Genomic DNA, 225312 nt, shown 5'->3' on the forward strand with positions numbered 1-225312 from the left:
CGATCGGGATCTCCGGCGCGGTTCCTGCGGCCAGCTTCTCGCCCGTGACGGGGTCGAGCCCCGGGCAGTCCGGCTGGCACACCGGCTGGAACGGAAGCGAGAGGACGATCGCATCCCTGACCGGAGTTTCAAGATCCACGTGGTCGTCTTGAACCTCGAAGTCGATCGCTTCCGTGCCAGGATACCCGAAGAGCTCCTGAATCTCGACTTCGACAGGCTGGACGATGTCGGTGAGGCACCGCCCGCAGACGCCGGAGTACGCGGTGTCGATCTCCGCCGTGACGAGGATGCCTTCGTGCACCGACTCCAGACGCACCGCCAGATCGATCGGCTCACCCTGCGCGATGGAGACGAGTCCTTCGCCCCACTTCGCCGGTGCGGGGACCTCGACGTCGAACTCGCGCATCTCTCCCGCGCGATGGGCGATGTCCCGGACGGGGAAGACGAACGGACCGCTCACATGCTTTCTGACCACCACGCAATGCTAGTCGTCCGTGCGCCCGAGAGGGCCGTCAGCGCTCCCCCGCGCCCGTGTCGAGGAAGCGCGCGACCGGCCCGGGCACGAACGGCGACACGTCTCCGCCGAGGGCGGCGACCTGACGCACCAGCGAGCTCGATACCAGCGCGTGCGCGGGATCGGGCAGCAGGAAGACGGTCTCGATGTCCGCGAGGTGACGGTTGACGATGGCCATCGGGGTCTCGTAGGCGACGTCCACCTGCGAGCGGATCCCCTTCACGAGCACGCCGGCGTCCACGTCCTGCGCGTAGTCGACGAGGAGTCCGACACTCCAGGACGCGACGATGACGTCACCCTCGACGCCCTCCTCGGCGATGGACTGCTCGAGCAGGCTCAGCCGCTGCGCGATCGGCAGCATCGCCTCTTTGCCAGGATTGTGCACGACCAGCACGTGCAGCTCGTCGTAGAGGGCCGCGGCGCGGCGGATGACGTCGAGATGACCGAGGGTCGGCGGATCGAAGGAGCCCGGGACCACCGCGATGCGGTTGTTCATGCGGATCAGCCTAGCGGCGGGGCCCGGGGAGCCTCCTGAGGACTCAGCTCTTGGACAGCGCGGCGCGTTCCTGCTGCCCGACCCGGCGTTCGATCGCGGCGACCAGCCCGGGATGCCGGGAGAGCGTCGGATCCTCGGCCAGGACGTCCTCGGCGGCGGAGCGCGCCGAGGCGATGAGGTCGGCGTCGGCGACCACCCTCAGCAGCCGCAGCGACGTGCGCGCGCCGGACTGCGCGTCGCCGAGGACGTCGCCCTCGCCGCGCAGTTCCAGGTCGACCTCGGCGAGCAGGAAGCCGTCGGTCGTGGCGGCCACCGCCTCGACCCGCGAGCGCGCGGGCGTTCCCTCCGGAGCCTCCGTGACCAGCAGGCACAGGCCCGGCACCTCGCCGCGGCCCACGCGTCCGCGCAGCTGGTGCAGCTGGGAGACGCCGAACCGATCGGCCTCCAGGATGATCATCGCCGACGCGTTGGGCACGTCGACGCCGACCTCCACCACGGTCGTCGCGATGAGCACGTCGATCTCACCGCGCGCGAAGGCCTGCATGACGGCATCCTTCTGCTCACCCGGCATCCGTCCGTGGAGGATCTCGACGCGCAGCGCGTCGAACGCGGGGATGCCCGCCAGCAGCGCGGCCACCTGGACGACGCCCCACCGCGTGCGGGGCTGCTCGCCCTCGACCGGCGGCGCGCCGGCGGGAGCCTCGTCCGCGGCATCCCGCGCCTCTTTGCCCGTGGCCTCGGCGTCGATCGCGGCGCACACGACGAACACCTGGTGGCCGGCGGCGACCTCCTCCGCGGCCCGCTCCCACACGCGCCCGAACCAGCCCGGCTTCTCGGCGAGAGGCGCGACGTGGGTCGCGATGCCGGCACGGCCGCTGGGCATCGTGCGGATGGTCGACACGTCGAGGTCGCCGAAGACGGTCATCGCGACGGTACGGGGAATCGGCGTGGCGGTGAGGACGAGCACGTGGGGCGCGGTGCCCTTCGCGCGCAGGGTCTCCCGCTGCTCGACGCCGAAGCGGTGCTGCTCGTCGACGACGACGAGCCCGAGATCGGCGAAGGTCGTCGACGCGCTCAGCAGCGCGTGCGTCCCGACGACGATCCGCGCCTGCCCCGACGCCACGCGCAGGGCCGCCTTGCGCCGCTCCGCGGCGGGCAGCTGACCGGTCAGCAGCGTCGGCATGAGCTCGGGGGCGAGTCGGGGTCCCAGCATCCGTGCGATCGAGCGGACGTGCTGGGCGGCGAGCACCTCGGTGGGCGCGATGAGGGCCGACTGACCGCCGGACTCCGCGACCTGCAGCATCGCCCGCAGCGCCACGAGCGTCTTCCCCGATCCGACCTCGCCCTGCACGAGCCGGTTCATCGGCCAGTCGCCCTCGAGGTCGGCGGCGATGCGGTCGCCGACGGAGAGCTGGTCGGGCGTGCGCGCGAACGGCAGCCGTTCGTCGAACTCGGCGAGCAGCCGCCCGGGGCGCCGTGCCGTCGCCGCCATCTCCCGCACGGCCTCGCGCTGCTGCAGCAGCGCCGTCTGCAGGACGAAGGCCTCGTGCATGCGCAGGGTGCGGCGGGCGTCGTCGATCTGCTCGAAGCCCTCGGGGGCGTGGATGCGGCGCAGCGCCGCATCCGCCTCGAGCAGTCCCTCCCGGCGGCGGAGCGGCTCGGGAAGCGGGTCGGCCACCCCCGCCAGGCCCTGCAGAACGACGCCGACCGCCTTCTGCACCTGCCAGGTGGCCACCGTGCTGGTCGCGGGGTAGATGGGGATGGGCGTGTGCTGCTGGGCCTGGGCGTTCAGACGGGCCGTGTCCACGTCCTCGAAGAGCGTGTAGTCGGGGTGGGCCAGCTGCTGGTGGCCCTGGAACTGTCCGACCTTGCCGGAGAACATCCCCTGGCGACCGACCTGGAGGTCGTTGGCGCGCCACGCCTGGTTGAAGAAGGTGAGCGTCAGCGCTCCCGCCCCGTCGCTGATGACGACCTCCAGGAGCGAGCCGCGGCGCTGACGCATCTGCCGCGACGAGACCGAGCGCACCTCGGCGACGATCGTCACCTGTTCCCCCAGCGGCAGCGAGTCGATCGGCGTCAGCTCTCCGCGACGGGCGTAGCGGCGCGGGTAGTGGGTGAGCAGATCGGCCACCGTGATCATGCCGAACGCACGCTCGAACAGCTTCGCGGTCGGGGCCCCCAGCGCATCGACCAGGGCGGTGTCGAGCGTGAACGCGGGCATGCACCGAGTCTATTCAGGCCCGCCGACGCCGAGCGCGGCCCGCCGCGCTCGGCGGGAGCACAGCCCGCGCCCGTAGAGTCGCGTGGTGCTCCGACGCTTCCTCTCCCGACTCTTCTGGCTGTGCAGCCGGTGGCGCCTGCGATCCACCCCCGCCCCCACGCGGCCGACGGTGCTCATCGGCGCGCCCCACACCTCCAACTGGGACTTCGTCTTCATGCTGGCGATCTCGTGGCGCCTGGGCATGCGCATCCACTGGCTCGGCAAGGACGCGCTGTTCGCCGGCTGGAGAGGGCCGCTCATGCGCGCGCTGGGCGGCATCCCCGTCGATCGCACCGATGCGGGTCGCGTCGTCGAGGAGATCGTCGCCCGCATCCGTGCCGGTGAGGTGTTCGGGCTGGTCGTCACGCCCGACGGGACGCGCGGAGCGAACGCGTATTGGAAGAGCGGCTTCTACCGCATCGCCCGGGAGACGGGCATGCCGCTGACCCTCGGCTACGTCGATCGCACGACGATGACGACCGGGCTCGGTCCGACCGTGGAGCTCACCGGCGACGTCGCGAGCGACATGGACCGCATCCGCGCGTTCTACGCCGACAAGGCGGGATTCCGCCCCGAATGGCGGACCGAACCGCGACTGCGCAGCGAGGACGACGGCGCCGCCGGCGAGCGGGCCGACGCGCCCGCGGCGTGAGGTGCCCGTTAGGGTGAAGCCGTGACGCGCATCATCTCCGGCCGCGCCGGCTCGCTGGCTCTCGCGGTCCCGGATGCCGGGACACGACCCACCAGCGACCGCGTGCGCGAATCGCTGTTCGGCGCGCTCGACGCGGCCGATCTGGTCGCCGGGGCGGCGGTGCTCGACCTGTACGCGGGCTCCGGTGCGCTCGGGCTCGAGGCAGTGAGCCGCGGCGCCGCCTCGGCGGATCTCGTCGAGCGCGCGCCCCGCGCCGCCGCGGTCGCCGAGCGCAACGTGCGCGCCGTCGCGAAGGCCGTGCCGGGGGTCTCGGTACGCGTGCACCGTTCGTCGGTCGACGCGTTCCTGCGGGCGAGCACGGCCGCGTTCGATCTCGTCTTCCTCGATCCTCCGTACGACCTTCCCGACGCCGAGCTGAGCGGCGCGCTCGACGCGCTGGCTCCGCGCCTGTCGGCGGATGCCGTGGTGATCGTGGAGCGGGCGACACGGTCGGGAGCGCCGGTGCTCCCCGCGTCGCTCGTCCCCGAGCGCGACCGCGCCTACGGCGACACCACGCTCTGGTGGGTGCGACCGGCCTGACCACGGCCCGCTCCCGGGGCCCTATCCCGTGGCACTCGCCCGGGCTATCCCCGTCCGGCGTCCCAGTCGCGGTGGGGATCCCATCCGCCTCTGCCGCCGGGGAGGGCGCCGCCGACCGTGACGACGCCGTCGCCGGCCGTGACGCGGCCGATGCGCCGGAAGCCGTCGGGCAGGTCGGCTCCCGCCCCGAAGCACGCCAGCAGGGCGTGATCCTCACCGCCGCGCAGCGCCATGTCGTCGAGGGTGTCGTCGAGGTCGATGCTCACGCCCGAGGCGTCCGCCATCCGTGACGCGTCCAGCAGCAGACCATCCGACACGTCCATCATGGCGGTGGCGCCGGCACGGGCCGCCACCGGTCCGAGAGCGATCGGCGGCCGCGGACGCCGTTGCGCCTCGACGTCGGCGCGTTCGGCCGGAGTGAGGGCCGCGGCATCCACCGCGATGGGCCGCCCGCGGTCGTCGCGAAAGCGATCGAACAGCAGCGCGAGTCCTCGGCCCGCCGCCCCCAGATCACCCGCGACCGCGACCACGTCGCCGACGCGCGCGCCGGAGCGTCGCACGGGCGCCGCACCGTCCAGCACGCCCAGCACGGTGACCGCGATGCTCAGGGTGTCGGATGCGGCCAGGTCGCCGCCCTCGACGGCGCACCCCGGGGCGAGGGCGTCGCACGCGGCGCGCATTCCGCGCGCGATGTCGATGACCAGCTCGGCCGTCGTGTCGTCGGGGAGCATGAGCGCGACGAACAGCGCGGTCGGACGGGCGCCCATCGCGGCGATGTCGGAGAGGTTCACGGCGGCCGCCTTCCACCCCAGGTCGAAGCCCGACGACCACGCGAGACGGAAGTCGGGACCGTGGACCAGCGTGTCGGTCGAGACCACGACCCGCCCGTCGTCGACGCGGAGCACCGCGGCGTCGTCTCCGGGGCCCACGACGGCCCGCGACGACCCCTCGAAGACCCCCAGGATGCGTCGCAGGAGCTCGCGTTCGCCGAGGTCGCGCACGGTCTCGGTGGGAGGCGGGGTCATTCCTCCACGGTAGCCTGGAGGGGTGCCTGCTTCGCGTCCGCTCGTCATCTCGGCGACCGCGGTGCTCGCCGTCGCGGTCGCCCTCGGCGTCACCGGGTGCAGCGCCACCGTGTCGATGACCCCGGCCAAGAGCGCCAACGACCCCGCCTGCGCCGCGGTCACGGCGCGCCTTCCCGCGACCGTCGACGGCCAGGAGCGCCGGTGGACCGACGCCCAGGCGACCGGAGCATGGGGCTCCCCCGCGAGCGTCCTGCTCACGTGCGGACTCGCGGCGCCGGGCCCGAGCACCCTGGTCTGCCAGACCGTGGACGGCATCGACTGGCTCGTCGACGACGCGGAGGCGCCGCACTACCGCTTCACCACGTTCGGCCGCACGCCGGCCGCCGAGGTCTATCTCGACTACGACCTCGTGAGCGGCCGCGATGTCCTGAGCGCGCTGTCGTCGGCGGTGCAGCAGCTGCCCACGGACGGCCGATCCTGCACCGACCGTCCGACGTCCTGAGCGTCGATTCCCCGCGGCGGGGCTCGCGCCGCTCAGTGCACGCGGGCGAGGTCGATCAGCTCGCTGATCAGCTCCGGGTAGCTCATCCCCGACGCGATCCAGCACTTCGGGAACATCGAGATGGGCGTGAAGCCGGGCATCGTGTTCACCTCGTTGACGAAGAACTCCGTCCCGGTGAAGAAGAAGTCCACGCGCGCGAGTCCTTCGCCGCCGACCGCCTCGAACGCGCGCACCGCGATGCGCTGCATCTCGGAGAGCTCGCCCTCTCGAAGGTCGGCGGGGCACACGAGGTCGATGCCGGGGGCGTCGAGGTACTTCGCGTCGAAGTCGTAGAACTCACGGCCGCTGATGACGATCTCACCGGCCACGCTGACCCGCGCCGGCTCGCCGTCGCGGCCGGCCAGCACACCGCACTCCACCTCGCGACCCACGACGGCCTGCTCGACCAGGACGGTGTCGTCCTCGGCGAAGGCCGTCGCCAGCGCGGCGTCCAGCTCCGACCAGTCGGAGACCCTCGAGACCCCGACGCTCGAGCCCGCGCGGGCGGGCTTCACGAAGGCGGGCAGGCCGAGCGAGCGGATGCGGCGGTGCCAGAGATCGTGGTCGCGCGCCAAGTCGCGCTCCGTCACCGTGACCCACGGCACGACCGGCACGCCCGCGGCCTTCAGGACGCTCTTGGTCGTGTGCTTGTCCATGCCGATCGCGGACATGAGCAGGCCCGCGCCGACGTACGGCAGATCGAGCAGCTCGAGGAAGCCCTGGATGGTGCCGTCCTCGCCGAAGCGGCCGTGCAGGATCGGGAAGACCACGTCGATCGGACCCAGCGAACGGATGCCGTCGGCATCCTGGACCTTGAGCTCGCGCGAGCGGACGGAATCCGGCCAGACGATGCGCGTGCCGTTGTCGACCACCTCGGGCAGGTGCCCGGGGTCGAGGGCGAACTTGTCGGGGTCGTCGTCTTCGAGGACGAAAGCACCCTCGCGGGTAATGCCGATGGGGATGACCGCGAAGCGGTCACGGTCGATCGCCCGCAGCACTCCCCCCGCCGTGGCGGAACTGATCGAATGCTCGCTGGAACGCCCTCCGAAGAGCACCGCCACTACCGCTTTGTCCATTCTGGGTCCTCTCGCCCGTCGGCTTGTCGTCGTCGGTGGTCAGGTGGGGCGCGATGTCGCGCGGGTTCATCGTGCCGTCCAGGACCATCTTGACCTGCTCCACGATCGGCATGTGCACACCCGACTCCCGCGCGAGCTGCAGCACCGGGGCGACCGACGCGAGTCCCTCGGCGGTCTGGTTCATCTGCTTCACGACGTCCTGGAAGCTGTAGCCCTGGCCCAGCAGCCGGCCCGCGGTGTTGTTGCGGCTCAGCGGCGACTGGCAGGTCGCGATGAGGTCGCCCAGGCCGGCGAGCCCCTGCAGGGTCTCCTGCTGGGCGCCCTGCGCGACCGCGAAGTCGGTCATCTCGACGAGACCCCGCGTGATGATCGAGGCCTTCGTGTTCTCGCCGTAGCCGACGCCGTCGACGATGCCGATCGCGACGGCGATGAGGTTCTTCAGCACGCCGCCGAACTCCGTGCCGATGACATCGGTGTTGACGAAGGTGCGGAAATAGTCGTTGCGGGCGCGTCGGGCCACCGCTTCGGCCGTCTCCCGGCTCGTCGAGGAGATGACGGCCGCGGTCGGCTGCTCGCGGGCGATCTCCAGGGCCAGGTTCGGCCCGGATGCGACGGCGATGCGCGTCGGGTCGCAGTGCAGCTCCTGCTCGATGACCTGGCTCATCCGCAGACCGCTGCGCTTCTCGACGCCCTTCATCAGCGACACGATCGGCGCGTCGGAGTCGGCGACGAGGGGGCGCACCGCTTTGAGGTTCTGGCGGAGGGCCTGGCTGGAGATCGCGAGGTACACCTGCGACGCCCCTTCGAGCGCCTCGGACAGGTGCGTCGTGGCGGACATGGCGCGCGGCAGGTTGATCCCGGGCAGGTACTCGCTGTTGCGGTGGCCTTCCTGGATCTCCTGGGCCAGCTCGGCACGACGAGCCCACATGACGACGTGCGCTCCCCCGTCGGCGAGCACCTTGCCGAACGTCGTGCCCCAGCTGCCCGAGCCGATCACGGCGACCCGGGGCATCGCCGACTCGCCCCTACGACTCAAGGCGACCCGTCTCGTTCTGGCCGTGGGCGGCCGGGTTCCAGCGCTCGGCGGGGGGCTCCTCGCCGCGCAGGGTGCCCAGGAGCGCGGCGACGTCGGCCATCACGGCATCCGTGGCCGCGACGAGGTTCGCCGCACCCATCGCGCCGGCGCCGGTGTAGGCGGAGAGATCGGTGGCGGGACCCAGCGCCAGCCGCACGCGTCGCCGCGGTGGCCAGAGGCGGAGCTTGCCGTAGCGCGGGAGGATCTGCTGCACGCCCCAGGTCGCGGCCGGGATCACGGGGATGGGCTCCGCGGCGGCCAGAGCCAGGCGCACCGCCCCGGTCTTGCCGCGCATCGGCCACATGTCCGGGTCGCGGGTGAGCGAGCCTTCCGGGTAGACGATGACGCCGCGGCCGTGGGTCACGAGGTCTTCGGACTGCTGCAGCGTCTGCTTCGCCGCCGCGGACGACGACGACCGGGCGACGGGGACCATGCCGGTCGCCCGCAGGGCGGCGCCCAGGACGGGGACGCGGAACAGGCTCTCCTTCGCCATGAACCGCGGAGCGCGGCCCATGCGCCACGTGCCCACCGCCAGGATCAGCGGGTCGAACTCGCTGTAGTGGTTGGGGGCCAGCACGTACGGACCCTCGGCGGGCAGGTGCTCGGCACCGGTGATCTCGATCTTCGCGAACCATCCGACGGCCGGCACGATGAGCGCGGCGAGCGGCCAGAAGGCGCTGGGCCGCGTCTTCTCGGCGGAGGCGCGTCGCCGCGCGGGACGGGCCACGCCGGTCATCCGACGACGTCGAAGTCGGCGCCCAGCGCCGTCAGCTTCTCGAGGAACTTCTCGTAGCCGCGGCGGATGATGTCCACCCCCGCGACGCGGGAGGTCCCCTCCGCGGCCAGGGCGGCGATGACGTAGCTGTAGCCGCCGCGCAGGTCGGGAACGACGACGTCGGCGCCGTGCAGCGGCGTCGGACCGGTGATGACGGCGGCCTGCTCCAGCGCGCGGCGCGGAACGCGGCGGTCGGCGCTGGCGATGCCCTCGGGGTGCACCACGATGTCGGCGCCCATCTTGTTGAGGGCCTGGGTGAAGCCGAGACGGTTCTCGTAGACCGTCTCGTGAACGGTCGAGACGCCCTCGGCCTGCGTGAGCGCGACGATGAGGGGCTGCTGCCAGTCGGTCATGAAACCGGGGTGGACATCGGTCTCGACGACGACGGGCTTGAGCGCACCGCCGCGGCGGAAACGGATGCCGTCCTCGTGGATGTCGAAGTCGCCGCCCACCTTGCGGAAGACGTTGAGGAAGGTCAGCATCTCCTGCTGCTTCGCTCCGCCGACGAAGATGTCGCCGTCCGTCGCCAGCGCCGCGCAGGCCCAGGATGCGGCCTCGTTGCGGTCGAAGATGCTCCGGTGGTCGTAGCCGCGCAGCGACTCCACACCCTCGATGAAGATGACGCGGTTGGGCTCGTAGGAGATGATCGCGCCCATCTTCTGCAGGACGGCGATGAGATCCATGATCTCCGGCTCGATGGCCGCGTTGCGAAGCTCGGTGGTGCCCTTCGCGCGCACGGCCGTCAGCAGCACCTGCTCGGTCGCTCCCACGCTCGGGTACGGCAGGGCGATGTTCGCCCCGGAGAGCCCGTTCGGAGCGGAGAGGCGGATGCCGCTGGGCAGCTTGTCCACCGTCGCGCCGAAGGCGCGCAGCGCGTCGAGGTGGAAGTCGATCGGACGGTCGCCGATGCGGCATCCGCCGAGGTCCGGGATGAAGGCCTGGCCGAGCAGGTGCAGCAGCGGTCCGCAGAAGAGGATCGGGATGCGCGACGCGCCCGCGTGGGCGTCGATCTCCTCCATGTGCGCCGAGACCGCTCCGCGCGGGTCGAGACGCAGGACGCCGTCGCCGTCGTCGGTCACGGTCACGCCGTGCACCTCCAGGAGCGATCGCACGACCTGGACATCGCTGATGTCGGGTACGTCGCGCAGCACGCTCTCGGTCTCGCCGAGCAGCGCCGCGACCATCGCCTTGGTGGCGAGGTTCTTGGCGCCCTTCACCTCGACGCGTCCGGTCAGCGGCCGCCCGCCCCGGATCTCGAGGACCGAGCCCTCGCCTCCGGCGGGTGTCGACGCCGAAGCGCTCAGGAGGGTGTTCATGGATCGAACCTCACATCGTGTGTCGAGGACGGGAAAGGAGAGGGGCGGGCATGCCCCGATCGGGGGCGGGTCCGTCCTAGCGGACCGGAAGCGTCCGGGGGCGCCACGCCTCGCGGCGCGCCTCGAACTGCGCGATCCTGTCCTCGTTGCGCAGGGTCAGCCCGATGTCGTCGAGGCCTTCGAGGAGTCTCCACCTAGTGTAATCGTCGATCTCGAACGAGACCCGGAGCTCGCCGATCGTCGCGGTGCGCTCGACGAGGTCGACGGTGATCTCGGCGCCCGGATGCGCGTCGATCTCGGCCCAGATCGCCTCGAGGTCGGCCTCGGAGATCACGCCCGTGACCAGGCCCTGCTTGCCGGCGTTGCCCCGGAAGATGTCGGCGAACTTCGGGCTCAGCACCACCTGGAAGCCGTAGTCGCGCAGCGCCCACACGGCGTGTTCGCGGCTCGACCCGGTTCCGAAGTCGGGACCCGCGACGAGCACCGAGGCGTGCGAGAACGTCGGCTGGTTCAGGACGAACTCGGGGTCCTGTCGCCAGTTGGCGAACAGTGCGTCCTCGAAACCGGTCTTGGTCACCCGCTTGAGGTAGACCGCGGGGATGATCTGGTCGGTGTCGACCGCCGAACGCTTCAGCGCGGCGGCGACGCCGGTGTGGGTCGTGAACTTCTCCACGTCAGGCTCCAATCCCGGTCGTCGCGCGCTCCGCAGGTGAGTCGATACGGGGCAGATCGGACGGACTCGCGAGGCGGCCCAGCACCGCGGTGGCGGCGGCCACGAGCGGCGACACGAGGTGCGTGCGCCCGCCCTTGCCCTGACGGCCCTCGAAGTTGCGGTTGCTGGTGGAGGCGCAGCGCTCGCCCGGGGCGAGCTGGTCGGGGTTCATGCCCAGACACATCGAGCACCCCGCGAACCGCCACTCGGCGCCGAACGCGGTGAAGACCTTGTCGAGGCCCTCCGCCTCGGCTTCCAGGCGCACGCGCGCCGAGCCGGGGACGACCATCACCCGCACGTGCTCCGCCTTCTGACGCCCCTCGATGACCGACGCGAAGGCGCGCAGGTCCTCGATGCGGCTGTTCGTGCAGGAGCCCATGAAGACGGCATCCACCGCAACGTCCTTCAGCGGCGTGCCGGCGGCGAGATCCATGTACTCCAGCGCACGCTCCGCGGCCGCGCGCTCGTTCGCGTCGGTGAAGGATGCCGGGTCGGGAACGACGTCCGACAGCGAGACGCCCTGCCCGGGATTGGTGCCCCAGGTGACGAAGGGCTCGAGCTCGTTCGCGTCGAGGAAGACCTCGGCGTCGTAGACGGCGCCCTCGTCGCTCGGCAGCGTGCGCCAATAGGCGACCGCGTCGTCCCAGTCCTGGCCCTGGGGGGCGTGCGGCTTGTCCTTCACGTACGCGAACGTCGTCTCATCGGGGGCGATCATGCCGGCGCGGGCGCCCGCCTCGATGGACATGTTGCACATCGTCATGCGGCCCTCCATCGACAGCGACCGGATGGCGCTGCCGCGGAACTCGAGCACGTAGCCCTGGCCGCCGTTCGCCCCGATCTTGGCGATGATCGCGAGGATGATGTCCTTCGCGGTGACCCCGGGCTTCAGCTCGCCCTCGACGGTGATGGCCATCGTCTTGAACGGCTTCAGCGGCAGGGTCTGCGTGGCCAGGACGTGCTCGACCTCGCTCGTGCCGATACCGAAGGCCATGGCACCGAACGCGCCGTGCGTCGAGGTGTGGCTGTCGCCGCAGACGACGGTGATGCCGGGCATGGTCAGGCCCAGCTGGGGCCCGACGACGTGGACGATGCCCTGTTCCTTGTCGCCGAGCGAGTGCAGGCGTACGCCGAACTCCTCCGCGTTGCGACGCAGGGTCTCGATCTGCGTCCGGCTCGTCAGGTCGGCGATCGGCTTGTCGATCTCGAGCGTCGGGGTGTTGTGGTCCTCGGTCGCGATCGTGAGGTCGAGTCGCCGCACCGAGCGGCCCTCCGCACGCAGGCCGTCGAAGGCCTGCGGGCTCGTGACCTCGTGCACCAGGTGCAGGTCGATGTAGATCAGGTCGGGCTGGCCGTCTTCGCCCTTGACCACGAGGTGGTCGTCCCACACCTTCTCGGCGAGGGTCCGCGGGCGGTCGGGAATCGTCATGCTCATGCTGTCTCGTTCTCCAGATAAGAGGATCAAGCCCGCGACGGACTCCGCGACGAGTGAGGGCTCAGAACGAGGTCTCGTCGCGGCCGCTAAGGAGAAGACGAGCGATCCGCACGGCCTCAGAATACCACCGCGCGGATCGCCGTCGCCCTCAGCGCCCCTCGACGGTCGGCGGCGTGCCCTTCTCGTCGGCGACCGCTTCGGCCGCCGCTGCCGGCGTCCGGGGTGCCGCCGCGGGCCCTGCGCCGCGCTCCCGCGCGGAGGCCACGAGGCTCGCCCCGGTCGCCACGACCATCGAGACGACGATGACTCCGAGCGACATCCAGGTCGAGATGTCGGGCGCCCACGCGATGTGCTCGCCGCCGTTGATGAACGGGAGCTCGTTCTCGTGCATCGCGTGCGCGATCAGCTTCACCCCGATGAAGGCGAGGATGAAGGCGATGCCGTAGTGCAGGTACTTGAGCCGGTCGAGCAGGTCGCCCAACAGGAAGTAGAGCTGGCGCAGCCCCATCAGCGCGAAGATGTTCGCCGTGAACACGATGAACGCGTTCTGGGTGATGCCGAAGATCGCGGGGATCGAGTCGAGCGCGAACAGCAGGTCGGTCATGCCGATGGCCACGAACACGATGATCATGGGCGTGAACATCCGCTTGCCGTCGACGACCGTGCGCACCTTCGGACCGTCGTAGTCGTCGCTGATGTCGATCGTGCGCCGGAGCAGCCGCACGATGAACGACTCCTTCTTGACCTCGTCCTCGTGGTCGCCGCCCGGGAAGGCCTGCTTCCAGGCGGTGTAGATGAGGAAGGCCCCGAAGATGTAGAAGATCCAGCTGAACTGCTCGATGATCGCCGCTCCGGCGAGGATGAACAGGCCCCGGAGCACGAGCGCGATGATGATGCCCACCATCAGCACCTTCTGCTGGTACCGGCGCGGCACCGAGAACTGGCTCATGATCAGCACGAAGACGAAGAGGTTGTCGATGGAGAGGCTGTACTCCGTGAGCCACCCGGCGACGAACTGCCCGGCATACTCGCCGCCGGCGAAGAACCACATGAATCCCGCGAACACGAGCGCGAGGGCGACGTAGAAGACGACCCACAGGCTCGACTCCTTGGGCGACGGGATGTGCGGTCGCTTCGCGATGAGCACGAGGTCGGCGACGAGGATGAGCACCAGCACGACGAGCGAGCCGATCTCGAACCAGACGGGGAGGTCCATGCAGGCCTTTCGAGGGATGACGAAACGTCGAAAGTCTCTCCCCCGCGACCACCCGTCGGGCGGCGGCGGCGCGCGCCCGGGGTCCCGACGACGGGCCCGTGATGACGGACGCGCGAGGACGGGATACTCCCTCTCGCTCAGGACACGATACCGGCTCGCACCCCGGAGGCGCTCCCCGCCGGTCGGCCCGCAGGCCGGCGGCGATCGGATCTGAGACGATTCCTCCACGGCCGACACTTCCTGAGTGAGAGACGATGAGGACACGATGACCCAGGACACCGGCACGCGTACCGATGCCGAGCTCGTCGCGGAGGCCGCCGCCGGCAGCGAGCTCGCCTTCCGGACGCTCTACCGCGCCTATGCGCGACCCGTCTATTGGATCGCGCACGGCCTGGTCGGCACGGCGCAGGATGCCGAGGACGTGACCCAGGAGACGTTCCTGGCCGCGTGGCGCAAGCTCCGGGAACTGGAGCTGCACAGCGCGTCGCTGCTCCCCTGGCTCGTCACGGTCTGCCGCTTCCAAGCGGCGAACCGTGTGCGCCGCCAGCACCGCGACCGCGCGCACCTCGGAGCGCCCGTCGACGAATCCGTGCCGGACGGCGTCGACATCGAACGTCAGGTGATCGACGCCGACCTCGCCGATCGGATCGCGGCGGAGGTCGCCACCTTCAGCGAGCTCGACCAGAGCATCTTCCGTCTGTGCGCCGCCGAGGGCTACGGATACCAGGCGGCGGCCGAGCACCTCGGCGTCACGCACGGCGTCGTCCGCAATCGTCTCTCCCGCATCCGCAGCTCACTGCGCACCACCATCGCATCGGAGGGGTCATGACCACCGCACACACCGCACTGCCCGAGCTCGGCGACGATCGCGTGGAGGCGATCGAGCACGCGCTCTTCGCACGCATCGCGGACGAACGTCGCGCGCAGTGGGAGCGCAGCGAACGCGAACGGATCCGCGCCGTCCGCCGCGGCCGCATCTGGATGGGCGGGGCCGCGGCCGCCGCCGTCGTGGCGGTCGCGGCGATCATGGCACCGTCGATCGCGGGAACCCTGCAGGGCACGTCCGGGGCGTCGTCCGCCGCACTTCCCGCGGTGATCGCACCGGGCGGGAGCACCGCCGAGCTCGGGCTGACCGATGGACGGGCCGGGGATGCCGCGCCCGGCGGCATGAGCGGAGCCGGCGTGGCGGCCGACGCCGCCACCGGGAGCGCGGGACGCGAGATCGCGACGACCGCCTCGGCGACCGTCGAGGTCGCGGACGCCGCTGCCGCGGCCGAGGGCATCGCGGCGGCAGCCGTCGCCGCGGGCGGCTACGTCGAATCCCAGAGCACCGGCGCCGGAGCGCCCGTCGACGTGATGTCGGGCACGGGAGTCGTCATGCCGATGCCGTCGGGCGCGTGGATCACCGTCCGCATCCCCGCCGACCGCCTCTCCGAGACGGTCGCGGGACTGTCCGCCTACGGGACGGTGACCTCGTCGCAGACCGACCGGCGCGACGTGACCACGGAGGCCGTCGACCTGCGCGCCCGGGTCTCCGCCCTCGAGTCCTCCGTCGCACGCCTCACGGAGCTGATGCAGCAGTCGTCGTCGACCGCCGATCTGATCGCGGCGGAATCCGCGCTGTCGGAGCGTCAGTCCGAGCTGGAGTCCCTCCGACAGCAGCTGAGCTGGGTGCAGTCCCAGGTCGAGATGTCGACGCTGAGCGTCTCGCTCGTCACGCCCGCCCCCGCCGTCACCGCCGATCCGGCGGGATTCGGCGACGGCGTCGCGGCCGGCTGGAACGGTCTCGTCGCGACTCTCAACGGCCTGGTCATCGCGATCGGGTTCCTGCTCCCCTGGCTCGGCCTGATCGCGTTCGCCGCCCTGATCGTGTGGGGTGCGCGCCGGGTCGTCCGCCGTCGTCGGGCCCGCACCCGCGCGCCCGAGACCGTCGACGAGGCCGGTCCCGCAGCCTGACCCACCTCGGGGTCTGTCGCGTCGCGACAGACCCGCAGACGACAGAAGCCCGGTCCGTGTGGACCGGGCTTCTGCGGTGGTGACCCCAGCGGGATTCGAACCCGCGTTACCGCCGTGAGAGGGCGGCGTACTAGGCCGCTATACGATGGGGCCGTACCTTTTCGCTGCGTAAGCAACCGTTCGATTATGCCATGGCGAACGACCCCTCGCCAAATCGAGGCCCGGATGCGCGTCCGGCTTGCCCGGATCGCGGGACAGGCGTTGACTGAGCGACATGCGCGTCACCAAACACGAACACGCTTGCCTGCGCCTCGAGCGCGAAGGAAGCCAGCTGATCATCGACCCCGGAACCTTCACTCTTCCGCTGCAGGATCTGGCCGGGACGGTGGGCGTCGTGCTCACCCATGAGCACCCCGACCACTGGACGCCCGAGCACCTCCGTCGCATCCGTGAGCACGCGCCCGACGTACCGATCTACGGGCCGCAGGGTGTCGCGGATGCGGCCGCGGAGTTCGGCGTCACCGTCGTCGCTCCGGGCGACAGCGTGAGCGCCGGCCCGTTCGCGCTGCGCTTCTTCGGCGGGCGGCACGCCGTCATCCACGAGTCGATCCCCGTCATCGACAACGTCGGCGTGCTCGTGGACGACGAGCTCTACTACCCCGGCGACTCCTACGCGGTCCCCGAAGGGGTCGAGGTCCGGCTCCTCGCCGCGCCGGTGGGCGCGCCGTGGCTGAAGATCGGCGAGGCGATCGACTTCGTCCTCGCCGTGCAGCCCGAGCACGCCTTCGCCACGCACGACATGACGCTCTCGCGCATCGGACTCGACATGCACCGCGGGCGTCTGCAGTGGGCGGCCGAACAGGGCGGGGGTCGGTTCAGCCCGCTCGACCCGGGCGACGCCATCGATCTCTGAGGCCCCGAACGCCGGATGCCGCGACCCCCGGAGAACATCCGGGGGTCGCGGCATCCGTGGATCCGTGTCCGATCAGGCCTCGGCGTCGTGGTCCGTCTCGAGGAACGCGACGAGCGTGTCGAGGGCCGCCTCGGCGCCCTCGCCCTCCGCCTTGAGCGTGACGACGGTGCCCTGCGTGGCGCCCAGACCCATCAGCGTGAGGATGCTGCCGGCGTTGAGGTCAGGACCGCCCTCGACCGCGATCGTCACGGGGACGCCGGTCTGCTGGACCGCCTGCACGAAGAGCTTCGCGGGGCGCGCGTGCAGACCCGAGCTGCTGGCGACGGTGGCCTGGCGTTCTGCCATGGGATCCTCCTTGGATCGTGTTGGGATATCTCCATCGAGACTAGGCGTTCACGGCCTCGGGAGAAACCGAGGACGCACCGGGAATACCCTCGTTCACGGCCGATCCACGGCGTGCGAAGCGCTTGAGCGCGACGACGGTGAATGCCGAGACGACCGTTCCCGCGGCGATGGCGAGCAGCCAGAGCCAGAAGTTGTCGATCGCGAAGAAGACGAAGATGCCGCCGTGGGGCGCCTTGCTCGTGACGGCGAACGCCATCGAGAGCGCACCGGTCACCGCACCGCCGAGCATCATCGCCGGGATCACCCGGAAGATGTCGGCCGCCGCGAACGGGATCGCACCCTCGGAGATGAACGCAGCGCCGAGCAGCCAGGCCGCCTTGCCGTTCTCGCGCTCCGGCTCGGTGAAGAGCTTGCGGTCGATGACGGTGGATGCCAGGGCCATCGCCAGCGGCGGGACCATGCCCGCAGCCATGACGGCCGCCATGATCTGCAGGTAGCGCTCGTCGCCCGCGATGCCCGCGGCGAGGTTGCCGGTCGCGAAGGCGTAGGCCACCTTGTTGACCGGACCGCCGAGGTCGAAGCACATCATCAGGCCGAGGATGATGCCGAGGATGATCACGCCGGCGCCGGTGAGGCCCGACAGCCAGTCGTTGAGGGCCTTGGTGAGCCAGGCGATCGGACCGCCGAGCACCAGCAGCATGAGACCGGAGGCGAAGATCGAACCCAGCAGCGGGATGATCACGACCGGCATGAGACCGCGCAGCCAGCGCGGCACGTCGAGGCCGTTCAGCCAGCGGGCGGCGACACCGGCGAGCAGACCACCGACGATGCCGCCGAGGAAGCCCGCGCCCATGAAGCCCGCGACGGCACCGGCGACGAAACCGGGGGCGATACCCGGCCGGTCGGCCATGCCGTACGCGATGTAACCGGCGAGGGCCGGCACCAGGAAGCCGAACGACAGCGCGCCGATCTTGAACAGCACGGCGCCGAGGTAGACGATCAGCGAGGTGTCGCCGAGGTTCCACAGCGTCGACGCGCCGAGGATCTTGTCCGCGTTGAACGCGATCTCATAGCCGCCCAGCAGGAAGCCGAGGGCGATGAGCAGACCACCGCCGGCGACGAAGGGGATCATGTAGCTGACGCCGGTCAGCAGCGCGCGCTTGATGCTCGCGCCGTACGACTCCCCCGCGCCCGACGTGGCGGTGGATGCCGCCGCCGCCGATCCGCTGACGCGGGTCGCGTTCGGGTTCTTCGCGGCGGCGATGGCCTCGGCCACCAGCTGACCGGGCGCCTCGATGCCGCGCTTGACGCTGGCGCGGACGACGGGCTTGCCGGCGAAGCGCTGCGGCTCGCGCACGTCCACGTCGACGGCGAAGATGACGGCGTCGGCGGCCTCGATGATCTTCGGGTCGAGCGCCTTGTATCCGCTCGATCCCTGCGGCTCCACGATGAGGTCGACGCCGTCCTTGCCGCCCTGCGCGGTGAGGGCGTCGGCCGCCATGAAGGTGTGGGCGATGCCGGTCGCGCACGCCGTGACCGCCACGATCCGGGCGGGGCGTCCGTCGATCAGGTGCGCGCTGTCCGCGCTCGCCGTCGCGGCGGGCGCCGTCGATGCTGCGGGAGCACCGGTGCCCGAGACGGCCTCGGTCACGAGGGCGACGACATCCTCCGGCCGTTCGGCCGCGCGCAGTCCCGCGGTGAAGTCCTCGCGCATGAAGCTGCGCGCGAGCTGCGACAGCACGGCGAGGTGCTCCTCGGCCGCCGTGTCCGGGGCGGCGATGAGGAAGACGAGGTCGGCCGGACCGTCCTCCGCGCCGAAGTCGATGCCCGGCTTCAGACGGGCGAAGGCGAGCGTCGCCTCGCGCACCGCGGCGCTCTTGGCGTGCGGGATCGCGATGCCGCCGGGCAGACCGGTCTCGTCGGTCTGCTCGCGCTTCCAGGCGTCGGCGGCGAGGGCTGCGGCATCGCTCGCCCTCCCCGTCGCCGCCACGCGCGCGGCGAGGGCGTCGATGACGGCCCGCTTGTCGGTGCCGAGCGACGCGTCAAGGCTGACGAGCGCCGGCGTGATGATCTCTGACACGGTGACCTCCAGTGGTCGAGTGGGTTCAGGATGGGGTTTTCAGGGGGCGAGAGGGCTCACCGGCACGTCGCCGGGGAGCAGATCGTCGGGCGTCGGGGCCTGCGTTCCGGGCAGCGCGGCCGCCGCGGACCCGTAGCGGATGCCGCTGCGCACCCGCTCGTCGGGAGCGGCTCCCGCGACGTCGGCGAGGAGGAAGCCCGCCAGCGAGCTGTCTCCGGCACCGACGGTGCTGCGTACCCGCGTCGCCGGCGGCGTGCCGAACCAGGCTCCGTCGGCCGTCACGAGGACCGCGCCGTCGCCACCCAGCGTGACGAAGGCGGCGCCCACCCGCTCGGGCACGAGCTGCGAGGCGACGGCGCGGACGGCCTCCGCCAGCGGCAGCGCCGGGTCGAGGGGGACGCCGGCGAGCTCCACGAGTTCCTCGTCGTTGGGCTTGATGAGATCGGGCGCTCCGCGCTCGACGACGGCCCGCAGGGCGGCCCCCGACGTGTCCACGGCGATGCGCGGCGCTTCGGGGCCGGTCGCGCGGACGGCGGTGATCACGTCGACGTAGAAGTCGTCGGGCAGTCCGGGTGGCAGCGACCCCGCCAGCACCAGCCATCGCGCACCCGCCGACGCCTGCACCGTCGCGGCGATGAGTGTCGCGGCATCCGCGTCGCTGCGCGTCACACCGGGCAGGTTCACCTTCGTGGTCACGCCGTCGTGGTCGGTCAGCGTGAGGTTCGCCCGCGCGGTTCCGGGCAGGGGCACGGCGACGACCGGCACGCGCGCCGAGCGGAGCACGGATGCGAACGGGTCGTCGGCGTCGAGCGGGAGGACCGCGGTGCTGATCACCCCCGATCCGGTCAGCACACGGGTGACGTTGATGCCCTTCCCCCCGGCATCCTCGCGGACGGCGACGGCGGACTGCACCTCGCCGACGCGCAGGGCCTCGGCGAGGGTCACCGTCCGGTCGAGCGACGGGTTCGCGGTGAGCGTGACGATCATGCGGTCCACACCTCCACATCGGCGTCGTCGAGGGCGGCGACGAGGTCGGCGGGCGGCGGCGCATCGGTGACGAGGATGTCGAGATCGGCGAGCCGGCCGAAGGAGACGAGCAGCTCCCCGTCGAACTTCTCGGCGTCGGCGAGCACCACGATGCGGCGCGCCGAGGCGATGATGGCGCGCTTGACCGCGGCCTCGTCGGGATCGGGTGTGCTCAGTCCGAAGGTGGCGGACAGGCCGTTGGTGCCGATGAAGGCGAGGTCGGGGCGCAGCCGGGAGATCGCATCGACCGTCTGGGCGCCCACGGCCGCCGCGGTCAGCCCGCGCACGCGGCCGCCGATGGCGGTGAGGTTGAGCCCGGGCGCTCCGGCCAGCAGGTGCGCCACCGTCATCGAGTGGGTGACGACCTCGAGCGGATGCCCGGTGACCGGGCGCTGGGCGAGCAGTCCGGCGACGGCGGCCGTCGTCGTCCCCGCGTCGATGTAGATGGATCCGTCGCCATCGGCGCCGATGGCCTCCAGGGCCCGCTCCGCGATCGCGCGCTTCGCGTCGCTGCGGCGCTGCGTGCGCTCCACGAAGGAGGTCTCGACCGTGCTGACCCGGGTGCGGGCCACGGCCCCGCCGTGCACGCGACGCACGATTCCCGCCGTCTCGAGCTGGTCGAGATCGCGGCGCACGGTCTCGGTGGTCACGCCGAAGCGGCGCGCCAGGTCGACGACGGCGACGCGTCCGTCTGTACTGACCAGGTGCTCGATGAGCTGCTGTCGCTCCGTTGCGTACACGTATCCTCCTTGAATATCCACACGGTACAACACAAACACAGATATAACAACAGTCTGCTCCGTGGAAAACCACACGAGGGCCACGGACGACGAAGGGCCCCGATCCGAAGATCGGGGCCCTTCGTGCGGACGGGACGTCCGCGGTGGATGCCGAGGCTCAGGCCTCGCTCATCACCGTGACCTCCTGCTGGCCGCGGGCGGCCAGGGCGGCGGCACGGGCGGCGATGCGGCGCTCCTGCTCGATCTGCCCGGCATCCAGCGTCTCCTGGTCGACCGGGTAGCTGTCCACCTTGTTCACCCCGTTGTACTTGGCGATGTAGGCGTCGAGCTCGGGGCCCGACTCCCACGAGGTGATGAGGCAGTAGCGCGGCTCGTCGCCGTAGTGGGCGGCGGCGTGCCAGAGGCGCTGGGTGTCGACGATGAGCTGCGCGCCCGCGGGCAGGGCGATGCGGGTCTCCTCGCTCGGATCGGTGCGGTTCTCCCGCAGCACGAAGTAGCTCGTCTTGTCGTCGGTGAGGTTGAAGAAGCCGCGCACGACCCAGCCGGTGCCGTCCGGGTTCAGACGGTTGTTGTCGTCCTGGTGCAGGTTGTAGAGGCAGTCGGCATACGTGTTCGGCTGCAGCTCGATGATGCGGCAGCGGCCGACGTTCGCCCCCGGCTCCTGCGCACGCGCGGTGAGCGTCGGTGCGATGGCGGTCTGCGCGTCGATCCAGACGCCGTCCTTGTCGGTGCGCGGCGGCTTGTGGTTCCAGAAGCCGTTGCACTCGATCTCGCCCTTGGCGGAGGCCAACGGGGCGAACCGGGTGTCGCCCGAGGACTTCCAGTCGACGTACTCGACGTCGAGCCACTCCTTCGGGTCGATCTCCTTGTTGTAGCGGTCGAGGACGACGTAACCGGTCTCCTCGAGGGCCGCGCTCTTGATGTAACCCATGACGGATCCAACCTTTCTGCCGGACAAGCGAAGTTTTTACAGGCCCGGCCGAGGCAAGCCTACCGAGCGGTCCCGGGAACGCGATTAGACTCGACGGCGGTCATCGAGAGCGAGCGCGGAGGCGACACGGAGAACATGAGCACCGGCACGAACCTCGCCCCCTCGGTCTCCGCGTCCCACGTCTCCGCGACCGCCGTCGCCACGATCGCGTGGCTCTCGGCATCCGACACCACCATCGTCGTTCCGGTCTACCAGCGGCAGTACCGCTGGGACATCGGCGGCTGCGAGCAGCTCCTCGGCGATGTGCGCGCGGTGGCGGATGCGGGCGCCGGCCACACGCACTTCATCGGCTCGATCCTCTCGACCGCCTCGGTCTCCGACGACGATGACGCCCATCTGGTCCTCATCGACGGACAGCAGCGCATCACGACGCTCATGCTGCTGGTCGCCGCCCTGCACCACACCCTGCGCGACGACGACCCGGAGCTGGCCGCCGAGCTCGAGCGGGTGCTGGTCCGCGACGACGATCCCGCACGGACGAAACTCCGGCCGCATCGCGCCTGGGCGGAGGTCTTCGAGAGCGTCGTGCGCGACCGTCGGACGCCCGACGATGAGACGCGCGTGTCGCGTTTCGACGACAACTACGCGTTCTTCCGCAGCCAGATCCGTCCCGACGAGGCCGCCCACATCTGGCGGGGCCTCCAACGCCTCGAGCACGTCGCGATCACCCTCGGGCCCGAGGCGAACGCGCAGCAGACCTTCGAGAGCCTCAACTCGACGGGCGAACCGCTGCGCGACCACGAGCTGATCCACAACTACGTGCTGATGGGTCTCTCCCACGCCCAGCAGAGCGAGATCGAAGACCATTACTGGGTTCCGATCGAGGAGAACACCGGCGAGCAGATCGGCGACTTCTGGCGGCACTACCTCGTCATGCTCACCGGCCGCGAGGTCACCGTGGCCGGCGAGCGGGGCGTCTACGACACCTTCCGCGCCGAGTTCCCGCACCTCGACCTGGCGACGCTGCGCGAGCGCGCCGCGCAGTGGCGCGACTACTCCGCGCTCTACGCCACCCTCCTCGACCCGGCGCGCGTCGCCGACGCGCCGATCGGGCGGCAGCTGGCCCTGCTCAACACCTTCGGACGCGGCATGTATCCGCTCGCTCTGCGCCTGCTCCACGAGCATCGCTCCGGACAGCTCCCGACCTCGGAGCTGATCACGTCGCTCGAGCAGCTGCAGTCGCTGCTGATGCGCCGCACCGTCGTCGGGGTGACCACCGACCGGCTCGTCGCTCGCCTCTGCCGCGCCGCGGCGCTCTCACGCGACGATCTGGTCCGGGCGATCGCGCGGATCACGCCCTCCGACGAGCGCACCCGCGTGGGTCTGAAGTTCAGCGCGCTCCCCCACCCGGCCTACGTGCTGGGGCGGCTCGCGGGCGACATCGACACGGCGCCGCTGGATCTCGAGCACATCGTGCCGCTCGCACCGTCCGACGAGTGGTCGCCCGACGGCTCGCGCCGCTGGGCCGAGCTCTCCGACGACGAGCAGAACAGCTTCCGTGCGCTGGCCCAGACCCTGGGAAACCTGACGCTGCTCGAACGGGAGCTCTTCGACCGCGCGTTCGACGCCTCGTTCCCGCAGAAGCGGAACGCCTACCGCGACAGCGCGCTCGCCGTCACGCAGGCCGTCGCGGACGCCGAGGCGTGGTCGACCGCGGCGATCGCGGCGCGCACGCAAGAGCTGACCGACCTCTTCCTGAGCGTCTGGAAGCGTCCCGCCGTCGTCTCCATCGACGACGACAACCTCACTCCCATTCTCGACGCCCGCAAACGCCGCGGATGGCCTCGGGGCTGGCAGCGCGAGTTCGACTACGTCGAGTTCCGCGGCGAGCACTGGGAGGTTCCCGACATCCGCTACCTCTTCAACCGCATCTTCAAACGGTTGTGGGCGGACTCGCGACAGAGCGTGATCGACTTCAGCGCACGCCGCGGCGGCCCCGTCTACCCGGCCAAGGCGTGGAACGGCCAGTGGGATGAGCTGGGCGACGGCCAGTACCTCTACATGGGGTGGGACTCCAAGTACATGCTCACGGCGGTGCAGGGCGTGCTCGACGAGGCCGGCTGGGCCTCCGAGGTGTTCGTCAAGTACTCCTACATCGGCAATGCGATGAACTGATCGGAGCGATCATGGCCCGGCGTCGACTACCGTCCGCTCGCACACGCGCCTCCCGAGACGACGGGGGCGACACGCGGCGATGGCGCTCCGTCCGGCGCCAAGTGGACGCGCTCGACGTGGCCACCTTCACCGCGATCGCCGGCACGCGCAGCCCGATCCTCGACGGGGCGATGCCGCCGCTCACGCGGTCCGCCGACCGCTCCGTGCTCTGGATGGGGGTGGCGGCGCTCCTCGCGGCCACCGGTCGGCCCCGGGCGCGCCGGGCCGCGGTGCGCGGCCTCGCCGCGATCGGGCTCACCAGCCTCCTCGCCAACCAGGTGTCCAAGCGTCTGCACCGCCGCCCGCGGCCGGCCATCACCCAGGTGCCGGTGCAGCGGCTGGCCCACCGCATCCCCGCCTCGACGTCGTTTCCGAGCGGCCACTCGGCCAGCGCGATGGCGTTCGCCGCGGCAGCATCCGCCGAGTCCCCGATCCTGACCGTGCCGCTGCGCATGCTGGCGGGCCTCGTCGGCTTCTCGCGGGTCGCCACCGGAGCGCACTACCCGTCGGACGTCGCGGCGGGTTTCGCGCTCGGCGAGGCGGTCGCCTGGCTGACGACGCGGATCGTGCCGGTGGAGCGCGTGGACCCGCTGCAGGACGCGCTCGCGGTGCACGCGGGCACGCCGCGGCCGGACGGCGCGGGCATCGCGCTCGTCATCAACCCTCGATCGGGCTCGGGGCGCGCGGCGCGGATCCTCCCGGTGGTGCGCCGCACGCTGCCGGCGCTGCGGATCGTCGAGCTGGGTGCGGACGACGACTACGCCGAGGTGATCCGCCGCACCGCGCAGGAGTGCGAGGTCCTCGCGGTCGCCGGCGGCGACGGCACGGTGCAGCAGGCCGCGGCCGCCGCCCACGAGAACGGCATCCCGCTGGCGGTTCTGCCGGCGGGCACCTTCAACCACTTCGCGAAGGACCTCGGGATGTACCCGCTGTCGGCTGCCATCGACGCCGTCCGGGCCGGCACCGTCGCGAAGGTCGATCTCGGCGAGGTGAACGGCAGGATCTTCGTCAATACCGCCAGCGTCGGCGCGTACACCGATTTCGTCGCGATCCGCGAGCGGTACGAGCACCGCATCGGCAAGCCTCTCGCCGCCCTCGTCGCGGCGGTGCGGACGCTGGGACGGGCCCGCGCCGTGCGCGTGCGCGTCCGCGACCTCGACGGTCGCGCCGTCGACGCGCGGTTCAGCCTGCTCTTCCTCGGCAACGGCCGGTACGAGCCGCGCGGGTTCGCCCCCGTTCACCGCGCGACGCTCGACGACGCGCGGCTGGATCTGCGCGTGCTCGGCGTGTCGCGTCGCGGCGCCCGCGCGCGCGTGGTCCTCGACCTGTTCACGGGGCGGATCTCGCGCAACCGCCGCTACCAGGAGTTCTCGGATGCCGAGTTCGATCTCGAACTGCTCGACGGGCCCTACCGGATCGCCCGCGACGGGGAGCTCGGCGAAGAGGTCGATCACCTCTCCGCGCGCGTCCTCCCGCGCGCCCTCACCGTGATCGCGCCCGCCTCGGCGTCGCGCTGATCGGCGCAGCGGCGCCGGCCGACGCTGGACCGCACGGTCGCGGTCGCCCTATCCTCGACACGAGCGGGACGTCGGCGTGCCGCATGAGGGGGCACGAGGATGGCTTCGACCATGGCTGATGCGCGGCGCCGACCGAGACTGCTGACGACGACGGTGACGGCGACGGCCGTGGGGCTGGCCCTCTCCGGCTGCGCGTGGAGCTCCCCGCCCGAGCCGGCGCCCACGGTCGCCGTGACCACGGGGACCTTCCCGAATCAGGACGTCGTCGCGCTGTACACCGATCGTGAGAGCGCCGTCGCCGCCGCCCTCACGGCTCTGCCCGGCCAGATCGACGACGCACTGCGTCGATCGAAGGTTCCGGGGCTCGCCGTCGCGGTCGTCTCGCACGATGCCGTGCTGTACGAGGGCGGGTTCGGCGTGCGCGACGTGTCCACCGGCGTCAAGGTCGACACCGACACCGTGTTCGAGCTGGCATCGCTGTCGAAGCCGCTGTCGGCCACGATCGTCGCCAAGGCCATGACCGAGAACCCCGAGCTCTCGTGGTCCACGCCGGTGCGCACCTTCATGCCCGACTTCGCGCTCGATGACCCGTACGTCACCCAGAACGCCACGATCGGCGACTTCTTCGCCCACCGCACCGGCATCCCCACCGGCGGTGGAGACGACCTCGAAGACCTCGGATTCGACCGCGACTACATCCTCGACGACCTCCGTGAGATCCCCCTGCAGCCGTTCCGTTCGACCTATCAGTACTCGAACTTCGGTCTGACGGCCGGCGCGCAGGCCGTCGCCGCCTCCCGCGGTCAGACGTGGGAACAGACGGCGCAGGAGCTGCTGTTCACGCCCTTGGGTATGACGTCGACGAGTATGAGCCACGCCGACTACCTCGCTGCCGACGACCGCGCCGTGCTGCACGCACGGATCGGCGACGACGATTTCCAGCCGCTGTTCGACCGCGACGCGGATGCCGAGGCGCCCGCGGGCGGCGCATCCTCGACCGTCGGCGACCTGGCGACGTGGATGCAGCTGCTGCTGTCCGACGGGCAGCGAGGCGGTTCCGCCTTCATCGCCACGGGGCCGCTGAACGAGGCGCTGTCGGCGCAGATCGTCAGCTCCCACCCGGGCGATCTGGATCAACGGCCCGGTCACTACGGCTTCGGCATCAACGTGGGTTCCGGCGCCGGCGGCCGCGTCACGCTCAGCCACTCGGGGGCCTTCGGCCTCGGCGCCGCGACCGCCGCGACCCTCGTCCCCGATCTCGACCTCGGCATCGTCGTCCTCACCAACGGCGCCCCCGTCGGCCTTCCCGAAGCGGTCGTGCAGACGTTCCTCGACGAGGTCATGTACGGGCATTCCACCCGCGACTGGGTGGACACGATGCACGGCTTCTTCGCGTCCTACAACGCGCCGTCCGGCGACCTGGCCGGCATGCAGGCACCGGCGGATGCCGCGGCATCCGGGCCCGTCGCCGACTACACCGGAACGTACGTCAGTCCGTATTTCGGCACCCTGACGGTGACCTCGGCGGGCACCGGCCTCCGCGGCTCGCTCGGACCGAAGGGCGAGACCGCGTTCGACATCACGCCGTGGGACGGCGACACGATGGCGTACGTCCCCACGGGCGAGAACGCGTTGCCGGGCTCCCTCTCGTCGGTCGTCTTCACCCGCGCGGACGGACGGGTGACCTCCGTGACCCTCACCTTCCTCAACCGCTATGCGCAGATCGCGACGCCGTCGGGGTTGGGGGTCTTCACGAGGTCGGGCTGAGATCGGACATCGGCGCGAGTGGAATTGACCCGGCACGCGACGCGGCGACGGCAGTGCCCGGCGCGATAGCGTCGCACGCATGACGAGCGTGCCGGCGTGGATCGCCCAGCTGTCAGGAATGGACCCGCTCAGCTGGGCCGCGTTCCTCGATGCCCATTCCGGGTTGCCCGGTCCGCGCGCGGATCTCGCACTCGTCGACGCGGCGGCGCGCACCGCCGACGCAGCCGTCATCGACGCGCTCCTTCGAGATGGACGCGAATACCCCGTCATGTGCGCCGCCGCAGCGCTCGGCCGACGGGCGGGCGAACCGCGTGACGCCCGCCATGCGCGGGCTCTCGCGGCCGACGACCGGTGGCGTGTACGCGAGGGCGTGGCGATCGGACTGCAGCTGCTCGGCGACGACTCCCCCGCGATCCTCAGGGCGCTGGTCGCGGACTGGGTCGACGACCCCGACCCGCTCGTGCAGCGCGCCGCCGTCGCCGCGATCTGCGAGCCGCGACTGCTGCGGACACCGGACGCCGCCCGCGCCGGGTTGGCGGCGTGCGCGCGTGCGACCGCCCACCTCGCCGCGGCGGACACCTCCCACCGCAGGCAGGACGGGGCGCGCACCCTGCGGCAGGCGCTCGGCTACTGCTGGAGCGTCGCCATCGCCGCCGACCCCGTCGGAGGGCTCCCCGTCTTCGCAGCCCTCGACGAGAGCGATCCCGATGTCGCGTGGATCATCCGCGAGAACCGCAAGAAGAAGCGTCTCGCGACGCTCCTGTCTGCCCCGGCGGCGCGGACGGCGACCGACGGCGCGGGCTGACACGATCGCTCGGGAACGTCCGGATGGCGCCACCAATGCTCGGCGCGGAGTACCGACTCCACGATGGAGCGCACCCCGCGGGCCGGAGACCCGAGAACGCGCCAGAGAAGAAGTCGCGGATCGCGCTAGACGATCCCGCCGATCATGGCGTCGCGACGCAGCTGCGCGTGCGTCGCATGGAACCGACCATCGGCCGTCCACCACGCCTCGTGACCCGCGGCATCCGGATGCTGCTCGACGACGGCCGGCCAGTGCGCCTTGATGTCCTTGAGGTAGTAGCGGATCTCACCGCCGACCGTGCGCTTGACCACCTTGTCCGACGACTCGAGCTGCTCCTGCGTGGGTTCGGTCATGCGGTCAGCATAGGCTCGGCGATCGCCGTTGGCGAGGGTGTGCGGCTGCCGCGGCGCCTCGCATGCCGTGGTGGGCCGATCAGCTCAGTGCGGATGCCTGCCGGACACGGCAACAGGCACACGCCTCAGAAACAAGGAGCCTCCCTCGACATGAGCGTCGAAGGAGGGGTTCGGACATGCAGAGAGCTTGCTCATTCGAGAGCGATGAATTTGCTGGGGTACCTGGACTCGAACCAAGAACAACTGAACCAGAATCAGCCGTGTTGCCAATTACACCATACCCCAGAGGGTGACGACCGAAGTCGTACCGAGGGTCAAGCTTAGCCCACACACAGGCGGTGTCCAAACCAGCCGGATCCCGCATTGCCCGCCGGGCGACGCCCCGGCGACACTGAGCGCATGACAACCGTTCGCTCCGCCACCGTCGTGGGCGCCACCGCCTTCCTGCTCCTGCTGACCGGGTGCGCGGCATCCGGGTCGCCGTACTCGTCGACGGGCGACGTGAGCGCGTCTCCCGCGCACGATGCCCCCGCCGCGGCGGCGGGGGGGCGACGCCTTCGGGTGCACCGACGCGATGATCGCGTTCATGGATGCCAACGGCTACGCCGATCCCACCCCGGCCGATCCGGCCGGTTTCACCTTCCCCGAGTCGGCTGCTCCCCCGGCGGTTCCGGCCTGCTACGTGGTGGACGACTTCGGAGGGACCGCGAGCAAGGGCGCGATCTTCGTCGGCGACACGGATGCCGCGATCGCCGCCATCGGATCGACGCTCTCGGCCGCGGGCTACCAGCAGAACTCCGGCTACGGGGCCTACATCTGGTGGCTGGACGGCGAAGACCCGAGCTCCGCCCGATACGCGGTGGGCGCGGGCCCGCAGCAGATCGACGGGCAGGACGTGATCTGGGCCACCTGGGCGTCGGACTGATTCCGCGCGTCGCGGCGTATTCATAGCTCGCGCTTGCGAGACATCGGGCGCAGCGGTCCTAGCGTGACCGTCGTGACCGTTCTCTCTGCGTCGGCGTCGTCGACGCCGTTCTCCTCCACGCGCGCCCGAACCGGCGTGCGCCGGCGGCTCGGGACGCCCTGGCACTGGTCTCTGCTCGGCATCGGCCTGGTCGCGCTGGTACTCACCGCGTGGGGTGTCGGCGGGTCGATGTCGGACTACTACGCCTCCATTGCGCTGTCGATGAGCCGAAGCTGGCCCGACTTCTTCTTCGGGTCGTTCGATCCCGCCGGCACGGTCACCCTCGACAAGATCCCGGGCTCGTTCTGGATCCCGGCCCTCGTCGTGCGCGTGTTCGGGTTCTCCCCCGCCGCCGTGATTCTGCCCAATGCGCTGGCGGCCGCCGCGGCGGCGGTCATCACGGCGATCACGGCGCGGCGGTGGGCGGGACGGACCGCGGGCGTCATCGCAGGCGCCGTCGTCGCGACGACTCCCATCCTCGTCGCCGTCGCTCGCTCGAACCAGCCCGAGACCTTCTTCGTCCTGGCGTTGGCGCTGACCGCGTGGGCCGCGACCCACGCCCTCCGACGAGCCCACCTCGGCTGGCTCCTGCTCTCCGGCCTGTTCATCGCTGCCGCCTTCCAGACCTACATGCTCGAGGCCTGGGCGGTGTGGCCCGGACTTGCGGCGGCCTACCTCTGCACCCGCCAGCCGTGGTGGCGCCGGGTCTGGCACGTCGCCGTCGCCGGCGTGGTCAGCCTGGCAGCCTCCCTCGTCTGGATCGTGGCGGTCGCGCTGGTCCCGGCATCCGACCGCCCCTACATCGGCAGCACCCTGTCGAACAACCCGTGGGAGATGGTGTTCGGATACAACGGCCTGGGCCGGTTCGGCGCGAGCACGGCCGACACGGAGGCGTACCGCTCGTTCACTCCCCCGTTCTCCGGCGAGCCGTCGGTCGTGCGGCTGCTCAACGGGGCGCTCGCCGACCAGATCGGGTGGATGATCCCGACCGCGATCCTCGCCGTCGTGGTGCTCGCCGTGCTGCGCTTCCGCACGCCGCTGCTCGTCTTCGGGGCGGTCTGGTTCGGCACTTTCGCCGTGATGTTCTCCGTGGTGGCGGGGATGCACCAGTTCTACACGGCGTCGCTGGCCATCCCGATGGCTCTGCTCATCGGTGCGGGCTTCGCCTGGGCGCGTCGACGCCGTGCGCTGTGGGCGCAGATCGCTCTGCCCGCCGTCGCGGCCGTCACCGCGGTGCTGATCGGCGTGGCCGTCGCGGCCGATCGCGGCGCCGCGTTCTCGCTGCCGGTCGCGGTCGTGCAGGTGGTCGTGCTGGGACTCGCCGTCGTGCTCCTCATGATCGAGCACCGGCGGGCTCGGCCCCTGCCTCTGACGGCCGCGGTCGCCGTCGTCGCGATGCTGCTGACACCGGCGGCCTGGTCCGTCGTGACCATGTGGTCGCCCAACTCGACCAACCCCACGGCAGCCGGCGTCGCCGCGACGTCCGGGATCGGCGGCATGGGCGGCTTCGCGCGCGGTGGGATGGGGGCGCCCGGACAGGCGGCGGGCGCATCCGGCTCCGGGCCCTTCGGCTCTGCCCGGTCCGGAACGTCTCGCAGCGACGGGTCGACGCGCACCGACGCGGGCGGATCCCCGGTCCGCCGCGGCGCGGGCAGCGGTGTCGCCGGCGGCGGGGGGACGACGGGCGGCGGGGGGACGAGCCAGGCCACCGCGGCGACGGTGGCCTGGCTCACCGAGCATCAGCAGGGCACCGCCTACCTCGCGGCCGCGTTCGGCGCCCAGAGCGCCGCCGGCTTCATCCTCGCGTCAGACGGCGGATCGTTCCTTCCGATCGGCGGCTTCAACGAGCGCGATCCTGCCCCGACCCTCGCCACGTTCCAGCGCCTCGTGGCCGACGGTGAGCTGCGCTACGTGATCGCAGGATCGAGCGGCGGCTTCGGCGGTGCGGGATTCGGCGGCACGGATGCCGCGTCCACCGCCGCCGGGCAGATCCGCACCTGGGTGCTCGACAACTGCACCGAGGTCACCGACGCGCCGGTCTCCGGGCTGTACTCGTGCGGCGCGTGAGCGCGTCGGCGATCAGCCGACCCGCTGGACGAGCGCGTCGAGGCGGCGGATCGACTCGGCCTTGCCGAGCAGTTCCAGCGACTCGAACAGGGGCGGCGACACGCGCCTGCCGCTCACGGCGACGCGCAGCGGACCGTACGCGACGCGCGGCTTGAGTCCCAGACCCTCGATCAGCGCCTGCGACAGCGCGTCCTGCACCGCCGCGGCCGTGAACCCGTGCTCCGGCACCAGCTCGAGCGCGCCGACGGATGCCACGAGCACCTCCCCCGCATTGGCGGGAAGGCCCTTCAGCGCGTCGTCGTCATAATCCACCTCGTCGCGGAACAGGAATCCCAGCAGGCCCGGCGCTTCACCAAGCAGCTGCATCCGCTCCTGCACGAGCGGGGCCGCGGCATCCAGCGTCGCCTGCTGCGCCGGCGTCGGCGGGGCCTCGACCAGACCCGCGGCGTGCAGATAGGGCACCAGGCGGCCTGCGAAGTCCTCGGCATCCAGCATGCGGATGTGGTCGCCGTTGATCGACTCGGCCTTCTTCTGGTCGAAGCGTGCCGGGTTGGGGTTGACGTCGACGATGTCGAAGGCGGCCACGAACTCCTCGAGGGAGAACACGTCACGGTCGGCGGCGATCGACCAGCCGAGAAGAGCGAGGTAGTTCAGCAGTCCCTCATGGATGAAGCCGCGCTCGCGGTGCAGGAACAGGTCGGCCTGCGGGTCGCGCTTGGAGAGCTTCTTGTTGCCGGTCTCGCCGAGGACCAGCGGCATGTGACCGAATCGCGGCATGAAATCGGTGACGCCGGCCTCGATGAGAGCGCCGTAGAGCGCGAGCTGGCGGGCGGTCGAGGGCATGAGGTCCTCACCGCGGATGACGTGCGTGATGCCCATCAGCGCATCGTCCACCGGGTTGGTGAACGTGTACAGGGCCTGACCGCCCGCGCGCACGACGACGAAGTCGGGGAACGATCCGGCGGGGAAGGTGACCTCGCCGCGGATCAGATCGACATAGGTGAGGTCCTCGTCCGGCACGCGCAGACGCCACGCGGGCTCGCGCCCCTCCGCGCGGAACGCGGCCTTCTGCTCGTCGGTGAGGTCACGGTCGACGTTGTCGTACCCGAGCTGCTTCGCGCGACCCGCGGCCTCGTTGCGGGCGTCGATCTCCTCTGCCGTGGAGTAGGACTCGTACACCGCACCGGACGCGATGAGCGTCTGCAGCACGCCCCCGTAGATGTCGCGCCGCTGAGACTGGCGGTACGGCTCGTGCGGGCCGCCCTTCTCCACGCCCTCGTCCCAGTCGATCTTGAGCCAGGTGAGCGCGTCGACGAGCTGACGGTAGCTCTCCTCGCTGTCGCGCGCGGCATCGGTGTCTTCGACGCGGAAGATCAGCTTGCCGCCGGTGTGGCGCGCGTACGCCCAGTTGTAGAGCGCGGTGCGGACCATGCCGACGTGCGGAAGACCCGTCGGCGAGGGGCAGAACCGCACGCGGACGTCGGTTCCGGAGGCGGTGGTGGTACGGGGATGGATCGCGGCAGACATCCGTCTCAGTCTAGTTGCCGCCCTCCCCCGTCCTGCGGCTCGCGGCTCGGCGATCGGCCGGACGCCGGGTCGGTCATGCGCTCTCGGCGCCGTCGGAGACCCGGCGATGCAGCGCGCTCACCTGCTCCATCAAGACATCGAGCACGGCCCGCACCGAGGGCACGCGCTCGGCATCGCGTGCGGTCACGACGTGCAGGCCCCGTGCCTCGGATGCCGGCAGGGGCGCGGTGACGACGCCGGGCAGTACCGGGAACGACGCGACGGCCATCCGCGGAAGGGTCGCGACCCCGATCCCCTGGGCGACCAGTCCCTCCACCGCCACGGCGTTGTCGGTCTCGAAGCCGATGCGCGGCTCGAATCCCGCGCGTCCGCAGAGCTCCAGCAGGTGACCGCGGCATCGCGGGCATCCGGCGATCCACGTCGCCGCGGCGAGGTCGGCCAGGTCGGACACGGCGCCGTGTCCCTCCGGCAGCACCAGCAGCAGCTCGTCGCGTCCCGCGCTGCGCACCGAGAGGCCGCGGGCGCTCGTCCCGTGCGGATCGTCGCGGTCGCCGGGATAGCTGAAGGTCAGTGCGATGTCGGCGCGGTCCTCGCGGATCGCCTCGACCGCTTCGGGCGGCTCCGCCTCGACATACGTCAGTGACAGGCCCGGATGCGCGACCGCGAGTGCCGCGATCAGGCGCGGCACGAGCACCGGCGACGCCGACGGGAAGGCGACCAGCCGGACGACGCCGGTGCGCAGGCCCCGCAGTTGGGCGAGCTCTTCCGCCGCGGCATCGAACGCATGCGTGACGGCGGGGGCATGGCGGGCGAGCACCCGGCCCGCCTCCGTCAGCCGCACGCCCCGCCCGACCCGTTCCACGACCGCGACGCCCAGGCGCGCCTCGAGCCGGCGCAGCTGCTGGCTGATCGCCGGCTGGCTGTACCCGAGGGCGGCGGCCGCGGCGGTGATCGAACCGGTGTCGGCGATCGCCCGCACGGTGCGGAGCACCTGGACGTCGAGGTCGGGCGCGTCTGGCGTCATGCACACATAATGTCACGGCATGCTTTTCATGCATCACTTGCCGTAGACGCATGCGTGGTGCGGCGTCACGCTGGAACCATGAGCATCGTCGACCTCGAGTCTCTCGCGGACCTGCGCGCACAGTTCCCCTCGGCCGCCGGCTACCTCGCCGCGTGCACGGTCGGGCTGCCCATGAACGCCACCCGTCGCGCGGTCACCGCCGACCTCTGCGGCACGCCCGACATCGCCACCTACAGCCGTGCCGTCGAGGCCTCTCGAGCGCATCTGGCCGGCCTGGTGGGCGTCACCGGCGACCGCGTCGCGATCGGTTCGCAGACCTCGGTCCAGGTCGCGCTCCTCGCCGCCGCACTTCCCGACGGCGCGGACGTGCTCGTCCCCGAGGACGAGTTCTCGTCTCTCGTGCTCCCCTTCGTGCACGCGGGCCGCGGCATCCGCGTGCGCACCGCGCCGCTGTCGCGACTCGCTGACGCGATCACCGCCGACACCGACCTCGTCGCCTTCTCGCTCGTGCAGTCCGCGTGCGGGCACGTCGCCGACCTCGACGCGATCTGCGACGCGGCCGCCGCGGTCGGTGCGAGGACGGTGTGCGACGCGACGCAGGCCGTCGGCTGGATGCCGGTGGATGCCGGGCGCGTCGACGCCCTGCTCTGCCACGCGTACAAGTGGCTCTGCTGCCCACGGGGCGTCGCCTTCCTGGTGCTGAGCGAGGATTACGCGCGTACGCTGACGCCCGTCCAGGCGGGCTGGTATGCGGGAGACGACCCGTGGGCATCCTGCTACGGCGGCGGCGCCGACCTCGCCGCCTGCGCGCGACGCTTCGATGTGTCGCCCGCGTGGCAGGCCTTCGTCGGAGCCGAACCCGCGCTGCGCGCCTTCGCCGCGGCGGACATGCAGGCGGTGCATGCCCATACAACGGGCCTGGCCGCCCGTTTCCGCGCCGCGGTGGGAATCGAGGAGCCCGAGACCGCGACGGCGATCGTCACCTGGCTCGATCCCGACGGCGCGGACCTGGCGCGCCTCCAGTCCGCCGGCATCACGGCATCCGGCCGCAACGGTCGCGCGCGCGTCGCGTTCCACGTCTTCAACGACGCCGACGACGTCGAGCGCGCCGTCGCCGCCCTCGGCCGCTGACCCTCGCGCGGGTGCGTTCTCGCCCCGGCGGGCGCCGTGGGCGTGCCGTACTCAGTCTGCGCGCCCGGACCGAACCCCTGCACCCGCGGAATCACGCGGGCGCCGGGGCTCCGCGGCGCCGGCGAGACTGAATACGGCACGCAGGCTGGACGACCTGTTACGGCAGTCGGCGTCGGCGTCGGCGGACCGGTGCGCGTCGAGCGCGCTGCGCTGGGTGTGCGCACGACGCCGATTCCGCGGAGATGTCGGGATCAGAGGACCGATCCGTGTCAGATCGTCCTCGGTATCCGCCATCTCCTCGGCAGCCGTCCCGTGCACCCCGGCACCCCGGCACCCCGGCGGGTCAGGCGCGCCTCGCGTAGGGCGAGAGCACCGTGACGGCGGCGACGACGACGAGGGCGACCAGCGCGAGACCGCCGTAGCCGACCTGGCTCAGCACCACACCCGCGAGAACCGCACCCACGGCAGCACTGAAGGTCATGATCGTGTCGCTGAGCCCCTGCCGTCGCGGCCGGAGAGCCGTCAGCGAGCTCTCGGTCAGCAGCGCCGCCCCCGACACGGTCGCCGCGCTCCACCCGGCGCCGAGCAGGAACAGCGCGACCAGCACGGCCCACTGCGAGTCGGGGGCCACGGCGGCGAGCACGAGGGCGGCGGCGAGCAGCGCCTGTCCGAGGAGGATCGTCGCGATGCGGCCCCACCGGTCGGCGAGCACGCCGAACAGTGGCGACAGTCCGTACATCCCGAACACGTGCAGCGCGATGGTGGTGCCCACGACGACGGTGACGTGATCCGGCGCGAGGTGAGCGAGGTGGATCGGCGTCATCGCCATGACGGATGCCATCACGACGTGCGAGCCGGCGACGGCGAAGACGGCGTAACGCGCCGCGACCGGGCGATCGACCTCGACGATGCGCTCCCGGCGGGCCTCGCCGCTGCGGGCCAGACGTTGCGCGAGCACGAGCGGATCGGGCCGCAGGGCCACGACGTACAGCACGAACGCGGCGAGCTGAGCGACGATCGAGAACGCATACGAACCGGTCAGCGGCGGCATCCCGAGCGCGGAGCCCACCGCCTCCCCGGGCGTCAGCAGCAGCGGCCCGAGCACCCCTCCCACCGTGGTGGCCCACACGACCGTGCCCAGGTCCCGTCCGCGTCGTTCGGCGGGCGCGAGGTCGGTCGCGGCGAATCGCGACTGCAGGTTGCCCGCGTTGCCGGCGCCGATCAGGATGACGCCCACGATCAGCAGCGGGAAGCTCCGCACCGCGGCGGCCGTGATGACCACCGCGATGCCGACCAGCGCGAAGAGGTTGCCGAGGGTGAGGGCGACCCGGCGCCCGCGTCGCGCGGCGAGACGCGCGAGCGGGATGGCGCAGAAGGAGGCACCGAGCGTGACGGATGCCGTGGCGAGCCCCGACAGCGCCTCCTGCCCGGACAGATCCGCCGCCAGCAAGGCGCCGAGCGACACCGTGGCACCGAAGGCGATGCCGCCCAGCACCTGGCCCGCCGCGAGCACGCCGACCGTTCGCCGCTGCACACGGCCGACGGTCGCGGCATCCAGCTCCGGCTCGACGGTCACGCGTTTCGCGCGGTGTTGCGGAGTGTCCCCAGTCCGGTGATCTCGACCTCGACGCTCTGACCGGCCTCGAACGGCCCGATGCCCGCGGGCGTGCCCGTGAGGATCACGTCGCCGGGAAGGAGCGTGAACGCCGCCGACGCGTAGGCGATGATGTCCGGCACGGAATGCACCATGTCGGAGATCGGACCGTCCTGGCGGACCTCTCCGTCGACCCGGGTGACGATGCGGGCACCGCCGTCCAGGTCGAACTCGGTCTCGATCGCGGGCCCCAGCGGGCAGAACGTGTCGAAGCCCTTGGCGCGCGCCCACTGGCCGTCGGACTTCTGCAGGTCACGGGCCGTGACATCGTTGCCGATCGTGTAGCCGAACACGTAGTCGAGCGCAGCGGATGCCGGGACGTTCTTCGCCACCCGGCCGATCACGACGGCCAGCTCGCCCTCGAAGTCGGTGCGCTGCGACTGCGGCGGGCGCACGATGGCATCTCCGGGACCGATGACCGCCGTGTTGGGCTTGAGGAACAGCAGCGGCGCCTCGGGGGCCTCGCCACCCATCTCCGCGGCGTGGTCGCGATAGTTCTTGCCCACGCACACGATCTTCGACCGCGGGATCACCGGCGCGAGCAGCGCCGCCTCGCCGAGCGGCACACGCTCACCGGTGGTGTCGAAGCCGGCGAACAGCGGATCGCCCGCGAGGACGACGAGCTCGGCGCCGTCGACGATGCCGAAACGGATGGCGTCGTGATGGCTGAAGCGGACGATCCTCACTCCGCCGGCTCCGCAGCGGTCGTGGGCTCGTCCAGCCGGAGCAGCCAGCCGTGGGTGTCTTCGCGCCGCCCGTACTGGATGTCGGTGAGTTCCTCGCGAAGCGACAGCGCGAGCGGTCCGAGGGGCTGCTCGTCGACGAAGTCGCGTCCCTTCAGCACGCCGATCGGCGCGACGACCGCGGCGGTTCCGCACGCGAACACCTCGACGATGTCGCCCGAAGCCACACCGGAGCGCCACTCCTCGATCGACACGGCGCGTCCCTCGATCTTGTGGCCGCGGTCGGCCGCGAGCTGGAGGATCGAGTCGCGCGTGATCCCCTCGAGGATCGAGTCGGACTGGGGAGTGACGATCGTGCCGTCCTTGTAGACGAACACGACGTTCATGCCGCCGAGCTCCTCGACGTTGCGATCCTGGTCGAGGAAGACGACCTGGTCGCAGCCCTGCTCGTACGCCTCGGCCTGCGGGAGCAGGCTCGCGGCGTAGTTGCCGCCGGTCTTGGCGGCGCCGGTGCCGCCCTTGCCGGCGCGGGCGTAGTCCTCGCTGAGCCAGATCGACACCGGCTTCGCGCCACCCTTGAAGTAGGCGCCCACCGGGGAGGCGATCACGTAGTAGCCGACCTTGTTGGCCGGGCGCACGCCCAGGAACGCCTCCTTCGCGAACATGAACGGGCGCAGGTACAGGCTCTGGTCCGCGCCTGAGGGCACCCAGGCGCCGTCGACCGCGATGAGCGCCTTCAGCGACTCGACGAAGTACTCGACCGGCAGCTCGGGCAGCGCGAGGCGGCGGGCGCTGCGCTGCAGACGACGACCGTTCTGGTCGGGGCGGAAGGTCCACACCGAACCGTCGGCGTGGCGGTAGGCCTTGATGCCCTCGAAGATCTCCTGGCCGTAGTGCAGCACGGCGGCGGCGGGGTCGAGCGACAGCGGCCCGTAGGGCTGCACGCGGGGGCGGTGCCAGCCGCCGCGCACCGACCAGCAGATGTCGACCATGTGGTCGGTGAAGGTGGTGCCGAAGGCCGGGTCGGCGAGCAGCTGCTCGCGCTCGGCGGCGGATTTCGCCGCCAGGTTGCGGGTGACCGCGAACTCCAGGGGGGCGAGTCCGGCGTCGGGTTCGTAGGTGAGGCTCATGTCTAGTCCTGAGGGTGTGAGCGGTCGGCGTACGTGCGGCGGTTCCAGGCTACGCCTGGACAGCGGCGGCGATGGCGTCGCCGACCTGGGCGGTGGTGCGGGGCTGCGATCCCCGGGCGGCGATGTCCGCTTCGACGGCGCGGGTGACGCGCGCGGCTTCGTCGGCCAGCCCGAGGTGATCGAGCATGAGAGCGACGGAGAGGATCGCGGCCGTGGGGTCGGCCTTCTGCTGTCCCGCGATGTCCGGCGCCGAGCCGTGCACGGGCTCGAACATCGAGGGGAACGCGCCGTCGGGGTTGATGTTCCCCGAAGCGGCGAGGCCGATGCCTCCGGTGACGGCGCCGGCCAAGTCGGTGAGGATGTCGCCGAAGAGGTTGTCGGTGACGATCACGTCGAAGCGGCCCGGGTTCGTGACCAGATAGATGGTGGCCGCGTCGATGTGCACATAGTCTACGGTCACGTCGGGGTGCTCGGATGCCACGGCATCCACGATCCGCTTCCACATCCCGCCCGCGTGCACCAGGACGTTGGTCTTGTGCACGAGCGTCACCTTCTTGCGGCGACGCTCGGCCTGCGCGAACGCATAGCGCACGACGCGCTCGATGCCGAAGGCCGTGTTGACCGACGTCTCGTTGGCGACTTCGTGCGGGGTGCCCGTGCGGATCGACCCGCCGTTGCCGACATAGGGCCCCTCGGTGCCTTCGCGGACGACCACGAAGTCGATCGCGCCGGGGTCGGCCAGCGGGCCGGGCGCTCCCGGGTAGAGCTTCGAGGGGCGGAGGTTCACGTAGTGATCGAGCGAGAAGCGCAGCTTCAGCAGCAGCCCGCGCTCGATGTTCGCGTCTTTCAGCCGCGGGTCTCCCGGCACGCCGCCGACGGCACCCAGCAGGATGGCGTCGTGCGCGGCGATCGCGGCCAGGTCGTCGTCGGTGAGCGTGTCGCCGGTCTCGAGGTAACGCGCCGCGCCGAGCGAGAACCGTGTCTTGTCGAAGGTCACGTCGGATGCCGCGGTCACGGCATCCAGCACCTTCTCCGCCTCGCCGACGACCTCGGGACCGATGCCGTCACCCGGGATGACGGCGAGCTTGATGACACGCGACATGGAACTCCTCGAAACTGCTCGAAACTGCCCGAACCGTCGACGCGCGGCACTGTCGGCGTCGTCGTCCGGGAGGACGGCTCAGTGCTCGACGTGCGCGCTGCGGGACCCCTTCAGCGTAGTGGCCGCGATGACCGCCGCGATGGCGACGAGCACCGCGCCGATGACGGCGGTGATGCCGACGCCGGCATCGAAGGCGTGCGCCGCGGCGCTGCGCAGGGCCTCGGCGGTCGGGGCGTCGAGCGTGCCCGCGACCGTCATCGCGCCGGCGAGCGTCTCTCGCGCGGCATCCGCGGCCGCCCCCTCGACTCCCGCGGGCAGGACGATCCCGCTGCGGTAGGCCGCGGTCAGGATGCCGCCGAGCACGGCCGTGCCGAGCACGGCGCCCAGCTCGTAGGCCGTCTCGGAGACGGCGCTGGCGGCACCCGCCTTCGCCGGGGGCGCGCTCGCGAGGATCAGCTCGTTGGAGACCGTCTCGGCCGCTCCGATGCCGATGCCGAGCAGCACGAACGCGGCCACGAGCAGCGGCAGCGCGCCGTCGCCCACGGCGCCCGGGACGAGCAGGTACGCCACCACCGAGAACGTCAGCGCGATCGGCACGACCACGCGCGCCGAGACGCGACGCGCGATCGGGACGACCAGGAGCCCGGCGACGATCATGGCCGCCATTCCGGGGACGAGCGCGAAGCCGGCCTCCATCGGCGACAGCCCGACGATCAGCTGCAGGTGCTGTGCGACGAAGTACAGGAAGCCCACCAGCGACACCACGCTCAGGAGGTTGACCAGCAGCGCACCGCTGAACGTGCCGCGCGAGAACAGGCGCATGTCGAGCATGGGCTGCGTCGAGCCGAGCTGGCGACGCACGAACAGCACGCCGAACGCCACGCCGGCGACGGTCAGCACCACCGGCAGCACGCCGAACCCGTGGACGGCGACCTCCTTGATGGCGTAGACGATCGGCACCATCGTCAGCATCGACAGGGCGATGCTCACGGGGTCGATGCGTCCCGGGTGCGGGTCGCGGCTCTCGGGCACCAGCAGCGGTGCGAACACCAGCAGCGGCACGAGCACCGGCACCGACATGAGGAAGACCGAGCCCCACGCGAAGTGCTCCAGCAGGATGCCGCCGACGATCGGACCGAGCGCCGCGCCGGCGGAGAACATCGACGCCCACACCGCGATGGCCATGCGGCGCTGGTCGCGGTCGGTGAAGATGCTGCGCAGCAGCGACAGGGTCGACGGCATCAGCATCGCGCCGAAGACACCCATGCCCGCGCGTGCGGCGATGAGCCAGGCGGCGCTGGGGGCGAACGCGGCGAGCACCGAGACGGCCGCGAATCCGGTCGCGCCGATGAGCAGCATCCGCCGTCGGCCGAACCTGTCGCCGAGGGTTCCCATCGTCACGAGCAGGCCCGCGAGCACGAGGGGGTAGGCGTCGATGATCCAGAGCTGCTGCGCACTGGAGGGGTTGAGGCTCAGGGCGATGTCGGGCAGCGCGAAGCTCAGCACCGTGTTGTCCACGGACACGAGCAGCACGGGCAGCATCAGCACGACGAGCGCGAGCCAGCCGCGCCATCCGACGCGCTTGCCGTTCGCCTCGGCCAGGGTGATCTCTTCTGTCAAAGTCATGATTTCTTTACCGTCCAGCCGGTATAGTAACAGAGATGGAGATCACGCGCTGGATAGCATCGAGACCATGAGTCGCCCTCCCCTGGCCCGCGAGAAGGTGCTGGACGCCTTCGAGGCGATCCTCGTGGACGACGGTGAACGCGCGGCGACGATGGATGCCACGGCCCGCTCAGCGGGCGTCTCGAAGGGCGGCCTGCTCTACCACTTCGCCTCGAAGGAACTGCTCGAGGCCGGCCTGATCGAACGCCTCCGCGCGCTCGTGGAGGACGACGTGGCGGCGATGTCGAGCTACCCGGGCGGCCCCATCGCCCACTACCTGCGGTCGTCGGTGATGTCCAACGACCCGATCGACCGCGCCATCCTCGCCGCCTCGCGCCTGGCGCAGGGCGGGAACACGCAGGCCGCGGAAGCGCTGCGCGAGGTGCGGGAGAAGTGGGCGGACGCCCTGCGCCCGTACGCCCCCGACGGCGCCGCGCTGGATCTGGTCATGCTCGTCGGCGACGGCCTGTACTTCAACAACGCCCTGTCGGGCGGCTCGATCCCCGGGCCGGTCCCCCGCGGCGACGCGCTCGACGCGCTGGTCGCCCTGGTCGAGCGCGCGGTCCGCTGACCCTGGGGCACCGCGTCTCGACTCGTCGCTGCGCTCCGCGCGCGACGACCGGGAAGAGGCGGTTCCCCCGGTCGTCGAGCGAGCGCAGCGAGTCGAAACGCCCTGCGGACCTCAGGCCTCGCTGATCTCCAGCTGGCGGAACAGGTCGGCGCCGATCGCCGCACGCGTGTCGTCCAGGATCGCGTCGGGCACGGGCTGGTCGACGGTCAGCACCGAGAGGGCGCGACCCGAGGCATCCGGCTGCGCGACGAACAGGCCCGCGATGTTGATGCCGGCCTCCCCGAGCTTCTGTCCGTAGATCGCGACGATGCCGGGACGGTCGGCGTAGCGCATCACGAGGTGGTGCTTCTCGATCGGCACCTCGATCTCGTAGCCGTTGATGCCGACGATCTTCGGCACCATGCGCGTGCCGGCCAGGGTGCCGGCGACCGTCAGCACGGATCCGTCGGACAGCGTGCCGCGCAGGATCGTGATGTTGCGGTACAGGGGGCTGTCGGCCTCGACGATCAGGCGGGTCTCGATGCCGCGCTGCTCGGCGAACAGCGGCGCGTTGACGTACGACACGTTCTCGCTGACGATCTTGGTGAAGATGCCCTTGAGCGCCGCGAGGCGGTAGACGCTCACGTCGTAGGCGGCGAGCTCACCGCGCACCTCGATGTCGAGGCTCGTGAGCGCGCTCGTCGCGAGGCCCGAGAGGACCTGCCCGAGCTGCTCGACGAGCGCGATGCCGGGGCGCACGAACGGGTCGATCACGCCACCGGCGACGTTGACGGCGTCGGGCACGAGGTCGCCCTCGAGGGCGAGCTTGACGGAGCGGGCGACCGAGATGCCGGCCTTCTCCTGCGCCTCGTCCGTCGAGGCCCCCAGGTGCGGGGTGACGACCACGTTCGGCAGCGACAGCAGCGGGAACGCGGTGCCCTCGGGCGTGGGGGGCTCGCTCGTGAAGACGTCGAGACCGGCCCCGGCGATCTCACCGGTGGTGAGGGCCGTGTACAGCGCCTCCTCGTCGATCAGTCCGCCGCGGGCGACGTTGACCACGTAGGCGGTCGGCTTCATCCGCGCGAACTGCTCGGCACCGATCATGCCGGTCGTCTCCGGCGTCTTGGGCATGTGGATCGTGATGAAGTCGCTCTGCTCGAGCAGGTCGTCGAGGCTCAGCAGGCTCACTCCGAGCTGCTGGGCGCGCGTGGGGGTGACATACGGGTCGTACGCGACGACCGTCACACCGAACGCCTGCAGCCGGGCCGCGATGAGCGCCCCGATGCGGCCGAGGCCGATGATGCCCACCGTCTTCTCGAACAGCTCGGTGCCGGTGAACGAGCTGCGCTTCCATGCGCCCGCCGCGAGCGACGCGTGCGCGGCCGGGATGTGGCGCGCCAGACTCAGGATGTGCCCGACGGTCAGCTCCGCCGCGGAGATGATGTTCGAGGTCGGCGCGTTGACGACCATGACGCCGGCGGCCGTCGCCGCCTTGATGTCGACGTTGTCGAGGCCCACGCCCGCACGCGCCACGACCTTGAGCACGGGGGCTGCGGCGATGGCCTCGGCATCCACCTTCGTCGCCGAGCGGATCAGGATCGCGTGCGCCTCGGCGATCGCCGACAGCAGCGCCGGGCGGTCGGTGCCGTCGACCTGACGGACGTCGAAGTCCGGCCCGAGGGCGTCGATCGTGGCGGGTGAGAGTTCTTCGGCGATGAGGACGACGGGCTTGGACACAGCGGCAGGACCTTTGCGAAGGATGGGATCGGTGGAAGGATGCCAGCCTACCGGTCGTGCCGCCCTGCCCCCGACCGTGTGACGGCCGGGAAAACCCGGCTCTCAGCCGATCATCGACGTGCCGGAGGGCCCGACGCTGTAGGTCAGGATGTTCAACCAGAACACCGCGACGACGCACAGCCCGGTGACGAGCACGAGCGAGAACTGCCACCACGAACGCCGCCAGCCCACGGCGAAGGCGACGCCGAACGCGACGAGCGGGAAGACCACCGACAGCAGCAGGACGAACCAGCCGTAGCCGTTGAGGGGCTGTGCGCCGGATGCCGCCTGGACGAGGAAGTCCACGGCGTTCCAGACGAAGTACGCGTAGAAGAGCCCGAAGAACACCGAGATCGTCACGATCAGCCAGGTCGGCAGCGCGCGCCGCTTCCCTGCGGCCACGGGGGTCGTCGCGGAGGACGTGTCCGGGGTCATCGTCCCACCGCCCCGACCAGGATGAAGGGCCACGGCACGAGGAGCGCGAGTCCGCCGAGCAGGAGCAGCACGCGGACCCAGGCCTTGGCGAGCCGGGTGAGCACGAACACCGTCAGGAACCACAGCGCCGGCGCCGCGACGGCGAGCCAGAACGCGACCGTGTATCCGACGGGGCTGACCAGGAACTGGGCGGTGCCCTGCAGCCGCAGTCCGCCGATGATCCAGCCGATCGTGAAGAGGAGGTAGGCGCCGGCGAGGATGCCGACCGTCACCAGCATCGCGTTCGACAGCTGTGCGGGCTCGTCCGGCATGGTGACCGTGCCGTCGGCCTCGATGCGGCCGACCTCCGCGCTCCCCTTCCCCACCGCCGTGTAGCCGTCGGGGAGGGCGAGGGGCTCCGCCGCGGGCTCATCGTCCTCGATCGGCTCGCCGTCCGCGACCGCCGTGTCGGCGCCGGGCCGGTGGCCGACATCGAGCGTGGGGTCGTCGTCGCCGTCCCAGCTGAGGGCGTCGTCGTCGCGTGGTGTGCTCACGCTTCGAGCGTAGCGCCGACCGCGGCCACCGCCGCCGCCACGACCGCCGCGTCGGTGACGTCGTGGCCGCTCGCGCCGCCGCCGGGCCCGGCCGGCGTGTCGCGGCCGGCGACGGCTCGCGCCGACAGATGCACGGCGTCGACGCCGGTCGCCACGATGGCCGGGATGTCGGGCACGCGGATGCCGCCGCCGGCCATGATCTCCACGCCCGCCCCGAGTGCGACGAAGCGGCGCAGCGCGCCGACCCCGTCGATCGAGCGGTCGGCCCCGCCCGAGGTGAGAACCCGGTCGACGCCCAGCTCGGCGAGGCGCTCGAGCACCGCGAGCGGATCCGCGGACGCGTCGATCGCCCGGTGGAAGACGAGCGTGAGGTCGCCGGCGGCCTCACGCCAGCGGCGCAGCGCCTCCGCGTCGACCGCGCCGGCGGCCGTCAGCGCACCGACGACGACGCCCCCGGCGCCGGCACGCGCGACCGCGGCGATGTCGGCGGCGACCAGGGCGACCTCGTCGGCGTCGTAGACGAACCCACCGCCCCGAGGGCGCACCAGCACATTGACCGGCTCTCCCCCGACGCCGGCCACCGCGGCCTCGACGAGTCCGATCGAGGGTGTCAGGCCGCCGACGCCCAGCGCCTGGCACAGTTCGAGACGGGAGGCTCCGGCATCCATCGCGGCGCGGGAGCCCGCGGCATCCTGCACGGCGATCTCGACGGCGACGGTCATGACCGCCACGCTAGCAAAGGCGAAGGCCCGACCCCCTTGTGAGGGGGCCGGGCCCGTGTGGCTTTCGCAAGCCTGCTCGGCGGGTGTGCCGAGGGTCTGGACGGGATCAGCGCGCGGCGGATCCCTCGGTGTAGTCGGCGTCCTGCTGCTTCCACGCGAACAGGGCACGCAGGTCCTTGCCGACGGCCTCGATCGGGTGGGCGGCGGCCTTCGCGCGCAGCTCCTGGAACTCGGGCGCACCGGCGTCCTGGTCGCCGATGAAGCGCTCCGCGAACGCCCCGGACTGGATGTCGGCGAGCACGCCCTGCATGTTCTCCTTGACGCGCGGGTCGATGACGCGCGGGCCGGAGACGTAGTCGCCGTACTCGGCCGTGTCGGAGACCGACCAGCGCTGCTTGGCGATGCCGCCCTCCCACATGAGGTCGACGATGAGCTTCAGCTCGTGCAGCACCTCGAAGTAGGCGATCTGCGGCTGGTAGCCGGCCTCGGTCAGCGTCTCGAAGCCGTACTGGACGAGCTGCGAGACACCGCCGCACAGCACCGCCTGCTCGCCGAAGAGGTCCGTCTCCGTCTCCTCGGTGAAGGTCGTCTTGATGACGCCGGCACGGGTGCCGCCGATGGCCTTCGCGTACGAGAGCGCGGTCTCCCAGGCGTGACCCGACGCGTCGCGCTCGACGGCGATGATGTCGGGGATGCCGCGACCGGCGACGAACTCGCGACGCACCGTGTGTCCCGGCGCCTTCGGGGCGACGAGGATGACGTCGACGCCCTCGGGCGCGTCGATGTAGCCGAAGCGGATGTTGAAGCCGTGGGCGAAGGCGAGCGTCTTGCCGGCCGCGAGGTTCGGCTGGATGCTGTCGCGGTAGATGCCGCGCTGGTGCTGGTCGGGCGCGAGGATCATGATCAGGTCGGCCCAGGCCGCCGCGTCGGCGACGCTCTTGACCTCGAAGCCGTCCTCCTGCGCCTTCGCGATGGACTTCGAGCCGTCCTTGAGCGCGATGACGACCTCGACGCCCGAGTCGCGGAGGTTCTGCGCGTGCGCGTGCCCCTGCGAGCCGTAGCCGACGATCGCGACCTTCTTGCTCTGGATGATGGACAGGTCGGCGTCGGAGTCGTAGAAGATCTCAGCCATGGTGTGTGTTTCTCCTTGGTTTCTTTCCGGTCGTTGAGCGGGCGCAGCGCGTCGAGGCGCCCGCGAGAGGTTCAGCCGCGCAGGACGCGTTCGGTGATGGACTTGCCGCCGCGGCCGATCGCGAGCAGACCCGACTGGGCGAGCTCCTTGATGCCGAACGGCTCGAGCGCGCGCAGGATCGCGTCGATCTTGCCGCGATCGCCGGTCACCTCGACGACCAGCGCATCGGTCGCGTAGTCGACGACCGAGGCGCGGAAGAGGTTCACGACCTCGATCACGTTGGAGCGCGTCTGGTTGTCGGCGCGCACCTTGATGAGCATGTGCTCGCGCTGCACGGATGCCGCGGGCTCCAGCTCGACGATCTTGATGACGTTGATCAGCTTGTTGAGCTGCTTGGTCACCTGCTCCAGCGGCAGCTCCTCGACGTCGACGACGACCGTGATGCGGGACAGGCCCGGCACCTCGGTGACGCCCACCGCGAGGGACTCGATGTTGAACCCGCGACGGGCGAACAGCCCCGCGACGCGGGTCAGCAGGCCCGGCTTGTTCTCCACCAGGAGGCTCAGGACATGACGGCTCATCTCAGTCCTCCTGATCGAAGCTCGGGGCGTGGTCGCGCGCGTACTGGATGTAGCTGTTGCTGACGCCCTGCGGCACCATCGGCCACACCATCGCGTCGGCGGAGACGACGAAGTCGATCACGACCGGGCGGTCGTTGGTCTCCAGCGCCGTCTGGATGGCGGCATCCACGTCTTCCTCCTTCTCCACGCGGATCGCGAGGCACCCGTAGGCCTCCGCGAGCTTCACGAAGTCGGGGATGCGGATGCTGCCGTGGCCCGTGTTGAGGTTGGTGTTGGAGTAGCGGCCGTCGTAGAACAGCGTCTGCCACTGGCGCACCATGCCGAGGCTCGAGTTGTTGATGATCGCGACCTTGATCGGGATGTTGTTGATCGCGCAGGTGGCGAGCTCCTGATTGGTCATCTGGAAGCAGCCGTCGCCGTCGATCGCCCACACGACGCGGTCGGGTTCGGCGACCTTGGCCCCCATGGCGGCGGGGACGGAGTACCCCATCGTGCCGGCGCCACCGGAGTTCAGCCACGCGTTGGGGCGCTCGTACGTGATGAACTGCGCGGCCCACATCTGGTGCTGGCCCACGCCCGCCGCGTAGACGCCCTCGGGGCCGGTGAGCGCGCCGATGCGGGAGATCACGTACTGCGGCGACATCAGTCCGTCGCTCGGCTGCGTGTAGCCGAGGGGGAACTCGTCACGCAGGCCGTCGAGGTACGACCACCACTCGGCGATGTCGGGCTTCTGCCCCTCCGCCGCCCCGCGGAACGCCGCGTCGAGGTCGACGAGCACGTCGCGCACGTCGCCGACGATCGGCACGTCGGCCGTGCGGATCTTCGAGATCTCGGCGGGATCGATGTCGACGTGCACGACCTGCGCGTTCGGGGCGAACAGCGCCGCCTTGCCGGTGACGCGGTCGTCGAAGCGGGCGCCGAGCGCCACGATGAGGTCGGACTCCTGCAGGGCCAGCACCGCCGGCACCGTGCCGTGCATGCCCGGCATCCCCAGGTGCTGCGGGTGCGAGTCGGGGAACGCGCCGCGCGCCATGAGCGTCGTCACGACCGGGGCGCCGGTCGTCTCGGCGAGGGTGCGCAGCTCGGCGGCCGCCCCGGCGCGGACCACGCCGCCGCCGACGTACAGCACCGGCTTGCGCGCGGTGACGAGGAGCTGGGCCGCGGCCTGGATCTGCTTGCCGTGGGCCTTCGTGACGGGGCGGTATCCGGGCAGCTCGATCTTCGGCGGCCACACGAACGGCGCCTCGGCCTGCTGCGCGTCCTTGGTGATGTCCACCAGCACGGGGCCCGGACGGCCCGTCGAGGCGATCTCGAAGGCGGCCGCGATGGCGCCGGGGATCTCCGACGCCTCCTTCACGAGGAAGGAGTGCTTCGTGATCGGCATCGTGATGCCGACGATGTCGGCCTCCTGGAACGCGTCGGTGCCCATCAGGGTCGAGAACACCTGGCCGGTGATCGCGACGATCGGCATCGAGTCCATGTAGGCGTCGGCGATCGCGGTCACCAGGTTGGTGGCGCCCGGACCGCTCGTCGCGATGGCGACGCCGACCTTGCCGGATGCCGCGGCGTAGCCCTCGGCGGCGTGGCCGGCGCCCTGCTCGTGGCGCACGAGGATGTGGCGCAGCGCCGTCGAGTCCATCAGGGGGTCGTAGACGGGGAGGATCGCGCCGCCGGGCAGGCCGAAGACGTCGGTCACTCCGAGGAGCTCGAGTGAGCGGACGACGGCCTGGGCGCCGGTCAGCACCGGTGCGGAGGATCCTCGGGCGGGTGGTCGCGGCACGGCCGCGGTGTCGAGAGACATAGTGGTACCTCGGGTGTCGGATGCGTGTGAGGGCGGCTTCCCGCCCTGGAGTCTCGGCCTCAGCCGGTCGTCGCGCCCTCCGCTGCGGAGCGCACGAGTTTCGAGTACTTGGCCAGAACGCCACGGGTGTAGCGCGGGGGAAGCGGCTCCCAGCCGTCACGGCGGGAGTTCAGCTCTGCGTCGTCGACGAGTAGGTCGAGAGTGCGAGCCGCGATATCGACCCGTATCAGATCACCATCGCGCACGAAGGCGATAGGACCTGCGTCCACCGCTTCGGGTGCTATGTGGCCGATGCACAGGCCGGTTGTGCCGCCTGAGAATCTGCCGTCCGTCAAGAGTAGTACATCTTTTCCGAGCCCCGCGCCCTTGATGGCCGCGGTGATCGCGAGCATCTCCCGCATGCCGGGGCCGCCCTTGGGACCCTCGTAGCGGATGACGATGACGCTGCCGGCCTCGATCTCGCCGGCTTCCAGGGCATCCATCGCGCCGCGCTCGCGCTCGAACACGCGCGCCGGGCCCTCGAACACCGACGCGTCGAAGCCGGCGGTCTTCACGACGGCGCCCTCGGGGGCGAGGGTGCCGTGCAGGATCGTCAGGCCGCCGGTCGCGTGGATCGGGTCGTCGAAGGTGTGGATGACGGTGCCGTCGATGGGGTCGGGGTCGAGCTCGCGGAGGTTCTCGGCGAGCGTCTTTCCGGTGACCGTGAGGGCGTCGCCGTGCAGCAGGCCCTCGTCGAGCATGGCCTTCATGATGACGGGGATGCCGCCGTGGCGGTCGACGTCGTTCATGACGTACTTCCCGAACGGCTTCATGTCGGCCACGTGCGGCACCCGGTCACCGATGCGGTTGAAGTCGTGCAGGCTGAGCTCCACCTCGGCCTCGCGCGCGATGGCCAGAAGGTGCAGCACGACGTTGGTCGAGCCGCCGAGCGCCATCGCGAGGGCGATCGCGTTCTCGAACGCCTCCTTCGTGAGGATGTCGCGGGTCGTGATGCCCTGGCGCAGGAGGTTGACGACGGCCTCGCCCGAGCGGTGCGCGTAGTAGTCGCGGCGACGGTCGGCGGACGGCGGGGCCGCCGAGCCCGGAAGGCTGAGACCGAGCGCCTCCGCCACCGAGGCCATCGTGTTGGCGGTGTACATGCCGCCGCAGGCGCCCTCGCCCGGGGCGATGGCGCACTCGATGCGCTTGAGGTCCGCTTCGCTCATCTTGCCCGCGAGGCAGGCGCCGACGGCCTCGAAGGAGTCGATGATCGTGACGTCCTTCTCCGTGCCGTCCGACAGCTTCACCCAGCCGGGGGCGATCGAGCCGGCGTAGAGGAAGACGCTCGACAGGTCGAGGCGAGCGGACGCCATGAGCATGCCCGGGATCGACTTGTCGCAGCCGGCGAGCAGCACGGTGCCGTCCAGACGCTCGGCCATGACGACGGTCTCGACCGAGTCGGCGATGACCTCGCGCGAGACGAGCGAGAAGTGCATGCCCTCGTGACCCATCGAGATGCCGTCCGAGACGGAGATGGTCCCGAACTGCAGGGGGTAGCCGCCGCCGGCGTGCACGCCCTCCTTGGCTCCCTGAGCGAGCCGGTCGAGGCTCAGGTTGCAGGGGGTGATCTCGTTCCAGCTGGAGGCGATTCCGATCTGGGGCTTGTCCCAGTCCTCGTCGCCCATGCCGACCGCACGGAGCATGCCGCGGGAGGTGGTCGCCTCGATGCCGTCCGTGACGACACGACTGCGGGGCTTGATGTCGATGGTGGGATCGCTGTCCGGCATCCTCGAAGTCTATTCCCGCACGGTGTCGCGTTCGCGCGCGAGACCCGACAGCAGCGCCGCCAGTTCGGGGATGCCGTCGACACGCACCGTGGCGGCCGTCGCTCCCCCACCGACGCGCACGCCCACGTCGCCGGACTCGAGGCTGCGCAGGGCGTCCTCGTCGGTGACGTCGTCGCCGGCGAACAGCACGGCGGTCGCACCGGTGCGCTCGCGCAACCGCGCCACAGCGCCGTCCTTGCCCTCGGTGCGGAACGCGTACTCGAGGATGTCGTGGCCGTCGCGGCGGCGCCAGTCGGGCGCCTCGACGGCCATGAGCCCGGCGATCGCGTCGTGCGCCCGCGCCGCGTGGGCCGGGTCGGCGACCAGCCGGGTGTGCAGCGCGAACCCGAACTGCTTCGGCTCGATCCATGCGCCCGCGGCCAGCGCAGCCAGCGCCTCGGCGCGGCGGCGCAGATCGTCGCGGAGGGCGAGGAGCGCGGCATCCGCACTGTCGGCGTCGCGATCGTCGTCAGAGGCGGGCCAGTGCTCGGCGCCGTGGGATCCGGCGAGCAGCACCGGCGAGGCGTCGTCGTGCTCCGCGATGATGCGGAGGTCGTGCAGAGAGCGCCCCGAGACGAGGGCGACCGTCGTCGCGGGCGCGCGCACGAGTGCGTCGACCGCGGCGCGGGCGTCCGCGGTCATCCGCGCCGCCATCGGCTCGTCGATCAGCGGCGCGAGGGTGCCGTCGAAGTCGAGCGCCACCAGCAGACGCTCGGTCCGCGCGAGCGCGGCGACGGCCGGAGCGAGGCTCACGACCGTGCCTTCACGGCGTCGAGGTCGGTGAGGAAACGACGTGACCAGTCCGCGACGTCGTGATCCCGCACGCGGCGGCGGAGTCCTCGCATCCGCCGCGCCTGTTCGGCGGGCTGCATGTCGATCGCGGTCATGATCGCGTCCTTGAGGCCGTCGATGTCGTGGGGGTTGACCTTCACCGCCTGGGCGAGTTCGTCCGCCGCGCCGGTGAACTCGCTCAGCACGAGCACGCCGCGACTGTCGACCCGGCTGGCGACGTACTCCTTCGCGACGAGGTTCATCCCGTCGCGCAGCGCCGTGACGAGCATGACGTCGGCGGCCAGGTAGAGCGCGACCATCTCCTCGCGCGGATACGAGTGGTGCAGGTATCTGATCGCGGTGTGCCCCACCGTGTCGTAGTCGCCGTTGATGCGCCCGACGGTGAGCTCGATCTCGTCGCGCAGCTGCATGTAGGCGGCCACGCGCTCCCGGCTGGGGCTCGCCACCTGCACGAGCGTGACGTCCTCGACCTCCAGGCGGCCCTCCTCGAGAAGCTCGCCGTAGGCCTTCAGCCGGTGGCCGATGCCCTTGGTGTAGTCGAGGCGGTCGACGCCGAAGAGCACCGTCTGCGGATTGCCGAGGCTCTCCCGGATCTCCTTCGCGCGCGCCTGCACCTCGGGCCGGCGCGCGATCTCGTCGTACAGCTGCGCGTCGATGGAGATCGGATACGCCTTCGCGACCGCGGTGCGCACCGAGCCGTCGTCGGCCACGATGCGGATGGTGCCGGACTTGGTCTCGAAGCCGAGCTGGCGACGGACCGCGTTCGTGAAGTTGCCGGCATCCTGCACCCGCTGGAAGCCGATGACGTCGGCGCCCAGAAGTCCCGACAGCACGTGTCTGCGCCACGGCAGCTGGGCGAACAGGCCGTATGCCGGGAATGGAATGTGGTGGAAGTAGCCGATCACGACGTCGGGGCGCAGCGCGCGCAGCAGGCGCGGGACCAGCTGGAGCTGGTAATCCTGCACCCACACGATGGCGCCCGGGGCGGCGACGGATGCCGCGGCCTCGGCGAACCGCTCGTTGACGCGGACGTAGGCCTCCCACCACTCGCGATGGTAGGCCGGCGGCGAGATGACGTCGTGGTACAGCGGCCAGATGGTGTCGTTGGAGAAGCCCTCGTAGTAGAGCTCGACGTCCTCATCGGTGAGGGTCACCGGGACCAGCTCCATGCCGTCGAGCTCGAACGGCTCGAGTTCCAGCCCCGCGGTCCCGGGCCACCCGACCCACGCACCCCCGGTCTGCTGCAGCACCGGCTCGAGCGCGGCGACGAGGCCTCCGGGCGAGCGCCGCCACCCGCCCTCGACGCTCGGGTCGTGGTCTACGGGCAAACGGTTCGACACGACGATCACGTCGGCCTTGGACTTCCGGTCGCTCACGCGGCTCCTCTCGGCAGGCGTGGGTCCAGGCTAACGTGGTCCCATGCGCAAGTACCTGTTCGGGACCGGGATCATCTCCGCCGTCACCAGCGGCCTCGCCCTGCTGCGCGGCCTCCGTGGCGACGTGCCCTTCACGTGGCGGCAGGCTCTCGCGTGGCTGAGTTGGGGCATCACGCTCGCGCTGTCGATCGGCACGATCGTCGACACGTACCGCGCCTCGCGCGGAAAGCTCGTGGCGACCGACTCGCCGCTGCGGGGCAGCGAGGAGAAGCTCCTCGCCAAGCGCCTCTCCCGCTGACGGCGGGCCCCTCTGCGCGTCCGCGGCCGACGGGTGCCGGGTCAGAGCGCGATCTGGTAGTGCACGAAGCCGGTATCCTCGGCGACGCGGTCGTACAGGGTGCGCGCCGTCGCGTTGCCGCTCTGGGTGAGCCAGTAGACCTTCGCCGCCCCCTCGATCTGCGCGCGGTCGCGTACGTGGGCGATGAGCGCACGCCCGACGCCGCCGCCACGGACATCCGGCGAGACGAACAGGTCCTCGAGGTAGCAGTACGCACCGATGCTCCAGGTGGACGGGTGGAAGAGCCAGTGCACGAGGCCGACGGCACGTCCGTCGTCGTCGCGCGCGATCGCCCCGCGCAGCGCCCCGCCCTCCACGAGCCGGCGGAAGACGTCCGCGGTGACCTCGTCGGTCAGCTCACTCTCGTAGAACGTGAGGTAGCCGGCCCAGAGGGCGGCCCACTCGTCATGGTCGGCGGCGGTCAGCGCTGCGATGGTCACCATCCGGTGAGACTATCGCGACGACGCGCGCCGCCCGGCGTCGCGAGGCGACGTCCGGACGGCGCGCGACGGCCGCCTCAGTGGGCGAGCACCGGCTCGGATGCCGCGTCGGGCGCCGGGGCACCCGCATCCCCCGCCGCAGCGGCGCCCTTGCGTCGGAAGGCCACCGCGGAGATGAGCGCACCGAGGCCGAATGCCCCCGCACCCCACCAGTACGCCGTCGCGTAGCTGTGGATGGCCGCGTCCGCGAGCACGTCCGGCGTCACGGGCGTGTGCGCGGCGACGAAGTCCGCCGCGGCGGTGGCGGCGAGGGTGTTCAGCAGTGCCGTGCCGATCGAGCCGCCCACCTGCTGCGAGGTGTTGACCATCGCGGAGGCGACGCCGGCGAACTCGCGGTCGACGCCGAGGGTGGCCGTCTGGATCGACGGCGGCATGATCGATCCCATACCGAGCCCCAGCAGCATCAGCGCCGGCAGCACGTTCGCGGCGTACACGCTGGAGCGATCGAGGAACGTGAGCAGCACCATGCCCGACATGGCCAGCAGCATGCCGATCGGAACCATCGTCTTCGGACCGAACCGCGGCAGGAAGATGTTCGTCGACAGCTGCGCACTGAGCACCAGCATCGCGATCATCGGGAGGAACGACAGCCCGGTCTGGATCGGAGAGTAGCCGAGCGTGGTCTGGAGGTAGTAGGTCACGAACAGGAAGATCCCGAACATCCCCGCACCGGCGATGAGGATCGAGCTGTACGCGGCCGCCCGGTTGCGGTCGAGGACGATACGCAGAGGCAGCAGCGGATGCGCGGCCCGGCGCTGCCACAGGACGAAGGCGACGAGCAGCACGCCCGACGCGGTGAGCATGCCCCACGTCAGCGGCGCGTCCCAGCCGTCGGTCTCCGCGTGGGCGAATCCGTAGACCAGGGCGAAGAGGGCACCGGACACCAGCACCGTCCCCGGCACATCGAGCTTCGGACGCGGGCCCGTCCGCGGGATCGTGTGCACGAAGAAGATCGCGCCGATCACGGCGATCACCGCGATGACGTCGTTGATGTAGAGGTTCCAGCGCCAGCTCAGGTCCTCCGTGAGGATGCCGCCGAGCAGGAGCCCGATGGCGCCGCCGGCACCGGCGATCGCGCCGAAGACGCCGAAGGCGCGACCGCGCTCCTTGGGATCGGTGAAGGTCGTGGTGAGCACCGCGAGCGCCGTCGGCGCCAACAGTGCACCGAAGGCGCCCTGCAGCGCCCGGGCGAAGACGAGGAGTCCGAAGGTGTCGGCCATGCCGCCGAGGGCGGAGGCGAGCGCGAAGCCGAGCAGTCCGATGATGAAGGCGCGTTTGCGTCCGATGAGATCCGACAGGCGGCCGCCGAGCAGGAGCAGGGAGCCGAAGGCCAGGGAGTAGGCCGTGATGATCCACTGCCGGTCGCCGTCGGAGAACTGCAGGTCGGCCTGCGCGGCGGGCAGGGCGATGTTCACGACGGTCGCGTCGAGCACGACCATCAGCTGGGCCAGCGCGACGACGGCGAGCGTCAGCCAGCGCCGGCTGGAGTGCGCCGCCGCAGCGGCTTCGGGTGAGGGTGAGGTCATGCGGGAGACTCTATACGACACTCGCCAGTTCCGAAACCAAATAGTTCCTGAACACGACGGTTCCTGAACTACACTGTTCTCATGACTGACACCACCCTCAGCGCCGAGGACGTCGACCCCGCCCCCAAACTCGGGCGCAAGCGCGATCACTCGCGGGATCCGGAGATCCTCGCCGCAGCGCTCGACATCCTCGCCGAGAAGGGCTACGAGCGCATGACGGTCGACATGGTCGCCGCGCGTGCGCGCGCCGGCAAGGCGACCCTCTACCGGCGCTGGCCGTCGAAGGCCGAGCTCGTGATCGATGCGGTGGCCTGCATGAAGAGCGCCTCCCCCGCCGATCTCCCCGACACGGGCTCGCTGCGCGGCGACCTCGTCGCCAACATCAAGGCTCCCGTGATGAAGGACGGTGAGCGCAAGCTCCGGATCATGGCCGGGATGGTCTCCCTCATGTCGGAGTCTCCCGAGTTCGCCGACGCCGCGCGCGCGGTCATCGTCGAGCCCCGTTCCGCCGCGCTGCGCGTGCTCATCCAGCGCGCGATCGAACGCGGTGAGGTCGCGCCCGACGTCGATGTCGCCCTCGTGGCGCAGGTGATCCCGGCCATGACGGCGTACAAGACCCTCATGCTCGGCACCGCCGTCGACCGCGACTACATCATCGCCCTGGTCGACGACATCCTCCTGCCCGCACTCGGGCTGCGCCCCGCCTGACCCGGCGCGCGCGGGTGTCGCCCCGCGCACGCCGCCGTGCTCAGCGCGTGAGGATCAGCGCCTCCCCCTGACCGCCCCCGCCGCAGAGGCCGACGGCTGCCGTGCTCGAACCGCGGCGGACGAGCTCGTGCACGGCGTGCACGACGAGCCGGGCGCCGGAAGCGCCGATCGGGTGACCGAGCGCGATGCCGCCGCCGTGGACGTTCACGACGTCCTCCCCCACCCCGAGCTCGCGCTGCGAGCGGGCGACGACGGCGCCGAACGCCTCGTTGATCTCGATGAGATCCAGATCGGATGCCGCGAGATGCTGGCGCTGCAGGGCCTGGGCGATCGCGCGCGCGGGCTGCGCGTGCAGCGAGTTGTCGGGGCCGGCGACCTGACCGGCCGCGCCCACCACGGCAAGAACGGGCCAGCCGCTCGCGTCGGCGTGCGCACGCGTGGTCAGCACCACGGCGGCCGCGCCGTCGGAGATCTGCGATGCGTTGCCGGCCGTGATCGACCCGTCGGCCGAGAACGCGGGGCGAAGACCGGCGAGGGTCTCTTCGGTGGTCTCGTCGCGGATGCCCTCATCGGTGGTGATGGTCACCGCGGGACCGCGGCGCTGCGCCACCTCGACCGCGACGATCTCGGCGTCGAAGACCCCGGCATCCCGCGCCGCCGCGGCGCGCTGGTGCGACAGGGCGGCGACGCGGTCCTGCTGTTCGCGCGTCACCTCGAACCGTGGGTTCAGCCGCTCGGTCGACGCGCCCATGCTCTCGCGGTCGTACGCGTCGGTCAGACCGTCGTAGGCCATGTGGTCGAGCACCTCGACGGATCCGTAGCTCCAGCCCTCGCGCGAGCCCATCAGCAGGTGCGGCGCGCGCGTCATCGACTCCATGCCGCCCGCGACGACGACCCTCGCGTCGCCGGAGGCGATCATCCGCTTGGCGTCGATGATCGCGGTCAGTCCCGACAGGCACACCTTGTTGACGGCGGATGCCGGGACGTCCCAGCCGAGTCCGCCGGCGAGGGCCGCCTGGCGCGCCGGGTTCTGTCCGGAACCGGCCGGCAGCACCTGGCCCATGATCACGGCATCCATGGCGTCGGCGGGGATGGCACCCTGTGCGAGCGCGCCGGCGATGGCGAACCCGCCGAGCTGCGGGGCGGTGAAGGAGGCGAGCTGCCCCTTGAGCCGGCCCTGCGGCGTGCGGGCGGCGGCCACGATGACGATGTCGTCGGTGCTCATGCGATCTCCTCGAGTGCGGCGGCGATGATCAGGCGGGGTTCGGTGGCGGCGACGACCTCGGCGACGCTGACACCCGGAGCGGTCTCCACGAGCACGAGCCCGTCGGCCGTGACGTCGATGACGGCGAGGTCGGTGATGATCCGGTCGACGACTCCGCGTCCCGTGAGCGGCAGCGAACACGCGTCGACGATCTTGGCCGAGCCGTCGCGCGCGACGTGCTCCATCAGCACGATCACGCGTTCCGCGCCGTGGACGAGGTCCATGGCGCCCCCCGGACCCTTGACCATCTTCCCGGGGATCATCCAGTTCGCCAGGTCGCCGGAGGCCGACACCTGCATGGCGCCGAGGATGGCCGCGTCGATCTTCCCGCCGCGGATCATGCCGAAGCTCAGCGCCGAGTCGAAGAACGCGGCGCCCGGGAGGACCGTGACGGTCTCCTTGCCGGCGTTGATGAGGTCGGGGTCGACGTGGGCCTCGGTCGGATACGGACCGACGCCGAGGATGCCGTTCTCCGACTGCAGCACGACGGTGACGTCGTCGGGCACGAAGTTCGGCACGAGCGTCGGCAGACCGATGCCGAGGTTCACATACGACCCGTCGGCCAGCTCCGCGGCCGCACGTGCGGCCATCTCGTTGCGGGTGAGCGCCATCTCAGGCTCCTTCCCGGATGTCGCGGTCGGCGCTGTCGTCGACCGTGACGGTGCGGCGCTCGATGCGCTTCTCGATGTCGGTGCCGACCTCCACGATGCGGTGCACGTAGATGCCGGGCAGATGGATGCCGTCGGGATCGAGTTCGCCGGGGGCGACGAGCTCCTCGACCTGCGCGATGCAGATCCTCCCGGCCATGGCGGCGAGCGGATTGAAGTTGCGGGCGGCCTTGTGGAAGACGAGGTTTCCGTGGGTGTCGCCCTTCGCGGCGTGCACGAGGGCGAAGTCGGTGACGATCGCCTCTTCGAGCACGTAGTCGCGCTCCTCGCCGGTGACGGCGAACGTGCGGACATCCTTCGGCGGCGACGCCACCGCGATGCCCCCGGCGCCGTCGTACTTGCGCGGCAGTCCGCCCTCCGCGACCTGGGTCCCGACGCCGGTCTGGGTGAAGAAGGCCGCGATGCCCACGCCGCCGGCGCGGAGCTTCTCGGCGAGCGTGCCCTGCGGTGTCAGCTCCAGCTCGAGCTCGCCGGAGAGGAACTGCCGCTCGAACTCCTTGTTCTCGCCGACGTAGGAAGAGGTCATCTTGCGGATGCGTTTCGCGTTCAGCAGCACGCCGAGGCCCCAGTCGTCGACGCCGCAGTTGTTCGAGACGATCGAAAGGTCGCGCGTGCCCTGGGCCAGCAGCGCCTCGATGAGCGCGATGGGATTGCCCGAGAGGCCGAATCCGCCGACGGCCAGCGATGCGCCGTCCGGGATGTCGGCCACCGCATCGGCGGCCGACGGGTAGGTCTTGTCGATCACGAATCACTCCTTTGTCACCGCGTGTCCGCCTCCATCCTCCGCCGTCGCACCCGGCCGCGCACGTCGGCGCTTGCCATGTGGATGCCGCGGCGCGTACTGTCCACATCATGGACACCGCGCGACGAACGATTCCCGGCGCGCAGTCGGTGGCGCGGGCCGCGGCGCTGCTGCGGCTCGTGACGTCGGCGGGCGAGGAGGGCCTCTCGGTCGCCGACATCGCCCGCCGCGCCGAGCTGACCCGCCCGACCACGCACCGTCTGCTCACGGCGCTGCGTCACGAAGGCCTCGTCGACCAGGACGAGCGCACCGGCGCGTGGATGCCGGGACCCGAGCTCTATCTCATGGGGACGGTCGCGGCATCCCGCTACGACATCACCGCCATCGCGCGCGACATCGTCCGCTCGCTCGCGGTGCGCACCGAGGAGAGCTCGTTCCTGTCGGTGCGCCGCGGCGACGAGACGGTGTGCCTCATCCGCGAGGACGGCGCGTTCCCCATCCGCTCGTTCGTCCTGTCGGAGGGCGTGCGCTTCCCCCTGGGCGTCGCGTCGGCGGGGCTCGCCATCCTCGCCTTCCTGCCGTCCCACGATGTGGACGCGTACTTCGAGCGGCATCCCGAGCTCGCCGAGCGCCACGGCGCGGCGCACGCCGAGCCGCGTCTGCGCGCGCGTCTGCGCGAGACGCAGGCCCGCGGCTACGCCCTCAACCCGGGACTCATCGTCCAGGGCAGCTACGGCATCGGAGCGGCCGTGTTCACGCGCGCGGGGCACCCGCAGTGGGCGCTGAGCCTCACGGGGGTCGACTTCCGGTTCTCCCCCGAGCGCATTCCCGATCTCGGACGCACACTCCTCGCCCACGCGCACCAGCTGACCACGCGCGTCGCCGCCGGCGCACATTAGGCGCCGCCTCTGCCGCGGCCCCGGCATCCCCCGCCGAGAAACCACCGCCACCCCGAGAAACCACCGCAGCCCCGAGAAACCACCGCAGCGGTGATGTGTCGAGACGCCGGTGGTTTCTCGGGATGCCGCGGGCGGCGGAGCTACGGCGTGAGCGGGACGGCGGCGGCGAGCTGCTCCTCCACCAGCGCGGCCAGGCGGTCGGCACCGGCGTGGGAGAGCACCACCGTGTAGTGGTTGAACTCCGGCCACGCCACGTGCGCCACCGACGGATACGTCTGCAGGAGTGCGGCGAGGTGCGGGGGCGGATACAGCCCCGGCACCTCGTCCTGCAGCCCCCGCGGCACGGTGACGAGGGTGGTCGGCGCGGTGAGCGCCTCGAGGGCGTCGCGCACCGTCGAGCGGGTGTTCATGTCGACGGTGTCCTCGACGGTGGTGGCGTAGCTCGTCGCCGGTCGGTACGAGCCGTCGGCCTCGCGGTCGAGGTCGTACGCGAGGTAGTGCTCGAGGGCGGGCGACCAGTCGGCCGCGAACGCGGGGTGCCCGCGCCAGAACGCCAGGTAGTCGTCCACGTCGGCGAAGCGGCGCGAGAGCCGCGCGGCCGTCGGCCCGAGGATGGCCGCGACCAGCTCGTCCGGCGTCAGGTCGGCCGGGGCGACCAGCGGAAGTCCCCCGTCGACGAGGAGGAGACGCGCAACGAGGTCGGGATGCCGGTGCGCGAACACCACCGACACGAACGCGCCCATGGAGTGCGCGACCACGAGGTCCGGCACGAGCTGCAGCGCCGCGCAGACGGCGGCCAGATCGTCGGCGTGCGCCGCCATGCCCGCCGGTCCCTGCACGCCGTTGCTGCGACCGCGACCGCGCAGGTCCGGCGCGACGATCCTCACGTGCGGCAGCGCCTCGGCGAGCAGCTCCCACGCGAGGTGCGACGAGGTGACCCCGTGGACGGCGAGGATCGTCGGGGCGCCCGGCTCGGCCTCCCACACACCGACCCGCAGCGAACCGCCGGGGACGGCGACATCGACGGCGCGCGCCGCGCGGGTGCTCATCGTGCCGTCCATCCGCCATCCATCGTGTAGCTGGCGCCGGTGACCATCCCGGCGTGATCGCTCGCCAGCCAGCCCGCCAGAGACGCGACCTCGGCCGGCTCGATCAGGCGCTTGACGACCGATTCGGTGAGCATGATCTTCTCCACGACCTCCTCTTCGGGGATGCCGTGCACGCTCGCCTGGTCGGCGATCTGCTTCTCGACCAAGGGCGTGCGCACATACGCGGGGTTGATGCAGTTGCTGGTCACCCCGTGCGGGCCGCCCTCCAGCGCCGTCACCTTCGACAGCCCCTCCAGGGCGTGCTTGGCGGTCACGTAGGCCGACTTGTAGGCGCTGGCGCGCAGGCCGTGCGCGCTGGAGATGTTGATGATGCGTCCCCATCCCCGCTCGTACATCCCGGGCAGCACCGCGCGGATCAGCAGGAAGGGCGATTCGACCATGAGCCGCTGCATGAACCGGAAGCGCTCGGGCGCGAACTCGGTGATCGGCGCGACGGTCTGCACACCCGCGTTGTTCACGAGGATGTCGGCATCCAGCGAGAGGTCGTCCAGCGCCGCCGTCGCGGAGAGGTCGACGACCCACGCCTCTCCGCCGAGGCGCTCCGCCACCTCCTGCGCGGCGTCGCCGTTGAAGTCGGCGATCACCACGTGCGCGCCGCGGCGCGCGAACTCCTCGGCGCAGGCGAGGCCGATGCCGCTCGCGCCGCCGGTCACGACGGCGCGGCGCCCGGCGAGGTCCTGCTCAGTCATGGTCCTGTCCCCTCTCGCCGCGTGCCGCGAGCGCGTTGCGGATGAAGCGCATCATGCCGTCGATGACGGCGTCGGGGATCGCCGCCGGAGGCTGCCCCTCCTCATCGCGCTCCCAGAGCAGGAAGCGCATGCCGATCAGCTCACCGGCGCCCATGAGAGCCCAGGCGGTCACCTCCGGGTCGAGCCCGGTGTCGACGTCACCGGATGCCTGCGCGGCGCGCAGACCGGCCTCGTAGCCTTCCACGATGCGCGTGTAGTGCAGCCGCAGCATCTCGGGCGAGACGAACTCCGCCTCGCGCACCACCCGGTACAGCGCCGGGTGGGCGGCGGTGAAGCGGAAGAACCCCTCGAAGCCCGCGCGCTCCGCGTCGATGCGGTTGTCGGTGTCGGCCATCGCCTCGGCCATCGCGTGGCGTACGCGGCGGTTGAGATCGACGACCAGCTCCTCGAAGACCTGCTGCTTGCTGTCGAAGTAGAGATAGAAGGTGCCGAGCCCGATCCCCGCGCGCTCCGTGATCTTCACGATCGACGCCTCGTGGTAGCCGAGGTGGGCGAAGACATCCTCCGCGGCTTCCAGGAGCTTGCGACGGGTGGCCTCGCCGCGCTTGGTCAGCGGTTTCCCGGCCGCGGAGAAGGCCGCTTCGGGCTCGAACTGCTCAACTGTGCTCACGAGCACTTCCTCTCACCAGGTCGGCGGCCCGAGCGCGCAGTCGAGAACGGGCCAGCTTCTCGATCGTGGACCGTGGCAGGTCGTCGACGAACGCGACGCGCACGGGGACTTTGAAACCCGCCAGTTCCGCGCGGGCGTGGGCGAGCACCTCGTCGGCGCCGAGCGCCGCGCCCTCCGCCCGTACGACGAACGCGACGCCGCGCTCGCCCCACACGTCGTCGGGCACGCCCACGACCGCGGCATCCGCGATCGCCGGATGCAGGAGGAGGGCGCGCTCCACCTCGGCGGGGGCGACGTTCTCGCCACCGGAGATGAAGATGTCCTTCCTGCGGTCGACGATGCGGAAGACGCCGTCCGCGTCGCGGTGCACCACGTCCCCCGTGCGCAGCCAGTCCCCCGTCATCGCCCGCGCGGTCGCCGCGGGGTCGTGGAGGTAGCCCGCGAACACGCTCGGCCCCCGCACCCACAGCTCGCCGGTCGCCTCCCCGCTCAGCTCGAGGCCCGCGTCGGGATCGACGACCCGCACGTCGACGTGGGGGTAGGGCCGCCCGACCGCTCCGGGATGGACACCGCTTTCGGATGCCGGCAGGCACAGCACGTTGGGAGCCGCCTCCGTCAGGCCGTACCCCTGGGTGAGCGGCACACCGGCATCCGCCCACCGCGCCGCGAGCGCCGGTGGGATCGTCGCGCCGCCGACGAGCGCCTGACGCAGCCGTCCGCGGGCGAGGGCGTCGAAGCCGGGGTCGTCGATCAGCAGCCGGTACTGGGTGGGCACGCCCATCATGGCCGTCACGCCCCGCTCGGCGAGCAGCTGCAGCACACGCCGCGGCTGGAACGAGCGTTCCAGCACGACCGTCGCGCCGACCCACCAGGCCAGCAGCGGCTGACAGTTCCAGGCGGCCACGTGGAACTGCGGGAGCACCGCCAGCACGACGTCGTCGGCGGTCAGCTGCGCCACGCCCGCGAGCGCGAGGTTGTTCCAGAAGCAGTTGGCGTGGGTCAGGACGACACCCTTCGGCGCCGCCTCGCTGCCGGAGGTGTAGATGACCAGAAGCGGATCGTCGTCGCGCACGGCGCGGGCGGGCGCGGCCGCGCTCGCATCGCCGCGCGGCGGGACGGCCGCCTCGATGCCGGTCGTGCCGAGCAGTGCCGTCGGTGGCGGCGCGGCCACGCGCGACAGCGCGTCGGTCGCCACGCCGAGGTACTCGTCCTCGATCGCCACGAGCGACGGGGCCGCATGCAGCAGAGCCTCGCTCAGCTCCCGCGACGACAGCCGCCACGACAGCGGCACCATCGCGATGCCCGCCTTCGCGCACGCGAAGAACACCACGACGTGGTCGATCGAGTTGCCGGTGATCGTCGCGAGCCGATCGCCCGGGCCGTAGCCCGCGCGACGGAGGGATGCCGCGAGCTCGCGGGCCCGCGCTTCGAGGTCGCCGTAGCCGATCCGCACGCCGCGGTCGTCGATGGCGGTGCGGTCGGGCGTGCCGCCGGCGCGATCGGTGAGCCAGCGGCCGATCGTGTGCGCACCGTCGAGGTCGCCGGTCATCACCCTCGCCCCCTCCCGCCGCTCACGCGCGCACCTGCGCGGGCTCGGCGACGGCGTCGTCCGCATCGTCGATCTGGCGCAGCTGCGAGCGGGTGCGCTCGCCGCGACGACGGCGCACCGCCGCATCGATCGTGCCGGCGATGCCGCCGGGCAGGAACATCACCACGAGGATGAACAGTACGCCCAGCAGGAACAACGGCTCCGACAACGGGATGCGCAGCACGTCGGGAAGGTCGCGGATCCACTCCGCGCGCGCCAGCACCGTGAGCCGCTGGTCGAGGATCGTGTAGAGCACGCCGCCCACGATGGCACCCCACCGGAACCCGACGCCACCGAGCACGACCATCACGAGCACGGTGATCGTCAGATCGGCGCCGACGGCGCTGGGCTGCGTGCCCGACTGCAGCAGCATGTAGGCGATACCGGCGAGGGAGGCGCACAGCGCCGCGGCGACGAACACGAGCAGCTTCGCGGCGTAGGGGCGCAGGCCGAGCACCTGCACGCGCAGCTCGTTCTCGCGCGTCGCCTGGGCCAGGTGGCCGAGCCGCGACCGATCGACCCACAGCACCACGAGGTACACGATCACCAGCACGACGAGGGTCACCCAGTAGAGGTTGCGGGTGTTCGACACGCCGACGAGCCACGCGGGGATCTGGTCGACGGGCAGACGCAGCCCCTCCTCACCGCCCGTGACGTCCTGATTGCGGCGGACGAGCACCGATCCCGCCTGGGCGAACGCGAGCGTCACCATCGCGAACGGGATGCCGGACACCCGCATCGAGATCGCGCCGGTGAACGCGGCGATGGCGAGACCGCCCACGAGCGCGATGAGCACCCCGGGCCACAGCGGCACACCGACCAGCTTCAGCGCGAGGCCCAGCCCGTAGGCGCCGGCACCGAAGTACAGCGCATGACCGAACGACAGCATCCCGGAGGTCCCCAGCAGCAGGTTGTACGACAGCGCGAGCGCGGCGAACACCATGCACAGCGACAGCAGTGCGAGCGTGCCGGGTGTGTAGGTGGCGCCGGGGAGGATGCCGGGGATCGAGATGTTCAGCAGCGGCAGCACGGCCATGACCACGACGAGGGCGGCGCCGACGACGAAGGGCAGGGCGGCGCCACGTCGGCCCGGGATGAGGGTGGGGACCCCGGTGGTGACGGTCATGCTTTCCTCCCCATGAGGCCGGTGGGTCGCACGAGGAGCACGACGGCCAGCAGCACGACGACGATGAAGTCGCCTGTGCCGCTGAGGTACACGTTGGCGAACTGCTGGAGCACGGCCACCAGCACCGAGGCGATCGCCGCCCCCGTCAGCGAGCCGAGCCCGCCGATGACCGTGACGATGAAGGCGAAGATCAGGAGCGTCGCGCCGAGGTGGGCCGAGACGAACGTCGTGTAGTGCATCGCGAGCACGCCGCCGATGCCGGCCGCCGCGCCTCCGATCGCGAACACGAGCGTGAAGCTCCGGCGCACGTCGATGCCGAGCGCGGTGACCATCGATCGGTTCTCGACCCCCGCGCGGATGATCATGCCGTACCGCGTCTTCTTCAGGAACAGCACCAGGGCGATCAACACGAGGGCGGCGGCGAGCATGAGCACCCAATAGGTGTTCGGGATGCGGGCGCCGAGGATCTCGGTGGTCTCCTTGAGCCAGGCGGGACCCGCGATGTTCACGGCATCCGTCCCCCAGATGCCCTCGAACAGCGCGACCGCGGCGAAGGAGAGGCCGACGGTGACGAGCACCTGTTCGATGTGGCGTTCGTACAGCGGCCGGATGAGCACCAGCTCGGTCAGCGTGGCGAACACCGCTCCCACCAGCGCGCCGACGAGGATCGAGACGACGAACGAGCCCCACGAGGCGGTGCCGAGCGCCTGCGCGACCTGCCAGCCGATGAAGGCGCTGAGCGTGAGGAACGCGCCGTGGGCGAAGTTGAGCACGTGCATGAGCCCGTAGATGAGGCTGAGCCCCGACGCGACGAGGAAGTAGAGGGCGCCGAGTCCGATACCGGTCAGCAGGATGAGGACAATGCTGCTCATGCGTGGGCCTCCGCGCTGACGCCGAGGAGGCGGGTGGTGAGGGCGTCGTCGTCCAGGATCTCGCGGGCCTTTCCGGTGTGCACGACACGGCCGCCCGCGATGACGATCGCGTCGTCGGCGAGGCGGCGGACGACGTCGAGGTTCTGCTCGACGAGCAGGATCGGGACGATCTTGGCGGCCTCCTGGAGCGCCTGGGCGACCTCCCCGACGATCTTCGGGGCGAGACCCTTGGTCGGCTCGTCGACGAGCAGGATCCGGCTCTCGTTGAGCAGCGCGCGGGCCACCGACACCATCTGCTGCTGCCCTCCGGACAGGGTGCCGGCGAGCTGGCCGCGGCGGGCGACGAGGTCGGGGAAGAGCTCCGCGACGAACTCGCGTCGTGGGTTCTTGTCGCGCTCGGCGAGGGCGAGGTTCTCCGCGACCGTGAGAGCGGCGAACACCTCCCGGTCTTCGGGCACGTAGCCGACGCCGCGCTGGACGATGCGATACGTCGGAAGGGTGTCGATGCGCTCTCCCGCGAGCGTCACCTCGCCGCGACGCGAGATGAGACCCAGGATGCCGCGGATCGTCGAGGTCTTGCCGACGCCGTTGCGGCCCAGGACGGCGGTGATGCCCGTCGCCGGGACCTGGAAGGACACGTCCTCGACGACCTGCTGCCCGGCGATGGATGCCGACAGGTGCGAGACGGTGAGGATCGGTGCGCTCATGCGGCCGACTCCTGCGTCGGCTCTCCGGTGCGGCCGAGGTAGGCGCTCTGCACCACGGGGTTCTCCATGATCTGCTGGGGCGCGTCGAACGCGATGATCGACCCGGAATACATGACGGCGACCTTCTGCACGAAACCCATGAGCACGTCGATGTGGTGTTCCACCATCAGCACCGTGCAGCCCGTGGCATCCTGCATCGCGCGGATCGTGTCCACGAGTCCCGCGACATCGCCCGACGCGACACCCGCCATCGGCTCGTCGAGCAGCACGATCTTCGCCTCGGTGGCCAGCAGCACCGCGATCTCGAGCTTGCGCTTGTCGCCGTGCGAGATGTCGCCGGCGGCGGTGTCGAGCTTGTGGGTGAGACCCACCTTGACGAGCTGCTCGAGGGCGAGGGCGGTCGCGGCATCCGTCCGGCGGGGAAACCGCAGCAGCGAGTAGTTGCCGCCGAGACCGACCTGCGCGGCGAGGCGTACGTTCTCCAGCACGCTCAGGCGTGGGAACAGGCTCGAGGTCTGGAACGTGCGCCCCAGTCCCGCCCGCGCGCGCTGGGGAACCGACGCGCGGGTGATGTCGACGCCATCCATCAGGATGCGACCGGAGGTGGGCCGGATGACGCCGGAGATCACGTTGAACAGCGTGGTCTTGCCGGCGCCGTTCGGACCGATCACGCCGACGGTGCTGCCGGGCGCGATGTCGAGGTCGACGTCTTCCAGGATGGTGGCTCCGCCGATCTGCAGGCCGAGGCCTTCGATCGACAGCGCGGACGGGACGGGGGTGCTCATGCGGGTGCGCCTCGCTTCGTTCCGGTCACTTCTCGGCCGGTGCGACCTCGTCCGCGGGGACGGTGTCGACCAGTTCGGGAGCGAAGCTTCCGCCGGACGCGACGAGCTTGACCTGGTACATGTCCTGGATCAGCGCGTGATCGCCGGCACGCACGGTCAGCGAGCCCTTGGGGCCCTGGAAGGTGAAGCCCTCGAGGCTCTTGACCATCGCCTCGACGTCACCCTTGCCCTCCTTGACCGCCTGCACGACCATCAGGGCCGCGTTGAAGCCGTCGGGGGTGAACAGGTCGGGAGTGCCCCCGGCCGTGGTCACCGCGTCGACCATGGCGGTGTTGACCTCGTTGTCGGGCGCGCCAGGGAAGTAGTAGTTGAGGAACTTGATCTTCTCGGATGCCGCGCCGTACGCCCCGAAGGTGGCGGAGTCGCCGAGGCCCGTGACGACGGGGACGGCGTCGAGCACGCCCTGCTGGCTCATCGCCTGCCACATCGCCCCCGAGGTGGCGCCGGCCCACGCGACGAAGACGAGGTCGGGCTTCGCGGCGAGCACCTGCTGCGCGAACGGTGTGAACTCGGTGACGTCCTCGGCGACGAGCACGCTGTTCACGGTCGCGCCCTTCGCCCCGAGGATCGCCTGGACGGCCGCCTCGTTGCCCTTGCCGAACGCGGTGTTCTGCGCGAACACGGTGACGGTCTTGCCGTTGAGGTCGCCGAGGAACGTGCCGGCCGTGGCGACGTCCTGCGCCGACTGCCGACCGCTGCGGAACGTGTAGGCGTTGACGCCGGTGAGCGCATCGGCGGCGGCGGGGCCCGAGATGAAGAGCACCTTGTTCTGACCGGCCTGCTCTGCCACCGCGGCGGCGACGCCCGACGAGGCGCTGCCGGCGAGGAGGGTGACACCCTGGCCGATGAGCTCCTTGACCGCGCCGACGGCGGTGTCGGGGTCGCCCGCGTCGTCGCGGTAGTCGACGGTGATCTTCGTGCCGTCGACCTCGTTCGAGCCGTCGGTCGCATAGTCGAGCCCGGCCTTGAAGCCGTCGAGGTACTGCTTGCCGTAGCTGGCGAGGGGGCCCGTCTCGCTGGTGACGACGCCCACCGTGATCTCGGCCGGGCCGGAGCCCTCGGTCGAGCCGCCGCCTGCGGCCCCGTCCTGCGGCGCGCAGGCCGACAGAGCGATGGCCGTCGTCGCGACGACGGCCACAAAACTCGCGTGGAGCAACTTCTTCGTAACCCGCATGTGCGTGCCTTTCACCATTGGAAGGAAGACCTGAGAACCGATTCAGGTACTGCCATCATGTTCAGGTCTCTCCCCGATGTCAAACACCGCGGGCGAGCCGGTGGTCACGATCCGGTAACCCGCCCCTTTCCATACCATCGGTATATACTGTGGGTATGCAACATACCGACGACATCCTGCGGCTGCTCGTCGGCGCGCACGCGCTCACCCGCGTCGCGTCGCTCGAGACCCGCACCGAAGCCCCCGCCGCCCAGTGGCGGACCCTCGTCCTGCTCCGCGACAACGGCCCCCTCCGCATCGGCGATCTCGCGACGCTCAGTCGCGTCACCCAGCCCGGCATGACGCGGCTGGTCACGCAGATGGCCGAGGCCGGGCTCGTCGAGCGCGCCACCGACCCGGGCGACTCGCGCGCCACTCTCGTGTCGGCGACGGATGCCGGGATGAGCGCCCTCGACGAGTGGCTGCGGGTGCTGAGCGCCGCCCTCGCGCCGCGTTTCGCCGACCTGGACGAGCAGGAGTGGGCGACGATCCGTCGCGCAGCCGACATCGTCGATGCCCGCACGCGGGTCGCGGAGGTCGCCCGATGAGCGCCTCCCCCGCATCCTCCCGCGTCAACATCTGGCGTCAGCCCGCGCAGGTGTGGGCAGTCGCGTTCGCGTGCGTGATCGCCTTCATGGGCATCGGTCTGGTCGACCCGATCCTTCCCGCCATCGCCGAGTCGCTGCAGGCGAGCCCCGTCGAGACCGAGCTGCTGTTCACGAGCTACCTGGTGGTCACCGGCCTGGCGATGCTCGTCACGAGCTGGATCTCGTCGCGCATCGGCACGAAGGCGACCCTGCTGATCGGCCTCGGGCTCATCGTCGTGTTCGCCCTGCTGTGCGCCCTGGCCGGCAGCGTCGACGCCGTCATCGGTTTCCGCGCCGGATGGGGTCTGGGCAACGCCCTGTTCATCTCGACCGCTCTCGCCACGATCGTCGGCGCAGCCTCGGGCGGCAGTGCCGCGGCGATCATCCTGTACGAGGCAGCGCTCGGTCTGGGCATCGCGATCGGACCGCTGCTCGGCGGCATCCTGGGTGAGATCAGCTGGCGCGGCCCGTTCTTCGGTGTCGTCGCGCTGATGGCGATCGCCTTCATCGCGGTGCTCGTGCTGCTGCGCGGCGGCGAGGAGAAGCGCACACCCGTGAAGCTGTCGGCGCCGTTCCAGGCGCTGCGCCAGCCCGCGCTCGCAGTGCTCGCGATCGCGGCGCTGTTCTACAACATCGGGTTCTTCGTGCTGCTGGCCTTCTCGCCGTTCCCGCTCGGATTCGGCGCGATGGGCATCGGTCTGACCTTCTTCGGCTGGGGCGTGGCCCTCGCCGTGACGAGCGTGTGGGTGGCTCCGATCCTGCTGCGTCGCCTGTCCCGCAGCACGGCCATGCTGGTGGTGCTGCCGCTGCTGGCGATCGATCTGCTCGTCGCCGCCGTCGTCGTCACCTCCCCCGCGGGGCTGGTGACCTGCATCATCGTCGGCGGTCTGCTGCTGGGTCTGATGAACACGATCCTCACCGAGTCGGTGATGGAGGCGACCGACCTGCCGCGATCGGTGGCGTCGTCGGCGTACTCCGCCGTGCGCTTCCTCGGCGGGGCCGCCGCTCCGCCGATCGCCGCCGCCCTGTGGCACGCGTTCAACGCCTCGGTGCCGTTCGTGTTCGCCGCCGTCTCAGTGCTGATCTCCGCGGCGACCATCCTGATCGGCCGGCGGGCGCTGGCCCGCATCGACGCCCACGACGCGGATGCCGCGGAGGAGGCCGCCGCGGTGCTCGTCGGCGACGCCGCGTAAGGGTGGTGGCGGATGCGTCGGCGCTGATCAGCCTCGTCGGGCCGACGCATCCGCCTCACAGCGACCGCGCCGTGAACAGCGAGCTCGGGAGGTGCCCCGCCGCGAGTACGACGGCGGCGACCGCCATCCAGGGATTGGCGAGCCACACGGAACCGGCGAGGAACGCGGCGACGGGAAGCACGGCCATCGGCACGCGAACGCCCCACACGGGGCCGAAGAGGAGATCCAGTCGGCACCCGCCGGCGACGAAGCGGATCCACAGCGCCCAGTAGGCGACGACCAGCAGCGACACCGGCAGGGCCCACCACCAGCGCACATCCCCGCCGACGGTGATGACCGGCACCGTCACGCAGAGCACCTGCCCCACACGCTCCAGCGCGACCACGCCGCGCGGGACCCCGACGCTCGTCGGCGCGGGGCGCGGCGGAAACCGTACGAGCAGGAGGCTGGGCGCGAACAGAGCGATGCTGAGCACGAGGCCGAGAGGCGAGAAGCCCATGCGTTCGAGCGTACCGACGCGGTTCGCGCCGCCGTGACGCGCGGCGCCGTCAGTAAGTCGCGACCGTCGTCGGCGTCACAACGCAGACAGTCCCCCGACCTTGCGATCGGGGGACTGTCTCGGTGGTGCACCCCCTGGGACTCGAACCCAGAACCCACTGATTAAGAGTCAGTTGCTCTGCCGATTGAGCTAGAGGTGCGTTCCGTTCGGCCGCCGCATCCTCGAGAAGATCACTGGCGAACCGAGGGACAACGTTACCATCCCGAAAGGCTCACCGCGAATCGAGGCGACCGCGGCGCGTATCCTTGAGTGTGTGACCTCCCCCGCCACCGCGTCTCCCTGGAGCACGCCCTTCGACGGTGACCTCACCGACGACCTGCAGCTCGCGCTGCGACTCGCCGACGCGGCGGATGCCGTGACGATGGCGCGCTTCGACGCCGCCGACCTCGACGTCCAGCTCAAGGCCGACGCGTCGCACGTGACCGAGGCGGATCTCGCCACCGAACGGGCCCTGCGCGACCTGCTGTCGACGCAGCGGCCGGATGACGGCATCCTGGGCGAGGAGTACGGCGCATCGGGCGACGAGACGCGGCAGTGGATCATCGACCCGATCGACGGCACGGCCAACTATCTCAAGGGCATCCCGATGTGGACGACCCTCATTGCGCTCGCGATCGACGGCGTGCCGCGCGTCGGCGTCGCGAGCCAGCCGGCACTCGGCCGGCGCTGGTGGGCGGCATCCGGACACGGCGCGTGGACGAACACCCCCGACGGCGGTAGCCGCCGACTCGGGGTCTCGAGCGTGGCGAGCGTCGCGGATGCGAGCGTGAGCTTCCAGTCCATCGGCCAGTGGGACGAGGTGGGTCGAACCGACGACCTGCTGCGCCTCAGCCGTGCCGTCTGGCGCGACCGCGGCTACGGCGACACGTGGCCCTACATGCTGCTCGCCGAGGGTCGCCTCGAATTCGTCGCCGAGTTCGGCGTGAAGGAGTACGACATCGCCGCGCTCGTGCCGATCGTGCACGAGGCCGGCGGGCGCTTCACCGACATCGACGGCGCCGACTCGATCGCGTCGCGCTCGTCCCTGGCGACCAATGGGCGCCTGCACGACGACTTCCTCACCCTCCTCGGCGCCTCCCCCGCCGCCCGCTGATCCGATCGGACCCCCCACCGATGACACGTTCTCGCTTCGCGCCCCTCACCCTTCCGGCTCTGGCCCTCGCCACGGCGCTGGTGCTCACGGGGTGCGCGTCCGCCGCGCCGTCCGCCGCCGATCCCACCACGACCGGCAACGCGGTCTCGCCCACCCCCACCGGGGCCCTTCCAGAGCCGACGCCGGACGCCTCGGCGTCCTCCGGGTCGACCGACAGCTGCGAGGGCATGATCGATCCCGACACGCTCGCCGAGTTCAAGAGCAAGGGATGGACGTTCAAGCAGACCCCGTTCACGTTCGAGACCCAGCCGCCCAGCTCGGCGCTGGACGGCGGTCTCATCTGCACCTGGGCGAACTACTCGGTGGCGTCGGGGAACCTGATCGAGTTCGGCTGGTCGGCGATCACCGCGGACGAGGCGGAGACGATCGCGGAGCAGCTCGTGCAGGAGGGGTGGCGCCGCGAGCCCTCCGACGACAGCTTCTACATCACGCAGGACTCCGCTCGTGCGCTCACGACGGATGCCGACGGCTACGGCATGACGTATCAGTTCGGCGACGGCTGGGTCGCCGTCTCCGACACGAAGCAGAACCTGCTGCTCATCCCCGCCACCGCCGGCTGACGACGCGGCCACCCGGCTCTCCCACGACGAAGGCCCCGGCATCCATCGAAACGGATGCCGGGGCCTTCGGCAGTGACAGTGACGTCGTGGAGCTGGGGGGAATCGAACCCCCGTCCAACGCTGAGATACTGCGTCTTCTCCGGGCGCAGTCTGTGCAGACGTTCTGCTCGGCTCCGACCTTTGTCACAGACACCTAAGTCGACGAGCCCAGCCTGGGAAGAGTCCCGCGTGACGTCCAGGCGCCGTCACACAGCAAGACCCCTAGATGACGCCAGGGTCCGTGGCGGGGTCACACACGGTCTGACGGACTATCGGGCTCGCTTAGGCAGCGAGGGCGAAGTCAGTGCGCTTGGATTCGGCACTTGTAGTTTTGCAGAGATCGTTTACGAGATAACCCTGCATCCTCGGCCCGCTTCTCGCAGATTCACAGACGCTGTCGAAACCGATCAGCCCCGTGTGCCTTGCGGCGAATGAGCCACTGTCACGCTGTGGAGTTGTCACCGGATGCCGAAGGCACCCGAGCATTACAGTTTACCCCATGACCGATGTCACGATCACCGTCCGCGGCGAGAGCCATGCCCGTGTGCTTCCGGAGCGGGCGGTCGCGCACGTCACCGCGACCGCCGACGGCCCGGAACGCACCGCCGTCATCGAGCGCGTCTCGGCACTCGCCGAGCCGCTTCGAGGCGAGCTCGCCGCGCGTGCCGCGACGGGGGCGCTCGCGGAGTGGTCGAGCCAGCGCCTGTCGGTGTGGGCCGATCGTCCGTGGAACAACGAGGGACGCCAGCTGGACCTCGTGCACCACGCCGCCGTCGAGTTCACGGCGACCTTCATCGACCCCACCGACCTGTCGGACTGGCTGAACGACATCGCCCTCACCGATGGCCTGCAGGTGGGCGCGATCGAGTGGCAGCTGACCCCGGCGACGCGGGCGCGCCTGGAGCGCGAGGTCGCGACGGATGCCGTGGCCGTCGCCGTCGACCGCGCCGCCGCCTACGCAGCGGCCATCGGGCGCCACGAGGTCACCCCGGTCGAGATCGCCGACCTCGGACTGCTCGGATCGACGACCGCGCCCGTGGCCCCGCGGATGATGGCGAAGGCCGCCGCGTTCGACTCCGCCGGTGCGGCCGTCGAGCTCCGCCCCGAGGAGATCGTCGTCTCCGCCGGGGTGGAGGCCCGCTTCACCGCCCGGTAACGGGCGCGCCCTCGGTCGTCGAGCGAGGCGCCGAGCGCCGAGTCGAAACGCCCGACCGTCCGCGACTATTCGCCGCGGAGGTTGCGGCTGCGCATCGCCCGCTCGGCTTCGCGCTTGTCCTCACGCTCGCGGATGGTCTGGCGCTTCTCGTACTCGCGCTTGCCCTTGGCCACCGCGATCTCGACCTTCGCGCGACCGTCGGAGAAGTACAGCTTCAGGGGGACGAGCGTGTACCCGCCCGCGCTGACGGCGTGTGACAGCTTGACGATCTCCTCCTTGTGCAGGAGGAGCTTCCGCGTGCGCTTCGAAGCGTGGTTGGTCCAGTGACCCTGCGAATACTCGGGGATGTGGACCGCGTCGAGGAACGCCTGCCCGCCGTCGATGTACGCGTATCCGTCGGTCAAATTGGCCCGCCCCTGACGCAGCGACTTCACCTCGGTCCCGGTCAGCACGAGGCCCGCCTCGTACGTCTTCTCGATGGTGTAGTCGTGGTGCGCGCGACGGTTGGTCGCGATGACCTTCTCCCCGCGTTCCCTGGGCATGGCTGATCCTTCGTCGTGTGGTCCGCCGCATGCGACGGGATGCCGCGGACACGGCAGCCCGTCAGTCTATCTCACGCCCGCAGCCACCGGCGGATCGCGAAGCCCGCGGACAGTGCCGCGAGGACCAGGCCGATGACGATGATCAGAGGGATGACGATCGCGGCATCCCCCATGTTCACCCAGTTGGTGATGAAGGTCACGCGTCCCTTGAGGTACTCCCCCACACCGAAGTGCACGCCGACGACGATCGCCGCCCCCGCCATCACCGACCCGATGAAGGCCGCGAAGACGCCCTCGAGGATGAACGGCGTCTGGATGAATCTGTTCGAGGCGCCGACGAGTCTCATGATTCCCACCTCCCGCCGTCGCGCATAGGCGGACAGGCGGATCGTGGTGGCGATGAGCAGGACCGCGGCGATCAGCATGAGCACGGCGATGCCGACCGCGATGTAGGTCGCGATCGTCAGCGCCGAGAAGAGCGGTTCGAGGTACTGCATCTGGTTCTTGACGCCCTCGACGCCGTCCATGCCCTGGAAGGCCTCGGTGATGACGTCCGCCTTCCCGGGATCGACCAGCCCGACCCAGTAGGTCTCGCCGAGCTGCGCGGGGGTGACGTAGTCCTTGTACTCGTCGCCGTAGAGGTCGATGAGGTTCTGGTAGGCCTCGTCGGCGGACTCGTAGCGCACGTCGCGGACCACGCCGCCGAGAGCCGAGCTCGACAGCCGTTCGGAGACCTGATCGATCTGCTCCTGGGTCGCCGCTCCGTCTGCGCAGGTCGTCGCGGTGGAGTCGTCACGGCACATCAGGATCGACACCTGCGCGCGATCGACCCAGTAGTCGCGCATCTTGCCGATCTGCATCTGCATCAGCATCGCCGCACCCACGAACGTCAGCGAGACGAACGTGACCAGCACGACGGAGATGACCATCGACGCGTTGCGGCGGAGCCCCGTGAGCGCCTCCGCGAGAATCAGCTGCATCCTCATGAGGTCGGTCCCACTTCGTCGTTCTCGTCGGTCTCGCGGCGGAGGCGATCGGCCACGCCGAGCCTGCCGAGGTCGATGTCACCGAGGCCGAGCTGGCCGAGGTCGACGTCCGGGGCGTTGATCGCGATCGGTCTCGTCGTGGGGGCCGGCTCGGCGGCGTCGGCCGCGGGCCGCTGCACGGGCGGGGTGCGCTCGGCGGGGACGGATACCGCGGCATCCACCGTCGGCGGGGCGGGGACCGGCTCGACGGGCGCCTGCGCGATCTCGCGCTGCAGCTCGACCACGGCGCTGAACGCCGCGGTCGCGGCGGCACCCTTCTCCGCCTGCGGGGTGAGCGACGGCAGCGACGACGTGTCGCCGTAGCCGCCGTGACGGTCGTCGCGCATCATCACGCCGCCGCGCAGCTCGATGACGCGCCGCTTCATCTGATCGACGAAGCCCGCTTCGTGGGTCGCCATCACCACCGTGGTGCCGCCGGCGTTGATGCGTGCGAGCAACTGCATGATCCCGATGGAGGTCGCGGGATCCAGGTTGCCGGTGGGCTCGTCGGCCAGGAGGATCTGCGGGCGGTTCACGATCGCCCGCGCGATCGCGACGCGCTGCTGCTCACCGCCGGAGAGCTCGTGCGGCAGTCGCTTCTCCTTGCCGTCGAGGCCGACGAGGGCCAGCGCCTCGGGCACCGCCTGCTGGATGAACCCTCGCGACGATCCGATGACCTGCAGCGTGAAGGCGACGTTCTGGAAGACGGTCTTGTTGGGCAGCAGCCGGAAGTCCTGGAAGACCGAGCCGATGTGTCGGCGGAAATAGGGGACCTTGCGCGTGGACAGCGTCTTCAGGTCGCGACCGAGCACGACGACGCGGCCTTCGCTCGGGCCGTCCTCCCGCAGGATCAGACGCAGACAGGACGACTTCCCCGAGCCGGACGCGCCTACGAGGAAGACGAACTCCCCGCGCTGCACCTCGAAGTCGACGTCGCTCAGCGCCGGCTTGCTGGTCCCTCGGTATTTCTTGGTGACGTGCTCGAACCGGATCATGACTCGACGAGCCTACGTCGGCCCCCGTCGGATGCCGGGTGCGACACTCGCCGCGTGTCGACTGCACGCCGCGGGTGATCGCGGAGCGGATCAGTCGTCGGCGTCCTTGCGCTTGCGCCACCGGATGCCGGCGGCGATGAGACCGTCGAGGTCGCCGTCGAAGACGACGGCGGGGTTTCCGACCTCGTAGCCGGTGCGGAGGTCTTTGACGAGCTGCTGACCGTAGAGGAAGTAGGAGCGCATCTGGTCGCCCCAGCTCGCCGTGATCGTGCCGGCGAGCTCCTTCTTCTTGGCTGCCTCCTCCTCGCGCTTGAGGAGGAGCAGACGGGTCTGGAGCACCCGCATGGCGGCCGCACGGTTCTGGATCTGGCTCTTCTCGTTCTGCATCGAGACGACGAGGCCGGTCGGAAGGTGGGTGATGCGCACGGCCGAGTCGGTGGTGTTGACCGACTGTCCGCCGGGGCCGGACGAGCGGAACACGTCGACGCGGATGTCGTTCTCGGGTACCTCGACCTCGACGGCCTCTTCGAGCGCGGGGATGACCTCGACCGCGGCGAAGGACGTCTGGCGTTTGTCGGCGCCGCCGAACGGGCTGATACGGGCGAGACGGTGCGTTCCCGCCTCGACCGAGAGGGTGCCGTACGCGTAGGGCGCGTCGACCTCGAAGGTCGCCGACTTGATGCCCGCGCCCTCGGCGTAGGAGGTGTCCATCACCTTCACGGAGTACTTGTGCCGCTCGGCCCAGCGCAGGTACATGCGCAGCAGCATCTCGGCGAAGTCCGTGGCGTCGTCGCCGCCCGCACCCGAGCGGATCGTCACGACGGCGGGACGGTCGTCGTACTCGCCGTCCAGGAGCGTCTGCACCTCGAGCTGGCCGATGACGTCCTGGAGCGCGGCGATCTCGCGGCGCGCCTCTTCGGCGGTGTCCTCGTCGTCCATCTCGTGGGCGAGCTCGACCAGCACGTCGAGGTCGTCGAGGCGCTGCTCGACATCGGCGACGCGCTTGAGGTCGGCCTGGCGGTGGCTGAGCGCACTGGTGACCTTCTGCGCCTTCTCGACGTCGTCCCAGAGGTCGGGGGCGCCGGCTTCCTCCGACAGTCGCGCGATCTCCGCGCGCAGCCCCTCGACGTCGACCACCGCCTGGATGTCGGAGAAGGTGGAACGCAGCGCCTGGATGTCGGCGGAAGGATCGAAATCAAGCATGACACTCCAGACTAACGTGGATCGGGTGAGCTCCCGCATGCCCGACCCCGCGTCCGCGCCCGGCATGGGGCCGATGCTCTGGCGTCTCGCCCCGATGATCTACGGTCCGACCGTGCTCTTCGCGCTCGGCGAGGGCGCGGTGGTGCCGCTGTTCCCGGTGATCGCGGCGCAGCTCGGCGCCGACGTGCCGACGGCCGCACTCGTGGCATCCGCTCTCGTCGTCGGCCAGCTGTGCGGCAACATCCCGGCCGGCTGGGCGGTGGGCCGCATCGGCGAGCGGCTGACGATGATCATCGGCGGCGTGCTCGCGATCGGCGGTGTGACGGGGATGCTGTTCGCCCCGAGCCTGCCGGTGCTGGCCGCCGCCGTGTTCCTCATCGGCTTCTGCGCGGCCGCGTTCGGCCTCGCGCGCCACTCGTTCATGACGACGCGGGTACCCCTGGCGTACCGCGCTCGGGCGTTGTCGCTGCTGGGAGGCACGTTCCGGCTGGGCATGTTCGTGGGGCCCTTCATCGCCGCCGCGCTCATCGCGATCTTCCAGGACGAGCACTCTACGGTGTGGTTCTTCGGCGCGTGCCTCGTCGCCACGATCGCTCTGCTCGTCTTCGGGCCCGACCCCGAGGATGCCGCGCCGCTGCCCCGGACGAGCACCACCGGCGACTCCCGGCTCGCGGAGGACACCGGCGAGCCCGTGACCGGATCGATCCCCGTCCCCGAGCGTGTCGGGGTGTTCCGCACGATGTGGCGCTATCGGGGCGTGCTGTCGCGGCTGGGGCTGGCGGCCGCGTCGCTGTCGGCGGTGCGCTCGGCGCGTCAGGTGGTGCTGCCGCTGTGGGGCGTGTCGATCGGGCTCGACGCCCAGACGATCGCGCTCGTGGTCGGCATCTCGGGCGCGATCGACTTCGCGCTCTTCTACGCGAGCGGGCAGGTGATGGACCGGTTCGGCCGACTGTGGGCGGCGCTTCCCGCGATGGTGCTGATGGGCTCGGGCTTCCTCGCTCTGGCCTTCACGCACGACCTGTCGCAGGCGGCGATGTGGTTCGCATTGTTCGCCGCGGTGCTCGGCGTGGGCAACGGATTGTCGAGCGGCATCCTGCTGACCCTCGGCGCCGACGTCGCCCCGCAGGACGATCCGGCGGCGTTCCTCGGGTCGTGGCGCACGCTCACGGATGCCGGCGGCGCGATCGCCCCGCTGCTCGTGTCGGCCGTGGCGGCGGCGGTGTCGCTGTCGGTGGCCACCGGCGTGATCGGTGCGATCGGGCTGGCGGGCGCGGCGGGCTTCATCCGCTGGGTGCCCCGGTTCGTGCCGCGCGAACGGTGAGTGCGCCCCGCGGCGGCCTGCGGCAGGATGACGGCATGAGCGCCTACGTCCGCCCGTCGATCGAGCCGCAGGTGTTCGTCGACGCGGACGGCGAGGTCATCGACTACGGCCGGCGGTGGGAGGATTCACCTCCGGACGACGCGTACTCCGTCACCGCGCACCCGGAGCGGTACGCGCCGCTGCACGCGGTCGCAGCGGCCCTCATCGAGCATCTGCGCGACACGTACGACGTCGAGATCGAGGAGGGCGACGGCGTCGTCGCAGACCTCCTGGCTCCCCCGAGCTGGGAGGTGCCGCGTGCGGTGCGCATGAGTCCGCGGGATCCGGACTGCGCTCCGCTGACGTTCGTCTTCACCGCCTTCCCCGGGCTGTTGCTCCACGCGGGTGTGCTGCACGACTTCCCCTTCCCTCAGTGCGGGTGCGACGCCTGCGACACGACCTGGCAGAGCGAGGCCGACGACCTGGAAGAGCACGTCGTCGCCATCGTCTCCGGTGGCTACAGCGAGAGCGTCGATCACCGGGGCGGCGAATCGACGGCGTGGTACCGGCTGCGATACCCGACCGGGTCGTCCGGGGGCTCCTCGAGCGCGATCACCCTCCCTCCGGACCGTCTCGCCGCGGCGGAGCGCGTTCTCGATGAGCTGCCGCCAGGATGGGCCGCATGGCCGCGCCGCCGGCCCGCCGCGGAGGGCGCCTCCGCTATCTGAGAGCCGTGCGGCTCGTCGCGGTGGCCTGCAGCGGCCATCCGTCCGGCACGAACAGCGTGAGCACCGGTGGATGCCAGGTGGTGGCCACGGTGACCCGGGCCGAGACACCGTCCGGCGCGGATGCCGCGACCAGCTCCGCCGTCCCCACGGCGGCGAGCAGGTCGGCGGCCTGCGCGTACACGCCGGCGTCGGTCAGGCGCGCGGCGGGCACGCCCCCGTCGGTCGACAGCGTGAAGCCGTCGGCACCGGCGAGAGCAGCGGCGTCGGCCGCGGCATCCAGGCGCTTCTGGGCGAGGTAGAGGCTGCTCGCGTCGACGCAGACGAGCACGAGGACGATCGCGATCACGGCGTAGCCGAGCGCGAGCACCAGGACGCTGCCGCCCTCGTCGTCGCGGCAGGCCGCAGCGAGCGCTCTCACGGTTGCGCCCCATAACGCGAGACCTTCTGGAGCCCCGTCGCCGTGACCGGCATGCGGGACACCTGGTCGAGACCGAACACGGGCGGCACGAGCGGGAGCGCCACCTCCGTGGCGACGGTCACCGACACCACCGCCCCCGCCGCCGGGCACGGACCGGGTGTCGAGCACCGCACCTGCACGTCGAGGCGCGACGGATCGATGCCATACTCGGCGGCGATCGCCTCCCGCACGCGCTGGGCACGAAGCTCGGCAGTCGCGGCATCGGGCGCCGATGCGATCGTGCGTGCGAGCTGCCGGGACGCGGTCTCGACGCCGAGCGCCTGCGACTGGATGGTTCCGAGGGCGACGATGAGGTAGACGAGGGGAACGAGCAGGATGAGCCCGACCGTGATGAACTCCAGGGATGCCGAGCCGCCCTCGTCGGTCAGCACACGCCGGGTGCGGCGCGCGGGATCAGTCGAAGCTCTCGCGCGGGGCACGAGCCGTCACCTCCCATCCCGCGGGAACGCCGAGGAAGCCGACCAGCGGCAGTGTCGCGACGACGCGCACCTCGACCTCCGGGCCGCGGGCCGATTCCGTGTCGGCGGCGGTGACCTCCGCGGCGATGCCGGCGCCGACGGCGGTCTCGATCAGCTGTGCGGTGCGGGTCGCGCCGGCCGCGGCATCCGTGTCGGCGAGCGCACCGAAGTAGGCGCCCTCCACCGCGGCGTCGTGGACGACGTTGCGGACGTAGACGGCGAGCGCGAGCTGCAGCACACCGAGGGTGAGGAGCGTCAGGAGCGTTCCGACGAGAACGAACTCCACGGTGCTGGAGCCGCGTTCGTCATCGCGCAACGCGTGCATCGCGCGCCCCGATCAGAATCCGGAGACGCGGCTGAGCGCCTGCTCGAACAGGTCGGCCAGCGCGGGCCCGGCGAGCGTCCAGATCGCGACCACCAGGCCGGCGGTCATCAGCGTGACCAGCACCCAGCCGGGAACGTCTCCCGTCTCGTCCTCGGCGAGATCGCGGACAGAGGATCGCTGTGAACCGGCCATGCCTCGAGTGTCGCGAGATACGCGCGTCGGCGCGGGAATTATCCACAGCTCCCCCTCACGCGATCAGCCGACGCCGAGGCGCAGCATCACGATGCCCGGGAAGATCGCGAACAGCACCGACAGCGGCAGGATCAGGAACACGAGCGGCAGGAGCATGAGGATCTCCTTGCGGCCGGCCATCTCCAGCAGCCCCCGTTTGGCGTCCTCTCGCGCGTCGACGGCCTGCTCCTGGAGGACGTGCGCGAGCGGGGCCCCGCGGTCCATCGCGGCGACGAGGTGCTCGACCGCGCGCGAGAGCGCGGGCACGTCGAGTCCTTTCGACACCGCCAGCAGCGCGTCGGGCAGGCTCGACCCGGTGCCGCTGGCAAGCATCGCCCCGCGCAGTTCGGCCGTGAGCACGCCCGACCCCACCTCGCCGACGCGCCGCAGGGCATCGCGCAGGCCCTCACCGGCGGCCAGACACAGGGCCAGGAACTCCAGCACCGTCGGCAGCTCCTCCTCGACACGCGTGATCCGCGCGCGCGCCGCCCGGCTGAGGCGGTTGTCGCATCCGACGATGCCCGCGGCGGCCAGTAGCGGCGGCATCAGGGCGAGAGCCGGCGCGCCGCGTCCCACGACCGACAGCATCACCACGACGGCGGCGCCGATCGCGAGGCCACCGACGGCCCAACCGAGCTGGGTCGCACGGAAGGCGACGACGTCCTGCGCCCATCCGGCCTGTCGCAGGCGGCGGGCGACGGTGCCTGCTCCGCCCACGCCCACCCAGGTCGAGGCGAGGCGGTCGCGGGTGAGCCGCCAGGGAGAGGCGACCGTGGTGGAGGGAAGCGGCGTGAGACCGCGCGGATCGGCGATGTCGCGGAGATAGGGCGCGACACGCCTCGTCAACGACGGGGCCGCCCACCGGGGCAGCCGCCCGAGCGCCAGCAACAGCCCCGTGCCGAGCGCGGCGCCGAGGATCACCGCGGATGCCGCGAGGCTGACGACGTTCATGCGAACCACCGCCGGGGCTCGGGGAGGCGCCCGATGCGGAGGGTGAGCCGGTACGCGCCCACCGACACCACCGCACCGCCGATGACGACCGCGATCCCCGCCGCACTGCCGTAGGCGGTTGCTCCCTCGGGCCGCAGGGCGAGCAGGCCGAGCACGATCCACGGCGCGACGACACCGACGACGGCCGCGCCGCGCACCCACGACTGACGCGCCTCGACCTCGGCGCGGAGCGTGGCGTCGGCACGCACGGATGCCGAGAGTGCGCGCAGCACGCCGGTGAGCTCCGTGCCTCCCACTCGCCGTGCCATCCGCAGCGTCTCGATGATGCGATCGGCGACGGGATCGCCCAGTGCCGCTTTCAACCGCCGGGCGCTGGAATCGAAGTGTCCCGATGCCGCCATGTCGGCGCGGAACCGCTCGAACGCCGGTCGCAGCGGCGGGGGTCCGTTCACGGCGAGGGCGGACACGGCATCCGGCAGCGAGGTGCCGGCGCGCGCCGAGGAGATCAGCAGGTCGCAGACGTCCGACCAGAGCGCGCGACGTGAGCGCCGCAGTCGGCGCACCCGCGCCCGCAGCCAGGAGAACGGCGCCGCGCCGGCGGCGACTGCGGCGACGAGAGCCACGGCGCCCAGCCCCGTGATCACCCACGCGAGCGACGCGCCGACGGCGGCGAGGACGGCGCCGATGAGCACGGGACGGCTCGCCGAGGCGTGCGCGAAGCCCGCTTCCTGCAGCAGCCGGGCGATCGGCCCCTCGGAGCCGGCGCGCTCCGCGCGGGCGGTCAGCGGCCACAGCCAGGGCGACAGCGCGAGCAGCAGGCCCGCCGCCAGGAGCGCACCCCAGAAGACGGTCATGCGCGCGCCCCGCGGTAGAGCACGTGCGTCTCCACCACCCCCGCCGAGACCGCTCCGGTCGTCTCGATGATCTCTTCGACGAACCGTTCGCCGTCGGGCGCCCGGCGACAGTGCACGACGAGGTCCACACCCGTCGCGATCGCGGGCTGGACGAACGCGGCATCGATGTTGCGCCCGGCCAGCAGGGGCAGCGTCGCCAGGCGTGCGAGGGCGTCGGCCGCCGAGTTGGCGTGGATCGTCGCGGCTCCGGGAACGCCCGTGTGCAGGGCGAGCAGGAGATCGAGGGCTTCGGCATCGCGGACCTCGCCGACGATGAGGCGATCGGGGCGCATGCGCAGCGCCTCCTTGACCAGCCGCCGCAGGCTCACGGAGCCGGTGCCCTCCAGACTCGGCTGGCGCCCCTGCAACGCGACGATGTCGGGAGCCGTCACGGAGAGCTCGAAGGTCTCCTCCACGGTGATGATCCGCTGCTCAGGCGCGCACGCGCCGATGAGCGCGGCGAGCAGCGTCGTCTTCCCCGCGTGCGTGGCGCCGGAGACGAGCACGTTGCGACCGCCGGTCATCGCGTCGCGCAACAGGTCGGCCACGCCGAGGGGAAGCGATCCGGCGCGGACGAGATCGTCGAGGGAGCGCCGAGCCGGCAGGAATTTGCGGATGTTCACGGCGAAATGCGCGCGCGTGATATCCGGAATCACGACGTGCAGTCGACTCCCGTCCGGGAGCGAGGCGTCGACGAACGGCTGGCTGAGATCGACTCGGCGCCCGGTGGCGTGCAGCATCTTCTCGACCACATCGCGCACCGCCTCGTCGGTCAGTCGCATCGCCACGCGCTCGCTTCGCCCCGCTCGGGCCGCGAAGACGGCGCCCGGGCCGTTGATCCAGATCTCCTCGACCTGCGGATCATCCAGGAGCACCTGCAACGGACCGTAGCCGGTGACGCGCGCGAGCACCGCGCGCACCGCCGCGTCCTCGTCGTCGACGAACTCCAGTCCCCGTGCGAGGGCGTAGTCATTGTGGTGTCTCACCTCCGCGGTCGCCAGCTGCGCGGCGCGATCGGGATGCCGCAGCGGGTCGGCCTGCTCATCGCGCAGGCGGTCGCGCACCCGGTCGGCGATCGCGCGCAGCACCATCGTCGACGCCGCCGAGATCGTTCCCTCCGGCGCGACGGACGTGGGGGCGGATGCGGAGGGGGTCATGGCGGCATCCTCACATCGACGAGGGCCGGCGCGCCGAGACTATCCACAGCGCTCCCGCGCCGTCGCGCGGAATGCCGAGGACGGGCGGCAAGAGAAAAGAAACCCCGCCCTTTACCGTTGCAGCAGAAAAGAAACAACCCTGTCGAAAAACAGGAAAAGGTGCGGTAATCTCTCGGCCATGGCACGCAGAGAAATCAAGACGTATATCGTGGTGGACGATCTCACCGGCGAGGAGATTCCCGAAGAGGACTCCGTCAGCATTCAATTCAGCTACGGCGGGCAGGCGTACGAAATCGATCTGTCGAGGCAGAATGCGACGAAGCTGGATGACTTCCTCGCCCCCTACATCGACAAGGCCCGACGGGTGCGCTCGTTCGGCGCGGCGCCGGCGCGGCGCGCCGCTCCCGCAGCGCGCACGCGCGATCTGGAGGCCGTCCGCGCCTGGGCGCGCTCCAACGGCCACACCGTGAGCACGCGCGGACGAGTGGCGAAGTCCCTGCTGGAGGCGTACGACGCCGCGCACTGATTCCTCCGCCGGCGGGCGGGCGGATCCTCCGCCGCGGCGCCCTGCTTGTGTTGTGGTCTGACCACAGAGTACGATTTCTTCGTGCTCACGATTCCCGAGACCCTTCAGGCGCAGGCCGACGCGGCCGTCCATAAGGCGGACGGCGTCCTCTCCCCCGGGCGTTTCGCCGTTTCCGGCATGCTGGCCGGCGCCTACATCGGAATCGGCGTCGTCCTCATGGTCGCCACCGCCGGCCCCCTCCTGGCAGCGGGCGATGGCCTCGCCAAGCTGGTCGCCGGCGTCGTGTTCGGCGTCGCCCTGACCCTCGTGGTCTTCGCCGGGGCCGACCTGCTCACGAGCGCGATGATGATCCTCCCCCAGGGCGCCCTCATGGGAGCCGTCGGCTGGTGGCGTGCGATCGGCACCATGGCGGCCACCTTCCTCGCCAACCTCGTCGGCGCCCTCCTCTTCGCCGCGCTCATCGTCGCCTCGGGCGTGCTGCACGCCAACGCGCCCGCCGGCAAGATGATCGCCGACATGCTCGCCGCCAAGGCGGAGGAAGGACCCCTGCAGCTGTTCGTCCGCGGCATCCTCTGCAACGTGCTCGTGTGCCTTGCGATCTGGATGTGTGCACGCGTGCGCTCCGACGTCGCAAAGATCCTCCTGATCTTCGCCGCGATCCTCGCTTTCATCAGCTCGGGTTTCGAGCACGTCGTCGCGAACATGACCACGTACGGCATCGGCCTGTTCAGCGGCGACCCGCACTTCACGTGGGGCCTCTTCGCCAACAACATGCTCTGGGTGGGCCTGGGTAACCTCGTCGGCGGCGGGATCGTCGTCGGTCTGGGTTACTGGATCATCGGCGGCCGTCCCCGTCTGGCAGCCGCGTCGACGGTATCCGCTCCGGAGTCGGTCGAGACCACTGGATAGACTGGTCGCCGCGCGGGAGTGGTGAAATCGGCAGACACGCAGGATTTAGGTTCCTGTGCCTTCGGGCGTGTGGGTTCAAGTCCCACCTTCCGCACGGACGACGTCGCCGCAGAGCGGCCGGTCTGATCAGCCGATTCACCGCAATCACTCGGGAACCGCGCCGGTAGACTGACCGCGACCGCTCTCCTGAGCGACCTTCCACCGCCGATCTACCGACGGGAACCCTGTGCACGCTCTCGCCCTCATCCCCTGGCTCGATCCTGCGGCCATCATCCAGAACGCGGGCCCGTGGGCCCTGCTGGTGGTGTGCTTCATCGTCTTCGCCGAGACGGGTCTGCTCGTCGGCTTCCTGCTCCCCGGCGACACGCTGCTGGTGATCTCGGGCCTGCTGTCGCACTCGACGCCGACGCTGCCGCACGGGATCTTCGGCATCAGCGTCTGGTGGGTGGCGCTGCTGATCGGCCTCGCGGCCTTCGTCGGCGGCGAGCTCGGCTATTACATCGGGCACAAGGGCGGACCCGCCGTGTTCGAACGCAAGGACTCCGGCCTCTTCAGCCGCAAGAACGTCGAGCGCACCAACGCGTTCTTCGAGCGCTACGGCGGCCTCACCGTCATCCTCGCCCGCTTCGTGCCGATCGTCCGGACGTTCGCCCCGGTGGCGGCGGGCGTCGGCCACATGCCATGGCGCAAGTACTCGCTCTACAACCTCATCGGTGCGGTCCTCTGGGGCTTCGGCCTCACGATGTTCGGCTACCTCATCGGCTTCATCCCGCCGGTGGCCACGTTCGTCGAGAACTACATCGACCTCATCCTGCTCGCCGCCGTCGGCGGCACGGCCCTGGTGACCGTGTGGCACTACTTCTCCGAGCGTCGCAAGGTCAAGAAGGAGCAGGCCGCCGGCCTCGCGCCCGAGACCGTCGAGCCTCTCGAGGACGGCACGCCCGCAGCCTGAGTCACGACGCCTTGGTGGCCTTGCCCTTCTTGGGCGAGGCCACCTTCTCGTTCTCCGCACGGGCGGCCCGGCTGCGTTCCACGCTGGCCTTCAGCGCCGCCATCAGGTCGATGACCTCGCCCCCGGCATCCTTCTCGGCCTTCTCGCCGAACGTCTCGGACGTATCGAGCGCGTCGCCCTTCTCGAGCTTGGCGTCGATCAGGGTCCGCAGCTCCTGCTGGTACTCGTCGACGAACTGCGCGGGGTCGAAGTCCGACGAGAAGCTCTCCACGAGGGATGCCGACAGCTCGAGCTCCTTGTCGGAGATCTTGACCGGCTCATCCAGCGCCGGGAACGAGGCTTCCCGCACCTCGTCGGCCCAGAGCAGCGTCTGCAGCACGAGGACGTCTCCCCGCACCCGGAGCGCGGCGAGACGCGTCTTCTGGCGCAGGGAGAAGCGCACCACCGCCGTGCGATCGGTCTGCTCGAGGGTCTTGCGCAGGAGCACGTAGGCCTTCGGCGAGGCGGAGTCGGGCTCCAGGTAATAGGGCCGGTCGAGCGTGAGCAGATCGATCTGGTCGCTGGGGACGAACTCGACGACCTCGATCTCGCGACTGCGCTCCGCCGGGAGCGAGGCGAGGTCTTCGGCGGTCAGCACCACGGTGCGGTCGCCGTCGTCGTACGCCTTGTCGATGTCGGCGTAGGGCACCACCTCGCCGTCGAGCTCGCAGATGCGCTGATACCGGATGCGTCCGCCGTCGGCCGCGTGCACCTGATGCAGCGGCACGTCGTGGTCTTCGATGGCCGAGTACACCTTCACCGGCACGTTGACGAGCCCGAAGGTGAGCGCGCCCTTCCAGATCGATCTCATGGGCCCATCAAACCGGCTCCTGCACCGGTTCGCCAGGGGCTGGCCGCTACCCTGGCGCCATGGCACAGGCAGCACAGGTCGTCGAGGTCGGCGGACGACGCCTCCGGCTGAGCAACCTCGACAAAGTGCTGTACCCCGCGACCGGCACCACCAAGGCCGAGGTCATCGACTACTACTCGCGTATCGCTCCGCTCCTGCTCCCCCATCTCGCGGGCCGACCCGTCACGCGGCTGCGGTGGCCCGACGGCACCGGCGAGCCCCCCTTCTTCGCGAAAGACCTGGAGGCCGGCGCACCCGACTGGCTCCGACGCCGCGCGATCGATCACTCCGGCGGAGCCAAGGACTACCCGCTGATCGACGACGTCGCGGGTCTGGTGTACCTCGCGCAGGTCGCGAGCCTCGAGCTGCACACGCCGCAATGGCGCTTCGACGGCGGCGGCCGCGGATCGCCCGACCGGCTCGTGCTCGACCTCGACCCGGGACCCGGCGTCGGGCTCCCCGAGTGCGCCGAGGTGGCCCGCCGGGCCCGCGGCATCCTGGCGGACATGGGCATGGACCCGCTGCCGGTGACCAGCGGGTCGAAGGGCCTCCACCTGTACGCACCCCTGGACGCGACGCGCACGAGCGACGAGATCTCGGCGTTCGCGCGCGAGCTGGCACGCGCGTTGGAAGCCGACGATCCTGATCTCGTCGTTAGCGCGATGAGCAAGAATGCGCGCCCCGGCAAGGTGTTCGTCGACTGGAGCCAGAACAACGCCGCCAAGACCACGATCGCGCCCTACTCACTCCGCGGACGCGCGGAGCCGACGGTCGCCGCCCCCCGCACCTGGGCCGAGCTCGACGATCCCGACCTGCGGCACCTGCTGCTCGACGAGGTGCTCGCCCGCGCCGCCTCCGACGGCGACCTGCTCGCGCCCCTGGCGCCCGTCTCCCCCGATCCCCTCACCTCCTACTTGGCGAAGCGCACCCCCTCCGCCACGCCCGAACCCTTCCCCGCGCCCGCGAACCGACACGCCCTGGCCGAGCCGCCACACCCCGGCCCGGCGGCGCGTAGCGGCTCGCACGACTCGTGGCGGTTCGTGATCCAGGAGCATCACGCGTCGCGTCTGCACTTCGACCTCCGGTTGGAGCACGACGGGGTGCTCGTCAGCTGGGCCGTGCCGCGCGGCATCCCGGCGACCCCCGATCGCAACCACCTCGCGGTCATGACCGAGCCGCACCCCCTCGAGTACCTCACCTTCGCCGGCGAGATCCCCGCCGGAGAGTACGGCGCGGGAACGATGACCGTCTGGGACACCGGCACGTTCACGGTGGAGAAGTGGCGCGACGACGAGGTGATCGCGACCCTCTCCGGCCGGCCGGACGGCCCGCTCGGACGGGTGCGGATCGCCCTGATCCGCACGGCCGGCTCGGGTGAGAAGTCCCAGTGGCTCCTGCACCGTACGAAGGATGCCGCGACGCCGCCGGTCCGCGCCGCGCACGCCGGGCATCGTGCGCCCGCGCGAACGGCGAGCGGGCCCGACGCCCCGATGCTCGCGGTGTCGACGACGCCGGCGCTCGCCGCGGCGGCCGCGCGAAGGTGGGGCGACCTCCCCTGGGTCGAGTTCAAGTGGGACGGCATCCGCGCCGTCGGCACGTGGGACGGCAGCCGCCTGCGGTTGCGAGCGCGCAGCGGCGCCGACATCACCGACCGCTACCCCGAACTCACCTCCGGAGACGTCGGCTTCGGCCCCCGCCCGGCGGTCGTCGACGGCGAGATCGTCGCCCGGGATGCCGCGGGCCGCCCGAGCTTCACGCGGCTGCAGTCGCGCATGCACCTGACCTCGGCGCCGGAGATCGCGCGGGAGGCGCAGCGCATCCCCGTCGACTACTTCCTCTTCGACGTGCTGCGCGTCGGCGACGAGGACGTCACCGGGCGTCCCCTGCGCGAACGCCGCGAGATCCTCGAGACGATCGCGGCCGACGCCATCGCCGCCGTCGCCGTGCCGCCGGTCGCGGACGACGTCTCCGATGCGCTGGCGGCCGCTGCGGAGCTGCACCTGGAGGGTGTGGTCGTCAAGGACCCTCGGTCTCCCTACCGTCGCGGAGCCCGATCCGAGGAGTGGCTCAAGGTCAAGCTGACGGCCATGCAGGAGGTCGTGATCGGTGGCATCCGCCCCGGGAAAGGGGGACGGCGCGGCAGTATCGGATCGCTGCTGCTCGGCATCCCCGACGAGGACGGCCTGCACTACGTCGGACGCGTCGGCACCGGATTCGGCGACCGCGAGCTGAGCCGGCTCGCGGCACTGCTCGAGCCGCTGCGCACCGACTCCTCGCCCCTGCTCGGCGTGCCGGTCGCGGACGCCTCCGATGCGCTGTGGGTGCGGCCGGAGCTCGTCGGCGAGGTGGAGTACGCGGAGTTCACGCCGAGCGGCACCCTGCGCCACGCCCGGTGGCGCGGTCTGCGTCCGGATGTGGATCCCGCAGACGTGCGCCGGGAAGACTGAGCTCAGGCCGGCGCGGCGGTCGGACCCTGCGGGTCGGCCGCGAAGACGGCGACGGCGTCCCCGTCCCACACGAACTGCAGCGCGGTGCCCACCGGGAAGGCGGCGCGCAGCTCCTCGGGGCTGTCATCGGCGACGAGCAGCGCGACGGTCGGGTGAAACGGCCCCGCGCCGCAGCCGCTGGTCCCGAACCGCGATCCGTCGGCGGCCGGGACCCGCGGCGTCACGATCAGACACTCGCCCGAGGAATCCAGCACGTCACGCGCGACGGCGACCACCACGAGCCCGGAGAACGCGTAGGCGGAGCTGTCCTCGGATTCGCCGAACCACGGCATCGCCGCCGGCGGACTGGTCAACGGCTCGTCCAGGCTCGCGACCTGCCGCGCACCCGTGACCGGTGACACCGGACGGAGGGAGGCCAGACCGAAGACGAGCGCACCCACCACGACGGCCACCACCGCGATCGACGCCGCCCATCCGATCGCCAGCGCACGTCCGATGCGGGGCGGCATCGCCGCGGGCGCTTCCGTCGGGCGTGGAGACGGCGCGCCGCCGTCCTCCGGGGCGGTCTCGACGCCCGCGCCCGGCGCAGGCGTGGCCGCGGGCGCAGGCGTCACCGGGGCCTGCGTGCGGCGCCGTTCCTCCAGCGCCCGCAGGCGGGCCAGCGCGTCCGGATCGCGCTCGATGTCGGCATCCGGTCCGTACGCGCGTGTGCGCAGCAGGGAGAGTTCGCGGAGGTCGGCATCGTCCATGCCCTGCATCGTCGCACAGTCGCCGGGCGGGCTTCGTCGCTACACGTGCGCGTCGTGCTCGCGGTGCCCGGCCGGCTCGAGCTGGAACGTGGAGTGCTCGACATCGAAGTGACGCGACAGGCAGCTCTGCAGACGCGACAGCAGCGCCCCCGCACCACCGGCGTCACCGGCGAGCACGTCGTCCGCGACGACGACGTGCGCGGTGAAGACGGGGGCGCCGCGCGTCAGCTGCCACACGTGCACGTCGTGCACGTCGACGACGCCCGGCTCGCCGAGGATGTGGTCGCGGATGTCCGCCACGGCGGTGCCGTGCGGCGCCCGCTCGCCGAGCACGGAGAACACCTCGCGCAGGAGTCCGACGGCGCGGGGCAGGATCATCACCGCGATGAGCAGCGAGGCGAGGGCGTCGGCCGGCATCCAGCCCGTCGTCCAGATGACGACGGCCGCGACGATCACGAGCGCCGAGCCGATGAGGTCGCCGAGCACCTCGATGTAGGCGCCGCGCACGTTGATGCTGCGCTTCTGCGCCGCGCTGAGCAGGTACATCGACACGGCGTTGGCGACGAGACCCACCGCGGCCACGAGGAGCATCAGCCCTCCCGCCACCTCGACCTCGGTCGGTCCGACGAGACGCTGGACCGCTTCGACGGCGATCCACACCATGAGGGCGATGAGGATCAGCGCGTTCACGAGGGCGCCGAAGACCTCGGCGCGCTGATAGCCGTAGGTGTTGCGATCGTCGGCCGGTCGCCCGGCGACCGCCGAGGCGATGAGGGCGATCACCAGCGCCGACGAGTCGGTGAACATGTGTGCCGCGTCGGCCAGAAGGGCGAGCGATCCGGTCAGCAGGGCGCCGACGATCTGGACGAGCATCACTCCGGCCGTCAGACACAGCGAGATCGTCAGCAGTCGCCGATTGCTCGAGTCCCGGATGCCGGTGGGTGCGTGATCGTGCATAGAACGAGGCTAAGCCGCGGCGCCGCCCGCGCACCCGCTCGCGCACTAGTCGGGAATGAAAGCGGTTATCGCTCCAGCGCGCTCAGCAGCGGCGCGAGCGCGACGAACGCGCGGGCGCGGTGCGAGGCCGCGTTCTTCTCCTCCGCCGACAGGTCGGCGGCCGTCCGCCCCTGCTGGTCGTCGGGCAGGAAGATCGGGTCGTAGCCGAACCCGCCGTCGCCGGAGGGCGCCGTCGCGAGCCGGCCCGGCCAGACGCCCTCGACCGTCTCCTCGTGCAGGATGCGGCCGTCGGGCCCGGGCACCACGAGGGCGATGGTCGAAACGAACTGGGCCGTCCGGTGCGGGTCGGCGATGTCGGAGAGCTGGTCCAGCAGCAGCTCGAGGTTGGCGCGGGCATCCTTGCGGTGCCCGGCCCAGTACGCGGAGAAGACGCCGGGGGCGCCGCCGAGCACGTCGACGCAGACGCCGGAATCGTCGGCCAGCGCGGGAAGCCCGGTGTGGGCCGCGGCGGCTCGCGCCTTGATGAGCGCGTTCGCGGCGAAGGTGACGCCGTCTTCGACGGGTTCCGGACCGTCGTAGCTGATGACCTCCAGATCGGGGCGCACGCGCGCGACGATCGCGCCGAACTCCTCCACCTTGTGCGGGTTGTGGGTCGCCAAGACGATACGGCGGGGTCCGGCGTCCGCCGTGGAGGAGTTCGGGACGCCGGTCACGAGGCGAGCACCTCGGTCTGGGCGTCGCGGAGGTCGGCGCAGCCGGCGACGCCCAGCTCGAGCAGGGCGTCGAGCTCGCGCTTGTCGAACGGGGCCCCTTCGGCGGTGCCCTGCACCTCGACGAACAGACCGCGACCCGTGACGACGACGTTCATGTCGGTCTCGGCGCGGACGTCCTCGACGTAGGCCAGGTCGAGCATCGGCTCGCCGTCGATGATGCCCACCGACACGGCGGCGACGGAGTCGAGCAGCACCTTCGCGTTCTTGCCGACGAGACCCTTCGCGCGGCCCCACTCGACCGCGTCGGCCAGGGCGACGTAGGCGCCGGTGATCGCGGCGGTGCGCGTGCCGCCGTCGGCCTGCAGCACGTCGCAGTCGATGACGATGGTGTTCTCACCGAGCGCCTTGGTGTCGACGACGGCGCGGAGCGCACGGCCGATCAGACGCGAGATCTCGTGGGTGCGCCCGCCGATCTTGCCCTTGACGGCCTCCCGGTCGTTGCGCGAGTTGGTGGCGCGCGGCAGCATCGCGTACTCCGCCGTCACCCACCCCTTGCCCTTGCCGGTCAGCCAGCGGGGCACGCCCCCCGTGAAGGATGCCGTGCACAGCACCTTCGTGCCGCCGAACGAGATCAGGGCGGACCCCTCGGCGTGCGCGCTCCAGCCCCGCTCGATCGTGACGGGGCGGAGCTGGTCGGGCGTGCGGCCGTCGGCGCGGGTGGTGGTCTCGGTCATGGGGTTCCCTTCAGGGGGTCCGGCAGGTCGATGGCGCCCGTCTGCACGAGGCGCACGCTGGAGACGCCGCGGCCCATGAGCCGGTCGGCGAGGCGGAGGAAGTCGTCGGCGGAGTCGCCGGTCGCTTCGTAGGTGTGGGTGGCGACGGCATCCGGACCGGCGAGGAGGTCGCGCGAGACGAGCTGTCGGTAGACGTCCTTCGCGGTCTCGGTGTCGCTCGAGACGAGCGAGACCTCGGGCCCCATCACGTAGCTGATGGCCCCCTCGAGGAACGGGTAGTGGGTGCAGCCGAGCACGAGCGTGTCGACGCCCGCGTGCCGAAGCGGCGCGAGGTAGTCCTCCGCCACCCGCAGCACCTCGGCCGATCCCGTGACACCGGCCTCGACGAACTCGACGAAACGCGGGCAGGCCTGCGTGAACACCGCCAGCTGCTCGTTGACCCCCAGCATGTCCTGGTAGACGCCCGAACCGATGGTGCCGACCGTCCCGATGACGCCGATGCGCCGGTTGCGCGTGGTCGAGATCGCCGTGCGCACCGCCGGGCCGATGACCTCGACGACCGGCACGTCGTAACGCTCCCGCGCGTCGCGCAGAACGGCGGCGGATGCCGTGTTGCAGGCGATCACGAGCATCTTGACGCCCTGCTCCACCAGCGTGTCGAGCACGTCGAGGCTGTATCGACGGACGTCCGCGATGGGCTTGGGACCGTACGGCGAGTGCGCCGTGTCGCCCAGGTAGAGCACGGATTCGCGCGGGAGGAGCTGCGAGACCGCCCGGGCCACGGTGAGCCCGCCCACCCCGGAGTCGAAGATCCCGATCGGCGCGTCATTCACGATCCTCCACCCTACCCGCCGGTCCCGGGAGGATCTCCGCACGCGGACCCGGCCCGGCGCCCGACGGCCTCGACGGCGTCGCTAGAGTGACGGAATGACCCGCGCCGATGCCCCGTCGTCCGCCCTGCTGACCGACCGGTACGAGCTCACGATGATCGACGCCGCCCTCCGCGACGGGACCGCGTCGCGACCGTGCGTGTTCGAGTTGTTCGGCAGACGCCTGCCGGGTGCGCGCCGCTTCGGCGTGGTAGCGGGCACCGGGCGGCTGCTGCAGCAGCTGCGCGCGTTCCGCTTCGGCGACGACGAGCTACGCTACCTGCGCGACCACCGGGTGGTCGGCACGCAGACGCTGCGCTTCCTGGAGGATTACCGCTTCACGGGCACCATCCGCGGATACCGCGAGGGCGAGCTCTACTTCCCCGGATCGCCCATCCTCACCGTGGAGGGCTCGTTCGCGGAGGCCGTGGTGCTCGAGACGCTGGCCCTCAGCATCCTGAACCACGACTCCGCCGTCGCGAACGCCGCCGCCCGCATGAGTATCGCCGCCGGCGACCGCCCCCTGGCCGAGATGGGATCGCGCCGGGCCGCCGAGCGATCGGCCGTCGCCGCCGCGCGCGCCGCCTACATCGCGGGCTTCGGCGCCACGAGCAACCTCGAAGCCGGTCGCGAATGGGGCATCCCCACGATGGGGACGGCCGCGCACGCGTGGACCCTCCTGCACGACACCGAGGAGGAGGCCTTCCGCAGCCAGATCGATGCGCTCGGCATCGACACCACGCTGCTCATCGACACCTACGATATCCGCACCGGCGTCGAGACCGCGGTGCGCGTCGCCGGACCGGGGCTCGGCGGGGTGCGGATCGACTCAGGAGACCTGCCCACCGTCGCCGCGGAGGTGCGCGCGCAGCTGGACGAGCTCGGCGCGACGTCGACGCGGATCACGGTCACGAGCGACCTCGACGAGTTCGCGATCGCGGCGCTGGCGGCATCCCCCGTCGACGCCTACGGGGTGGGCACGTCGGTCGTCACCGGATCGGGCGCTCCGACGGCCGGAATGGTCTACAAGCTGGTCGCACGCCAGGATGCGGCGGGCAGCTGGGTCGCCGTGGCGAAGGCGTCCACTGACAAGGGCTCGCGGGGCGGACGCAAGGCCGCGTTCCGCACCCTGTCGCACGGGACGGCCACCAGCGAGCTCATCGCGGTGTCGGACGGGTTCGACGCCGTGCAGACCTCCGACGACCATCCCGACGCCCGGGCGCTGCAGGTGACGCTCGTGGACCACGGTGAGCCGAATGCCGCGTACGAGGGCGCCGGCGGTGTCGCGCAGGCCCGCGCGCACCACGCCCTGGTGCGCGAAGAGCTGCCGGTGACGGCACTCGCGCTGAGCCGGTCCGACCCGGCGCTGCCCACGGTCTACATCGACGCGTGACAGGAGGCCCGGACCGACGGCGAACGGGTCAGCTCATGAGCGACTCGTAGATCTCCTTGCACGTCGGGCACACCGGGAACTTCTCCGGGTCGCGGCCGGGCGTCCACTTCTTGCCGCAGAGGGCGCGCACCGGCTTTCCCGTCAGGGCCGACTCGAGGATCTTGTCCTTCTTGACGTAGTGGGAGAAGCGCTCGTGGTCGCCGGGCTCGATGTTCTCCTCGCGCAGGAGCTCCTCGAGCTCCCGGTCGAGGGTGGCGACGCCGCCGTCGCCGGGGCCGTCGGGGCTGTCGAGAGGGCTGCTCATGGTGTCCGATTCTATCCGCGCGGCGACCCGCCCGGCCGAGTTCGTCCACAGCGGATCAGGTCGACTCCGCGAACTCCATCAACCGCTCGCCCGTGCGATCGAACACGGCGCCGCCGCCGAGGATGCCGGCGAGCAGCACCACCGCGCCGATGCCGATGCCGCCCCACAACGCGGTCCACGACCACTGTTCGTCCACCGTCAGGGCGAGCCAGGCCCACCACAGCGCCGGAGCCCCGCACGCCAGCGCTCCCAGCATCACGACGCCCTGCGAGAGACCGCCGCCGGTGCGCTGCGGCTGCTGGAACGGACTGTCCCCGGGCCGGGAGACGGCGTAGGGGGCGATGACCGAGGCCAGGGAGGACAGGCCGAGTCCGCTGAGGAAGAGGCCGGCGCACACGCCGATCATCGCCGGGAGCATCGCCCACCGACCGTGTATCGAGACGGTGACGGGGATCGCGACCGCCAGTACCACGACGCCCACGAGCGAGATCGGGGCGAGCCGCCCGGCCCGGTCGGCCGCACCACGCACCGCCCCGGCGATGTGCATCCACAGCGCCGTCGAGTCGTACGCGAGGTCGTTGTGCGGCAGCCATCCGAGGAAGAGGGCGATGAGGGGCGCGGGGATGAGCACCGCCATCGACAGCGGCACCCCGACGAGCACGAGCGGCACGATCGTCACGGCCGCGGCCACGGGCACGATGATCATGTTCACCAGGTAGCGCGGGTCACGGAACCAGTAGATGAGACTCCGTGCGGCGACACCGCCCGCCGGCGTGCCTCCGGTCAGGTCGAACCATCCCAGACCGCGCCGCTCGCGCGTCGAGCCCGGGCGCTCCGTCGTCGTCATCAGGCGCCCGACGACCCAGAACCAGCAGACCGCGAGAAGTACGACCGTGAGGGCCGCCACGATCGCGGGCCCGAGCAGTCCGCCGTGGACGGCTCGGTGCGGGAGCGCCCAGGCCGCCCCGAACGGCGTCAGCGCCAGGACGTCGACCGCTTCGGTGAGGGCCGACGGGACGCCCTCGGCCCACTGCAGCGAGGCGAGGAAGACGACGACGGGCACCACCACCGCGATCACGGCGATCAGGAAGACGCCCGTGAGCTCCCGCGACCGTCGCTCATGCAGGAGCCCTCCGATCGCGAGGGCGATCTTGGACAGGAGCAGGCAGGTGAGCACCCCGGCGATCGACGACAGCACGACGACAGCCGCGGGCGCTCCGCGCTCAGACCAGAGGGTGGCCAGCGCGATCGCGATCGCGATGAGCGCGATCATCGGCACGCTGATCACGCTCGCCAGCAGCGTCGCGGCGGCCGTCGCACGCGGCGAGGCGCCGAGGACGGAGAACCGGCGCGGATCGAGCTGATCGTCCACGCCGCCGATGAGCGCCGTCACCAGGAAGCCGACGGTCAGAGCGGATGCCGCCACCATCGTGACGGCGAAGGCGGCCTCGTCCGACGACGAGCGCAGCCGCAGGGCGCCCGCCCACACGGCGCCGACGGCCAGCGCCACGAGCACGAACCCCACGACCGTCCGCACCGCCTGTCGGCGCTCGCCCCGCAGCGCACCGATCAGCAGATCGAGCCTCAGTCGGAGAATGTGTGCAACCACTCGAGCCCCTCCGCGTCGCTGATGCCGCCCGAGAGCTCGATGAAACGCTCCTCGAGGGTGAGGTCGCCGCGGACCTCGTCCACCGTCCCCTCGGCCAGGACCCGACCTCCGACGATGACGGCCAGGCCGGAGCACACCCGCTCCACGAGCTCCATCCCGTGGCTGGAGAGCACGACCGTCCCCCCGTGGGCCACGTACACGGACAGGATGTCGAGGACGACCGCGGAGGACACCGGATCGACCGACTCGAACGGCTCGTCGAGCACCAGCACCCGCGGCGAGTGGATCATCGCGCCGGCGAGCATGATCTTCTTCGTCATTCCCGCGGAGTAGTCCGACACGGGCCGCGCCAGGGCGTCGGTCAGGTCGAACGCGCGCGCGAGCTCGGCGCTGCGGCTCTCGACGACCGCGGAGCGCAGTCCCCTCAGCACGCCGTAGTAGTGCAGCAACTGGCGCCCGGTGAGCCGGTCGAACGTGCGGAGCCGGTCGGGGAGGATCCCCATCTGCTGCTTCGCGCGGCGCGGGTCCGCGGCGAGGTCGATGCCGGCGATCGCGATGTCGCCGCTGTCGGGGCGCAGCAGGCCCGCGATCATGGAGAGCGTGGTCGTCTTGCCGGCGCCGTTGGGACCCACGATCCCGTAGAAGGTCCCCGCCGGGATGCGCAGGTCGATCGCGTCCACCGCGACCGTCGCGCCGAACGACTTCGTGACGCCCCGCACGTGCACGGCCGGCGTCGGCGATGCCGCCGCCTCGGACACGGCCTCTTCGCTCGCCACGACGAACACCTCGTCGGCCAGGTCTGCGAAGACCTCCGCCACCGACGGCTCGGGCACCTCTGCCGGGTCGTCTTCCCGCTCCGGTTCGGATGCCGGGGCGAGGTCAGGCTCGAGGTCGGCGGCGTCCGCTTCGGACTCCGCCTCCACGGCCTCCGCCTCGGGCTCCGCCAGCGGTTCCGGCTCCACAGCGTCCGGCTCGGGCTCGGGCTCGGGCTCGGGCTCCACGGCCTCCGCCTCGGGCTCCACGGCCTCTGCCTCCGCCTCCACCACCTCGGGCTCCGGATCCGCGGCATCCGCTTCGGACTCCGCCACCGGCTCAGGCTCTACGGTCTCAGCAGCGGTCTCGGTCTCTGCCGCATCTGCGGATTCCGGCTCCGGCTCGACAGCCGACTCGGCGACCGCGGTTTCGGGCTCGGAATGCGGGCGCGCCGGTTCCTCGACGTCTCCCTCCGACTCGACTGCGTCCGGCGCCGGGACCTGCTCCTCGGCGTCCGCGGCCGGCTCCTCGACCGTCGGCGTGGTGTCGGACTCGGCGGGCACGACGACCGCGCGATCGGCCGCGGCGGCCTCGAAGCGCGCCGCGGCGATCTCCGGGGCGATCTCGGGGCGCGGCGGTGTCGCGGCCTTCGGCTTCCGCGCGCGCGGCGCACGCTTCGCCGGCGGGCGGCGCGGGCGCGGAGCGGCGGGCGCCGGAGCGTCGACGGCGGGCGCCTCGTCGGCATCCGAGGGCGTCCGATCGAGCCGAGCGGCGGCCTCCGTAGCGGCGACCGGGGGCAGCGGCGGCAGGGCGTGCACGCCGTCGTCGTCCTGGGGGATCGGCTGGGGGGCGCTCACCCGACAAACCTAGCAAGCACGCCCGACGATTGCCGCGAGTCGTCCACAGAGCGTGACAATGCGTGCGGTTCGCGGAGCGAAAATGCGACGGATCAGCCACTTCCCCCACCTTCCCAGGTCGAGCCGGTACCATAGCCGGAGCACAAGGAAGTGGCTGAACGCCGAATACTCCGTGAACACTTCCCCGGGAGCACACTCGTGACACTTCAGACCGTCATCCTCGCAGCGGGCATGGGCTCGCGCCTCGGGCGCTCGCTGCCCAAGCCGCTCACCGCACTCAGCGACGGCCGCACCATCATGCAGCAGCAGCACGACAACATCCGCGCCGCCTTCGGATCGGCCGCCCGCATCACGACCGTCGTGGGCTACCGCGCCGAGGCCATCGTCGATGCGTTCCCCGACTCCGAGTACGTCTACAACGAGCGCTACGACCAGACCAACACGTCCAAGAGCCTTCTGCGGGCCCTCCGCGCGACGGGGCGCGCCGGGGTCCTGTGGCTCAACGGCGACGTCGTCTTCGACCCGCGGGTGCTCGGCCGGGCCCGCCCCCTGATCGATGCCGAGCAGTCCTTCGCGACCGTCAACACCTCCTCGGTCAGCGACGAGGAGGTCAAGTACACGGTGTCCTCGGAGGGCTTCATCGCCGAGCTGTCGAAGACCGTCCGCGGCGGCGTGGGTGAAGCCGTCGGCATCAACTACATCTCCGCAGCCGACAAGCGCGCGCTGATCGCACAGCTGAGCCGCGTCGACGACCAGGACTACTTCGAGCGCGGGCTCGAGCTCGCCATCGCCGAGAACGGCCTTCTGCTCGAACCGCTCGACATCTCCGACCTCTATGCCGTCGAGGTCGACTTCGCGGAAGATCTCGAACGCGCCAACCAGTTCGTCTGACCGGACGATCGACGACACCCCGACCGCTCAGCCGCCGCTCAGGGGCCGTCCATAGGATCGTGCCGACATGGCCAAGATCCATCGCATCCACTCCCTCCCCGACAACGCGCCGTGGGACGGTGGCCTTCCTCCGGAAGGATCGCCCGAGCACCCGCGCACCGTGCGGGCGCTCGATCGGATGCTGCAGGTCCAGCGCCCGGTCGTGATCGCGCACCTGCGCAGCATCCGTCTGCGCCATCCCGAGGCGACGACGGCGCAGATCGTCCGGATGCTGGAGCGGCGCTACCTGGCGGCGGTGACCACCGGCGGCGCCGCCGTCGGCGCGACCGCGGTCGTACCCGGTATCGGGACCGGGGTCACCCTCGCCCTCTCGGGCATCGAGACCGTCGGGTTCCTGGAGGCCACGGCACTGTTCGCCCAGTCGCTCGCCGAGCTGCACGGCATCCGCGTGGACAATCCCGATCGCGCCCGCGCGCTCGTGCTGACGCTGATGCTCGGCCAGGAGGGTGTCGACCTCGTCGCACAGCTCGGGCGACAGGTCGCCGGCACCGGCGGCTCGCGCACCTCGTACTGGGGCGAGCTCGTGACGAAGTCGCTGCCCCGCGCGGCCGTCGGCCCGCTCGTCGACCGGCTCAAGTCGTCCTTCATCCGGCAGTTCGCGACCAAGGGCAGTGCCTCGGTCATCGGCAAGGCGCTCCCCTTCGGCATCGGTGCAGCCATCGGCGGAACCGGAAACCACCTGCTCGGCCGCCGCGTGGTGGTGGGATCCCACCGCGCGTTCGGTCTGCCGCCCGTCGCGTACCCGGCGGAGCTCGAGCCGCGCCCCGGCACCGAGCGGCTCGAGCGCTCCGCGTTCGGCACGGTCCGGCGCGCCGGCGAGGCGATCGGTGCGGGCGGACGTCGCGCGGCCGGCGCCCTGGGCGCCGCCGCCGGCGCGGTCGGAGCGAAGGCCCGCCGCGGTGGCCGCTCGGCGGCGGACGGCGCTGCCGCGGGAGACTGACGACCGCGTCCCGCGAGACGCGCCCGGCGGGGGCGCCCCCGCGACGCCGGGGTCGCGCACAATGGGGCCATGGGTATCTTCCAGAGTCGTCCCGAAGAGCCGACCGAATGGGGCGGTCTGCCCGCCGAGCCGGTCGATGAGCAGCAGCCCGCGGAGGTGCTGCCGCCCCCGGTCGACGATCTCGGTGTCTTCGGCGCCGCCGGCGTCGCATTCTCCGTGCCGGTGGAGGTCCTGGTCCAGGACGAGGAGTCGACGCCAGAGGACTGACGACGCCTCGGCGCGGCTTTCTCGACACCCGACGGCGCGCTGGCTAGCCTCGACCCATGCAGACGACGCTGAGGCATCTGGCCGCATGGATGCCGCAGCAGAGGTGGTACACCCCGACGGGCGGTGAGCCGCGGCTGCGCGTGCTGGCCGAGCGGCGGCTCTCGAGCTCCGCTCCCGACGTCGACGTGCAGCTGCTGATCGTCGGCGACGAAGACGACGCCGACACGATCGTGTATCAGGTCCCCCTCGTGTGGCGGCCCCGCACCGGCGAGCCGGAACCGTCCCACACCGTCGGCGTCGACGATGATCGGCTCCTCGTCGACGGCCCCCACGATCCCGCCTTCACCGCCGCGCTGCTCGTCGAGCTGGGGCGCCCCGATCTCGCCGGACCGGCGAGCGTGCTCACGGGCGAGCAGTCGAACACGTCCGTGATCTTCCGGCCCTCCCACGCCGCGCCCGTCATCTGCAAGGTGTTCCGTCGGCTTCATCCGGGCATCAATCCGGACATCGAGCTGCAGTCGGCGCTCGCGGCCGCGGGCTCTGCGCACGTCCCGCCCGTGATCGGTCACCTCGACGGCGAGTGGACGTCGACCGCCCCCGGCGAGCCCGCCGTCCGCGGATCGCTCGCGTTCGCCCAGGAGTTCCTCCCCGATGTCGAGGACGCCTGGCGCGTGGCGCTCGCGGCCGCCGCGGTCAGCGCCGACTTCTCGGCCGAAGCGCAATCGCTGGGACGCGCGACCGCCGATGTCCATCGCGATCTCGCCCACCTGTTTCCGACCCCGCCCGCCGACGCCGATGCGCGGCGCTCGATCGTCGCGGCGTGGCGCCGGCGCCTGTCGATCGCGGTCGCGGAGGTGCCCGCGCTCGGCGCGTTCCACGATGCGGTCGCGCGCATCTACGCGCGCGCCGAGGCCGCGCCCTGGCCGCACCTGCAACGCGTGCACGGCGACTACCACCTCGGCCAGGTCCTGCACTCCCCCACCCGCGGCTGGATGCTCCTCGACTTCGAGGGCGAGCCGATGCGCCCGATCTCCGAACGGCGCGCCCCCGACCTGGCGCTGAGGGACATCGCCGGGATGCTGCGCTCGTTCGACTACGTCGCGGGCTCGCTCCGCCTCCAGCGCGGGCCGCACCAGCTCGACGCCACGGCCGACGCCGCCGCCGACGCGTGGGCGCTCGCCGCCCGCACGAGCTTCCTCACCGGGTACGGCTCCACGTTCGCCGACCCGTCGGGCGCTCTCCTCGACGCGCTCGAGCTCGACAAGGCCGTCTACGAAGCGATCTACGAGGCGCGTCACCGTCCGGCGTGGCTCGCGATACCGCTGGCGGCGGTGGCGCGGCTCGTCATGCGCTGAGCGCGCTCAGCCCTCCACGGCGGCCGACGGCCCGGACGCCGCGGGGGTCGCGTCCGCGCGCGTCGCGGCATCCCACGTCTCCCACCGTCGCATGAGCTCGGCGATGGCGGCCTCGAACCGCGCGGATGCCGCACCCGGCGCCGTGTCGCCGAAGTACCGCTGCACCCACTGCGCGAGACGCGCGGCCGCGTCGGGGTCGTCGAGCACCCGCGTGATGCGGTCGTCGACGTCGGCCGCACCGGCGGCATCCAGCCACTCGGCATCCGACAGATACCCGTTCGTATCGACGTCGGCGGCGGGATCGACCGGCCGAGTGATCAGCAGGGGCTTGCTCGTCGCGAGACGGTCGTAGACCATCGCGGAGATGTCGACGACGGCGATGTCGGCGGCGAGGAGCTGCCAGCCCAGCTCTCCCCCGGCGTCGACGACGTGCCGGGCCGTCGGATCGGACGCGTTCGCAGCCGTGATGGCGGCCACGATGCGCGCGTTCGCCGCGCCGTACTCCGGGTCGACGACGCCCGAGCGGGGGTGGGGACGGTAGATGAGACGGTACCGGGGCGACGACAGCAGCGCCGTAACGAGGGCTTCCCCGTGACTGCGGAGAGAGCCGTAACGGGCCGCCGGACGATCGCCCTCCCAGGTCGGCGCGTAGAGCACCACCGTGCGCTCGTCGGGCTCATACGGCGGCTCGCCCACGTAGTGATCGGTCTGGGGCCGGCCCACGGCGATCGTGCGCCGATCGACGTCGTAGTCCCACAGCGTCCGCGAGAGGCGATCGCGCGCCGCCTCCCCCGCGACGAGGGCGTAGTCGTACGCCTTGAACTGGTTCGTGGTCATGTACATCTTGTCGGACTCGCCGTGGTTGATGAACACGTGCCAGCGGCGGCCGTACCGGAACATCTGGAAGTTCCGCGTGTTCTGGTTGACGTAGAGGACCACCCGGATGTCCTGCTGCGCGATGTAGTGCTCGAGGTCGCGCACCTTCGGGACGAACGCGACGGGCAGGGCGTCGTCGGCCAGGAGCGCCCGCGCACCTGTCGCGTGCCGGCTGAGCACCACGACCGGCCACCGCCCGGCGAGGGCGGCCAGCGGCCGATACCACTGACGGATCTGGTACATGTTCACGTCGCCGTCGGCGAAGTACACCGCGATGCGGAAGTGGGCCGGCGGTGCCGGGGGCCGCGCAGCCTGTTCGCGGCGCACCTCCCGCAGTGCCGACCGTCCGTTGGCCACGCGCCGCAGCAGCGAGCGGGCGCGGCGTGCCTCGGAGACGATTCCCATCCCTCCAGCCTACGGCGGCCGCGCCGGTGCGCCCCCGGCATGGGATGATCGTCGGATGCACTCCGTCGCGGCACGCTCCCGGGACGCGCGGGTGCCGTCCCCGGATGCCGGGGTCAGCTTCGTGATGCCCGTGCTCAACGAGCAGGCGTATCTGACCCGCGCCGTCGAGAGCGCGCTCGCCCAGGAGACGGCCGGCCCCAGCGAGGTCATCCTCGCTCTCGGGCCGTCCACCGACGCGACCGACGCGATCGCCGCGGAGCTGGCGGCGCGCGACCCGCGGGTACGCCTCATCCGCAACCCGGCCGCCGACATCCCGGTGGGCCTGAACCTCGCCATCCGAGCGGCGCGCTACCCGACGATCGTGCGCGTGGACGCGCACTCGGAGCTCGAACCCGGATACGCGCAGCGCGCGCTGGACACCCTGGCCCGGGTCCGTGCGGCCAACGTCGGCGGAGTCATGCGCGCGGACGGCCGCACCGGCTTCCAGCGTGCCGTCGCCCGCGCGTACAACGCCCGTGTGGGCCTCGGCGGCGGCGCCTACCATTCGGGCGGCCGTGCGGGTCCGGCCGAGTCGGCCTATCTCGGCGTGATCCGGCGCGACGTGCTCGACGAGGTCGGGCTGTTCGACGAGACCATCCGCCGCGGTGAGGACTGGGAGCTCAATCTGCGCATCCGACGCGCCGGCTACCGCGTGTGGTTCGATCCCGAGCTGGCCGTCACGTACTGGCCGCGCGAGCGTTGGACGCGACTGGCGCGGCAGTTCCGCTCGACGGGAACCTGGCGCGGCGAGCTCGTGCGCCGATACGGTCGCCGCAACTCGCTGCGCTTCTTCGCGCCGCCCGCCCTGGTGCTCACCACCGTCGCCGCCCTCATCGTCGGCGTCCTCCAGGCGACGGGCGTCCTCACCGGCATCCCGGCGCTCGCGGCCTCCGTCGTGTATGCGCCGCTCGCGGCGTACGCGTTGGTGGTGCTCGGCTGGGCGCTGAGCCCGGCCGCGGGTCCCGGCATCCGGGAGCGGCTCTGGGGGCTGGTGGTGCTGCCGACCATGCACGTCGCGTGGGGCGTCGGCTTCCTCATCGGTGCCGCTCGCGGGGCGCGCGAGAACATCGACACGTCGCGTCTGGATCGCAACACGCCGCTGCCCTGACACCGCTGAACCGCTACGCCGCTGCCCCGGAACGCCGCTGCCCTCACGCGACCCGACCCCGCGGCACGCGCCGGCCCGATCAGTCCCGGTCGACGAACCTCTGGTCGAGGATCCGGGCGACGACCCGTTCGGCCGCACGTCCGTCGTCGCGGGCGTTGACGCGGGCGCGCCAGGTCGCATACCGGCCCGCGAACCGCTCCGGCACCGTCTCATCGGCGACCAGGCGCGTCAGCTCCTCCTGGGTCGTCGCCAGAGGCCCGGGCGCGTGCGCCGCGAGATCGAAGTAGAAGCCGCGCAGCCGCCCGCGGTAATGCTCGAGGTCGGGGGTGAAGAAGAAGATCGGCTTGCCGGTGGCGGTGAAATCGAACATCACGGACGAGTAGTCCGTGATGAGCGCATCGGCGATCATCAGCAGCTCGGACGTGTCGGAGTGGCCCGTGACGTCGATGACCCGCGGCCCGGGCGCATCGACGGTGAGGTCCACCCCCGGCAGCAGCGTCCGCGAATGACCGCGAACCAGCACCACCGAACCGGTGGCTTCGGCGAACGCCGGCAGGTCCAGGAAGTCGACGATCTGTTCGCGGTCGTCTCGCCACGTGGGTGCGTAGAGGAGCACGTGCTCCGCGGCGCCGATGCCGAGCAGCGACCGGATCTCCTGCTGCCTGCTCCCGGTGCCTGCCGACAGCTCGTCGTTGCGGGGATACCCCTCCACCCAGATCGGACGACGCAGGAACGCGTAGGCCGCGCGCAGCGTACGCGCGCCGTACTCGTTCTGGGCGAGCAGCACGTCCCAGCGGCGACTCTCGCGCACCACCGCGAGCATCCGCCGCAGGTCGAAGCCCGGTCGGTGCAGGGCGAGGCGCTTGAGGGGCGTGCCGTGCCAGGTCTGCAGCACGCGTTGGCCGGGACGGCGCACATAGCGTCGCCGCAGCCAGTCGTTGACCACGAGCAGACGCGCCGACGCTCGCGCGCGCCACCACTGCGGGCTGCCCTCGACCACGGCCACCGCGCCGTCGGGCACCGCCACCGAGAGGTCGACGACGCTCCAGTAGCGGATCACCCCGGGAGCCGCACGCGCGAGCTCACGGTCGATCGCCCGCGGATTGCACCCGGCGATGCGCCCGTAGAAGCTCTCGAAGAAGACGGCGTTCTCCAGCTCGCCCCCCGGGCGCGTCGCATATCGGCGCTCGAGAGCGGCCTGCGCTTCGGCCGAGTCGTACGCGGCGTCGATCGGCGGACGCACCGTGAGCGTCCCGTCGCGGAGGGCGACACGCATCGTCGAGGTCATGGTGTCCGCGATGGATGCCGCGGCCACCTCGCCGGCGTCGGCGCCGTCGAGGCGAAGGCGGTAGTCGCCGGTCGGCAGCGGCAGCTCGCGCTCGCCGCCGCGCGCCGAACGCAGGGGCAGCGCCGCGGTCCACCCCCCGGTGCCGTCGGCGGCGGGACTCCCGTCCACCCGCGCCCGCCGACCGGCGAGCACGGCGGCGTCGGGCAGCTTCCCCTCACCCTGCAGGACGAGCTCGGGGCCCGCCTCGGCGTGGCGGATCGACGCGGTGATCGTCATGATCGCCTCTCCGCGGCGAGCGCCGCCTGAATCGCCCGGAACACGCGGGCGCTGCCGCCACCGTCGGCGACGTCGTGCACGCGCGCGCTCAGCGCGCGGGCCGCCGCCACACGCCGCGCGTGCTCGGCGGGATCGGTGAGGACCGCGCGCGTCTGGGCGATCGCCTCGTCCCAGGTCGTGGCGGGGGCCTCCTCCGCCACGTCGCGGAAGGTGCCGTAGAAGCCGCGCGTCCGGGCGTAGGCGGCGAGGTCCGGGGTGAGGAAGACCGCGGGCACGGGGACGAGCGCCGCGTCGAAGACGATGGACGAGTAGTCCGTGATCAGCACGTCGATCGCCGGCAGCAGAGGCGTGACCTCGGCGACGAGGTCGGCTCCGAGAAGACGGATGCGCTCCCCGGCGTGACGCGCGTAGGCGCCGGCGCCGTGCGGGTGCGACCGGATCAGGAGCACGGCGTCCGACTCGGTGAGCAGGGCGCGAAGGCGATCCGCCTCGGCGGGCGTCGGAACGGCGGGATCGGGGGCGCCGTCGCGCCAGGTCGGCGCGTAGAGGATCAGCCTCGCCGTCCCGAGCGCACCGGTCGCCTCCGCGACGGCGGTGCGGGCGCGCGCACGCCGCTCGTCGGCGTCGCCGGCGAAGAGCACATCGGTGCGCGGCTCCCCCGTCACGGGCACACGCGTCGAGGGGAGCCCGAAGGCGGACTCGAGGCGGCCCCGCACGAGCTGGGAGGCGGCCGGCAGCACGCGGATGCGCGACTGCGTGCGGCGGTACGCCGCGGTCACCACCCGTGTGAGGATCCGCTGGACGCGCGCCGGGAGACGGCGGGCGGTCACCTGCATCGTCACGGGTGCGTCCAGTCCCAGACGCTTCAACGGGATGCCGTGCCACAGCTGCACGATCACGCCGCCGGTCGCGGCGTAGCGGTTGACATCGCCGAAGCCGTGGGTGATCACGATGACCCCGGCGCGCGCCGTCACCCAGAACCCGCGCAGCGACCCTTTGCGCGTCCACGGGATGCCGCGTGCCTGCGCCTGCAGGTCGTCGCGGGCGGAACCGGTCAGCCAGACCGCGCGCACGCCCTCGCCGCGCGCGTGCTGCCAGAGCGCCCATGCGCCGTCGCCGACGCCCCACGCGCACCCGAAGACCCACCGGTCGCGCGAGCGCGGGATCAGCAGGGTCGCGAGGCGCCCGCCGACGTACATCGGCACGCGCAGGAGCTTGCGGGCATTGCCGACGCCGAACGAGAAGGACGCCACCCCGCGAGCCTATCGCGGGGTGGCGTCCGAGCCTGAGGGCGTGCTACGGCTGCAGCTCCCCGAGCGTGACCTCGGCGGAGGCCGTCTTGCCGTTGCGCTCGTACACGATCGTGGCCTTCGAACCCGCCGCGAGCGCGCGCACCTGCGCGGTGAGGTCGGTCGCGTCGGTGATCGGGAACCCGTTGAACGACGTCACCACGTCACCCTTCTGCAGCCCGGCGTTCGCCGCCGCACCGCCCGAGGTGACCTCCGCGATGTAGGCACCCGCGGTGGTCGCGCCCTCCTGCGTGGCCGCGTCGCGGACACCGGCGCCGAGCAGACCGTGCGTGGCCTTGCCATCCTTGATCAGCTCGTCGGTCACGCGCTTGACGATGTTGGACGGGATCGAGAAGCCGACGCCGATCGAGCCCGACTGGCCGCTCGAGCTGGAGCCTCCCGCCGACGCGATGGCGACGTTGATGCCGATGAGCTTGCCCTCACCGTCGACCAGGGCACCGCCGGAGTTGCCGGGGTTGATCGCGGCATCCGTCTGGATCACCGCGATCGAGATCGAGCTCGTCGCCGTGGTCTGCTGACCCTGGCCGAAGTCGAACTGGAACGGCGAGCCGTTCTCGCCCTGCTGCGGCGTCTGCTCCTGCGTGTCGCCCTCCGGAGCCGCCGACGAGGCGATCTGGATCGAGCGGTTCAGCGCGCTCACGATACCCGTGGTCACGGTGTTGGACAGACCCAGCGGCGCGCCGACCGCGACCGTCTGGTCGCCGACGTTGAGGTTCGACGAGTCGCCGAAATCGATCGGGGTCAGGCCGGATGCATCGGTCAGCTTGATCACCGCGAGATCGTACGTGGGGTCGGTCCCGACGATCGTCGCGGCGTAGACCTTTCCATCGGAGGTGGTCACCGAGAGCGTGGCGTCGGCGGTCTGGCCGTCGAGGGTGACGACGTGGGTGTTCGTCACGACGTAGCCGTCGGCGGTCAGCACCACACCCGAGCCGGTTCCGCCCGACGAGCCCGACGTCGCCGAGATCGTCACGACGCTCGGGACCACCTTGGCCGCGATGGCGGTCGTCTGGTTCACCGACGAGGTGTTGTTGACCGTGACGGCCGCGGGCGCGCCGCTGATGACCGTCTGCGACTGCGGGAACAGCGACGCGCCGGCAGCGGCGCCGCCGATTCCGGCCGCTCCGCCCACGAGGGCGGCGGCGACCATGATGCCGACGATCTTGCCGGCACCGATGCGCGCGGCGGGTGCCGCCGGCTCGGCGGTCGCCGTCGCGCCGTACGGCATGGTCGGCTGCGCACCGAAGGCCGCGCCCGTGTAGGCGGGCGCCCCGTACGGCGACGGCTGCGCCGACGACGGGACGGTCGGCGCAGTGTACGGCGCGTTCGAGGAGTAGCCGGTGGGCGCGACGGCCGGCGCCTGTGCCGCCTGGTTCGCGGGCTGCTCCGGCAGCGGCGGGCGCTGCGGCGCGTCCCCGGTGTTCGCGACGGTCTCGGGGGCGGCCGGGGTCTCCGCGGCGGCGGGGGTCTCGGCGACGGCGGGCGTCTCGGAGCCCTGCGCGGCGGCGTCGTAGCCCTGCGCGGCGGCGTCCTGCGGGTCGGTGTTCGAGGGGGTGTTCTCGCTCATTGGTGCTTCCTTCTTCCCAAGTCCTGATCAGGATGTCGCGCGATTCTGTGTGTTGCTTATGTCCGCACCCCGCTGAGCCTATGCATGTAGCCTGAGCGCGATGCGAGAGATTCCGGGCGCGTGGCGCCGTACCGCACAGGGCGCGGGACTGCTGTCGTCGGACGGTGTCGCGGCGCCGACGATCTTCGCCGAGATGAGCGGCCTCGCCGCACGCACCGGCGCCATCAACCTCGGGCAGGGCTTTCCCGACGAGGACGGTCCTCGTGCCGTCCTCGACGCGGCGCGCGACGCGATCGCGGCCGGGTTCAACCAATACGCCCCCGGTCGCGGCGTGCCGGCGCTGCTCACCGCGATCGCGGCGCATCAACGGCGTTTCTACGGACGAGAGCTCGATCCCGACCGCGAGATCCTCGTGACGGCCGGGGCGACCGAGGCACTGGCGGCCGCTCTGCTCGCCCTCATCGACTCCCCCGACGACGAGGTCGTCGTCTTCGAGCCCTACTACGACTCCTACGCGGCGTGCGTCGCCCTGGCCGGCGCCCGGCTGGTGACGGTGCCGCTGGCGTGGCCGCGGTTCCAGCCGGATCTCGACCGGCTCGCAGCCGCCGTCACCGACCGCACCCGGATCATCCTCGTCAACGACCCCCACAATCCCACCGGGGCGGTCTTCGCGCCGGAGGTCCGCGCGGAGATCGTGCGCCTTGCCGAACGTCACGACGCCGTCATCGTCACCGACGAGGTCTACGAGCATCTCGTGTTCGACGCCCGGCACGAGCCGATCGCGACGCTGCCCGGCGCCGCGGAACGCACGCTCACGATCTCGTCGGCGGGCAAGACCTTCTCCACCACGGGGTGGAAGGTCGGATGGGTGTCGGGGCCCGCGGCGCTGATCGACGCCGTCCTCGCGGTCAAGCAGTTCCTCACGTATGTGAACGGCACACCCTTCCAGCACGCGATCGCCGCCGGCCTCGCCCTCCCGGACGACTTCTTCACCGGCATCGCATCGACGCTGCGCACCAAGCGCGACCTGCTCGCGGCGGGGCTGGATGCCGCCGGCTTCACGGTGTCCGAACCGGCCGGCTCCTACTTCACCGTCGCCGACGCAGCACCGCTGCTGAGTCCCGGCACCGATGCGGCGCAGTTCTGCCACGAGCTGCCCGCGCGCGCCGGGGTCGTGGCCATCCCGCTCACGGCCTTCGCGAGCGCGTCGCACCGGGCCGACTATGCCACCCTCGTCCGCTTCGCCGCCTGCAAGCGCACGGAGGTCATCGAGGAGGCGAGCGCCCGGCTCGCGGCGATGGAGCCGTCACCGCGCCGCTGAGCGCGGGCGGTCGAAGCCCTCTCGTGCTCCTCGTGCACGGCGCCGTGTCAGCGTCGTGTCAGCGCGGTGCGACGTCGAAGCGCCGCAGCGCGAGCGCCGGATTGACCCGCCGGATGCGCTCGATCGTGCCGACGTCGGCGAAACCGACCGCCACGTCGCTCGCGGTTCCGACGCCCGCGATCTCCACGCCCTGCGGATCCACGACCACCGATGCACCCACCCCCAGCGGCGGCGGGTGGTCGGCACCCGCGACGTACAGCGTGTTCTCGATCGCCCGCGCGTGCAGGAGCGTCCGCCAGTGGTGCTCCTTGAGGGGCCCTCGCACCCACTCGGCCGCCACGAGCACCACGTGGGCGCCCGCATCGGCGAGCACACGCGCCACTTCGGGGAAGCGCAGGTCGTAGCAGGTCATCAGCGCCACGGTCAGCCCGCCCACCTCGAAGGTCTCCGGCGCGCCGATGGCCCCCGGTTCGACCCAGTCCGACTCCCGCTGGCCGAACGCGTCGTACAGGTGCAGCTTGTGGGAGACGGCGAGGATGCCGCCGGCATCGACGGCCACGACCGCGTTGCGCACACGCCCGGCGTCGCCCCGTTCGACCAGGCCGGCTGTGACGACGAGGCCGTGTCGTGCGGCGATCGCCGTGAGCTCGGTCACGAAGGGCCCGTCGAGCGACTCCGCGTTTTCGGCGAGCGACGCATCGAACGGATCGACGAAGTAGCTCGCGTACTCCGGGAACGCCACGACCGCCGCGCCCCGCGCGGAGGCGGCGGCGGCGAGCTCATCGATCACGCGCAGGTTGTCGGCCTTGTCGGCGGTGGGGGCGAACTGCGCCACCGCGACGCCCACGGCATCCGCTCTCATACCCGACTCCCCTCCGGCGCCGCCGGGCATGCAGCGGGGCACGAACGGGAGGGTGAGGTCACGACCCCATCCTCCCCCGCGGCATGGACCTTCGGCAACGCCCGGTTCGCGTGGCGAGGAGCGCCCCGTGTACACCGGCACTCCGAACCCGTGTTAGGCTATTCCTTGTGCCGCGGGGTGGAGCAGCTCGGTAGCTCGCTGGGCTCATAACCCAGAGGTCGCAGGTTCAAATCCTGTCCCCGCAACTGAAGAAACACAGATCAGAAGCCGTTCTCGGATAAATCCGGGAGCGGCTTCTGATCGTTTTGGCTATCTGACTACGGTTCTGACTACAGATCAGAAGGTCAGGGGTTCGAGTTCCATCGCGTGAGCCCACCCACGGCACTGGATGTCGCGTTGACGGCGACAATCACGCGGAACTTGCTCACCCGAGCGACGGGACCGGTTCTTGTCGTACTGCGCGTGCTCGCTGGGGCCGACGTGGACTTGCTCGCCGCGGTCGCAGCGACGTGCGCGGGCTAGTGCGAATCGCCTGAGCCGGCCACGCTGTGCGCCGCGCTCGCCGCTGAGATCGACGGCGCAGACATTGTGGGGTCGAGATAGGCCGAATGCGGCGCTCAGATGGCAATCACGGCGCTCCCCGTAGTTAGTCCAGGTATCAGGCCAACAGAAGGCGCTTGGCCATGTCCACCTGCTTGGTCGTCACGTCGCCGGGCATCGGCTCGGGAACGGCCAGCCCGTCCGAGAAGAACATGATTTCGGCACCCTTTGACCGCTTGGTGGACGCCGAATAGGTGAGGCCGTATCGGATGGTTGTTGCGTCGGGGTACAGGGCCGTGATCTCCGGACGCGCGTCGTAGGAGACGATCCAGGGGTGGGCGAGGGCCGACACCGACTCCGCGATCTGGGCGTGATCCGCGGCGTCGTAAAAGTTGTCGTAGAGCCCTTCACCCTTCTCGAAGTAGGGCGGGTCCAAGTACAGGAACGCGGGATCGGCGGCGGAATCGTTCCAGGCAGCCACGTAGTCGACCGCATCGTCGTTGCTCAGCGCGACGCGGCCACGGTGTCGACCAAGCTTCCGAATGCGCTCGATAAGCCCGTCTTTGTTGTAGCGGGCGTCGATCTTCCAAGGACCGGTCTGGTCGAGGCCTCCGATGACACCGCCGCCGATGATGCCTGATCGGTTCGTCCGGTTTAGGAAGAAGGTGGCGAAGCCGAGTTCGAGGCCCTGCGCTTCGGGGGAGTTGATGATCTCCCGTTGCTCGTGCCAGACATCCATGGTGACGGGCGTCTTCTCGATCAACGCGCACAGCGCGTCTGTCTGGGTCAGGGCGCTTGACCAGAAGGCGTGAATGCCAGGGTTGAGGTCATTGATGAACGCGCGGTCGGCGTACCCCTCGTAGAGGAGGGAGAGCGCGACGGAGGCCCCGCCTGCGTAGGGCTCGACGTAGTCGTGGCCGACGAGATCGTTCTCGATCATCAGCAGCTTGACGAAGTTCGTCAGCTTGCCCTTCCCGCCCGGGTATCGGAGGGGGGAGGGGTAGCGGGATAGCTGGGTCACTTCCAGATCGCTTCCAAGAAGGGCTGCAACTCGTCCCAGGAGAGTCGGAGTTCGCTCGGTTTGGGGAAGGAGTAGCTGTTGTGGACGTACTGGTTCAGCGTACTCAGCCCAGCCGCCAGGCCGTGCGTGCTGTTCGCAACCTGTTCGACCACGGTGTGGAGTTGTTTCGCGATAGCCGACGAGGCGAGGAGATGGTCGTTTGCCTTCTTCATCCGCTTGGCCAGCGGCTGGTTGCGCCGGTCGATCTCCGTCATGAGCGAGTGCCTGATGATGTAGTCGTCCACGGAGAGTTCGACGAAGACGCGGAACAACACGGAGCCCGCGTTGCCGTACTGATCCGCGTTCAGCGTGACCAGCTCGTTGTAGATGTTATTCAGTCGCGACGGGGTTGGATTGATCTTCGCGTCACTCGCGGCCACGGACGTGCGCGGCGCCTTGGTCTTAGTCGTCTTCTTCGACTTGGGCTTGGGCGCGACGGGAGTCGTCTGCCCCTTCGGCAGGTCAGAGAGGCGGGCCGGTCCATCGAGCTTGGTGCTGGGATCGGGCAACTCGTCGGCGGTGAACTCTGCGATGTAGGCCTGACGCTGGTCGTCGTCGTAGAGGTCGGGTACCCGCTTCCGCTGAGAACGGAGATCGTCGACGATCTTCCGGAGACCCTTCGCGACCTCGGCCTTGGGGTAGCGCGAGACGAGTTCGCCGTCCACAACGTCCAGGCCGAGTTTGTCGCGAATCTTCGACGACTTCAGGAGCCTCTGGAGGGTCGTGGTGATCCGTGTCTTCGACGTGCTCGGCCCGTCCACCTCGTCGATGAACTCCAGCACCTGGCCGGAGTAGGAACGTCGAGCGGTTGCACCATGGCGAGCGAGGAACCGGTCCTTCTCGTCGGAGTCCCACTCGACAAGACCAGCGCCTTCCTGAGCGCCGCCGTGACGGCTGATGACGAAGGCGATTGCCTGATCTTCCTCGTTCGGCTCGTACAGAGCGCACTGCACCTCTTCGATGCGGTTGTCGGCGAACCGGAGGGAGAGGGCGTTGAGCTTCTTGAAGTCGCCGGGGGTTAGTGCGGACTGCACGATGGTCGGCGTCTCCAGCGCCTTCAAGGCGAGGGTTCGGCGGTTGCCCTCCAGTACGACGTACCCGCGCTTCTTGTCGCCCGTGGCCACGACAGTAAACGGCTGGGCGATGTCGAGGCCACGTTCCACGATGCTCTCAGCGAGTTTCACGAGTCTCTTGCCCTGCTGCTGCGCGAGGGCGTAGATCGTGGCCTGCTGGCTCGACTGTTCCTCACCCAGGCGGGCGTTCTTCTGATCCAGGAGCAGGTCACTCACCGGAATCGGGCTGAGTCGTGGCATGGCGTTCGTCCCCCAAGTGCGTGGTCCACCTTAGCGAGACCCTACCGGCTACCCCCGCCGTAGCCGGGGACCCTCAAATCCAGCGCGTCTCAGCCAAGGCGCGGTAGATCGTCGGCGGCTGCCCTTCTTGTCCTCGGCCAGGACGCTCACCGTGGTGCAGCTGGCGTGGGCCTCGCGGATGCGCCCGACCTGCGCCGTCGCAATGCTGGGCTGGGCTGGGCTGGGTACACAACCCAGAGGTCGCAGGTTCAAATCCTGTCCCCGCAACCAATATCGCGTGTGTCACGCGGCCGTTCACTCGACGAGCGCGTCGTCCATGTCCTCGAGGAAACGCGCGATCGCACGGAGCTCCTCGTCGCTGTAGCCGTCCATGACGTCGCGCATCTTCGCCATGCGCTGCCCGAGGTGGCGGGAGAACTCGCTGCGCGCGCGCTCGGTGAGCACGACGATGCGCGCCCGTCGATCGGCGGGGTGGGGACGCCGCTCGATGTGCCCCCGCTCGCTCAGCCGGTCGAGCAGCTTCGTCGTGGATGCCGTGGAGATCGCGAGGTGCTTCGCGATCTCGTGGGGCGAGACCCATTCGCCGCGCTGCTCGCGCACGATGAGCATGCGCAGGGCCGCGAGATCGGACCCGTTCATGTCCATGTCGGAACGCAGCACCCCGTGCAGCCGATCCATAGAATCGCTGAAGGAGCGCACGGCGACCAACGCGTCGCGGACGAGTTCGTCGCGCTGCGTCGTCGGGATCCACCGGTCTGTCACGCTGGACACCCCCCTCACTCGAAAGGTAGTATCCCTTAAAATCGCTAGCTAAACTAGCAATAAGGAGAAGATCGTGTCCCCGACAGAATACGTGGTCCTGCTCGACGACAACGGGGACGAGATCGGCACGGCGCCGAAGGCCAGCGTGCACGGCACCGACACGGCTCTGCACCTCGCCTTCTCCTGCCACGTCTACAACTCCCGCGGCGAGACGCTCGTGACCCGCCGCGCCCTCGACAAGCTGACCTGGCCCGGCGTGTGGAGCAACTCCTTCTGCGGGCACCCGCGTCCCGCGGAGCCGGTGATGGATGCCGTGCACCGCCGCGCCGAGCACGAACTGGGTCTGACCCTGCGCGACGTGCGGCTCGCCCTCCCCCTGTTCCGCTACCGCGCGGTCGACGCGAGCGGCATCGTGGAGCACGAGATCTGCCCGGTGTACACGGCACTCGTCGACGACGAGCCGCGGCTCAACCCGCGCGAGGTGGCCGAAGCGCGCTGGGTCGATCCGGCCGAGCTCGCCGTGTCGTTGCGTGCCACCCCCTGGGCGTTCAGCCCCTGGCTCGTCCTGCAGGCCGAGCAGCTCGGCGTCTTCGAGCCCGCGACGGTGCGGAGCGCGTCGTGATCGCGTTGCTCGACGATGACGCGCGCATCAGCGTCGACGCCGCGATCGAGCGCGCCCTGAGCCGGCTGCAACGCCGCGCCGCTCCGCTCGGAGAGGGGGCGAAGGCCCTCACCGCCGCGACCGCCGCGGCCGCCGCCGACGGCAAGCGGCTGCGCCCGGCTCTCGTCGTCGCCTCCTACCGCGCCTTCGGCGGAGGTCGCGACGACGACACCACGGCCCTGTGGGACGTCGCGGCCGCGCTCGAGCTGCTGCACACGGCTTTCGTCGTGCACGACGACCTCATCGATCGCGATCTCGAGCGCCGCGGCATCCCCAACGTCGCCGGACGCTTCCGGACCCGAGCCCAGGCGTTCGGTGCCGGGCCCGAGCAGGCCGCCATCGTGGGCGATGCCGCCGCCGTGCTCGCCGGCGACCTGCTGCTGTTCGAGGCCGCCCGCCTCGTCGCCTGCTGCGACGTCGACGAGACCACACGGCACGCCCTGCTGGAGATCATCGACGACGCGATCCTCGTCTCGGCCTCCGGCGAGCTCGCCGATGTCGAGCACGCCGCGCGCGCCGACTACCCCGACACCGATGCCCTTCTCGGGGCGGCGCACGACAAGACCGCCGCCTACTCCTTCGAGGCGCCGCTGCTCGCCGGAGCCATCATGGCGGGAGCACCGGCCGAAGCCCGCTCCCGGCTGTCGCTGGCCGCAGCCGACCTGGGTCTCGCGTTCCAGCTCGTCGACGACCTCATCGGCACGTTCGGGTCCCGCAGCCAGGCCGGGCGCGATCCGGGCGCCGACCTCCGCGAGGCGAAGCGCACGCCCCTCATCGCCCTCGCCCGCGACACGGCGGCCTGGCCCCGGGTCAGCTCCGCGCTGGCCGTCGCGCACACCGGGCCGATCGCCGTGCGGCGCGCCCAGCGCGAGCTCGAGGCCAGCGGGGCACGCGACCACCTGGTCGCCCTCATCGACGACCGGCTGCGCCGAGCGCGGAGCCGCTCGGCCTCCCCGGCGCTGCCCCCGGCCGCGGTGACGCTGCTGGCGGAGGTCGCGAACGCGATCGAAGGGCGCATCCCGTGAGCGGTGCCCCCGCGGCCGGCGGCTCCCTGTACGACCGCTGCGCGCAGGAGGCGGCGGCCACGGTCATCGCCGCGTACTCCACGTCGTTCGCACTCGCCTGCCGCCTGCTCGGCCCCCGCGTGCGCACCCACGTGCGCAGCATCTACGCGCTCGTGCGCGTCGCCGACGAGGTGGTCGACGGCGCCGCCGAGCAGACCGGCCTTCCGGCGCCGACCCAGCGGCTCCTGCTCGACGAGCTGGAGGCCGAGACGCTCGCGGCCGTCGCCCGGGGGTTCAGCACCAACCTGATCGTCCACGCATTCGCCCTCGCCGCACGGGAGTGCGGCATCGGACACGACCTGGTGCGACCGTTCTTCGCCTCGATGCGGACGGATCTCACGCGCACGCGGCACGACGACGCCTCGCACGACGAGTACGTCTACGGCTCGGCCGAGGTCGTCGGCCTCATGTGCCTGCAGGTGTTCGTCAACGCCGGGCGGGCGACACCGCTCGCTCCCGACCCCGGCCTCGTCGACGGCGCCCGGCGCCTGGGCGCCGCCTTCCAGGACGTCAACTTCCTCCGCGACCGCACCGACGACGAGAACCGACTGGGACGGGACTATCTCGGACTGCAGGACGGACGCCGCGATCGCACGGCCGTCCTCGACCGCATCGACGCCGACCTGGATGCCGCGGCCGCCGCGATCGCCGACCTGCCCGCCGACTGCCGGCGGGCCGTGACGACCGCCCACGGCCTGTTCGCCGAGCTCGCGCACCGCTTGCGCGAGGACGACGACACGGCCCGTGTGTCCGTCCCCACACCGGTCAAGGCCACCATCGCGGCCCGGGCGCTCGCCGGCCGCCCCCCGAAACGGAGCACTCCATGACCCGCACGGCCCTCGTCATCGGTGGCGGGATCTCCGGCCTCGCGACCGCCGCCCTCCTCGCCCGCGACGGGTGGCAGGTGGAGCTGCACGAGGCCGGGGACGCGCTGGGCGGGCGGGCCGGCTCCTGGGAGCGCGACGGCTTCCGCTTCGACACCGGCCCCAGCTGGTACCTCATGCCGGAGGTCTTCGACCACTTCTTCCGTCTGTGCGGCACGAGCGCCGCCGCCGAGCTCGACCTGGTGCCGCTGACGCCGGCCTACCGGGTGTACCCCGAGCCGGATACCGGTGCCGCCAGCGCCGCCGTCGACGTCGTCTCGGGGCGCGCGGCGGCGCGGGAGCTCTTCGAGAGCCGGGAACCCGGCGCGGGAGCCCGCCTCGACGCGTACCTCGACTCGGCCGCCGACGCCTATGACCTCGCCGTGTCGCGATTCCTCTACGACACGTACGCCTCCACGAAGGGACTGCGCGATCCTGCCGTCGCCGGTCAACTGCCACGACTGGCGCCGCTGCTGACACGGTCGCTCGACGACCATGTCGCCCGTCGTTTCCGCGATCCGGTGCTGCGTCAGATCCTCGGCTACCCGGCCGTGTTCCTCGGCTCGTCGCCGTTCGACGCGCCCAGCCTGTACCACCTGATGAGCCACCTCGATCTCGACGACGGGGTGCTGTATCCGCAGGGCGGCTTCACCGAGGTCATCGCCGCGGTCGCGCGGGTCGCCCGTGCACAGGGCGCGGTGCTGCACACCTCCTCGCCCGTCGCCGAGATCCTCACCCAGGATGCCCGTGCGATCGGCATCCGCCTCTCCGACGGCACCGTACGAGAGGCCGACATCGTCGTCTCCTCCGCCGATCTCCACGAGACCGAGACGACCATGCTCCCGCCGTCGCTCCAGTCCTACCCGCCGCGGTGGTGGCGCCGGCGCAACCCGGGGCCCGGGGCGCTGCTGCTCCTGCTCGGTGTCGACGGGGAGCTGCCGCAGCTCGCGCACCACACGCTGTTGTTCGCCCGCGACTGGGAGAAGAACTTCGGCGACGTGTTCGGCGCCGACCCCCGCATCCCCGACCCCGCCTCCCTGTACATCTGCCGCCCCTCCGCGACGGATCCGACCGTCGCGCCGCCGGGCACCGAGAACCTCTTCGTGCTCGTCCCCATGCCTGCCGACCCCTCGCTCGGCCGTGGCGGCGTGGACGGGGCCGGCGCGCCGGCGATCGAGCAGGCGGCCGACCGGGTGATCGCCCAGATCGCGGCGTGGACCGGCATCCCCGACCTCGCCGCGCGCATCCGGGTGCGACGCACCATCGCGCCCGCCGACTTCGAGGCCGACCTGGGCGCCTGGCGCGGAGGCGCCCTGGGGCTCGCGCACACCCTCCGCCAGAGCGCGGTCTTCCGTCCGCGCAACGCCTCGCGCAAGGTGCGCGGCCTGTTCTACGCCGGCACGTCGGTGCTCCCGGGCATCGGGCTGCCGATGTGCCTCATCTCGGCCGAGCTCGTCGTCAAGCGGCTGCGCGGCGATCGCGGTGCCGCACGCCTGCCCGAGCCCTCGGGAGTCGGCGCGCGACGCCGCGCCCCTGAGGACGACCGCTGACATGCCCGGCGCGTACCTGCTCGTGCTCCTGGTGTCGATCGGCGGGGTGATGGCGCTCGACGCCCGCCTGCGCCTGGCGCTCTGGCCCCGCCGCGGCGACGGCGGCGACCGCCTCCGTGCCCGCAATGCGGGCGCGATCGTCGTCGGGACGGCTTTCTTCCTGGTGTGGGATGCCGTGGGCATCGCGACCGGCGTCTTCGTCAAGGGGGACAGCCCCTACCTCCTGGGCGTCGACCTCGCCCCGCACCTGCCGATCGAGGAGCCCCTGTTCCTCGCCTTCCTCTGCTACCTGGCGCTCACCGTCCACGCCGCTGCCCGCCGGTTCGCCGACCGCGCGCACAGCGGCGCGCCGGAGGCACGGCGTCCCCCCGGCGCGCGCGATCCCGGGAGGTCGTCGTGACCTACCCGCTCATCGTGCTCCCGTTCGCCGTCGTCGCCGCGGCGGCCGTGCTCGCCACCGCGCGGCGTCCCGCATTCCGGGCGCGTCTGCGTGCGAGCGCGATCACGGCGATCGTCCTGCTGCTGCTCACGGCGGTGTTCGACAACCTGATGATCGCCGCGGGCCTGTTCACCTATCCGGAGGAGCTCATCAGCGGCATCCGCATCGGCCTCGCCCCCATCGAGGACCTGTCGTATCCCCTCGTCGCCGCGTTCGCCGTGCCCGCCGTCGCGGAGCTGCTCCGCCGACCGCGCTCTCCGCGGCCGCAAGACGCGGGAGCGTCCCGATGAGCGCCGGGGCGACGCTGCGCCAACTGCTCGTCGCGTCACGTCCGGTCAGCTGGATCAACACCGCCTACCCGTTCGCGGCCGCCCTGCTGCTCACGACGGGACGGATCGATGCGACGCTCGTGGTGGGCACGATCTTCTTCCTCATCCCGTACAACCTGGCGATGTACGGGATCAACGACGTCTTCGACTACGAGTCCGACCTCCGCAACCCCCGCAAGGGCGGGGCGCACGGCGCCGTGCTCGACCGCCGCTTCCACCGGATCACCCTGTGGGCGGCGGGACTGTCGTGCGCGCCGTTCGTCGCCTACCTGGTGATCGTCGGCTCGATCGCATCGACGCTGGTGCTCGCCGCGAGCCTCTTCTTCGTCGTCTTCTACTCCGCCCCGCCGCTGCGGCTGAAGGAGCGGCCCGTCGCCGATTCGGTGACCAGCAGCATCCACTTCTTCTCCCCCGCCGTGTACGGCCTCGTCCTGGCCGGCGCGACGTGGACCTGGCACCTCGGCGCCGTGATCCTCGCGTTCGCACTGTGGGGCGTCGCTTCGCACGCGTTCGGTGCCGTGCAGGACGTGGTCGCCGACCGCGAGGCCGGCATCGGTTCGATCGCGACGGCTTTCGGCGCGCGCGCCACCGTGCGTCTCGCCCTCACCGGCTACACGCTGGCGGGGGCGGTCATGCTGGGCGCCGCCTGGCCCGGACCCCTCGCCGCACTCCTGGCCCTGCCCTACCTGGTCACCGTCTGGCCGTATCGCCACGTCTCCGACGCGGATGCCGCGACCGCGACGCGCGGCTGGGACCGCTTCCTCTGGCTCAACCAGTTCACCGGCTTCGCCGTCACGCTGCTGCTGATCTGGTTCGCCCTCATCCGCTGAGCGCCGCGCGCAGCCGCGCACCAGACGGCGGACCCCGGCAGACGAGACGGCGGCACCCCCGACTCCGGGGATGCCGCCGTCAGCGGGACTGCGATCCGCTCAGCCCTGGCCCTCGAGCTGGAGGAGCTTCTGCAGCGCGGCGGTCAGACGCGCGTCGGCCTCGCCGTACTTGGTCCAGTCGCCCTGCGTCAGGGCCGCCTGGCGGTCCATCATCGCCTGCTGCGCATCCTTCAGCGCGGCCTGGAACTCCACGCTCGTGCCGGTTCCGCCGCCCGTGCCCGAGCCGGTGCCGGCATCCGTGCCACCGCTCTCCGACGGTGACGGAGACGGGGAGGGCGTCACGCCGCCGTCACCCGTGCTGGCGCCGGAGTCTCCGCCGAACAGCTTGTCGAGCGCGTCCTGCAGCGTGTTCTCGAAGGCCACCTGGTTGCCGAACGCGACGAGGATCTTCTGGAGCGTGGGGAGCTTGGTCGATCCCGACGACTGCACGAAGACCGGCTGCACGTACAGCAGACCACCGCCGACGGGCAGGGTGAGCAGGTTGCCGTTGAGCACCTGGGACTGGTTCTGGTTCAGCAGGTTCGAGAACGACGACACATCGGGCTCGGAGTTGAACGTGTTCTGCACCTGGCCGGGTCCGGGGACCGGGGTCTCCGCGTTGATCTCCAGCATCCGGAGCTTGCCGTAGTTCGGATCCTTGACCCCCGCCGTGGCCCCGGCGTCCGAGTCGACGGACAGGTAGCCCATGAGGACGTTCCGCGTGTCGTCACCGCCGGGGATGAACGTCGTGAACATCGAGTAGGTCGGGGACTGCTGACCCGGCATCTTCATCGTGAGGTAGTACGGCGGCTGCAGCACCTCCTGCTTGGAGACCGGGTCGTTCGGGGTCTTCCAGGCGTTGTCGCGCTGGTAGAACGATCCGGCGTCGTCGACGTGGTAGGTGCCGAGCATGGCGCGCTGCACCTTGAACAGGTCGGTCGGGTAGCGCACGTGGCTCATCAGGTCGCCGCTCATCTCCGTGAGGGGCTTGAGCGTCGACGGGTAGACCTTCTGCCACGCCTGCAGCAGCGGGTCGGTGTCGTCCCACGCGTACAGCGTCACCTTGCCGTCGTACGCGTCGACGGTCGCCTTCACCGAGTTCCGGATGTAGTTGACGTCGTCGAGCGCGACGCGCGGCGTCGTGTTCGTCGTGTCGCTGATGGCGTCGCGCAGGCTCACGATCGACGAGTACGGGTAGTTCGCGCTCAACGTGTAGCCGTCCACGATCCACACGATCCGCCCGTCCACCACCGACGGGTACGGGTCGTTGTCGAGTTCGAGGTAGGGGGCGACCTTGTTGACGCGGTCGATCGGGTTGCGGTCGTACAGGATCTGCGAGTCCGCGTTGATGCCGTCCGAGAAGAGGATGTCGGTCGACTGGAACTTCAGCGAGTAGATCAGCCGGTTGAACGGGTTGCCGATGTTCGGTCCGCCGTCACCGGAGAAGGTCGTCTTGGTCTGCGCCGCGTCGCCCGTTCCCCGGGGGTAGTCGAGCTCGATGTCGGGCGTGCCCTCGGGGGCTCCGACGATCGAGTAGGCGGGCGAGTTCTCGCCGAAGTAGACACGCGGCTCGTACTGCTCCCCCGTCGTGAGGGCGCCCGTGGTGGGGATGCCGCGCTCCACGAAGACCGGGTTGCCGTCGGCGGTGCGCTCGTTGCCCTTCGCGGCGACCATGCCGTAGCCGTGCGTGTAGACGAGCGTCGAGTTGTACCACGACGCCGCCTGGCCGAGCTGGCCGATGTTGAGCTCGCGCAGCGAGACGACGGTGTCCTGGCTCTTGCCGTCGATCTGGTAGCGGTCGACGTCCAGCGGGTCGGTGAACTGGTAGTACGACCGGTACTGCTCGAGCTGGCGGACGGTCGGCGAGATGATCGCGGGGTCCATGATGCGGATGGATGCCGTGGTCTCGGCATCCGAGCGCAGCTGCCCGGTCTCGGCGTTCGTGACGGCCTGGAAATCGCTCTTGGTCAGCCCGTCGATGCCGTACGCCTTCTTGGTCGCATCGATGTTGCGCTGGTAGTACGGGCTCTCCAGGGTCTCCTGGTTGGGGCGCACCTGGATGTTGGTCACGACCCACGGGTAGGCGACGCCGACGACCAGCGCCGAGACGATCAGAAGGCCCGTGCCGATGAGCGGGAAGCGCCAGCGGCCCACGATGGCCGTCACGAAGAACAGCACGGCGACGATGACGGCGGCGATGGCGATGATCGTCAGGCCCGGGATGATGGCGTGGTCGTCGACGTAGCTGGCGCCCGTGATGCGATCGCTCTGCTGCGTGAGCGTCTTGTAGCGGTCGAGCCAGATGCTCACGCCCTGCACGAGGAGGTACAGTCCCGCGATCACCGCGAGCTGGATGCGGGCGGCCTTCGAGATGCGCAGCTCACGCTGTCCGACGCGCACGGAGCCGTACAGGTAGGCGACCAGGGCCGTGACGATGAGCGAGACCAGCAGCACCGCCGAGGCGAAGCCGAGGGCGGAGCTGAAGAACGGCAGCGAGAAGAGGTAGAAGCCGGTGTCCAGCTGGAACTGGGGGTCGAGCTCCCCCGTGTCGACCCGGTTGAACCACAGCCACACGGTCTCCCACTGCGCCGACGCCGCGAACCCGGCGAAGAAGCCGAAGAAGACGGGGATGCCCCACATCGCGAGACGACGCAGCGGCTCGACGACCTCCTGGTAGTGGTCCAGCTGCGAGGTGAGCCGGGCGTAGACGGGCCGCAGGCGGTACGCCAGCTGGATCGCGGCGAACACCGGCACCGCCATCGCGAGGAATCCGATGACGAACATGATCACGCGAGCCGACCACTGCGTCCACAGCACGCTCGAGAACCCGAGCTGATCGAACCACAGCCAGTCGGCGTAGAGGCTCGCGAAGACGAAGAAGCCCACCACGATGACGGCGATCACGGCGAGCGTGATGGCGATGGCGCGGCGGAAGGGATTCGGCGTGGCCTGGTTCGGCGCTGAGGTCGTGGTCACCCCACCATCCTAGGTGGGCGCATTCTGGAGGGACGCCGAGGAACCTTCCAGGATGCCGTGAGGTCAGCGGCAGGTGGGGAGCGCGTCCAGGTCGCCGCCGTCGCGGATCGTCGAGAGCACGGAGAGGGCGTCGTCGAGGGTGGCGACCGAGAACACGCGCAGGCCGGAGGGGATGTGGCCGACGACCTCGTCGCAGTTGGACTGCGGTGCGAGGAAGGAGGTGGCGCCCGCGCCGACGGCGCCGTACATCTTCTGCCGGATGCCGCCGATGGCGCCCACCGTGCCCGAGGCGTCGATCGTCCCGGTGCCGGCGACCTGCTGGCCGCCGTTGAGGTTGCCGTCGGTGAGCGTGTCGATGATGCCGAGGGCGAACATCATGCCCGCGCTCGGGCCGCCCACGTTGTTGAGCTGGATGGTCACGTCGATGGGGAAGTCGTAGTCGTGCATCGTCGAGATGCCGACGAGCCACGTGGTCGCGCCGTCGACGGTCGCCTGCTTCGGCGTCACCTCGACGTTCTCGCTGCCGCCGGCCCGATCGATGGTCAGCTCGACCGGGGCACCGCCGCCGGCGTTGATGATGCTGCGCAGCTGGTCGGTCTCGGTGATCGGCTGACCGTTCGCCGCACGGATGATGTCGTCCTTCTGCAGGATGCCCTGCGCGGCGGAGTCGTCGGTCAGCGCGTAGACGCGCACCATCGGCTTGACGTCGTAGCCCAGCCGGGTCAGCGCCGCCGCGGTCGCCTCCTTCTGCGAGTCGACCATCATCACCGCGCTCTGCTCGTTGCGCTGCTCGGTCGTCTGCCCCTGCGGGAACACCTCGTCCACCGGGAGGACGGCTCTGGCCGGGTCGAACCATGCCAGGGCCAGCTCGAACCACGACGGGGTCCGCTCACGGTTGCCCACGACCTGCACGGTCAGCAGGTCGAGGGAGCCCGAGGTGGGATAGGTCGACGCGCCGGAGACCGTGATCAGCGGGACCTCGGCTCCCGAAGAGTCGGTCGTCGTGCCCAGCGTGTTGAACACGGGGCCCGGACGCTGGATCACGAACGACGTCGGGATGAGGGTGAGCACCAGCAGCGCCACGAGGGCGACGGCCAGGGCCCACACCCCCACCCGCGTCGAACGCGACAGCGGGCGGCGGCGCGCGGGCACGATCGTCGTGCCCTCGTCGAACAGTGCCACAGCAGACCTTCCCGGCCGATCGTTCGCGATCGGCGTACACGCGACGTCCTCCGTGGCGGGCCGAGACGGCCGTGCGGGGAAGTCCAGCCATTAGCGTAGAACGCGACGAGATCCGCCTGCTGAAAGGCGCCTGATATGGCTCACGACGACACTCCGGACCGACCCGACGACGACGATTTCCAGGAGATGCTCCGCAATCTTCTCGGCGGTGGGGCGGGGCTCGATCCCGCTCAACTGGAGGGGCTCTCGCGGATGGGCGTCGATCCGGCGATGCTCCAGCAGATGATGGCCCAGCTCCAGCACGCCTTCGCGAACGGCAGCGACGACGGCATCGACTGGAGCTCCGCGAAGACCCAGGCGCTGCACCTGGCCAACAAGGACGGCCTCGGCATCAGCACCGGGCAGAAGCAGGACTTCGACCAGGCGTTCTCCCTCGCGACCCTGTGGCTGAGCGAGGCGACCACGATCTCCGACCTCGCCGGCGCACCGCAGGCGATCACGCGCGGCCAGTGGGTGGAGGAGTCGCTGCCGGTCTGGCAGGAGCTGGCCGAGCCCGTGGCCGACTCGATCGCGGGCGCGCTGACCGCGGCGATCGACGAGCAGACCCCCGAGGAGATGAAGCAGCTGATCGCGGGGGCGGGCACCTTCATGCGCAGGGTCGGCGGCTCCCTGTTCGCCGCGCAGCTGGGCGGGGTCATCGGACGGCTCTCGCAGGAGGTGCTCAGCGGGGGCGACGTCGGCATCCCGGTCATGCCCGACGGCGTGGCGGCCATCCTGCCGCAGAACTTCGCCGACTTCGCGCGCGACCTCGACGTCACCGACGATCAACTCGCCCTGTACCTGGGCACCCGCGAGCTCGCCCACGCGCGACTGTTCCGCCACGCCCGATGGCTGCGCCTGCACGTCATCTCGCAGGTGACCGAGTTCGCCCGCGGCATCCACGTCGACACGAGCGCCCTCGAGGACCTCGCGTCGCGGTTCGACCCCTCCTCGCCCGAGGAGCTGCGTTCGGCGATCGAGTCGGGCGCCCTCCTCCCGCAGCGCACGCCCGCGCAGGACGCGGCACTCGGTCGGCTCGAGAACCTCCTGGCGACCATCGAGGGCTGGGTGGACGTGGTGACGGCGGATGCCACCTCCCGGCTTCCCGCCGCCGCCAAGATCGCCGAGGCGGTCCGCCGCCGCCGGGCCGTGGGCGGACCCGCGGAGCAGGCCATGGCGTCGCTCGTCGGGCTGGAGCTGCGGCCGCGGCGCCTGCGCGAGGCGGCGGCGATGTGGCGGGCCGTGACGGATGCCGTGGGCATCGAGGCCCGCGACGGCCTCTGGGACTACCCCGATCTCATGCCGACCGCCGAGGACATCGACGACCCGCAGGCGCTCGTGGCACGTCTGCAGGCGCGCGCTCGCGGCGAAGCGCCCGAACGCGACGCCTTCGACGAGGCGCTCGACGAGCTGCTGGCGCAGGCGGCGGACGAGAAGGAGTCCGGCACGTCCGCAGCGGGCACGGACGATCCCGACGCCGACCGCGCGACCGACGGGCCGGAAGACCCCCGCCCCGTCTGAGCCCACGCCGCCTCCTCCCCCACGGCCCGGCCGCCCTCGCGCGCGGTCGGGCTGTGGACAGTCGCCCCGCGGCCCCCGCGAGCCCATCACAATCGGGGGCATGCTCCGACTGGCCGCGTCCCATCCGCCGCTGTGGCGGACACCCTCGAGCCTTCAGCTCGGAACGGAGCCGGGCGTACGCATCGACGGCGTCAGCGACTGGCAGGAGCGGCTCCTCGACGCGCTGACCGACGGGATCCCCGACGCGATGCTGGTGCCGCTCGCCCGCAGCTTCGGGGCGACCGCCGCACAAGCGCAGGAGTTCACGGCCCGGCTCTCGACGGTGCTGACCCGCGAGGATCCTCCCGCGTTGGCCGTGCAGGTCGAGGTCCCCGCCACGCTCGCCCACGCGGAGCTCGTGTCGCTCACGGCGGGGTGGGATGCCGCGGCACTCGCGCACGACGGCGTCTCACGGTGGGACTGCGGTGTGCCGCAGCCCGGCATCCCGCTCATCGTCGTCGCGCACCGGCTGCTCGATCCGCGGCGGGCCTCCCGCCTGATGCGCGGAGACGTCACCCACGTGCCGATCGAGCTCGCCGGCGATCGCGTGAGCGTCGGCCCCGTCGTGGTGCCCGGCCGGACGGCGTGCACCTCCTGCCTGCACGCGCACCGCGCCGACGAAGATCCGCAGTGGCCGCTGCTGGCGGCGCAGCTGCTCGGCCGCGAGCCGGTGCGCACCGACCCCGCGCTCCTCGTCGAGGCGGCGCTGCTCGCCGGGCGCCTCCTGCGCGAGGCCGCGGCGCTCCCGGCCGAGCCGGACGGCGAGGTGCGGCCGACGCTGTCCGTGGGGCTCAGCGCCGCCCGCGCGCGCCGCTCGTGGCGCGTCCATCGGCCGCACGAACGCTGCCTGTGCCGATCTCCTGAAGGAATCGCGACCGCTGCCGCTGCCGCGCCCCCGAGCGCTGGGACCAGCTCAAGGAGAGCGACCGTGCGGCCCGCGTGATGCCGACGTAGGCGAGGCGTCTCTCCTCGTCGATCTCCTCGAACCCGGTCGCGTAGGAGATCGGCAGCAGGCCCTCGGCCAGCCCGACGAGATGGACGTGATCCCACTCCAGTCCCTTCGCCGCGTGGAGCGTGGCGAGGGTGACCGTGCGCAGCGTCGGTTCGTGCTGATCGCGCCCGCGCGCCATCAGCTCATCGGTGAAGGCGCGCAGCGTCATGCCCTCCGGCGCCTGCTCCGCCAGCCGCATCACCGCCGCGCGCGCTTCCCACGCGTCGCGGAGCGCCCCGCCCGCCGGCGGCGGCTCTTCGGTGAGGCCGAGCGAGCGCAGCACATCGCGCACCGCCGCGACGAACCCGGACTCGACGGGTGCCACGGAGGCGCCCCGCAGCGCGAGCACCGCCTGGCGCACCTCGGGGAGGTCGAAGAAGCGCTTGCCGCCGAGGACGGTCGCGGGGATGCCGCGCGCCGCGAGAGCGGCCAGCAGTGGAGCCGACTGGGCGTTGGCGCGGTACAGCACCGCGATGTCCTGGGGCTCGATGCCCGCGTCGCGCTGCGCCGCGATCGCGGCGGCCACGCCCTCGGCCTCCGCCGCGTCGTCGTCGTAGCCGGTGACGGTCGGCGTCACCCCGGCCGTCCGCTCCGAACGCAGCGCGAGCGCCCCCGGCCGACCGCGCATGAGCGCGTTGGCGACCGCGAGGATGGCGGGGTCGGAGCGGTAGTTGTGCTCCAGCCGCACCACGGTGGCGTCCTCGAAGCGGTCGGCGAAGTCGAGGAGGTAGCGCGGGTCGGCGCCGGCGAAGGAGTAGATCGTCTGGCTCGCGTCGCCGACGACGCACAGATCGCGCCGGTCTCCGAGCCAGAGCTCCAGCAGCCGGTACTGCACGGGCGAGACGTCCTGGAACTCGTCCACCGTCAGGTGGCGGTACTGCTCGTGCACCGCGGCCGCGACGCGCGGCTCCGACTCGAGCATGCCCGCGCACGCGAGCAGGACGTCTTCGAAGTCCAACTGCCGGCGCTCGTCCTTGACCTTCTCGTACCGATGCTGCAGCTCGGCGAGGGCGTGCGCGTCGAGCGCGGGACCGAGTCCCTCGGGGTGCGCGGCGGCATCCTGATCGATCGTGTGCATCGCGACCTTGCGCCATTCGATGCGGCTGGCCACGTCGCGCAGGGTCGTGCCGTCCAGCCGCAGACCGAGGCTGTCGGCGGCCTGCCCCAGCACACGCACCTTGTTGTCGATGATCGACGGGGCGGTGTCGCGGGCCAGCTGCGGCCAGAAGAAGTTCAGCTGTGCGAGGGCCGTCGCGTGGAAGGTCCGTGCGGCGACGCCTTCGACGCCGAGCGCGCGCAGGCGCCCCCGCATCTCCCCCGCCGCCTTCGCCGTGAAGGTCACGGCCATGACCCGCGACGGCGAGTAGGCGCCGGTGTCGACGCCGTGCGCGATGCGGTGGGTGATGACGCGGGTCTTGCCCGTGCCCGCGCCCGCCAGCACGCACACCGGGCCGCGCAGCAGCGCCGCCGCCTCGCGCTGCTGATCGTCGAGGCCCATCAGCGCGCGTGCGCTCACGCGGTCTCCCCCGCCCAGTCGGCGATCAGCCGATGCGCGATGGAGGCCGTCCCGGGCAGCAGCACGTCGCCCTCGCCGCGGAGCGCGGCACGGATCTCGTCGCGGTCGAACCAGCGCACATCGACGATCTCCTCGCCGTCCGGCCGGGCGGCCGCCGGATCGACGGCCACGGCGTGGAAGCCGAGCATGAGCGACCGCGGATACGGCCAGGCCTGCGAGCCGCGGTAGTGCAACGCCTCGACCGCGACACCGGCCTCCTCGTGCACCTCCCGCACGATCGCCGACTCGAGCGACTCGCCCGCCTCGACGAACCCGGCGAAGGTGGAGTACAGGTTGCGATCGCCCCACAGGGCGTTGCGACCCAGCAGCAGGCTCTCGCCGTCGGGAGCGACGACCCCGACGATCACCGCGGGGTCCGTGCGGGGGAAGTGCTCGCGTCCGCACACCGGGCAGTGGCGCGCCCACCCGGCGGCGCGCTGCACGGTACGCGCTCCGCAGTGGGAGCAGAACGGGGCGTCGACGAGCCAGCGGGCCAGGGCGACCGCCTCGACGAGCAATCCGGCGTCGACGGCGGAGAGCTCGCCGCCGATCGCGCGGAGCGACGCCCACACGAGCGGTGCGGCGGCGTCCGCCGCACGGTCCTCCCGCACCGGGTCGACGTCGTCGGCCGCCGCCGCGGCGAGCAGCACGGCGGCGCCGGCTGCTCCCCGGCCGAGGAACGCCCACTGCACGTCTACACGGATCGCGTCGACCGGCACGAGCTGCAGCGCTCCGGCGGCATCCACCGGAGCGCGGTCGCCGTGGACGGCGACGACGCGGGAGGACGGGTCGGCGCGCAATCGCTCCAGCAGGTCGGGATCGCTGCGCTCCTCGGCACAGCGATCGATGCCGCCGCGCGCGAGCGCGGGCAGACGCACGGAAACAGGCGGCTCGGCCGATGGCGACATCCGGGACCTTCCTCGACGGGCGTGGCGCACACGGGGACGGGGCGCGGCACACCTACCCTGGGGGCATGGCACGCTCACCACTCACTCTAGCCGCGTCGGTCACGTCGGCTCTGCCTCGCGTCGCGGTGGTCGGTGTGGCGCCGCTGACCGAGGGCGTCTCCGGCCGGTACGACAGCGCCATCGCCACCCTCGACGACGATCGGCGCGTCGTGGTGCGCGTTCCCGTCAACGACGAGGCCCAGGACGACCTGCTGGCCGAGGCGCGCGCCCTGACCTCTCTGACGGCGGGCGTGCGCGGAGTGCTCCCGTTCGGCGCCCCCGACGTGCTCGGGCAGACGAGCGTCGACGGCCGCGCCGCGCTCGTGCAGTCCCTCCTTCCCGGCTACCGCGTGGATGCCGCACACGTGCCGTCGGGACGCGGCATCGCGACCGCGCTCGCGGCGGCCATCGCGGCCGTGCACGACCTGCCCGTCACGGTGATCCGCGACGCGGGCCTGCCGATGCTCACGTCCGGGCAGGTGCGGGACGAGGCCGAACGACTGCTGGACCGCGCCGAGGCGACCGGACTGCTGCCCTTCGGGCTGCTGCGGCGCTGGAGCACGGCGCTCGGCTCCGACCCGCTCTGGCGGTTCGAGACGACGGTCGTGCTGGGCGGGGTCGACCCGGCATCCTTCGTCTTCGAGGACGACGCCGACGGCGCACCGGTCGTGACCGGGTTGCTGTCGTGGGGCGGGCTGGGCGTCGGCGATCCGGCGATCGACCTCCGCTGGACGGCCTCGGCGCCGGCGGCCCAGGCCGACGTCCTCGACGAGTACGCGCGCCGCTCGCATCGGGCGCCCGACTCGCTGCTCTCCGAGCGCGCCCGTCTGCACGCCGAGCTCGAGTTCGCGAAGTGGCTCGTCCACGGTCACGAGAGCGGCGACCGCACCGTCGTCGGCGACGCCGTGGCCCTGCTCGAGTCGCTGGATGCCAGCGTCCGCGACGAGCCGGTGCGCGCGCGCGACGACGTCACCCTCGACGAGGCCCTCGCCGCGACGCAGCGGGTTCCGGCGGGTGCCGGCGACGCCGCCGACACGTCCATGCAGACCGACAGCTTCGACCCCGACACCCTCGCCGCCTTCCTCGCCGACGAGAACGAGGCCGGCTCGGCGGAGACGAGTCATCTGGAGACCATCCCGATCGAGCTGTCGGAGTGGTCCGCCGCGCCGGCGGCCACCGGCCGCGTGCCGGTTCACACCGCCGATGTCCCCGTGACCGCGCCCGCAGCGCGCGAGGACGACCTCGCCCCCGCCGAAGACGGTGCGCCGGCCAGCGCCGACGACATCGACCGCGACACGGCGGCGCGCAACGCGCTTCGCCGCTGGACCGGGACCGCCTGAGCCCGTCCCGCCCTCGCGGCCGTCCCGCCGGCGTTCAGTCGCGCAGGATGAGTCCGTCCGCGACGTAGAAGAGCACGACGTCGATCGACTCCAACGGGACGCCGTGCCGCGCGTGATAGGCGGCGCGGTACAGGCGGAGCTGGACCATACGCTCCTCGCGCTCGGCGGCGGTGCGCGGTGCGCGCCCCGTCTTCCAGTCGACGATCTCGATGCGGTCCCCGCGGCGGTACACGGCGTCGAGCTTGCAGATCACGACGTGCGGGCTGCCGTCGCCCAGCGCGTCCGCCATCGTGACGTCGATCTCGGTCTCGACCTCCAGCGGCTGCAGCCGAGCCCACTCGGAGGCGAGGAAGGCCTCCTGCAGGCGTCGCAGGTCGGCGTCGCTCTCCGATGTCATGCCGACGGCGTCGCCGTGGGCGAGTTCGTCGTCGTCGTGCCAGAGCACGTCGTCCGGCGACGTGCCGTCGCCGACCAGCCCTGAGCGCTGCTCCACCCAGGCATGGAACCTGGTCCCCAGCCGGGACTGACGGTAGGGCCGCTCGGGCAGCGGACGCGCGAGGGCGGGGGCATCGCCGAGGTAGTCCTTGAAGCGCGACGCCGGGATGCGCACCGGGGCGGGAGGACGCACGGGATGCTCGCGCGCGTCGCGCTCCGCGAGCAGCAGGGCGAGCTCCCGCGACGGTACGGCGGGCGGATCGGCCGCGGATGCGGCCCGCACCGCGGCGGCCGCCGCCTCGACGACCTCGCGGCGCGCCCCCAGCGGGTCGAGCGGCCACTGCAGCATCCTGCGCCTGCCCTCGAACGGGTTCTCCCCCGCATCCTCCGGCACCTCCAGCGCCGCGCCCAGGGCATCGGCGATCTCGCGGAGGAACGGGCTGGGCTTGCGCGCCGACCGGGTTCCCGACCAGCTCGACCCCGTCAACAGCAGATGATCGCGGGCGCGGGTGACCGCCACATACGCGAGTCGGCGTTCCTCCTCGAGCTGGCGGGCACGACCGGCGTCGACGAACGAGGCGAGCGCGGCGGCGAGGTCCTGCTGGGTCGGCGCCTGATCCGCCCGCCAGCGCAGCTCGGGGAGCCACTCGGCGTCACCGCGGAACTCGTAGGGCAGCACGCCGAAGCCGAGCCAGCCGCGCGTGTCCTTCGGCCGCGTGGGCAGCTCGTCCTCCACCAGGCGGACGACGGCCACGGCATCCCATTCGAGTCCCTTCGACCCGTGGATCGTGAGCAGCTGCACCACGTCGTCCTCCGGGGGCTCCGTGCGCGGCGCGAACTCGTCGAGCCGCTCGGCGTGGTCGAGCCACGCCAGAAGGCTCGGCAGCGACCCGCGCTCGTCCGTCGCGAGGAAGCCGTGCAGCTCGTCGACGAACGCGCGCAGCTGATCACTCGCCACCCGCGCGGGACCGCGGGCCTCGTTCGCGGCGAGCTCGACGTCCAGGCGCAGCTCCAGCTCGATCATGCGCACCAGTTCGGGAATCGGCAGGGCGGCCTGCCGCCGCAGCCCGGCGAAGACGGCCGCCGCGTCGCGCAGACGCTCCCGCGCCGGAGGGGTGATGTCGGCGAGCCACCCGTGATCGGGTCCGTGGCGCAGGAAGAAGTCCACCGCGTCGACGAGTGAGCCCTGCTCGTCGCCGGCGGATGCGCGCATCCGCTCGACGACCTCGGGGGCCAGCGGCTGCAGCGCCGCGTCGTGTCGCGCGATGCGGCGCGACAGCTCCGCCAGCGCCCGCAGGTCGGCGACGCCGATCCTCCACCGCGGACCGGCCAGCAGACGGATGAGCGCCGATCCGGCGCGCGGGTCGCTGATCACACGGAGCGCGGACACGACGTCCACGACCTCCGGAGTCGACAGCAGTCCCCCGAGTCCCAGGATCCGATGCGGGATGCCGCGGCGCCCGAGCGCGTCGGCGAAGTGGACCATGTGCTTCTTGCTACGGAGCAGCACCGCCCCCGTCGTGGGGCGCCCCTCGCCCTCGCGTTCGCTGCGCACCCGTGTGAACCACTCCGCAACCCGGTCGGCTTCGGCGTCGATGTCGCCGTCGAGATGCACCTCGACATGGCCCCGCTCGGCGCCGGGGCGTGGCCGCAGCGGCGCGACCGGCACCGGAACGCGCTCGGCGAGAGGGGCCAGCACGGCGCCGGCGGCGGTCAGCACGTCGACGCTGTTGCGCCAGCTGGTCATCAGCGCGTACATGCCGGCATCGTCGTCGGTGCTGAAGGCGCTCGCGAACCCGCCCAGGTTGCCGGCGCTCGCACCGCGCCAGCCGTAGATCGACTGATGCGGGTCGCCGACGGCCATCACGGCGGCATCCCGGAAGACCGCCGCCAGCAGCTGCGTCTGCACCACCGACGTGTCCTGGTACTCGTCGAGCAGGATGACGCGGTAGCGCTCGCGCAGTTCGGCCCCCACGACCGGATGCGCGTCGACGATGTCGCACGCGCCCGCCACCTGATCCGAGAAGTCGATGACACCCAGCCGGCGTTTGCGCCGCCCGTATTCGCGGGCCAGGTCGACGAGCACCTCCAGCCCACTCACCGCCGTGGCGGCCTTCGCCACATCGGCGTAGACCGTGACCCGCGCGGACGTCGACGGACGCTGCAGGACGTCCGCGAACCGGGCGGGGAAGAGGGCGAGCTCGTCGAGATCGACCCGATTGTCCGCCGCGTCGCGGGCGATGCGCAGCGCGCCGTCGACGATCGATCGCAGAGCCTCCTCGCGGCCCTCCAGGCGCACGTCGTCGGCGTCGAGGACGACGCGGCGCATCAGCAGCCACGCCGCCGACTCGCTGAGCACGGCGGCTTCGGCGTCGCGCCCGAGCCGCACGGCGTGCTCGCGGACGATCGCGTCGGCGAAGCTGTTGTAGGTGGCGACGGCGGGCCGATCGAGCAGACTGTCCGCCCCCTCGTCCGCTGAGACGGGGACCGCGCCGGATGCCGCGGCGAGCTCCGCCAGCAGATCGTGGCGCCTCCCCTCGGGCGCTCCGGAGCGTTCCAGCTCGCCGAGCGCATCCAGGCGTCCCGCGGCGTGCAGGGCGTCGAGGTGCGGGACCAGTCCCCGCCGCTCGAACTCGGCGAGCCGGTGCAGCCGGCGGTGGATGCGCTCGGCCAGCTCGCCGGCGGCCTTGCGGGTGAAGGTGAGGCCCAGCACCGCGTCGCGGGAGACGAGGCCGTTGGCGACCAGCCAGACGACGCGTCCCGCCATCGTCTCGGTCTTGCCGCTGCCCGCTCCCGCGACGACGAGAGCCGGCGCCAGGGGCGCGGCGATCACGCGCGCCTGCTCGGGTGTGGGCGGGAACTGACCGAGGGCGGCGGCGAGAGCGGCGGGGCTGACCGATGTCACGAGGCGCTCACCGCGCCGACCGTGTGGATGCGGCACAGACCGTACGAGTAGTCATCGCGGCAGTGCTCCTCGTAGGGCGCGGAGAACGCCGTGCCGCTCATGATCTCGACGGCGGCGCGCACGCGACCGAGGAAGGCGTCGCGGGCCTGGTCGTCCATGGGAGGCTGGCGCGGTTCGACGTAGTCCTTCGTCGCGGCGGTGGGCCGGAGCACGAGCAGCTTGGCGCCACCCGAGACGAGGCCCCGCGCCTCGGGGATGGCGCCGGCGTCCAGCGCGAGCTGGTAGGCGGCGAGCTGCGGGTTGTCCACGACCTTCGCGTCGGTCTGCGGCTCGCGCTTGCCGGTCTTGAGGTCCACGATCACGACCTCGTCGGCCGCCGTGCGCTCGACGCGGTCGATGTAGCCGCTGACGACGGCGCCGTGCGGACCCGGCGGGTCGAGGGCGACGGCCACCTCGAAATGCGGCTCGGCGCCGATGAGGGTGCCGCCGGCCGCATCGAAGCGTCGCAGGTAGACCGCCAATCGCCGCACGAGCTCGCGCGCCCTCGCCCGCTCGGCGCGATCGCGCCACGCCGACTCGAACTCCAGCTCGCCCCAGCGCGCGTCGACGACCGCCCACAGGGCCTCCTCGTCGCTGCCCTCGGCGTGCTCCATCGCGGCATGCACGAGCGTGCCCAGACCGGCCACTGCGCCGCCGGTGTCGGCACCGAGATCCGACAGCAGCCAGTTGAGCTGGCACTCCTCGAGCGTCTGCAGCCGCGACGGCGAGACCCGCACGTCCTCCTGTGTCACATCGCGAAGGGGCGCCGACGACGTCGAGGGGGCGATCCCGTACCACTGGTCCGGTGCCGCTCCGGGAACCCCCGCCGCGGCGAGGGCGGCGAGTTGGGAGGCCGCGTACTCCCGCGACGACGACCGATCGCCGCGGATGCCGTGCCCCCCGGCGGCGCCCTCCGTGAGCGTGCGGCGGTGCTGCGCGACGAGCCCGCGCAGCGTCAGCGGGTGTTCGGCCGACCGTGCCGCCGTCTGCCGCGGCGGCAGGAGCTCGAACAGCGCGCTGGGGCCGGTGTCGTCGTCGTCGACGGCCGTGACGACCAGCCGTCGCCGGGCGCGCGAGCAGGCCCGGGCGAACAGACGGAGCTCGTCGTGGAGGACGGTTCGGCGCCGGTCGAGGGCGCCGACGCCGACCTCGCCACGATCGCTGAGCGTCGCGCCCGCAAGACGCCAGGTCTGCAGGAGTCCCCCGCGCGCACGCAGATTGGGCCAGATCCCGTCCTGCACCCCCGCGACGACGACGGTGTCGAACTCCGCCCCGAGGGAACCGGCCGGCGTCAGGATGCTGACGGCATCCACGACGGCGCCGTCGCCGAGACGGTCCTCCGCGACGTCGGAGTCGAGCACACCGCGCAGGAAGGCCGCCGGCGAGGTGCCGTCGGCGCGCTCGCCGTGGCGCTTGGCGGCCTGGAAGAGCGCGACCACGGCGTCGAGCTCGCGCCCGGCCTGAGCCGCGAGGGGTCCGGAGCCGGACGCAGCGGCCGCCCACGTCCGCTCGACGCCGAGGCCGTCCCACCCCGACCAGAGCAGTTCGTGCGCCGTCGGACTGTCGGCGCCCCCCGTGCGCACGAGCTCCCACTGCGCGCGCACCGCCGCCAGCGTCGTCGCGATCCGCTCGGCGCGGCGGCCCTCCCGCGTGTCGAGGAGGGCGAACGCGACCGGATGGGCGAGCGCCGACACCAGGAGCTCGCCGCTGGTCGGCTCGGGCGCGTCGCTCGGATCTTCGTCGCCCGATCGGGCCGCCAGAGCGCTGTGGCGCAGCGCCGTGCGCAGCCGCCGGATCTCGATGGGATCCATGCCGCCGGCCCGCAGCGCATCGATCGCGTCGTCGAGGCTCCATCCGCTCGGATCGACGTCGGCCAGCAGGACGACGCGCAGCAGGTCCGCGACGGCGCGCGCCTGCGCGAGCGGACGCTGGCCGTTGGTGCGCGTGGGCACCTCACGGGCGGCCAGCTCCGCCTCCAGGGTCGCGACCTGCCGGCTGTCGTGCGCGATCACGGCGCACTGCGCCCAGGGCACGCCGTCGTGCACATGCCGCTCACGGAGCAGGCGGGCGATGACGTCGTGCTCCTCCGCGGTCGACCGCGCCGTCAGGGCACGGACGCTGTCGTCGTCACCCTCCACGGGGGCCGCGGCGGGCGGGCGCCGGTGCGCGACGACGCCCGCGGCGCCGATGCGCCCGGTGATGCCCGCGACGAGTCGGCGCTGCCCGGCGGTGCCGCGGTGGACCTCGGTGAGGACGTGGAGGGGCGAGCGCGCGGCGAGGCGCGCGAAGTTCTCGGGGCTGGCCCCGCGGAACGTGCCCGACCCCACATCGGGATCGCCGAACGCCAGGACCGCGATCCCCCGCGCCCGGCAAGCCTCGAGCAGCTCGACCCCGCCCAGGGTGAGCTCCTGCGCATCGTCGACGACGATCACGCGAAGCCGTTCCACCGCCGCCACGCCCGGCGCGCCCGCGGGCAGGGTGCGGACCAGTCCGAGGGCCTCCCGGACGAGGCCGGCGGCATCGCGATGCGCATGACGCATGCCGTCGCGGGCATCGAGGTACTCCTGCGCGAAGGATGCCGCGGCCCGCCACTCCGCGACATCGTCGCGCGCGCCCAGGTCGGCGAGCCGGGCCGGCGACACCCCGAGCTGCGCGCACTCGGCCAGCAGCGCGCGGACCTCGGCGCGGAACGCGCGGGTCGCGCGCACCGGCGCGGGCAGCGAGGCGGGCCAGCGGATCAGGCCCTCGCGTTCGTCGGCGGCGTCGCCGTCGAGGAGGTCGGCGATCAGCTGATCCTCGTCGGGCCCGGTGAGGAGCTGCGGGGTCTCGGCGCCGGAGTGGACGGCGTGCGCGCGAACGATCTGGTAGGCGAAGGCGACCACGGAGCGGGCGAGCGCACCTCGGGTCGGGATGCCGACGGCGAGAGCGAGCCGGTCGCGCAGAGCCGTCGCCGAGGTGCGCGACGGCGTCAGCACGACGATCTCCTCGGGCACCAGGACCGGCCCGCCGCCGTCGCCGACGCCCTGCCCGGTGACCTCATCACGCTCGCGCAGCAGCGCGGCCACGCGCGCGATCGCCGTGGACGTCTTGCCCGACCCGGGCGCGCCGACGACCACACCGGACGCCGCGGGAGGAAGGTCGATGACGGCGCGCTGCGCGGGATCCCACGTCACACCATCCATGCTCTTCACGGTAGCCGGAAGCGCCGACACAGGCGTTCGCGCACAGCGAGCGCCGTGGGGCCCGAACGGCGATCCGGGCCCCGCGGCGGTGTCGTAGAGTCGACATGCGGCCGGCGCACCGGCCCGCCCCGCATCGCCCTCGGCGGCCGGGTCACGACGAGAAGTGAGGCACAGTCACCGTGGAGATCCGCATCGGCATCGCGAACACCCCCCGAGAGCTCAGCTTCGAGTCGGCCCTGTCGGCGGAGGCCGTGACGACCACCGTCCAGAAGGCGCTCGCCTCGGACGAGTCGTTCGTCACGTTCACGGATGTCAAGGGCAACACCTACATCGTCCCCACCGCGGGCATCACCTTCATCGAGGTCGGGACCGAGGAGTCCCGCCGCGTCGGCTTCGTCGCCTGATCGCGAGTCCCCGCACCGTGGACATCCTCCTCGCCTTCATCTTCGGCGGCGCCTACGGCGGCGTGCTCCACTACCTGATGCCCGGGCGCACCTCGCGGGGTGCGGCGCTGGCGCCGGTGCTGGGCGCGTTGCTGGGCGGCCTCGTCTGGATGGTCCTGACCTGGGCGGGTCTGACGACCCTGAGCCCCTGGCTGTGGATCGTCTCGCTCGCCGTCCCCGTCATCGTCGTCCCGGCCGTGCTGGCCGTGCTGACGCGTCGGCGTGCCACCCACGACGCACGCGAACGTCTGCGCCTCAAGATCTCCTGAGCCCGGCTGCGAGCCGCTACGCGTCGAGGCCCATCGCGGCCATACGACGAGAATGCGCGCCGAGCAGGTCGGTGAACACCGGCTCGACCTTGCGTTCCTCCGCAGCGTCGAGGGTCTGCGGCCGCAGCGCGCCGCGCGCGATGAGCAGCGTGTCGCCGACGAGTCGTCGCCCCCAGAGGGCGAGCAGCGACTTCCACTGCTCGTCGGCGGCGATCGCATCCGCGAGGATGCCCGCCAGCGCCTGCCGGTCGTCGTCGGCACGCAGCACGTCTGCGACACGGCGCCCCGTCGAGCCGTAGCTCGACGACAGCGCGAGGTAGAAGTCGTCCAGCATCCCCGCGGTGATGTGCACCGACAGCATCGTCTCCAGATGCCGGGCCCCGTGGGTCGCCCGACGGAAGGCGTCGAGGGGCTCGCGGAAGGGCAGCATGAGATCGAGCGGGTCGTCGCCGCGGTCGCGGATGATCGTCAGGAGGGCGCGGTGCTTCTGCAGCGCGGCACCGGCCGCCACGGAGATCGACTCCTTCTGGGTGAGCTCCGGTGTGGGGGCGATCAGCTCGCTGAGGGTCTCGAAGTACCCGAGCTGCAGGTAGGCGGCCTGCCCGAGGAACGTGTCGACGTCGGGCGCGAGCTCCTCGAAGTCCACGCGTCGGACGTCTCCGAAGTCGCCGCGCGAACGCACGCGGAGCGTGCGCGCCACGGTGCGCTCCCGCTGCCAGGGCCAGGTCACCACGTCCCCAGCCTAGAGGTCGCGGCGCCGCTTCCGAGGGACGCGGCGCCCGCTCCGCTAGGCTGGTCTGGTCCCGGCGACGGATCGGGACCCCCGCGCCTGCGGATGAGTAGAAGGCGTGGACCTCCTCACCGGCGGCTTCTCACCGCCAGACAGGCACGTATCGTGACGACATTCGCTGAGCTCGGAATCGACCCCGACATCGTGGAGGCGCTCGCCTCCAAGGGCATCGTGGACGCCTTCCCCATCCAGGAGCAGACCATCCCCCTGGGGCTGCCCGGCCAGGACATCATCGGCCAGGCCAAGACGGGCACGGGCAAGACCTTCGGCTTCGGCATCCCGGTCGTCCAGCGCCTCGGACTCGACCCGGCTCCGGGCGTGCAGGCGCTCATCGTCGTCCCCACGCGCGAGCTCGCCGTCCAGGTCTACGAGGACATGGACATGCTCACGCAGAACCGTTCCACGAGCGTCGTCGCGATCTACGGCGGCAAGGCCTACGAGGGGCAGATCGACCAGCTGAAGGCCGGCGCGCAGATCGTCGTGGGCACCCCCGGCCGCCTCATCGACCTCAACAACCAGCGACTGCTCGACCTGTCGGGCGCGGTGGAGGTCGTGCTCGACGAGGCGGACAAGATGCTCGACCTCGGCTTCCTGGCCGACATCGAGAAGATCTTCCAGAAGGTGGCGCCGGTGCGCCACACCCAGCTGTTCTCGGCCACCATGCCGGGACCGATCGTGGCCCTCGCCCGTCGGTTCATGAGCAACCCGATCCACATCCGTGCCACCGACCCCGACGAGGGTCTGACGCAGGCGAACATCAAGCACCTCGTCTACCGGGCGCACTCGCTCGACAAGGACGAGGTCATCGCGCGCATCCTGCAGGCCGAGGGTCGCGGCAAGACCGTCGTGTTCACGCGCACCAAGCGCGCCGCCCAGAAGCTCGTCGACGAGCTGAACGACCGCGGCTTCAACGCCGGAGCCGTCCACGGCGACATGAGCCAGGAGGCGCGCGAGCGCTCGATGGCCGCCTTCAAGGCGGGCAAGAAGGACGTGCTCATCGCGACCGACGTCGCCGCGCGCGGCATCGACGTCGACGACGTGACCCACGTCATCAACCACACCATCCCGGACGACGAGAAGACCTACCTGCACCGAGCCGGCCGCACCGGCCGCGCGGGCAAGACCGGCATCGCCGTCACGTTCGTCGACTGGGACGACCTCCACAAGTGGGCGCTGATCAACCGCGCGCTCGAGTTCGGTCAGCCCGAGCCGGTCGAGACCTACTCGTCGAGTCCCCACCTCTACACCGACCTCGACATCCCCGCCGGGACCAAGGGCCGCCTCGCGAAGGCGCCGAAGACCGAGACGGTGCGCACGCAGCGCCCCGCCCCGGAGCGCGCCACGGATGCCGCGGCGGAAGGATCCGCCGAGGCCGGCACCCGCCGTCGCCGTCGGCGCCGTTCGGGATCGTCCGTGGTCGGCGCGACGTTCGCCGAGGGCGCGTCGGAGAGCACGGATGCCGCCGCCGTCCCGACCGTGAACGCCCCCCGCTCGGCCGACGGTGCCGGCACGCACGACGGCGCCGGCACGGAGCACCACGACGGCAAACCCGCGCCCGCGCGCCGCCGCCGCCGTCGGCGTGGTTCCGGGGGTGGCGCTCCCGCTACGCCCCCCGTCGCCGGAGCCTGATTCGGCCCCGCCCGGCCGCCTCCGACACCGGGTTGGATGTCGGAGGTCGCCGATAGCGTCGGGTCATGAAGGTCGTCGACGGTCACTCCTCTCCGGGTTCACCCGGCGGGGCGGATGCGCCCGACGACGATCCGTTCCCGTGTGATCCGGGGTGGACTCCTCCCGATGCCGTGGCATTGATCTGCGATGCCGACGCCATGGTCGCGGTGTTCGCCGCGGAGCGTTACCGACGGGTCGCGGCATACCGGCGGGAGGCTCTCGCGGATGCCGCCGGGCGGGGGCTCGTCGACGTGGCGGAGCGGGCGATCCGCCTGGAGCTTGCGGCAGCGTTGCGGATCACCGAGCAGGCCGCGGGGCAGCTGATCGCGCACGCGCACGTGCTCGAGACCCGCTACCCGGCGGCTCTGGACGCGCTCGCCGCGGCGCGGGTGACGCAACGGCACGTGCAGGTGCTGATCGACCTGCTCGACCCGTTGACCCCGGCCGAAAGCGACACGGTGTTGCCACGCGCGATCGAGCTGGCGGAAGCCGAGCCGGTCGGCACGTTCCGACGACGGTTACGGGCGCTGATCGATCAGGTCCGCGTGCAGACCCTCCCCGACCGTCACGAGCGCGCCCTGCAGGAGCGGCGGGTGTTCATCGAGCCCGCCGACGACGGGATGGCCTGGCTGACCGCCTACCTGCCCGCGGTCGAGGCCCACGCGATCCACGCTCGCCTCACCGCGATCGCGAAGACCGTCGGCGCCGGCGACCCCGATGCCCGCGACGATCGCACGCGGGACCAGGCACGTGCCGATGTCCTCGGCGACCTGCTGATCGACGGCACCTGCGCCGCGCACCCCGACACTGCCCGCGGGATCCGCGCCACCGTGGTCGTCACCGTTCCCGCTCTCGCGTTGCTCGACGCCGCCCTTCCCGACTGCGGGGCCGCGGTCGTCGACGGGGTCGGACCGATCCCGATTCAGCGGGCACGGGAGCTGTGCGGCGGCACGGATGGGTGGATGCGGGTGCTCACCCATCCCGACACCGGCGCCGTCCTCTCCGTCGGACGCGAACGTTACCGACCCCCACCGGCCCTCCAGCGGCTCGCCCGCTGGAGGGCAGCACGTTGCATGGCCCCCGGCTGCGGCGTCCCCGCCGAGCGGTGCGACCTCGACCACACCGTCGCGTGGGACGACGGCGGTCACACGGCACTCACCAACCTCGCGCCCCTGTGCCGCGGGCACCACACCGTGAAGCACCACGGCGGCTGGCGCGTGCGCCCGCTCACCGATACGGCCCACTCCGGCGCGCTCGAATGGACCTCGCCCACGGGCCGCCACTACACCGTCGTCCCCGAACGCAGCCTCCCCGCCTTCACACCGGGCTCTTCCGCGACCCCGGCGTCGCCGACGGGGGTCGGGGCGGGTACACCCACGTGACCATCACGACCGACACGATCATCAGCAGGAACCACGACACGAGCTTGGTGAGCGACACCGGGTGCCATCCGTCGAGCTGGTCGGGGTAGAGCCACGCCCCGGCCCAGGTCGCGATGTTCTCGGCGAGGTAGATGAACAGGGCGACGCCGGCGTAGGCCGCGAGCAGCGGCAGCCGGAGCGTCCGCCGCCAGATGCGCGCGTGCATCACCGTCGGCAGCCACAGCGCTGCGACGGCCAGCAGGAGCAGCCAGCGCAGGTCCCAGACGTAGTGGTGCGAGAAGAAGTTGACGTAGATCAGCGCCGCGACGACCGTGGTCGCCCACCGACGCGGGTAGCGCACGAAGCTGAGGTCGAAGAGGCGGTAGACCCGCACCATGTACGAGCCGACGGCCGCGTACATGAAGCCGCTGAACAGGGGCACGCCCCCGAGGCGCAGCACGCCCTCGGCGGCGTACGACCACGAGCCGACGTCCGTCTTGAACAGCTCCATCCCGGTGCCGGTGATGTGGAACAGCACGATCACCCACAGCTCGCGCCCCGTCTCGAGGCGCCCGACCAGCATCCCGATCTGGATGAGCACGGCGGCGATCGTCAGCGCATCGTTGCGGGCGAGCGCCGCATCGTCGGGCCACCACAGCCGGGCCGCGACGATGACCGCGAGAAGCGCGGCGCCGAAGACGCACGCCCACGCCTGCTTGACCACGAACACCGCCGCCTCGACGAGAAGGGCACGGATGCCGCTCTCCGGAGCACCGCGCAGCAGCCGGTGGGCCGCGGCGTCGATCCGCCGTTCGAGGGGGGTGGGTTGCTGCATCCGGAGTGCGCGACGTCAGGGGAAGACGGGGTCGCTCCCGCGGGCGGCGGCGATGATGCGCGCGACCACGTCGTCGTCGGTGGTGAACTCCCCCGGCTGGTTGGGCTTTCCCAGCCCGTGGTAGTCGCTCGATCCCGTCACGAGCAGATCGCGCCGCTGCGCGAGCTCCCGCAGTGCGCCGAGCGCCGGTTCCCGGTTCTCGCGGTGACCGAGCTCGAAGCCGGCCAGGCCGGCCGCGAGCATCCGGTCCATGAGCGGGTCGGGCAGGAGCCCGCCGCGCCCCGCGGGGTGCGCGATCACGGGGACACCACCGGCATCCACCACCGTCGCGACCGCGGTCACGGGGTCGGGGGCGTAGAGGTCGACGTAGTAGTCGCTGCCCGGATGCAGGATGCCGGCGAAGGCCTCCCCGCGGTCGCGCACGTAGCCGCGCGCGACGAGCGCATCGGCCAGGTGCGGACGCCCCACGGTGGCCCCCACGGCCGTCTGGGCGACGATGTCGTCCCAGGTCAGCTCGTAGTCGCGGCCGATACGCTCCGCCATCGTCTGCGCCCGCGTCAGGCGCGAGTGGCGGATGCGGTCGGTGAGGGCGCGCAGGCCCGGGTGCTCGGGGTCGAACAGGTAGGCCAGCACATGGATGCTGCGCCACTCGTGCCGTGCCGACAGCTCCATGCCGGGGAGGAACGTCATCCCGAGCGAGCCGGCCGCCTCGGCCGCCTCGGTCCAGCCGGAGGTCGTGTCGTGATCGGTCAGCGCCACGGTATGCAGTCCGGCGGCGTGCGCGGCGGCCATCACCCGGGCCGGCGGCTCCGTGCCGTCGGAGTGGTCCGAGTGCAGGTGGAGGTCGCTCGGCCCGCGGAAGCGGAGCGCCCGATGCTCCCCCTGCGACACGACCATGCCACGAGCGTACCGTCGGCGCGGACACGAGGCCGGGACGAGGCGGCGCGTAGCCAGAGTCGAGGCGACGGTCCGGGAACTCTCAGGGGCACTGTCGTAGAGTCCTGACGTGCTGCGCCTGTTCGGAATCCTGATCACCGTGGCCGCGGCGATCGCCGCGGCCGTCGTCACCTGGCCGCAGTTCTTCCGCCTCGAGCAGACCTTCCCGTTCGCGCAGATCGTCTCCCTGCGCGGGGTCGTCGTCATCGTCTTCGGCGTCGTCTTCGTGCTCGGGCTGCTGCTGGCCCTCGCGCGGCCGCTGCGGGCGTTCGCCGGGACGATCGCGATCATCGCCCTCGTCGCCGGCCTCGTGAACGGCGGCATCCTGCTGTCGCGGGGCCTCGGGTCGGGCACGCTCCCCGAACCCACAGACACGTCCATCCGCGTGATGACCTGGAACACCGCCGGCGCCGCGACCGACGCGCAGCTGATCGCCCAGACGGCCGTCGCGATGCGCGCCGACATCGTGGCCCTCCCTGAGACGACGATCGAGACGGGCGAGGCGGTCGCCATCGCGATGCGCGAGATGGGCTCGCCCATGTGGGCCCACCACGAGAACTACGGCGAGCGTCCCGGCTACCCCGACTGGGCCGCCAACTCGACGACGCTGCTCATCTCGCCCGCGCTCGGCGACTACGCCGTCGTCGCGTCCACCTCCGACGGCGCGACCAACACCTCCGCGGTGCCCAGCGTGGTGGCGATGCCGGTCGACGGCAGCGGGCCGACGATCGTCGCCGTGCACGCGGTCGCTCCGCGCCAGGACCGCATGGAGGACTGGCGGGGCGATCTGGAGTGGGTCGCGAACCAGTGCGCCAGCGACGACGTGATCATGGCGGGCGACTTCAATGCGACGGTCGATCACATGGCGCGACTGGGCGTCGACGGGGGCGACCTCGGACGCTGCACGGATGCCGCGGCGCAGACCGGCTCGGGCGGGGTCGGCACCTGGTCGACGGCGTGGCCCGCCCTCCTCGGCACGCCGATCGATCACATCATGGCGACCGACCGCTGGACGGCGACCGGATCGGTCGTGCTCGGCTCCCTCGACGCGAGCGGCAGCGACCACCGCCCCCTGATCGTGCAATACGACGTGCGCGACGCCACACAGCCCGCCGGCGGGTGAGCGGAGGTGCGAGACTGGAGGGCATGAGCACGAGCGAGAGCGCCACGACCGACACCGCCGTCACCTCCACCGAGAACACCAACCGCAAGCAGCCGTTCCCGCGGGGCTTCCTCGAGACGATCTCGACCGGGTGGGCGGATCGCCCCGACCTCACTCCCCCGCCGCGCGAGCAGGCGCCCTACACCGCTGCACGCCGCGCGGCCGTGTCCGCCGCGTTCCCCGGGCGCCGCCTCGTGCTGCCCGCCGGCACCTACAAGCAGCGGTCGAACGACACCGACTACCCGTTCCGCGCCCATTCGGCCTTCACGCACCTGACCGGCTGGGCGAGCGACAGCGTGCCCGAGTCGGTGCTCGTCTTCGACCCGCGGGCCGATGGCTCGGGCCACGATGTGACCCTCTATCTGCGCGAGCGCGCCGACCGCACCACCGCGGAGTTCTACGGCGATGCGACGATCGGCGAGTTCTGGATCGGGCCGCGGCCGGCGCTGGACGGCGTCGCGAGCGACCTCGGCATCGCGACCGCCCACATCGACGCGTTCGCGCCCGGGGAGGGCGACCTCGTCCTGGACGAGGACGACGAGCTGACCCGCTTCGTGTCCGAGCTGAGACTCATCAAGGACGAGTACGAGATCGCCCAGCTGCGCCTCGCGGTGGAGGTGACCGCCCGCGGATTCGACGACATCGTCGCCGACCTGCCGCGCATCATCGCCACGCCGCGCGGAGAGCGCGCCGTCGAGGGCGTGTTCCACCACCGCGCACGCGTCGACGGCAACGGCGAGGGCTACGACACGATCGCCGCGTCCGGCCCGCACGCCTGCTACCTGCACTGGACGCGCAACGACGGCGCCGTCGTGCCCGGCGATCTCATCCTCATCGACGCCGGCGTCGAGGTCGACAGCCTCTACACGGCCGACATCACGCGCACGCTTCCCGTGAACGGCACCTTCTCCCCCATCCAGCGCACGATCTACGAGACCGTCCGTGAAGCCGCCGACGCCGCCTTCGCGGCCGCCCGACCCGGCGTGAAGTTCCGCGCGGTGCACGAGGCCGCGATGCGCGTGATCGCCGCCCGCGTCGCCGAATGGGGTCTGCTTCCGGTCACCGCCGAGGAAGCCCTCGACGCCGACGCCGGTGGGCAGCACCGCCGCTACATGGTGCACGGCACGAGCCACCACCTCGGTCTCGACGTGCACGACTGCGCGCAGGCACGCCGCGAGATGTACTACGACGGCGCGCTCGAGCCGGGGATGGTGTTCACCATCGAACCGGGCCTGTACTTCCAGATCGACGACCTCACCGTTCCGGAGGAGTACCGCGGCATCGGCGTGCGCATCGAGGACGACGTCCTCATGACCGCGGACGGCCCCGTGAACCTCTCGGCCGCGATCCCGCGCACGGCGGACGAGGTCGAGGCCTGGATCGCGGGACGCGCCGTCACGAGCTGATCGCGGCATCCCGCGCCTGCGCGCGCAGCCACGGCACCACCGACGCCGCGAGGCCGGCGCCCACCTCGGCGGCCGGACGTCGGCGTCCCTTCACCTCGAAGGAGTGCCCGCCGTCGACCCACACGACCGAGGCGTCGCGGCATGTCGCGACGACCTCCTCGAACTGCGCCCGCGGCTGGATGAACGGGTCGACCGTCCCCTCGACGAACAGCTGCGGCGCCGCGACGGACGGCAGGTGCGCCGCCCGCAGCTTCTCCGGGGCGCCCGGCGGATGCAGCGGGTAGCCGAGGTAGACGAGTCCGGCGGGCGAGATCACGCCGTCGGCGGCCGCCATCGATGCCATGCGCCCGCCGTAGGACTTACCCGCCGCGAACAGCGGGACCCCGGCGACCGCCGCGCCGGCGGCGGCGACGGCCGCGGTCCACGCGGCGACGGCATGAGCGGCCGGTCCCGGCATCCGCCGCCCCGCCTGCGCATACGGGAACGCGAAGCGGAGGACGCCGACCCCCTCCGCGGCCAGCGCATCGGCGAACCCGATCAGGAACGGATGGTCCATGCCCGCGCCCGCGCCGTGAGCCAGGGCCATGACCGCCCAGGGGCTCTCCGCCGCCGACAGCGCGGTCGAGACGGTGACGACGCCCGCGGGCAGCGCGACCTCCATCACCGCTCCGCGGCGGCCGACCCCGTGTCGCGGTCCTCGTCGGAAGGGGGTGCGTCCGGCGCGGCGGCCGGACGGCCCTCGCCGTCGATGCGCTCACCGTACTGCGGCGGATCGATCCGTTCTCCATACTGGGGAGGTGCCGCCGGCCCGGGTGCGGGCGCGGCCGGCGAGGGGTGCACGGGGTGCGCCGGCGCGGGCGCGACCGTCCGGCCCACGACCTCACGCGCGCGATGGATGCTGCGTGGCAGCACGGTGACCTCGTACCGGTCGGCGAGCACCTGCGTGACGGAGGTGTAGTCGCGACGGCGGCGCACGATCGAGTAGGTGACGATGCTCATCAGCATCCCGAGGGCGATGCCGACGAGCATGACGCCGACGAAGAGCTGGATCGCGGCGTTCGGCGTGCCCAGCACGAAGATCGCGGAGAAGAGGAGACCGAGCAGGATGCCGTTGATGGCGCCCGATCGCGCGGCGGCGGCGTAGCCGAGGCGGCCGGTGACGGTCTCCACCGATCGCAGGCCATGGCCGACGATGGCGATGTCGCGCGCCGGGATGTCTGCTTCGACGAGCTGCGAGACGGCCTTCTGAGCGGCGGGATACGTCGCGTAGTCGGCGATCTTCTCGCCCTGCTCCTGGGGGATTCCGCCCAACATGCTCACCCGACCATCTTGTCATGCGCACGCTGCGCGTCGGCCTCGCGGAGGGCGCGCGGACTACGCTGGTCGAGTGAGTACGCAGAGGGTTTTCGTGGCACGGCTGGTGGGCTGCACCGTCTTCGACCCCGCGGGCGATCGTCTCGGCAAGGTCCGGGACGTCGTCGTCATCTACCGAAAAGACGACCCGCCGCGTGTCGTGGGGCTCGTCGTCGAGATCCCCGGGCGCCGGCACGTCTTCCTCTCGATCGGACGCGTCACCTCGATCCAGTCCGGACAGGTGATCACGACGGGCCTCATCAACGTGCGCCGCTTCCAGCAGCGCGGCGGCGAGGTGCGCGTGATGAGCGAGATGCTCGGGCGCAAGGTGTACTTCACCGACGGCTCCGGCCACGCCGTCATCGAAGACGCGGCGATCGAGCGCAACCGCCTCGGCGAGTGGGACATCGGGCAGCTCTTCCTGCGCAAGCCCCGGACGAGCGCCTCCCCGTTCGCGAAGGGTCCGACGACCTTCGCCAACTGGGGCGACGTCCGCGAGCAGGCCGTGCCCGGCGAAGCGCAGTCCGCCGAGCAGCTCGTCGCGACGTTCTCGGAGCTCAAGCCCGCCGACCTCGCCAACACACTCCTCGACCTTCCCGAGGAACGGCTGCTCGAGGTCGCCGAGGAGTTGTCTGATGACCGTCTCGCGGACGCGCTGGAGGAGATGCCGGAGGACGAGCAGGTCCACATCCTCGAGGCGCTCGGCGATGAGCGCGCCGCGGACATCCTCGATCAGATGGAGCCGGACGACGCGGCCGATGTCCTCGCGCAGCTGCCCGAGGACCAGCGTGAGGAGCTCCTCGAGCTCATGGAGCCCGAGGAGGCGGAAGACGTCCGTGCGCTGCTCAAGTACGGGCCCGATACCGCCGGCGGTCTGATGACGAGCGAGCCGATCGTGCTGTCGGCCGACGCGACCGTGGCCGAGGCGCTCGCGCTCATCCGCCGCCACGAGCTGCACCCCGCCCTCGCGGCGGCCGTCTTCGTCACCCTCCCGCCGTACGAGACACCGACCGGCCGGCTGCTGGGAACCGTCCATTTCCAGCGGATGCTGCGCTATCCCCCGCACGAACGGCTCGGCGCCATCATCGACGACACGCTCGATCCCGTGCCGGTGACCGCCTCCGCCGCCGAGGTCGCGCGCCTGCTCGCGAGCTACAACCTCGTCTCCCTGCCGGTGGTCGACCCGGCGCATCGGCTCGTCGGCGCCGTGAGCGTCGACGACGTGCTCGACTACCTGCTGCCGGAGGACTGGCGTTCCCATGACGGCACCGACGATCCGCTCGTCGTCCCTGCTACCACCGCGACGATCCCGAGGAGGCCCTGATGGCCAAGGCGAAAGACCGCCGCATCCCCTCGCTGGACGCGCCGCGCGGGCGCGCCGGCATGCTCAACCGCACGCCCCAGCCCTCGCGCGACCGGTTCGGCCGGTTCTCGGAGGCGTTCGCGCGGGCGATGGGCACCTCCGGCTTCCTCATCGGGATGTCGGTGTTCGTCATCGTGTGGCTGTGGTGGAACTCGGTGATGCCGCGCGACATCCAGTTCGACGCGGCGGAGAACAACTTCACGCTGCTGACGCTCATCCTGTCGCTGCAGGCCTCCTACGCGGCCCCGCTGATCCTTCTCGCGCAGAACCGGCAGGACGACCGCGACCGCGTCCAGATCGAGCAGGACCGCCAGCGCGCCGAGCGCAATCTCGCCGACACGGAGTACCTGGCGCGCGAGGTCGTCGCGTTGCGGATGGCGATGACGGACGTCTCGGAGCACGTGGTCACCCGCGACGTGCTGCGTCAGGAGCTCAAGGCGCTGCTCGAGTCGCTCGAGGAGTCGCGCGAGACGTCGCCGTCGACCCCGGGCACGGCGCCCGAGTCCTCATGACGGCGCCGCAGGCGCACGACGATCCGGACGCGCTCCGCCGCGACGCCGTGCAGCGCGCGGTCGGGGCGGTCATGGACCCCGAGCTGCGCCGTCCGCTGTCGGAGCTCGACATGGTGCGAGATGTGCGCGTCGTCGGCGACCGCGCCGACGTCGGGATCGCGCTGACGATCGTCGGCTGCCCCGCTGCCGACCGGATCGAGCGCGAGGTGCGATCCGCCGCGGCGAGCGTGCCGGGCATCGCGACCGTCGAGATCGCGGTCGGCGTCATGACGCCCGCGGAGCGCCAGGAGCTCACGGCGCGCCTGCGCGGAGGCCGCGCGGCGCGCACCATGCCGTTCGGCCCCGACTCGCTGACCCGCGTCATCGCGGTCACCAGCGGCAAGGGCGGCGTGGGAAAGTCGAGTCTCACGGCGAACCTCGCCGTCGGCCTGGCCGCCCGCGGTCTCGCCGTCGGTCTCATCGATGCGGACGTGCACGGCTTCTCGATCCCGGCGCTGCTGGGTCTCGTGGATGCCGAGGGTCGCCCGCCCGCGCCGACCCGGATCGACGACCTCATGCTCCCGCCGGTGGCCTTCGGCGTGAAGGCCATCTCCATCGGGATGTTCCTGCCGCGCGACCAACCGGTCTCGGCGGCGGTCGCGTGGCGCGGGCCGATGCTCCATCGCACCGTGCAGCAGTTCCTCACCGACGTCTACTTCGGCGACCTCGACATCCTCCTCATCGACATGCCCCCGGGAACGGGAGACGTGGCCATCTCGGTGGGCCAGCTGCTCCCCCACGCCGAGGTCCTCGTCGTCACGACGCCGCAGACCGCCGCCTCCGACGTCGCGGTGCGCAGCGGACTCGTCGCGGCGCAGACCGGGCAGCGCGTCATCGGCGTCGTCGAGAACATGGCCGCGATGACGCTCCCCGACGGCAGCGTGCTCGACCTGTTCGGCGCCGGCGGCGGCGCGGCGGTCGCGGCATCCCTGTCGGGCGGCGGACACGACGTGCCGCTGCTCGCCTCCGTTCCGCTGAGCGTGGGGCTGCGCCGCGGCGGCGACGAGGGCGTGCCGATCGTGGTCGCCGATCCGGACGATCCCGCCGCGCGGGCCATCACGGCGGTGGCCGACGCTCTGGCGCGCGCTCCGCGAGGCCTCGCCGGCAGATCGTTGCCGCTCACCCTGCGCTGAGCGGCCGGCCGGTCAGGTGGCCTCGTCGTCGTAGGGGACGTCGAGCTCGGGATCGAAGGCGGGGGTGAGCGGCGTCGGCGAGGTGGCGGCGATCGCCGTGCCGACGGCGGCGGCGCGGACGGCGGGAACCGGCGCGTCGTCGAGGAGCGCGTCGCGGATGATGCGGCGCGGGTCGTACTGGCGGGGATCGAGCTTGCGCCACTCGACGTCGTCGAAGTCCTCGCCCAGCTCGTCCTTGACGCGCGTCTTCGCACCGCTCAGCCACTCGCGGGCGCGCACGGTCAGCTTGGCGAGCGTCTCGGCGTAATGCGGCAGCCGCTCGGGTCCGACCAGGAGGGCGGCCACGATCAGGATCAGGACGAGCTTGTCCCAGTCGAGGCCGAAGAACATGACTCCAGGTTACCCGTGCGCCTGCCCGCCGCGACGCGACCGGCACCGTACGCTGGGGGCGGAGGATGAACATGGCCGATCAGGACGCGATCCGCAGGTACGTCGACGAGGTCACCGTCGAACCCGAGGCGATCGAGCGCGCCCGTGCACACGCGCTCGAGCTCGGCGCCGATCCGATCAGCCCCGCCGTCGGCGCGCAGATCGCCGTCATCGCCGCCACGACCGCCGCCCTCAACATCGTCGAGATCGGCACGGGGGCCGGCGTCTCCGGCCTCTGGCTGCTGCACGGCGCCCCCCGGGCGACGCTGACGACGATCGACAAGGAGCCGGAGCATCTCGCCGCCGCCCGCGTCGCCTTCGCGGATGCGAAGGTCCCGCCGGCACGCGCGCGCTTCATCGCCGGACGGGCGACGGAGGTCCTCCCCCGCATGAACGAGGCGTCCTACGACATCGTGCTCGTGGATGCCGATCCGGAAGGCGTCATCGACCACGTCGAGCACGGCCTGCGCCTCGTGCGGGCTGGGGGCACCGTGCTGATCCCGCGCGTGCTCGCCGGCGGAGCGGTCGCCGACCCCGTGCGTCGCGACCCGGTGACGACCGCGTTCCGCACCCTCATCCAGGAGACCCAGTCCTCCCCCGCCGTGCTGGGCGCGCTGTCGATCGTGGGCGAGGGGCTCCTGCAGCTGACGACCGTCGCCGCCGACGCGCGCTGAGCGCGCGGTCCGGCACCGGGGGACGGAAAAGGGTCGGTCCGAAGACCGACCCTTCTCTCGTATCGGAGGAACTCAGGCCGCGCCGACCACGCCGCCGAGCACGCCGTGCAGTTCCTTGGCCTCTTCGTCATTGACCGAGACGACGAGTCGACCGCCGCCCTCGAGGGGAACGCGCACGATGATCAGGCGCCCCTCCTTCACGGCCTCCATCGGTCCGTCACCGGTTCGCGGCTTCATGGCTGCCATCGCGGGCTCCTTTTCGTCATCGGACTACCTGTCAAGTTTATCGGTAAGCCGAGACAGTGGCCGAACGCGGCGTGCCGCGGCGTCATTCTCACGGGATCTGTGTGTACGTGTTCCCGAGTGCGAGCATCTGGTAGATCCACCACCACTGGCCGACGAGACCGAGCACCAGCATCCCCACACGCCAGAGCCGGTGCGGCGGCAGCGCCAGCGCTCCGTAGAGCGGTGCGAGCGGCAGGAGCAGTCGGAAGATGCTCGACTGCGGGAAGAACACGAGCAGCAGGTACAGCAGATACGCGCCGGACCACAGCCGCACCTCGACGCCCAGACGGCGCACGTGCGGCTCGAACAGCAGCAGCGCCGCGACGGCCACGACCGCCACGACGAGTGCGATGTAGCCGAGCACCTCGGGCAGGCCCCACAGCCGGAACCACAGGGCCGCCGCCTGGACGAACCCGTCGAAGGGGACGAAGCCGCCCTCGCCGATCCAGCCGCGACGCCACGACAGCTCCGTCTCCATGTACGCACTCGGGTCACCGGTGACGGCACCGGCGATGAACTGCCAGGAGAAGCCCACCGCGACGGCGAGAAGACCCAGCAGCACGATGTGCACGACCTCGACGGCGGCGAGCGGATCGGTGCGCCGCCGCACCCACCGGTACACCCCGTAGGCGCCCAGCAGGAGGGCGAACGCGAGCACCCCCGGGCGGGTGTAGCCCATCGCCGGGATCAGCAGGTACAGCCATCCGAACCGCCGCAGCTGCAGGCACCGCAGAGCCAGGAACAGCCAGAGCAGGAAGAGCGACTCGGCATAGCCCATCTGAAAGAGGGCCGCCAACGGGGATGCCGCCAGCAGCGCGACCGCCCACAGCGCCGCCGCCGCGTCGATCCGTGCGCGGAGCAGGTGGAAGAGCACCAGGCAGGCGAGGTAGCCGGCGACGATCGCGAGGACGACGGCGGCGAGCGGGTAGTTGCCGCCCAGCACGACCGACAGGGCGCGCGTGAGCGCGGGGTACAGCGGCATGAACGCCCACGCGTTCTGCATGACGTGCCCGGTCCCATCGACCGGGAGCTGATCGGGATAGCCCGCCGTGCCGACGACCCAGTACCACTGGGCGTCCCACCCCATCGACAGCGTGCCGATGTTCGCGTCGGCCCCGAACCTCGAGGTGGGACCCGACAGCTCCGCCGCGATCGCCAGGAACACCGTCGTCACGACCCGCGCGGCGACGTACACCACGGCCACCGCCAGAGCGGGCCGGAGCCTGCCGAGACGGTCGACGGGCGACCATCCGCGCGCCGGCACCCCGGCGTCGGTCAGGGCGCGCTCAGCCACGCGCGCAGCCCACGTTCGACGTCCTCGATCTGCGCGTAGGAGACACGCTCCTCGTCATGGTGCGCGAGGCTCGGATCGCCCGGGCCGTAGTTGACGGCCGGCACGCCCAGCGCCGCGAAGCGCGCCACGTCGGTCCAGCCGTACTTGGGCCGGGCCTCGGCGCCGACGGCCGCCAGGAACTCCTGAGCGAGCGGCGCATCCAGCCCGGGCCGCGCGCCGGCGGCGGCATCGACGATCTCGACGTCGAAGCCCTCCAGCACGCGGCGCACGTGCGCCTCCGCATCCGCGACGCTCCGGCTCGGGGCGAAGCGGAAGTTCACCTCGACCTCGCACAGGTCGGGGATGACGTTGCCCGCGACGCCGCCCGAGATGCGGACGGCGTTGAGCCCTTCGCGGTACACGAGCCCGTCGACCGCGATCTCCCGCGGACGGTACTCGGCGAGGCGCGCGAGGATCGGCGCCGCACGGTGGATGGCGTTCTCCCCCATCCAGGCGCGGGCGCTGTGGGCGCGCACCCCGTGGGTGCGGGCGATGGCGCGGAGCGTGCCGTTGCAGCCGCCCTCGACCTGGCCATTGGACGGCTCGCCCAGGATGGCGAAGTCGGCGGCGAAGAGATCGGGGCGGGTGCGGGCGAGACGGGTGAGGCCGTTGCGGTCGGAATCGACCTCCTCGTTGTCGTACCAGAGCCACGTGATGTCCACGCGCGGCGCGATCAGCTCGGCGGCGAGTTTGAGCTGCACCGCGGTGCCGCCCTTCATGTCCACCGTGCCGCGGCCCCAGAGATGGGGCCGCCCGTCGACCTCGATGTCGCGGGTCGGCAGGTTGGCGTTGATCGGCACGGTGTCGATGTGCCCGGCGATCGCGACCCGACGGTCGCGTCCGAGATCGGTGCGCGCGACGATCGTGTCGCCGTCGCGATACACCTCCAGGTGCGCGAGGGGCGAGATCGCCGCGAAGATGGCGTCGGCGAGCGTGGCCTCGTCGCCGGAGACGCTCGGGATGTCGCAGATCGTGCGCGTGAGGTCGACGGACGAGGCGGACAGATCGAGCACGGGCATGGGCCGAGTCTATCGAGGCCCGCCGCTTCGATAGCCTGGACGCATGAGTGAGCAGCGGACGGTATGGGGCATCGGCCTGGCGACGACGAGCGGCGACGGGACGGTGCTGGACACCTGGTTCCCGGAGGTGCGCCTCGGCGCTCCCACCGACGCCGACGTCGCTGAGGCCGCCGCGACGTGGGGTTCCTTCGCCGAGCCCGACGAGCGCCGCGCGGTCGGGGTCGAGCTCGTCACCGTCGCGGTGGACCTCGATGCGGCGCCCGCCTCGACGCCCGATGCGTACCTGCGCCTGCACGCACTGTCGCACCGCGTCGTCGCGCCCAACGACCTCAACCTCGACGGCATCTTCGGGCACCTGCCGATCGTCGCGTGGACCACCGCGGGTCCCATGCATCCGGGCGATGCGGAGCGGCTCCGGCCGGCCCTGCAGCGCGCCGGCATCCAGGTGCACGGCCTCGACAAGTTCCCGCGCCTGCTCGACTACGTCACGCCGCCGGGCGTACGCATCGCGGACGCCTCCCGGGTGCGCCTGGGCGCGTACCTGTCCCCCGGCACCACGGTCATGCACGAGGGATTCGTCAACTTCAACGCCGGCACCCTCGGCGCGTCCATGGTGGAGGGCCGCATCTCGCAGGGCGTCGTCGTGGGCGACGGCTCGGACATCGGCGGAGGCGCGTCGATCATGGGCACTCTGTCCGGCGGTGGGACGCACCGGGTGTCCATCGGCGCGCGGACACTCCTGGGCGCCAACGCGGGCATCGGCATCTCCCTCGGCGACGACTGCATCGTCGAGGCCGGCCTCTACGTGACGGCGGGCACCAAGATCGTGCTCTCGAACGAGGCGCCGCTGCACGACGGGTCGCGCCCGGTCGTCAAGGGCGGGCAGCTGTCGGGGCAGAACAGCCTGCTCTTCCGGCGGAACTCGCTCACGGGCGCCGTCGAGGCCGTGCGCCGCGAGGGCGTGGGGGTCACCCTCAACGAGGCGCTGCACGCCTGAGAGCCGGCGGCGGCTACGATCTGGTCATGAGCGACCGGATGCCGAAGAAGCCGTACGAACGCGAACTGAAGCGGCTGCAGGCGCAGCTGGTCGACATGCAGGCGTGGGTCCAGTCCACGGGCGCGCGCATCGTCGTCATCTTCGAGGGGCGTGACGCGGCCGGCAAGGGATCCACGATCAGTCGCGTCTCCCAGTACCTCAATCCGCGCGTCACCCGCGTGGTCGCCCTGCCGACGCCGACCGAGCGCGAGAAGTCGGAGTGGTACTTCCAGCGCTACATCGCCCACCTCCCGGCCGCCGGTGAGATCGTCCTGATGGACCGCTCCTGGTACAACCGCGCGGGCGTCGAGCACGTGATGGGGTACTGCACCAACGCCGAATACCATCGCTTCCTGCACCAGGTGCCGATCTTCGAGCGGATGCTGGTGGAAGACGGCATCCTGCTGAAGAAGTACTGGTTCAGCGTCTCCGACGTGGAGCAGGAGAAGCGGTTCCGCTCGCGCAACGACGACCCGATGCGACGGTGGAAGCTCTCGCCCAACGACGTCCTGTCCATCACGAAGTGGGAGGACTACTCGCGCGCGAAGGACACGATGTTCGTGCACACCGACATCCCCGAGTCGCCGTGGTTCGAGGTCGACAACGAGGACAAGCGCCGGGGACGGATCAACATGATCCACCACCTGCTGTCGCAGATCCCCTACGAGGACGTCGAGCGGGCTCCCATCGACATCCCGCCGCGCCCCGCCTCCGGCGGCTATGAGCGGCCCCCGCGCGAACTGCAGAACTACGTGCCGGATTACGCCGCGACGATCGCGCGCTGACCGGCGTCGCAGAATCGGAGTTCGACGACAGCATCGGATGCCGCGGCTCGCGCCGACCGCATCCGTTGCGCGGCTCCGATTCCGTTCAGTCGCGGATGCGGACCGAGAGGCACGTCACGCAGCCCTCGAGCTTCTCGAACTCGGTGATCGGCGTCGCGACCACCGTCAGCCCGCGCGCGGCGTAGCGCTCGGCGGTCTCCGGGGCGTCCGCCGACATCAGCACCTCCGTCGGGCCGAGCACGACCACCGCCGTGCCGTGCTCCTCCGGCACCGCCTCGAAGACGGGGAACGCCGACGGATCGTCGACGAGCGGCTCGTACCCCACCACCGTGCCGTCGGGCAGCGCCGTGACACCGCTCTTGAGGTGCAGCACGCGCTCGACCGGCACCGCGACCACCGTCCACCCGCGCGGGGCGAGCAGCGCGGTCAGCTGGGCGATGCCGTCCGCGTTCGTGCGGGCGGACGCGCCGACGTACACGGTCCGGCCGACCTTCAGGACGTCACCGCCGTCGAGGGTGCCCGGCGCGACGATCTCGGCCGTCTGCAGTCCGGTGTCCGCCAGGGCATCCCGCACCGACGCCGCCTCACCGCGGCGCGACGGCGCGCCGGCCCGGCACAGCACCGCGAGGTCGTCGAAGACGACCACGGCATCCTCGACGAAGACCCCGTCGGGCTGGTCGTCCGCGGGTGCGATCTCCTGGATCTGCCAACCGCGCGAACGGAAGACGTCGACGTACGCCTCCCACTGCCGCTGGGCGAGGTCGGCGTCGACCGACGTGCGACCGATGTGCGTGACCTCGCCGTCGGCGAGGCGGGGCGAGGGACGGCGGACCAGCAGACGCGACATGGCTCGACCCTAGTGGATCCCGCCGAGGCGTCCGCCGGATGCCGCGTCAGCGTGCGCCGGGATAGTCCCGCTCGGCCGCGCCGACGTACAGCTGCTGCGGACGGCCGATCTTCGTCTGCGGATCGTGCTGCATCTCGCGCCAGTGCGCGAGCCATCCTGGGAGCCGCCCGATCGCGAACAGCGGCGTGAACATGCGCGTGGGAAAGCCCATCGCCTTGTAGATGACGCCGGTGTAGAAGTCGACGTTCGGGTACAGCCGGCGCTCCTTGAAGTAGTCGTCCTCCAGGGCGACCTGCTCCAGCTCCTGCGCGAGATCGAGCAGCGGGTCGTGCACGCCCAGCTCGGCGAGGATCTCGTCCGCCGACTCCTTGACGAGCTTCGCGCGCGGGTCGTAGTTCTTGTAGACGCGGTGTCCGAAGCCCATGAGCTTGACACCGTCTTCCTTGTTCTTGACCCGCTCGACGAAGCGCTGCACGCTCTCGCCGGACTCCTGGATGCGCGCGAGCATGTCGAGCACGGCCTCGTTGGCGCCGCCGTGCAGCGGACCGTAGAGGGCGTTGATGCCCGCCGAGATCGACGAGAACTGGTTGGCCCCCGTCGAGCCGACCAGTCGCACCGTCGAGGTCGACGCGTTCTGCTCGTGGTCTTCGTGCAGGATCAGCAGCCGCTCGAGCGCGCGGGAGGTCACCGGGTTCACCTGGTACACCTCGGCGAGGTTGCCGAAGTTCAGCTTCAGGAAGTTGTCGACGAAGCTCAGCGAGTTGTCGGGGTAGAGGAAGGCCTGTCCGATGCTCTTCTTGTGCGCATAGGCGGCGATGACCGGGAGCTTCGCGAGCAGGCGGATCGTGTTGAGCTCGACGTGCTCGGGGTTGTTGGGGTCGGACTGCCCCTCGTAGTAGGTCGAGAGCGCGGCCGTGGCGGCCGAGAGCACCGACATCGGGTGCGCGGTGTGCGGAAGCGACGAGAAGAAGCGCTTGAGATCCTCGTGCAGCAGCGTGTGGTGGCGGATCTTGTCGTCCCAGTCGGCGAGCTCGTCGGCGGTCGGCAGCTCGCCGTAGAGCAGGAGCCAGGCCACCTCGAGGTAGGTGCTGTTCTTCGCCAGCTGCTCGATCGGATACCCGCGGTAGCGCAGGATGCCCTCGTCGCCGTCGATGAAGGTGATGGCCGACTTCGTCGCCGCCGTGTTGACGAAGCCGTAGTCCAGGCTCGTATGTCCGGTCTGCTTCGTGAAGGTCGAGAAGTCGACGCTCGGCACGCCTTCGGTGCCGGTGAGGATCGGCAGTTCTGCGGTGCGGTCACCGACGGTGACCGTGGCCTTCTGGGGGTTTCCCGCGTCGCTCACGAAGCCTCCTTGCGGTCGTTGGGGGATCCTTTACAGCCTACTGGGCGCGCGGGCCTACTCAGATCCACCGCAAAGGAATCGGGAATCCGTAGGAGGAAAACTACGAAGGTCTCAGCGCAGACGCGCAGCCGCGGCGCGGATGCGCTCGTCGCTCGCCGTCAGCGAGAAGCGGACGTGCTGGGGGAAGTGGGCCCCGTAGAAGTGTCCCGGCCCGGCGAGGATGCCGAGCTCCGCCAGGCGGCTCATCGACTCCCACGCATCCACCCCCTCGGTCGCCCACAGGTACAGGCCGCCCTCGGAGTGGTCGATGCGGAAGCCCGCCGCTTCCAGCGCGGGACGGAGGATGTCGCGCCGGACGCGGTAGCGCTCGCGCTGCTCGGCGACGTGGGCGTCATCGCCGAGCGCGACGGTCATCGCCGCCTGCACGGGCGCCGGCAGCATGAGTCCCAGGTGCTTGCGCGCCGTCAGCAACCGCGCGACGAGCGCGTCGTCGCCGGCGAGGAAAGCGGCGCGGTATCCGGCCAGGTTCGACTGCTTGCTGAGGGAGTACACCGACAGGATGCCGCGGCGGTCGGACCCGACCACGCGGGGATCGAGGATGCTCGGCACCGGCTGCGTGGCCCACGGGCCGTCCCAGCCGAGCTCGGCGTAGCACTCGTCGCTCACGACGATGGCACCGATCGCGCGGCCGCGCTCGACCGCCGCGCGCAACGCGTCGACGTCCAGGACGCGTCCGTCGGGGTTGCCGGGCGTGTTGAGCCAGACCAGCCGCGTGCCCTCGGGCCACTCGGCCGGGTCGTCGGCGGCGACCGGCGAGGCGCCGACGAGCTTCGCTCCCACCTCGTACGTCGGGTAGGCCGCGCGGGGGTGGACCACGACGTCGCCCGGACCGAGGTCGAGCAGCAGCGGCAGCAGCGCCACCAGCTCCTTCGACCCGACGGTCGGCAGGACCTCCTGCGTGGTGAGGCCGGGAACGCCGCGGCGACGCGCGTACCAGTCGACGATCGCCTCGCGCAGCGCGGGCGACCCGACCGTCAACGGGTAGGAGTGCGCGTCGGTCGCCGCGCGCAGGGCGTCGGCCACGATCTCCGGGGTCGGGTCGACGGGCGATCCGATGGAGAGGTCGACGATCCCGTCGGGGTGCGCCTTCGCGCGCGCGGCGTAGGGTGCGACGGCATCCCACGGGTAGTCGTCGAGATCGCGGACGGCCATCAGTGCGTCTGCGGGGGAAGGGCCGAGATCACGGGATGGTCCTTCGCGATCACGCCGACCTTGGCCGCGCCACCGGGCGAGCCGATGTCCTCGAAGAACTCGACGTTCGCCGTGTAGTAGTCCTGCCACTCCTCGGGCAGATCGTCTTCGTAGTAGATCGCCTCGACGGGGCAGACCGGCTCGCACGCGCCGCAGTCGACGCACTCGTCGGGGTGGATGTAGAGCGAACGCTCACCTTCGTAGATGCAGTCGACGGGGCATTCGTCGATACAGGCACGATCCTTCACATCCACGCACGGCAGGGCGATCACATATGTCACGTCTTGAGTCTAGTTCGTGCCCGTGGTGTCGTCGTGAAGCGGGGCCGTCCGCCGAGCGGATGCCGGCAGCTGCGGCCAGGCGACGACGATCGCCGCCATCACGGGCACCGCGAAGGTCCAGATCAGCCCGGTCGACAGCTGCCCGTCGGCGGGGGCGGGCACGACGACCGATCCGCCCGGTCCGCGACCCGACAACGCCAGGGTCGTCAGCAGCACGCCGAGCCCCGTGGCCAGGCCCGCCCACCGGTCGCCGGTGAGCAGACGGACGGCGAGAAGGAGCGCGCCCGTGCCGATGACGGCGACGACGAGCCCGACGGGAAGGGCGCCCCAGGAGGCGGCTTGCCCGATCGTCCCCGCGGCGCCGTAGACGAGTCCGATGACGGCGGCGACCGCCCACGTGCCGATCCGTGCGATTCTCACCCGGCGAGTCTACGTCGCCCATCCCCACGCCCGCAGGAGCGCGGCGACGACCGCCGCGGCCACCACGACCACCAGGAACGGCGCGCGCAGGATCAGCAGTCCCGCCGCGATCACGACCGCCGGGACCCGGGCGTCGGCGACGATCTGCTGGCCGACGCCGAGCGTCTGCACCGCCACCAGCGCAGCCAGCAGGGCCACGGTGAGCAGATCGATCGATCGCTGCGCGCGCGGAGCCTCGAACCATCGCGCGGGGATGACGTAGCCCAGCGCCTTGAGGGCGAGGCACAGCAGGGCCGCGACGAGCACCGCGGTCCAGAGCGTCATGTCCTCGCCCTCTCGCCGAACGCGTTGGTCCATCCCACGGCGATCGCCACGACGGCGGCGACCAGCACGGGAATCCCCGGCATGAGCACCGGCGTCAGGGCGGTCGCGACGACCGCCGCGGCGACGCCCACGGCGATCGCCTGCCGACGGCGCAGGCGCGGCCACAGCAACGCCAGGAAGGCGGCAGCCGCGGCCGCATCGAGACCATACGCCCGGGGGTCACCGAGAACGTCGCCCAGCAGGCCGCCGGCGAGCGTGGAGAGGTTCCAGCCGATGTAGATGCCGATACCGGTCACCCAGAACCCGATGCGACGAGCCCGCGGCTCGGAGTGGGCGAGCGCGACCGCGGTCGACTCGTCGATCGTCAGATGCGGCGCGAAGAGGCGCCGCCAGCCGGAGCCGACGACCGGCGCCATCCGCAGACCGTACGCGATGTTGCGCGCCCCCAGCAGCACGGCCGAGGCGATCGCCGCCGGGGCCGCGGCGACTCCCCCGGCGCCGATGACGCCGACGAACGCGAACTGGGATCCTCCCGTGAACATCACGAGGCTGAGCAGGCACGTCTGCCACACGTCCAGCCCGGAGGCCACGGACAGGGCGCCGAACGACACGCCGTAGGCGCTCGTGGCGAGCGCGACGCCGACGCCTTCGCGCCACGCGCGGCGCTCGGCGGCAGTGCGCGCGCTCCCGGCATCCATGGACACCATCATCACGAGCGGACGCGCGTTCGTCAAACCGAACGAATGTTTGCCATACTGAACGACATGGATGCCCTCGGCCCTCGGATCTCGCACGCCCTCCGCCGCGAACGCGACCGCGCCGGGCTGAGCGTGTCGGAGCTCGCCCGTCGGGCCGGTGTCGGCAAGGCCACCGTGTCGCAGCTCGAATCCGGCACGGCCAACCCCAGTGTCGAGACCCTGTGGGCGATCGCGACGGCGCTGGACGTGCCGTTCGCCGTGTTCGTGGCGGAGCCCGACGAGGCCCCCACGCTCATCCGGGCCCGCGACGGCAGCGGCATCCGCGCGTCGGACGCGCCGTACGAGGCGCTGCTGCTGGCGGCGGGGGCTCCGCAGTCGCGCAGCGACCTGTACCTCCTGCGTGCCGAACCCGGATCACCCCGCTCGTCGCAGCCGCACTCCCCCGGCACGACGGAGCACGTCGTCATCGTCACGGGCTCCGCGCTCGTCGGTCCGACGGACGCACCGGTGGAGCTCGGCCCCGGAGACTATCTGCGCTACCGCGGAGATGCTCCGCACGTGTTCGAGGCCCGCCGCCCCGGCACCACCGCCGTCCTCGTCTCCGAGGTGCGCTGACCCCGCCGCGAGCCGCTATCCCCCGGCCGAGCCGCCACGCTCCGGCCGCACCGCCGGATGGCGGCTCGGCCGGAGCGTGGCGGTTCGGCGACGGGCGGCGCGCTTACGCGCCGGCGTCCTGGCGCTTCGCGCGGGAGGCGGCGCGGCCGCGCTCGGTCGCGTCGAGCACGACCTTGCGGATGCGCACCTTCTCGGGGGTGACCTCGACGCATTCGTCGTCGCGCGCGAACTCGAGCGACTCCTCCAGCGTGAGCACGCGCGGCGGCGTCATCGACTCGAAGGAGTCGGAGGTCGACGAGCGCATGTTCGTCAGCTTCTTCTCCTTCGTGATGTTGACGTCCATGTCGTCGGCGCGTGAGTTCTCGCCGATGACCATGCCCTCGTAGACCTCTTCGGTCGGCTGCACGAAGAAGCTCATGCGCTCCTGCAGCGCGATCATCGCGAACGGCGTGACGACGCCCTGGCGGTCCGCGACGATCGAGCCGTTCTGGCGCGTCGTGATCTGACCGGCCCAGTCGTCGTACCCGTGCGAGATCGCGTTGGCGATGCCGGTGCCGCGCGTGATCGTGAGGAACTCGCTGCGGAAGCCGATGAGACCGCGCGAGGGCACGACGAACTCCATGCGCACCCAGCCGGTGCCGTGGTTGGTCATCGTGTCCATGCGACCCTTGCGGGCGGCCATGAGCTGGGTGATCGCGCCGAGGTGCTCCTCGGGGGCGTCGATCGTCAGGTGCTCGAACGGCTCCTTGAGCTTGCCGTCCTCGCCGCGGCGGGTGACCACCTGCGGCTTGCCGACCGTGAGCTCGAAGCCCTCGCGACGCATGTTCTCGACGAGGATGGCGAGGGCCAGCTCGCCGCGGCCCTGCACCTCCCAGGCGTCGGGGCGTCCGATGTCGACGACCTTGAGCGAGACGTTGCCGATGAGCTCACGGTCGAGGCGGTCCTTCACCATGCGCGCCGTCAGCTTGTGCCCCTTGACCTTGCCCATCAGCGGCGACGTGTTCGTGCCGATGGTCATCGAGATCGCGGGGTCGTCCACCGTGATGGCCGGCAACGGCCGCACGTCCTCGGGGTCGGCGATCGTCTCGCCGATCGTGATGTCCTCGATGCCGGCGATGGCGACGATGTCGCCGGGGCCGGCGGACTCGGCCGGGTAGCGCTCGAGCGCACGGGTCTTCAGCAGCTCGGTGATCCGTGCGTTGGAGTGCGTGCCGTCATGGCGCACCCACGCGACGGTCTGGCCCTTCTTCAGGGTGCCGTTGAAGACGCGCAGCAGCGCCAGGCGGCCGAGGAACGGCGAGGAGTCGAGGTTGGTGACCCAGGCCTGCAGGGGCGCCTCGTCGTCGTACGCGGGAGCCGGGACGTGCTCGAGGATCGCCTCGAACAGCGGCTCGAGGTCGTCGTTGTCGGGCAGCTCGCCGTTGGCGGGACGGTTGCGCGAGGCGGCGCCGGCACGGCCGGACGCGTAGACGACGGGAACGTCCAGCAGGGCGTCGACGTCGAGGTCGGGCACGTCGTCGACGAGGTCGCCGGCGAGACCCAGCAGAAGGTCGTGCGCCTCCTCCTCGACCTCGGCGATGCGCGCGTCGGGGCGGTCGGTCTTGTTGACCAGCAGGATCACCGGCAGCTTCGCCTCCAGCGCCTTACGCAGGACGAAGCGCGTCTGCGGCAGAGGGCCCTCCGAGGCATCCACCAGCAGCACGACGCCGTCGACCATCGACAGACCGCGCTCGACCTCGCCGCCGAAGTCGGCGTGGCCGGGGGTGTCGATCACGTTGATCGTGACCGGCACCTCGGTGTGCAGGCCGTTGTAGGTGATCGCCGTGTTCTTGGCGAGGATCGTGATGCCCTTCTCGCGCTCGAGGTCGTTCGAGTCCATCGCCCGCTCCTCCATGTGCTCGTGAGAGCCGAACGAGCCGGTCTGACGGAGCATGGCATCCACGAGCGTCGTCTTGCCGTGGTCGACGTGCGCGACGATCGCGACGTTGCGGAGATCCGGACGGAGGGCGTGCGCCATGGAGATGACCTAACGAGAAAGGGAGACGCTCCGAGCAGAGCGCCTCCCATTCTACAAGCCGGATGCCGCGGCGTCCCCCGCGGCATCGCCGGTGCCGACCGTCACGCCGGAGCGGCGTCTCCGGGAACCTCGTCGGCGTCGACGCCGGCGGCCAGATCGGCCAGGCGCCGGTCGCGACGCTCGCGCTGGATCTCCGGGTCGGGGACGGGGACGGCGGCCAGCAGCCGCTTGGTGTACGCCTGCTGCGGGCGGCGCATGATCTGGTCGCGGCTGCCCACCTCGACGAGCGCGCCGTGGCGCATCACGGCGATGCGGTCGGCGAGCTCGTCGATGACGGCGAGGTCGTGGCTGATGAACAGGCACGCGAACCCGCGCTCGCGCTGGAGGTCCTTCAGCAGCTCGAGCACCGTCGCCTGCACCGAGACGTCCAGCGCGCTGGTGGGCTCGTCGGCAACGAGCACCTTCGGGTTCAGCGCGAGCGCGCGGGCGATGCCGACACGCTGCTTCTGGCCGCCGGAGAGCTCGTGCGGGTAGCGCGAGGCGTACTCGCGCGGCAGGCGCACCGAGTCCAGCAGCGCCCGGACGCGCTTGTCGAGCGGGGCGCCCTTGATCTTCTCCGACAGCAGGATCGGCTCGGCGATGGAGTCGCCGATGGTCATGCGCGGGTTCAGCGAGCTGGAGGGGTCCTGGAAGACGATGCCCACCTCGTGGTGCAGCGCGTGCAACTGATCGCGGCCGGCCTTCGAGATGTCCATCCCGGCCACCTCGAGACGTCCGGAGTGGATCGGCAGCAGGCCGATCGTCGCGCGTCCGATCGTCGTCTTGCCCGACCCCGACTCGCCGACGAGGCCCAGCACTTCGCCCTGATAGATCTTCAGGTCGATGTGGTCCGCCGCGCGGAAAGCCGGCACGCGGCCGCGCTTGGGGTACTCGATCGCGACGTCGTCGAAGGAGACGACGACCGGAGCGGTCGGATGGGCCGCCTCGGGAGCCTGCAGGTCCTCGGTGGTGATCCGCGGCACGGCCGCCAGGAGCGCACGCGTGTACGGATGCTGCGGATCGGCGAACACCTCGGCCACGGCGCCCGTCTCGACGATGTCGCCCTGACGCATGACCACGATGCGGTCGGCCATGTCGGCGACGACGCCCATGTCGTGCGTGATGAGCAGGATCGCGGAGCCGAGCCGGTCCTGCAGCTTGCGCATCAGCTCGAGGATCTCGGCCTGCACCGTCACGTCGAGGGCCGTGGTGGGCTCGTCGGCGACCAGCAGCAGCGGGTCGCAGGACAGCGACTGCGCGATCATCGCGCGCTGGCGCTGACCGCCGGACAGCTGATGGGGGTAGGAGTCGAACGCCTTCACCGGGTCGGGCAGCTCGACGAGGGTCAGCAGCTCGATCGCTCGGGCCTTGGCCTCCGCCGGGGAGACACCGAAGTGCTGGCGCAGGGTCTCCACGATCTGGAACCCGACGGTCAGCACCGGGTTCAGCGCGGTCATCGGCTCCTGGAAGATCATCGAGATCTGGTTGCCGCGGATCTCCTGCATGTCGCGCGGCTTCATCCCGATCAGCTCGCGGCCGTCGAGCTTCGCACTGCCGCTCACCCGCGAGTTCTTCGGGAGGAGACCGAGCAGCGACATCGACGAGACGCTCTTGCCCGAGCCGGACTCGCCGACGATGGCGAGCACCTCCCCCGAGGCGATCGAGTACGACACGTGCCGCGCCGCGGGCACCCAGTAGCCGTCGACGCCGAAGTCGACATTGAGGTCCGTGACCTCGAGCACCGGGCCGCGATCCGGCTGGTGCGCCTCAGTGGTGGGCAGCATGCCGCGGGACGTTCTCATCGGCGGGTTCCTTCTGTTGTGCGTGCGAACGGACTCGTGATCCGGGATGCGACGATGGGGGGATGACGGAAGATGTGCGCCAGTACCGGTCGACCACCAACACCGTGATCTCGATCGGCGCGTGGGCGGCGATCGCCGTGGGGGCGATGCTCGTCGTGCTGGTGGGCGCGGCGCGGACGTCGGCGTACCTGTGGGGTCTGGTGCCGCTGGCTCTGCTGGCCGTGCTGGTCGCCGAGCTGTTCTGGCGTCCGCGCATCCACTGGGATGACGCCGCCATCACGCTCGTCAACCCGTACGCGACCGTCGAGATCCCGTGGACGATCGTGGTCGACATCGACACGCGCTTCGCCCTGACCGTCGTCACGCCGGGCCGGCGGTACCGGTCGTCGGCGGCTCCGGCCGCCGGCGCGCTCACGCGACCCCGCGGCGGGCGCGACAGCCTCGGACCGCACCAGGAGGGCGGCGTCCTGCGCAAGTCCGACGCGCTGGGCACCGACTCGGGCGACGCCGCCTACATCGTGCGCGGCGTCTGGAGCGCACTGGTCGAACAGGAGCGCATCCCGCTCGGGCGCGCGGCCAGCGACCGCGCCCACACCCGCGTTCACGTCGGCGCCATCGCGCTCACCGTGCTGCTGGTCGGCGCGACGTTCCCGGCGCTGCTGAACCTCTGACCGCATCCGGCTTACTCCGGATCCTGCAGGGTCGGCGTTCCGGTCCGGGGGTTCTGCGCACCGGCATCCATCAGCGACGTCGGCGGCGCGACATCCGGCTCGACGCCGTTCGCACGGTCCTTCGTGCGACGGCGGGAGAACCGGCGGCTGCGCGGGTCGAACGCCTCGCGCAGCGCGTCGCCGAAGATGTTCGCCGACAGCGCCAGGACGACGATGAACAGGGCGGGCCACCAGAACAGCCACGGACGCACGGTGAACGCCGACTGGTTCACGCCGATGAGCAGACCCAGCGACACATCAGGAGAGCGGATGCCGTAGCCCAGCAGCGAGATCGCCGCCTCGAGCAGGATCGCGCCGGCCGCCAGGAGCGAGCCCGAGACGATGATGACGCCGGTCGCGTTGGGCAGGATGTGGCGGAAGATGATCCGGGCGTCGGAGGCGCCGGCCACGCGCGCGGCCTCCACGAACTCGCGCTCGCGCAGCGAGAGGAACTCGCCGCGCACCAGACGGGCGATGACCATCCAGCTGAAGAAGCCGAGCATGATGCCGAGCACCCACACGCCGACGGCGCCGGCCCAGTTTCCGACGACCGCCGCGATGACGATGGCCGGGATCACGATGAACACGTCCGTCAAACGCATGAGGACGGCATCCACCCACCCGCGGAAGTAGCCGGCGATGGCGCCGACGGTCACACCCACCACGAGCGCGATGCCCGTGATGAGCACCATGGCGACGAACGAGTTCTGGATGCCGCGCATCGTCATCGCGAAGTAGTCGCGACCGATGCGGTCCTGGCCGAAGGGGTGGTCGCCGAGCGAGAACGGGATCAGCGTCAGCGTCGGCTCGCCGCCGTTCACGCTGTTCGACAGGTCGTACCAGTTGTACTTCCACCAGCCCGGGATGGGGCCCACGCCGACGGCGCTCGTCGCGAACGCGACGACGGCCAGCAGCACGATGGCGGCGATGAGGCCGACCTTCTGCGAGAGGAAGCGACGCCAGATGATGCGGCTCTGGCTGACCGAGCGCGTCTCCTCGACGTCACCGGGGGCTTCGGAGATGGTGCTGGACATCAGCGGACCCTCACTCTCGGGTCGAGTGCCGCATACGCGAGATCGGCAAGGAAGTTGAACAGGATGGCCATGAAGGCGATGACGATGAAGTAGCCCATCACGGGGTACAGGTCACCCGGCCCCAGGGATCTCTGGAACAGGGCGCCCATGCCGGGGATCGCGAAGATGAACTCGGTGATGATCGCCCCACCCAACAAGCCGCCGAGGTCCGTCGCGACCAGCGTCGTGATGGGGATCAGCACGTTGCGGAACGCGTGACGGACGACGACGACGCGCTCGGGCATGCCCTTGGCGCGGGCGGTGCGCACGTAGTCCTGGCTGAGCACCTCGATCATGCCCGCGCGCGCGTAGCGCGTGTAGCCGGCGAACGAGATCGTGAGCAGCGACACCGTGGGAAGCAGCAGGTGGAAGAAGACGTCGAGACCGACGCGCCACATGTTGTCCGGGGCGTAGCCGGGGGTGGACGAGCCGACGGTCGCGATCGGGCGACCGTTCATGTCGTCCATGTACCCGGGGAAGGACTGCATGAAGCGGTCGATCAGGATGATGACGCTGACCAGGATCGCGACGAGCACCCCGATGCGCATGTTCTGCGCGCGGTCGTCGCCGCCGACGAAGAAGCCGGTGGCGAGTCCGACCGCGAGGGCGATCACGAACAGGATGACGAGCGTCCAGAAGGTCGAGACGTCGAACAGGCCCTGGAGCGCGAAATAGCAGACGATGCCGACGACGGCGACGATGCCGGCGGTCAGCAGCGCACGGCGCTGGCGCAGCCCCGCGATGAGGAGGGTCACGCCGAGCGCGGCTCCCGCGCTCAGCACGATCACGCCGATGGGTCCGAACCCGGGGGTGAGGAACCAGCCGGTGGCGCTCATGTACAGCAGCAGGCCCGCGGTGAGCACGAAGCTCGTTCCCCCGGAGGTCAGCCGCCGGCGGGCGTCCCCGCCCACCACGGCTTGGACGATGAGGGCGACCACGAGTCCGATGACGATCGAGACCACGATGGGGATCACCGGATCCTGCAGGAAGTCGTTGAAGCCGATCGCGACGAAGTTCTTCAGCAGCGCGGCCGCGAGGAACGACGGCAGCGAGTACAGGAACAGGCTCAGCACCGTGAAGGACACGTCGAAGCCGCTGTTCTCGCGAAGGGCGGAGAGGATGCCGGTGGAGATACCGAACAGGATGGCCAGCAGCAGCGCCGCTGTGACCATCTGAACCGTGGAGACCATGGCGATCGGCAGGACGTCCGTCACGGGCGCGCCCTGGAACGTGGTGCCGAGGTCGCAGGCGTTGGCGAACGGGATGAGGCACTTGGCGGCTCCCCCGACCCACATCGCCCACCGCAGCGGCGGCGCCACATCGAGGTTGGCGAGCTGGATGCGCGCCTCGATGAGCTGCTGCTTGTTGGGGTTGTTCGACGCGCGCAGATCCTCGAGCGGATCCGTGGACAACGCGACGAGGTTGAACATCACGAAGGATGCCGCAAGAAGGATGAGGATCGACACACCGACCCTACGGAGAATGAAACCGACCAAAGGTCACTCACTTCGACGTGCGACGGGACGGCGGCATCGGGTTGCGATCGCCCGTCCCATCGGTTGACAGACAGGGGCCAGGGTGGCGCCTTCGGGATCTACCGTAGACGCCACCCTGGCGTGGGTACTACTTGGTGTTGGTGCTCTTCTTGACGGACCACTCCCAGTTGTTCCAGATCGGACCGGTCTGGTTGCCCATGTACTTCACGCCGTCCAGCTTGCTGGAGACGCCGTAGATGCCGGGTGCCTGGAAGAGGGGCAGGCCGTAGCCCTCGGTGAAGGCGGTCTTGTCGATCGCCAGCATGAGGTCGGTCAGCTTGTCCTTGTCGACGGTGGTCTGCGTGGCCACGGCGTCGTCGTTGGCCGCGGTGAAGCGGTTGTAGTTACCGCCGCCGTCCGAGGCGAACAGCTGCGGGATCTGCGCCGTGCCGATGCCGGCCGAGATCCAGCCGAACAGCGACGCGTCGTAGTTGCCGCCGGCGAGGAGCGTCGACCACTTGGGGTCTCCGCCGTCGACGACCTGGAAGCCGGCCTTCGCCGCCGAGGACTGGATCGCCTGGAACTCGTCCACGCGGTTCGGGTTCTTGGTGTTGTAGAGGATCTTCACGGTCGGCGTCTTGCCGGCGAGGAGCTCCTTGGCCTTGGCGATGTTCTCGTCGAGCTTCGACGGGTCGTACTTGTCCGAACCGTTCTGCTTGACCGTGGTCGCGTACTCCGACTGGCTCGGCAGCCACAGCTGCGAGTCGAGGACCTTGGCGTCGGGGTTGACCGGCGTCACGATCGCGTCGAGGATCTGCTGGCGCGGGATCGTGAGCAGGAACGCCTCACGGACCGTCGCGTCGCTGAAGACCTCGGAGCCGAAGTTCAGGTCGAGGTGGTCGTAGGAGACCTGGTCACCGGTGATGACCTGGGCGCCGGAGACGGCCTCGAGCGACTTCTTGGTGTCGGCGGACGCCTGCGGGTAGACGAGGTCGACCTCGCCGTTCTGCAGGGCGGTCACCTGAGCGGCAGCGTCACCGATGATGCGCATGACGAGCTTGTCGATCTTCGGGGCGAGGTTGCCCGTGTAGTTCGGGTTGTGCTCGAACGTGAGCGACTGGCCGGGCGTCCACGCCGACAGGACCCACGGGCCCGACGTGACGAGGAGGTCCTTGTCGGTCGGGAACGACGTGATGTCGTAGCCGGTGTTGACGAAGTCGGCAGCCTTCTTCAGCGTGTCGTTGACGGCGACGGGAGCGGCCGGGTCGCCCTTGGGCAGGCCCTCGAGCAGCTTCGTCAGGTCGGCGGCCGTCGACAGGCCCGCCTTCTTCGCCACGACGTGCGCGGGCTGGGCGATCGGGTTGAAGATGTCCCAGTCCACGTAGGGCTCGGAGTACTTCAGGGTGATCGACGTGTTGTCGTCGCCGACCTCGGGGAAGTCGGTCGAGTTGATGCCCGCGGTCGAGCCGGCGATCTGGAAGTACTGCGTGCCGCCGGTGACGTTGCCGTCCGCGTCGGTGGTCGCGTCGTCGTAGTGGCCCGAGGCGATCGCCCAGGCGAGGACCATGTCGTCGGCGGTGATGGGCTCACCGTCGGACCACTTGAGGTCCTTCTTCAGCGTGTACTTGACGGTCAGCGGGTCGTCCGAGGTCTTCTCGTACGTGCCGAACGACTCGTCCTTGACGACGTTGAAGCTGTTGTCCGGGTAGAAGAACCCGCCCGTGGTCAGGTAGACGTACTGGCCGTTGGTGTCCAGGTTGCCCTGCGGCGTGTTGCTGTTCAGCGACGTCAGGTCGTTCACGATGGCCATCGTGACGGTGCCACCGGTCGGCGCAGCGTCGGTGGCGTTGCCACCACCGCTGGCCGTGCAGCCCGTCAGGGCGAGGGCGCCGGCCGCGGTGACCGCGGCAAGTGCTCCCCAGCGTGACTTCTTCAATTTTCCTCCTGGGTAAGGGATGGATGCGCAGGCGGGTGAAACACCCACGGCGCGGATACCGAAACCATAAGTTCTGATCAGCGTTGATCAAAACCGTTAGGGAAAACGTTACAGACCCTTAACTCAGTTCCGGGCACATCTGGCAATCTGACAAGATGAGCGATTCTCTCACCGGCGAACTGCCAAGAACGAGGAGGCTGCACACCCGACTCTGGTGGGAGATCGGAATCTTGCTCGCCCTGTCGGTCGGACGCTCCGCCGTCTTCTCGGTGCTCTCCCTCGTGCAGGCGCTGACGAGGGAGCAGGCGCTGGGCGACCAGTCGACCTCGCTCAACCCGGGCGCCAACGCGGCGCAGTTCTGGGACGTGCTGAACCAGCTCGTCAGCCAGCTCTTCGCGTTCGCTCCGATCGCCCTCGCGATCTACCTGCTGTGGGAGCCGGGAGTCTCGGCGTTCCGCCGCATCGGGCTGGACTTCCGCGTGTTCGGCAAGGACCTCGGCGCGGGCGCGCTGCTGGTCGCCGTCATCGGCATCCCGGGGCTCGGGCTCTACGTCGCCGGCCGGGCGCTCGGCATCACCGTCCAGGTGGATGCCGCGCCGCTGGACGCGTCGTGGTGGACGATCCCCCTGCTGCTGCTCGCGGCGGTCCGTGCGGGGCTGACAGAGGAGGTCATCTTCATCGGCTATCTGTTCGACCGCCTGCGACGCCTGGGCTGGGGCACGTGGACCATCATCCTGTCGACGGCCGCGCTGCGCGGCGCGTACCACGCCTACCAGGGGTGGGGTCCGATCGCGGGCAACGTCGCGATGGGCATCGTGTTCGGCTGGGTCTACCACCGCTGGGGGCGGGTCATGCCGCTCGTCATCGCCCACACCCTCATCGACGTGATCGCGTTCGTGGGGTACCCGCTCGCGGCCGCCTGGTGGCCCGGCATCTTCTCCTGATCCGCCGCCCGCGCCCCGCGCGGGACGCCACACCCGCGCCGAGACATCACCTCCGCGCCGAGACACACGATGTGCAGTGGTTTCTCGGTGCGGGAGGTGTGTCTCACACGGCGGACGGCGCGGGCCGCGCGGGCGTCAGGCGAAGGCCTCCGGCGGCGGGCAGGCGCACACCAGGTTGCGGTCGCCGTACGCGTTGTCGATCCGTCGCACGGGCGGCCAGTACTTGGTGCGCACGAGGCTGTGCACGGGGTACACGGCGAGCTCGCGGGTGTACGGATGCGTCCACTCCCCCACGGCGATCGACTCCGCGGTGTGCGGCGCGTTCGCGAGCGGGTTGTCGTCGGCCGGCCAGGTGCCGGATGCCACGGCATCCGCCTCGGCCCGGATCGCGATCATGGCCTCGATGAAGCGCTCGATCTCGCCCAGGTCCTCGGACTCGGTCGGCTCGACCATCAGCGTGCCCGCGACCGGGAACGACATCGTCGGCGCGTGGAAGCCGTAGTCGATCAGCCGCTTGGCGACGTCGTCGACGCTCACGCCGGTCGCCTCCTTGAGGGGCCGGAGGTCGAGGATGCACTCGTGCGCGACGAGACCGCCCTCGCCCGCGTACAGCACCGGGTAGTGATCGCGTAGGCGCACGGCGATGTAGTTGGCGGCCAGCACGGCGGCCCCCGTCGCCTCCCGCAGCCCGTCGGCTCCCATCATCCGGATGTACGCCCACGAGATCGGCAGGATGGATGCCGAGCCGTACGGCGCCGCCGAGATCGGTCCGCCGTCGAAGACGAAGCCGCCCGCGTGCTCGGCGCGCTGCGCCAGCGGGTGCGACGGCAGGAACGGCGCGAGGTGCGCCTTCGCCGCGACCGGTCCGACGCCGGGCCCGCCGCCGCCGTGCGGGATCGCGAACGTCTTGTGCAGGTTCAGGTGCGACACGTCGCCGCCGAGGTCGCCGAAGCGGGCGAAGCCGACGAGCGCGTTCATGTTGGCGCCGTCGACGTACACCTGTCCGCCGGCCTCGTGCACCGCGGCGGTGATGTCCACGACGTCCTGCTCGTAGACGCCGTGGGTCGACGGGTAGGTGATCATGAGTGCCGCCAGGGCGTCGGCGTGCGTCGCGATCTTCGCGCGGAGGTCGGCGAGGTCGACGTTGCCGGCCTCGTCGCAGGCGACCACGACGACCCGCATCCCGGCGAGCACGGCGGATGCCGCGTTGGTGCCGTGGGCCGACGACGGGATGAGACAGACGTCGCGCTGCACGTCGCCCCGGGAGTGGTGGTAGCCGCGGATCGCCAGCAGGCCCGCCAGCTCCCCCTGCGAACCGGCGTTCGGCTGCAGGGAGACCGCGTCGTACCCGGTGATCTCGGCCAGCCACGACTCGAGCTGCTCGATGAGCACGAGGTAGCCCGCGACGTCGTCCGCCGGGGCGAACGGGTGCACGCGCGCGAACTCGGGCCACGACACCGCCGCCATCTCGGTGGCGGCGTTGAGCTTCATCGTGCACGAGCCCAGCGGGATCATCCCGCGATCGAGCGCGTAGTCGCGGTCGGCGAGCTGCTTGAGGTAGCGCATCATCGCCGTCTCGGAGTGGTGCGCCTGGAACACGGGGTGCGTCAGGAACTCGTCGACCCGCCACAGCGACGAGGGCACCGACGCGGGCAGCGGCCCGCTGACGAATCCGAACGCGCGCTGCTCGGGTCCGCCGAAGACCTGCACGAGGGCGTGGACGTCCGCGGGCGTCGTGGTCTCGTCGACCGAGATGCCGACCGAGTCGGTGTCGCGGAACCACAGCTGGAAGCCGCGCTCGCGCGCCGCGTCGACGACGGCGCCCGCGCGCCCGGGGACCTTCACGACCACGGTGTCGAAGAAGCTCTCGTGGAGCACCTCGTTTCCCGCGTCGACGAGCCAGTCGCGAAGCAGCGCCGCGGTCGCGGCGACCTCGGCGGCGATGCGGCGCAGTCCGTCGGGGCCGTGGTACACGGCGTACATCGAGGCCATCACGGCCAGGAGAACCTGCGCGGTGCAGATGTTCGAGGTCGCCTTCTCGCGGCGGATGTGCTGCTCACGGGTCTGCAGCGACAGCCGGTAGGCGGGGCGGCCCGCGGCATCCACCGAGACGCCCACGAGGCGTCCGGGAAGCTGCCGCTCGAGGCCGGAACGGACCGCCATGTAGCCCGCGTGCGGGCCGCCGAAGCCCATCGGCACGCCGAAGCGCTGCGTGGTGCCGACCGCGATGTCCGCGCCGAGCGAGCCCGGCGACCGCAGCAGGGTGAGCGCGAGCAGGTCGGCCGCGACGACGACGAGACCGCCCTGCGCCTGCACCGCCGCGATGACGTCGCTGGGATCCCAGATGCGTCCCGTCGCCCCGGGGTACTGGACGAACGCCCCGAACACGTCGAGATCGGCGGGCAGGAGGCTCTCCCCGTAGGAGGTCTCCCGCACCTCGATGCCGAGCGCGGCCGCGCGGTGCGCGAGCAGCGCCTTGGTCTGCGGGAGCGCGTCGGCGTCGACCAGGAAGACGGTGCTCTTCGACCTCGACGCGCGGCGGGCGACCAGCATGCCCTCCACGACGGCGGTCGACTCGTCCAGCATCGACGCATTGGCGGTCGCCAGGCCCGTCAGATCGGTGACCATCGTCTGGAAGTTGATGAGGGCTTCGAGGCGGCCCTGCGAGATCTCCGGCTGGTAGGGCGTGTACGCGGTGTACCAGGACGGGTTCTCGAAGACGTTGCGCGCGATCACCGACGGGGTCAGCGTGTCGTAGTAGCCCAGCCCGATCATCGACCTCGCCGGCCGGTTCTGCGACGCGAGCTCGCGCAGCTCCGCGAGTGCCTGCGCCTCGGTCGCCGCCGGGGGGATGGCGCTGTCGGCGACGGGGGCGGCGTGGATGGATGCCGGGACGGCGCGGTCCACGAGCGCGCCGACGCTGTCGTAGCCGAGCGCGCTGAGCATCTCGGCCTGGGCGGCGGCGTCGGTGCCGATGTGCCGGTCGTGGAAGGGCGCCGTGTTCACTCCTCGCCGCCCGTGAGCGCGACGTAGGCGGCCCGGTCCAGGAGCGCGTCGACATCGCTCGGGTCGACCTGGATCTTCACGAGCCAGCCGCCGTCGAAGGCGCCGCTGTTCACGAGGGAGGGATCGTCGACCACGGCGTCGTTGATCGCGACGACCTCGCCGGACAGCGGTGCGTAGAGCTCGCCGACCGACTTGGTCGACTCGATCTCGCCGCAGACCGTGTTCGCGGTGACGGTGGAGCCGACCGCGGGGAGGTCGACGTAGACGACGTCGCCGAGCTTGTCGGCCGCGTAGTCGGTGATGCCGACGGTGGCGACGTCGCCGTCGAGGGCGACCCACTCGTGTTCTTCGGTGTACTTGAGGGCGGTCAGGTCGGTCATGCGGTCCTCCGGTAGAAAGGCAGGGCGGTCACGGTCGCGGGGATGAGCGTTCCCCGCACGTCGATGAAGAGCGAGGTGCCGGCTTCGGCGAGCGCCGGCGGGACGAAGGCCATGGCGACGGGGTGCCCGAGCGTCGGGCTGAGCGCCCCGCTGGTGATCTCGCCGACGGGGGTGCCCGCGGCATCCACCACGGCGTAGCCGGCGCGGCCGGCGCGACGTCCCTCGGCCACGAGACCGACCAGCACGGGCAGATCGTCGGATGCCGCGGCGAGCGCGTCCTTGCCGACGAACTCGTCCTTGTCGCCGGCGACGACGCGGCCGAGCCCCGCCTGGGCCGGCAGGATGGCCGTCGACAGTTCGTGTCCGTGCAGCGGCATACCGGCTTCGAGCCGGAGGGTGTCGCGCGCGGCGAGGCCGGCGGGGACGAGGCCGAGCGGCTCCCCCGCCTCGAGCAGGGCGTCCCACAGCGCCGGAGCGAGGGCGTTCGGCACCATCAGTTCGAAGCCGTCCTCCCCGGTGTACCCGGTGCGCGCGATGAACAGGTTCTCGTCCTGGAATCGCCCCGCGGACCAGGCGTAGTAGCCGAGGTCGGCGAGCGCCGGCTGCACGTCCGTGACGCCGGCGCTCGCTTCCACGATCTCGCGGGCGCGCGGACCCTGCACGGCGATCAGCGAGGTCTGGTCGGAGATGTCCTCGATGCGCGCGCGCTCGGTGCCGACGACGAACCCGACGGCGCCGTCTGCGGGAACCTCCCTGCCGGACCGCACGATCTCCGCCGCGCGGTCGACCCGCGCCGAGAACGCGTCGGCGACGAGGGCGCGGTTGCCGGCGTTGGAGATCACCAGGAAGTACTCGTCGCCGGTGCGGTAGACGATGACGTCGTCGATCACGCCGCCCTGATCGTCGAGCAGCAGCGAGTACTTGGCCTTCCCGACCTTCATCGTGGAGATGCGGCCGGCGAGGGCGTAGTCGAGGAAGGCGGCCGCGCCCGAGCCGGTCACGAGGAACTCCGCCATGTGCGAGATGTCGAACAGGCCCGCGGCCGTGCGGACGGCGTGATGCTCGGCCAGGTCGGAGGTGTAGCGCACCGGCATGTCCCACCCGCCGAAGTCGGTGAAGGAGGCTCCGAGCGCGGCGTGGCGATCGGCGAGTGCGGTGGTGCGGAGGTCTGGCATGAGTTCTCCCCGAGATCGGGCGGGCGGATGCCGGGACCGGCAGCCGGGAACTCCCCCTCTGTCATGGGCCTGAGAGTTTCACCGGCTCCGTCTGCACGGGTGCCGGCTTTCACCGTCGGCGGATCCCCCCACAGCGGGGATCGCTTTCCAGAGCGGCCGGACGCGAGCGGTACGCGGACCTGAGAGATTGGCGGGGAGGCTTGCTCCTTCGGTGTCCGGGCCCCGTCGAGAACGTGGATGCCGGAGCTCTCCCGCACACGTCATGCGGCCTGTCTTCAGTTGCCCTGTCAGCATAGCGCCCACGCCGGGTGTGCGTTCAGCCCGTGCAGCGGCCGGATCCGACCGTGGGCGACGCGGAGGTCACCGAGGCGAGGTCGGGGCGCAGCACCGAGGTCGTCATCGCGTACCCGCGCCCTTCGCCGTCCGCGCCGCGCGCGAAGACCACGCCCACGACTTCGCCGTCGCCGGTCAGCAGCGGCCCACCGGAGTTGCCGGGCTGCACGTCGGCGTCGAGGGCGTAGATCTCGCGGGGCGCCGCGGAGGCGTCGTAGATGTCGGGCACGGGGACGGAGGCGACCGACAGCACGCCGGCGGAGATGCTCGTGAACGGTCCGCCGTGCGGGTAGCCCTGCACGGCGGCCTGCGTTCCGGGCGCGGCCGGGTCGGCGAGGGGAAGCGGCGTGGCGGCGAGGTCTCCGATCGAGATGACCGCGAGGTCGTCCACGGCATCGAACAGGACGATGCGCCCTTCCGTGGCGCGCCCGCCGGGAAGCTCGACGACGGGGGTGTCGACTCCCGCGACGACGTGCGCGTTGGTCACGACGAGTCCCGGCGCGGCGACGAACCCCGAGCCCGTCATCGACACGCCGCAGGCGTACGCGGTGCCGCTGACGCGGGCGACCGATGCCGACGCGGCCTGCAGCTGGGGGTCGTCGAGGGTGATGGGCGGATCGGTCGGTGCCACCACCGCGCCGATGGCCGCTTCGAGCCGCGGGAGGCCGTCGGACAGCAGCGCGCCGCGCGCCGTCGCCAGGGCTTCGTCCAGGGGCGCCGGGGTGAGGGCGTCGATCGCGCCGAGCACCCGCGACGAGGCGACGGCCGACGAGACGTACGGGATGCCGGCGGTCGCGAGCCCGGAGGAGACGAGCAGGAGTGCCAGCGCCGTCGCGACGGTCGTCAGCACGCCCCCGAGGAAGCGCTCGAGCCCGCGGAGCCGGCTGCGGTCGACGCCCCGGCGCACCGCCCTGCCGATCGCGGCGCCGGCCGCCGTGCCGATCACGACCAGGCCGATCGCGGCGGCGGCGAGCGCCGCGGTGCGCGCGCCGCCGGACGGGATCACGGTCGAGAGCCAGGGCGTCGCGAGGGGAAGCAGCCAGAGGGCGGCGGCGGCGCCGACGATCATGCCGATGACGCTGCCCAGGCTCGCGAAGAACCCACGGGCGATGCCCGCCGCGAACGCGATGAGCAGGGCCGCGGCGGCGATGATGTCGACGATGAGCACGGGGTGACCTCCGCCGACACCGTACCCGGCCGTCCTCGGTGCTTCCTGCACGATCGCCGCGGGCCCCCGATCTGATCCGGCGAGGTCGGTTTGACCTTCGTGTCGGGATGACTCTAAGATCGTGGCCGAGGTTATGGTCACCATGACAAGAACAGACTCCGCTGTCGACGGCATCCGTGTCGCCGTGTCGACGGTCATCTTCAGCCTGCGGCGCGACGCCGACGGGCGGCTGGCGGTCGTCCTCCCGCTCGTGCGGCGCACGCGGGATCCCCACGAGGGACGCTGGGCGCTGCCCGGCGGCTGGCTGGACAGCACGGAGGAGCTCGAGACGGCGGCCTCGCGCACGCTGGCCGAGACGACCGGCCTCGCGCCCAGCTACCTCGAGCAGCTCTACGCCTTCGGCGACATCGGCCGCTCCCCCGGCCGCGTCGTGTCCATCGTCTACTGGGCGCTGCTGCGCGAGGGCGCCCAGCTGCCCGCCGACGCCGAGAACGTCGCCTGGTTCGACGCCTCCCGGCCGCCGGAGCTGGCCTTCGACCATCGCCACATCGTCGAGTACGCGCTGTGGCGGCTGCGCAACAAGGTCGGCTACAGCCGCATCGCGCACGGGCTGCTGCCGGACCTGTTCACCCTGTCGGACCTGCGCGAGGTCTACGAGGCGATCCTCGAACGCGAGCTCGACCCCGCCAACTTCCGACGCCAGGTCGAGAACTCGGGGACGCTCATCCCCACGGAGCGCTTCCGCACGGGCAGCCACCGTCCGGCCCGCCTGTACCGCTACAACCACGACGTCGAGCTGGCCGATCGCGGCCCGCTGCCCACCGACACCCCCGCACCACCCGTCCTTCCCGAAGAGGTCACGATATGAGCGCCACCATCCTCACCCTCACGCCGCCGCCGGCCGACCCCGTCGACCCGAGCGTCGACCACGGCATCCAGGCCATCGTCGCCGGCGCCTCGACGGCCGAGACCTGCAACACGGAGCTCGCCGCGGGCCCGTGGGACTTCGACCGACGTCCCGGCTACGGTCCCGGCTCGTCGATGGGCGATGTGATCCCCGTGGGCTCGCCGCGTCAGGGAGAGCTGCCCGCCGATTACCGCACCGCCGGCGAGGACGAGCTGCACGCCCGCATCCGCGCCGCGAAGCAGACGCTCGGCTCGCGCGTCGTGGTGCTCGGCCACTTCTACCAGCGCGAAGAGGTCGTCACCCACGCGGACTACGTGGGCGACTCCTTCCAGCTCGCCAACGCGGCGCTCGAGCACCCGGGTGCCGAAGCGATCGTCTTCTGCGGCGTGCACTTCATGGCGGAGACCGCCGATCTGCTGTCGCGCCCGGAGCAGGCGGTCATCCTTCCGAACCTCGCGGCGGGATGCTCGATGGCCGACATGGCCTCCATCGACGAGGTCGAGGAGTGCTGGGAGCAGCTGGCGGACGTGTACGGAGACCTCGAGGCCCCGGACGCCGACGGTCGCGTGCCGGTGATCCCGGTCACGTACATGAACTCGTCGGCGGCGATCAAGGGCTTCGTCGGGCGCCACGGCGGCATCGTCTGCACCTCGTCGAACGCCCGCACCGTGCTGGAGTGGGCCTTCGCCCGCGGGCGCCGCGTCCTCTTCTTCCCCGACCAGCACCTCGGCCGCAACACCGCGAAGGCGATGGGCGTGCCGATCGCGCAGATGCCGATGTGGAATCCGCGCAAGCCGCTCGGCGGCTCCACCCCGGCCGAGCTCGCGGACGCGCGGGTGATCCTGTGGCACGGGTTCTGCTCCGTGCACCGCCGGTTCACGGTCGACCAGATCGACAAGGCGCGCGCCGAGCACCCGGGGGTGCGGGTGATCGTCCACCCCGAGTGCCCGATGGCGGTGGTGGATGCCGCCGACGAGGCGGGGTCCACGGACTACATCCGCAAGGCGATCGCCGCGGCCACCGAGCCGACGACCTTCGCGATCGGCACGGAGATCAACCTCGTCCAGCGGCTCGCGGCGCAGTACCCCCAGCACCGCATCTTCTGCCTGGACCCGGTGGTCTGCCCGTGCTCGACGATGTATCGCATCCACCCCGGGTATCTCGCCTGGGTGCTGGAGCGGCTCGTCGCCGGCGAGGTCGTCAACCGCATCACGGTGCCCGCCGACGTCGCCGATCCGGCGCGGGTCGCGCTCGAGCGGATGCTGGCGGCCAAGCCGTGACCGCGACCGACGCCGCCCCGCGGGTGCCGCCGGCGCGGCGGGACGCGCCGCACGTGGTCATCGCGGGCTCCGGGATCGCCGGGCTCACCGCGGCCCTGCACGCCACGGCATCCGGATGCCGGGTCACGCTCGTGACGAAAGACGTGCTGGAGCACGCGAACACGCGGTACGCGCAGGGCGGGATCGCCGGCGTCATGTTCGACGACGACAGCGCGGCGGCGCACGAGCGCGACACGCTGGTGGCGGGGGCAGGGCTCAGCGACGCCGACGCGGTGCGCGTGCTCGTCGAGGAGGGGCCCGCCCGCATCCGCGAGCTCATCGCACGGGGCGTGGAGTTCGACCGGGGAGCCGACGGCACCCTCGTCAAGGGACTGGAAGCCGCCCACTCCTACCCCCGTGTGCTGCACGCGGGGGGCGATGCGACCGGCAGCGCGATCGAGAAGGCGCTCGTCGGGCGGCTTCGGGTCAGCGGCGTCGACGTCCTCGAGCACGCCTTCCTCGTCGACGTGCTCCTCGACGGCGACGGGCGCGCCCGCGGCGTGGACCTGCTCGTCGACGACGAGCGTCGCGTGTCGCTCGACGCCGATGCCGTCGTCCTCGCCACCGGCGGTGCCGGGCAGCTGTACGCGCACACGACCAACCCGCCCGTCGCCACCGGAGACGGCATCGCCGCCGCGGTGCGCGCCGGCGCCGTGGTCCGCGACCTGGAGTTCGTCCAGTTCCACCCGACCGTGCTCACCTCGCGGCCGGGAGAGGCGTTCCTCGTCTCCGAGGCCGTGCGGGGCGAGGGCGGCGTCCTGAGAGACGAACAGGGTCGCCGATTCATGCTCGACGTCCATCCCGACGCCGAGCTCGCGCCGCGCGACGTGGTCGCGCGCGCCATCGCCGCCGTCATGGAGGAGCAGTCGGGTCGACCCGTCCTGCTGGACGCGACGGGACTCGGACACGACGGCTCCGGCCCCGCACGCAAGCAGACGGCGGCCTTCCTCGCGCGCCGGTTCCCGACGATCGACGCGGCCGTCCGGGAGCGCGGGTTCGACTGGTCGCAGGAGCCGATCCCCGTCACTCCCGCCGCGCACTACCTGATGGGCGGCGTCGCCACCGACCTGGCCGGGCGGACCAGCGTCCCGAGGCTCTACGCGGTGGGCGAGGTCGCCCGCACCGGCGTCCACGGCGCGAACCGGCTCGCCTCCAACTCGCTGCTCGAAGGCGCGGTGTTCGGTGCGCGCGCCGGCGACGCCGTCGCCGCCGACTTCGCCTCCGGGTTCTGGCCGTCGCCCGCGCCGCTCGCGGCCGCCGACGACGACGGCGCCGCGGCGGTCCCGGCCGGCTCGACCGCCGGCATCCCGTCGCCCGCGCCCTTCACGCGACGCGCCCTCCAGCGGGTGATGTGGGAGGACGCCGGCCTCGTCCGCGACGCCGCGGGTCTGGATCGCGCGAGCCGGATGATCGCGGGCTGGCGCGCACAGCCGCGGACGCCGCGCACCGAGGCCGAGTTCGAGGACGAGAACCTGCTCGTCGTCGCGGCCCAGGTGGTCGGCGCCGCGGCGGCGCGCACCGCATCCGTCGGCGCGCACACCCGGCGCGACGACACCGGGGCCTCGAACGACCGGGCGTCCCGAGAGCTGGAGGGCGCATCATGCTGACCCGGCGCCACATCGACCGCGTCGTCGCCGCCGCGCTCGACGAGGATGCACCGTGGGGCGACCTCACGAGTCGGTACCTGATCCCCGAGGATGCCGTCGCCACCGCCGACCTCGTCGCGCGCGAGCCCGGCGTCTTCAGTGGCGGCGAGGTCTTCGCCGCCGCGTTCGCGCTGACCGATCCCGCCGTCGCGGTGCGGCTCCACCGGCGCGACGGTGAGAGCTTCGCGGCCGGGGACGTGCTCGCCACCGTGGCCGGCCCGGCCCGCGCCGTGCTGACCGCGGAGCGCGTCGGACTCAATTTCGTGCAGCGGATGAGCGGCATCGCGACACTGACGGCGCGCTACGTCGCCGCGGTGGCGGGCACGCGGGCGCGGATCGCCGACACGCGCAAGACCACGCCGGGCCTACGCGCCCTCGAGCGCCACGCCGTGCGCAGCGGCGGGGGACGCAACCACCGCTACTCGCTGTCGGACGCGGTCATGGCCAAGGACAACCACCTCGCAGTCCTCACCGCGGGCGGCGCCGACGTGACCGCGGCGCTGCGCACGGCACTCGCGGAGCTGCCTCACACGGCGCACATCGAGGTGGAGGTCGACCGACTCGACCAGATCGAGCCCGTCCTCGCGGCGAGCACCGCGGCGGCGCGGATCGGCACGATCATGCTCGACAACTTCTCCCTCGACGACCTCCGCGCCGGCGTCGCGCAGGTCGCGGGCCGCGCCACCGTGGAAGCCTCGGGAGGCGTCAGCCTGGAGACCGTCGCGGCCATCGCGGCCACCGGCGTCGACGTGATCTCGGTCGGCGCGCTCACCCACTCGGCGCGGGCGCTCGATCTCGGTCTCGACGCCCGCATCGCGCGCGGCGACGGGGACGTGGCCCCCGCGTCGACGCCGGCGGGCTGACGGGAGATCGGGCGTGTTGTACCTGGACCATGCCGCGACGACGCCGGTGCGCCCGGACGTGCTCGACGCCATGCTGCCCTACCTCCGCGGGGCGTACGGGAACCCCTCCAGCCACCACACCGTCGGAGAGGCCGCGGCCGCCGCGCTGGCCGACGCCCGACGCCGTGTCGCCGCGGTCGTCGGGATGAGACCGGCGGACATCGTCTTCACCTCGGGGGGCACCGAGGCCGACAACCTCGCCGTCAAGGGCATCGCCATCGGCACCGCGCTGCGGCGCGGAGAGGCCGTGCACGTGGTCACGACGCCCATCGAGCACGAGGCCGTGCTCGCCTCGTGCGACTACCTCGAGCGCGTCCACGGCGTCGCGGTGACCCGCGTGCCGGTCGACGAGACGGGCCGCGTCGACCCCGCGCACGTCGCCGCCGCGCTCCGACCGGAGTCGGCTCTCGTGTCGGTCGGGTACGCCAACAACGAGATCGGCACGGTGCAGGACGTCGCCGGGCTCGCCGAGGTCACGGCGGCGGCGGGAGTGCCCCTGCACCTCGACGCCGTGCAGGCGGCCGGGTGGCTGCCGCTGGCCGACACGGGTGCCGACGCCCTGTCGATCGCGGGCCACAAGATCGGTGCCCCCGCGGGCATCGGCGTCCTCGCGGTGCGGGGGCGGCTGCCGCTGGAGCCGGTCCTGCACGGCGGCGGTCAGGAACGCGATCGCCGCAGCGGCACCGAGAACCTCGCCGGCGCCGTCGCGATGGCCACCGCGCTCGAGCTCGCCGAAGCCGAGCGCGTGGAGGCGTCCGCGCGGGTGAGCGCCCTGCGCGACCGCTTCATCGCGTCGGTGCTCGGGCTCGTCCCGACCGCGCGCCTCACCGGGCATCCGCGGTATCGCCTTCCGGGCACGGCGAGCTTCACGTTCACGGGCACCAGCGGCGAGGCGGTCCTGCTGGAGCTCGAGCGCCGCGGGATCGTGTCCTCGAGCGGGTCGGCGTGCGCCGCGGGCAGCGACGAGCCGTCGCACGTGCTGCTGGCGCTGGGCATCGACCCCGAGGTGGCGCAGACCGCGGTGCGCATCACCTTCGCTCACGACCTGGGCCGCACCGACCCGGTGCAGGCCGCCGCCGAGCTGGACCTCGTCGCGGACGCCGTCGCCTCTTCGGTGGCGGCGGTACGATCGGGGCCGTGAGCACTCCGGTCGTCACCGTCATCGTCCCGGGCCGGGACGTCGCCGCCTTCGCCGAGGAGGCCCTGGCATCGCTGCGCGCGCAGACGCTCACGAACTGGTGCGCGGTCCTCGTCGACGACGGCTCCGTGGACGCCACCGGCGCGGTCTTCGCTGCCGCGGCCGCCGCCGACCCGCGCTTCCGCGTGATCACCCATCGCGTCGCGCGCGGGCTCTCAGCCGCCCGCAACGCCGGTCTCGACAGCGTCGAGACCCCGTTCGTCGCCTTCCTCGACGCCGACGACGTCCTGGCCCCGACCGCGCTGCAACGGTTCGTGGAGACCCTCACCCGCACCGGCAGCGATGTCGTCGTCGGGGCCTACGTGCGGCTGCGCGCCGACGCCGAGGGACGCTACTCCCCCGGTCCCGTGCAGCCGTGGGTGCGGGCGGCGACCGAGCCGGAACGGCTCGGCACGACATTGGACGAGCACCCCGAGCTGTCGGGCAACATCGTGGCCTGGTCCAAGCTGAGCCGGGTGGAGCTCTGGCGCCGGAGCGGACTGCGCTTCCCCGAGGGCAAGCTCTACGAGGATCAGATCGTCACGCAGCGGCTCTACACCGCGGCGCGTGCGGTCGACGTCATCCCCGACGTCGTCGTCCACTGGCGAGAACGCGCCGACGGCACGTCGATCACGCAGAACAAGGACCTGCTGCCCGTGCTGGTCGACTACCTCGAGGCGCTCCGCGGCGGCATCGCCGTGCTGGATGCCGCGGGCCAGCGCGCCGCCTCCCGTGCCCGTGTGCGCCTCATCCTCGACATGGACGTCCCCCCGCTGGTGCGCATCGCGCAGACGAGCCCCGAGGACGCGTATCGACGTGCGCTCGGGGAGTTCGTGCGCGGCCTGCTCGACCGTGCCCGCGCCGACGGCATCGCCCTCGATCCCGCGACGGCCGACCTGCGCAGCGCGGCCGAGCTCTGGTGAGCTCCGACGCCCGGTACCGGCGCGACGGCTATCCTGAGCCCATGAACGGTTCCGACACCCCCGCCTCCGACCAGCCCACCGGGCCCGACCTCGCGGAGATCCGCGCCGAGATCGACGAGCTCGCCGCGCTGTCGACGGAGGAGCTGGTCAATCCGACGCCCGAGCTCATCGCGGAGAACGAGCCCACCCCGCACCCGACGGACGCCATCGGTTCCGAGGACTGGAACACGCCGGCCTGATCCGCCGCCGCTCACCCGCGCGGGGCGGAGACGTCCGGGCGGGGCTCCTCCGCCCGCAGCTCCATGCCCGCGATCGTCGCGGCCGCCATCTGCTCGACCGCCAGTTCCGCGTAGAGTCCGCCGCGGGCCAGCAGCTCGGCATGGGTGCCGGACTCGACGATGCGTCCCGCCTCGACGACGTGGATGACGTCCGCCCCGACCACCGTCGAGAGCCGGTGGGCGATCGAGAGCGTGGTCCGTCCGCGAGCGACGTTGTCCAACGCCTCCTGGACGACGCGTTCGGACACCGTGTCCAGGGCCGAGGTCGCCTCGTCGAGCAGAAGCACCGGCGGGTCCTTCAGGAGCACGCGTGCGATCGCGATGCGCTGCTTCTCCCCGCCGGAGAGCCGATAGCCGCGTTCGCCCACGATCGTGTCGTACCCGTGCTCGAAGCCCACGATGGCGTGATGGATGTTGGCGGCCGTGCAGGCGGCGACGAGTTCGTCGTCGGTCGCGTCCGGCTTCGCGTAGCGCAGGTTCTCCGCGATCGAGGCGTGGAACAGGTACGTCTCCTGTGAGACGATCCCCACGTTCTCGACGATCGACTGCTGGGTGAGGGAGCGCACGTCCTCACCGCCGAACAGGACCGCGCCCGACGAGGCCTCGTACAGCCGCGGCGCGAGGTAGATGATCGTGGTCTTGCCGGCGCCGGACGGACCGACGAAGGCGACGTGCCGACCGGGCTCGGCGACGAACGAGACGCCGTCCAGCGTCGGGCGGCCCTCGCTCGCGGCATCCGGATAGCGGAAGACCACGTCGCGGAACTCGACGCGTCCGATCGGGCCGGGCGCCGCGGCGACGTCGATGGCGTCGGGCGCGTCGACGATCGCGGGCGTCAGGTCGAGGTACTCGAAGATCCGCGCGAACAGCGCGCGCGACGTCTGCAGGTCCAGCGCCACGCGCATCAGCCCCATGAGCGGCTGGAGCAGCCGCGCCTGCACGGTGGTGAACGCCACGACGGTGCCCGCGGTGATCGCCCCGGTGCCGCCGGCGATGAGATAACCCGACACGAGGTAGATGACGGCGGGCACCGACGCCATGATCACCTGGACGACGGCGAAGAACCCCTGGCCGCTCATGGCGCGACGCACCTGCAGGCGCACCTGGTTGCGGTTCTCGTCGCGATAGCGCTCCGACTCGGCCCGTTGCCGGTTGAACGCCTTCGACAGAAGGATGCCACTCACCGACAGCGTCTCCTGAGTGATGCTCGTCAGCTCGCTCAGCGACTCCTGCGTCTGTCCGGCGATGCGCGCCCGCACCTGGCCGACGCGCCGCTGCACCAGCACGAGCGCCGGCATCATCACCACGGCGATGATCGTCAGACGCCAGTCGATGAGGATCATCGCGACCAGGGCCGAGATCACCGTCACCGTGTTGCCGAGGATGCTCGTGACGGTGTTCGTCAGCACGTCGGACACCCCGCCGACGTCGTTCTGCAGTCGCGACTGGATGACGCCCGTCTTCGTGCGGGTGAAGAAACCCAGCTCCATCGCCTGCAGGTGGTCGAACAGCCGCACGCGCAGGTCGCCCGTCACGCGGTTGCCGACGGTCGAGGTCAGCCAGGTCTGGGCGACGCCGAGCACGGCGGAGAACAGGAAGAGCCCGATCATGGTGAGCACCAGGCGCACCAGCAGCGCCAGGTCGGGCGGACCGCCGGCGGTCGGGAACAGGGCGTCGTCGAAGATGCTCTGCACGATCAGCGGAGGGACGACGCCGATCGCCGCGCCGACGACCACCAGCACGGCGGTCAGGACGATGCGTCCGCGATACGGGCGGAACAGGCCGACCACACGGGCCCCGAGATCCGCGACCTCCGGCGCCTGCGCGTTCAGACGCCGCTGGGCGCTCTCGTCCACGCCGCGGAAGGCCGCCGCGCGCCCGCCGGGTCCCATCCCGCCCATCCCCATGCTCACCGGGTCACTCTAACCCCGCGCCGGAAGGGGGTGGCCGGTCAGCCGAGTCCCGCCACGAGATTGATGACCGAGGCGAGGATGACCGCTCCGAACAGGTACGCGATGAGCGTCTGCCCCACCACGATGCGTCGGATCTCGTTGGCCGACACGTCGTTGTCGGAGACCTGGTAGGTCAGGCCGAGGCCGACGGCGAAGTAGCCGAAGTCCGAGTACATCGGCTCCTCGTCCTGGTTGAAGTCGATCCCGGCGCGCTGGCCGGCGGCGAGCCGCCCGTAGTACACCCGCGCGTACCGCAGCATGTAGTCGACCTGGATCAGCGCCCAGGAGCTCACGACCGCCGCGATCGCGACGCCGGCCACGACGAAGGCGTGCAGCCGACTGCCGTGACCGCCGCCGACGAGCACGGCGACGACGCCGCCGAGACTCGCCACGCTGCCCACGAGCGCGATGAGGCGGGCGACGGGACGCCCCGGGTCGACGGCGCTCGTGTGCGACCGGGTGGCCTCGGCATCCATGGGCCACACCACCGACAGCAGCCAGACGACGTTGACGGAGGCGACGACCGCCCAGCCGGCGAGCAGCCCCACGGCAACCCCGGCCAGCGCCGAGACCGTCGCCGCGACGACCGCTCCGACCGCGAGGGACAGAGGACCGCGCACGGCGACGCGGGAGGGATGCCGTGTGGGTGCCATGCTGCGATCGTCCCACCCGGCGGGGGAATACGACGTCAGACCCGGCCGTTATGGTGGAGAGTCGTCCCCGGCCTCCGGGCACGCCGCGCCCTCGTGCGCCCCGTCGCCGCTCCCTCCGCCCCGTGCACCGCGTCCCGTACGCCGCCCCGATGACTCGAGGAACCTCATGACCTCCCCTGAGACCGACTCCCTTCCGGACACGACCGCCGTCGTCGGCGCGAAGGAGAACCGCGTCATCTGGCTGCTGCTCGCGGCGGCGTTCGTGGCGATCCTCAACGAGACCACGATGGGCGTGGCGATCCCGCACCTGATCGGCGACCTGGGGATCACGGCGGTCGCCGCGCAATGGCTGACCACCGCGTTCATGCTGACCATGGCCGTCGTGATCCCCACGACGGGCTTCCTCCTGCGTCGGTTCACGACCCGCGCCATGTTCGGCACGGCCATGGGCCTGTTCTCGGCCGGTACGCTGATCGCCCTCGTGGCGCCGGGGTTCGAGATGCTCCTCGTCGGTCGCGTCGTCCAGGCCTCCGGCACGGCCATCATGATGCCGCTGCTGATGACGACGCTCATGACCGTCGTCCCGCCGCACCTGCGCGGGCGCATGATGGGGCGCGTGAGCGTGGTCATCTCGCTCGCTCCGGCCATCGGGCCGACGATGGCGGGCGTCATCCTCGACAACCTGACGTGGCGGTGGATCTTCGCGATCGTCCTGCCCATCTCCGTCGTCGCCCTGATCATCGGCGTGCGGTGGATCCACAACCTGGGCGAGCGTTCGCACGCCCCCATCGACATCCCCTCGGTGATCCTCTCCGCCCTCGGCTTCGGCGGGATCGTCTTCGGATTGAGCCAGATCGGCGGCCACGGCACCGACGTCGCGGCCGCGGAGACGGCCACCGTGACCCTCGTCGTCGCCCTCGCGATCGGCGTCACGACGCTCGGGTTCTTCCTCTGGCGTCAGGTGGCCCTGCAGAAGAAGGACGACGCGCTGCTGGACCTCCGGATCTTCCGCTCGGGCAACTTCTCCCTGTCCGTCGCCCACTTCGCAGTGATGTCCCTCGCGTTCTTCGGCACGCTCACGGCGCTGCCGCTGTACCTGCAGAACACCCTCGGGCTCTCGGCCAGCGTGTCGGGCCTGGTCGTCCTCCCCGGCGCGCTCGCGATGGGTCTGCTCGGACCCGTCATCGGACGCATCTACGACCGGTGGGGCACGCGCGTGCTCCTGCTTCCCGGCACGATCGTCGTGCTGGCGATCCTGTGGAGCTTCACGATGCTCACCGAGTCCACTCCGGTGTGGATGCTGGTCGTGACGCAGACCCTGCTGTCGGTGGGTCTCGCGATGTCGTTCACGCCGCTGTTCACGGCGTCACTGGGCTCGCTCGAGCCGAGGTTCTACTCGTACGGCAGCGCCACGGTCTCGACGGTGCAGCAGGTGGCCGGCGCGGCCGGCATCGCGTTGTTGATCTCGGTGATGTCGTCCGTGTCTGCGGCGGCCTCGGCGTCCGGTGCGGCGGATGCCGCGGCCGGGGCGGCCGGCGCACGCGCCGCGTTCCTGCTCGCCGCCGTGATCGGCACGCCGCTGCTGATCAGCGCGTTCCTCATCCGCAAGCCGGCCGACACACCTGCCGGACCCGCCGCCCACTGACCGGGTGGTCAGCCGATGCTGCAGGATCCCCCACCGCAGCACGCGCCGGCATCGATGCCGCCGTCCACCAGCGGCAAGAGGTTCTTCACGCCCGGCAGCTCCGATGCCTCCGTCGAGGAGGCGAGCTGGGGGGTGGGAAGGTTCGACGTAGCCATGAGTCGATGATACGTCCGTGTCAACCCCCGGGCGCGGTGCCGATGCCATCCGTAACGTCGAGGGCATGAGCACACTCTCAGGGAAGACCGTGGCCTTCGTGGCCACCAACGGATTCGAGGACAGCGAGCTGACATCGCCGTGGGACGCGGTGACCGCCGCGGGCGCCACCGCGGTGCTGATCTCCCCCGCGACGGACAGCATCGAAGGCAAGAACGGACACCGACAGGCCGTCGACGTCGCCGCCTCCGCCGCGGAGGCAGCGGACTACGACGCGCTCGTGCTGCCGGGCGGCGTCGTCAACGCGGACGATCTGCGGCTGGACGCGGCCTCCGTGGCGCTCGCCCGCGAGTTCTTCGCGCAGCACAAGCCCGTCGCCGCGATCTGCCACGCCGCCTGGCTGCTCATCGAGGCGGATGTCGTCGACGGCCGCACGCTCACCAGCTACCCCAGCCTGAAGACCGATCTCGTCAACGCGGGCGCCACCTGGGTGGACGAGGAGGTCGTCGTCGACGAGGGCCTCGTGTCGAGCCGCACCCCGGACGACCTTCCCGCCTTCAACGCGAAGGTCGTCGAGGAGATCGCCGAGGGTGCGCACGCCGGCCAGACCGTGTGACGGTCCGGGCGGGTCGGTCGCCTCAGTCCCAGTCCAGGTAGTCCTCGATGAACCACGAGGTCTCGCCGGGGTGAGTGAGCGGGAAGAAGTGCCCGGCGGTCTCCACCGCCTTGACGCTCACGAGCCCCGGCGCGGACGCGCGCAGCGCCTCCCCCGCGTCGGCGGGGTTCACCCGGTCGCCGCCGCCCTGGATGACGAGCACGGGCGTCGCCTCGGCGACGGGCTGCCATGCCGCGGCATCCGTGGCGGCCAGCGCGGCGGCCTGCAGCGCACGCACGTCGGCCTGCGGCGAGAACGAGTCGCCGAAGACCGCACGCAGCTCCGCGTCGAAGTCGTCACCGGCGGGGGCAGAGCTCGCGACGCCGAGCAGCAGCACGCCGTTGACGCGGTCGTGGTGGTCGATCGCGATCGTGCGGGCGACGGCGCCGCCGAAACCGTGACCGCCGATCCACGCCTCCGAGATCTGCAGATGGTCGAGGACGTCGATGACGTCGGCGGCGAGGTCGTGCATCGTCGCCGCGCCCGAGCGGCGGGCCGCCACGCGGACGACCCGGAAGTCCTCTTCGACCAGGATGCTGGCGAGCGCGCCGAAGTAGGCGAAGTCGAGCCCGGCCTCCGGAAGCAGGACGATGGCCGGGCCGGCACCCTCGTCGAGATAGCCGATATCGCGAACGTCGGCGTCGAAAGTCTGTCGCTGGTTCTCGGTCACGATCCCCCATCCTAGAGCGCACCGAGTTTGCGCACGGCATCCGCGTCTGTCCATAGTTAGGTAAGCCATACCTACTCACCGTCCCGCTGCGTGCGGGTGCGGCCGGACGAAAGCGATGCCCCATGCGCCCCCACATTCGACGATCCCTGCCTCTGCTCGCCGCCGCCGTGGTGACCGCGCTCGCCCTCGCCGGGTGCGCGGCGACGGGCACGACGCCGGGCTCCTCGTCGTCGGCGAGCGGAACGCACGCCGTGTCGCATGCCCGCGGAACCACCGAGGTGCCGAACGATCCGCAGCGGGTCGTGGTGCTCGAGCCGGTCGAGCTCGACACCGCCGTCGCGCTCGGCGTCACGCCGGTGGGGGCTGCCGTCGCGAGCAACGTCGCCGGTGTGCCCGCCTACCTCGACGTCGAGGGCGTCTCCCCGGTCGGCACCGTCCCGGAACCGGATCTCGAGGCCATCGCGGCGCTCCGCCCCGATCTCATCCTGGGCACCGAGTCACGTCACTCGAAGCTCTACGACCAGCTCAGCGCCATCGCCCCCACGGTGTTCATGGCGTCGCAGTCCGACCCGTGGCAGCAGAACGCGCTGCTCGTCGGCGACGCGCTGGGCAGGGCGGCGAAGACCCAGGAGCTGCTGACGGCGTTCACCGACCGCTGCGCCGCCATCAAGGACGACTTCGCCCTGGACGGCAAGACCGCGAACATGATCCGGCCCCGCGACGAGACGACGCTCAGCCTGTACGGCCCCACCTCGTTCGCCGGCAGCGCGCTCGAGTGCGTGGGCCTGACCATCCCGGCCCAGGACTGGAAGGACGGTATCCAGGCGGACATCTCCCCGGAGAACGTGCGCAGTGCCGCCGCGGACTACGTGTTCGTGACGACGACGGACGTCGACGACCCGAGCACGATTCCGGCGGCGATCACCCAGAACGCCGACGCCTTCGGATCGGTCACCCTCGTCGACACGAGCTACTGGGTCTCCGGCGTCGGCCCCAAGGGCGGGATGCGGGTGCTCGACGACATCGAGCGCTTCCTCTCCGCGCGGTGACGGTCGCTGCCGATCGGGGGGCGCCGGCCGCCGCGCTCCCCCCGGCCCTGCCCGACGCCCGTCGCGGCGCGGTCCGGGCACTCGCCGTCGTCGCGATCGCGGTGATGCTCGCCGTCGCGGTGACGCTGTCGCTCATGATCGGATCCAACCCGATCGGCGCGCCGGACGTGCTGGCCGTCCTGAGCGGCGGCGGCTCGCCCGACATCCGCTACGTCGTCGCCGAGCTGCGGGTGCCCCGAACCGTGGCCGGCCTCGTCGTGGGCGTCGCGCTCGGCGCGGCGGGTGCGCTCATCCAGGGGTTCACCCGCAATCCCCTCGCCGATCCCGGCATCCTCGGAGTCAACGCCGGGGCGGCCTTCGCGGTCGCGATCGGGATCGCCGTGTTCGGGCTGCGCGACATGTCCGTCCTCGTCTGGCTGTCGTTCGCGGGCGCCCTGGTCGTCACCGTGGGCGTGACCGTCATCGGATCGTCCGGCCGGGGCCCCGCCGACCCCCTGCGGCTCACGCTGGCGGGAGTCGCACTCGGAGCCGTCTTCGCGGGCGCGACGACCGGGATGACCCTGAGCGATCCCGATGCCTTCGATCGCATGAGGGCGTGGCATGCCGGATCGTTGCTCGGGCGCGGCTTCGAGGTCTTGGGACCGGTCCTGCCCTTCGTCGCGGTCGCGACCGTCGCCGCGCTCGCCCTCGCGCGGGGGTTGAACGCCCTCGCGCTCGGCGACGACGTCGCTCGCGCGCAGGGGGCACACGTAGGCGGCATCCGCGTGGGAGTGGTCGCCGCGGTCACGGTGCTCGCGGGCACCGCCACGGCGATCGCCGGCCCGGTCTCGTTCGTCGGCCTCATGGTGCCGCACGTCGCACGCTGGATGTTCGGCGTGGACCAGAGGCGCATCCTGCTCGCATCGATCGCTCTGGCGCCCACGCTCATCCTGCTCTCCGACGTGCTGGGCCGCGTGCTGATCGCACCGGCGGAGATCCCGGTGGGCGTCGTCACGGCGTTCGTGGGCGCCCCGGTGCTGATCGCCCTGGCGCGCCGACGACGGGCGACGGCGCTGTGAGCGTCGGCAGGGCGCGACCCCGCGACGCGGCGGCGACCGCGACCATCGACCGGGGCTATCGCCGGCTCGCGATCGGCCGGAGCGCGCGGCGACGTCACCTGCGGCTGCGCAGTGTCGTGGTCGCGGCCGGACTCGGCGTCGTCATCGTCGCCGCGGCGGTCGTCGCCCTCGGCCTCGGCTCGTACCCGCTGTCGCCCGCGGCCGTCGTGGACGTCATCGGCGGCGGCGGCCTCCCTCTCGATCGCACCGTCGTGTTCGAATGGCGCCTGCCGCGCACGCTGGCGGCCATCCTCCTCGGCGCGTATCTCGCCGTCGCCGGCGCCCTGTTCCAGACCGTCACCGGCAACCCGCTCGCCAGTCCCGACATCCTCGGCCTGTCGAACGGCGCCTTCACCGGGATGCTGCTCACGATCGTCTTCGTCTCCACCTCGTGGCCGGCGCTGACGGCCGGCGCCGTCGCCGGCGGACTGGTCACGGCCGCCGCCATCGCCGTGTTGGGGGGCCGCGTGCGGCAGCAGGGGTTCGGACTCATCGTGATCGGCATCGGCGTCGCGGCCATGCTGGCCTCGGCGAACACCTGGATGCTGCTGCAGGTCGAGCTCGAGACCGCGATGTTCGCCTCCGCGTGGGGCGCCGGCACGCTCAACGGCGTGACGGGCGCCGCGGTGGCGGGCGCGGCGCTGTGCGGCATCCCGCTGCTGATCGCCCTCGGTGCTCTCGCGCCGCGACTGCGGCAGCTGGATCTCGGCGACGACGTCGCCGTCACCACCGGCGCACGTCCGATGCGGGCACGACGCGGCGCCCTCCTGATCGGCGTCCTGCTGGTGTCGATCGCGACGGCCGTCATCGGTCCGATCGCGTTCATCGCGCTCGCGGCGCCCCAGATCGCGCGACGCCTGGCGCGCACGCCGTTCCTGTCTCTCACCCTGTCCGCCTTCGTCGGCGCCGCGCTGCTGCCGGCATCGGACATGATCGCCCAGCACGCGCTGCCCGTCGCGCTCCCCGCGGGCGTCGTCACGGTGTCCGTCGGCGGCCTCTACCTCGTCTTCACCCTCGTCCAGGAGATCCGCCGCCGTGTCTGACCCCGCCGCCCTCGCCCCGCGCACCCCGCCGCGCCTGTCCGCCGAGACGATCTCTCTCGGCTACGACGGTGCGCCGATTCTCAGCGCGCTGACCACCCGCATTCCGGACGGCTCGTTCACCGTCATCATCGGACCGAACGCCTGCGGCAAGTCGACGCTGCTGCGGGGGCTGTCGCGTCTGCTGCGCCCCTCGGCGGGCGCCGTGGTGCTCGACGGCACCGACATCTCCCGTCTGCCCGTGAAGGAGGTGGCGCGCCGCCTCGGCCTTCTGCCGCAGACCGCGTCGGCGCCCGAGGGGATCACCGTCGCCGATCTCGTGGGGCGCGGTCGCTACCCGCACCTCGGGCTGTGGCGCCAGTGGACGGAGGCCGACGAGGACGCGATCCGCGAGGCGATGACGGAGACGGGTGTCGACGCGCTGTCGGGGCGTCGCGTCGAGGAGCTCTCCGGCGGCCAGCGTCAACGTGTGTGGGTGGCGATGGTCCTCGCGCAGCAGACCGATCTGCTGCTGCTCGACGAGCCGACGACGTTCCTCGACATCGCGCACCAGATCGAGCTCATGGAGTTGTTCTCCGCGCTCAACCGGGCGGGCCGCACGATCGTCGCCGTGCTGCACGACCTCAACCATGCCGCTCGCTACGCCGACCACGTCATCGCGATGAAGCAGGGACGGATCGTGGCGGAGGGTGCGCCCGCCGACGTGATCACGACCGAACGGGTGGAGGAGATCTTCGATCTTCCCAACGTCGTGATCCCCGATCCGGTCACGGGCGGCCCTCTCGTCGTGCCATTGGGCGGTCGGCACACCGGAGCGGAGGCGCAATGAGCCGTTCGAACGGCGGCGACGAGCGTCCGTGGGAGTACAGCGCCTTCCCGGTGACCGTGGCACGCGTGCGTGACGTGTCCCCGAACTTCCGGCGCGTCACGCTCTCCGGCGCGGCGGTGCGGCACTTCGCCCCGTGGGGACTCGACCAGCGCATCAAGCTGGTGCTGCCCCTGGCGGGCATCGGGTTCATCGACGTCGGTCTCACGCGGGAGCCCACACCGCATCCTCGCGACTGGTACACCCGGTGGAAGTCCCTTCCCGAGGAGCGCCGCAATCCGCTGCGCACGTACACGCCGTCGGCGATCCGGCCGGAGGACGGCGAGATCGATGTCGACGTCTTCCTCCACCAGCCGGCGGGACCGGCGTCGCACTGGGCGCGGACGTGCCGCCCCGGTGACGAGCTCATCGTCACGGGTCCGGATGCGCGCTGCGGCTACACCGGGTACGGCATCCACTTCACTCCCCCGATCCCCCCGTCCCGGCTCCTGCTGGTCGGCGACGAGTCGGCCGTACCGGCGATCAGGAACATCGTGCGCGCGCAGCCGCCGGAGGTGAGCATCGAGGTGCTGGCCGACGTCGCGGATGCCGCCGATCTCCTCGACGACGACCTGAGGGCGAGCACGACGCTGGCGCGCCCCGTGCCGGCCGCGGTGACGGGCGGGGCGACGGGCGGCGCGCTCGAGGGGCTCGTGCGCGAATGGGCGGATGCCGAGTCCGCCGCGTTCGGCGGCGCGGACGACGGCGGTTACGTATGGATCGCCGGTGAGACCGCGGCGGTCGCCCGCATCCGCCGGCACCTCACCGCGACGGCGGGCATGGCACCGACGCAGATCTCGTTCCTCGGGTACTGGAAGCGGGGCGGTCCGCTCGTCGGCTGAGCGGATGCCGTGGCGCCGCGCCGCCACGGGGTGCCTATGCTGGGCGCGTGAGCTTTCCCACGGCACGGTGGTGCCGCAGTCGGCGCGGCACGGCGTTGTGCACGCGACCGACCGGTCACGCGGGGCTGCACAATCGGGTCGGGACGTCGCAGATGTGGTCCGACGCGCAGGCGGACGCGCCGGCGTGCCCGGGCTCGGGCCTCGCCGGCGTGCCCGCACCGCAGCTGCCGGACGAGGCGGCGGCCGCGGGCTTTCCCGAGGGACGCTCGCGGTGCCCCGAGTGCGACGGGTTCGTGCCGCTCGTGGCGGGCCGACGCGCGCCGCACGACCGGTTCCGCGGCACCGATGATCAGCGCGAATCCGCCGGCCGCGCCGAGTGGTTCAACACCTTCGGCTGGCAGTGAGGCACCGCGCGTCTGCGCTCAGGCGCCGAGCTTCTTCGCCGCCTTCTTGGCTGCCTTGTCGACGACCTTGCGGGAGCGTGCGCGAGCCTTCTTCAGCGACGGGTCGTCCCACAGGTGCTTCGCAGCGGCACTGATCTCGCGATAGCGCGCTCGTCCGGCACGCGCGCCGAGCACATAGCCGGCACCGCCGGCGATCACGACGGTCAGCCAGAACTTCACTCCGGACATGGGTCCTCCTCGATCGACGAATGCCCCCAGGCTAGGCCCGGTCGGCGCTCATCCCCCAGGGGTTGACAACCTCGACGCCGGCAGCGCGCAGATCTCCTCAGGGACGGTGGAAGGGATCGGCGTACAGCCGCTCCGGCACGCGGAATCCGTAGATCGCACGCCCGGACGCCCAGATCGCCGCCGCGCCGGCGCGGACGAGGTCGATCGGTCGCGATCCTTCCGACACGATGTGGATGTCCGCCCCGTCGATCCGCACGGCGGCGTCGCGCACTGCCGTCGTGTCGCCGCGCACGATCGTCTGCGGGTACTCCTCGTGGAGTTCGCGCAGGTCGCCGAGGATGTAGGTGGGGCGCGAGGTGGCCGGCGCCGCGAGCACGTGCTTGGGACGATCGATACCCGTCAGCACCAGCACCGAGTCGAGACCGGCCGCCTGGGCGCCGGCGATGTCGGTGTCGAGCCGGTCGCCGATGAACAGCGCCTTCTGCGCGCCGAATCGCGCGACGGCCTCATCGAAGATCGCACGCTCCGGCTTTCCGGCGACGACGGCGAGTCGGCCCACCGCCGTGTGCACCGCAGAGACGAGCGTCCCGTTCCCCGGCGCGATGCCCCGCGCCTGAGGGATGGTCCAGTCCGTGTTCGTGGCGATCCAGGGGATGCCGCCGGCATCCTCGGGCGTCGCCAGCGCGTACGCGGCCTCCGCCAGCTGCTCCCACCCCACGTGGGGGGCGAACCCCTGCACGACCGCGGCAGGTGCGTCCTCCGCACTGCGTGTGACGACGTATCCGGCCTTCTCCGTCTCGAAGACGAGCCCGTCGCCGCCGACGATGAGGATCGTCGCGCCCGGGGCGACGCGTTCGCGCAGCAGCCGCATCGCCGCCTGCGGGCTGGTGACGACGTCTTCGGCGCGCGTCGACGTCAGACCCAGCTCACGCAGGTGTTCGGCGACGACCGCGTCGCGACGAGACGCGTTGTTGGTGATGTACCCGAGCCGTCGCGACGCACCGGCGGCATTGAGGCTGTCCACGGCGTACGGAAGCGCGCCGGGACCGGCGTACACCACGCCGTCGAGATCGGCCAGCACGGCGTCCACGCCGTCCAGGGGCGTGGACGCCGTGCGCTTCGAGAACAGCGCCATCAGTCGTCGGCCCCCTCTGCAGACGTCGCATCCGGCTCGACGGCGTCGGAATCGTCGACGTCGACGTGCTGCTCATCCTCGTCGAGCGGCAGGGCGATCTCCTCGACCTCGTCGATCTCGATCACCTCGAGGTCCGCATCCACCGCGCCGAGAGCCTCGGCGGCGACGTCGGCACGACGCTGCCACTGCTGGGCCTCGTCGAGACGACCGAGCTCCTCCAGCACCGCCGCTCGCGCGGCGAAGAGGCCCGGACTCCACGTGAACGCACGATCCGGGTCGAGCTCCGGGATGTCGAGCTCCTGCAGCGCTCGCTCGGTCTCGCCGAGATCGAGCCGGGCGCCCGACATCGCGATCGCCAGCTCGACGCGCGCCTCGGTGGTGAGCGCAGACCGGTCGACCGCACGTCCCACTTCGAGAGCACGGTCAGCGCGACCGACGCCCCGCTCGCTGTCGACGAGCAGAGCGATCTGGTCGTCACGACCGGAGATACGGCGGTAGGTGCGCAGCTCGCGCACCGCGAGGGCGAAGTCGCCGAGCGCGTAGGCCGTGATCGCCACGGTCTCCCGGACGATCGCGATGCGGCCGGCGCTGCGGGAGGCGGCGAGAGCGTGCTCGTGCGCCAGCGCGGGGTCGTCGTCGATCAGACGCGCGGCCATCGCCAGGTGACGGGCGACCTGCTCGGCGTTCTCCTTCGAGAGGGTCTTGAGCTCGTTGCGAGCCGATGTCGGCAGATCCTGAGGGGTGACGTCGTCGGGCAGCTGCGGACCGACGGGGCCGGTGCGGCGCTCCGACCCCTGCGGCGGACGCGACGTCCGCTCGCCGTCGCGCTTCGCGTAGGGCTTGCGCTCACCGTCGCGCGAGGCGTACGGCTTACGCTCCCCATCGCGGGACGCATACGGCTTACGGTCGCCGTCGCGCTTCGGGTACGGCTTCCGCTCCCCGTCACGCGAGGCGTAAGGCTTACGCTCACCGTCGCGCGACGCGTAGGGCTTCCGCTCACCGTCGCGCGACGCGTAGGGCTTGCGCTCACCGTCGCGCGAGGCGTACGGCTTCCGCTCCCCATCACGGGGCGCATACGGCTTCCGCTCACCGTCGCGCTTCGGGTAGGGCTTGCGCTCACCGTCGCGAGAGGCGTGCGGCTTCCGCTCACCGTCGCGCGGCGCATACGGCTTACGCTCCCCATCGCGCGAGGCGTACGGCTTCCGCTCACCGTCACGAGACGCGTACGGCTTACGCTCCCCATCACGCGAGGCGTACGGCTTCCGCTCACCGTCACGAGGCGCATACGGCTTACGATCGCCGTCGCGCTTCGGGTAGGGCTTACGCTCTCCATCACGCGAGGCATACGGCTTGCGCTCGCCCTCCCGCGGTGGGCGCGACGAAGAGGGACGCTGCCCTCCGCGCTGCGGGTCCGAGTTCCTCCCCCGGCGCTCGGCGTTCGCATCCTTGTTGTCGGGATCGCGCTCCTGTGCCATCGAAGGGGTTCCTCTCGGTCTGTTAACGGGAAATGGCCACCCAGCGTTGGGTGGCCATTTCCTGAAATGAAGTCCGGCGGTGTCCTACTCTCCCACAGGGTCCCCCCTGCAGTACCATCGGCGCTGTGAGGCTTAGCTTCCGGGTTCGGAATGTGACCGGGCGTTTCCCTCACGCTATGGCCGCCGAAACACTATTGATGTTTCATCAAGCACACAACGATCGAAGATCAGTTGTGCAGTTCTCGACCGTACATCGAGAACCACTCAGTGGACGCAAGCACCAAAACGGTGTGTTATCAAGTCATCGGCTTATTAGTACCGGTCAGCTTCACGTGTTGCCACGCTTCCACATCCGGCCTATCAACCCAGTAGTCTGGCTGGGAGCCTCTCGCCCGAAGGCATGGAAATCTCATCTTGAGGCCGGCTTCCCGCTTAGATGCTTTCAGCGGTTATCCATCCCGAACGTAGCTAACCAGCGGTGCTCTTGGCAGAACAACTGGCACACCAGAGGTTCGTCCAACCCGGTCCTCTCGTACTAGGGTCAGATCCTCTCAAATTTCCTACGCGCGCAGCGGATAGGGACCGAACTGTCTCACGACGTTCTAAACCCAGCTCGCGTACCGCTTTAATGGGCGAACAGCCCAACCCTTGGGACCTACTCCAGCCCCAGGATGCGACGAGCCGACATCGAGGTGCCAAACCATGCCGTCGATATGGACTCTTGGGCAAGATCAGCCTGTTATCCCCGAGGTACCTTTTATCCGTTGAGCGACAGCGCTTCCACAAGCCACTGCCGGATCACTAGTCCCGACTTTCGTCCCTGCTCGACCTGTCAGTCTCACAGTCAAGCTCCCTTGTGCACTTACACTCGCCACCTGATTGCCAACCAGGTTGAGGGAACCTTTGGGCGCCTCCGTTACTTTTTGGGAGGCAACCGCCCCAGTTAAACTACCCACCAGGCACTGTCCCTGAACCGGATTACGGTTCGAAGTTAGATATCCAGAGTGACCAGAGTGGTATTTCAACAATGACTCCACGGTAACTGGCGTCACCGCTTCAAAGTCTCCCACCTATCCTACACAAGCCACACCGAACACCAATACCAAGCTGTAGTAAAGGTCACGGGGTCTTTCCGTCCTGCTGCGCGTAACGAGCATCTTTACTCGTAGTGCAATTTCGCCGAGTTCGCGGTTGAGACAGTTGGGAAGTCGTTACGCCATTCGTGCAGGTCGGAACTTACCCGACAAGGAATTTCGCTACCTTAGGATGGTTATAGTTACCACCGCCGTTTACTGGGGCTTAAATTCTCAGCTTCGCCTTACGGCTAACCGGTCCTCTTAACCTTCCAGCACCGGGCAGGCGTCAGTCCGTATACATCGTCTTGCGACTTGGCACGGACCTGTGTTTTTAATAAACAGTCGCTACCCACTAGTCTCTGCGGCCACCACACCCTTTTTGAGGCAAGCTCATATAAGTGGATGGCCCCCCTTCTCCCGAAGTTACGGGGGCATTTTGCCGAGTTCCTTAACCACGATTCTCTCGATCTCCTTGGTATTCTCTACCTGACCACCTGAGTCGGTTTGGGGTACGGGCGGCTAGAACCTCGCGTCGATGCTTTTCTTGGCAGCAGAGGATCACCCACTTTTTATCCGCATCGTGTCTCAGCCTGTAAGAGTCACGGATTTGCCTATGACTCGGCCTACGCACTTGCCCCGGGACAACCATCGCCCGGGTTGGGCTACCTTCCTGCGTCACACCTGTTAATACGCTAACCGCACCAGCATGGGGTCATGCGCTAGCTCCAACGCTCTCACCCCGAAGGGATCGATACAAAGGAATTCGGGCACTTAGCACCACTGGATTAGTTTGGGCGGTTCTTCGCCGGTACGGGAATATCAACCCGTTGTCCATCGACTACGCCTGTCGGCCTCGCCTTAGGTCCCGACTTACCCAGGGAAGATTAGCTTGACCCTGGAACCCTTGGTCTTTCGGAGGACGTGTTTCTCACACGTCTTTCGCTACTCATGCCTGCATTCTCACTCGTGTGGCCTCCACGGCTGGTTCACACCGCCGCTTCGCTGGCCACACGACGCTCTCCTACCCATCAACACGGCTGGACCACGAAGGCCTACCAATAATGTCAATGCCACAACTTCGGTGGCGTGCTTGAGCCCCGTTACATTGTCGGCGCGGAATCACTTGACCAGTGAGCTATTACGCACTCTTTCAAGGGTGGCTGCTTCTAAGCCAACCTCCTGGTTGTCAGAGCAACTCCACATCCTTTCCCACTTAGCACGCGCTTTGGGACCTTAGTTGGTGGTCTGGGTTGTTTCCCTCTCGACTATGAAGCTTATCCCCCACAGTCTCACTGCTGCGCTCTCACTTACCGGCATTCGGAGTTTGGCTGACGTCAGTAACCTTGTAGGGCCCATCGGCCATCCAGTAGCTCTACCTCCGGCAAGAAACACGCAACGCTGCACCTAAATGCATTTCGGAGAGAACCAGCTATCACGAAGTTTGATTGGCCTTTCACCCCTATCCACAGCTCATCCCCTCAGTTTTCAACCTAAGTGGGTTCGGCCCTCCACGACGTCTTACCGTCGCTTCAGCCTGGCCATGGATAGATCACTTCGCTTCGGGTCTAGGACACGCGACTGAATCGCCCTATTCAGACTCGCTTTCGCTACGGCTACCCCACACGGGTTAACCTCGCCACGTATCGCTAACTCGCAGGCTCATTCTTCAAAAGGCACGCTGTCACCCCTACTAAGGAGGCTCCAACGGTTTGTAAGCAAACGGTTTCAGGTACTATTTCACTCCCCTCCCGGGGTACTTTTCACCTTTCCCTCACGGTACTTGTCCGCTATCGGTCATCTGGGAGTATTTAGGCTTATCAGGTGGTCCTGACAGATTCACACGGGATTTCTCGGGCCCCGTGCTACTTGGGATACTCTTCGCGCCAAGAGAGGCATTTCGACTACGGGGTTGGCACCCTCTATGACCTGGCTTTCAATCCAGTTCGTCTATACCTTCTTGTAACGCCGGCTGCTCGGCAGAACAACCAGAAAAGTCCCACAACCCCGAATACGCAACTCCTGCCGGATATCACACGTACTCGGTTTAGCCTGTTCCGGTTTCGCTCGCCACTACTAACGGAATCGCGGTTGCTTTCTCTTCCTGTGGGTACTGAGATGTTTCACTTCCCCACGTTCCCTCTACCCGCCCTATATATTCAGGCGGGAGTCACTGGGTCGGCACGCCGCCCAGCGGGGTTTCCCCATTCGGACACCCTCGGATCACAGTGTGCTTATCCACTCCCCGAGGCTTATCGCAGATTGCTACGTCCTTCTTCGGCTCCAGATGCCAAGGCATCCACCGTTTGCTCTTAAAGACTTGAAATCACATGAGTTTGAATCGTCAATCGAAATTGACTAATGATCTTTAAGATCATCTTCACGAGATGATTACTCATCTCGAAGATGCTCGCGTCCACTGTGTAGTTCTCAAAGTACGGGCGGTACCCTCCCCGCACCAGCACCAGCCGGCAACAGAAAGAGTCCTGAGGTTCGTCTGCTCCCAATCCGAAGATCAGAGCGCATCCGGTCCCTCAGGACCCAACAGCGTGCATGTGCCGGCTCACTCACCCCCAGCGTTCCCAACCCGAAGGCCGTACTAACTCGAAGATCACTCCCCCACACCTCATCAAACGTTCCACCCATGAGCTAACCGGCAAGACACATTCGGCCCTGATCCGGCGCCTGGACACCCCAAAGAGTGCCAGATGCTCCTTAGAAAGGAGGTGATCCAGCCGCACCTTCCGGTACGGCTACCTTGTTACGACTTAGTCCTAATTACCGATCCCACCTTCGACGGCTCCCTCCACAAGGGTTGGGCCACCGGCTTCAGGTGTTACCGACTTTCATGACTTGACGGGCGGTGTGTACAAGACCCGGGAACGTATTCACCGCAGCGTTGCTGATCTGCGATTACTAGCGACTCCGACTTCATGAGGTCGAGTTGCAGACCTCAATCCGAACTGGGACCGGCTTTTTGGGATTCGCTCCACCTCACGGTATTGCAGCCCTTTGTACCGGCCATTGTAGCATGCGTGAAGCCCAAGACATAAGGGGCATGATGATTTGACGTCATCCCCACCTTCCTCCGAGTTGACCCCGGCAGTATCCCATGAGTTCCCACCATTACGTGCTGGCAACATAGAACGAGGGTTGCGCTCGTTGCGGGACTTAACCCAACATCTCACGACACGAGCTGACGACAACCATGCACCACCTGTTCACCAGTGTCCAAAGAGTCCCGTATTTCTACGGTGTTCTGGTGTATGTCAAGCCTTGGTAAGGTTCTTCGCGTTGCATCGAATTAATCCGCATGCTCCGCCGCTTGTGCGGGTCCCCGTCAATTCCTTTGAGTTTTAGCCTTGCGGCCGTACTCCCCAGGCGGGGAACTTAATGCGTTAGCTGCGTCACGGAATCCGTGGAATGGACCCCACAACTAGTTCCCAACGTTTACGGGGTGGACTACCAGGGTATCTAAGCCTGTTTGCTCCCCACCCTTTCGCTCCTCAGCGTCAGTTACGGCCCAGAGATCTGCCTTCGCCATCGGTGTTCCTCCTGATATCTGCGCATTCCACCGCTACACCAGGAATTCCAATCTCCCCTACCGCACTCTAGTCTGCCCGTACCCACTGCAGACCCGAGGTTGAGCCTCGGGATTTCACAGCAGACGCGACAAACCGCCTACGAGCTCTTTACGCCCAATAATTCCGGATAACGCTTGCGCCCTACGTATTACCGCGGCTGCTGGCACGTAGTTAGCCGGCGCTTTTTCTGCAGGTACCGTCACTTTCGCTTCTTCCCTGCTAAAAGAGGTTTACAACCCGAAGGCCGTCATCCCTCACGCGGCGTTGCTGCATCAGGCTTGCGCCCATTGTGCAATATTCCCCACTGCTGCCTCCCGTAGGAGTCTGGGCCGTGTCTCAGTCCCAGTGTGGCCGGTCACCCTCTCAGGCCGGCTACCCGTCGACGCCTTGGTGAGCCATTACCTCACCAACAAGCTGATAGGCCGCGAGCTCATCCCTGACCAAAAAATCTTTCCAGCTACTGACCATGCGATCGCAGCTCGTATCCAGTATTAGACGCCGTTTCCAGCGCTTATCCCAGAGTCAGGGGCAGATTGCTCACGTGTTACTCACCCGTTCGCCACTGATCCACCCAGCAAGCTGGGCTTCACCGTTCGACTTGCATGTGTTAAGCACGCCGCCAGCGTTCATCCTGAGCCAGGATCAAACTCTCCAAAAAGAAAAAATGCATACACCACCGGGAAAACGACGATGCAGCGAGTTCGAAACTGACCAAAAGGATGCCATTACTGACAATCCATACGCCAACCCCAAAAGAGGCTGGACTTGATCCAAAGGAATCTCACCCAGCCGAAGCTGAGACGAGGTTATTTGGCATTTGACAAGTGCACGCTGTTGAGTTCTCAAGGATCGGATGCTCCTGCTGCTCGGCCTCTCAGCCTCACCCGCAGGGCAACTTCTCTATCTTATCCCTCTCGCGCATCTTGTCAAGTCGGCGTCTCCGGATCCGAAGATCCGTGGTGACGACCGCTGGCAACGGCTGCACGGGGGAAACCCTCATCCCAGGCCGGATGGTCTGCCCTCGTGGAGGGTGTGGGATGGGGATCGGTTCTCCGCTTGAGGGGGCGAGGCCTTCCGGCCCTTCGCTCTTCCCTGTGGGGCGAACGGATACAAACTTAGGTCGGATCCGCGCCGGCGGCAAATCACACCGGCATCCCGGGCGTGTCGCGCGCTCCCCGGCGTCTGTCGGCGCGGCGTCGCGGCGATACTGGCGGTATGCGCATCCCCGTCGGCGACGGCCCGACCTGTCCTCTGTGCGGGGACCGCCTGGGCTTCGAGGTCCTGGACGACGAGAGGTTCCTCGTCGCCTGGTCGTGCCTCACCTGCGGGCCCGTCCTCACCACGGAGCCGTAGCCGGCGTCCCTCTCACCGCCGCGGTGTCAGAGCCGACGATCGAGCGGGCTCGTCCGTCCTCCGCGCATGGTGAGCGCAGTGGCGAGGGTGATCCCCACCAGCACCGTCACGTATCCGGAGAAGACCCACGGCGTCGCAGCGGTGGCGTGGTAGATCAGCGGCGCCGTTCCACCGAAGAGGGAGTTGGCCACGGCATAGCCGAAGCCGACGCCGAGAGCACGCAGCTGCGGAGGGAAGGCCTCGGCCTTGACGATCGTGTTGGTGGCGAGATAGCCGGTGAGCACGGTGAACACCGCGACGAGGGCGGCGAACAGCACCCACGGATCGAGGAGTCCCCCGGCCACGGCGACGACCGGGCCGATGACGATGACGCCCGCCACGCCGAAGAACACCAGGAGCGCCTTGCGCCCGACGCGATCGCTGAGCGCGCCGCCGACGGGCTGCAGCACCATCAGCACGATCAGCGCGAGCAGGATCGCGGTCGTGCTGGCCCGCTCGGCTGCCGCACCCCCGGAGCCGTACGCGGCCTCACGCGACACCGCCGGCACCGTGACGGTGAACGTGTAGAAGGCGGCCGTTCCGCCGGAGGTCATCAGGACGACCCACAGCAGCGGACGCCACCCCTCGCGCAGGAGGACGGCCAGGGTGACTCCCGCCGTGGGGCGACGCCGCTCCCCCGGCATCCGCCGCGCGACCAGCAGGGTCGACAGCCCGGCGAGCGCACCGATGCCGAACGCGACCCGCCATCCCCACGCGGACACCTCTGCACGGTCGACCGAGGTGAGCAGCACCAGCAGCGTGGCCTGCGCGAGCACCTGACCGGCCACGATCGTCGCCGTCTGGAACGAGGAGAAGAAGCCGCGTCGGCCGTCGGTCGACACCTCCGAGAGGTACACCGCCGACACACCGTACTCTCCGCCGGTCGCCACGCCCTGCACGAGCCCGACGAGCAGGAGGATGCCGCCGGCCGCCGCGCCCGCGTCCGACGCCGTCGGACTCACCGCCAGCACGGCCGATCCCGCCGACATCAGCAGGACGCTCGACACGAGCGCGAATCGCAGGCCTCGCCGATCGGCGATACGTCCGAACAGCCAGGACCCCACCGGTCGCATGACGAAGGTCAGCGCGAAGATGCCGTAGACGTAGACGAGTGAGCCCCCGTCGGCGGGGTCGAAGAACTCCGTCCGGAAGAACGGCGCAAACGCCGCGAAGACGTAGAGGTTGTACCACTGCACGAGGTTCGGGAACGACCCGCTGAGGAGCATCCGGAGACCTCGGGAGCGAGCCGGATCGACGCCGGCCGCCGTCGCGGCAGAACTCATGCGCTCACTTTAGGGGTGCTCCGCGGTGCGCCGGTGCGACGACGCGAGCGGGCCGGGGCGTCAGACGTTGAAGCGGAACTCCACCACGTCGCCGTCCTGCATGACGTAGTCCTTGCCCTCCAGGCGCGCCTTGCCCTTCGCACGCGCCTCGGCGACGGAGCCCAGCGCGACGAGATCATCGAACGAGATGACCTCCGCCTTGATGAAGCCCTTCTCGAAGTCGGTGTGGATCACCCCCGCGGCCTGCGGCGCCTTCCATCCCTTGCCGATCGTCCAGGCGCGCGCCTCCTTGGGGCCCGCCGTGAGGTAGGTCTGGAGTCCGAGCGTGTCGAAGCCGATGCGGGCGAGCTGGTCGAGTCCCGACTCGTCCTGACCCGTCGACGCGAGGAGGTCGGCGGCATCCGCCGGGTCGAGGTCGATGAGCTCGGACTCGATCTTCGCGTCGAGGAAGACGGCCTTCGCCGGAGCCACGAGCGCGGCCAGCTCGGCCTTGCGGTCGGCATCCGTCAGCACCGCCTCGTCGACGTTGAACACGAAGATGAACGGCTTCGCCGTCAGCAGACCGAGCTCCCTGATCGGCGCGAGGTCGATTCCGGAGGCCGACAGCAGCTCGCCGCGCTGCAGCGCGTCACGCGCGACGACGGCGGCCTCGAGCACGGCGGGATCGAGCTTCTTCCCGCGCACTTCCTTCTCGTACCGGGTGATCGCCTTCTCGAGCGTCTCGAGGTCGGCCAGCTGGAGCTCGGCGTTGATGGTCTCCATGTCGGATGCCGGGTCGACCTTGCCGTCCACGTGCACGACGTCGGAGTCGGCGAAGCCGCGGACCACCTGCGCGATCGCATCGGCCTCGCGGATGTTGGCGAGGAACTTGTTGCCGAGCCCCTCCCCCTCGCTCGCGCCGCGCACGATGCCCGCGATGTCCACGAAGGAGACGGCGGCCGGAAGGATGCGTTCGCTTCCGAACACCGCGGCGAGCTTCTCGAGCCGCGGGTCGGGGAGGTTGACGACGCCGACGTTCGGCTCGATCGTCGCGAAGGGATAGTTGGCCGCGAGAACCTGGTTCTTGGTCAGCGCGTTGAACAGGGTCGACTTGCCGACGTTGGGGAGACCGACGATTCCGATGGTAAGAGCCACGGGATCTCAGTCTACGCGGGCGACGACCTCACCCCGCGACGGCACGGAACCCGTGCGTGACGTACGGCAGCTCCACGCGCGCGTCGCCGACGGCTCCGATCTCGTCGAGCAGAGCGGCGACCTCCTGCTCGATGCGTGCGCGCTCCTCGGCCGGCGCGGTGATGACGTAGCTGCGCGAACGCACCATCGAGAGGACCTCATCGCGGGTGACGGCGCGCGACCAGCGCCAGCTCTCGCGCTCCAGCGTGCCGAACGGCGCCGCGACGGTCGGCCCCTCGCCCGCGAGCAGCTCCTCCGCGTGGCTTCCCTTCATCGCCGCACCCAGTCGCGCGACCCAGGAGACCGACTCGTCGCGGATGTTCCAGATCAGCCCGATCACACCGCCGGGCCGCAGCACCCGCGCGGCCTCGGCAGAGGCCTCGGGAACGCGCACCCAGTGCCACGCCTGGCCGAAGACGACCGCATCGACGCTGCCGTCGGCCAGCCCCGTGGCCTCGGCCGCGCCCGCGCGCACCTCGACACCCGGAAGGGAACGACGAAAGGCGTCCCGCATCGCGGCATCCGGTTCGACGGCGACCACCTCCGCGCCCGCCCGCCGCAGCGCCTCGGTCAGCTTGCCGGTGCCGGCGCCGACGTCGGCGACCCGCGGACGTCGGCCGGCCGGAGCGATCATCCAGGCGACGGCTTCCGCCGGGTACGACGGACGACCCCGCTCGTACTCCCCCGCCGCCGCCCCGAAGCTCGTCGCCATCTCGTCGCGCGTCGCCATGGTCCGACCCTACGCCGCCCGCAACCGCGTGCAACCTTCGGGTTCCTAGCGTCGGAGCATCGGGCGGAACGGCTCCGCCGAGAGGAAGTGATGTCGATGACGACTCTGACCGAAACCTCCGTCGCGGCGGGAACCCGCGACGATCGGACGACGATGCGCGCAGCCGTCGTGACCGCGGCGGGCGAACCCCTCGTCGTCGCGGAGGTCCCCATCCCCACGCCGGGACCGGGCCAGGCCCTCGTGAAGGTCATCACGAGCGGTGTCTGCCACACCGACCTGCACGCCGCCCGCGGCGACTGGCCCGTCGCGCCGAAGCCGCAGCTCATCCCCGGCCACGAAGGCTACGGCGAGGTCGTCGCCCTCGGTCCCGGCGTGACCACCCTGTCGATCGGACAGAAGGTCGGCAACGCGTGGCTGTGGTCGGCGTGCGGCACGTGCGAATACTGCCGCACCGGCTGGGAGACGCTGTGCCCCGATCAGCAGAACGGCGGATACTCCGTCGACGGCAGCTTCGGGGAGTTCATGCTCGTGGACGAGAAGTACGCGGCCCGCATCCCCGACGGCGCCGACCCGGTGGAGGTCGCGCCGATCCTCTGCGCCGGCGTCACCGTCTACAAGGGGCTGAAGATGACCGGGGTGCGCCCCGGCGAATGGGTCACGATCTCGGGCATCGGCGGGCTCGGACACATCGCCGTGCAGTACGCACGCGCCCTCGGGATGCGGGTCGCCGCGGTCGACGTCGACGACGACAAGCTGGAGCTCGCGCGGCGGCACGGCGCCGAGGTGACGGTCAACGCGGCACACACCGACCCGGGAGCCGCCATCCAGGAGGCCACCGGCGGCACCCACGGGGTGCTCGTCACAGCCGTGCACCCGAAGGCGTTCGATCAGGCGCTCAGCGTCGTGCGGCGCGGAGCGACGATCGTCTTCAACGGACTGCCGCCCGGGACCTTCGACGCCGACATCTTCGACATCGTGCTGCGGGCGATCACGATCCGCGGCTCGATCGTGGGCACCCGCCAGGACATGATCGAGGCCCTGGACTTCTACGCGCGCGGCCAGATCCATCCGACGGTGCACGTCGAGACCCTCGAGGACATCAACGACATCTTCGAGCGGATGGAGCGGGGCAAGATCGACGGCCGGATCGTCATGACCTACTGACCCGGCGCCACGACCAGCGGGGAGCGATCGCAGCAGGATCGCTCCCCGCTCTCCTTGCGCCCCGGCCGCACACGGCGGTGTGCGGCGAGCACGGCGCGCCTGCCGCGGCGGCCGGGGCACGACACGCAGAGTGGACGCGTGGCCCTGGACTTCACCGCGATCGACTTCGAGACGGCGAACTCCTCCAGCGCCTCCGCGTGCGCCGTGGGACTCACCCGGGTCCGGGACGGGCGCGTCGTGGCGACCGCGGGTTGGCTGATCCAGCCCCCGCCGGGCCACGACCGGTTCTTCGAGATCAACGTCGGCATCCACGGCATCCGCCCCGAGGACGTCGCCGACGCCCCCTCCTGGGCCGCCCAGCTCGACGACCTCGCCGCCTTCGTCGGCGATGACGTGGTCGTCGCGCACAACGCGGGCTTCGACATGAGCGTCCTGCGCCGCGCCTGCGAGGTGACGGATGCCGCGTGCCCGCCGTACCGCTACGTGTGCAGCCTCCAGGTGGCGCGCAAGACGTACGATCTCGCGTCATACCGGCTCCCGCTGGTGGCCGCCGCCGCGGGGTTCCTCGATTTCGCGCACCACGATGCGGCGGCCGACTCTTTGGCCTGCGCGCACATCATGATCGACGCCGCGGCCCGCGCGGGGGCGCACGACGTCGTCGAGCTCGCGATGCTGCTCGGTGTGCGCGTGCCGCAGCTCGCGGGCACGGCATCGCGCCCCACCGCGGCGGTTCCGACCTTCTGACGGTGCGGCGCACGACGATGTCCGAGGCCTCGGGCACGCTGTGCACATGGATGCACTCGTCGTCATCTCCCTCGCGGTCCTCTGCCTGATCTGCGGCCTGGTCGCCGGCTGGTTCACCGGCGGCGCCCGCGCGGCCGAACGTGCCGCCCGCGATGCTGCGGCGCTCACCGCGCGCCTGGGCGCCGCCGACGCGACGGCGCGCTCGCTCGGCGAGCAGCTCGAGCAGCAGCGGGCGCTCACCCGTGAGCTCAGCGCGCAGGCGCGCGCCGACCAGAGCGCGCAGCAGGAGCGGGAACGACGCGAGCAGCTCGTGCTCCGCGCGCTCGCCCCCGTCCAGGAGACGTTGGAGGCGATGCAGCAGAAGGTGACCGCCCTCGAACGCGACCGCCAGACCCAGTTCGGCTCCCTCGCGGAACAGCTGCGCCAGGCGCAGGCGTCGGATGAGGCGCTGCGCGCGACGACGGAGTCGCTCGCCGGAGCCCTCCGCTCGAATGCGACGCGCGGGGTCTGGGGCGAGACGCAGCTGCGGCGGGTCGTCGAGTCGGCCGGGCTGACCCGTTACGTCGACTTCGACCTGCAGTCGTCGGTCACCTCGCACGCCGGCGAGGGGCGCCCCGACATGATCGTGCGCCTTCCCGGGGGCAAGTCGCTCGCCGTCGATGCGAAGGTGCCGCTCGACGCGTACCTCGAGGCATCCGCGATCCCCGTGACCACTCTCGGGGAGGAAGCGGCCCGGCGGGCACAGCTGCTGCAGCGGCACGTGAAGGCGGTCCGCGCGCACGTGGACGCCCTCGCGAAGAAGGCCTACTGGAGCGGATTGGACTCCAGCCCCGAGTTCGTCGTGTGCTTCCTGCCGAACGAGGCGCTGCTCGCGACCGCCCTCGAGGAGGATCCGACCCTGCTCGACTACGCGTTCGGCAAGCGCGTGGCTCTGGCGTCGCCGGTCAACCTGTGGGCGGTCCTGAAGACCGTCGCCTACACCTGGACCCAGCAGGACGTCTCTGCCGAGGCGCGCCGTCTGTTCGATCTCGGAACCGAGCTCTACCAGCGCCTCGGCGCCCTCGCCGGGCACGCCGACGATCTCCGCCGCGCCATCGAGCGGACGGTGGACACCTACAACCGCTTCGCCGGGTCGCTGGAGACCCGCGTGCTCGTCACGGCGCGCAAGTTCCCCGGCATCGATGAGACGAAGCTGGATGCGGCAGCAGCACCCACCGCGATCGAGAAGACACCGCGGAAGCTGATCGCCCCCGAACTCACCGACGGTGCCGCCGAGGCCATGGTCGCCGACGTGGGCGACCTGCGCGATCGACTGTGAGCGCGCCGGATCAGGCCGGGAAGAGGTTCAACAGCCCGACGACCGCGACGGAGACCGCGACGAAAGCGCCGATCATCCACCACGCGCTGACCTGATGCCCTTCCGGCATCCGTCGCCGCAACAGGACGTCGGGCCTGCGCGCGGGGTCGACCGGCACGGTGACCTGACCCGTTCTGGGACTGCTCGATGCTGCGGACATGTGACCCCCGGACTGCGTGGACGACGAATGTGTCGCCGGTGACACCGCTCCACATTCTGCCAGAGCGGGCGTCAGCTGTCCTCCACGCCGCCGCGCGTCGCGCTCAGAGCCACTTCGAGGTGAGATGCTCCGAGGAGATGCGGCGCAGCGTTCCGGACGCGCCGCGCAGGACGACGCTCTCGGTGTAGACGAAGTCGCCGTCGCGACGCACGCCCGCGACGAGCTCGCCGTTGGTGACACCGGTCGCGACGAAGATCGTGTTGCGTCCCTTCACCAGTTCGTCGGCTTCGTAGACGTAGCCGTCGAGCTTGAGACCGGCGTCGATCCCCCGCTGCTTCTCGTCGTCGTCGCGCGCCCAGAGGCGACCCTGGATGTGACCGCCCAGTGCCTTGATCGCGCAGGTGGTCGCCACGCCCTCGGGGCTGCCGCCGATGCCGATGCACATGTCGGTGCGCGCGTTGTGGCGCGCCGCGTTGATGCCGCCGGCGACGTCGCCGTCGCTCATCAGACGCGTGCCCGCGCCGGCTTCGCGGATCTCCTCGATGAGGCGCGCGTGGCGCGGACGGTTGAGCACGGAGACGACGAGTTCGTCGACGGGCTTGCCGAGCGACGCGGCGAGCCGGCGGATGTTCTCGCCGACGGGCAGGCGGATGTCGACGACGCCGACGCCGGCGGGACCGGTGACGATCTTGTCCATGTAGAAGACGCTCGAGGCGTCGAGCATCGAGCCACGGTCGGAGACGGCGAGCACCGAAAGGGCGTTGTTGCGCCCCTCCGCGGTCAGCGACGTGCCGTCGATGGGATCGACGGCGACATCGCACTGCGGCCCCCGCCCCGTCCCGACGTGCTCACCGTTGAAGAGCATCGGGGCGTTGTCCTTCTCACCCTCGCCGATCACGATGACGCCGTCGAAGGCCACGGTGGTCAGGAACGCGCGCATCGCGTCGACGGCCGCGCCGTCGGCCTTCTCCTTCTCGCCGCGCCCGATGAAGGGGACCGAGCGGATGGCTGCGGCCTCGGTGGCGCGCACGAGCTCCATCGCGAGGTTGCGGTCGGGGTGCAAAGGGCTCATGTCCGCGGTCAGGCTCACCATGTCGCCAGCCTAGAGCGACACCTGCGTCTGCCGTGGCGTTTTCGGCGGCGCCGCAACGAAGGAACCGCGATTCTTTCACCGCGGACAAGCGGGAGGGGACTCTTTTGCCCGGTCGCCCCCTCACGGACGGTCCCGCCGCTTCGATAGGCTGAGCCTGGAATCCCCGCAGAACTGAGGAGCAGAAATGCCTGTCGCCACCCCTGAGCAATACGCCGAGATGCTGGACCGTGCGAAGGCCGGTGGATACGCGTTCCCCGCGATCAACGCCGCCAGCTCGCAGTCGATCAATGCCGTCCTGCAGGGTCTGACCGAAGCCGGCTCCGACGGCATCATCCAGGTGACGACCGGCGGCGCCGACTACTTCGCCGGCCACACCGTCAAGGGCCGTGCCACGGGTGCCCTCGCGTTCGCGAAGTTCGCCACCGAGGTCGCGAAGAACTACCCGATCACGGTGGCCCTGCACACCGACCACTGCCCGAAGCCGGCGCTGGAGGACTTCGTGCTGCCGCTGATCGCGGCATCCGAGGAGGAGGTGCGCGCCGGTCGCAACCCCATCTTCCAGTCGCACATGTGGGACGGCTCGGCGGTGCCGCTCGAGGAGAACATCGAGATCGCCAAGCAGCTGCTCCCCCGCATGAAGAACATCAACGCCATCCTCGAGGTCGAGATCGGCGTCGTGGGCGGCGAGGAGGACGGCGTCAAGCACGAGGGGTCGAACGAGGCCCTGTACACGACCACCGCGGACGTCTCGAAGTTCGTCGACGCGCTCGGACTCGGCGAGAACGGCCGGTACATCGCGGCGCTGACGTTCGGCAACGTGCACGGCGTCTACAAGCCGGGCAACGTGAAGCTGCGCCCGGAGCTGCTCGGCGAGATCCAGGCGGGCATCGCGGAGAAGTTCGGCACCGGCGCGAAGCCCCTCGACCTCGTGTTCCACGGCGGCAGCGGCTCGACGCCGGAGGAGATCGCCACCGCGGTCGCCAACGGCGTCGTCAAGATGAACATCGACACCGACACGCAGTACGCGTTCACGCGCTCGGTCGCCGGGTTCATGTTCAGCAACTACGACGGCGTGCTCAAGGTCGACGGCGAGGTGGGCAACAAGAAGGCCTACGACCCGCGCGCCTGGGGCAAGATCGCCGAGTCGGCGATGGCGGCCCGCGTGGTCGAGGCCACGCAGCAGCTCGGTTCGGCGGGCCACTCGATCAGCATCTGATCCGTCCCCGTACGACGAACGCCCTCGGAGCCGCGCTCCGGGGGCGTTCGACGTACGGGCCGTCGCCGCGGATGCCCGACCGTGACCGGCGCGGGGCGCCCGCGACGATCACGCGGGATCGGCGTACGCGTCCAGGAGTCCGGGCGCGCCGTCGGGCACGTGGATGACGGTGAGGGGGTCGCCGGCGCGGACCGACCCGGTGCGCACGACGCGCAGGTACGGGCCCAGTCGACGCTCCGCCGAGAAGCGGCGCACCCAGCCGCGCTCGGCCGACCGGTCGACCGAGCGCACCCAGCGCGCGAACGTCTGGCAGGGCGTCCGCGGCATCGTCACCTCGACGACGGCGGTCTCGCCGATCCTCCATCGCTCACCGATGCGCGAGCGGTTGACGTCCAGCCCGTCGACGCGGAGGTTCTCGCCGAACCACCCGGGCGGCAGGTCGACGCCCAACTCGGCCGCCCAGAAGTCGGCGTCCTCCTGCGCGTAGGCGTAGAGGGCCTTGTCGAGGCCGCCGTGGTGCTTGCGATTGGCCTGGACGTCGGCATACGCGCCGTAGCGTCCGAGGCGGACCGGCCCCTCGACGGCGGCCTTGTCGATCGCGGTCACCCCGAGCGCCCCGGCGTCGGGTCGCAGCGCCCGCACGACGCACACCGCGAGGAGCGTGCCGGATGCGCTCATCGGGCGAAGTGGCTGACGATCGCGGGGTCGCCGAGCAGGGGGATCGTGAGGCACACCGTCGCGATGATGAACGTCACGATGGCCCCGACGAGGGGAATCCACCACGACAGCCGGTGCGCCCTCAGCGAGGCCCAGGACAGCACGGCCGTCAGCATCCAGCCTCCGATGAAGACGAACGCCGAGATGCGCCCCCACAACTCGCCCTGCGCCGTGTTGGTGAAGGTGGCGTCGATCCCGGCGACCTGCATCCAGGTCTGCGCGAAGCCCGCGAAGTCCCACAGCTGGGGAACCGCGCTGATGACGGTGACGAGGCCGTACACGAGCAGCGCGAAGGTGATGATCCGATCGGCCGTGCGCGACGGACGCGCCGCGGCGGTCGTCGCCGGCGCGGTCGGCGGATGGGCACGGCTCGGGACGGTGGGCGGGAGCACGGGATGCTGCGCCGGCAGCGCCGGCTGCGCGATGCGCGCGCGCTGCTCCTCCGGTGTGGCGTACTCGCCGTACTGCGGGCGCGGGCGCGTCGGCTCCGCCGCGGGCTCGCTCACGTCCGGGACCGCCCGCCGAGCGCGCGGTCGTCACGGCGTCCGGTGGCGTCCTGACGCAGCTCCTTCGGGAGGGAGAACATCAGGTCCTCCTCGGCGGTGCGCACCTGCTCGACGTCGGCGTAGCCGGCGCCGGCCAGATCGGCGAGCACCTCCTGGACGAGGACCTCGGGGACCGAGGCGCCGCTGGTGACGCCGACCGTTCCGACGCCGTCGAGCCACTCCTGCCGGATCTCGTGCGCGTAGTCGACCCGGTAGGCCGCCTTCGCGCCGTACTCGAGGGCGACCTCGACCAGACGTACCGAGTTCGAGGAGTTCGACGAGCCGACGACGATGACCAGATCCGCGTCCTTGGCGACCTTCTTGATGGCGACCTGGCGGTTCTGCGTCGCGTAGCAGATGTCGTCCGACGGCGGATCCTGCAGGCTCGGGAAGCGCTCACGCAGACGGCGCACGGTCTCCATGGTCTCGTCGACCGAGAGCGTGGTCTGCGAGAGCCACACGACCTTCTCCGGGTCTTTGACGACCACGCGATCGGCCTCGTCGGGCGAGTTCACGACGGTGACGTGGTCGGGAGCCTCTCCGGCGGTGCCTTCGACCTCTTCGTGGCCGTCGTGGCCGATGAGCAGGATCTCGAAGTCGTCGCGCGCGAAGCGCACCGCCTCGCGGTGCACCTTGGTGACGAGCGGGCAGGTCGCGTCGATCGCCTGAAGCCCGCGCTCGGATGCCGCGTTCACGACGGCCGGCGAGACCCCGTGCGCGCTGAAGACCACGTGCGCACCGGACGGGACCTCGTCGACCTCTTCGACGAAGATCGCCCCCTTCGCCTCGAGCTCGGTGACGACGTGGATGTTGTGGACGATCTGCTTGCGCACGTACACCGGGGCGCCGTAGCGTTCCAGCGCCCTCTCGACGGCGATCACGGCGCGGTCCACCCCCGCGCAGTATCCGCGCGGGGAGGCCAGGAGGACCTTCTTGGGCCCTGGCACCGGGTTATCCTGGAGCCGTCCGCGCGGTCCTGGGATATGGGGCGTCGGTAGACGGACGGCAGAGCTGCTCACCCCTCGATTCTAGGGAGGGCGGGCTGAGTGAGGGCCGCATGCGCGCGGCGGAAAGGCAGCGATGGCTTCGTTCGCGTCCGCTCCCGGTGAGGTCGCTCCGCCGGATGCCGTGGCCCCGCGCGATTCCCGCGCCGACGCGCCGACCTCCGTGTCGCGGCTGAACGAGACGATCCGCGGCTTCGTGTCGACCTGGGGCTCGGTGTGGGTCGAAGGCGAGATCACGGCGTGGAACCTCCGCGGCGGTCACGTCTTCGGCCGCCTGAAGGACGCCAACGGCGACGCGATGATCTCCTTCCGCCTGTGGTCATCGACGCTCCAGCGGCTGCAGGACGACGTGAAGGTGGGCGACCTGGTGGTCGCGTGCGTCAAGAGCGACTTCTTCGTCAAGACGGGCGATTTCACCTTCACGGTGTCGGCCATGCGGCACACGGGCCTGGGAGACCAGCTCGAACGGCTGGAGCGACTGCGCACCCGGCTGCGGAGCGAGGGGCTGTTCGACCCCGCGCGCAAGAAGCGCATCCCGTTCCTCCCGCACGTCGTCGGGCTCATCACGGGTGAGCGCAGCGACGCCGAGAAGGACGTGCACCGCAACGCCGAGCTGCGCTGGCCGGAGGTGCGCTTCCGCACGATCCACGCCGCGGTGCAGGGCGAACGCTGCGTGCCGGAGACGATCGCCGCGCTGGCCGCGCTGGACGCCGACCCCGAGGTGGACGTCATCGTGATCGCCCGCGGCGGCGGCGACCCCCAGACCCTCCTCGGCTTCAGCGACGAGCGTCTGGTGCGGGCGGTGGCCGCGGCATCCACCCCTGTCGTCTCGGCGATCGGGCACGAGAACGACCACCCGCTCCTCGACGACGTCGCCGACCTGCGCGCCTCCACCCCCACGGATGCCGCGAAGAAGGTCGTCCCCGACGTGTCGGAGCAGCGCGCGCTCGTGCAGCAGCTGCGCACGCGCGCCCGCACCCGTCTCACCCAGCGGATCTCGCACGACATCGCCCAGCTGGAGCAGCTGCGCTCGCGGCCGGTGCTGCGCTCCCCCGAGTCGCTGCTCACGCCGCGCTCGCACGAGCTGTGGACGCTCGTGTCGCGCGGTCGCGACGTCGTGACGCGACGCCTGGATGCCGCCGACCGGACGACCGCGCAGCTGCGGGCCTCGCTGCGCGCCCTGTCGCCCGGCGCGACGCTGTCGCGCGGATATGCCATCGCGCACCTGGACGGCGGCGTCATCGTCCGGGACGCCGCGCAGGCCCCGGCGGGGGCGTCGGTCACGGTCACCGTCGCCGAGGGATCGTTCGCCGCGCGATCGGAGGGACCCGTCGCCGAAGACGTCGGGGCGGCGTCCTAGAATGGACGCCATGACCAGCGACACGGCCGCCGACGTCGCCGATCTCTCGTTCGAGCAGGCACGCGACGAGCTCGTCCGCGTCGTCGCCGAACTCGAGCAGGGCGCTCCGACCCTCGAGCACTCCCTCGCGCTCTGGACGCGGGGAGAGGCGCTCGCAGCCCGCTGCGAGGAGTGGCTCCTGGGCGCCAAGCGCCTGCTCGATGCCGCTCGTCCGGCGGACGCGGAGTCGTGATGGCCGCCGGTCCCCGCATCGTCGCCGAGCTCGGTCGCCCCGAGACGCCCGACGAGACCGCCGACCGCAAGGCTGCGGCATCCCGCGCCTATCGGCAGAGCAAGACGTTCCGCAACCTCGTCGCCGCACTGCTCGTGACGATGGCGGTCGTCGCCGTCGTGTACTTCGGCGTGCCCCGCGGGTCGCTGCCCGACCCCGAAGAGGCCGACGTGGCGGCATCCGCGCAGAGCGCATCGGCATCGCTGGAGCACACCCTGCTGGTTCCCACGGTGCCGCAGGACTGGCGCGCCAACTCCGCGCGTCTCGAGGGCTCGATGTGGCGCATCGTCTACGCGCCGCCGACCGGCTACATCCGCATCGCGCAGGGCATCGACGCCGACCCGACGTGGGCATCGAAGGTGCTCGGGGGCTTCGCCCCGACGGGGAGCGTCACGATCGACGGCATCGTCTGGGACGAGTACACGATCCCGGCGTCGGCACGCACCGACACGGTCTCCTACGCCCTCTCGACGGCGGCCGGCACCGACACGGTCCTCATCTACGGGGCCACCGACGCCCCCACCGCCGCGGTCGCCGCCACCGGCGTGACCGACCAGATCCGCACGCTGCGCGAGGAGACGCGATGAGCACGACGACCCGCCCGACGCCCGCGACCGTCTGGGCCGAGATGCGCGAAGGCAATGAGCGCTTCGTGGCGGGAGAGCCCCGCCACCCCCGTCAGGACGTCGAGCGCCGCAACGAGCTCGCGGCCGCGCAGACCCCGCGCGCCGCGCTGTTCGGATGCGCGGACTCGCGCCTGGCGGCCGAGATCATCTTCGACCAGGGCCTCGGCGATCTGTTCGTGGTCCGCAACGCCGGACAGGTGGCCTCCGATTCGGCGATCGCCAGCCTGGAGTACGCCGTCGCGGCGCTCGATGTGTCGTTGATCATCGTGCTCGCCCACGACGCGTGCGGGGCGGTGCGCGCCGCGATCGACTCGACGGCCCTCGGCTCACCCGAGCTGCCCTCGCACATCTGGCGCCTGATCGCCCGCATCGTTCCGGCGGCGCGAACCGTGCTGCGCGACGCCGGCGGCGACGTCGACCCGCGCACGCTGGATGCCGAGGAAGTCGGCCGCGAACACCTCAAGAACACGGTCGACGACCTCCTCGCCTCCTCTCGGCTGATCGCCGAGGCCGTGGCCGAGGGAAGACTGGGCATCGTCGGGGCCAACTACCGGCTGAGCGAGGGCACCGCCGTGCCGCACGTCACGGTCGGACTCGACGAGGCCTGACCGGTCCCGCCGCGCCGCCGCCCGACATCACCACAACAGAACACGCACAGGAAACGAGGACGTGACCGCAATGACCGAGACCACCGAGTACCGCATCGAGCACGACACGATGGGTGAGGTGCGCGTCCCCAAGGACGCGCTGTACGCCGCGCAGACGCAGCGCGCCGTGGAGAACTTCCCGATCTCGGGGACGGGACTCGAGTCGACCCAGATCGCCGCGCTCGCCCGCATCAAGAAGGCGGCCGCCCTCGCGAACAAGGAGCTCGGCACCCTGGACGGCGCGATCGCCGATGCGATCGCCGCCGCCGCCGATGACGTCATCACGGGCCGCTACGACGCGCACTTCCCGGTCGACACCTACCAGACCGGCTCGGGCACCTCCTCGAACATGAACATGAACGAGGTGCTGGCCTCCCTCGCGACGCAGAAGCTCGGTGCCCCGGTGCACCCGAACGACCACGTCAACGCGTCGCAGTCGTCCAACGACGTCTTCCCGACATCGGTGCACATCGCGGTCACGCAGGCCCTCATCGACGACCTCATCCCGGCGCTGGACCACCTGGCGGTCGCGCTCGAGGCGAAGGCGGAGCTGTGGAAGGATGCCGTGAAGTCCGGCCGCACGCACCTGATGGATGCGACGCCGGTGACCCTCGGCCAGGAGTTCGGCGGCTACGCCCGCCAGATCCGCCTCGGCATCGAGCGGGTGCGCGTGGTGCTCCCCCGCGTGGGCGAGGTCCCGCTGGGCGGCACCGCCGTGGGTACCGGCATCAACACCCCGCTCGGCTTCCCGCAGAAGGTCATCGCGCTGCTGGCCGAGGAGACCGAGCTGCCGATCACGGAGGCGAAGGACCACTTCGAAGCCCAGGCCAACCGCGACGGGCTCGTGGAGGCCTCCGGCGCGCTGCGCACGATCGCGGTGTCGCTCACGAAGATCAACAACGACCTGCGGTGGATGGGCTCCGGCCCCAACACCGGACTCGGGGAGCTGCACATCCCCGACCTGCAGCCGGGCTCGTCGATCATGCCCGGAAAGGTCAACCCCGTCGTACCCGAGGCCACGCTCATGGTGTGTGCCCGGGTGATCGGCAACGACGCCACGGTCGCCTGGGCCGGCGCGTCGGGCTCGTTCGAGCTCAACGTCGCGATCCCCGTCATGGGCACCGCCCTGCTGGAGTCGATCCGGCTGCTGTCCAACGCGATGCGCGTGCTGGCCGACAAGACGATCGACGGCCTGCAGGCGAACCTCGACCGCGCCGCCGCCTTCGCGGGGATGTCGCCGTCGATCGTGACGCCGCTGAACAAGCTGATCGGATACGAGGCCGCGGCGAAGATCGCCAAGCACGCCGTCGCCAAGGGCATCACGGTGCGCGAGGCCGTCATCGACCTCGGCTACGTCGAGCGCGGCGAGCTGACGGAGGAGCAGCTCGACGCCAAGCTCGACCTGCTCTCGATGACGCACCCGGGCTGATCGCGGCCGCCTCGATCCCGGGTCGATAATCAGAGGGTGAACCGCGCCGCCAGCACCGCCCGCACGGGACGTCGCGCGCGCACGCTGGCGGTGCTGCTCGCCGTCGTGGCCGGCGGATTCGCGTTCACCGCGCTGGCCCTGCTCCTGCTGCACGCGGCCACGGGCACCGAGACGACCTGGGCGGACGTCGGCGTCTTCGCTGCCGCCGCGGTCCTCACCCTGGCCGCGACGGCGGTCGTCGGCTGGTTCCTCGTCGACGCGGATCCGCGTCGCCTTCCCGATCTCCCCGACCTCCCCGAGGGTCTCGACACCCCCGACGCGCTCTTCGACGCGCAGCGCCGACTGCTCGACGACGTGCGCCACGAGCTGAAGACGCCGATCACGATCGTGCGGGGACACCTCGAGCTGATGGATGCCGCGGACCCCGCCGATGTGGCGTCCACCCGGACCCTCGGCATCGCCGAGCTGGATCGCATGACGCGGCTGATCGGCGACATCGATCTGCTGGCGGCGGTGGAGAGCGACAGCTTCACGATGGGCGACGTCGATCTGGCGGCGCTCACCCAGCGCGTCGCCGAGCTCGTCACGGTGATCGGCGGCCACGGCTGGAGCGTCGAACAGCGCGCGGCGGGCATCATCCACGGCGACCACGACCGTCTTCTGCAGGCGTGGCTGCAACTGGCGGACAACGCGGCCAAGTACACGCCGTCCGACTCCCCCATCGAGATCGGCAGTGCCGTGCACCCCTCCGGCGCGCAGCTGTGGGTGCGCGACCACGGCCCCGGCATCCCGCCGTCGCTGCGGCATCGCATCTTCCGCCGCTTCGATCGGGGCACCGGCAAGCGCGCGGTGGGCGGATCGGGACTGGGGCTGGCGATCGTCGACACGATCGCGCGCGCCCACGCCGGGCACTGCACCGTCGCCGACACGCCGGGAGGCGGCGCGACGTTCACCATCGAGATCCCCATCGGCACGCAGGCGACCCTCCCGACGCCCGTGCGCGCGGGGGATGTCGTCCAACAACGGGAGGCCTCCGGATGACCCGCATCCTCATCGTCGACGACGAACCGCACATCGTGTCCATGGTGTCGCGCGCCCTGGCGGCCGAGGGCCATGAGAGCGTCGCGTGCGACGACGGTCCGGCCGGTCTGGAACGGGCGCTGCGCGGCGACATCGATCTCGTGATCCTCGACGTGGGCCTTCCCACGATGGACGGGTTCGAGGTGCTGCGGCATCTGCGCGCGGACGGCGCGACCGTGCCGGTGATCATGCTCACCGCCCGCAGCTCGGCGCGCGACGCCGTCGACGGGTTGGATGCCGGGGCCAGCGACTACGTGCCGAAGCCGTTCTCGCTGGCGGAGCTCATGGCGCGGGTGCGCTCGCGTCTGCGGGAGCGCACCGGCACGATCGTCATGGTGCTGACGCAGGGCGACGTCAGTCTGGACCTGCTCGCGCGACGCACGACCGTGGCGGGGCGCGAGGTCGACCTCTCGGCTCGGGAGTTCGCGCTGGCGGAGCAGTTCCTGCGGCATCCGGGCGAGGTGCTCACCCGCGAGACGCTGCTCAGCCGCATCTGGGGTCTGGACTTCGACCCCGGCTCGAACGTGGTCGACGTGTACGTCCGGTATCTGCGCGCGAAGCTCGGCGCCGAGCACATCGTGACGGTGCGCGGCGAGGGCTACCGCTGGGAGTAGCCCCCGCCGCGCCCGCGGGGTTCAGCTCAGCTCGCCCTGCTCCAGCAGGTCGGTGACGAGCGCGGCAATCGCCGAGCGCTCCGAGCGGACGAGGGTCACGTGGCCGAAGAGGCCGTGGCCCTTGAGCGTCTCGATGACCGAGGCGATGCCGTCGTGGCGGCCCACCCGCAGGTTGTCGCGCTGCCCGACGTCGTGGGTGAGCACCACGCGGGAGTTCTGCCCGATGCGGCTGAGGACCGTCAGCAGCACGTTGCGCTCGAGGGACTGCGCCTCGTCGACGATCACGAACGCGTCGTGCAGGGAGCGGCCGCGGATGTGCGTGAGGGGAAGCACCTCCAGCATCCCGCGCGCGACGACCTCTTCGAGGACGTTGCCCGACACGACGGAGCCGAGCGTGTCGAACACCGCCTGCCCCCACGGGTTCATCTTCTCGGCCTGATCGCCCGGCAGGTAGCCGAGCTCCTGACCGCCGACGGCGAACAGCGGGCGGAAGACGATGATCTTCTTCTGCTGCTGCCGTTCCAGCACGGCCTCCAGTCCCGCGCAGAGCGCGAGGGCCGACTTGCCGGTGCCGGCGCGACCGCCGAGCGAGACGATGCCCACCTCGGGGTCGAGAAGAAGGTCGATCGCGATGCGCTGCTCGGCGCTGCGCCCGTGCAGGCCGAAGACGTCGCGGTCGCCGCGCACCAGGCGGAACGCCCCGTCGCCGGTGACCCGCCCGAGGGCGGAGCCGCGCTCGGAGTGGATGACGAGCCCCGTGTTGACCGGGAACCCGCGCACCTCTTCGCTCGTGGCGACCTCGCTCTCGTAGAGGTCGCTGATGTCGTCGCCCGATACGGCGATGTCCGCGATGCCGGTCCACCCGCTGTCGACCGCCTGTTCGGCGAGGTACTCCTCTGCCGGGATGCCGAGGGACGCCGCCTTCACCCGCATGGGCAGGTCCTTCGAGACGACGGTCACCTCCTGGCCCTCCTGGGCCAGGTGCATCGCCACGGCGAGGATGCGGGTGTCGTTGTCGCCCAGGCGCATGCCCGCGGGCAGCACGGAGGGGTCGGTGTTGGTGAGCTCGACGCGCAGGGTGCCGCCCTCGCCGACGGGCACGGGGAAGTCGAGTCTGCCGTGCTCGACCCGCAGCTCGTCGAGGTGACGCAGCGCCTGCCGCGCGAAGTAGCCGATCTCCGGGTCGTGGCGCTTGCCTTCGAGCTCGGTGACGACGACGACCGGCACGACGACCGAATGTTCGGCGAAGCGGAAGAAAGCCCGCGGATCGCTCAGCAGGACCGAGGTGTCGAGGACGTAGGTGCGCAGATCCGTGTCCGCGACCTCCTCGGCGACGTCATCGATCCGGCGTTGCTGCAGTGAAGCCCGTGTGGTCACAACTCACTCCCGCCCCGGGTGGAGCACCCGGCAGTCTCGAGTCGACCGTGGCCACGAGTCGTGATGAGGCCGACTCGACCGGGCGCCTTGCCCGATGTGATGACCGTACGGCGGGCGACGCGCCGACGTCATCCACGACACGCCGCGCTGCGGTGTCCGGCGTGTTAATTCGCGGTGTCGGAGCCGACGGCGTCGGCGAGCGCCGGCGGCGCCGGGACGATGTCCGCCTCGGAGAGCGCGAGCGCTCCCGGCGCGGCGTCGATGACGACACGCGTGGCGGCCACCTCGGCGAGGGCGTCGCCGAGCAGACGCAGGCTGTCGGCACCGGTGCCCACGTGCGGCGACACGCGGATGGTGGCGCCGCGCGCGGTCACCGTCACACCGTGGTTCGCGAGGGCGGCCGCGAGCGCGGCGGCGTCGTGCGCGGCGGGCTGGAGGGTGACGATGCCGGCGTGCCGGTCGCGGGGGGTCAGCACCGGTACCGCGTAACGGTCGGCGAGATCCATCACGTCGCGTGCACGCGCGCGCAGCTCCTGGGCGATCGCGGGGATGCCGGCATCCGTCATCTCGCGCAGCGCCGCCGCGAGGCGGCCGGCCGCGAGGGGGTCGGTGGGAGCGACCTGGTACGCCGCCGCGGTCACGAGGGGCGCGGGCACGCCCGGAGTCGTGGCATCCCCCTGCATCCCGGAGATCCCCGACAGGACGGGTTCGATGCGCTCCCGGGCGCGGTCCGAGAAGCGCGCGAAGCCCGTGCCCCGGCCCGCGCGCAGCCACTTGTAGCCGTTCGCGCAGACGACGTCCGCAGCGGCCCAGTCCACCTCGGTGACCCCGAATCCCTGGATCGCGTCGACGATGAGCAGACGGTCGCCGATGAGCTCGCGCAGCGCCGCGAGGTCGGCGAGGGCGCCCGTCCGGAAGTCGACGAGGCTCACGCCCACGGCCGTCACGTCGTCGTCGAGCGCCTCCGCGACGGCATCCACCGTCACGATGCCGTCGATCGGGTCGATCTCCCGCACGCTGAGCAGGCCGCGCGCGTCCTGGGCGCGCCGAGCGGTGACCCGGAGCGACGGGAAGTCCTGCGCGGAGACGACCACCGTGCCGGTGAGGCCCTGCATCGCGTGGAACAGGCCGTGGGTCGTCGACGGCTGCAGCACGACCTCCTCGGGCGCGCATCCGAGGACGCCCGCCACCAGGTCGCGTGCCTCGGTCACGCGCGCGGTCACGAGATCGATGCTCGAGCGCCGTCCGCTGCCGAGCAGCTCGGCGTCGGCGAGCATCTCCGCCCGCACCGCCGGGGACAGCGGACCGAAGGCCGCCCAGTCGAGGTATCCCGTCGCGCTGTCGAAGGTCTCGAGGTAGGGCTCCAGGTCGTTCACGTCTGCCATTGTCCCACGCGCCGTGC

At 71.0% G+C, this 225312-nt stretch carries 211 protein-coding genes, 5 tRNA genes, 3 rRNA genes, 1 other RNA gene and 2 riboswitches (1 of these 222 running past the window's edge); of the genes, 88 read left to right on the forward strand and 132 right to left on the reverse strand.

The genetic code is table 11. The annotated features are described in order from the left end of the window. The 3 genes from AC6CQV_RS07170 to AC6CQV_RS07180 form a co-directional block, all read right to left on the reverse strand. Positions 1-406, reverse strand: partial view of a YceD family protein gene (locus AC6CQV_RS07170; RefSeq protein ID WP_267957040.1) — the 5' portion only. It extends 89 nt beyond the left edge of the window; 406 of the gene's 495 nt are visible here — the first part of the coding sequence; the start codon lies at positions 404-406; its stop codon lies off the left edge, out of view. Positions 407-512: 106 nt separating this feature from the next. After that, positions 513-1010: a pantetheine-phosphate adenylyltransferase gene (gene coaD, locus AC6CQV_RS07175; protein ID WP_060958464.1), complete on the reverse strand. Its 498-nt coding sequence runs from the start codon at positions 1008-1010 to the stop codon at positions 513-515. Positions 1011-1053: 43 nt separating this feature from the next. Continuing rightward, positions 1054-3231 carry an ATP-dependent DNA helicase RecG gene (locus AC6CQV_RS07180; RefSeq protein ID WP_498260624.1) on the reverse strand — a complete coding sequence of 726 codons (2178 nt, stop codon included), beginning with the start codon at positions 3229-3231 and terminating at the stop codon, positions 1054-1056. Positions 3232-3316: 85 nt separating this feature from the next. Between AC6CQV_RS07180 and AC6CQV_RS07185 the strand changes: the two genes are divergently transcribed. Further along, positions 3317-3922 (forward strand): 1-acyl-sn-glycerol-3-phosphate acyltransferase, encoded by a 606-nt coding sequence (locus AC6CQV_RS07185; protein ID WP_101307222.1) that lies wholly within the window; start codon positions 3317-3319, stop codon positions 3920-3922. A 21-nt stretch (positions 3923-3943) separates the two neighbouring features. Continuing rightward, on the forward strand, positions 3944-4501 hold the full coding sequence (locus AC6CQV_RS07190; RefSeq protein ID WP_498260625.1) for an RsmD family RNA methyltransferase: 558 nt from the start codon (positions 3944-3946) through the stop codon (positions 4499-4501). Positions 4502-4545: 44 nt separating this feature from the next. Here the strand turns inward: AC6CQV_RS07190 and thiL are convergent, their stop codons facing one another. Then, the gene (gene thiL, locus AC6CQV_RS07195) at positions 4546-5526 is read right to left on the reverse strand and encodes a thiamine-phosphate kinase (RefSeq protein ID WP_498260626.1); all 981 of its coding nucleotides are present in this window, start codon (positions 5524-5526) and stop codon (positions 4546-4548) included. Between the two features lie 22 nt (positions 5527-5548). Between thiL and AC6CQV_RS07200 the strand changes: the two genes are divergently transcribed. Continuing rightward, complete coding sequence (locus tag AC6CQV_RS07200; protein ID WP_060958460.1) at positions 5549-6028, forward strand: DUF3515 family protein; 480 nt, start codon at positions 5549-5551, stop codon at positions 6026-6028. Between the two features lie 32 nt (positions 6029-6060). Here AC6CQV_RS07200 and AC6CQV_RS07205 read toward each other — a convergent pair whose 3' ends face one another. From AC6CQV_RS07205 to AC6CQV_RS07235, 7 genes are all read right to left on the reverse strand, one after another. Next, positions 6061-7143, reverse strand: a complete 1083-nt coding sequence (locus AC6CQV_RS07205; RefSeq protein WP_205282849.1) for a D-alanine--D-alanine ligase family protein — start codon at positions 7141-7143, stop codon at positions 6061-6063. Next, on the reverse strand, positions 7043-8155 hold the full coding sequence (locus AC6CQV_RS07210; RefSeq protein WP_060958458.1) for an NAD(P)H-dependent glycerol-3-phosphate dehydrogenase: 1113 nt from the start codon (positions 8153-8155) through the stop codon (positions 7043-7045). The genes AC6CQV_RS07205 and AC6CQV_RS07210 overlap by 101 nt, the downstream gene beginning before the upstream one ends. Positions 8156-8168: 13 nt before the next feature. Beyond that, positions 8169-8954 (reverse strand): lysophospholipid acyltransferase family protein, encoded by a 786-nt coding sequence (locus AC6CQV_RS07215; RefSeq protein ID WP_060958457.1) that lies wholly within the window; start codon positions 8952-8954, stop codon positions 8169-8171. Beyond that, the gene (murA, locus tag AC6CQV_RS07220; RefSeq protein WP_060958456.1) at positions 8951-10309 is read right to left on the reverse strand and encodes a UDP-N-acetylglucosamine 1-carboxyvinyltransferase; all 1359 of its coding nucleotides are present in this window, start codon (positions 10307-10309) and stop codon (positions 8951-8953) included. Before murA ends, AC6CQV_RS07215 begins: the two co-directional genes overlap by 4 nt. A gap of 76 nt (positions 10310-10385) precedes the next feature. Then, positions 10386-10982: a 3-isopropylmalate dehydratase small subunit gene (leuD, locus tag AC6CQV_RS07225; RefSeq protein WP_101306221.1), complete on the reverse strand. Its 597-nt coding sequence runs from the start codon at positions 10980-10982 to the stop codon at positions 10386-10388. Between the two features lies 1 nt (position 10983). Next, complete coding sequence (gene leuC / locus AC6CQV_RS07230) at positions 10984-12453, reverse strand: 3-isopropylmalate dehydratase large subunit (protein ID WP_498260627.1); 1470 nt, start codon at positions 12451-12453, stop codon at positions 10984-10986. Positions 12454-12601: 148 nt separating this feature from the next. Further along, on the reverse strand, positions 12602-13669 hold the full coding sequence (locus tag AC6CQV_RS07235) for a TerC family protein (RefSeq protein ID WP_498260628.1): 1068 nt from the start codon (positions 13667-13669) through the stop codon (positions 12602-12604). A gap of 265 nt (positions 13670-13934) precedes the next feature. Between AC6CQV_RS07235 and AC6CQV_RS07240 the strand changes: the two genes are divergently transcribed. After that, on the forward strand, positions 13935-14498 hold the full coding sequence (locus AC6CQV_RS07240) for an RNA polymerase sigma factor (RefSeq protein ID WP_191008491.1): 564 nt from the start codon (positions 13935-13937) through the stop codon (positions 14496-14498). After that, entirely contained in the window at positions 14495-15625 is a 1131-nt protein-coding gene (locus tag AC6CQV_RS07245; RefSeq protein WP_498260629.1) for a DUF4349 domain-containing protein, read from the forward strand. The genes AC6CQV_RS07240 and AC6CQV_RS07245 overlap by 4 nt, the downstream gene beginning before the upstream one ends. Before the next feature lie 77 nt (positions 15626-15702). Here AC6CQV_RS07245 and AC6CQV_RS07250 read toward each other — a convergent pair. After that, positions 15703-15778 (reverse strand) — tRNA-Glu (locus AC6CQV_RS07250). 121 nt (positions 15779-15899) lie between these two features. On the opposite strand from AC6CQV_RS07250, the gene AC6CQV_RS07255 reads away from it, so the two are divergent. After that, complete coding sequence (locus AC6CQV_RS07255) at positions 15900-16538, forward strand: MBL fold metallo-hydrolase (RefSeq protein WP_205282841.1); 639 nt, start codon at positions 15900-15902, stop codon at positions 16536-16538. Positions 16539-16610: 72 nt separating this feature from the next. Here the strand turns inward: AC6CQV_RS07255 and AC6CQV_RS07260 are convergent, their stop codons facing one another. The 5 genes from AC6CQV_RS07260 to AC6CQV_RS07280 all read right to left on the reverse strand — a co-directional run bounded on the left by AC6CQV_RS07260 (position 16611) and on the right by AC6CQV_RS07280 (position 21660). Then, on the reverse strand, positions 16611-16883 hold the full coding sequence (locus tag AC6CQV_RS07260; RefSeq protein ID WP_060958450.1) for an HPr family phosphocarrier protein: 273 nt from the start codon (positions 16881-16883) through the stop codon (positions 16611-16613). A gap of 40 nt (positions 16884-16923) precedes the next feature. Further along, positions 16924-18963 (reverse strand): PTS fructose transporter subunit IIABC, encoded by a 2040-nt coding sequence (locus AC6CQV_RS07265; RefSeq protein ID WP_498260630.1) that lies wholly within the window; start codon positions 18961-18963, stop codon positions 16924-16926. A 39-nt stretch (positions 18964-19002) separates the two neighbouring features. Then, the gene (locus AC6CQV_RS07270) at positions 19003-19950 is read right to left on the reverse strand and encodes a 1-phosphofructokinase family hexose kinase (RefSeq protein ID WP_498260631.1); all 948 of its coding nucleotides are present in this window, start codon (positions 19948-19950) and stop codon (positions 19003-19005) included. Continuing rightward, complete coding sequence (locus AC6CQV_RS07275; RefSeq protein WP_061781810.1) at positions 19947-20729, reverse strand: DeoR/GlpR family DNA-binding transcription regulator; 783 nt, start codon at positions 20727-20729, stop codon at positions 19947-19949. Before AC6CQV_RS07275 ends, AC6CQV_RS07270 begins: the two co-directional genes overlap by 4 nt. Positions 20730-20886: 157 nt before the next feature. Next, the gene (locus AC6CQV_RS07280; RefSeq protein WP_060958446.1) at positions 20887-21660 is read right to left on the reverse strand and encodes a hypothetical protein; all 774 of its coding nucleotides are present in this window, start codon (positions 21658-21660) and stop codon (positions 20887-20889) included. Between the two features lie 135 nt (positions 21661-21795). On the opposite strand from AC6CQV_RS07280, the gene AC6CQV_RS07285 reads away from it, so the two are divergent. From AC6CQV_RS07285 to AC6CQV_RS07300, 4 genes are all read left to right on the forward strand, one after another. After that, a complete protein-coding gene (locus AC6CQV_RS07285; protein WP_498260632.1) occupies positions 21796-23835 on the forward strand; it encodes a DUF262 domain-containing protein in 2040 nt (679 codons plus the stop codon). Positions 23836-23951: 116 nt separating this feature from the next. Next, on the forward strand, positions 23952-25391 hold the full coding sequence (locus AC6CQV_RS07290; RefSeq protein WP_498260633.1) for a bifunctional phosphatase PAP2/diacylglycerol kinase family protein: 1440 nt from the start codon (positions 23952-23954) through the stop codon (positions 25389-25391). Between the two features lie 111 nt (positions 25392-25502). Continuing rightward, positions 25503-27158, forward strand: coding sequence for a serine hydrolase (locus AC6CQV_RS07295; RefSeq protein WP_498260634.1), 1656 nt, complete (start codon positions 25503-25505; stop codon positions 27156-27158). Between the two features lie 79 nt (positions 27159-27237). Beyond that, positions 27238-27963 carry a HEAT repeat domain-containing protein gene (locus AC6CQV_RS07300; RefSeq protein ID WP_498260635.1) on the forward strand — a complete coding sequence of 242 codons (726 nt, stop codon included), beginning with the start codon at positions 27238-27240 and terminating at the stop codon, positions 27961-27963. Between the two features lie 125 nt (positions 27964-28088). Here the strand turns inward: AC6CQV_RS07300 and AC6CQV_RS07305 are convergent, their stop codons facing one another. Both AC6CQV_RS07305 and AC6CQV_RS07310 read right to left on the reverse strand, forming a co-directional pair. Next, on the reverse strand, positions 28089-28316 hold the full coding sequence (locus tag AC6CQV_RS07305; protein WP_060958434.1) for a hypothetical protein: 228 nt from the start codon (positions 28314-28316) through the stop codon (positions 28089-28091). 213 nt (positions 28317-28529) lie between these two features. Continuing rightward, a tRNA-Gln gene (locus tag AC6CQV_RS07310) sits at positions 28530-28601 on the reverse strand. A gap of 301 nt (positions 28602-28902) precedes the next feature. Between AC6CQV_RS07310 and AC6CQV_RS07315 the strand changes: the two genes are divergently transcribed. Together AC6CQV_RS07315 and AC6CQV_RS07320 are read left to right on the forward strand one after the other, a co-directional pair. Further along, on the forward strand, positions 28903-29241 hold the full coding sequence (locus AC6CQV_RS07315) for a hypothetical protein (RefSeq protein WP_498260636.1): 339 nt from the start codon (positions 28903-28905) through the stop codon (positions 29239-29241). Positions 29242-29313: 72 nt separating this feature from the next. After that, on the forward strand, positions 29314-31347 hold the full coding sequence (locus tag AC6CQV_RS07320; RefSeq protein WP_498260637.1) for an ArnT family glycosyltransferase: 2034 nt from the start codon (positions 29314-29316) through the stop codon (positions 31345-31347). A gap of 12 nt (positions 31348-31359) precedes the next feature. On the opposite strand, the gene gltX is transcribed toward AC6CQV_RS07320, so the two are convergent. Next, positions 31360-32874: a glutamate--tRNA ligase gene (gene gltX, locus AC6CQV_RS07325; protein WP_498260638.1), complete on the reverse strand. Its 1515-nt coding sequence runs from the start codon at positions 32872-32874 to the stop codon at positions 31360-31362. A gap of 73 nt (positions 32875-32947) precedes the next feature. Then, positions 32948-33898, reverse strand: a complete 951-nt coding sequence (locus AC6CQV_RS07330; RefSeq protein WP_191008477.1) for a LysR family transcriptional regulator — start codon at positions 33896-33898, stop codon at positions 32948-32950. A 78-nt stretch (positions 33899-33976) separates the two neighbouring features. Between AC6CQV_RS07330 and AC6CQV_RS07335 the strand changes: the two genes are divergently transcribed. Next, entirely contained in the window at positions 33977-35029 is a 1053-nt protein-coding gene (locus tag AC6CQV_RS07335; protein WP_498260639.1) for an aminotransferase class V-fold PLP-dependent enzyme, read from the forward strand. A 343-nt stretch (positions 35030-35372) separates the two neighbouring features. Here AC6CQV_RS07335 and AC6CQV_RS07340 read toward each other — a convergent pair whose 3' ends face one another. The 5 genes from AC6CQV_RS07340 to AC6CQV_RS07360 all read right to left on the reverse strand — a co-directional run bounded on the left by AC6CQV_RS07340 (position 35373) and on the right by AC6CQV_RS07360 (position 41224). Then, positions 35373-36587: an MFS transporter gene (locus AC6CQV_RS07340; RefSeq protein WP_101307220.1), complete on the reverse strand. Its 1215-nt coding sequence runs from the start codon at positions 36585-36587 to the stop codon at positions 35373-35375. A 14-nt stretch (positions 36588-36601) separates the two neighbouring features. Then, positions 36602-37369 (reverse strand): fumarylacetoacetate hydrolase family protein, encoded by a 768-nt coding sequence (locus AC6CQV_RS07345; protein WP_060958430.1) that lies wholly within the window; start codon positions 37367-37369, stop codon positions 36602-36604. Beyond that, positions 37366-38496, reverse strand: a complete 1131-nt coding sequence (locus AC6CQV_RS07350; protein WP_060958429.1) for a branched-chain amino acid aminotransferase — start codon at positions 38494-38496, stop codon at positions 37366-37368. Before AC6CQV_RS07350 ends, AC6CQV_RS07345 begins: the two co-directional genes overlap by 4 nt. Before the next feature lie 49 nt (positions 38497-38545). Next, on the reverse strand, positions 38546-39598 hold the full coding sequence (locus AC6CQV_RS07355; protein ID WP_060958428.1) for a 3-isopropylmalate dehydrogenase: 1053 nt from the start codon (positions 39596-39598) through the stop codon (positions 38546-38548). A gap of 78 nt (positions 39599-39676) precedes the next feature. Beyond that, the gene (locus tag AC6CQV_RS07360) at positions 39677-41224 is read right to left on the reverse strand and encodes an MFS transporter (protein ID WP_498260640.1); all 1548 of its coding nucleotides are present in this window, start codon (positions 41222-41224) and stop codon (positions 39677-39679) included. 67 nt (positions 41225-41291) lie between these two features. Between AC6CQV_RS07360 and AC6CQV_RS07365 the strand changes: the two genes are divergently transcribed. After that, complete coding sequence (locus AC6CQV_RS07365) at positions 41292-41834, forward strand: TetR/AcrR family transcriptional regulator (protein ID WP_060958426.1); 543 nt, start codon at positions 41292-41294, stop codon at positions 41832-41834. A 111-nt stretch (positions 41835-41945) separates the two neighbouring features. Here AC6CQV_RS07365 and serA read toward each other — a convergent pair whose 3' ends face one another. The 10 genes from serA to AC6CQV_RS07415 form a co-directional block, all read right to left on the reverse strand. Then, positions 41946-43550, reverse strand: coding sequence for a phosphoglycerate dehydrogenase (serA, locus tag AC6CQV_RS07370; RefSeq protein ID WP_498260641.1), 1605 nt, complete (start codon positions 43548-43550; stop codon positions 41946-41948). A 102-nt stretch (positions 43551-43652) separates the two neighbouring features. Beyond that, entirely contained in the window at positions 43653-44024 is a 372-nt protein-coding gene (locus AC6CQV_RS07375; RefSeq protein WP_205282820.1) for a bacitracin resistance protein, read from the reverse strand. Next, entirely contained in the window at positions 44021-44557 is a 537-nt protein-coding gene (locus AC6CQV_RS07380; protein WP_498260642.1) for a DNA polymerase III subunit gamma/tau, read from the reverse strand. The genes AC6CQV_RS07375 and AC6CQV_RS07380 overlap by 4 nt, the downstream gene beginning before the upstream one ends. After that, positions 44554-45279, reverse strand: coding sequence for a copper homeostasis protein CutC (locus AC6CQV_RS07385; RefSeq protein WP_498260643.1), 726 nt, complete (start codon positions 45277-45279; stop codon positions 44554-44556). Before AC6CQV_RS07385 ends, AC6CQV_RS07380 begins: the two co-directional genes overlap by 4 nt. 106 nt (positions 45280-45385) lie before the next feature. Continuing rightward, positions 45386-46411, reverse strand: coding sequence for a ketol-acid reductoisomerase (gene ilvC, locus AC6CQV_RS07390; RefSeq protein WP_060958421.1), 1026 nt, complete (start codon positions 46409-46411; stop codon positions 45386-45388). A 71-nt stretch (positions 46412-46482) separates the two neighbouring features. Next, positions 46483-46992 carry an acetolactate synthase small subunit gene (gene ilvN / locus AC6CQV_RS07395; RefSeq protein WP_036290481.1) on the reverse strand — a complete coding sequence of 170 codons (510 nt, stop codon included), beginning with the start codon at positions 46990-46992 and terminating at the stop codon, positions 46483-46485. Position 46993: 1 nt separating this feature from the next. Continuing rightward, positions 46994-48793 carry an acetolactate synthase large subunit gene (locus AC6CQV_RS07400; RefSeq protein ID WP_060958420.1) on the reverse strand — a complete coding sequence of 600 codons (1800 nt, stop codon included), beginning with the start codon at positions 48791-48793 and terminating at the stop codon, positions 46994-46996. Between the two features lie 59 nt (positions 48794-48852). Then, positions 48853-50559: a dihydroxy-acid dehydratase gene (gene ilvD, locus AC6CQV_RS07405; RefSeq protein ID WP_060958419.1), complete on the reverse strand. Its 1707-nt coding sequence runs from the start codon at positions 50557-50559 to the stop codon at positions 48853-48855. A 9-nt stretch (positions 50560-50568) separates the two neighbouring features. Then, positions 50569-51351 (reverse strand): trehalose-phosphatase, encoded by a 783-nt coding sequence (otsB, locus tag AC6CQV_RS07410; protein ID WP_498260644.1) that lies wholly within the window; start codon positions 51349-51351, stop codon positions 50569-50571. Beyond that, positions 51348-52766, reverse strand: coding sequence for an alpha,alpha-trehalose-phosphate synthase (UDP-forming) (locus AC6CQV_RS07415; RefSeq protein ID WP_060958417.1), 1419 nt, complete (start codon positions 52764-52766; stop codon positions 51348-51350). Before AC6CQV_RS07415 ends, otsB begins: the two co-directional genes overlap by 4 nt. A 43-nt stretch (positions 52767-52809) precedes the next feature. Between AC6CQV_RS07415 and AC6CQV_RS07420 the strand changes: the two genes are divergently transcribed. After that, the gene (locus AC6CQV_RS07420; protein ID WP_060958416.1) at positions 52810-53064 is read left to right on the forward strand and encodes a hypothetical protein; all 255 of its coding nucleotides are present in this window, start codon (positions 52810-52812) and stop codon (positions 53062-53064) included. A gap of 41 nt (positions 53065-53105) precedes the next feature. On the opposite strand, the gene AC6CQV_RS07425 is transcribed toward AC6CQV_RS07420, so the two are convergent. Beyond that, positions 53106-53546: a GNAT family N-acetyltransferase gene (locus AC6CQV_RS07425; RefSeq protein ID WP_060958415.1), complete on the reverse strand. Its 441-nt coding sequence runs from the start codon at positions 53544-53546 to the stop codon at positions 53106-53108. A gap of 74 nt (positions 53547-53620) precedes the next feature. Next, complete coding sequence (locus AC6CQV_RS07430) at positions 53621-55129, reverse strand: MFS transporter (RefSeq protein WP_231734828.1); 1509 nt, start codon at positions 55127-55129, stop codon at positions 53621-53623. An 81-nt stretch (positions 55130-55210) separates the two neighbouring features. Between AC6CQV_RS07430 and AC6CQV_RS07435 the strand changes: the two genes are divergently transcribed. After that, positions 55211-55837: a TetR/AcrR family transcriptional regulator gene (locus AC6CQV_RS07435; protein ID WP_060958413.1), complete on the forward strand. Its 627-nt coding sequence runs from the start codon at positions 55211-55213 to the stop codon at positions 55835-55837. A gap of 40 nt (positions 55838-55877) precedes the next feature. Here AC6CQV_RS07435 and AC6CQV_RS07440 read toward each other — a convergent pair whose 3' ends face one another. Genes AC6CQV_RS07440 through AC6CQV_RS07450 form a run of 3 tightly spaced genes read right to left on the reverse strand, consistent with a single transcriptional unit; the run spans position 55878 to position 58514 of the window. Next, entirely contained in the window at positions 55878-57062 is a 1185-nt protein-coding gene (locus tag AC6CQV_RS07440) for an acetyl-CoA C-acetyltransferase (RefSeq protein WP_498260645.1), read from the reverse strand. Next, positions 57059-57712 (reverse strand): 3-oxoacid CoA-transferase subunit B, encoded by a 654-nt coding sequence (locus AC6CQV_RS07445; protein WP_498260646.1) that lies wholly within the window; start codon positions 57710-57712, stop codon positions 57059-57061. The genes AC6CQV_RS07440 and AC6CQV_RS07445 overlap by 4 nt, the downstream gene beginning before the upstream one ends. Before the next feature lies 1 nt (position 57713). After that, positions 57714-58514: a CoA transferase subunit A gene (locus AC6CQV_RS07450; protein ID WP_498260647.1), complete on the reverse strand. Its 801-nt coding sequence runs from the start codon at positions 58512-58514 to the stop codon at positions 57714-57716. Positions 58515-58621: 107 nt separating this feature from the next. Here AC6CQV_RS07450 and AC6CQV_RS07455 point away from each other — a divergent pair, with 107 nt between their 5' ends. Then, positions 58622-59410, forward strand: a complete 789-nt coding sequence (locus AC6CQV_RS07455; RefSeq protein WP_498260648.1) for an IclR family transcriptional regulator — start codon at positions 58622-58624, stop codon at positions 59408-59410. A gap of 140 nt (positions 59411-59550) precedes the next feature. Here AC6CQV_RS07455 and AC6CQV_RS07460 read toward each other — a convergent pair whose 3' ends face one another. The 9 genes from AC6CQV_RS07460 to AC6CQV_RS07500 are packed head-to-tail and all read right to left on the reverse strand — an operon-like array spanning position 59551 to position 68190. Further along, positions 59551-60459 carry an alpha/beta fold hydrolase gene (locus tag AC6CQV_RS07460; RefSeq protein ID WP_498260649.1) on the reverse strand — a complete coding sequence of 303 codons (909 nt, stop codon included), beginning with the start codon at positions 60457-60459 and terminating at the stop codon, positions 59551-59553. Then, complete coding sequence (locus tag AC6CQV_RS07465) at positions 60456-61208, reverse strand: 3-hydroxybutyrate dehydrogenase (RefSeq protein WP_101306192.1); 753 nt, start codon at positions 61206-61208, stop codon at positions 60456-60458. Before AC6CQV_RS07465 ends, AC6CQV_RS07460 begins: the two co-directional genes overlap by 4 nt. Next, the gene (locus AC6CQV_RS07470) at positions 61201-61878 is read right to left on the reverse strand and encodes a TetR/AcrR family transcriptional regulator (RefSeq protein WP_191008466.1); all 678 of its coding nucleotides are present in this window, start codon (positions 61876-61878) and stop codon (positions 61201-61203) included. Before AC6CQV_RS07470 ends, AC6CQV_RS07465 begins: the two co-directional genes overlap by 8 nt. After that, complete coding sequence (locus AC6CQV_RS07475) at positions 61865-63427, reverse strand: class I adenylate-forming enzyme family protein (RefSeq protein ID WP_191009685.1); 1563 nt, start codon at positions 63425-63427, stop codon at positions 61865-61867. The genes AC6CQV_RS07470 and AC6CQV_RS07475 overlap by 14 nt, the downstream gene beginning before the upstream one ends. A gap of 22 nt (positions 63428-63449) precedes the next feature. Then, positions 63450-64592, reverse strand: a complete 1143-nt coding sequence (locus tag AC6CQV_RS07480) for a branched-chain amino acid ABC transporter permease (RefSeq protein WP_101306189.1) — start codon at positions 64590-64592, stop codon at positions 63450-63452. Then, a complete protein-coding gene (locus tag AC6CQV_RS07485) occupies positions 64589-65464 on the reverse strand; it encodes a branched-chain amino acid ABC transporter permease (RefSeq protein WP_101306188.1) in 876 nt (291 codons plus the stop codon). Before AC6CQV_RS07485 ends, AC6CQV_RS07480 begins: the two co-directional genes overlap by 4 nt. Beyond that, the gene (locus AC6CQV_RS07490; protein WP_498260650.1) at positions 65461-66171 is read right to left on the reverse strand and encodes an ABC transporter ATP-binding protein; all 711 of its coding nucleotides are present in this window, start codon (positions 66169-66171) and stop codon (positions 65461-65463) included. Before AC6CQV_RS07490 ends, AC6CQV_RS07485 begins: the two co-directional genes overlap by 4 nt. After that, complete coding sequence (locus tag AC6CQV_RS07495; RefSeq protein WP_498260651.1) at positions 66168-66956, reverse strand: ABC transporter ATP-binding protein; 789 nt, start codon at positions 66954-66956, stop codon at positions 66168-66170. The genes AC6CQV_RS07490 and AC6CQV_RS07495 overlap by 4 nt, the downstream gene beginning before the upstream one ends. A gap of 25 nt (positions 66957-66981) precedes the next feature. Then, the gene (locus AC6CQV_RS07500; RefSeq protein WP_191008463.1) at positions 66982-68190 is read right to left on the reverse strand and encodes a substrate-binding domain-containing protein; all 1209 of its coding nucleotides are present in this window, start codon (positions 68188-68190) and stop codon (positions 66982-66984) included. A gap of 155 nt (positions 68191-68345) precedes the next feature. Here AC6CQV_RS07500 and AC6CQV_RS07505 point away from each other — a divergent pair, with 155 nt between their 5' ends. Together AC6CQV_RS07505 and AC6CQV_RS07510 are read left to right on the forward strand one after the other, a co-directional pair. Further along, positions 68346-68777 (forward strand): MarR family winged helix-turn-helix transcriptional regulator, encoded by a 432-nt coding sequence (locus AC6CQV_RS07505; RefSeq protein WP_498260652.1) that lies wholly within the window; start codon positions 68346-68348, stop codon positions 68775-68777. Further along, a complete protein-coding gene (locus AC6CQV_RS07510; protein ID WP_060959362.1) occupies positions 68774-70009 on the forward strand; it encodes an MFS transporter in 1236 nt (411 codons plus the stop codon). Before AC6CQV_RS07505 ends, AC6CQV_RS07510 begins: the two co-directional genes overlap by 4 nt. Positions 70010-70064: 55 nt before the next feature. Here the strand turns inward: AC6CQV_RS07510 and AC6CQV_RS07515 are convergent, their stop codons facing one another. After that, positions 70065-70508, reverse strand: coding sequence for a hypothetical protein (locus tag AC6CQV_RS07515; protein WP_498260653.1), 444 nt, complete (start codon positions 70506-70508; stop codon positions 70065-70067). Between the two features lie 123 nt (positions 70509-70631). Next, positions 70632-70707, reverse strand: a tRNA-Lys gene (locus AC6CQV_RS07520). Between the two features lie 114 nt (positions 70708-70821). On the opposite strand from AC6CQV_RS07520, the gene AC6CQV_RS07525 reads away from it, so the two are divergent. Next, positions 70822-71661, forward strand: a complete 840-nt coding sequence (locus AC6CQV_RS07525; RefSeq protein WP_498260654.1) for an inositol monophosphatase family protein — start codon at positions 70822-70824, stop codon at positions 71659-71661. Between the two features lie 20 nt (positions 71662-71681). Then, positions 71682-72281, forward strand: a complete 600-nt coding sequence (locus AC6CQV_RS07530) for a nitrate ABC transporter substrate-binding protein (protein WP_498260655.1) — start codon at positions 71682-71684, stop codon at positions 72279-72281. 84 nt (positions 72282-72365) lie between these two features. Here AC6CQV_RS07530 and ssrA read toward each other — a convergent pair. Beyond that, positions 72366-72735: a transfer-messenger RNA gene (gene ssrA, locus AC6CQV_RS07535) on the reverse strand. An 84-nt stretch (positions 72736-72819) separates the two neighbouring features. On the opposite strand from ssrA, the gene AC6CQV_RS07540 reads away from it, so the two are divergent. Next, a complete protein-coding gene (locus tag AC6CQV_RS07540; RefSeq protein ID WP_498260656.1) occupies positions 72820-73476 on the forward strand; it encodes an SIMPL domain-containing protein in 657 nt (218 codons plus the stop codon). 65 nt (positions 73477-73541) lie between these two features. Here the strand turns inward: AC6CQV_RS07540 and smpB are convergent, their stop codons facing one another. The 4 genes from smpB to prfB form a co-directional block, all read right to left on the reverse strand. Continuing rightward, entirely contained in the window at positions 73542-74018 is a 477-nt protein-coding gene (smpB, locus tag AC6CQV_RS07545; protein WP_060959357.1) for an SsrA-binding protein SmpB, read from the reverse strand. A 71-nt stretch (positions 74019-74089) separates the two neighbouring features. Next, on the reverse strand, positions 74090-75004 hold the full coding sequence (gene ftsX, locus AC6CQV_RS07550) for a permease-like cell division protein FtsX (RefSeq protein ID WP_060959356.1): 915 nt from the start codon (positions 75002-75004) through the stop codon (positions 74090-74092). Beyond that, positions 75001-76038, reverse strand: coding sequence for a cell division ATP-binding protein FtsE (gene ftsE / locus AC6CQV_RS07555; RefSeq protein WP_498260657.1), 1038 nt, complete (start codon positions 76036-76038; stop codon positions 75001-75003). The genes ftsX and ftsE overlap by 4 nt, the downstream gene beginning before the upstream one ends. Before the next feature lie 90 nt (positions 76039-76128). Beyond that, positions 76129-77241 carry a peptide chain release factor 2 gene (prfB, locus tag AC6CQV_RS07560; RefSeq protein ID WP_060959354.1) on the reverse strand — a complete coding sequence of 371 codons (1113 nt, stop codon included), beginning with the start codon at positions 77239-77241 and terminating at the stop codon, positions 76129-76131. Positions 77242-77314: 73 nt separating this feature from the next. On the opposite strand from prfB, the gene AC6CQV_RS07565 reads away from it, so the two are divergent. Then, positions 77315-78562, forward strand: coding sequence for an MFS transporter (locus tag AC6CQV_RS07565; protein ID WP_498260691.1), 1248 nt, complete (start codon positions 77315-77317; stop codon positions 78560-78562). 35 nt (positions 78563-78597) lie between these two features. Continuing rightward, on the forward strand, positions 78598-79269 hold the full coding sequence (locus AC6CQV_RS07570; RefSeq protein WP_498260658.1) for a DUF6226 family protein: 672 nt from the start codon (positions 78598-78600) through the stop codon (positions 79267-79269). Here AC6CQV_RS07570 and AC6CQV_RS07575 read toward each other — a convergent pair. The 7 genes from AC6CQV_RS07575 to AC6CQV_RS07605 all read right to left on the reverse strand — a co-directional run bounded on the left by AC6CQV_RS07575 (position 79262) and on the right by AC6CQV_RS07605 (position 83762). After that, complete coding sequence (locus AC6CQV_RS07575) at positions 79262-79687, reverse strand: pilus assembly protein TadG-related protein (protein WP_101306109.1); 426 nt, start codon at positions 79685-79687, stop codon at positions 79262-79264. The two genes, AC6CQV_RS07570 and AC6CQV_RS07575, sit on opposite strands and share 8 nt — an antisense overlap. Then, complete coding sequence (locus AC6CQV_RS07580) at positions 79684-80166, reverse strand: TadE family protein (protein ID WP_498260659.1); 483 nt, start codon at positions 80164-80166, stop codon at positions 79684-79686. The genes AC6CQV_RS07575 and AC6CQV_RS07580 overlap by 4 nt, the downstream gene beginning before the upstream one ends. Then, a complete protein-coding gene (locus AC6CQV_RS07585; RefSeq protein WP_498260660.1) occupies positions 80141-80530 on the reverse strand; it encodes a TadE/TadG family type IV pilus assembly protein in 390 nt (129 codons plus the stop codon). The genes AC6CQV_RS07580 and AC6CQV_RS07585 overlap by 26 nt, the downstream gene beginning before the upstream one ends. Before the next feature lie 12 nt (positions 80531-80542). Further along, positions 80543-80722 carry a hypothetical protein gene (locus AC6CQV_RS07590; protein WP_060959349.1) on the reverse strand — a complete coding sequence of 60 codons (180 nt, stop codon included), beginning with the start codon at positions 80720-80722 and terminating at the stop codon, positions 80543-80545. 63 nt (positions 80723-80785) lie between these two features. Continuing rightward, positions 80786-81712, reverse strand: a complete 927-nt coding sequence (locus AC6CQV_RS07595) for a type II secretion system F family protein (protein WP_498260661.1) — start codon at positions 81710-81712, stop codon at positions 80786-80788. Then, positions 81709-82566, reverse strand: coding sequence for a type II secretion system F family protein (locus AC6CQV_RS07600; RefSeq protein WP_498260662.1), 858 nt, complete (start codon positions 82564-82566; stop codon positions 81709-81711). The genes AC6CQV_RS07595 and AC6CQV_RS07600 overlap by 4 nt, the downstream gene beginning before the upstream one ends. Next, positions 82563-83762, reverse strand: a complete 1200-nt coding sequence (locus AC6CQV_RS07605; protein WP_498260663.1) for a TadA family conjugal transfer-associated ATPase — start codon at positions 83760-83762, stop codon at positions 82563-82565. The genes AC6CQV_RS07600 and AC6CQV_RS07605 overlap by 4 nt, the downstream gene beginning before the upstream one ends. Before the next feature lie 178 nt (positions 83763-83940). Here AC6CQV_RS07605 and AC6CQV_RS07610 point away from each other — a divergent pair, with 178 nt between their 5' ends. The 4 genes from AC6CQV_RS07610 (at position 83941) to AC6CQV_RS07625 (ending at position 86149) form a co-directional block, all read left to right on the forward strand. Further along, on the forward strand, positions 83941-84288 hold the full coding sequence (locus AC6CQV_RS07610; RefSeq protein WP_060959153.1) for a histone-like nucleoid-structuring protein Lsr2: 348 nt from the start codon (positions 83941-83943) through the stop codon (positions 84286-84288). 81 nt (positions 84289-84369) lie between these two features. Continuing rightward, positions 84370-85197 carry a formate/nitrite transporter family protein gene (locus tag AC6CQV_RS07615; RefSeq protein ID WP_060959152.1) on the forward strand — a complete coding sequence of 276 codons (828 nt, stop codon included), beginning with the start codon at positions 84370-84372 and terminating at the stop codon, positions 85195-85197. A gap of 12 nt (positions 85198-85209) precedes the next feature. Further along, positions 85210-85291 (forward strand) — tRNA-Leu (locus AC6CQV_RS07620). A 132-nt stretch (positions 85292-85423) separates the two neighbouring features. Beyond that, positions 85424-86149, forward strand: a complete 726-nt coding sequence (locus tag AC6CQV_RS07625) for a DedA family protein (RefSeq protein WP_060959151.1) — start codon at positions 85424-85426, stop codon at positions 86147-86149. A gap of 1 nt (position 86150) precedes the next feature. Here the strand turns inward: AC6CQV_RS07625 and ku are convergent, their stop codons facing one another. Next, complete coding sequence (gene ku / locus AC6CQV_RS07630; RefSeq protein WP_498260664.1) at positions 86151-86999, reverse strand: non-homologous end joining protein Ku; 849 nt, start codon at positions 86997-86999, stop codon at positions 86151-86153. A 59-nt stretch (positions 87000-87058) separates the two neighbouring features. On the opposite strand from ku, the gene AC6CQV_RS07635 reads away from it, so the two are divergent. Then, a complete protein-coding gene (locus tag AC6CQV_RS07635; RefSeq protein ID WP_498260665.1) occupies positions 87059-89485 on the forward strand; it encodes an ATP-dependent DNA ligase in 2427 nt (808 codons plus the stop codon). A gap of 2 nt (positions 89486-89487) precedes the next feature. Here the strand turns inward: AC6CQV_RS07635 and AC6CQV_RS07640 are convergent, their stop codons facing one another. The 5 genes from AC6CQV_RS07640 to murI all read right to left on the reverse strand — a co-directional run bounded on the left by AC6CQV_RS07640 (position 89488) and on the right by murI (position 93471). Then, the gene (locus tag AC6CQV_RS07640) at positions 89488-90234 is read right to left on the reverse strand and encodes a spermidine/putrescine ABC transporter permease (RefSeq protein WP_498260666.1); all 747 of its coding nucleotides are present in this window, start codon (positions 90232-90234) and stop codon (positions 89488-89490) included. 39 nt (positions 90235-90273) lie between these two features. After that, positions 90274-91191, reverse strand: coding sequence for a cation diffusion facilitator family transporter (locus tag AC6CQV_RS07645; RefSeq protein WP_191008444.1), 918 nt, complete (start codon positions 91189-91191; stop codon positions 90274-90276). A gap of 65 nt (positions 91192-91256) precedes the next feature. Next, the gene (gene rdgB, locus AC6CQV_RS07650) at positions 91257-91904 is read right to left on the reverse strand and encodes an RdgB/HAM1 family non-canonical purine NTP pyrophosphatase (RefSeq protein ID WP_498260667.1); all 648 of its coding nucleotides are present in this window, start codon (positions 91902-91904) and stop codon (positions 91257-91259) included. Further along, positions 91901-92638, reverse strand: a complete 738-nt coding sequence (gene rph, locus AC6CQV_RS07655; RefSeq protein ID WP_498260668.1) for a ribonuclease PH — start codon at positions 92636-92638, stop codon at positions 91901-91903. Before rph ends, rdgB begins: the two co-directional genes overlap by 4 nt. Next, complete coding sequence (murI, locus tag AC6CQV_RS07660; RefSeq protein ID WP_060959145.1) at positions 92635-93471, reverse strand: glutamate racemase; 837 nt, start codon at positions 93469-93471, stop codon at positions 92635-92637. Before murI ends, rph begins: the two co-directional genes overlap by 4 nt. Before the next feature lie 94 nt (positions 93472-93565). Between murI and AC6CQV_RS07665 the strand changes: the two genes are divergently transcribed. Next, positions 93566-94900: a nicotinate phosphoribosyltransferase gene (locus tag AC6CQV_RS07665; RefSeq protein WP_498260669.1), complete on the forward strand. Its 1335-nt coding sequence runs from the start codon at positions 93566-93568 to the stop codon at positions 94898-94900. Positions 94901-94928: 28 nt separating this feature from the next. Here AC6CQV_RS07665 and AC6CQV_RS07670 read toward each other — a convergent pair whose 3' ends face one another. The 3 genes from AC6CQV_RS07670 to AC6CQV_RS07680 are packed head-to-tail and all read right to left on the reverse strand — an operon-like array spanning position 94929 to position 98423. Continuing rightward, positions 94929-95204, reverse strand: coding sequence for a DUF3039 domain-containing protein (locus tag AC6CQV_RS07670; RefSeq protein ID WP_060959143.1), 276 nt, complete (start codon positions 95202-95204; stop codon positions 94929-94931). Positions 95205-95259: 55 nt separating this feature from the next. Next, positions 95260-96813 (reverse strand): hypothetical protein, encoded by a 1554-nt coding sequence (locus tag AC6CQV_RS07675; RefSeq protein ID WP_498260670.1) that lies wholly within the window; start codon positions 96811-96813, stop codon positions 95260-95262. Then, a complete protein-coding gene (locus AC6CQV_RS07680; RefSeq protein WP_498260671.1) occupies positions 96789-98423 on the reverse strand; it encodes an ABC transporter ATP-binding protein in 1635 nt (544 codons plus the stop codon). Before AC6CQV_RS07680 ends, AC6CQV_RS07675 begins: the two co-directional genes overlap by 25 nt. A 198-nt stretch (positions 98424-98621) precedes the next feature. Between AC6CQV_RS07680 and AC6CQV_RS07685 the strand changes: the two genes are divergently transcribed. The 4 genes from AC6CQV_RS07685 to AC6CQV_RS07700 all read left to right on the forward strand — a co-directional run bounded on the left by AC6CQV_RS07685 (position 98622) and on the right by AC6CQV_RS07700 (position 101936). Next, a complete protein-coding gene (locus AC6CQV_RS07685; RefSeq protein ID WP_060960196.1) occupies positions 98622-99314 on the forward strand; it encodes a phosphocholine cytidylyltransferase family protein in 693 nt (230 codons plus the stop codon). A 67-nt stretch (positions 99315-99381) separates the two neighbouring features. Beyond that, a complete protein-coding gene (locus AC6CQV_RS07690) occupies positions 99382-100314 on the forward strand; it encodes a hypothetical protein (RefSeq protein WP_498260672.1) in 933 nt (310 codons plus the stop codon). A gap of 69 nt (positions 100315-100383) precedes the next feature. Further along, positions 100384-100581, forward strand: a complete 198-nt coding sequence (locus AC6CQV_RS07695) for a hypothetical protein (protein WP_492492424.1) — start codon at positions 100384-100386, stop codon at positions 100579-100581. A 56-nt stretch (positions 100582-100637) separates the two neighbouring features. After that, positions 100638-101936 (forward strand): maltokinase N-terminal cap-like domain-containing protein, encoded by a 1299-nt coding sequence (locus AC6CQV_RS07700; RefSeq protein ID WP_498260673.1) that lies wholly within the window; start codon positions 100638-100640, stop codon positions 101934-101936. A 6-nt stretch (positions 101937-101942) separates the two neighbouring features. Here AC6CQV_RS07700 and AC6CQV_RS07705 read toward each other — a convergent pair whose 3' ends face one another. Then, positions 101943-103217, reverse strand: coding sequence for a CDP-glycerol glycerophosphotransferase family protein (locus tag AC6CQV_RS07705; protein ID WP_498260674.1), 1275 nt, complete (start codon positions 103215-103217; stop codon positions 101943-101945). A gap of 55 nt (positions 103218-103272) precedes the next feature. Between AC6CQV_RS07705 and AC6CQV_RS07710 the strand changes: the two genes are divergently transcribed. Further along, positions 103273-104364 carry a glycosyltransferase family 2 protein gene (locus AC6CQV_RS07710; RefSeq protein WP_498260675.1) on the forward strand — a complete coding sequence of 364 codons (1092 nt, stop codon included), beginning with the start codon at positions 103273-103275 and terminating at the stop codon, positions 104362-104364. Between the two features lie 79 nt (positions 104365-104443). Here AC6CQV_RS07710 and AC6CQV_RS07715 read toward each other — a convergent pair whose 3' ends face one another. Genes AC6CQV_RS07715 through AC6CQV_RS07725 form a run of 3 tightly spaced genes read right to left on the reverse strand, consistent with a single transcriptional unit; the run spans position 104444 to position 108805 of the window. Continuing rightward, entirely contained in the window at positions 104444-105928 is a 1485-nt protein-coding gene (locus AC6CQV_RS07715; protein WP_498260676.1) for a CDP-glycerol glycerophosphotransferase family protein, read from the reverse strand. Further along, the gene (locus AC6CQV_RS07720) at positions 105925-107181 is read right to left on the reverse strand and encodes a CDP-glycerol glycerophosphotransferase family protein (protein ID WP_498260677.1); all 1257 of its coding nucleotides are present in this window, start codon (positions 107179-107181) and stop codon (positions 105925-105927) included. Before AC6CQV_RS07720 ends, AC6CQV_RS07715 begins: the two co-directional genes overlap by 4 nt. A 43-nt stretch (positions 107182-107224) precedes the next feature. Further along, complete coding sequence (locus tag AC6CQV_RS07725; protein ID WP_498260678.1) at positions 107225-108805, reverse strand: S1C family serine protease; 1581 nt, start codon at positions 108803-108805, stop codon at positions 107225-107227. A gap of 100 nt (positions 108806-108905) precedes the next feature. On the opposite strand from AC6CQV_RS07725, the gene AC6CQV_RS07730 reads away from it, so the two are divergent. Further along, positions 108906-110126: an aminotransferase class I/II-fold pyridoxal phosphate-dependent enzyme gene (locus AC6CQV_RS07730; protein ID WP_498259150.1), complete on the forward strand. Its 1221-nt coding sequence runs from the start codon at positions 108906-108908 to the stop codon at positions 110124-110126. Between the two features lie 58 nt (positions 110127-110184). On the opposite strand, the gene AC6CQV_RS07735 is transcribed toward AC6CQV_RS07730, so the two are convergent. After that, positions 110185-110988 carry a carbon-nitrogen hydrolase family protein gene (locus tag AC6CQV_RS07735; RefSeq protein WP_498259151.1) on the reverse strand — a complete coding sequence of 268 codons (804 nt, stop codon included), beginning with the start codon at positions 110986-110988 and terminating at the stop codon, positions 110185-110187. Positions 110989-111159: 171 nt separating this feature from the next. Here AC6CQV_RS07735 and AC6CQV_RS07740 point away from each other — a divergent pair. Continuing rightward, a tRNA-Met gene (locus AC6CQV_RS07740) sits at positions 111160-111233 on the forward strand. Between the two features lie 413 nt (positions 111234-111646). Here AC6CQV_RS07740 and AC6CQV_RS07745 read toward each other — a convergent pair. The 3 genes from AC6CQV_RS07745 to AC6CQV_RS07755 all read right to left on the reverse strand — a co-directional run bounded on the left by AC6CQV_RS07745 (position 111647) and on the right by AC6CQV_RS07755 (position 114663). Then, positions 111647-112468, reverse strand: coding sequence for a DNA adenine methylase (locus tag AC6CQV_RS07745; protein WP_498259152.1), 822 nt, complete (start codon positions 112466-112468; stop codon positions 111647-111649). Positions 112469-112545: 77 nt separating this feature from the next. Beyond that, positions 112546-113877 carry a ParB/Srx family N-terminal domain-containing protein gene (locus AC6CQV_RS07750; RefSeq protein ID WP_498259153.1) on the reverse strand — a complete coding sequence of 444 codons (1332 nt, stop codon included), beginning with the start codon at positions 113875-113877 and terminating at the stop codon, positions 112546-112548. A gap of 318 nt (positions 113878-114195) precedes the next feature. Continuing rightward, positions 114196-114663: a MarR family winged helix-turn-helix transcriptional regulator gene (locus AC6CQV_RS07755; protein ID WP_060960203.1), complete on the reverse strand. Its 468-nt coding sequence runs from the start codon at positions 114661-114663 to the stop codon at positions 114196-114198. 73 nt (positions 114664-114736) lie between these two features. Between AC6CQV_RS07755 and idi the strand changes: the two genes are divergently transcribed. Genes idi through AC6CQV_RS07790 form a run of 7 tightly spaced genes read left to right on the forward strand, consistent with a single transcriptional unit; the run spans position 114737 to position 120399 of the window. After that, positions 114737-115285, forward strand: a complete 549-nt coding sequence (gene idi / locus AC6CQV_RS07760; RefSeq protein WP_492492442.1) for an isopentenyl-diphosphate Delta-isomerase — start codon at positions 114737-114739, stop codon at positions 115283-115285. Beyond that, complete coding sequence (locus AC6CQV_RS07765; protein ID WP_498259154.1) at positions 115282-116349, forward strand: polyprenyl synthetase family protein; 1068 nt, start codon at positions 115282-115284, stop codon at positions 116347-116349. The genes idi and AC6CQV_RS07765 overlap by 4 nt, the downstream gene beginning before the upstream one ends. Beyond that, complete coding sequence (locus tag AC6CQV_RS07770) at positions 116346-117215, forward strand: phytoene/squalene synthase family protein (RefSeq protein WP_498259155.1); 870 nt, start codon at positions 116346-116348, stop codon at positions 117213-117215. Before AC6CQV_RS07765 ends, AC6CQV_RS07770 begins: the two co-directional genes overlap by 4 nt. Continuing rightward, positions 117212-118801, forward strand: a complete 1590-nt coding sequence (gene crtI / locus AC6CQV_RS07775; RefSeq protein ID WP_498259156.1) for a phytoene desaturase family protein — start codon at positions 117212-117214, stop codon at positions 118799-118801. Before AC6CQV_RS07770 ends, crtI begins: the two co-directional genes overlap by 4 nt. Position 118802: 1 nt before the next feature. Beyond that, complete coding sequence (locus AC6CQV_RS07780; RefSeq protein ID WP_498259157.1) at positions 118803-119201, forward strand: lycopene cyclase domain-containing protein; 399 nt, start codon at positions 118803-118805, stop codon at positions 119199-119201. Further along, on the forward strand, positions 119198-119530 hold the full coding sequence (locus tag AC6CQV_RS07785) for a lycopene cyclase domain-containing protein (RefSeq protein ID WP_191008426.1): 333 nt from the start codon (positions 119198-119200) through the stop codon (positions 119528-119530). The genes AC6CQV_RS07780 and AC6CQV_RS07785 overlap by 4 nt, the downstream gene beginning before the upstream one ends. Then, complete coding sequence (locus AC6CQV_RS07790; RefSeq protein ID WP_498259158.1) at positions 119527-120399, forward strand: prenyltransferase; 873 nt, start codon at positions 119527-119529, stop codon at positions 120397-120399. Before AC6CQV_RS07785 ends, AC6CQV_RS07790 begins: the two co-directional genes overlap by 4 nt. A 99-nt stretch (positions 120400-120498) precedes the next feature. On the opposite strand, the gene AC6CQV_RS07795 is transcribed toward AC6CQV_RS07790, so the two are convergent. Beyond that, complete coding sequence (locus AC6CQV_RS07795) at positions 120499-123414, reverse strand: UPF0182 family membrane protein (RefSeq protein WP_060960181.1); 2916 nt, start codon at positions 123412-123414, stop codon at positions 120499-120501. A gap of 63 nt (positions 123415-123477) precedes the next feature. Next, positions 123478-124596, reverse strand: a complete 1119-nt coding sequence (locus AC6CQV_RS07800) for a YlbL family protein (RefSeq protein ID WP_498259159.1) — start codon at positions 124594-124596, stop codon at positions 123478-123480. Positions 124597-124731: 135 nt separating this feature from the next. Between AC6CQV_RS07800 and AC6CQV_RS07805 the strand changes: the two genes are divergently transcribed. Then, positions 124732-126156 carry a zinc-dependent metalloprotease gene (locus AC6CQV_RS07805; RefSeq protein WP_498259160.1) on the forward strand — a complete coding sequence of 475 codons (1425 nt, stop codon included), beginning with the start codon at positions 124732-124734 and terminating at the stop codon, positions 126154-126156. 830 nt (positions 126157-126986) lie between these two features. Here the strand turns inward: AC6CQV_RS07805 and AC6CQV_RS07810 are convergent. Together AC6CQV_RS07810 and nudC are read right to left on the reverse strand one after the other, a co-directional pair. Next, positions 126987-128702 carry an ATP-dependent helicase gene (locus tag AC6CQV_RS07810; RefSeq protein WP_061782238.1) on the reverse strand — a complete coding sequence of 572 codons (1716 nt, stop codon included), beginning with the start codon at positions 128700-128702 and terminating at the stop codon, positions 126987-126989. After that, a complete protein-coding gene (gene nudC / locus AC6CQV_RS07815) occupies positions 128699-129649 on the reverse strand; it encodes an NAD(+) diphosphatase (protein ID WP_498259161.1) in 951 nt (316 codons plus the stop codon). Before nudC ends, AC6CQV_RS07810 begins: the two co-directional genes overlap by 4 nt. A 65-nt stretch (positions 129650-129714) precedes the next feature. Between nudC and AC6CQV_RS07820 the strand changes: the two genes are divergently transcribed. After that, positions 129715-131028 (forward strand): phosphotransferase, encoded by a 1314-nt coding sequence (locus AC6CQV_RS07820; protein ID WP_191008420.1) that lies wholly within the window; start codon positions 129715-129717, stop codon positions 131026-131028. A 34-nt stretch (positions 131029-131062) separates the two neighbouring features. On the opposite strand, the gene AC6CQV_RS07825 is transcribed toward AC6CQV_RS07820, so the two are convergent. Both AC6CQV_RS07825 and AC6CQV_RS07830 read right to left on the reverse strand, forming a co-directional pair. After that, positions 131063-134368 carry an ATP-dependent helicase gene (locus AC6CQV_RS07825; protein WP_498259162.1) on the reverse strand — a complete coding sequence of 1102 codons (3306 nt, stop codon included), beginning with the start codon at positions 134366-134368 and terminating at the stop codon, positions 131063-131065. Beyond that, complete coding sequence (locus AC6CQV_RS07830) at positions 134365-137589, reverse strand: ATP-dependent helicase (protein ID WP_498259163.1); 3225 nt, start codon at positions 137587-137589, stop codon at positions 134365-134367. Before AC6CQV_RS07830 ends, AC6CQV_RS07825 begins: the two co-directional genes overlap by 4 nt. Positions 137590-137768: 179 nt before the next feature. On the opposite strand from AC6CQV_RS07830, the gene AC6CQV_RS07835 reads away from it, so the two are divergent. Beyond that, positions 137769-137993 carry a DUF3107 domain-containing protein gene (locus tag AC6CQV_RS07835; RefSeq protein WP_060960173.1) on the forward strand — a complete coding sequence of 75 codons (225 nt, stop codon included), beginning with the start codon at positions 137769-137771 and terminating at the stop codon, positions 137991-137993. A 17-nt stretch (positions 137994-138010) separates the two neighbouring features. Beyond that, on the forward strand, positions 138011-138301 hold the full coding sequence (locus AC6CQV_RS07840; RefSeq protein WP_101306074.1) for a hypothetical protein: 291 nt from the start codon (positions 138011-138013) through the stop codon (positions 138299-138301). 16 nt (positions 138302-138317) lie between these two features. On the opposite strand, the gene AC6CQV_RS07845 is transcribed toward AC6CQV_RS07840, so the two are convergent. Beyond that, the gene (locus AC6CQV_RS07845; RefSeq protein WP_101306073.1) at positions 138318-139034 is read right to left on the reverse strand and encodes a ferritin-like fold-containing protein; all 717 of its coding nucleotides are present in this window, start codon (positions 139032-139034) and stop codon (positions 138318-138320) included. Positions 139035-139196: 162 nt separating this feature from the next. Here AC6CQV_RS07845 and AC6CQV_RS07850 point away from each other — a divergent pair, with 162 nt between their 5' ends. Both AC6CQV_RS07850 and AC6CQV_RS07855 read left to right on the forward strand, forming a co-directional pair. Next, positions 139197-140720: a DEAD/DEAH box helicase gene (locus tag AC6CQV_RS07850; RefSeq protein ID WP_498259164.1), complete on the forward strand. Its 1524-nt coding sequence runs from the start codon at positions 139197-139199 to the stop codon at positions 140718-140720. Positions 140721-140785: 65 nt separating this feature from the next. Beyond that, positions 140786-142141: an HNH endonuclease signature motif containing protein gene (locus tag AC6CQV_RS07855; RefSeq protein ID WP_498259165.1), complete on the forward strand. Its 1356-nt coding sequence runs from the start codon at positions 140786-140788 to the stop codon at positions 142139-142141. Here the strand turns inward: AC6CQV_RS07855 and AC6CQV_RS07860 are convergent. Both AC6CQV_RS07860 and AC6CQV_RS07865 read right to left on the reverse strand, forming a co-directional pair. Continuing rightward, complete coding sequence (locus AC6CQV_RS07860) at positions 142077-142955, reverse strand: DUF817 domain-containing protein (protein WP_498259166.1); 879 nt, start codon at positions 142953-142955, stop codon at positions 142077-142079. The genes AC6CQV_RS07855 and AC6CQV_RS07860 overlap by 65 nt on opposite strands. A 15-nt stretch (positions 142956-142970) precedes the next feature. Beyond that, positions 142971-143852, reverse strand: coding sequence for a PHP domain-containing protein (locus AC6CQV_RS07865; RefSeq protein WP_498259167.1), 882 nt, complete (start codon positions 143850-143852; stop codon positions 142971-142973). 109 nt (positions 143853-143961) lie between these two features. Between AC6CQV_RS07865 and AC6CQV_RS07870 the strand changes: the two genes are divergently transcribed. Continuing rightward, positions 143962-145014 (forward strand): endonuclease/exonuclease/phosphatase family protein, encoded by a 1053-nt coding sequence (locus AC6CQV_RS07870; RefSeq protein WP_498259168.1) that lies wholly within the window; start codon positions 143962-143964, stop codon positions 145012-145014. 23 nt (positions 145015-145037) lie between these two features. After that, positions 145038-146459, forward strand: coding sequence for an aminopeptidase P family protein (locus tag AC6CQV_RS07875; protein ID WP_498259169.1), 1422 nt, complete (start codon positions 145038-145040; stop codon positions 146457-146459). Here the strand turns inward: AC6CQV_RS07875 and AC6CQV_RS07880 are convergent. After that, positions 146449-147120, reverse strand: a complete 672-nt coding sequence (locus AC6CQV_RS07880; protein ID WP_498259170.1) for an alpha/beta hydrolase family protein — start codon at positions 147118-147120, stop codon at positions 146449-146451. The two genes, AC6CQV_RS07875 and AC6CQV_RS07880, sit on opposite strands and share 11 nt — an antisense overlap. Further along, positions 147120-147773 (reverse strand): YflT domain-containing protein, encoded by a 654-nt coding sequence (locus AC6CQV_RS07885; protein WP_232784056.1) that lies wholly within the window; start codon positions 147771-147773, stop codon positions 147120-147122. Before AC6CQV_RS07885 ends, AC6CQV_RS07880 begins: the two co-directional genes overlap by 1 nt. A 73-nt stretch (positions 147774-147846) precedes the next feature. Here AC6CQV_RS07885 and AC6CQV_RS07890 point away from each other — a divergent pair, with 73 nt between their 5' ends. From AC6CQV_RS07890 to AC6CQV_RS07900, 3 genes are read left to right on the forward strand one after another with little or no spacing between them, the layout of a single operon-like run. Next, complete coding sequence (locus tag AC6CQV_RS07890) at positions 147847-149136, forward strand: magnesium transporter MgtE N-terminal domain-containing protein (RefSeq protein ID WP_060960164.1); 1290 nt, start codon at positions 147847-147849, stop codon at positions 149134-149136. After that, a complete protein-coding gene (locus AC6CQV_RS07895; RefSeq protein ID WP_498259171.1) occupies positions 149136-149687 on the forward strand; it encodes a DUF1003 domain-containing protein in 552 nt (183 codons plus the stop codon). Before AC6CQV_RS07890 ends, AC6CQV_RS07895 begins: the two co-directional genes overlap by 1 nt. Then, positions 149684-150859: an Mrp/NBP35 family ATP-binding protein gene (locus tag AC6CQV_RS07900; RefSeq protein WP_101306066.1), complete on the forward strand. Its 1176-nt coding sequence runs from the start codon at positions 149684-149686 to the stop codon at positions 150857-150859. The genes AC6CQV_RS07895 and AC6CQV_RS07900 overlap by 4 nt, the downstream gene beginning before the upstream one ends. A 12-nt stretch (positions 150860-150871) precedes the next feature. Here AC6CQV_RS07900 and AC6CQV_RS07905 read toward each other — a convergent pair whose 3' ends face one another. Next, positions 150872-151249: a twin-arginine translocase TatA/TatE family subunit gene (locus tag AC6CQV_RS07905; protein WP_060960161.1), complete on the reverse strand. Its 378-nt coding sequence runs from the start codon at positions 151247-151249 to the stop codon at positions 150872-150874. Positions 151250-151320: 71 nt separating this feature from the next. On the opposite strand from AC6CQV_RS07905, the gene AC6CQV_RS07910 reads away from it, so the two are divergent. Beyond that, positions 151321-151962 carry an O-methyltransferase gene (locus AC6CQV_RS07910; RefSeq protein ID WP_498259172.1) on the forward strand — a complete coding sequence of 214 codons (642 nt, stop codon included), beginning with the start codon at positions 151321-151323 and terminating at the stop codon, positions 151960-151962. 72 nt (positions 151963-152034) lie between these two features. Here the strand turns inward: AC6CQV_RS07910 and AC6CQV_RS07915 are convergent, their stop codons facing one another. The 3 genes from AC6CQV_RS07915 to dapE form a co-directional block, all read right to left on the reverse strand. Beyond that, positions 152035-152208: a DUF3117 domain-containing protein gene (locus AC6CQV_RS07915; protein ID WP_082734206.1), complete on the reverse strand. Its 174-nt coding sequence runs from the start codon at positions 152206-152208 to the stop codon at positions 152035-152037. Between the two features lie 88 nt (positions 152209-152296). Further along, the gene (locus AC6CQV_RS07920) at positions 152297-153541 is read right to left on the reverse strand and encodes a hypothetical protein (protein ID WP_498259173.1); all 1245 of its coding nucleotides are present in this window, start codon (positions 153539-153541) and stop codon (positions 152297-152299) included. After that, positions 153523-154599, reverse strand: coding sequence for a succinyl-diaminopimelate desuccinylase (dapE, locus tag AC6CQV_RS07925; RefSeq protein ID WP_060960202.1), 1077 nt, complete (start codon positions 154597-154599; stop codon positions 153523-153525). The genes AC6CQV_RS07920 and dapE overlap by 19 nt, the downstream gene beginning before the upstream one ends. 43 nt (positions 154600-154642) lie before the next feature. Between dapE and dapD the strand changes: the two genes are divergently transcribed. Further along, positions 154643-155596 (forward strand): 2,3,4,5-tetrahydropyridine-2,6-dicarboxylate N-succinyltransferase, encoded by a 954-nt coding sequence (gene dapD / locus AC6CQV_RS07930; RefSeq protein ID WP_498259174.1) that lies wholly within the window; start codon positions 154643-154645, stop codon positions 155594-155596. 38 nt (positions 155597-155634) lie between these two features. After that, positions 155635-156420 carry a polyphosphate kinase 2 gene (ppk2, locus tag AC6CQV_RS07935; RefSeq protein ID WP_205283558.1) on the forward strand — a complete coding sequence of 262 codons (786 nt, stop codon included), beginning with the start codon at positions 155635-155637 and terminating at the stop codon, positions 156418-156420. Between the two features lie 85 nt (positions 156421-156505). Here the strand turns inward: ppk2 and ddaH are convergent, their stop codons facing one another. From ddaH to AC6CQV_RS07970, 7 genes are all read right to left on the reverse strand, one after another. Continuing rightward, positions 156506-157267, reverse strand: coding sequence for a dimethylargininase (gene ddaH / locus AC6CQV_RS07940; protein WP_498259175.1), 762 nt, complete (start codon positions 157265-157267; stop codon positions 156506-156508). A gap of 46 nt (positions 157268-157313) precedes the next feature. Then, entirely contained in the window at positions 157314-158609 is a 1296-nt protein-coding gene (locus AC6CQV_RS07945) for a citrate synthase (protein WP_060960156.1), read from the reverse strand. A 111-nt stretch (positions 158610-158720) separates the two neighbouring features. After that, complete coding sequence (dapC, locus tag AC6CQV_RS07950) at positions 158721-159821, reverse strand: succinyldiaminopimelate transaminase (protein ID WP_060960155.1); 1101 nt, start codon at positions 159819-159821, stop codon at positions 158721-158723. Next, complete coding sequence (gene fdxA / locus AC6CQV_RS07955; RefSeq protein ID WP_060960154.1) at positions 159821-160141, reverse strand: ferredoxin; 321 nt, start codon at positions 160139-160141, stop codon at positions 159821-159823. The genes dapC and fdxA overlap by 1 nt, the downstream gene beginning before the upstream one ends. 9 nt (positions 160142-160150) lie before the next feature. Next, complete coding sequence (locus tag AC6CQV_RS07960) at positions 160151-160561, reverse strand: hypothetical protein (protein ID WP_060960153.1); 411 nt, start codon at positions 160559-160561, stop codon at positions 160151-160153. A gap of 9 nt (positions 160562-160570) precedes the next feature. Next, entirely contained in the window at positions 160571-160885 is a 315-nt protein-coding gene (locus tag AC6CQV_RS07965; protein ID WP_191008405.1) for an AzlD domain-containing protein, read from the reverse strand. Continuing rightward, positions 160882-161583 carry an AzlC family ABC transporter permease gene (locus AC6CQV_RS07970; RefSeq protein ID WP_498259176.1) on the reverse strand — a complete coding sequence of 234 codons (702 nt, stop codon included), beginning with the start codon at positions 161581-161583 and terminating at the stop codon, positions 160882-160884. Before AC6CQV_RS07970 ends, AC6CQV_RS07965 begins: the two co-directional genes overlap by 4 nt. 66 nt (positions 161584-161649) lie before the next feature. Between AC6CQV_RS07970 and AC6CQV_RS07975 the strand changes: the two genes are divergently transcribed. Further along, the gene (locus AC6CQV_RS07975; RefSeq protein ID WP_174524674.1) at positions 161650-162198 is read left to right on the forward strand and encodes a helix-turn-helix domain-containing protein; all 549 of its coding nucleotides are present in this window, start codon (positions 161650-161652) and stop codon (positions 162196-162198) included. Positions 162199-162301: 103 nt separating this feature from the next. Here AC6CQV_RS07975 and typA read toward each other — a convergent pair whose 3' ends face one another. After that, on the reverse strand, positions 162302-164215 hold the full coding sequence (typA, locus tag AC6CQV_RS07980; RefSeq protein ID WP_061782245.1) for a translational GTPase TypA: 1914 nt from the start codon (positions 164213-164215) through the stop codon (positions 162302-162304). A gap of 101 nt (positions 164216-164316) precedes the next feature. Then, on the reverse strand, positions 164317-166056 hold the full coding sequence (locus tag AC6CQV_RS07985) for an ABC transporter ATP-binding protein (RefSeq protein ID WP_060960150.1): 1740 nt from the start codon (positions 166054-166056) through the stop codon (positions 164317-164319). Between the two features lie 62 nt (positions 166057-166118). Between AC6CQV_RS07985 and AC6CQV_RS07990 the strand changes: the two genes are divergently transcribed. Beyond that, positions 166119-166727 (forward strand): hypothetical protein, encoded by a 609-nt coding sequence (locus AC6CQV_RS07990; protein WP_492491162.1) that lies wholly within the window; start codon positions 166119-166121, stop codon positions 166725-166727. 11 nt (positions 166728-166738) lie between these two features. Here AC6CQV_RS07990 and AC6CQV_RS07995 read toward each other — a convergent pair whose 3' ends face one another. From AC6CQV_RS07995 to AC6CQV_RS08005, 3 genes are all read right to left on the reverse strand, one after another. Further along, entirely contained in the window at positions 166739-167800 is a 1062-nt protein-coding gene (locus tag AC6CQV_RS07995; protein WP_060960148.1) for an ABC transporter permease, read from the reverse strand. Continuing rightward, positions 167800-169305: an ABC transporter permease gene (locus AC6CQV_RS08000; RefSeq protein ID WP_191008404.1), complete on the reverse strand. Its 1506-nt coding sequence runs from the start codon at positions 169303-169305 to the stop codon at positions 167800-167802. Before AC6CQV_RS08000 ends, AC6CQV_RS07995 begins: the two co-directional genes overlap by 1 nt. Before the next feature lie 157 nt (positions 169306-169462). Then, a complete protein-coding gene (locus AC6CQV_RS08005; RefSeq protein ID WP_060960146.1) occupies positions 169463-171250 on the reverse strand; it encodes an ABC transporter family substrate-binding protein in 1788 nt (595 codons plus the stop codon). Between the two features lie 155 nt (positions 171251-171405). Here AC6CQV_RS08005 and AC6CQV_RS08010 point away from each other — a divergent pair, with 155 nt between their 5' ends. After that, positions 171406-172194 carry a CPBP family intramembrane glutamic endopeptidase gene (locus AC6CQV_RS08010; protein WP_498259177.1) on the forward strand — a complete coding sequence of 263 codons (789 nt, stop codon included), beginning with the start codon at positions 171406-171408 and terminating at the stop codon, positions 172192-172194. A gap of 135 nt (positions 172195-172329) precedes the next feature. On the opposite strand, the gene gcvP is transcribed toward AC6CQV_RS08010, so the two are convergent. The 4 genes from gcvP to AC6CQV_RS08030 all read right to left on the reverse strand — a co-directional run bounded on the left by gcvP (position 172330) and on the right by AC6CQV_RS08030 (position 178256). Continuing rightward, positions 172330-175140 carry an aminomethyl-transferring glycine dehydrogenase gene (gene gcvP / locus AC6CQV_RS08015; protein ID WP_231735136.1) on the reverse strand — a complete coding sequence of 937 codons (2811 nt, stop codon included), beginning with the start codon at positions 175138-175140 and terminating at the stop codon, positions 172330-172332. Positions 175141-175196: 56 nt separating this feature from the next. Beyond that, complete coding sequence (gcvH, locus tag AC6CQV_RS08020; RefSeq protein ID WP_060960143.1) at positions 175197-175580, reverse strand: glycine cleavage system protein GcvH; 384 nt, start codon at positions 175578-175580, stop codon at positions 175197-175199. After that, on the reverse strand, positions 175577-176755 hold the full coding sequence (locus AC6CQV_RS08025; protein WP_498259178.1) for a glycine cleavage system aminomethyltransferase GcvT: 1179 nt from the start codon (positions 176753-176755) through the stop codon (positions 175577-175579). The genes gcvH and AC6CQV_RS08025 overlap by 4 nt, the downstream gene beginning before the upstream one ends. 51 nt (positions 176756-176806) lie before the next feature. Continuing rightward, a riboswitch (glycine riboswitch) is annotated at positions 176807-176911 on the reverse strand. 1 nt (position 176912) lies between these two features. Then, positions 176913-177019: riboswitch (glycine riboswitch) on the reverse strand. A gap of 52 nt (positions 177020-177071) precedes the next feature. Further along, on the reverse strand, positions 177072-178256 hold the full coding sequence (locus AC6CQV_RS08030; protein ID WP_061782247.1) for a MarP family serine protease: 1185 nt from the start codon (positions 178254-178256) through the stop codon (positions 177072-177074). A 142-nt stretch (positions 178257-178398) separates the two neighbouring features. Here AC6CQV_RS08030 and AC6CQV_RS08035 point away from each other — a divergent pair, with 142 nt between their 5' ends. Genes AC6CQV_RS08035 through AC6CQV_RS08065 form a run of 7 tightly spaced genes read left to right on the forward strand, consistent with a single transcriptional unit; the run spans position 178399 to position 185369 of the window. Next, a complete protein-coding gene (locus AC6CQV_RS08035; protein ID WP_060960198.1) occupies positions 178399-179124 on the forward strand; it encodes an NUDIX hydrolase in 726 nt (241 codons plus the stop codon). Then, complete coding sequence (gene nadA, locus AC6CQV_RS08040; RefSeq protein ID WP_498259179.1) at positions 179121-180443, forward strand: quinolinate synthase NadA; 1323 nt, start codon at positions 179121-179123, stop codon at positions 180441-180443. The genes AC6CQV_RS08035 and nadA overlap by 4 nt, the downstream gene beginning before the upstream one ends. Then, entirely contained in the window at positions 180440-182089 is a 1650-nt protein-coding gene (gene nadB / locus AC6CQV_RS08045; RefSeq protein ID WP_498259180.1) for an L-aspartate oxidase, read from the forward strand. Before nadA ends, nadB begins: the two co-directional genes overlap by 4 nt. Beyond that, entirely contained in the window at positions 182083-182991 is a 909-nt protein-coding gene (gene nadC / locus AC6CQV_RS08050) for a carboxylating nicotinate-nucleotide diphosphorylase (protein WP_191008401.1), read from the forward strand. Before nadB ends, nadC begins: the two co-directional genes overlap by 7 nt. 13 nt (positions 182992-183004) lie before the next feature. After that, a complete protein-coding gene (locus AC6CQV_RS08055; RefSeq protein WP_498259181.1) occupies positions 183005-184171 on the forward strand; it encodes a cysteine desulfurase family protein in 1167 nt (388 codons plus the stop codon). Then, positions 184168-185130 (forward strand): glycosyltransferase family 2 protein, encoded by a 963-nt coding sequence (locus tag AC6CQV_RS08060; RefSeq protein WP_498259182.1) that lies wholly within the window; start codon positions 184168-184170, stop codon positions 185128-185130. Before AC6CQV_RS08055 ends, AC6CQV_RS08060 begins: the two co-directional genes overlap by 4 nt. A 41-nt stretch (positions 185131-185171) precedes the next feature. After that, positions 185172-185369, forward strand: a complete 198-nt coding sequence (locus tag AC6CQV_RS08065; protein ID WP_060959141.1) for a hypothetical protein — start codon at positions 185172-185174, stop codon at positions 185367-185369. Positions 185370-185380: 11 nt separating this feature from the next. On the opposite strand, the gene AC6CQV_RS08070 is transcribed toward AC6CQV_RS08065, so the two are convergent. Together AC6CQV_RS08070 and AC6CQV_RS08075 are read right to left on the reverse strand one after the other, a co-directional pair. Then, complete coding sequence (locus AC6CQV_RS08070) at positions 185381-187309, reverse strand: ABC transporter ATP-binding protein (protein WP_492491176.1); 1929 nt, start codon at positions 187307-187309, stop codon at positions 185381-185383. A gap of 50 nt (positions 187310-187359) precedes the next feature. Next, on the reverse strand, positions 187360-188013 hold the full coding sequence (locus tag AC6CQV_RS08075) for a DUF1345 domain-containing protein (RefSeq protein ID WP_060959134.1): 654 nt from the start codon (positions 188011-188013) through the stop codon (positions 187360-187362). A gap of 166 nt (positions 188014-188179) precedes the next feature. Here AC6CQV_RS08075 and AC6CQV_RS08080 point away from each other — a divergent pair, with 166 nt between their 5' ends. Continuing rightward, complete coding sequence (locus AC6CQV_RS08080; protein ID WP_101306049.1) at positions 188180-189658, forward strand: DHA2 family efflux MFS transporter permease subunit; 1479 nt, start codon at positions 188180-188182, stop codon at positions 189656-189658. Positions 189659-189666: 8 nt separating this feature from the next. Here the strand turns inward: AC6CQV_RS08080 and AC6CQV_RS08085 are convergent, their stop codons facing one another. Continuing rightward, the gene (locus AC6CQV_RS08085; RefSeq protein ID WP_167626529.1) at positions 189667-189813 is read right to left on the reverse strand and encodes a hypothetical protein; all 147 of its coding nucleotides are present in this window, start codon (positions 189811-189813) and stop codon (positions 189667-189669) included. A 65-nt stretch (positions 189814-189878) separates the two neighbouring features. Here AC6CQV_RS08085 and AC6CQV_RS08090 point away from each other — a divergent pair, with 65 nt between their 5' ends. Next, complete coding sequence (locus AC6CQV_RS08090) at positions 189879-190427, forward strand: type 1 glutamine amidotransferase domain-containing protein (protein ID WP_060959132.1); 549 nt, start codon at positions 189879-189881, stop codon at positions 190425-190427. A 22-nt stretch (positions 190428-190449) separates the two neighbouring features. Here the strand turns inward: AC6CQV_RS08090 and AC6CQV_RS08095 are convergent, their stop codons facing one another. Beyond that, positions 190450-191136, reverse strand: coding sequence for an alpha/beta fold hydrolase (locus AC6CQV_RS08095; protein ID WP_060959131.1), 687 nt, complete (start codon positions 191134-191136; stop codon positions 190450-190452). 122 nt (positions 191137-191258) lie between these two features. On the opposite strand from AC6CQV_RS08095, the gene AC6CQV_RS08100 reads away from it, so the two are divergent. Genes AC6CQV_RS08100 through AC6CQV_RS08125 form a run of 6 tightly spaced genes read left to right on the forward strand, consistent with a single transcriptional unit; the run spans position 191259 to position 196433 of the window. Then, a complete protein-coding gene (locus AC6CQV_RS08100; RefSeq protein WP_498259183.1) occupies positions 191259-192185 on the forward strand; it encodes an ABC transporter substrate-binding protein in 927 nt (308 codons plus the stop codon). Further along, positions 192182-193243 (forward strand): FecCD family ABC transporter permease, encoded by a 1062-nt coding sequence (locus AC6CQV_RS08105; RefSeq protein ID WP_498259184.1) that lies wholly within the window; start codon positions 192182-192184, stop codon positions 193241-193243. Before AC6CQV_RS08100 ends, AC6CQV_RS08105 begins: the two co-directional genes overlap by 4 nt. Next, on the forward strand, positions 193240-194325 hold the full coding sequence (locus tag AC6CQV_RS08110; protein ID WP_498259185.1) for a FecCD family ABC transporter permease: 1086 nt from the start codon (positions 193240-193242) through the stop codon (positions 194323-194325). The genes AC6CQV_RS08105 and AC6CQV_RS08110 overlap by 4 nt, the downstream gene beginning before the upstream one ends. Further along, on the forward strand, positions 194318-195151 hold the full coding sequence (locus AC6CQV_RS08115; RefSeq protein WP_060959128.1) for an ABC transporter ATP-binding protein: 834 nt from the start codon (positions 194318-194320) through the stop codon (positions 195149-195151). The genes AC6CQV_RS08110 and AC6CQV_RS08115 overlap by 8 nt, the downstream gene beginning before the upstream one ends. Continuing rightward, positions 195148-196029 carry a siderophore-interacting protein gene (locus AC6CQV_RS08120; RefSeq protein WP_498259186.1) on the forward strand — a complete coding sequence of 294 codons (882 nt, stop codon included), beginning with the start codon at positions 195148-195150 and terminating at the stop codon, positions 196027-196029. Before AC6CQV_RS08115 ends, AC6CQV_RS08120 begins: the two co-directional genes overlap by 4 nt. A 47-nt stretch (positions 196030-196076) precedes the next feature. Further along, positions 196077-196433, forward strand: coding sequence for a hypothetical protein (locus AC6CQV_RS08125; protein ID WP_231735002.1), 357 nt, complete (start codon positions 196077-196079; stop codon positions 196431-196433). 18 nt (positions 196434-196451) lie between these two features. Here the strand turns inward: AC6CQV_RS08125 and AC6CQV_RS08130 are convergent, their stop codons facing one another. From AC6CQV_RS08130 to AC6CQV_RS08155, 6 genes are all read right to left on the reverse strand, one after another. Next, positions 196452-196661, reverse strand: coding sequence for a hypothetical protein (locus tag AC6CQV_RS08130; RefSeq protein ID WP_060959125.1), 210 nt, complete (start codon positions 196659-196661; stop codon positions 196452-196454). A gap of 97 nt (positions 196662-196758) precedes the next feature. After that, on the reverse strand, positions 196759-197796 hold the full coding sequence (locus AC6CQV_RS08135; RefSeq protein ID WP_498259187.1) for an HAD-IIA family hydrolase: 1038 nt from the start codon (positions 197794-197796) through the stop codon (positions 196759-196761). Continuing rightward, entirely contained in the window at positions 197796-199271 is a 1476-nt protein-coding gene (locus AC6CQV_RS08140; RefSeq protein WP_498259188.1) for a primosomal protein, read from the reverse strand. The genes AC6CQV_RS08135 and AC6CQV_RS08140 overlap by 1 nt, the downstream gene beginning before the upstream one ends. Before the next feature lie 71 nt (positions 199272-199342). After that, positions 199343-199459: ribosomal RNA gene (gene rrf / locus AC6CQV_RS08145) — 5S ribosomal RNA — on the reverse strand. A gap of 104 nt (positions 199460-199563) precedes the next feature. Next, a 23S ribosomal RNA gene (locus tag AC6CQV_RS08150) occupies positions 199564-202670 on the reverse strand. Between the two features lie 393 nt (positions 202671-203063). Next, a 16S ribosomal RNA gene (locus AC6CQV_RS08155) occupies positions 203064-204586 on the reverse strand. The 16S, 23S and 5S rRNA genes sit together here, the layout of an rRNA operon. A 557-nt stretch (positions 204587-205143) precedes the next feature. Between AC6CQV_RS08155 and AC6CQV_RS08160 the strand changes: the two genes are divergently transcribed. Beyond that, positions 205144-205281 (forward strand): hypothetical protein, encoded by a 138-nt coding sequence (locus AC6CQV_RS08160; RefSeq protein ID WP_191008393.1) that lies wholly within the window; start codon positions 205144-205146, stop codon positions 205279-205281. A 26-nt stretch (positions 205282-205307) separates the two neighbouring features. Here AC6CQV_RS08160 and AC6CQV_RS08165 read toward each other — a convergent pair whose 3' ends face one another. The 3 genes from AC6CQV_RS08165 to AC6CQV_RS08175 are packed head-to-tail and all read right to left on the reverse strand — an operon-like array spanning position 205308 to position 208506. Continuing rightward, positions 205308-206603 carry an MFS transporter gene (locus AC6CQV_RS08165; RefSeq protein ID WP_498259189.1) on the reverse strand — a complete coding sequence of 432 codons (1296 nt, stop codon included), beginning with the start codon at positions 206601-206603 and terminating at the stop codon, positions 205308-205310. A 60-nt stretch (positions 206604-206663) separates the two neighbouring features. Then, positions 206664-207737, reverse strand: a complete 1074-nt coding sequence (ychF, locus tag AC6CQV_RS08170; RefSeq protein WP_498259190.1) for a redox-regulated ATPase YchF — start codon at positions 207735-207737, stop codon at positions 206664-206666. 28 nt (positions 207738-207765) lie between these two features. Beyond that, positions 207766-208506, reverse strand: coding sequence for a class I SAM-dependent methyltransferase (locus tag AC6CQV_RS08175; protein ID WP_498259191.1), 741 nt, complete (start codon positions 208504-208506; stop codon positions 207766-207768). A 96-nt stretch (positions 208507-208602) separates the two neighbouring features. On the opposite strand from AC6CQV_RS08175, the gene adhP reads away from it, so the two are divergent. The 3 genes from adhP to AC6CQV_RS08190 all read left to right on the forward strand — a co-directional run bounded on the left by adhP (position 208603) and on the right by AC6CQV_RS08190 (position 211732). Next, positions 208603-209670, forward strand: a complete 1068-nt coding sequence (adhP, locus tag AC6CQV_RS08180) for an alcohol dehydrogenase AdhP (RefSeq protein WP_498259192.1) — start codon at positions 208603-208605, stop codon at positions 209668-209670. A gap of 138 nt (positions 209671-209808) precedes the next feature. Further along, a complete protein-coding gene (locus AC6CQV_RS08185; RefSeq protein WP_498259193.1) occupies positions 209809-210414 on the forward strand; it encodes an exonuclease domain-containing protein in 606 nt (201 codons plus the stop codon). 46 nt (positions 210415-210460) lie between these two features. Beyond that, positions 210461-211732, forward strand: a complete 1272-nt coding sequence (locus AC6CQV_RS08190; RefSeq protein ID WP_498259194.1) for a DNA recombination protein RmuC — start codon at positions 210461-210463, stop codon at positions 211730-211732. Positions 211733-211742: 10 nt separating this feature from the next. Here AC6CQV_RS08190 and AC6CQV_RS08195 read toward each other — a convergent pair whose 3' ends face one another. Both AC6CQV_RS08195 and glpX read right to left on the reverse strand, forming a co-directional pair. Further along, the gene (locus tag AC6CQV_RS08195; protein ID WP_060959246.1) at positions 211743-211931 is read right to left on the reverse strand and encodes a hypothetical protein; all 189 of its coding nucleotides are present in this window, start codon (positions 211929-211931) and stop codon (positions 211743-211745) included. Positions 211932-212034: 103 nt separating this feature from the next. Continuing rightward, on the reverse strand, positions 212035-213024 hold the full coding sequence (gene glpX, locus AC6CQV_RS08200; protein WP_060959245.1) for a class II fructose-bisphosphatase: 990 nt from the start codon (positions 213022-213024) through the stop codon (positions 212035-212037). 184 nt (positions 213025-213208) lie between these two features. On the opposite strand from glpX, the gene fbaA reads away from it, so the two are divergent. Further along, on the forward strand, positions 213209-214240 hold the full coding sequence (gene fbaA / locus AC6CQV_RS08205; protein ID WP_060959244.1) for a class II fructose-bisphosphate aldolase: 1032 nt from the start codon (positions 213209-213211) through the stop codon (positions 214238-214240). A gap of 108 nt (positions 214241-214348) precedes the next feature. Here fbaA and AC6CQV_RS08210 read toward each other — a convergent pair whose 3' ends face one another. The 3 genes from AC6CQV_RS08210 to AC6CQV_RS08220 are packed head-to-tail and all read right to left on the reverse strand — an operon-like array spanning position 214349 to position 216449. After that, positions 214349-214918, reverse strand: coding sequence for an MOSC domain-containing protein (locus AC6CQV_RS08210; RefSeq protein ID WP_498259195.1), 570 nt, complete (start codon positions 214916-214918; stop codon positions 214349-214351). Beyond that, positions 214915-215463: a DUF6264 family protein gene (locus AC6CQV_RS08215; protein ID WP_061782549.1), complete on the reverse strand. Its 549-nt coding sequence runs from the start codon at positions 215461-215463 to the stop codon at positions 214915-214917. Before AC6CQV_RS08215 ends, AC6CQV_RS08210 begins: the two co-directional genes overlap by 4 nt. Next, positions 215460-216449 (reverse strand): 4-hydroxy-3-methylbut-2-enyl diphosphate reductase, encoded by a 990-nt coding sequence (locus AC6CQV_RS08220; protein WP_498259196.1) that lies wholly within the window; start codon positions 216447-216449, stop codon positions 215460-215462. The genes AC6CQV_RS08215 and AC6CQV_RS08220 overlap by 4 nt, the downstream gene beginning before the upstream one ends. A 133-nt stretch (positions 216450-216582) precedes the next feature. On the opposite strand from AC6CQV_RS08220, the gene xseA reads away from it, so the two are divergent. From xseA to AC6CQV_RS08255, 7 genes are all read left to right on the forward strand, one after another. Then, positions 216583-217866: an exodeoxyribonuclease VII large subunit gene (gene xseA / locus AC6CQV_RS08225; protein WP_191008360.1), complete on the forward strand. Its 1284-nt coding sequence runs from the start codon at positions 216583-216585 to the stop codon at positions 217864-217866. Between the two features lies 1 nt (position 217867). Further along, positions 217868-218098 carry an exodeoxyribonuclease VII small subunit gene (locus AC6CQV_RS08230; RefSeq protein ID WP_082734119.1) on the forward strand — a complete coding sequence of 77 codons (231 nt, stop codon included), beginning with the start codon at positions 217868-217870 and terminating at the stop codon, positions 218096-218098. Continuing rightward, complete coding sequence (locus AC6CQV_RS08235; RefSeq protein ID WP_060959239.1) at positions 218098-218724, forward strand: DUF4245 family protein; 627 nt, start codon at positions 218098-218100, stop codon at positions 218722-218724. The genes AC6CQV_RS08230 and AC6CQV_RS08235 overlap by 1 nt, the downstream gene beginning before the upstream one ends. Then, positions 218721-219371 (forward strand): carbonic anhydrase, encoded by a 651-nt coding sequence (locus tag AC6CQV_RS08240; RefSeq protein WP_101306035.1) that lies wholly within the window; start codon positions 218721-218723, stop codon positions 219369-219371. Before AC6CQV_RS08235 ends, AC6CQV_RS08240 begins: the two co-directional genes overlap by 4 nt. A gap of 70 nt (positions 219372-219441) precedes the next feature. After that, positions 219442-220839, forward strand: coding sequence for a class II fumarate hydratase (locus tag AC6CQV_RS08245; protein WP_498259197.1), 1398 nt, complete (start codon positions 219442-219444; stop codon positions 220837-220839). A gap of 36 nt (positions 220840-220875) precedes the next feature. Beyond that, on the forward strand, positions 220876-221880 hold the full coding sequence (locus AC6CQV_RS08250; protein WP_498259198.1) for a sensor histidine kinase: 1005 nt from the start codon (positions 220876-220878) through the stop codon (positions 221878-221880). After that, positions 221877-222533, forward strand: a complete 657-nt coding sequence (locus AC6CQV_RS08255; protein ID WP_060959235.1) for a response regulator transcription factor — start codon at positions 221877-221879, stop codon at positions 222531-222533. Before AC6CQV_RS08250 ends, AC6CQV_RS08255 begins: the two co-directional genes overlap by 4 nt. A gap of 21 nt (positions 222534-222554) precedes the next feature. Here AC6CQV_RS08255 and phoH2 read toward each other — a convergent pair whose 3' ends face one another. Both phoH2 and AC6CQV_RS08265 read right to left on the reverse strand, forming a co-directional pair. Next, the gene (gene phoH2 / locus AC6CQV_RS08260) at positions 222555-223910 is read right to left on the reverse strand and encodes an RNA 5'-3' helicase PhoH2 (RefSeq protein WP_061782551.1); all 1356 of its coding nucleotides are present in this window, start codon (positions 223908-223910) and stop codon (positions 222555-222557) included. A gap of 164 nt (positions 223911-224074) precedes the next feature. After that, on the reverse strand, positions 224075-225295 hold the full coding sequence (locus AC6CQV_RS08265) for an aminotransferase class V-fold PLP-dependent enzyme (protein WP_498259199.1): 1221 nt from the start codon (positions 225293-225295) through the stop codon (positions 224075-224077). Positions 225296-225312: the final 17 nt, after the last annotated feature.

This window comes from Microbacterium sp. EG9 (assembly GCF_059759475.1).

Excerpts from the sequence above, each read along its gene's own strand:
- nadC (WP_191008401.1), top strand. The coding sequence starts at position 182,083 with ATGCTGACCCGGCGCCACATCGACCGCGTCGTCGCCGCCGCGCTCGAC.
- AC6CQV_RS07480 (WP_101306189.1), bottom strand. The coding sequence starts at position 64,592 with ATGACCGTCACCACCGGGGTCCCCACCCTCATCCCGGGCCGACGTGGC.
- AC6CQV_RS08010 (WP_498259177.1), top strand. The coding sequence starts at position 171,406 with ATGAGCGATTCTCTCACCGGCGAACTGCCAAGAACGAGGAGGCTGCAC.
- rph (WP_498260668.1), bottom strand. The coding sequence starts at position 92,638 with ATGACCGAGACCACCACCCGCGCCGACGGCCGCACGCCCGACCAGCTC.
- AC6CQV_RS07970 (WP_498259176.1), bottom strand. The coding sequence starts at position 161,583 with ATGGATGCCGGGAGCGCGCGCACTGCCGCCGAGCGCCGCGCGTGGCGC.
- AC6CQV_RS08190 (WP_498259194.1), top strand. The coding sequence starts at position 210,461 with ATGGATGCACTCGTCGTCATCTCCCTCGCGGTCCTCTGCCTGATCTGC.
- AC6CQV_RS07455 (WP_498260648.1), top strand. The coding sequence starts at position 58,622 with ATGGACACCGCGCGACGAACGATTCCCGGCGCGCAGTCGGTGGCGCGG.
- AC6CQV_RS08130 (WP_060959125.1), bottom strand. The coding sequence starts at position 196,661 with ATGTCCGGAGTGAAGTTCTGGCTGACCGTCGTGATCGCCGGCGGTGCC.
- AC6CQV_RS07510 (WP_060959362.1), top strand. The coding sequence starts at position 68,774 with ATGAGCGCCTCCCCCGCATCCTCCCGCGTCAACATCTGGCGTCAGCCC.
- AC6CQV_RS07595 (WP_498260661.1), bottom strand. The coding sequence starts at position 81,712 with ATGAACGTCGTCAGCCTCGCGGCATCCGCGGTGATCCTCGGCGCCGCG.
- AC6CQV_RS07905 (WP_060960161.1), bottom strand. The coding sequence starts at position 151,249 with ATGTTCTTCGGCCTCGACTGGGACAAGCTCGTCCTGATCCTGATCGTG.
- AC6CQV_RS07255 (WP_205282841.1), top strand. The coding sequence starts at position 15,900 with ATGCGCGTCACCAAACACGAACACGCTTGCCTGCGCCTCGAGCGCGAA.
- AC6CQV_RS07490 (WP_498260650.1), bottom strand. The coding sequence starts at position 66,171 with ATGAGCGCACCGATCCTCACCGTCTCGCACCTGTCGGCATCCATCGCC.
- AC6CQV_RS07360 (WP_498260640.1), bottom strand. The coding sequence starts at position 41,224 with ATGACTTTGACAGAAGAGATCACCCTGGCCGAGGCGAACGGCAAGCGC.
- AC6CQV_RS08175 (WP_498259191.1), bottom strand. The coding sequence starts at position 208,506 with ATGGCGACGCGCGACGAGATGGCGACGAGCTTCGGGGCGGCGGCGGGG.
- AC6CQV_RS07830 (WP_498259163.1), bottom strand. The coding sequence starts at position 137,589 with ATGGATGGTGTGACGTGGGATCCCGCGCAGCGCGCCGTCATCGACCTT.
- nadA (WP_498259179.1), top strand. The coding sequence starts at position 179,121 with ATGAGCGCCACCATCCTCACCCTCACGCCGCCGCCGGCCGACCCCGTC.
- AC6CQV_RS07965 (WP_191008405.1), bottom strand. The coding sequence starts at position 160,885 with ATGACGCTCTGGACCGCGGTGCTCGTCGCGGCCCTGCTGTGCCTCGCC.
- ilvN (WP_036290481.1), bottom strand. The coding sequence starts at position 46,992 with ATGAGCCGTCATGTCCTGAGCCTCCTGGTGGAGAACAAGCCGGGCCTG.
- AC6CQV_RS08065 (WP_060959141.1), top strand. The coding sequence starts at position 185,172 with ATGAACGGTTCCGACACCCCCGCCTCCGACCAGCCCACCGGGCCCGAC.
- AC6CQV_RS08035 (WP_060960198.1), top strand. The coding sequence starts at position 178,399 with ATGACAAGAACAGACTCCGCTGTCGACGGCATCCGTGTCGCCGTGTCG.
- AC6CQV_RS07495 (WP_498260651.1), bottom strand. The coding sequence starts at position 66,956 with ATGAGCACCCCCGTCCCGTCCGCGCTGTCGATCGAAGGCCTCGGCCTG.
- AC6CQV_RS07465 (WP_101306192.1), bottom strand. The coding sequence starts at position 61,208 with ATGACTGAGCAGGACCTCGCCGGGCGCCGCGCCGTCGTGACCGGCGGC.
- AC6CQV_RS07485 (WP_101306188.1), bottom strand. The coding sequence starts at position 65,464 with ATGAGCAGCATTGTCCTCATCCTGCTGACCGGTATCGGACTCGGCGCC.
- AC6CQV_RS08080 (WP_101306049.1), top strand. The coding sequence starts at position 188,180 with ATGACCTCCCCTGAGACCGACTCCCTTCCGGACACGACCGCCGTCGTC.
- AC6CQV_RS07180 (WP_498260624.1), bottom strand. The coding sequence starts at position 3,231 with ATGCCCGCGTTCACGCTCGACACCGCCCTGGTCGATGCGCTGGGGGCC.
- AC6CQV_RS07990 (WP_492491162.1), top strand. The coding sequence starts at position 166,119 with ATGACGGAAGATGTGCGCCAGTACCGGTCGACCACCAACACCGTGATC.
- nudC (WP_498259161.1), bottom strand. The coding sequence starts at position 129,649 with ATGTCGCCATCGGCCGAGCCGCCTGTTTCCGTGCGTCTGCCCGCGCTC.
- AC6CQV_RS08195 (WP_060959246.1), bottom strand. The coding sequence starts at position 211,931 with ATGTCCGCAGCATCGAGCAGTCCCAGAACGGGTCAGGTCACCGTGCCG.
- AC6CQV_RS08165 (WP_498259189.1), bottom strand. The coding sequence starts at position 206,603 with ATGAGTTCTGCCGCGACGGCGGCCGGCGTCGATCCGGCTCGCTCCCGA.
- AC6CQV_RS08230 (WP_082734119.1), top strand. The coding sequence starts at position 217,868 with ATGGACGCCATGACCAGCGACACGGCCGCCGACGTCGCCGATCTCTCG.
- AC6CQV_RS08025 (WP_498259178.1), bottom strand. The coding sequence starts at position 176,755 with ATGCCAGACCTCCGCACCACCGCACTCGCCGATCGCCACGCCGCGCTC.
- AC6CQV_RS07420 (WP_060958416.1), top strand. The coding sequence starts at position 52,810 with ATGCGCAAGTACCTGTTCGGGACCGGGATCATCTCCGCCGTCACCAGC.
- AC6CQV_RS07745 (WP_498259152.1), bottom strand. The coding sequence starts at position 112,468 with ATGATCGAGAACGATCTCGTCGGCCACGACTACGTCGAGCCCTACGCA.
- AC6CQV_RS07540 (WP_498260656.1), top strand. The coding sequence starts at position 72,820 with ATGACCGATGTCACGATCACCGTCCGCGGCGAGAGCCATGCCCGTGTG.
- ku (WP_498260664.1), bottom strand. The coding sequence starts at position 86,999 with ATGAGATCGATCTGGAAGGGCGCGCTCACCTTCGGGCTCGTCAACGTG.
- AC6CQV_RS07440 (WP_498260645.1), bottom strand. The coding sequence starts at position 57,062 with ATGAGCACCGACGACATCGTCATCGTGGCCGCCGCCCGCACGCCGCAG.
- xseA (WP_191008360.1), top strand. The coding sequence starts at position 216,583 with ATGGCTTCGTTCGCGTCCGCTCCCGGTGAGGTCGCTCCGCCGGATGCC.
- AC6CQV_RS07460 (WP_498260649.1), bottom strand. The coding sequence starts at position 60,459 with ATGAGCACCCGCGCGGCGCGCGCCGTCGATGTCGCCGTCCCCGGCGGT.
- AC6CQV_RS07245 (WP_498260629.1), top strand. The coding sequence starts at position 14,495 with ATGACCACCGCACACACCGCACTGCCCGAGCTCGGCGACGATCGCGTG.
- crtI (WP_498259156.1), top strand. The coding sequence starts at position 117,212 with ATGACCCGCACGGCCCTCGTCATCGGTGGCGGGATCTCCGGCCTCGCG.
- AC6CQV_RS07505 (WP_498260652.1), top strand. The coding sequence starts at position 68,346 with ATGCAACATACCGACGACATCCTGCGGCTGCTCGTCGGCGCGCACGCG.
- AC6CQV_RS07530 (WP_498260655.1), top strand. The coding sequence starts at position 71,682 with ATGACACGTTCTCGCTTCGCGCCCCTCACCCTTCCGGCTCTGGCCCTC.
- AC6CQV_RS07635 (WP_498260665.1), top strand. The coding sequence starts at position 87,059 with ATGGCACAGGCAGCACAGGTCGTCGAGGTCGGCGGACGACGCCTCCGG.
- AC6CQV_RS07700 (WP_498260673.1), top strand. The coding sequence starts at position 100,638 with ATGCAGACGACGCTGAGGCATCTGGCCGCATGGATGCCGCAGCAGAGG.
- AC6CQV_RS07605 (WP_498260663.1), bottom strand. The coding sequence starts at position 83,762 with ATGACCCCCTCCGCATCCGCCCCCACGTCCGTCGCGCCGGAGGGAACG.
- AC6CQV_RS07640 (WP_498260666.1), bottom strand. The coding sequence starts at position 90,234 with ATGGACGATGCCGACCTCCGCGAACTCTCCCTGCTGCGCACACGCGCG.
- AC6CQV_RS07900 (WP_101306066.1), top strand. The coding sequence starts at position 149,684 with ATGACGGCGCCGCAGGCGCACGACGATCCGGACGCGCTCCGCCGCGAC.
- AC6CQV_RS07425 (WP_060958415.1), bottom strand. The coding sequence starts at position 53,546 with ATGGTGACCATCGCAGCGCTGACCGCCGCCGACCATGACGAGTGGGCC.
- AC6CQV_RS07705 (WP_498260674.1), bottom strand. The coding sequence starts at position 103,217 with ATGGGAATCGTCTCCGAGGCACGCCGCGCCCGCTCGCTGCTGCGGCGC.
- AC6CQV_RS07260 (WP_060958450.1), bottom strand. The coding sequence starts at position 16,883 with ATGGCAGAACGCCAGGCCACCGTCGCCAGCAGCTCGGGTCTGCACGCG.
- ddaH (WP_498259175.1), bottom strand. The coding sequence starts at position 157,267 with ATGTCGCGTCTGCTGGTCCGCCGTCCCTCGCCCCGCCTCGCCGACGGC.
- AC6CQV_RS08140 (WP_498259188.1), bottom strand. The coding sequence starts at position 199,271 with ATGGCACAGGAGCGCGATCCCGACAACAAGGATGCGAACGCCGAGCGC.
- AC6CQV_RS07610 (WP_060959153.1), top strand. The coding sequence starts at position 83,941 with ATGGCACGCAGAGAAATCAAGACGTATATCGTGGTGGACGATCTCACC.
- AC6CQV_RS07915 (WP_082734206.1), bottom strand. The coding sequence starts at position 152,208 with ATGGCAGCCATGAAGCCGCGAACCGGTGACGGACCGATGGAGGCCGTG.
- AC6CQV_RS07240 (WP_191008491.1), top strand. The coding sequence starts at position 13,935 with ATGACCCAGGACACCGGCACGCGTACCGATGCCGAGCTCGTCGCGGAG.
- AC6CQV_RS07445 (WP_498260646.1), bottom strand. The coding sequence starts at position 57,712 with ATGGCGCTCACCCGCAACGAGATGGCCGCACGTGCGGCCGCGGAGCTG.
- ftsX (WP_060959356.1), bottom strand. The coding sequence starts at position 75,004 with ATGAGGATGCAGCTGATTCTCGCGGAGGCGCTCACGGGGCTCCGCCGC.
- AC6CQV_RS07645 (WP_191008444.1), bottom strand. The coding sequence starts at position 91,191 with ATGCACGATCACGCACCCACCGGCATCCGGGACTCGAGCAATCGGCGA.
- AC6CQV_RS08075 (WP_060959134.1), bottom strand. The coding sequence starts at position 188,013 with ATGGCACCCACACGGCATCCCTCCCGCGTCGCCGTGCGCGGTCCTCTG.
- AC6CQV_RS07875 (WP_498259169.1), top strand. The coding sequence starts at position 145,038 with ATGAGCACGAGCGAGAGCGCCACGACCGACACCGCCGTCACCTCCACC.
- AC6CQV_RS07500 (WP_191008463.1), bottom strand. The coding sequence starts at position 68,190 with ATGCGGGTTACGAAGAAGTTGCTCCACGCGAGTTTTGTGGCCGTCGTC.
- AC6CQV_RS07995 (WP_060960148.1), bottom strand. The coding sequence starts at position 167,800 with ATGTCCAGCACCATCTCCGAAGCCCCCGGTGACGTCGAGGAGACGCGC.
- AC6CQV_RS07375 (WP_205282820.1), bottom strand. The coding sequence starts at position 44,024 with ATGACCCCGGACACGTCCTCCGCGACGACCCCCGTGGCCGCAGGGAAG.
- thiL (WP_498260626.1), bottom strand. The coding sequence starts at position 5,526 with ATGACCCCGCCTCCCACCGAGACCGTGCGCGACCTCGGCGAACGCGAG.
- AC6CQV_RS07715 (WP_498260676.1), bottom strand. The coding sequence starts at position 105,928 with ATGACGATCACCGCGTCGATCCGCCACGCCGAGGCGGGCCCCGAGCTC.
- AC6CQV_RS07820 (WP_191008420.1), top strand. The coding sequence starts at position 129,715 with ATGGCACGCTCACCACTCACTCTAGCCGCGTCGGTCACGTCGGCTCTG.
- AC6CQV_RS07865 (WP_498259167.1), bottom strand. The coding sequence starts at position 143,852 with ATGGTCGTGTCGCAGGGGGAGCATCGGGCGCTCCGCTTCCGCGGGCCG.
- AC6CQV_RS07665 (WP_498260669.1), top strand. The coding sequence starts at position 93,566 with ATGACCCGCGCCGATGCCCCGTCGTCCGCCCTGCTGACCGACCGGTAC.
- AC6CQV_RS07670 (WP_060959143.1), bottom strand. The coding sequence starts at position 95,204 with ATGAGCAGCCCTCTCGACAGCCCCGACGGCCCCGGCGACGGCGGCGTC.
- AC6CQV_RS08265 (WP_498259199.1), bottom strand. The coding sequence starts at position 225,295 with ATGGCAGACGTGAACGACCTGGAGCCCTACCTCGAGACCTTCGACAGC.
- murA (WP_060958456.1), bottom strand. The coding sequence starts at position 10,309 with ATGAACACCCTCCTGAGCGCTTCGGCGTCGACACCCGCCGGAGGCGAG.
- fbaA (WP_060959244.1), top strand. The coding sequence starts at position 213,209 with ATGCCTGTCGCCACCCCTGAGCAATACGCCGAGATGCTGGACCGTGCG.
- typA (WP_061782245.1), bottom strand. The coding sequence starts at position 164,215 with ATGGCGCACGCCCTCCGTCCGGATCTCCGCAACGTCGCGATCGTCGCG.
- gltX (WP_498260638.1), bottom strand. The coding sequence starts at position 32,874 with ATGTCTGCCGCGATCCATCCCCGTACCACCACCGCCTCCGGAACCGAC.
- AC6CQV_RS07215 (WP_060958457.1), bottom strand. The coding sequence starts at position 8,954 with ATGACCGGCGTGGCCCGTCCCGCGCGGCGACGCGCCTCCGCCGAGAAG.
- AC6CQV_RS07600 (WP_498260662.1), bottom strand. The coding sequence starts at position 82,566 with ATGACCGTCTTCTGGGGTGCGCTCCTGGCGGCGGGCCTGCTGCTCGCG.
- AC6CQV_RS07590 (WP_060959349.1), bottom strand. The coding sequence starts at position 80,722 with ATGGCCGGTTCACAGCGATCCTCTGTCCGCGATCTCGCCGAGGACGAG.
- adhP (WP_498259192.1), top strand. The coding sequence starts at position 208,603 with ATGACGACTCTGACCGAAACCTCCGTCGCGGCGGGAACCCGCGACGAT.
- AC6CQV_RS07430 (WP_231734828.1), bottom strand. The coding sequence starts at position 55,129 with ATGACCTCACCCTCACCCGAAGCCGCTGCGGCGGCGCACTCCAGCCGG.
- AC6CQV_RS07330 (WP_191008477.1), bottom strand. The coding sequence starts at position 33,898 with ATGACGCCAGACGCGCCCGACCTCGACGTCCAGGTGCTCCGCACCGTG.
- dapD (WP_498259174.1), top strand. The coding sequence starts at position 154,643 with ATGAGTGAGCAGCGGACGGTATGGGGCATCGGCCTGGCGACGACGAGC.
- AC6CQV_RS08090 (WP_060959132.1), top strand. The coding sequence starts at position 189,879 with ATGAGCACACTCTCAGGGAAGACCGTGGCCTTCGTGGCCACCAACGGA.
- AC6CQV_RS07235 (WP_498260628.1), bottom strand. The coding sequence starts at position 13,669 with ATGGACCTCCCCGTCTGGTTCGAGATCGGCTCGCTCGTCGTGCTGGTG.
- AC6CQV_RS08135 (WP_498259187.1), bottom strand. The coding sequence starts at position 197,796 with ATGGCGCTGTTCTCGAAGCGCACGGCGTCCACGCCCCTGGACGGCGTG.
- AC6CQV_RS07335 (WP_498260639.1), top strand. The coding sequence starts at position 33,977 with ATGAGCATCGTCGACCTCGAGTCTCTCGCGGACCTGCGCGCACAGTTC.
- AC6CQV_RS07280 (WP_060958446.1), bottom strand. The coding sequence starts at position 21,660 with ATGGGTTACATCAAGAGCGCGGCCCTCGAGGAGACCGGTTACGTCGTC.
- AC6CQV_RS07585 (WP_498260660.1), bottom strand. The coding sequence starts at position 80,530 with ATGCACGCGTTGCGCGATGACGAACGCGGCTCCAGCACCGTGGAGTTC.
- AC6CQV_RS07435 (WP_060958413.1), top strand. The coding sequence starts at position 55,211 with ATGACTGACACCACCCTCAGCGCCGAGGACGTCGACCCCGCCCCCAAA.
- AC6CQV_RS07780 (WP_498259157.1), top strand. The coding sequence starts at position 118,803 with ATGCCCGGCGCGTACCTGCTCGTGCTCCTGGTGTCGATCGGCGGGGTG.
- AC6CQV_RS08255 (WP_060959235.1), top strand. The coding sequence starts at position 221,877 with ATGACCCGCATCCTCATCGTCGACGACGAACCGCACATCGTGTCCATG.
- AC6CQV_RS07270 (WP_498260631.1), bottom strand. The coding sequence starts at position 19,950 with ATGATCGTCACGCTCACCGCGAACCCGTCGCTCGACCGGACGGTGACC.
- AC6CQV_RS07790 (WP_498259158.1), top strand. The coding sequence starts at position 119,527 with ATGAGCGCCGGGGCGACGCTGCGCCAACTGCTCGTCGCGTCACGTCCG.
- glpX (WP_060959245.1), bottom strand. The coding sequence starts at position 213,024 with ATGGTGAGCCTGACCGCGGACATGAGCCCTTTGCACCCCGACCGCAAC.
- AC6CQV_RS07880 (WP_498259170.1), bottom strand. The coding sequence starts at position 147,120 with ATGGAGGTCGCGCTGCCCGCGGGCGTCGTCACCGTCTCGACCGCGCTG.
- AC6CQV_RS07735 (WP_498259151.1), bottom strand. The coding sequence starts at position 110,988 with ATGAGAGCGGATGCCGTGGGCGTCGCGGTGGCGCAGTTCGCCCCCACC.
- AC6CQV_RS07910 (WP_498259172.1), top strand. The coding sequence starts at position 151,321 with ATGGCCGATCAGGACGCGATCCGCAGGTACGTCGACGAGGTCACCGTC.
- ftsE (WP_498260657.1), bottom strand. The coding sequence starts at position 76,038 with ATGATCCGGTTCGAGCACGTCACCAAGAAATACCGAGGGACCAGCAAG.
- AC6CQV_RS07305 (WP_060958434.1), bottom strand. The coding sequence starts at position 28,316 with ATGACCGAACCCACGCAGGAGCAGCTCGAGTCGTCGGACAAGGTGGTC.
- AC6CQV_RS08070 (WP_492491176.1), bottom strand. The coding sequence starts at position 187,309 with ATGGGCGGGATGGGACCCGGCGGGCGCGCGGCGGCCTTCCGCGGCGTG.
- AC6CQV_RS07725 (WP_498260678.1), bottom strand. The coding sequence starts at position 108,805 with ATGAGCGAGAACACCCCCTCGAACACCGACCCGCAGGACGCCGCCGCG.
- AC6CQV_RS07365 (WP_060958426.1), top strand. The coding sequence starts at position 41,292 with ATGAGTCGCCCTCCCCTGGCCCGCGAGAAGGTGCTGGACGCCTTCGAG.
- AC6CQV_RS07475 (WP_191009685.1), bottom strand. The coding sequence starts at position 63,427 with ATGACCGGCGACCTCGACGGTGCGCACACGATCGGCCGCTGGCTCACC.
- AC6CQV_RS07730 (WP_498259150.1), top strand. The coding sequence starts at position 108,906 with ATGCGAGAGATTCCGGGCGCGTGGCGCCGTACCGCACAGGGCGCGGGA.
- AC6CQV_RS07690 (WP_498260672.1), top strand. The coding sequence starts at position 99,382 with ATGGCCAAGATCCATCGCATCCACTCCCTCCCCGACAACGCGCCGTGG.
- AC6CQV_RS07315 (WP_498260636.1), top strand. The coding sequence starts at position 28,903 with ATGGATGCCAACGGCTACGCCGATCCCACCCCGGCCGATCCGGCCGGT.
- AC6CQV_RS07210 (WP_060958458.1), bottom strand. The coding sequence starts at position 8,155 with ATGCCCCGGGTCGCCGTGATCGGCTCGGGCAGCTGGGGCACGACGTTC.
- gcvH (WP_060960143.1), bottom strand. The coding sequence starts at position 175,580 with ATGACCGACCTGACCGCCCTCAAGTACACCGAAGAACACGAGTGGGTC.
- AC6CQV_RS07975 (WP_174524674.1), top strand. The coding sequence starts at position 161,650 with ATGGATGCCCTCGGCCCTCGGATCTCGCACGCCCTCCGCCGCGAACGC.
- ppk2 (WP_205283558.1), top strand. The coding sequence starts at position 155,635 with ATGCCGAAGAAGCCGTACGAACGCGAACTGAAGCGGCTGCAGGCGCAG.
- AC6CQV_RS07400 (WP_060958420.1), bottom strand. The coding sequence starts at position 48,793 with ATGTCTCTCGACACCGCGGCCGTGCCGCGACCACCCGCCCGAGGATCC.
- AC6CQV_RS07355 (WP_060958428.1), bottom strand. The coding sequence starts at position 39,598 with ATGTCGCGTGTCATCAAGCTCGCCGTCATCCCGGGTGACGGCATCGGT.
- dapC (WP_060960155.1), bottom strand. The coding sequence starts at position 159,821 with ATGGCCGTCCGCGATCTCGACGACTACCCGTGGGATGCCGTCGCACCC.
- AC6CQV_RS07860 (WP_498259166.1), bottom strand. The coding sequence starts at position 142,955 with ATGCAGCAACCCACCCCCCTCGAACGGCGGATCGACGCCGCGGCCCAC.
- AC6CQV_RS07565 (WP_498260691.1), top strand. The coding sequence starts at position 77,315 with ATGCTCTGGCGTCTCGCCCCGATGATCTACGGTCCGACCGTGCTCTTC.
- AC6CQV_RS07710 (WP_498260675.1), top strand. The coding sequence starts at position 103,273 with ATGCACTCCGTCGCGGCACGCTCCCGGGACGCGCGGGTGCCGTCCCCG.
- AC6CQV_RS07895 (WP_498259171.1), top strand. The coding sequence starts at position 149,136 with ATGGCCAAGGCGAAAGACCGCCGCATCCCCTCGCTGGACGCGCCGCGC.
- prfB (WP_060959354.1), bottom strand. The coding sequence starts at position 77,241 with ATGCTTGATTTCGATCCTTCCGCCGACATCCAGGCGCTGCGTTCCACC.
- ilvD (WP_060958419.1), bottom strand. The coding sequence starts at position 50,559 with ATGCCGGACAGCGATCCCACCATCGACATCAAGCCCCGCAGTCGTGTC.
- AC6CQV_RS07385 (WP_498260643.1), bottom strand. The coding sequence starts at position 45,279 with ATGACCGTCGCCGTCGAGATCGCCGTGCAGGATGCCGCGGGCTCCCGC.
- AC6CQV_RS08160 (WP_191008393.1), top strand. The coding sequence starts at position 205,144 with ATGCGCATCCCCGTCGGCGACGGCCCGACCTGTCCTCTGTGCGGGGAC.
- AC6CQV_RS07985 (WP_060960150.1), bottom strand. The coding sequence starts at position 166,056 with ATGAGAACGTCCCGCGGCATGCTGCCCACCACTGAGGCGCACCAGCCG.
- smpB (WP_060959357.1), bottom strand. The coding sequence starts at position 74,018 with ATGCCCAGGGAACGCGGGGAGAAGGTCATCGCGACCAACCGTCGCGCG.
- AC6CQV_RS08120 (WP_498259186.1), top strand. The coding sequence starts at position 195,148 with ATGAGCCGTTCGAACGGCGGCGACGAGCGTCCGTGGGAGTACAGCGCC.
- AC6CQV_RS07285 (WP_498260632.1), top strand. The coding sequence starts at position 21,796 with ATGAGCACCGGCACGAACCTCGCCCCCTCGGTCTCCGCGTCCCACGTC.
- AC6CQV_RS07205 (WP_205282849.1), bottom strand. The coding sequence starts at position 7,143 with ATGGACAAAGCGGTAGTGGCGGTGCTCTTCGGAGGGCGTTCCAGCGAG.
- AC6CQV_RS07350 (WP_060958429.1), bottom strand. The coding sequence starts at position 38,496 with ATGAGCCTCACCTACGAACCCGACGCCGGACTCGCCCCCCTGGAGTTC.
- AC6CQV_RS07515 (WP_498260653.1), bottom strand. The coding sequence starts at position 70,508 with ATGGGCTTCTCGCCTCTCGGCCTCGTGCTCAGCATCGCTCTGTTCGCG.
- AC6CQV_RS08085 (WP_167626529.1), bottom strand. The coding sequence starts at position 189,813 with ATGGCTACGTCGAACCTTCCCACCCCCCAGCTCGCCTCCTCGACGGAG.
- ilvC (WP_060958421.1), bottom strand. The coding sequence starts at position 46,411 with ATGGCTGAGATCTTCTACGACTCCGACGCCGACCTGTCCATCATCCAG.
- AC6CQV_RS07300 (WP_498260635.1), top strand. The coding sequence starts at position 27,238 with ATGACGAGCGTGCCGGCGTGGATCGCCCAGCTGTCAGGAATGGACCCG.
- AC6CQV_RS07695 (WP_492492424.1), top strand. The coding sequence starts at position 100,384 with ATGGGTATCTTCCAGAGTCGTCCCGAAGAGCCGACCGAATGGGGCGGT.
- AC6CQV_RS07885 (WP_232784056.1), bottom strand. The coding sequence starts at position 147,773 with ATGTTGGGCGGAATCCCCCAGGAGCAGGGCGAGAAGATCGCCGACTAC.
- AC6CQV_RS07570 (WP_498260658.1), top strand. The coding sequence starts at position 78,598 with ATGAGCGCCTACGTCCGCCCGTCGATCGAGCCGCAGGTGTTCGTCGAC.
- leuC (WP_498260627.1), bottom strand. The coding sequence starts at position 12,453 with ATGAGCATGACGATTCCCGACCGCCCGCGGACCCTCGCCGAGAAGGTG.
- AC6CQV_RS07295 (WP_498260634.1), top strand. The coding sequence starts at position 25,503 with ATGGCTGATGCGCGGCGCCGACCGAGACTGCTGACGACGACGGTGACG.
- gcvP (WP_231735136.1), bottom strand. The coding sequence starts at position 175,140 with ATGCTCAGCGCGCTCGGCTACGACAGCGTCGGCGCGCTCGTGGACCGC.
- AC6CQV_RS08210 (WP_498259195.1), bottom strand. The coding sequence starts at position 214,918 with ATGAGCGCATCCGGCACGCTCCTCGCGGTGTGCGTCGTGCGGGCGCTG.
- AC6CQV_RS08235 (WP_060959239.1), top strand. The coding sequence starts at position 218,098 with ATGGCCGCCGGTCCCCGCATCGTCGCCGAGCTCGGTCGCCCCGAGACG.
- AC6CQV_RS07805 (WP_498259160.1), top strand. The coding sequence starts at position 124,732 with ATGGCTCACGACGACACTCCGGACCGACCCGACGACGACGATTTCCAG.
- dapE (WP_060960202.1), bottom strand. The coding sequence starts at position 154,599 with ATGCCCGTGCTCGATCTGTCCGCCTCGTCCGTCGACCTCACGCGCACG.
- AC6CQV_RS07855 (WP_498259165.1), top strand. The coding sequence starts at position 140,786 with ATGAAGGTCGTCGACGGTCACTCCTCTCCGGGTTCACCCGGCGGGGCG.
- AC6CQV_RS08245 (WP_498259197.1), top strand. The coding sequence starts at position 219,442 with ATGACCGAGACCACCGAGTACCGCATCGAGCACGACACGATGGGTGAG.
- AC6CQV_RS08240 (WP_101306035.1), top strand. The coding sequence starts at position 218,721 with ATGAGCACGACGACCCGCCCGACGCCCGCGACCGTCTGGGCCGAGATG.
- coaD (WP_060958464.1), bottom strand. The coding sequence starts at position 1,010 with ATGAACAACCGCATCGCGGTGGTCCCGGGCTCCTTCGATCCGCCGACC.
- AC6CQV_RS08100 (WP_498259183.1), top strand. The coding sequence starts at position 191,259 with ATGCGCCCCCACATTCGACGATCCCTGCCTCTGCTCGCCGCCGCCGTG.